222 protein-coding genes, 5 tRNA genes and 1 riboswitch (2 of these 228 cut by a window edge) are annotated in these 227523 nt (G+C 71.1%); of the genes, 152 read left to right on the top strand and 75 right to left on the bottom strand.

Features of this window, described 5'->3' with window-relative positions:
- Window positions 1-55: the 5' portion of a DUF3109 family protein gene (locus tag JOD65_RS22820; protein WP_191194372.1), read on the bottom strand. Its footprint begins 728 nt before the window's first position; the window shows 55 of its 783 coding nt (coding positions 1-55); it begins with the start codon at window positions 53-55; the stop codon falls past the left edge of the window.
- 185 nt (window positions 56-240) lie between these two features.
- On the opposite strand from JOD65_RS22820, the gene JOD65_RS22815 reads away from it, so the two are divergent.
- From JOD65_RS22815 to JOD65_RS22795, 5 genes are all read left to right on the top strand, one after another.
- A complete protein-coding gene (locus JOD65_RS22815) occupies window positions 241-1185 on the top strand; it encodes a Ppx/GppA family phosphatase (protein WP_191194373.1) in 945 nt (314 codons plus the stop codon).
- Between the two features lie 2 nt (window positions 1186-1187).
- A complete protein-coding gene (locus JOD65_RS22810; protein ID WP_191194374.1) occupies window positions 1188-1994 on the top strand; it encodes a sugar phosphate isomerase/epimerase family protein in 807 nt (268 codons plus the stop codon).
- Window positions 1991-2608 carry a TetR/AcrR family transcriptional regulator gene (locus JOD65_RS22805; protein ID WP_191194375.1) on the top strand — a complete coding sequence of 206 codons (618 nt, stop codon included), beginning with the start codon at window positions 1991-1993 and terminating at the stop codon, window positions 2606-2608. Before JOD65_RS22810 ends, JOD65_RS22805 begins: the two co-directional genes overlap by 4 nt.
- A gap of 78 nt (window positions 2609-2686) precedes the next feature.
- Window positions 2687-3406, top strand: a complete 720-nt coding sequence (locus JOD65_RS22800) for an ABC transporter ATP-binding protein (protein WP_191194376.1) — start codon at window positions 2687-2689, stop codon at window positions 3404-3406.
- A complete protein-coding gene (locus JOD65_RS22795) occupies window positions 3403-4140 on the top strand; it encodes an ABC transporter permease (protein WP_191194377.1) in 738 nt (245 codons plus the stop codon). The genes JOD65_RS22800 and JOD65_RS22795 overlap by 4 nt, the downstream gene beginning before the upstream one ends.
- A 25-nt stretch (window positions 4141-4165) precedes the next feature.
- Here the strand turns inward: JOD65_RS22795 and JOD65_RS22790 are convergent, their stop codons facing one another.
- A complete protein-coding gene (locus JOD65_RS22790; RefSeq protein WP_191194378.1) occupies window positions 4166-4558 on the bottom strand; it encodes a hypothetical protein in 393 nt (130 codons plus the stop codon).
- 96 nt (window positions 4559-4654) lie between these two features.
- Between JOD65_RS22790 and JOD65_RS22785 the strand changes: the two genes are divergently transcribed.
- From JOD65_RS22785 to JOD65_RS22755, 7 genes are all read left to right on the top strand, one after another.
- The gene (locus JOD65_RS22785) at window positions 4655-5590 is read left to right on the top strand and encodes a proline dehydrogenase family protein (protein WP_224747156.1); all 936 of its coding nucleotides are present in this window, start codon (window positions 4655-4657) and stop codon (window positions 5588-5590) included.
- Window positions 5591-5621: 31 nt separating this feature from the next.
- On the top strand, window positions 5622-6422 hold the full coding sequence (proC, locus tag JOD65_RS22780; protein ID WP_191194379.1) for a pyrroline-5-carboxylate reductase: 801 nt from the start codon (window positions 5622-5624) through the stop codon (window positions 6420-6422).
- 29 nt (window positions 6423-6451) lie between these two features.
- Window positions 6452-7633: an acetoin utilization protein AcuC gene (locus tag JOD65_RS22775; protein ID WP_191194380.1), complete on the top strand. Its 1182-nt coding sequence runs from the start codon at window positions 6452-6454 to the stop codon at window positions 7631-7633.
- 150 nt (window positions 7634-7783) lie between these two features.
- On the top strand, window positions 7784-7990 hold the full coding sequence (locus JOD65_RS22770) for a helix-turn-helix domain-containing protein (protein WP_191194381.1): 207 nt from the start codon (window positions 7784-7786) through the stop codon (window positions 7988-7990).
- A gap of 119 nt (window positions 7991-8109) precedes the next feature.
- Window positions 8110-8211, top strand: a complete 102-nt coding sequence (locus JOD65_RS22765; protein WP_008356322.1) for a 30S ribosomal protein bS22 — start codon at window positions 8110-8112, stop codon at window positions 8209-8211.
- Between the two features lie 12 nt (window positions 8212-8223).
- Window positions 8224-9201, top strand: coding sequence for an SDR family oxidoreductase (locus JOD65_RS22760; RefSeq protein ID WP_191194382.1), 978 nt, complete (start codon window positions 8224-8226; stop codon window positions 9199-9201).
- Complete coding sequence (locus tag JOD65_RS22755; RefSeq protein WP_307821354.1) at window positions 9194-10420, top strand: lysophospholipid acyltransferase family protein; 1227 nt, start codon at window positions 9194-9196, stop codon at window positions 10418-10420. The genes JOD65_RS22760 and JOD65_RS22755 overlap by 8 nt, the downstream gene beginning before the upstream one ends.
- A gap of 30 nt (window positions 10421-10450) precedes the next feature.
- Here the strand turns inward: JOD65_RS22755 and JOD65_RS22750 are convergent, their stop codons facing one another.
- The 3 genes from JOD65_RS22750 to JOD65_RS22740 form a co-directional block, all read right to left on the bottom strand.
- The gene (locus tag JOD65_RS22750) at window positions 10451-11728 is read right to left on the bottom strand and encodes a DUF5667 domain-containing protein (protein WP_191194383.1); all 1278 of its coding nucleotides are present in this window, start codon (window positions 11726-11728) and stop codon (window positions 10451-10453) included.
- A gap of 79 nt (window positions 11729-11807) precedes the next feature.
- Complete coding sequence (locus tag JOD65_RS22745; RefSeq protein ID WP_224747157.1) at window positions 11808-12590, bottom strand: sigma-70 family RNA polymerase sigma factor; 783 nt, start codon at window positions 12588-12590, stop codon at window positions 11808-11810.
- 85 nt (window positions 12591-12675) lie between these two features.
- Window positions 12676-13563, bottom strand: coding sequence for an HAD family hydrolase (locus JOD65_RS22740; protein WP_191194384.1), 888 nt, complete (start codon window positions 13561-13563; stop codon window positions 12676-12678).
- A gap of 54 nt (window positions 13564-13617) precedes the next feature.
- Between JOD65_RS22740 and JOD65_RS22735 the strand changes: the two genes are divergently transcribed.
- The 8 genes from JOD65_RS22735 (at window position 13618) to hemB (ending at window position 22584) form a co-directional block, all read left to right on the top strand.
- Window positions 13618-15186 carry a class I adenylate-forming enzyme family protein gene (locus JOD65_RS22735; RefSeq protein WP_191194385.1) on the top strand — a complete coding sequence of 523 codons (1569 nt, stop codon included), beginning with the start codon at window positions 13618-13620 and terminating at the stop codon, window positions 15184-15186.
- Window positions 15187-15250: 64 nt separating this feature from the next.
- Window positions 15251-15490 (top strand): glutaredoxin family protein, encoded by a 240-nt coding sequence (locus JOD65_RS22730; RefSeq protein ID WP_191194386.1) that lies wholly within the window; start codon window positions 15251-15253, stop codon window positions 15488-15490.
- 142 nt (window positions 15491-15632) lie between these two features.
- Window positions 15633-16601, top strand: coding sequence for an MsnO8 family LLM class oxidoreductase (locus tag JOD65_RS22725; protein ID WP_191194387.1), 969 nt, complete (start codon window positions 15633-15635; stop codon window positions 16599-16601).
- Between the two features lie 322 nt (window positions 16602-16923).
- Window positions 16924-17598: a redox-sensing transcriptional repressor Rex gene (locus JOD65_RS22720; RefSeq protein WP_191194388.1), complete on the top strand. Its 675-nt coding sequence runs from the start codon at window positions 16924-16926 to the stop codon at window positions 17596-17598.
- Window positions 17599-17674: 76 nt separating this feature from the next.
- Window positions 17675-18961, top strand: coding sequence for a glutamyl-tRNA reductase (locus tag JOD65_RS22715; RefSeq protein WP_191194389.1), 1287 nt, complete (start codon window positions 17675-17677; stop codon window positions 18959-18961).
- Window positions 18958-19905: a hydroxymethylbilane synthase gene (hemC, locus tag JOD65_RS22710; protein WP_191194390.1), complete on the top strand. Its 948-nt coding sequence runs from the start codon at window positions 18958-18960 to the stop codon at window positions 19903-19905. The genes JOD65_RS22715 and hemC overlap by 4 nt, the downstream gene beginning before the upstream one ends.
- Window positions 19902-21557: a bifunctional uroporphyrinogen-III C-methyltransferase/uroporphyrinogen-III synthase gene (locus tag JOD65_RS22705; protein WP_191194391.1), complete on the top strand. Its 1656-nt coding sequence runs from the start codon at window positions 19902-19904 to the stop codon at window positions 21555-21557. The genes hemC and JOD65_RS22705 overlap by 4 nt, the downstream gene beginning before the upstream one ends.
- Window positions 21558-21588: 31 nt before the next feature.
- Window positions 21589-22584, top strand: a complete 996-nt coding sequence (hemB, locus tag JOD65_RS22700; RefSeq protein ID WP_307821353.1) for a porphobilinogen synthase — start codon at window positions 21589-21591, stop codon at window positions 22582-22584.
- Window positions 22585-22590: 6 nt separating this feature from the next.
- Here hemB and JOD65_RS22695 read toward each other — a convergent pair whose 3' ends face one another.
- Window positions 22591-23790, bottom strand: coding sequence for a lytic transglycosylase domain-containing protein (locus JOD65_RS22695; protein ID WP_191194392.1), 1200 nt, complete (start codon window positions 23788-23790; stop codon window positions 22591-22593).
- A 194-nt stretch (window positions 23791-23984) separates the two neighbouring features.
- Between JOD65_RS22695 and hemL the strand changes: the two genes are divergently transcribed.
- The 6 genes from hemL (at window position 23985) to ccsB (ending at window position 30004) form a co-directional block, all read left to right on the top strand.
- The gene (gene hemL / locus JOD65_RS22690) at window positions 23985-25313 is read left to right on the top strand and encodes a glutamate-1-semialdehyde 2,1-aminomutase (protein ID WP_191194393.1); all 1329 of its coding nucleotides are present in this window, start codon (window positions 23985-23987) and stop codon (window positions 25311-25313) included.
- 1 nt (window position 25314) lies between these two features.
- Window positions 25315-25992 carry a histidine phosphatase family protein gene (locus tag JOD65_RS22685; protein WP_191194394.1) on the top strand — a complete coding sequence of 226 codons (678 nt, stop codon included), beginning with the start codon at window positions 25315-25317 and terminating at the stop codon, window positions 25990-25992.
- A 125-nt stretch (window positions 25993-26117) separates the two neighbouring features.
- Window positions 26118-26561, top strand: coding sequence for a TlpA family protein disulfide reductase (locus JOD65_RS22680; protein ID WP_307821352.1), 444 nt, complete (start codon window positions 26118-26120; stop codon window positions 26559-26561).
- Complete coding sequence (locus tag JOD65_RS22675; protein WP_191194395.1) at window positions 26554-27303, top strand: cytochrome c biogenesis CcdA family protein; 750 nt, start codon at window positions 26554-26556, stop codon at window positions 27301-27303. Before JOD65_RS22680 ends, JOD65_RS22675 begins: the two co-directional genes overlap by 8 nt.
- On the top strand, window positions 27300-28958 hold the full coding sequence (gene resB, locus JOD65_RS22670; protein ID WP_307821351.1) for a cytochrome c biogenesis protein ResB: 1659 nt from the start codon (window positions 27300-27302) through the stop codon (window positions 28956-28958). The genes JOD65_RS22675 and resB overlap by 4 nt, the downstream gene beginning before the upstream one ends.
- Window positions 28955-30004: a c-type cytochrome biogenesis protein CcsB gene (ccsB, locus tag JOD65_RS22665; protein ID WP_191194396.1), complete on the top strand. Its 1050-nt coding sequence runs from the start codon at window positions 28955-28957 to the stop codon at window positions 30002-30004. The genes resB and ccsB overlap by 4 nt, the downstream gene beginning before the upstream one ends.
- Here ccsB and JOD65_RS22660 read toward each other — a convergent pair.
- Window positions 29921-30097, bottom strand: a complete 177-nt coding sequence (locus JOD65_RS22660) for a hypothetical protein (RefSeq protein WP_191194397.1) — start codon at window positions 30095-30097, stop codon at window positions 29921-29923. The two genes, ccsB and JOD65_RS22660, sit on opposite strands and share 84 nt — an antisense overlap.
- A gap of 36 nt (window positions 30098-30133) precedes the next feature.
- Here JOD65_RS22660 and JOD65_RS22655 point away from each other — a divergent pair, with 36 nt between their 5' ends.
- Window positions 30134-30397: a DUF4229 domain-containing protein gene (locus JOD65_RS22655; RefSeq protein WP_191194398.1), complete on the top strand. Its 264-nt coding sequence runs from the start codon at window positions 30134-30136 to the stop codon at window positions 30395-30397.
- 15 nt (window positions 30398-30412) lie between these two features.
- Window positions 30413-31495, top strand: coding sequence for a DNA glycosylase AlkZ-like family protein (locus tag JOD65_RS22650; protein ID WP_191194399.1), 1083 nt, complete (start codon window positions 30413-30415; stop codon window positions 31493-31495).
- Here the strand turns inward: JOD65_RS22650 and JOD65_RS22645 are convergent.
- From JOD65_RS22645 to JOD65_RS22630, 4 genes are all read right to left on the bottom strand, one after another.
- Complete coding sequence (locus tag JOD65_RS22645) at window positions 31482-32738, bottom strand: GNAT family N-acetyltransferase (protein WP_191194400.1); 1257 nt, start codon at window positions 32736-32738, stop codon at window positions 31482-31484. The genes JOD65_RS22650 and JOD65_RS22645 overlap by 14 nt on opposite strands.
- A gap of 71 nt (window positions 32739-32809) precedes the next feature.
- Complete coding sequence (locus JOD65_RS22640; RefSeq protein ID WP_191194401.1) at window positions 32810-33685, bottom strand: 1,4-dihydroxy-2-naphthoate polyprenyltransferase; 876 nt, start codon at window positions 33683-33685, stop codon at window positions 32810-32812.
- A 12-nt stretch (window positions 33686-33697) separates the two neighbouring features.
- Window positions 33698-35050 carry an MFS transporter gene (locus JOD65_RS22635; protein WP_191194402.1) on the bottom strand — a complete coding sequence of 451 codons (1353 nt, stop codon included), beginning with the start codon at window positions 35048-35050 and terminating at the stop codon, window positions 33698-33700.
- Between the two features lie 153 nt (window positions 35051-35203).
- Complete coding sequence (locus JOD65_RS22630; protein ID WP_204811358.1) at window positions 35204-36052, bottom strand: hypothetical protein; 849 nt, start codon at window positions 36050-36052, stop codon at window positions 35204-35206.
- Window positions 36053-36307: 255 nt separating this feature from the next.
- On the opposite strand from JOD65_RS22630, the gene JOD65_RS22625 reads away from it, so the two are divergent.
- Entirely contained in the window at window positions 36308-36784 is a 477-nt protein-coding gene (locus tag JOD65_RS22625) for a hypothetical protein (protein ID WP_191194403.1), read from the top strand.
- Window positions 36785-36787: 3 nt separating this feature from the next.
- On the opposite strand, the gene JOD65_RS22620 is transcribed toward JOD65_RS22625, so the two are convergent.
- The 4 genes from JOD65_RS22620 to JOD65_RS22605 form a co-directional block, all read right to left on the bottom strand.
- Complete coding sequence (locus tag JOD65_RS22620; RefSeq protein WP_191194404.1) at window positions 36788-37534, bottom strand: hypothetical protein; 747 nt, start codon at window positions 37532-37534, stop codon at window positions 36788-36790.
- Between the two features lie 113 nt (window positions 37535-37647).
- Window positions 37648-37815 (bottom strand): hypothetical protein, encoded by a 168-nt coding sequence (locus tag JOD65_RS22615; RefSeq protein ID WP_191194405.1) that lies wholly within the window; start codon window positions 37813-37815, stop codon window positions 37648-37650.
- Between the two features lie 70 nt (window positions 37816-37885).
- Window positions 37886-38173, bottom strand: coding sequence for a DUF1330 domain-containing protein (locus JOD65_RS22610; protein WP_191194406.1), 288 nt, complete (start codon window positions 38171-38173; stop codon window positions 37886-37888).
- A 39-nt stretch (window positions 38174-38212) separates the two neighbouring features.
- Window positions 38213-39481: an MFS transporter gene (locus JOD65_RS22605; RefSeq protein WP_191194407.1), complete on the bottom strand. Its 1269-nt coding sequence runs from the start codon at window positions 39479-39481 to the stop codon at window positions 38213-38215.
- Window positions 39482-39517: 36 nt separating this feature from the next.
- On the opposite strand from JOD65_RS22605, the gene JOD65_RS22600 reads away from it, so the two are divergent.
- Genes JOD65_RS22600 through menD form a run of 3 tightly spaced genes read left to right on the top strand, consistent with a single transcriptional unit; the run spans window position 39518 to window position 43106 of the window.
- Window positions 39518-40537, top strand: coding sequence for an AMP-binding protein (locus JOD65_RS22600; protein ID WP_307821348.1), 1020 nt, complete (start codon window positions 39518-39520; stop codon window positions 40535-40537).
- On the top strand, window positions 40537-41499 hold the full coding sequence (locus JOD65_RS22595; protein ID WP_191194408.1) for an o-succinylbenzoate synthase: 963 nt from the start codon (window positions 40537-40539) through the stop codon (window positions 41497-41499). Before JOD65_RS22600 ends, JOD65_RS22595 begins: the two co-directional genes overlap by 1 nt.
- On the top strand, window positions 41496-43106 hold the full coding sequence (gene menD, locus JOD65_RS22590; protein WP_191194409.1) for a 2-succinyl-5-enolpyruvyl-6-hydroxy-3-cyclohexene-1-carboxylic-acid synthase: 1611 nt from the start codon (window positions 41496-41498) through the stop codon (window positions 43104-43106). The genes JOD65_RS22595 and menD overlap by 4 nt, the downstream gene beginning before the upstream one ends.
- A 51-nt stretch (window positions 43107-43157) precedes the next feature.
- Here menD and JOD65_RS22585 read toward each other — a convergent pair whose 3' ends face one another.
- Window positions 43158-44357, bottom strand: coding sequence for a glycoside hydrolase family 16 protein (locus JOD65_RS22585; RefSeq protein ID WP_191194410.1), 1200 nt, complete (start codon window positions 44355-44357; stop codon window positions 43158-43160).
- 136 nt (window positions 44358-44493) lie between these two features.
- On the opposite strand from JOD65_RS22585, the gene JOD65_RS22580 reads away from it, so the two are divergent.
- A complete protein-coding gene (locus JOD65_RS22580; RefSeq protein WP_191194411.1) occupies window positions 44494-45129 on the top strand; it encodes an MBL fold metallo-hydrolase in 636 nt (211 codons plus the stop codon).
- 49 nt (window positions 45130-45178) lie between these two features.
- Here JOD65_RS22580 and JOD65_RS22575 read toward each other — a convergent pair whose 3' ends face one another.
- Complete coding sequence (locus JOD65_RS22575) at window positions 45179-46420, bottom strand: isochorismate synthase (RefSeq protein ID WP_191194412.1); 1242 nt, start codon at window positions 46418-46420, stop codon at window positions 45179-45181.
- A gap of 120 nt (window positions 46421-46540) precedes the next feature.
- Between JOD65_RS22575 and JOD65_RS22570 the strand changes: the two genes are divergently transcribed.
- The gene (locus JOD65_RS22570) at window positions 46541-47728 is read left to right on the top strand and encodes an AMP-binding protein (protein ID WP_191194413.1); all 1188 of its coding nucleotides are present in this window, start codon (window positions 46541-46543) and stop codon (window positions 47726-47728) included.
- 10 nt (window positions 47729-47738) lie between these two features.
- Here the strand turns inward: JOD65_RS22570 and JOD65_RS22565 are convergent, their stop codons facing one another.
- A complete protein-coding gene (locus tag JOD65_RS22565) occupies window positions 47739-48746 on the bottom strand; it encodes a L,D-transpeptidase family protein (RefSeq protein ID WP_191194414.1) in 1008 nt (335 codons plus the stop codon).
- Between the two features lie 101 nt (window positions 48747-48847).
- Between JOD65_RS22565 and JOD65_RS22560 the strand changes: the two genes are divergently transcribed.
- From JOD65_RS22560 to JOD65_RS22485, 16 genes are all read left to right on the top strand, one after another.
- Window positions 48848-49537, top strand: coding sequence for a demethylmenaquinone methyltransferase (locus JOD65_RS22560; protein WP_191194415.1), 690 nt, complete (start codon window positions 48848-48850; stop codon window positions 49535-49537).
- A gap of 200 nt (window positions 49538-49737) precedes the next feature.
- Window positions 49738-50097, top strand: a complete 360-nt coding sequence (locus JOD65_RS22555) for an NADH-quinone oxidoreductase subunit A (RefSeq protein ID WP_191194416.1) — start codon at window positions 49738-49740, stop codon at window positions 50095-50097.
- Window positions 50098-50229: 132 nt separating this feature from the next.
- A complete protein-coding gene (locus JOD65_RS22550) occupies window positions 50230-50784 on the top strand; it encodes a NuoB/complex I 20 kDa subunit family protein (RefSeq protein WP_191194417.1) in 555 nt (184 codons plus the stop codon).
- Window positions 50781-51632, top strand: a complete 852-nt coding sequence (locus tag JOD65_RS22545; RefSeq protein WP_191194418.1) for an NADH-quinone oxidoreductase subunit C — start codon at window positions 50781-50783, stop codon at window positions 51630-51632. Before JOD65_RS22550 ends, JOD65_RS22545 begins: the two co-directional genes overlap by 4 nt.
- Complete coding sequence (locus tag JOD65_RS22540; protein ID WP_191194419.1) at window positions 51632-52972, top strand: NADH-quinone oxidoreductase subunit D; 1341 nt, start codon at window positions 51632-51634, stop codon at window positions 52970-52972. Before JOD65_RS22545 ends, JOD65_RS22540 begins: the two co-directional genes overlap by 1 nt.
- 70 nt (window positions 52973-53042) lie before the next feature.
- Window positions 53043-53765 (top strand): NADH-quinone oxidoreductase subunit NuoE, encoded by a 723-nt coding sequence (gene nuoE / locus JOD65_RS22535; RefSeq protein WP_191194420.1) that lies wholly within the window; start codon window positions 53043-53045, stop codon window positions 53763-53765.
- The gene (gene nuoF, locus JOD65_RS22530) at window positions 53762-55072 is read left to right on the top strand and encodes an NADH-quinone oxidoreductase subunit NuoF (protein ID WP_191194421.1); all 1311 of its coding nucleotides are present in this window, start codon (window positions 53762-53764) and stop codon (window positions 55070-55072) included. Before nuoE ends, nuoF begins: the two co-directional genes overlap by 4 nt.
- Window positions 55069-57519, top strand: a complete 2451-nt coding sequence (locus tag JOD65_RS22525; RefSeq protein WP_191194422.1) for an NADH-quinone oxidoreductase subunit G — start codon at window positions 55069-55071, stop codon at window positions 57517-57519. The genes nuoF and JOD65_RS22525 overlap by 4 nt, the downstream gene beginning before the upstream one ends.
- Window positions 57519-58859: an NADH-quinone oxidoreductase subunit NuoH gene (gene nuoH, locus JOD65_RS22520; protein ID WP_191195445.1), complete on the top strand. Its 1341-nt coding sequence runs from the start codon at window positions 57519-57521 to the stop codon at window positions 58857-58859. The genes JOD65_RS22525 and nuoH overlap by 1 nt, the downstream gene beginning before the upstream one ends.
- The gene (gene nuoI / locus JOD65_RS22515) at window positions 58852-59409 is read left to right on the top strand and encodes an NADH-quinone oxidoreductase subunit NuoI (protein WP_191194423.1); all 558 of its coding nucleotides are present in this window, start codon (window positions 58852-58854) and stop codon (window positions 59407-59409) included. Before nuoH ends, nuoI begins: the two co-directional genes overlap by 8 nt.
- Window positions 59406-60218 (top strand): NADH-quinone oxidoreductase subunit J, encoded by an 813-nt coding sequence (locus JOD65_RS22510; RefSeq protein WP_191194424.1) that lies wholly within the window; start codon window positions 59406-59408, stop codon window positions 60216-60218. Before nuoI ends, JOD65_RS22510 begins: the two co-directional genes overlap by 4 nt.
- The gene (nuoK, locus tag JOD65_RS22505) at window positions 60215-60508 is read left to right on the top strand and encodes an NADH-quinone oxidoreductase subunit NuoK (RefSeq protein ID WP_191194425.1); all 294 of its coding nucleotides are present in this window, start codon (window positions 60215-60217) and stop codon (window positions 60506-60508) included. The genes JOD65_RS22510 and nuoK overlap by 4 nt, the downstream gene beginning before the upstream one ends.
- 94 nt (window positions 60509-60602) lie before the next feature.
- Complete coding sequence (gene nuoL / locus JOD65_RS22500) at window positions 60603-62513, top strand: NADH-quinone oxidoreductase subunit L (RefSeq protein ID WP_191195446.1); 1911 nt, start codon at window positions 60603-60605, stop codon at window positions 62511-62513.
- The gene (locus JOD65_RS22495; RefSeq protein ID WP_191194426.1) at window positions 62510-63997 is read left to right on the top strand and encodes an NADH-quinone oxidoreductase subunit M; all 1488 of its coding nucleotides are present in this window, start codon (window positions 62510-62512) and stop codon (window positions 63995-63997) included. The genes nuoL and JOD65_RS22495 overlap by 4 nt, the downstream gene beginning before the upstream one ends.
- A complete protein-coding gene (gene nuoN / locus JOD65_RS22490; protein WP_191194427.1) occupies window positions 63994-65586 on the top strand; it encodes an NADH-quinone oxidoreductase subunit NuoN in 1593 nt (530 codons plus the stop codon). The genes JOD65_RS22495 and nuoN overlap by 4 nt, the downstream gene beginning before the upstream one ends.
- Window positions 65587-65603: 17 nt before the next feature.
- Complete coding sequence (locus JOD65_RS22485; RefSeq protein WP_191195447.1) at window positions 65604-66581, top strand: polyprenyl synthetase family protein; 978 nt, start codon at window positions 65604-65606, stop codon at window positions 66579-66581.
- Between the two features lie 351 nt (window positions 66582-66932).
- Here JOD65_RS22485 and rarD read toward each other — a convergent pair whose 3' ends face one another.
- Window positions 66933-67841, bottom strand: coding sequence for an EamA family transporter RarD (rarD, locus tag JOD65_RS22480; RefSeq protein WP_191194428.1), 909 nt, complete (start codon window positions 67839-67841; stop codon window positions 66933-66935).
- 100 nt (window positions 67842-67941) lie between these two features.
- Here rarD and JOD65_RS22475 point away from each other — a divergent pair, with 100 nt between their 5' ends.
- Window positions 67942-68352, top strand: coding sequence for a hypothetical protein (locus tag JOD65_RS22475; protein WP_191194429.1), 411 nt, complete (start codon window positions 67942-67944; stop codon window positions 68350-68352).
- A 47-nt stretch (window positions 68353-68399) separates the two neighbouring features.
- Here the strand turns inward: JOD65_RS22475 and JOD65_RS22470 are convergent, their stop codons facing one another.
- Together JOD65_RS22470 and JOD65_RS22465 are read right to left on the bottom strand one after the other, a co-directional pair.
- Complete coding sequence (locus tag JOD65_RS22470; protein ID WP_191194430.1) at window positions 68400-69530, bottom strand: 2-oxoacid:ferredoxin oxidoreductase subunit beta; 1131 nt, start codon at window positions 69528-69530, stop codon at window positions 68400-68402.
- Window positions 69530-71455, bottom strand: a complete 1926-nt coding sequence (locus JOD65_RS22465; RefSeq protein WP_204811356.1) for a 2-oxoacid:acceptor oxidoreductase subunit alpha — start codon at window positions 71453-71455, stop codon at window positions 69530-69532. The genes JOD65_RS22470 and JOD65_RS22465 overlap by 1 nt, the downstream gene beginning before the upstream one ends.
- A 230-nt stretch (window positions 71456-71685) precedes the next feature.
- Here JOD65_RS22465 and JOD65_RS22460 point away from each other — a divergent pair, with 230 nt between their 5' ends.
- From JOD65_RS22460 to JOD65_RS22415, 10 genes are all read left to right on the top strand, one after another.
- Entirely contained in the window at window positions 71686-72723 is a 1038-nt protein-coding gene (locus JOD65_RS22460) for a sulfate ABC transporter substrate-binding protein (RefSeq protein ID WP_191194431.1), read from the top strand.
- Window positions 72724-72759: 36 nt separating this feature from the next.
- Complete coding sequence (cysT, locus tag JOD65_RS22455) at window positions 72760-73608, top strand: sulfate ABC transporter permease subunit CysT (protein ID WP_191194432.1); 849 nt, start codon at window positions 72760-72762, stop codon at window positions 73606-73608.
- Window positions 73601-74476, top strand: coding sequence for a sulfate ABC transporter permease (locus tag JOD65_RS22450; RefSeq protein WP_191194433.1), 876 nt, complete (start codon window positions 73601-73603; stop codon window positions 74474-74476). The genes cysT and JOD65_RS22450 overlap by 8 nt, the downstream gene beginning before the upstream one ends.
- A 57-nt stretch (window positions 74477-74533) precedes the next feature.
- Entirely contained in the window at window positions 74534-75511 is a 978-nt protein-coding gene (locus JOD65_RS22445; protein ID WP_191194434.1) for a sulfate/molybdate ABC transporter ATP-binding protein, read from the top strand.
- Window positions 75512-75569: 58 nt separating this feature from the next.
- Window positions 75570-76223: a cobalamin B12-binding domain-containing protein gene (locus JOD65_RS22440; protein WP_191194435.1), complete on the top strand. Its 654-nt coding sequence runs from the start codon at window positions 75570-75572 to the stop codon at window positions 76221-76223.
- A 553-nt stretch (window positions 76224-76776) separates the two neighbouring features.
- A complete protein-coding gene (locus tag JOD65_RS22435; protein WP_191194436.1) occupies window positions 76777-76968 on the top strand; it encodes a hypothetical protein in 192 nt (63 codons plus the stop codon).
- A gap of 327 nt (window positions 76969-77295) precedes the next feature.
- Window positions 77296-78165, top strand: a complete 870-nt coding sequence (locus tag JOD65_RS22430) for a TIGR04255 family protein (protein ID WP_191194437.1) — start codon at window positions 77296-77298, stop codon at window positions 78163-78165.
- A complete protein-coding gene (locus JOD65_RS22425) occupies window positions 78165-78410 on the top strand; it encodes a hypothetical protein (protein ID WP_191194438.1) in 246 nt (81 codons plus the stop codon). The genes JOD65_RS22430 and JOD65_RS22425 overlap by 1 nt, the downstream gene beginning before the upstream one ends.
- The gene (locus tag JOD65_RS22420) at window positions 78407-78979 is read left to right on the top strand and encodes a hypothetical protein (RefSeq protein ID WP_191194439.1); all 573 of its coding nucleotides are present in this window, start codon (window positions 78407-78409) and stop codon (window positions 78977-78979) included. The genes JOD65_RS22425 and JOD65_RS22420 overlap by 4 nt, the downstream gene beginning before the upstream one ends.
- Window positions 78980-79034: 55 nt before the next feature.
- Window positions 79035-79562, top strand: coding sequence for a hypothetical protein (locus JOD65_RS22415; RefSeq protein ID WP_191194440.1), 528 nt, complete (start codon window positions 79035-79037; stop codon window positions 79560-79562).
- A gap of 84 nt (window positions 79563-79646) precedes the next feature.
- Here JOD65_RS22415 and JOD65_RS22410 read toward each other — a convergent pair whose 3' ends face one another.
- Window positions 79647-80138 carry a YajQ family cyclic di-GMP-binding protein gene (locus tag JOD65_RS22410; protein ID WP_191194441.1) on the bottom strand — a complete coding sequence of 164 codons (492 nt, stop codon included), beginning with the start codon at window positions 80136-80138 and terminating at the stop codon, window positions 79647-79649.
- A gap of 96 nt (window positions 80139-80234) precedes the next feature.
- Between JOD65_RS22410 and JOD65_RS22405 the strand changes: the two genes are divergently transcribed.
- The 4 genes from JOD65_RS22405 (at window position 80235) to JOD65_RS22390 (ending at window position 83954) form a co-directional block, all read left to right on the top strand.
- Window positions 80235-80316, top strand: a tRNA-Tyr gene (locus tag JOD65_RS22405).
- 83 nt (window positions 80317-80399) lie between these two features.
- Window positions 80400-81653, top strand: a complete 1254-nt coding sequence (locus tag JOD65_RS22400; protein WP_191194442.1) for an AGE family epimerase/isomerase — start codon at window positions 80400-80402, stop codon at window positions 81651-81653.
- Window positions 81654-81660: 7 nt separating this feature from the next.
- Window positions 81661-82617: a carbohydrate kinase family protein gene (locus JOD65_RS22395; protein WP_191194443.1), complete on the top strand. Its 957-nt coding sequence runs from the start codon at window positions 81661-81663 to the stop codon at window positions 82615-82617.
- Window positions 82614-83954 carry an MFS transporter gene (locus JOD65_RS22390; RefSeq protein WP_191194444.1) on the top strand — a complete coding sequence of 447 codons (1341 nt, stop codon included), beginning with the start codon at window positions 82614-82616 and terminating at the stop codon, window positions 83952-83954. Before JOD65_RS22395 ends, JOD65_RS22390 begins: the two co-directional genes overlap by 4 nt.
- Here the strand turns inward: JOD65_RS22390 and JOD65_RS22385 are convergent.
- The 5 genes from JOD65_RS22385 to JOD65_RS22365 form a co-directional block, all read right to left on the bottom strand.
- Complete coding sequence (locus tag JOD65_RS22385; protein ID WP_191194445.1) at window positions 83951-84211, bottom strand: hypothetical protein; 261 nt, start codon at window positions 84209-84211, stop codon at window positions 83951-83953. The genes JOD65_RS22390 and JOD65_RS22385 overlap by 4 nt on opposite strands.
- A gap of 132 nt (window positions 84212-84343) precedes the next feature.
- Window positions 84344-85024, bottom strand: a complete 681-nt coding sequence (locus tag JOD65_RS22380; protein ID WP_191194446.1) for a histidine phosphatase family protein — start codon at window positions 85022-85024, stop codon at window positions 84344-84346.
- Window positions 85025-85054: 30 nt separating this feature from the next.
- The gene (locus tag JOD65_RS22375) at window positions 85055-85960 is read right to left on the bottom strand and encodes a phosphodiesterase (RefSeq protein ID WP_191195449.1); all 906 of its coding nucleotides are present in this window, start codon (window positions 85958-85960) and stop codon (window positions 85055-85057) included.
- A 54-nt stretch (window positions 85961-86014) separates the two neighbouring features.
- A complete protein-coding gene (gene fahA, locus JOD65_RS22370) occupies window positions 86015-87241 on the bottom strand; it encodes a fumarylacetoacetase (protein ID WP_191194447.1) in 1227 nt (408 codons plus the stop codon).
- Window positions 87238-88101 (bottom strand): hypothetical protein, encoded by an 864-nt coding sequence (locus tag JOD65_RS22365; RefSeq protein WP_191194448.1) that lies wholly within the window; start codon window positions 88099-88101, stop codon window positions 87238-87240. The genes fahA and JOD65_RS22365 overlap by 4 nt, the downstream gene beginning before the upstream one ends.
- Window positions 88102-88168: 67 nt before the next feature.
- Between JOD65_RS22365 and JOD65_RS22360 the strand changes: the two genes are divergently transcribed.
- Window positions 88169-89401 (top strand): homogentisate 1,2-dioxygenase, encoded by a 1233-nt coding sequence (locus tag JOD65_RS22360; RefSeq protein ID WP_191194449.1) that lies wholly within the window; start codon window positions 88169-88171, stop codon window positions 89399-89401.
- A 164-nt stretch (window positions 89402-89565) separates the two neighbouring features.
- On the opposite strand, the gene JOD65_RS22355 is transcribed toward JOD65_RS22360, so the two are convergent.
- The 3 genes from JOD65_RS22355 to nemA are packed head-to-tail and all read right to left on the bottom strand — an operon-like array spanning window position 89566 to window position 94524.
- A complete protein-coding gene (locus JOD65_RS22355; protein ID WP_191194450.1) occupies window positions 89566-91491 on the bottom strand; it encodes an ABC transporter ATP-binding protein in 1926 nt (641 codons plus the stop codon).
- Window positions 91488-93371, bottom strand: a complete 1884-nt coding sequence (locus JOD65_RS22350) for an ABC transporter ATP-binding protein (protein ID WP_191194451.1) — start codon at window positions 93369-93371, stop codon at window positions 91488-91490. The genes JOD65_RS22355 and JOD65_RS22350 overlap by 4 nt, the downstream gene beginning before the upstream one ends.
- A 58-nt stretch (window positions 93372-93429) precedes the next feature.
- Window positions 93430-94524: an N-ethylmaleimide reductase gene (nemA, locus tag JOD65_RS22345; RefSeq protein WP_307821344.1), complete on the bottom strand. Its 1095-nt coding sequence runs from the start codon at window positions 94522-94524 to the stop codon at window positions 93430-93432.
- Window positions 94525-94657: 133 nt separating this feature from the next.
- Between nemA and JOD65_RS22340 the strand changes: the two genes are divergently transcribed.
- The gene (locus tag JOD65_RS22340; RefSeq protein WP_191194453.1) at window positions 94658-95602 is read left to right on the top strand and encodes a pirin family protein; all 945 of its coding nucleotides are present in this window, start codon (window positions 94658-94660) and stop codon (window positions 95600-95602) included.
- Here the strand turns inward: JOD65_RS22340 and JOD65_RS22335 are convergent.
- Genes JOD65_RS22335 through JOD65_RS22325 form a run of 3 tightly spaced genes read right to left on the bottom strand, consistent with a single transcriptional unit; the run spans window position 95586 to window position 96909 of the window.
- Entirely contained in the window at window positions 95586-95807 is a 222-nt protein-coding gene (locus tag JOD65_RS22335) for a hypothetical protein (protein WP_204811354.1), read from the bottom strand. The genes JOD65_RS22340 and JOD65_RS22335 overlap by 17 nt on opposite strands.
- Before the next feature lie 5 nt (window positions 95808-95812).
- Window positions 95813-96040, bottom strand: coding sequence for a hypothetical protein (locus tag JOD65_RS22330; RefSeq protein WP_191194455.1), 228 nt, complete (start codon window positions 96038-96040; stop codon window positions 95813-95815).
- Window positions 96041-96069: 29 nt separating this feature from the next.
- On the bottom strand, window positions 96070-96909 hold the full coding sequence (locus JOD65_RS22325; protein WP_191194456.1) for a hypothetical protein: 840 nt from the start codon (window positions 96907-96909) through the stop codon (window positions 96070-96072).
- 130 nt (window positions 96910-97039) lie between these two features.
- Between JOD65_RS22325 and JOD65_RS22320 the strand changes: the two genes are divergently transcribed.
- On the top strand, window positions 97040-97621 hold the full coding sequence (locus JOD65_RS22320) for a DNA-3-methyladenine glycosylase I (protein ID WP_204811352.1): 582 nt from the start codon (window positions 97040-97042) through the stop codon (window positions 97619-97621).
- Window positions 97622-97633: 12 nt separating this feature from the next.
- Here JOD65_RS22320 and JOD65_RS22315 read toward each other — a convergent pair whose 3' ends face one another.
- Window positions 97634-98365, bottom strand: coding sequence for a class I SAM-dependent DNA methyltransferase (locus JOD65_RS22315; RefSeq protein ID WP_191194458.1), 732 nt, complete (start codon window positions 98363-98365; stop codon window positions 97634-97636).
- A gap of 84 nt (window positions 98366-98449) precedes the next feature.
- On the opposite strand from JOD65_RS22315, the gene JOD65_RS22310 reads away from it, so the two are divergent.
- The 7 genes from JOD65_RS22310 (at window position 98450) to JOD65_RS22280 (ending at window position 102260) form a co-directional block, all read left to right on the top strand.
- The gene (locus tag JOD65_RS22310) at window positions 98450-99859 is read left to right on the top strand and encodes an amidase (protein ID WP_191194459.1); all 1410 of its coding nucleotides are present in this window, start codon (window positions 98450-98452) and stop codon (window positions 99857-99859) included.
- Window positions 99860-99929: 70 nt separating this feature from the next.
- Window positions 99930-100002 (top strand) — tRNA-Thr (locus JOD65_RS22305).
- 36 nt (window positions 100003-100038) lie between these two features.
- A tRNA-Met gene (locus JOD65_RS22300) sits at window positions 100039-100115 on the top strand.
- A 48-nt stretch (window positions 100116-100163) separates the two neighbouring features.
- Window positions 100164-100334, top strand: a complete 171-nt coding sequence (gene rpmG / locus JOD65_RS22295; protein ID WP_056907127.1) for a 50S ribosomal protein L33 — start codon at window positions 100164-100166, stop codon at window positions 100332-100334.
- A gap of 69 nt (window positions 100335-100403) precedes the next feature.
- Window positions 100404-100808 carry an FAS1-like dehydratase domain-containing protein gene (locus tag JOD65_RS22290; protein ID WP_191194460.1) on the top strand — a complete coding sequence of 135 codons (405 nt, stop codon included), beginning with the start codon at window positions 100404-100406 and terminating at the stop codon, window positions 100806-100808.
- Window positions 100805-101209 carry a MaoC/PaaZ C-terminal domain-containing protein gene (locus tag JOD65_RS22285; RefSeq protein ID WP_191194461.1) on the top strand — a complete coding sequence of 135 codons (405 nt, stop codon included), beginning with the start codon at window positions 100805-100807 and terminating at the stop codon, window positions 101207-101209. Before JOD65_RS22290 ends, JOD65_RS22285 begins: the two co-directional genes overlap by 4 nt.
- Window positions 101202-102260, top strand: a complete 1059-nt coding sequence (locus JOD65_RS22280) for a UDP-N-acetylmuramate dehydrogenase (RefSeq protein ID WP_191194462.1) — start codon at window positions 101202-101204, stop codon at window positions 102258-102260. Before JOD65_RS22285 ends, JOD65_RS22280 begins: the two co-directional genes overlap by 8 nt.
- A gap of 86 nt (window positions 102261-102346) precedes the next feature.
- On the opposite strand, the gene JOD65_RS22275 is transcribed toward JOD65_RS22280, so the two are convergent.
- Entirely contained in the window at window positions 102347-103396 is a 1050-nt protein-coding gene (locus tag JOD65_RS22275) for an adenosine deaminase (protein ID WP_191194463.1), read from the bottom strand.
- 150 nt (window positions 103397-103546) lie between these two features.
- On the opposite strand from JOD65_RS22275, the gene JOD65_RS22270 reads away from it, so the two are divergent.
- The 6 genes from JOD65_RS22270 (at window position 103547) to JOD65_RS22245 (ending at window position 107172) form a co-directional block, all read left to right on the top strand.
- A tRNA-Trp gene (locus tag JOD65_RS22270) sits at window positions 103547-103619 on the top strand.
- 39 nt (window positions 103620-103658) lie between these two features.
- Complete coding sequence (gene secE, locus JOD65_RS23520; RefSeq protein ID WP_191194464.1) at window positions 103659-103916, top strand: preprotein translocase subunit SecE; 258 nt, start codon at window positions 103659-103661, stop codon at window positions 103914-103916.
- 51 nt (window positions 103917-103967) lie between these two features.
- Window positions 103968-104831 carry a transcription termination/antitermination protein NusG gene (gene nusG / locus JOD65_RS22260; protein ID WP_307821342.1) on the top strand — a complete coding sequence of 288 codons (864 nt, stop codon included), beginning with the start codon at window positions 103968-103970 and terminating at the stop codon, window positions 104829-104831.
- 103 nt (window positions 104832-104934) lie between these two features.
- A complete protein-coding gene (gene rplK, locus JOD65_RS22255; protein ID WP_056907132.1) occupies window positions 104935-105363 on the top strand; it encodes a 50S ribosomal protein L11 in 429 nt (142 codons plus the stop codon).
- Between the two features lie 65 nt (window positions 105364-105428).
- Window positions 105429-106151 carry a 50S ribosomal protein L1 gene (rplA, locus tag JOD65_RS22250; protein ID WP_191194465.1) on the top strand — a complete coding sequence of 241 codons (723 nt, stop codon included), beginning with the start codon at window positions 105429-105431 and terminating at the stop codon, window positions 106149-106151.
- Window positions 106152-106314: 163 nt separating this feature from the next.
- The gene (locus JOD65_RS22245; RefSeq protein ID WP_191194466.1) at window positions 106315-107172 is read left to right on the top strand and encodes an SCO4651 family lipoprotein; all 858 of its coding nucleotides are present in this window, start codon (window positions 106315-106317) and stop codon (window positions 107170-107172) included.
- Window positions 107173-107270: 98 nt separating this feature from the next.
- On the opposite strand, the gene JOD65_RS22240 is transcribed toward JOD65_RS22245, so the two are convergent.
- A complete protein-coding gene (locus JOD65_RS22240) occupies window positions 107271-108260 on the bottom strand; it encodes a DnaB-like helicase C-terminal domain-containing protein (RefSeq protein WP_191194467.1) in 990 nt (329 codons plus the stop codon).
- Window positions 108261-108544: 284 nt separating this feature from the next.
- On the opposite strand from JOD65_RS22240, the gene rplJ reads away from it, so the two are divergent.
- The 3 genes from rplJ to JOD65_RS22225 all read left to right on the top strand — a co-directional run bounded on the left by rplJ (window position 108545) and on the right by JOD65_RS22225 (window position 110681).
- Window positions 108545-109210 carry a 50S ribosomal protein L10 gene (rplJ, locus tag JOD65_RS22235; RefSeq protein ID WP_191194468.1) on the top strand — a complete coding sequence of 222 codons (666 nt, stop codon included), beginning with the start codon at window positions 108545-108547 and terminating at the stop codon, window positions 109208-109210.
- Between the two features lie 77 nt (window positions 109211-109287).
- The gene (gene rplL, locus JOD65_RS22230) at window positions 109288-109680 is read left to right on the top strand and encodes a 50S ribosomal protein L7/L12 (protein WP_191194469.1); all 393 of its coding nucleotides are present in this window, start codon (window positions 109288-109290) and stop codon (window positions 109678-109680) included.
- A 155-nt stretch (window positions 109681-109835) separates the two neighbouring features.
- A complete protein-coding gene (locus JOD65_RS22225; RefSeq protein WP_204811349.1) occupies window positions 109836-110681 on the top strand; it encodes a methylenetetrahydrofolate reductase in 846 nt (281 codons plus the stop codon).
- A gap of 57 nt (window positions 110682-110738) precedes the next feature.
- Here JOD65_RS22225 and JOD65_RS22220 read toward each other — a convergent pair whose 3' ends face one another.
- From JOD65_RS22220 to JOD65_RS22200, 5 genes are all read right to left on the bottom strand, one after another.
- Window positions 110739-111266: a DUF1638 domain-containing protein gene (locus JOD65_RS22220; protein ID WP_204811347.1), complete on the bottom strand. Its 528-nt coding sequence runs from the start codon at window positions 111264-111266 to the stop codon at window positions 110739-110741.
- 61 nt (window positions 111267-111327) lie between these two features.
- The gene (locus JOD65_RS22215) at window positions 111328-113313 is read right to left on the bottom strand and encodes an ASKHA domain-containing protein (protein ID WP_204811345.1); all 1986 of its coding nucleotides are present in this window, start codon (window positions 113311-113313) and stop codon (window positions 111328-111330) included.
- Between the two features lie 61 nt (window positions 113314-113374).
- The gene (locus JOD65_RS22210) at window positions 113375-114256 is read right to left on the bottom strand and encodes a dihydropteroate synthase (protein ID WP_191194472.1); all 882 of its coding nucleotides are present in this window, start codon (window positions 114254-114256) and stop codon (window positions 113375-113377) included.
- A gap of 49 nt (window positions 114257-114305) precedes the next feature.
- Complete coding sequence (locus JOD65_RS22205; protein ID WP_191194473.1) at window positions 114306-114971, bottom strand: cobalamin B12-binding domain-containing protein; 666 nt, start codon at window positions 114969-114971, stop codon at window positions 114306-114308.
- Window positions 114968-115765 carry an IclR family transcriptional regulator gene (locus JOD65_RS22200; protein ID WP_191194474.1) on the bottom strand — a complete coding sequence of 266 codons (798 nt, stop codon included), beginning with the start codon at window positions 115763-115765 and terminating at the stop codon, window positions 114968-114970. The genes JOD65_RS22205 and JOD65_RS22200 overlap by 4 nt, the downstream gene beginning before the upstream one ends.
- A gap of 63 nt (window positions 115766-115828) precedes the next feature.
- On the opposite strand from JOD65_RS22200, the gene JOD65_RS22195 reads away from it, so the two are divergent.
- Window positions 115829-117343, top strand: a complete 1515-nt coding sequence (locus JOD65_RS22195) for a trimethylamine methyltransferase family protein (protein ID WP_191194475.1) — start codon at window positions 115829-115831, stop codon at window positions 117341-117343.
- Window positions 117344-117513: 170 nt separating this feature from the next.
- Here the strand turns inward: JOD65_RS22195 and JOD65_RS22190 are convergent, their stop codons facing one another.
- Complete coding sequence (locus JOD65_RS22190) at window positions 117514-119193, bottom strand: formate--tetrahydrofolate ligase (protein ID WP_191194476.1); 1680 nt, start codon at window positions 119191-119193, stop codon at window positions 117514-117516.
- A 29-nt stretch (window positions 119194-119222) separates the two neighbouring features.
- Entirely contained in the window at window positions 119223-120071 is an 849-nt protein-coding gene (purU, locus tag JOD65_RS22185; protein ID WP_191194477.1) for a formyltetrahydrofolate deformylase, read from the bottom strand.
- Window positions 120072-120146: 75 nt separating this feature from the next.
- On the opposite strand from purU, the gene JOD65_RS22180 reads away from it, so the two are divergent.
- From JOD65_RS22180 to JOD65_RS22135, 10 genes are all read left to right on the top strand, one after another.
- Window positions 120147-120929: an IclR family transcriptional regulator gene (locus tag JOD65_RS22180; protein WP_191194478.1), complete on the top strand. Its 783-nt coding sequence runs from the start codon at window positions 120147-120149 to the stop codon at window positions 120927-120929.
- Between the two features lie 120 nt (window positions 120930-121049).
- Complete coding sequence (locus tag JOD65_RS22175; protein ID WP_191194479.1) at window positions 121050-122519, top strand: aldehyde dehydrogenase family protein; 1470 nt, start codon at window positions 121050-121052, stop codon at window positions 122517-122519.
- A gap of 8 nt (window positions 122520-122527) precedes the next feature.
- Window positions 122528-124252, top strand: coding sequence for a choline dehydrogenase (betA, locus tag JOD65_RS22170; protein WP_191194480.1), 1725 nt, complete (start codon window positions 122528-122530; stop codon window positions 124250-124252).
- A complete protein-coding gene (locus JOD65_RS22165) occupies window positions 124249-125319 on the top strand; it encodes a quaternary amine ABC transporter ATP-binding protein (protein ID WP_191194481.1) in 1071 nt (356 codons plus the stop codon). The genes betA and JOD65_RS22165 overlap by 4 nt, the downstream gene beginning before the upstream one ends.
- Window positions 125316-127394 carry an ABC transporter permease gene (locus JOD65_RS22160; protein WP_191194482.1) on the top strand — a complete coding sequence of 693 codons (2079 nt, stop codon included), beginning with the start codon at window positions 125316-125318 and terminating at the stop codon, window positions 127392-127394. Before JOD65_RS22165 ends, JOD65_RS22160 begins: the two co-directional genes overlap by 4 nt.
- A gap of 62 nt (window positions 127395-127456) precedes the next feature.
- Complete coding sequence (locus JOD65_RS22155) at window positions 127457-128446, top strand: ABC transporter substrate-binding protein (RefSeq protein WP_191194483.1); 990 nt, start codon at window positions 127457-127459, stop codon at window positions 128444-128446.
- Window positions 128447-128564: 118 nt separating this feature from the next.
- Window positions 128565-130268 (top strand): BCCT family transporter, encoded by a 1704-nt coding sequence (locus JOD65_RS22150; protein ID WP_191194484.1) that lies wholly within the window; start codon window positions 128565-128567, stop codon window positions 130266-130268.
- A gap of 152 nt (window positions 130269-130420) precedes the next feature.
- A complete protein-coding gene (locus tag JOD65_RS22145) occupies window positions 130421-132946 on the top strand; it encodes a GcvT family protein (protein WP_191194485.1) in 2526 nt (841 codons plus the stop codon).
- 88 nt (window positions 132947-133034) lie between these two features.
- Complete coding sequence (locus JOD65_RS22140) at window positions 133035-133808, top strand: electron transfer flavoprotein subunit beta/FixA family protein (RefSeq protein ID WP_191194486.1); 774 nt, start codon at window positions 133035-133037, stop codon at window positions 133806-133808.
- Complete coding sequence (locus JOD65_RS22135) at window positions 133805-134785, top strand: electron transfer flavoprotein subunit alpha/FixB family protein (RefSeq protein ID WP_191194487.1); 981 nt, start codon at window positions 133805-133807, stop codon at window positions 134783-134785. The genes JOD65_RS22140 and JOD65_RS22135 overlap by 4 nt, the downstream gene beginning before the upstream one ends.
- 331 nt (window positions 134786-135116) lie before the next feature.
- On the opposite strand, the gene JOD65_RS22130 is transcribed toward JOD65_RS22135, so the two are convergent.
- Both JOD65_RS22130 and JOD65_RS22125 read right to left on the bottom strand, forming a co-directional pair.
- A complete protein-coding gene (locus JOD65_RS22130) occupies window positions 135117-135455 on the bottom strand; it encodes a hypothetical protein (RefSeq protein ID WP_191194488.1) in 339 nt (112 codons plus the stop codon).
- Window positions 135456-135691: 236 nt separating this feature from the next.
- Window positions 135692-136777, bottom strand: a complete 1086-nt coding sequence (locus JOD65_RS22125) for a lysylphosphatidylglycerol synthase transmembrane domain-containing protein (protein ID WP_191194489.1) — start codon at window positions 136775-136777, stop codon at window positions 135692-135694.
- A gap of 332 nt (window positions 136778-137109) precedes the next feature.
- Between JOD65_RS22125 and JOD65_RS22120 the strand changes: the two genes are divergently transcribed.
- A complete protein-coding gene (locus JOD65_RS22120; protein ID WP_191194490.1) occupies window positions 137110-138462 on the top strand; it encodes a carotenoid oxygenase family protein in 1353 nt (450 codons plus the stop codon).
- Window positions 138463-138695: 233 nt separating this feature from the next.
- Window positions 138696-139529, top strand: a complete 834-nt coding sequence (locus JOD65_RS22115) for an MBL fold metallo-hydrolase (RefSeq protein ID WP_191194491.1) — start codon at window positions 138696-138698, stop codon at window positions 139527-139529.
- Window positions 139530-139608: 79 nt separating this feature from the next.
- On the opposite strand, the gene JOD65_RS22110 is transcribed toward JOD65_RS22115, so the two are convergent.
- From JOD65_RS22110 to JOD65_RS22100, 3 genes are all read right to left on the bottom strand, one after another.
- Window positions 139609-139881: a VOC family protein gene (locus tag JOD65_RS22110; RefSeq protein WP_191194492.1), complete on the bottom strand. Its 273-nt coding sequence runs from the start codon at window positions 139879-139881 to the stop codon at window positions 139609-139611.
- Window positions 139882-139898: 17 nt separating this feature from the next.
- Complete coding sequence (locus tag JOD65_RS22105) at window positions 139899-140687, bottom strand: alpha/beta fold hydrolase (RefSeq protein WP_191194493.1); 789 nt, start codon at window positions 140685-140687, stop codon at window positions 139899-139901.
- A gap of 185 nt (window positions 140688-140872) precedes the next feature.
- A complete protein-coding gene (locus JOD65_RS22100) occupies window positions 140873-141574 on the bottom strand; it encodes a hypothetical protein (protein ID WP_191194494.1) in 702 nt (233 codons plus the stop codon).
- 39 nt (window positions 141575-141613) lie between these two features.
- On the opposite strand from JOD65_RS22100, the gene JOD65_RS22095 reads away from it, so the two are divergent.
- Entirely contained in the window at window positions 141614-142276 is a 663-nt protein-coding gene (locus tag JOD65_RS22095; RefSeq protein ID WP_191194495.1) for a TetR/AcrR family transcriptional regulator, read from the top strand.
- A 159-nt stretch (window positions 142277-142435) separates the two neighbouring features.
- On the opposite strand, the gene JOD65_RS22090 is transcribed toward JOD65_RS22095, so the two are convergent.
- On the bottom strand, window positions 142436-142897 hold the full coding sequence (locus tag JOD65_RS22090) for a VOC family protein (RefSeq protein ID WP_191194496.1): 462 nt from the start codon (window positions 142895-142897) through the stop codon (window positions 142436-142438).
- Between the two features lie 202 nt (window positions 142898-143099).
- Here JOD65_RS22090 and JOD65_RS22085 point away from each other — a divergent pair, with 202 nt between their 5' ends.
- The 15 genes from JOD65_RS22085 to JOD65_RS22015 all read left to right on the top strand — a co-directional run bounded on the left by JOD65_RS22085 (window position 143100) and on the right by JOD65_RS22015 (window position 164511).
- Window positions 143100-144056, top strand: a complete 957-nt coding sequence (locus JOD65_RS22085) for an ABC transporter ATP-binding protein (RefSeq protein WP_191194497.1) — start codon at window positions 143100-143102, stop codon at window positions 144054-144056.
- Window positions 144057-144063: 7 nt separating this feature from the next.
- On the top strand, window positions 144064-144849 hold the full coding sequence (locus JOD65_RS22080; RefSeq protein ID WP_191194498.1) for an MlaE family ABC transporter permease: 786 nt from the start codon (window positions 144064-144066) through the stop codon (window positions 144847-144849).
- Between the two features lie 3 nt (window positions 144850-144852).
- Window positions 144853-145677 (top strand): MlaE family ABC transporter permease, encoded by an 825-nt coding sequence (locus JOD65_RS22075; RefSeq protein WP_191194499.1) that lies wholly within the window; start codon window positions 144853-144855, stop codon window positions 145675-145677.
- A gap of 7 nt (window positions 145678-145684) precedes the next feature.
- A complete protein-coding gene (locus JOD65_RS22070) occupies window positions 145685-146959 on the top strand; it encodes an MCE family protein (protein ID WP_191194500.1) in 1275 nt (424 codons plus the stop codon).
- Window positions 146956-147993: an MCE family protein gene (locus tag JOD65_RS22065; RefSeq protein ID WP_191194501.1), complete on the top strand. Its 1038-nt coding sequence runs from the start codon at window positions 146956-146958 to the stop codon at window positions 147991-147993. The genes JOD65_RS22070 and JOD65_RS22065 overlap by 4 nt, the downstream gene beginning before the upstream one ends.
- Before the next feature lie 106 nt (window positions 147994-148099).
- Window positions 148100-149020, top strand: coding sequence for an MCE family protein (locus JOD65_RS22060; RefSeq protein WP_307821337.1), 921 nt, complete (start codon window positions 148100-148102; stop codon window positions 149018-149020).
- 3 nt (window positions 149021-149023) lie between these two features.
- Window positions 149024-150184 (top strand): MCE family protein, encoded by a 1161-nt coding sequence (locus JOD65_RS22055; protein WP_191194503.1) that lies wholly within the window; start codon window positions 149024-149026, stop codon window positions 150182-150184.
- Window positions 150181-151623, top strand: coding sequence for an MCE family protein (locus JOD65_RS22050; RefSeq protein ID WP_191194504.1), 1443 nt, complete (start codon window positions 150181-150183; stop codon window positions 151621-151623). Before JOD65_RS22055 ends, JOD65_RS22050 begins: the two co-directional genes overlap by 4 nt.
- Entirely contained in the window at window positions 151620-152933 is a 1314-nt protein-coding gene (locus JOD65_RS22045; RefSeq protein ID WP_191194505.1) for an MCE family protein, read from the top strand. The genes JOD65_RS22050 and JOD65_RS22045 overlap by 4 nt, the downstream gene beginning before the upstream one ends.
- Window positions 152934-152979: 46 nt before the next feature.
- Window positions 152980-153675 carry a hypothetical protein gene (locus JOD65_RS22040; RefSeq protein WP_191194506.1) on the top strand — a complete coding sequence of 232 codons (696 nt, stop codon included), beginning with the start codon at window positions 152980-152982 and terminating at the stop codon, window positions 153673-153675.
- Window positions 153672-154472 carry a J domain-containing protein gene (locus tag JOD65_RS22035; protein ID WP_191194507.1) on the top strand — a complete coding sequence of 267 codons (801 nt, stop codon included), beginning with the start codon at window positions 153672-153674 and terminating at the stop codon, window positions 154470-154472. The genes JOD65_RS22040 and JOD65_RS22035 overlap by 4 nt, the downstream gene beginning before the upstream one ends.
- A 258-nt stretch (window positions 154473-154730) precedes the next feature.
- The gene (gene rpoB, locus JOD65_RS22030) at window positions 154731-158306 is read left to right on the top strand and encodes a DNA-directed RNA polymerase subunit beta (protein ID WP_372440140.1); all 3576 of its coding nucleotides are present in this window, start codon (window positions 154731-154733) and stop codon (window positions 158304-158306) included.
- 84 nt (window positions 158307-158390) lie between these two features.
- Window positions 158391-162236, top strand: coding sequence for a DNA-directed RNA polymerase subunit beta' (locus tag JOD65_RS22025; RefSeq protein ID WP_191194509.1), 3846 nt, complete (start codon window positions 158391-158393; stop codon window positions 162234-162236).
- 197 nt (window positions 162237-162433) lie between these two features.
- Complete coding sequence (locus JOD65_RS22020) at window positions 162434-163681, top strand: geranylgeranyl reductase family protein (protein ID WP_191194510.1); 1248 nt, start codon at window positions 162434-162436, stop codon at window positions 163679-163681.
- On the top strand, window positions 163678-164511 hold the full coding sequence (locus JOD65_RS22015; RefSeq protein WP_191194511.1) for a lysophospholipid acyltransferase family protein: 834 nt from the start codon (window positions 163678-163680) through the stop codon (window positions 164509-164511). Before JOD65_RS22020 ends, JOD65_RS22015 begins: the two co-directional genes overlap by 4 nt.
- On the opposite strand, the gene JOD65_RS22010 is transcribed toward JOD65_RS22015, so the two are convergent.
- On the bottom strand, window positions 164441-165469 hold the full coding sequence (locus JOD65_RS22010) for an acyltransferase family protein (protein WP_191194512.1): 1029 nt from the start codon (window positions 165467-165469) through the stop codon (window positions 164441-164443). The genes JOD65_RS22015 and JOD65_RS22010 overlap by 71 nt on opposite strands.
- 31 nt (window positions 165470-165500) lie before the next feature.
- On the opposite strand from JOD65_RS22010, the gene JOD65_RS22005 reads away from it, so the two are divergent.
- From JOD65_RS22005 to JOD65_RS21995, 3 genes are all read left to right on the top strand, one after another.
- Window positions 165501-166403, top strand: coding sequence for an NUDIX domain-containing protein (locus tag JOD65_RS22005; RefSeq protein ID WP_191194513.1), 903 nt, complete (start codon window positions 165501-165503; stop codon window positions 166401-166403).
- The gene (locus JOD65_RS22000; RefSeq protein WP_191194514.1) at window positions 166396-167664 is read left to right on the top strand and encodes a hydroxyacid-oxoacid transhydrogenase; all 1269 of its coding nucleotides are present in this window, start codon (window positions 166396-166398) and stop codon (window positions 167662-167664) included. The genes JOD65_RS22005 and JOD65_RS22000 overlap by 8 nt, the downstream gene beginning before the upstream one ends.
- A gap of 144 nt (window positions 167665-167808) precedes the next feature.
- The gene (locus JOD65_RS21995; protein WP_191194515.1) at window positions 167809-169035 is read left to right on the top strand and encodes a class I SAM-dependent methyltransferase; all 1227 of its coding nucleotides are present in this window, start codon (window positions 167809-167811) and stop codon (window positions 169033-169035) included.
- Here JOD65_RS21995 and JOD65_RS21990 read toward each other — a convergent pair.
- Window positions 169025-169171 carry an MFS transporter small subunit gene (locus tag JOD65_RS21990; protein WP_191194516.1) on the bottom strand — a complete coding sequence of 49 codons (147 nt, stop codon included), beginning with the start codon at window positions 169169-169171 and terminating at the stop codon, window positions 169025-169027. The two genes, JOD65_RS21995 and JOD65_RS21990, sit on opposite strands and share 11 nt — an antisense overlap.
- Window positions 169168-170562 (bottom strand): OFA family MFS transporter, encoded by a 1395-nt coding sequence (locus JOD65_RS21985; RefSeq protein ID WP_224747160.1) that lies wholly within the window; start codon window positions 170560-170562, stop codon window positions 169168-169170. The genes JOD65_RS21990 and JOD65_RS21985 overlap by 4 nt, the downstream gene beginning before the upstream one ends.
- 131 nt (window positions 170563-170693) lie before the next feature.
- Here JOD65_RS21985 and JOD65_RS21980 point away from each other — a divergent pair, with 131 nt between their 5' ends.
- The gene (locus tag JOD65_RS21980) at window positions 170694-171563 is read left to right on the top strand and encodes a hypothetical protein (RefSeq protein ID WP_191194518.1); all 870 of its coding nucleotides are present in this window, start codon (window positions 170694-170696) and stop codon (window positions 171561-171563) included.
- Here JOD65_RS21980 and JOD65_RS21975 read toward each other — a convergent pair.
- A complete protein-coding gene (locus JOD65_RS21975; RefSeq protein ID WP_191194519.1) occupies window positions 171560-172255 on the bottom strand; it encodes an aspartate/glutamate racemase family protein in 696 nt (231 codons plus the stop codon). The two genes, JOD65_RS21980 and JOD65_RS21975, sit on opposite strands and share 4 nt — an antisense overlap.
- A gap of 20 nt (window positions 172256-172275) precedes the next feature.
- The gene (locus tag JOD65_RS21970) at window positions 172276-173028 is read right to left on the bottom strand and encodes an SDR family NAD(P)-dependent oxidoreductase (protein ID WP_191194520.1); all 753 of its coding nucleotides are present in this window, start codon (window positions 173026-173028) and stop codon (window positions 172276-172278) included.
- A gap of 41 nt (window positions 173029-173069) precedes the next feature.
- Here JOD65_RS21970 and JOD65_RS21965 point away from each other — a divergent pair, with 41 nt between their 5' ends.
- From JOD65_RS21965 to JOD65_RS21950, 4 genes are all read left to right on the top strand, one after another.
- Window positions 173070-173963 carry a ribonuclease HI family protein gene (locus JOD65_RS21965; RefSeq protein WP_191194521.1) on the top strand — a complete coding sequence of 298 codons (894 nt, stop codon included), beginning with the start codon at window positions 173070-173072 and terminating at the stop codon, window positions 173961-173963.
- 59 nt (window positions 173964-174022) lie between these two features.
- Complete coding sequence (locus JOD65_RS21960) at window positions 174023-174394, top strand: hypothetical protein (RefSeq protein WP_191194522.1); 372 nt, start codon at window positions 174023-174025, stop codon at window positions 174392-174394.
- A gap of 84 nt (window positions 174395-174478) precedes the next feature.
- Window positions 174479-175735, top strand: coding sequence for a D-inositol-3-phosphate glycosyltransferase (mshA, locus tag JOD65_RS21955; RefSeq protein WP_307821336.1), 1257 nt, complete (start codon window positions 174479-174481; stop codon window positions 175733-175735).
- Window positions 175732-176253, top strand: coding sequence for a type III secretion system chaperone family protein (locus JOD65_RS21950; RefSeq protein WP_191194524.1), 522 nt, complete (start codon window positions 175732-175734; stop codon window positions 176251-176253). Before mshA ends, JOD65_RS21950 begins: the two co-directional genes overlap by 4 nt.
- Here JOD65_RS21950 and JOD65_RS21945 read toward each other — a convergent pair.
- The 3 genes from JOD65_RS21945 to JOD65_RS21935 form a co-directional block, all read right to left on the bottom strand.
- The gene (locus tag JOD65_RS21945) at window positions 176250-177167 is read right to left on the bottom strand and encodes a DMT family transporter (protein ID WP_191194525.1); all 918 of its coding nucleotides are present in this window, start codon (window positions 177165-177167) and stop codon (window positions 176250-176252) included. The two genes, JOD65_RS21950 and JOD65_RS21945, sit on opposite strands and share 4 nt — an antisense overlap.
- A gap of 253 nt (window positions 177168-177420) precedes the next feature.
- Window positions 177421-178098, bottom strand: a complete 678-nt coding sequence (locus JOD65_RS21940) for a response regulator (RefSeq protein WP_191194526.1) — start codon at window positions 178096-178098, stop codon at window positions 177421-177423.
- Window positions 178095-179327 carry a sensor histidine kinase gene (locus JOD65_RS21935; RefSeq protein ID WP_191194527.1) on the bottom strand — a complete coding sequence of 411 codons (1233 nt, stop codon included), beginning with the start codon at window positions 179325-179327 and terminating at the stop codon, window positions 178095-178097. The genes JOD65_RS21940 and JOD65_RS21935 overlap by 4 nt, the downstream gene beginning before the upstream one ends.
- A 120-nt stretch (window positions 179328-179447) precedes the next feature.
- Here JOD65_RS21935 and phoU point away from each other — a divergent pair, with 120 nt between their 5' ends.
- On the top strand, window positions 179448-180098 hold the full coding sequence (gene phoU / locus JOD65_RS21930; RefSeq protein WP_191194528.1) for a phosphate signaling complex protein PhoU: 651 nt from the start codon (window positions 179448-179450) through the stop codon (window positions 180096-180098).
- A gap of 94 nt (window positions 180099-180192) precedes the next feature.
- Here the strand turns inward: phoU and JOD65_RS21925 are convergent, their stop codons facing one another.
- The 3 genes from JOD65_RS21925 to JOD65_RS21915 are packed head-to-tail and all read right to left on the bottom strand — an operon-like array spanning window position 180193 to window position 182147.
- Complete coding sequence (locus JOD65_RS21925) at window positions 180193-180936, bottom strand: phosphoglyceromutase (protein ID WP_191194529.1); 744 nt, start codon at window positions 180934-180936, stop codon at window positions 180193-180195.
- Complete coding sequence (locus JOD65_RS21920; RefSeq protein ID WP_191194530.1) at window positions 180933-181415, bottom strand: hypothetical protein; 483 nt, start codon at window positions 181413-181415, stop codon at window positions 180933-180935. The genes JOD65_RS21925 and JOD65_RS21920 overlap by 4 nt, the downstream gene beginning before the upstream one ends.
- Window positions 181416-181436: 21 nt before the next feature.
- Window positions 181437-182147, bottom strand: coding sequence for a UbiA family prenyltransferase (locus JOD65_RS21915; RefSeq protein WP_191194531.1), 711 nt, complete (start codon window positions 182145-182147; stop codon window positions 181437-181439).
- 157 nt (window positions 182148-182304) lie between these two features.
- Here JOD65_RS21915 and JOD65_RS21910 point away from each other — a divergent pair, with 157 nt between their 5' ends.
- Together JOD65_RS21910 and JOD65_RS21905 are read left to right on the top strand one after the other, a co-directional pair.
- Window positions 182305-182790, top strand: coding sequence for a CarD family transcriptional regulator (locus JOD65_RS21910; RefSeq protein ID WP_191194532.1), 486 nt, complete (start codon window positions 182305-182307; stop codon window positions 182788-182790).
- 2 nt (window positions 182791-182792) lie between these two features.
- On the top strand, window positions 182793-183386 hold the full coding sequence (locus tag JOD65_RS21905; RefSeq protein WP_191194533.1) for a 2-C-methyl-D-erythritol 4-phosphate cytidylyltransferase: 594 nt from the start codon (window positions 182793-182795) through the stop codon (window positions 183384-183386).
- Here the strand turns inward: JOD65_RS21905 and JOD65_RS21900 are convergent.
- Window positions 183367-184050 carry an IspD/TarI family cytidylyltransferase gene (locus tag JOD65_RS21900; protein ID WP_191194534.1) on the bottom strand — a complete coding sequence of 228 codons (684 nt, stop codon included), beginning with the start codon at window positions 184048-184050 and terminating at the stop codon, window positions 183367-183369. The genes JOD65_RS21905 and JOD65_RS21900 overlap by 20 nt on opposite strands.
- A 9-nt stretch (window positions 184051-184059) precedes the next feature.
- The gene (gene ispF / locus JOD65_RS21895; protein ID WP_204811341.1) at window positions 184060-184545 is read right to left on the bottom strand and encodes a 2-C-methyl-D-erythritol 2,4-cyclodiphosphate synthase; all 486 of its coding nucleotides are present in this window, start codon (window positions 184543-184545) and stop codon (window positions 184060-184062) included.
- 37 nt (window positions 184546-184582) lie between these two features.
- Here ispF and JOD65_RS21890 point away from each other — a divergent pair, with 37 nt between their 5' ends.
- Window positions 184583-186100, top strand: coding sequence for a molybdopterin-dependent oxidoreductase (locus JOD65_RS21890; protein ID WP_191194535.1), 1518 nt, complete (start codon window positions 184583-184585; stop codon window positions 186098-186100).
- Window positions 186101-186147: 47 nt separating this feature from the next.
- Here the strand turns inward: JOD65_RS21890 and JOD65_RS24160 are convergent, their stop codons facing one another.
- Complete coding sequence (locus JOD65_RS24160; protein ID WP_191194536.1) at window positions 186148-187350, bottom strand: C39 family peptidase; 1203 nt, start codon at window positions 187348-187350, stop codon at window positions 186148-186150.
- Window positions 187351-187460: 110 nt separating this feature from the next.
- On the opposite strand from JOD65_RS24160, the gene cysS reads away from it, so the two are divergent.
- From cysS to JOD65_RS21870, 3 genes are read left to right on the top strand one after another with little or no spacing between them, the layout of a single operon-like run.
- Window positions 187461-188861 carry a cysteine--tRNA ligase gene (gene cysS, locus JOD65_RS21880; RefSeq protein ID WP_191194537.1) on the top strand — a complete coding sequence of 467 codons (1401 nt, stop codon included), beginning with the start codon at window positions 187461-187463 and terminating at the stop codon, window positions 188859-188861.
- 1 nt (window position 188862) lies between these two features.
- A complete protein-coding gene (rlmB, locus tag JOD65_RS21875) occupies window positions 188863-189819 on the top strand; it encodes a 23S rRNA (guanosine(2251)-2'-O)-methyltransferase RlmB (RefSeq protein WP_191194538.1) in 957 nt (318 codons plus the stop codon).
- Window positions 189820-189821: 2 nt separating this feature from the next.
- Window positions 189822-191342: a metallophosphoesterase gene (locus JOD65_RS21870; RefSeq protein ID WP_191194539.1), complete on the top strand. Its 1521-nt coding sequence runs from the start codon at window positions 189822-189824 to the stop codon at window positions 191340-191342.
- Here JOD65_RS21870 and JOD65_RS21865 read toward each other — a convergent pair.
- Together JOD65_RS21865 and JOD65_RS21860 are read right to left on the bottom strand one after the other, a co-directional pair.
- A complete protein-coding gene (locus JOD65_RS21865; RefSeq protein ID WP_191194540.1) occupies window positions 191326-192534 on the bottom strand; it encodes a DUF4032 domain-containing protein in 1209 nt (402 codons plus the stop codon). The genes JOD65_RS21870 and JOD65_RS21865 overlap by 17 nt on opposite strands.
- A 58-nt stretch (window positions 192535-192592) precedes the next feature.
- On the bottom strand, window positions 192593-194434 hold the full coding sequence (locus JOD65_RS21860) for a glycoside hydrolase family 13 protein (protein ID WP_191194541.1): 1842 nt from the start codon (window positions 194432-194434) through the stop codon (window positions 192593-192595).
- A 49-nt stretch (window positions 194435-194483) separates the two neighbouring features.
- Between JOD65_RS21860 and JOD65_RS21855 the strand changes: the two genes are divergently transcribed.
- A tRNA-Thr gene (locus JOD65_RS21855) sits at window positions 194484-194559 on the top strand.
- 84 nt (window positions 194560-194643) lie between these two features.
- On the opposite strand, the gene pdxY is transcribed toward JOD65_RS21855, so the two are convergent.
- From pdxY to JOD65_RS21825, 6 genes are all read right to left on the bottom strand, one after another.
- Window positions 194644-195507 carry a pyridoxal kinase PdxY gene (gene pdxY, locus JOD65_RS21850; protein ID WP_191194542.1) on the bottom strand — a complete coding sequence of 288 codons (864 nt, stop codon included), beginning with the start codon at window positions 195505-195507 and terminating at the stop codon, window positions 194644-194646.
- A gap of 108 nt (window positions 195508-195615) precedes the next feature.
- The gene (locus JOD65_RS21845; RefSeq protein ID WP_204811339.1) at window positions 195616-196389 is read right to left on the bottom strand and encodes a dioxygenase family protein; all 774 of its coding nucleotides are present in this window, start codon (window positions 196387-196389) and stop codon (window positions 195616-195618) included.
- A 96-nt stretch (window positions 196390-196485) separates the two neighbouring features.
- Window positions 196486-197196, bottom strand: coding sequence for a uracil-DNA glycosylase (locus JOD65_RS21840; protein ID WP_191194543.1), 711 nt, complete (start codon window positions 197194-197196; stop codon window positions 196486-196488).
- Complete coding sequence (locus tag JOD65_RS21835) at window positions 197193-198629, bottom strand: pyridoxal phosphate-dependent decarboxylase family protein (RefSeq protein WP_191194544.1); 1437 nt, start codon at window positions 198627-198629, stop codon at window positions 197193-197195. The genes JOD65_RS21840 and JOD65_RS21835 overlap by 4 nt, the downstream gene beginning before the upstream one ends.
- Window positions 198626-199975 carry an MFS transporter gene (locus JOD65_RS21830; RefSeq protein ID WP_191194545.1) on the bottom strand — a complete coding sequence of 450 codons (1350 nt, stop codon included), beginning with the start codon at window positions 199973-199975 and terminating at the stop codon, window positions 198626-198628. Before JOD65_RS21830 ends, JOD65_RS21835 begins: the two co-directional genes overlap by 4 nt.
- Window positions 199972-201132, bottom strand: a complete 1161-nt coding sequence (locus tag JOD65_RS21825) for an alpha/beta fold hydrolase (protein ID WP_204811337.1) — start codon at window positions 201130-201132, stop codon at window positions 199972-199974. The genes JOD65_RS21830 and JOD65_RS21825 overlap by 4 nt, the downstream gene beginning before the upstream one ends.
- Before the next feature lie 111 nt (window positions 201133-201243).
- On the opposite strand from JOD65_RS21825, the gene JOD65_RS21820 reads away from it, so the two are divergent.
- Genes JOD65_RS21820 through JOD65_RS21805 form a run of 4 tightly spaced genes read left to right on the top strand, consistent with a single transcriptional unit; the run spans window position 201244 to window position 204885 of the window.
- On the top strand, window positions 201244-201882 hold the full coding sequence (locus JOD65_RS21820) for a fasciclin domain-containing protein (protein ID WP_191194546.1): 639 nt from the start codon (window positions 201244-201246) through the stop codon (window positions 201880-201882).
- A 39-nt stretch (window positions 201883-201921) separates the two neighbouring features.
- A complete protein-coding gene (locus tag JOD65_RS21815; RefSeq protein ID WP_204811335.1) occupies window positions 201922-202560 on the top strand; it encodes an RNA polymerase sigma factor in 639 nt (212 codons plus the stop codon).
- Complete coding sequence (locus tag JOD65_RS21810) at window positions 202547-203263, top strand: anti-sigma factor (protein ID WP_191194547.1); 717 nt, start codon at window positions 202547-202549, stop codon at window positions 203261-203263. Before JOD65_RS21815 ends, JOD65_RS21810 begins: the two co-directional genes overlap by 14 nt.
- Window positions 203264-203322: 59 nt before the next feature.
- Entirely contained in the window at window positions 203323-204885 is a 1563-nt protein-coding gene (locus JOD65_RS21805; protein ID WP_191194548.1) for an FMN-binding glutamate synthase family protein, read from the top strand.
- A 22-nt stretch (window positions 204886-204907) separates the two neighbouring features.
- On the opposite strand, the gene JOD65_RS21800 is transcribed toward JOD65_RS21805, so the two are convergent.
- Window positions 204908-206347 (bottom strand): alpha,alpha-trehalose-phosphate synthase (UDP-forming), encoded by a 1440-nt coding sequence (locus JOD65_RS21800; protein ID WP_307821333.1) that lies wholly within the window; start codon window positions 206345-206347, stop codon window positions 204908-204910.
- 214 nt (window positions 206348-206561) lie between these two features.
- Here JOD65_RS21800 and napA point away from each other — a divergent pair, with 214 nt between their 5' ends.
- From napA to JOD65_RS21775, 5 genes are all read left to right on the top strand, one after another.
- Window positions 206562-206855 carry a nucleoid-associated protein NapA gene (napA, locus tag JOD65_RS21795; protein ID WP_191194550.1) on the top strand — a complete coding sequence of 98 codons (294 nt, stop codon included), beginning with the start codon at window positions 206562-206564 and terminating at the stop codon, window positions 206853-206855.
- A 107-nt stretch (window positions 206856-206962) separates the two neighbouring features.
- Entirely contained in the window at window positions 206963-207448 is a 486-nt protein-coding gene (locus JOD65_RS21790; RefSeq protein ID WP_307821332.1) for a LytR C-terminal domain-containing protein, read from the top strand.
- 77 nt (window positions 207449-207525) lie between these two features.
- Window positions 207526-208356: a trehalose-phosphatase gene (gene otsB, locus JOD65_RS21785; RefSeq protein ID WP_191194552.1), complete on the top strand. Its 831-nt coding sequence runs from the start codon at window positions 207526-207528 to the stop codon at window positions 208354-208356.
- Window positions 208357-208432: 76 nt separating this feature from the next.
- A riboswitch (SAM riboswitch) is annotated at window positions 208433-208572 on the top strand.
- A 10-nt stretch (window positions 208573-208582) separates the two neighbouring features.
- Window positions 208583-209866: a threonine synthase gene (thrC, locus tag JOD65_RS21780; RefSeq protein WP_191194553.1), complete on the top strand. Its 1284-nt coding sequence runs from the start codon at window positions 208583-208585 to the stop codon at window positions 209864-209866.
- Between the two features lie 15 nt (window positions 209867-209881).
- Window positions 209882-210157 (top strand): MoaD/ThiS family protein, encoded by a 276-nt coding sequence (locus JOD65_RS21775; RefSeq protein WP_191194554.1) that lies wholly within the window; start codon window positions 209882-209884, stop codon window positions 210155-210157.
- A gap of 19 nt (window positions 210158-210176) precedes the next feature.
- Here the strand turns inward: JOD65_RS21775 and JOD65_RS21770 are convergent, their stop codons facing one another.
- Together JOD65_RS21770 and JOD65_RS21765 are read right to left on the bottom strand one after the other, a co-directional pair.
- Window positions 210177-210674 (bottom strand): GDYXXLXY domain-containing protein, encoded by a 498-nt coding sequence (locus JOD65_RS21770; protein WP_191194555.1) that lies wholly within the window; start codon window positions 210672-210674, stop codon window positions 210177-210179.
- Window positions 210671-211903 (bottom strand): DUF2157 domain-containing protein, encoded by a 1233-nt coding sequence (locus tag JOD65_RS21765; RefSeq protein WP_191194556.1) that lies wholly within the window; start codon window positions 211901-211903, stop codon window positions 210671-210673. Before JOD65_RS21765 ends, JOD65_RS21770 begins: the two co-directional genes overlap by 4 nt.
- Window positions 211904-212027: 124 nt before the next feature.
- Here JOD65_RS21765 and JOD65_RS21760 point away from each other — a divergent pair, with 124 nt between their 5' ends.
- The 12 genes from JOD65_RS21760 (at window position 212028) to JOD65_RS21705 (ending at window position 224126) form a co-directional block, all read left to right on the top strand.
- The gene (locus JOD65_RS21760) at window positions 212028-212867 is read left to right on the top strand and encodes an SGNH/GDSL hydrolase family protein (protein WP_307821330.1); all 840 of its coding nucleotides are present in this window, start codon (window positions 212028-212030) and stop codon (window positions 212865-212867) included.
- A 9-nt stretch (window positions 212868-212876) separates the two neighbouring features.
- Complete coding sequence (locus JOD65_RS21755; protein ID WP_191194558.1) at window positions 212877-213734, top strand: class I SAM-dependent methyltransferase; 858 nt, start codon at window positions 212877-212879, stop codon at window positions 213732-213734.
- The gene (locus JOD65_RS21750) at window positions 213731-214597 is read left to right on the top strand and encodes an ATP-grasp domain-containing protein (protein ID WP_191194559.1); all 867 of its coding nucleotides are present in this window, start codon (window positions 213731-213733) and stop codon (window positions 214595-214597) included. Before JOD65_RS21755 ends, JOD65_RS21750 begins: the two co-directional genes overlap by 4 nt.
- Window positions 214598-214839: 242 nt before the next feature.
- Entirely contained in the window at window positions 214840-215217 is a 378-nt protein-coding gene (locus JOD65_RS21745) for a TadE/TadG family type IV pilus assembly protein (RefSeq protein WP_191194560.1), read from the top strand.
- On the top strand, window positions 215214-216683 hold the full coding sequence (locus JOD65_RS21740; RefSeq protein WP_191194561.1) for a pilus assembly protein TadG-related protein: 1470 nt from the start codon (window positions 215214-215216) through the stop codon (window positions 216681-216683). Before JOD65_RS21745 ends, JOD65_RS21740 begins: the two co-directional genes overlap by 4 nt.
- 250 nt (window positions 216684-216933) lie before the next feature.
- Window positions 216934-218562, top strand: coding sequence for a chaperonin GroEL (gene groL / locus JOD65_RS21735; protein ID WP_191194562.1), 1629 nt, complete (start codon window positions 216934-216936; stop codon window positions 218560-218562).
- 227 nt (window positions 218563-218789) lie between these two features.
- Window positions 218790-219851, top strand: coding sequence for an ABC transporter ATP-binding protein (locus JOD65_RS21730; protein ID WP_191194563.1), 1062 nt, complete (start codon window positions 218790-218792; stop codon window positions 219849-219851).
- Window positions 219848-221065 carry an ABC transporter substrate-binding protein gene (locus JOD65_RS21725; protein WP_191194564.1) on the top strand — a complete coding sequence of 406 codons (1218 nt, stop codon included), beginning with the start codon at window positions 219848-219850 and terminating at the stop codon, window positions 221063-221065. The genes JOD65_RS21730 and JOD65_RS21725 overlap by 4 nt, the downstream gene beginning before the upstream one ends.
- Window positions 221066-221068: 3 nt before the next feature.
- Window positions 221069-221947: an ABC transporter permease gene (locus JOD65_RS21720; protein ID WP_191194565.1), complete on the top strand. Its 879-nt coding sequence runs from the start codon at window positions 221069-221071 to the stop codon at window positions 221945-221947.
- Between the two features lie 16 nt (window positions 221948-221963).
- Window positions 221964-222773, top strand: a complete 810-nt coding sequence (locus tag JOD65_RS21715; protein WP_191194566.1) for an ABC transporter permease — start codon at window positions 221964-221966, stop codon at window positions 222771-222773.
- 31 nt (window positions 222774-222804) lie between these two features.
- Window positions 222805-223524 (top strand): hypothetical protein, encoded by a 720-nt coding sequence (locus JOD65_RS21710; protein ID WP_191194567.1) that lies wholly within the window; start codon window positions 222805-222807, stop codon window positions 223522-223524.
- 89 nt (window positions 223525-223613) lie between these two features.
- On the top strand, window positions 223614-224126 hold the full coding sequence (locus JOD65_RS21705; RefSeq protein ID WP_191194568.1) for a hypothetical protein: 513 nt from the start codon (window positions 223614-223616) through the stop codon (window positions 224124-224126).
- Here the strand turns inward: JOD65_RS21705 and JOD65_RS21700 are convergent.
- Window positions 224096-224740 (bottom strand): helix-turn-helix transcriptional regulator, encoded by a 645-nt coding sequence (locus JOD65_RS21700; RefSeq protein WP_191194569.1) that lies wholly within the window; start codon window positions 224738-224740, stop codon window positions 224096-224098. The two genes, JOD65_RS21705 and JOD65_RS21700, sit on opposite strands and share 31 nt — an antisense overlap.
- A 103-nt stretch (window positions 224741-224843) precedes the next feature.
- Here JOD65_RS21700 and JOD65_RS21695 point away from each other — a divergent pair, with 103 nt between their 5' ends.
- Together JOD65_RS21695 and JOD65_RS21690 are read left to right on the top strand one after the other, a co-directional pair.
- A complete protein-coding gene (locus JOD65_RS21695; protein ID WP_204811333.1) occupies window positions 224844-226100 on the top strand; it encodes an MFS transporter in 1257 nt (418 codons plus the stop codon).
- A 46-nt stretch (window positions 226101-226146) separates the two neighbouring features.
- A protein-coding gene (locus JOD65_RS21690; protein ID WP_204811331.1) for a nitrate reductase subunit alpha crosses the window boundary here: on the top strand, window positions 226147-227523 show its 5' portion. The gene runs 2325 nt beyond the window's last position; the window shows 1377 of its 3702 coding nt (coding positions 1-1377); the start codon lies at window positions 226147-226149; its stop codon lies off the right edge, out of view.

The raw sequence follows: 227523 nt of genomic DNA, 5'->3' as shown, positions 1-227523 counted from the left end.
CGGGATCGGCGAACTCGACGAACGCGCGGGGGAACACCAGGTCGACTTCGGGCACGCCCAGAGCCTAGAGCGCGTCCCCTGACCCGAGCCTGCTGCACGCCGCCTGACACGCACGCTGGCTGCGTTGTCGTCAGTCGCCATGGCTCCGCCATGTCTCCCTCCTCCGCCTTGCCATCGCACGCGCCAGACGCCGCTCGCGACGGCACGGCTCAGCGTGCACGCTCTAGTAGCGTGGCAGTCATGCGCCTGGGCGTCCTCGACATCGGATCCAACACCGGCCACCTGCTGGTGGTCGACGCACACGGTGGCGCGGCCCCCCTCCCGGCCTCCTCGCACAAGCAGCCGCTGCGCCTGGCCGAGCACCTGGACGAGGACGGTGCGGTCACCAAGAAGGGCATCAAGGCCCTCACGGACTTCTGTGCCTCCGCGACGCAGATCGCCGAGGACAAGGGCTGCGAGGAGATGCTCGGTTTCGCCACCTCGGCCGTGCGCGACTCGGTCAACTCCGACGAGGTGCTCGCCCACGTCGAGAAGCACAGCGGCGTGGCGCTCGAGGTGCTGTCGGGGGAGGACGAGGCCCGCCTGACGTTCCTGGCCGTCCGCCGGTGGTTCGGCTGGTCGGCCGGCCGGCTCGCCGTCTTCGACATCGGCGGCGGCTCTCTCGAGATCGCCGGCGGCACCGACGAGGCCCCCGACGTCGCCTGGTCGCTCCCGCTGGGCGCGGCCCGGATGGCGCGGGCCTGGTTCGGCGGCGGTCGGCCCTCCGACGACGACGTACGCGAGCTGCGTCGGCAGGTGCGCGCCGAGATCGCCCGCGACGCCGGACACCTGCTGCGCGGCGGTGTGCCCGACCGGGCGGCCGCGACCTCGAAGACCTTCCGCTCGCTCGCCCGGATCTGCGGCGCCGCGCCGAGCGGCGACGGCCCGCTCGTGCCGCGGGCGCTCGAGCTCGACACCCTCTCGAGCTGGATCCCCAAGCTGATGGACATGTCCGCCGACGAGCTCGCCGAGCTGCCCGGGGTCTCGCCGAGCCGCACGCACCAGATCGTGCCCGGCGCCCTCGTCGCCGAGGCGTGCATGGACATCTTCGACCTGACCGAGCTGGAGGTCTGCCCGTGGGCGCTGCGCGAGGGCGTGATCCTCGAGCGGCTCGACCAGATCTCCGTCATCACGAGGGTGCGCTGACCATGTCCACGTCCTCGTCGGTCCCGCTGGTCGGACTCTCCTCGGCCTCGGTCTACCCGGAGTCGACGGCGCACGCCTTCGGGTGGGCCGCACAGCTGGGCTACGACGCCGTCGAGGTGATGGTCGGCATCGACTCGCTGAGCCAGCAGGTCGACGCGGTCAAGAAGCTCAGCGACCACCACCAGGTCCCGATCTGCGCCGTGCACTCGCCCTGCCTGCTCTTCACCCAGCGGGTCTGGGGCACCGACCCCTGGGTGAAGCTGGAGCGGTCGGCCGAGATGGCCGACGCGGTCGGGGCCGACGTGGTCGTGGTGCACCCGCCGTTCCGCTGGCAGAAGGACTACGCCGCCGGCTTCGTCGAGGGCATCGCGTCCCTCGAGGCGCGCACCGGCATCGCCTTCGCGGTAGAGAACATGTATCCGTGGCGCGCGTCCTCGCGCCGCGGGATGGAGATGTACCTGCCCGGCTGGGACCCGAGCTCGGAGAGCTACGCCAACACCACGATCGACCTGTCCCACGCTGCCATCGCCCGCAGCGACGTCATCGAGATGGCCGACCGGATGGGCGACAGCCTGCGCCACATCCACCTCACAGACGGCACCGGCTCGGCCAAGGACGAGCACCTCGTGCCCGGCCGCGGGGTGATGAAGGCCGAGGCGTTCCTGCGCCACCTCGCCGGTCGGGGCTTCTCCGGCCACGTCGTGCTCGAGATCAACACCCGGCGGGCCGCCAGCAAGAGCGAGCGCGAGGCCGACCTCAGGGAGTCGCTGGAGTTCGCCCGCGCGCACCTCGCCGTACCCACGCCATGAGCCCCCCGGCGACCTCCCCTGCCAGTCAGCGCACGTCCCGCGGTCGGCGCCCCGGGGCCCCCGACACCCGGGCCGAGGTGCTCGCCGCTGCGCGGGCGTCGTTCGCCGAGAAGGGCTTCCGGGGTACGACGATCCGCGCCGTCGCGGCGTCCGCCGGTGTCGACCCCGCCCTCGTGCACCACTACTTCGGCAGCAAGGACGACCTGTTCCTCGCGGCCCTCCAGATGCCCGTCGACCCGCGCGAGCTCCTGGCGCCCGTCGTGGTCCAGGGCCCCGACGGTGCCGGCGAGCGGTTGCTGCGCGTGTTCCTCTCGGTGTGGGACGACCCCGACATGCAGGTGCAGCTGCTCGCGGTCGTCCGGTCGGTGCTCAGCGCTGATGGCGCGACGCTCCTGCAGGAGGGCTTCATCCCGGTCGTCGTCGGACCCGTGCTGGCCCAGCTCGTCGCCGACCGGCCCGAGGAACGGATCCCACTCGTCGCCAGCCAGGTCATCGGCCTGATCGTCACCCGCTACCTGCTCGCGCTCCCGCCGATGGCCGAGATGCCCGCCGACGACGTCGTGGCCCGGGTCGGCCCGGTCCTCCAGCACTACCTGACCGGCGACCTGCCCTAGCCGTCGTACGAGCGCGGGTGGCTGGACCACCGCCTGTGGGCCTTGACGGCGTACCGGCTCAGGCGCACAATTCAACACATGATGAAAAACGTCGTGGAGGTGCGCGACCTCGTCGTCGTACGCGGCGAGCGCGAGGTGCTGCCCGGCATCTCGCTCGACGTCCCGGCCGGCGTCACCGGCCTGCTCGGCCCGAGCGGCTGCGGCAAGACGACGCTGATGCGGTGCCTGGTCGGGGCGCAGCAGGTGCGGTCCGGGACGGTCGAGGTGCTGGGGGAGCCCGCGGGGAGCCGACCGCTGCGGACCCGCGTCGGCTACGTCACCCAGGCCGCGAGCGTCTACGACGACCTCACTGTCGCGGAGAACCTCGCGTTCTTCGCCCGCGTGCTCGGGGTGGACCGCGCCCAGGTCGACGAGGCCGTCGACGCGGTGGGCCTCGACGACCACCGCACGCAGGTCGTGGGCCGGCTCTCCGGCGGCCAGCGCAGCCGGGCCAGCCTGGCCGTGGCACTGCTGGGTACGCCGGACCTGCTGGTGCTCGACGAGCCGACGGTCGGCCTCGACCCGGTGCTGCGCCGCGACCTGTGGGACCTGTTCCACCGGATCGCCGACGGCGGGGCCGCCGTGCTGGTCTCGAGCCACGTCATGGACGAGGCCGAGCGCTGCCACCGGCTGCTGCTGATGCGCGAGGGCCGGATCATCGCCGACGGCTCGCCCGACGAGATCCGCCGCAGCACCGGTGCCCAGGACGTCGAGCAGGCGTTCCTCCACCTCGTCGAGGGGCCCGGTGGTGCTCGATGAACGCGCGGGTCACGCTCGCCGTCGCCGGCCGCGTCCTCACGCAGGTCCGTCGCGACCACCGGACGCTGGCCATGCTGATGGTCGTCCCGTGCCTGCTGATCACGCTGCTCTGGTGGATGTTCGCGGACCTCCCCGGCGACCTCTTCGACCGCTTCGGGCCGGGCCTGCTGGCGATGTTCCCCTTCATCGTGATGTTCCTGGTGACGAGCGTGACGACGCTGCGCGAGCGCTCGTCCGGCACCCTCGAGCGGCTGCTCACGATGCCCCTCGGCAAGCTCGACTTCCTGCTGGGCTACGCGATCGCCTTCGGCCTGCTGGCGGCCGTGCAGTCGACGCTCGCGGTCGCCGTCAGCGTCGGCCTGCTGGGCCTCGACGTCGCGGGCCCGGTCTGGCTGCTCGGCGTCGTGGCCGTCGCCGACGCCGTCCTCGGCACGGCGCTCGGGCTGCTGGTGAGCGCCTTCGCGACGACCGAGTTCCAGGCGGTGCAGTTCATGCCGGCCTTCGTGCTGCCGCAGATCCTGCTCTGCGGGCTCTTCGTGCCGCGCGAGGCGATGCCCGCCGTGCTCGAGGCGATCAGCGACGTGCTGCCGATGTCGTACGCCGTCGACGCCATGCAGGAGCTCGTCGGGGCCGCCGACACGGGCGAGGTGTGGCGCGACGTGATGGTCGTGGCGGGCTTCGCGCTGGGTGCGCTCGCGCTCGGCGCCGCCACCCTCAGGCGTCGGACACCCTGACCCGGATCCGCCGGTCTCTCACCTGCTACGCGACGGCGTCGACCGGCGGCTCCGGGACCCGGCTGAACAGCCACGCCCCCGCCGCGAACAGGCCGGCGTACATCACGGTCAGCATGATCACGTCGGCGATCGACGCGGCCGTGTCGTCGGCGGCGACCAGGACGACGGCGACGACACCTGCGACGAGCGTGGTCGCCGCGGCGGCCCCGAGGGCCAGCACCATGCCGCCCGGCCGGAACCGGGTCGCCACGGCGACGACCAGCAGGACCGCCGGTGCAGCCAGGTAGAGCCAGTCGCGGTCGCCCTCACCGACGATCCCGAGGGCGCCGATGCCGAACAGGAGGAACAGGACGGTGCCGACCGCCGCGGCCAGCGCGAGGGCGTACCGCGTGGTGGGAGAAGCGAGGCTGGAAGTCATGCCGACGACGCTAGGAGAACACCGACCCGGATGGGGTGGAGGAGGTGTGAAGGTTCGGTGCAGGTCCGAGAGAGAGGTCGGCGTAGCCTTGCCGCCATGTCGTTGCTCCGCCAGCCGATCCTGCTCCTCGCTCGCAGCCAGGGGGTCAAGAAGCTCGTCTCGACGATGCCCGTCTCGAGCTCCATCGTGACCAGCTACGTGCCGGGCGAGACGACCGCCGACGCGGTGGCGGCGACGTCGGACCTGGTCGACGGCGGCCTGCGGGTGACGCTCGACTACCTCGGCGAGGACACGACCGACGCCGCCCACGCCGACGCCACCGTCGCGGCCTACAAGGAGCTCCTCGCCGACCTGGCGACCAAGGGCCTCGCGCCGCACGCCGAGGTCTCGGTCAAGCTCAGCGCGATCGGCCAGTTCCTCCCCGACAACGGCCACAAGGTCGCCCTGGAGAACGCCCGCGACATCTGCCGCGCTGCCCGCAACGCCGGCACCACGGTGACCCTCGACATGGAGGACCACACCACCACCGACTCGACGCTCTCGATCCTGCGCGAGCTCCGCAAGGACTTCCCCGAGACGGGCGCCGTGCTGCAGGCGATGCTGCGCCGCACGGAGGCCGACTGCCGCGCCCTGGCCTACGAGGGTTCCCGGGTGCGGCTGTGCAAGGGCGCCTACATGGAGCCCGAGAAGGTCGCCTTCCAAGACCGGATCGACGTCGACAGGTCCTACGTCCGCTGCCTCAAGGTGCTGCTCGGCGGCCAGGGCTACCCGATGATCGCCACCCACGACCCGCGCATGGTGCAGATCGCCTCGTCGCTCGCCAGCCGCTTCGGCCGGCGGCCCGGCACCTACGAGTTCCAGATGCTCTACGGCATCCGTCCGGAGGAGCAGAAGCGCCTCGCGGCCGCCGGCGAGACCGTGCGCGTCTACATCCCCTACGGCACCGAGTGGTACGGCTACCTCATGCGCCGGCTGGCCGAGAAGCCGCAGAACCTCGGGTTCTTCGTCCGCTCCCTGGTCTCCAAGAAATAGCAGCACCCCCTGCTCGCAGTAGATTGCGGGCATGAGCACAGCGATCATCGGCGCCGGCGTGATGGGCGAGGCCCTCCTGTCCGGTCTCGTCCGCGCCGGGCGCCGCGTCGACCAGCTGATGGTCGGCGAGAAGCGCGCCGAGCGGGCCAGGGAGCTCGAGGAGCGCTACGGCGTGGCCGTCGTCTCCAACCGTGAGGCGGCCGCCAAGGCGGACACCGTCGCGCTGGTCGTCAAGCCGCAGGACATGGGCGACGTGCTCGCCGAGATCGCGCCCGACCTGCGGGCCGGGCAGCTGGTCGTCTCGCTCGCGGCGGGCATCACCACCGCCTTCATCGAGTCGCGCGTGCCCGAAGGGGTCGCCGTCGTGCGGGTCATGCCCAACACGCCGGCCCTGGTCGACGAGGGCATGGCCGCGATCTCGCCCGGCTCCCACTGCGACGACGCCCACCTCGCGGAGGTCGAGTCGCTGATGGCGTCGACCGGGAAGGTGATGCGCATCCCGGAGAAGCAGATGGACGCGGTCACCGCGATCTCCGGCTCGGGGCCGGCCTACATCTTCTTCGTCGTCGAGTCGATGGTCGAGGCGGGCGTCCACCTCGGCCTGCCGCGCGTCACCGCCACCGAGCTCGTCGTGCAGACCCTCGTGGGCTCGGCCGCGATGCTCCGCGAGACCGGAACCCACCCCGTCGTGCTGCGCGAGCAGGTCACCTCGCCGGGAGGCACGACCGCGTCGGCGCTCCGCGAGCTCGAGATCCACAAGGTCCGCGCGGCGTTCCTGGCCGCCATGGAGGCCGCCCGCAACCGTTCTCGCGAGCTGGCCGAGGGCAGCTGACCGCTCGGGGTGGGAGTAACGTCCGCCACATGGAGTGTGCGGGGCCTGCGTCCGTCGTTTTCGACCAGACGCTCTGTGAGTACAACTTCGGGCCCACTCACCCGATGTCGCCGGTGCGCGTCGACCTGACGATGCGCCTGGCGGACGAGCTCGGGGTGCTCGAGGGGATCAAGCGCGTCGACGCCCCGGTGGCCACCGACGAGCAGATCGCGACCGTCCACGACCGGGGCCTCATCGAGGCCGTGACCCGGGCCGGGGCGACGCCCGGGTTCGAGGACGCCGCCCGGGGTCTCGGCACCGAGGACGACCCGGTCTTCGCCGACATGCACGTCGCCAGCGCCCACGTCGTCGGCGCCACGCTGGAGGCGTTCCGCCAGGTCTGGAGCGGGGAGTCGCTCCACTCCGTCAACATCGCCGGTGGACTGCACCACGCGATGCCCGACAAGGCCAGCGGCTTCTGCATCTACAACGACGTGGCGGTGGGCATCAAGCAGCTGCTCGCCGACGGCGCCGAGCGGGTCGCCTACGTCGACATCGACGTCCACCACGGCGACGGCGTCGAGAAGATCTTCTGGGACGACCCGCGGGTCCTCACCATCTCCCTGCACGAGACCGGGCAGATGCTCTTCCCCGGCACTGGCTTCCCGAGCGACACCGGCGGCCGCGGCGCCGTGGGCACGGCGGTCAACGTCGCGCTGCCGCCGGGCACCGCCGACGCCGGGTGGCTGCGCGCCTTCCACGCCGTCGTACCCCCGATCCTGCGCGAGTTCTCACCACAGGTGCTGGTCACCCAGCACGGGTGCGACTCGCACATGAACGACCCGCTCGCCCACATGATGCTCAGCGTCGACGGCCAGCGGGCGGCCTACCTCGCCCTGCACGAGCTCGCCCACGAGGTGGCCGACGGGCGGTGGGTCGTGACCGGGGGCGGTGGCTACTCCGTCGTCGACGTCGTGCCGCGCGCCTGGGCGCACCTGCTGGCTGTCGTCGCGGGCACCCCGATCGATCCAGAGCAGGCGACGCCCCCGGCGTGGCGGGCGTACGTCGAGGAGGTGATCGGGGCGACCGCCCCGCACCGGATGACCGACGGCCGCACGCCGGCCTACCGCGACTGGTCCGGCGGCTACGACCCGGAGACCTGGCTGGACCGCGCCATCAACGCCACGCGCACCGAGGTCTTCCCGCTCCACGGGCTGGACCCGCTACCCTGAGGCAAGCCGACACGCCGCAGTCACACAAGTTTCTCTGGCATTACTCTTCCCCACGCGTCACGCGAGCCCTATTGTCAGCGAGAGCGGCACGCCTGTGACGCCGGTTCGGAAGCCGGCGCCGTCGCCGCGCAGAAGGATCGGTGCACACCCATGGCTGAGAACACCCCAGGCGACATGTCCGAGGCGCAGTTCCTGACCATCGCCGAGGTCGCGGCCAGGATGCGCGTCTCGAAGATGACGGTCTACCGGCTCGTGCACGGCGGTGAGCTGCCCGCCGTCCGCGTCGGCCGCTCCTTCCGGGTCCGCGAGGACGACGTCAACGAGTACCTCCGCAAGAGCTTCTACAACGCCGGCTGACGGCGCTCGTCCCCGGCGGGGATCCACTGGTTCGACTCGATTCCGCGCTGCCCGCACCCGGCCAGTAGGGTGTGCGGGTCCGGCCGACGAACGTCGGTCGCAAGGAAAGGTCTGATTTCGTGGGTTCTGTCATCAAGAAGCGGCGCAAGCGCATGGCCAAGAAGAAGCACCGCAAGCTGCTCAAGAAGACGCGCGTGCAGCGCCGCAAGCTCGGCAAGTAACACCCCTCGACCATGGGGCGGGTCGTGCTGGTCACCGGGATATCCCGGGACATCGGACGTCGATTCGCGCGCGCCGCGACCGGCGACCCGTCCATCGATCGAGTCATCGGCGTGGACGCAGTCCCGCCGCGCGGTGACATCGGCGACGTCTCCTTCGTCCGCGCCGACATCCGCAACCCGGTCATCGCGAAGGTCATCGCGAAGGAGGACGTCGACACCGTCGTCCACATGAGCGTGATCGCGACCCCCGGCTCGGCCGGTGGTCGCGGGACGATGAAGGAGCTCAACGTCATCGGCTCCATGCAGCTGCTCGCTGCGTGCCAGAAGTCGGCGACCGTCGAGCGGCTGGTCGTGAAGTCGACCACCACCGTCTACGGCTCCGGTCCTCGTGACCCCGCGATGTTCACCGAGGACATGGGTCCCAAGCGCCTGCCCTCCTCGGGCTACGCGAAGGACGTCTACGAGATCGAGGGCTATGTCCGCGGGTTCGCCCGTCGGCGCCCCGACGTCGACGTCACGATGATCCGGGCGGCCAACGTGGTCGGCCCCCACGTCTCGAGCCCGCTGACCAACTACTTCCGGCTCCCCGTGATCCCCCGGGTCCTCGGCTTCGACCCGCGGCTCCAGCTCCTCCACGAGGACGACCTGATGCGGGTGCTGTGCCACGCCGCGACCACCGGGGTGCCCGGCACCTTCAACGTCGCCGGTGACGGGGTTATGACGCTGAGCCAGGCCGTACGACGCCTCGGCACGCCGTCGGTGTCGCTGCCGCGCTTCGCGGTCGGTCGGCTCGGCTCGACCATGCGCCAGGCCCGCGTGTCGGACTTCTCGCCCGAGCAACTGGGGTTCCTGACCTACGGTCGGGGCGTGGACACCACCCGGATGCGCACCGTGCTCGGCTTCGAGCCGCAGTTCACGACGGCCGAGACGTTCGCCGACTTCTGCCAGTCCGTCGCGCCCGCCGTCAGGGAGGGGGCCGGCCGTGCCTGAGGAAGCCCGCCGCCGCGACGGCGACCACGCCGTCGTCATCCCGATCGGCACCGGTGGTCGCCCGGGCCGCGGTTCCGGCAGCGCCCGACCGTCCTCGGCCGCGCGCAACCTGGCCCCGACGGCCCGCAAGGCCGCGACCACCAAGCCGACCACCAAGCCGACCACCAAGCCGGCCGCTCCGGCCGCAGGGAAGAAGAAGGCCCGCACCGGTGCAGGCCGGGCGACCGGGTCGAGCCATCCCGCCGAGTCCGACGAGAAGGCCGTGCCGCCAGTCGACGTGGGGCCGCCCACCGCCGACGACGTGGATCAGCCGTCGCCCACCACCGGCATCCCGGTCGGGGAGTGGCTGGCGGCCGCCCAGGACGCCGCGCAGGAGATCTTCGGCGCCGACTGGGAGCGGCGCCTCGCCGAGCTGATGGCGTTCGTCCGCCGCCGCCTCGAGGGCGACTACGACGTCGACGACTACGGCTTCGACCGCGAGCTGACCGAGCGGTTCTTCATGGCCGCGCTGCGGCCGATCGCGGAGAAGTGGTTCCGCCTCGAGGTCCGCGGGCTGGAGAACATCCCCGCCCAGGGCGGCGCCCTCGTGGTCTCCAACCACTCCGGCACCGTGCCGCTCGACGGCCTGATGACGATGCTGACGGTGCACGACCACGCCGGCCGCTTCCTGCGCCCGCTCGGCGCCGACCTGGTCTTCAAGCTGCCCCTGGTCAGCTCGCTCGCCCGCAAGGGCGGCGCCACCCTGGCCTGCACCGAGGACGCCGAGCGGATGCTGTCGGGCGGCGAGCTCGTCGGCGTCTGGCCGGAGGGGTTCAAGGGCATCGGCAAGCCGTTCAGCGAGCGCTACAAGCTGCAGCGCTTCGGGCGCGGCGGGTTCGTCTCGGCCGCGCTGCGCACCGGCGTACCCATCATCCCGCTCTCCCTGGTGGGCGCCGAGGAGATCTACCCGCTCGTCGGCAACGTCCCGTCGCTGGCGCGGCTGCTCGGGGTGCCCTACATCCCGATCACGCCGTTCTTCCCGTGGCTCGGTCCGCTCGGCATGGTGCCGCTGCCCTCGAAGTGGATCCTCGAGTTCGGCGAGCCGATCCGCACCGACGCCTACGAGCCCGGCGAGGCCGAGGACCCGATGCTGGTCTTCAACGTCACCGACCAGGTGCGCGAGACCATCCAGCACACGCTCTTCGACCTGCTGCGCGAGCGCGGCAGCGCCTTCGGCTGACCTGCCGACGCCGACGGAGCGGCGCAGCAGCTAGGGCAGGAGACCGCCGGTCGCGTTGCCGAGCGTGCCGCCGGTGGCTCCGTCGAGGGTGCCGGTCACCTCGCCGATGAGCCCCCCGGTCGCGTCGTCGGCGCCCGACGTGAGGCCGCCGAGCGCACCGCCGGTCACGTCGTCGAGCTGGCTGGTCAGGCTGCCGGTGGTGTCGGTGAGGCCGTCGGTGACGGTGTCGGTCGTGTCGGTCACCGTGTCGGTGAGGTTCTTGGTGATGTCCTTGACCGGCTTGGTCGGGTCGGGCTTGGTCGGGTCGACGCTGGTCGGGTCGGGCACCACGGAGCCCGGTCCGGGGCCGAGGGTGGTGGACGGCTGTGCGGTCGGCACGACCTGCTGCGGGTCGAGGGCCTCGGGGACCTTGATGCCGGTGAGGTCCTGGCCGGAGATCGGCGCCCCCTCCAGCGTCAGCTGGTCGGTGTCGAGCCCGCTGAGCAGGCCGACCTGCGGGGCGCTGGTCAGCAGGAACTCGGGCGTCGTGGTGATGCCGCCGGTGCAGGTCAGGCAGACGTTGCTCACCTCGAGATCGAGGTCGGCGAGCGTCCGCCCGGCAGCCAGCAGGTCGTCGCGGGCGCTCTCCGGCAGCTCGCCCTGGAGGCGCTCGAGGCGGTCCATGCTGGTGGCGGTGAAGTCGCGTGCGACCTGGGCGTCGCCCTCGCTGCCCGTGGCCTCGTACGACACGAGCAGGCTGCGCACGCCGTCGCTGGACTGGCGCGTGAACGAGTCGAGCGTGTCGGGCACGAGCTCGTCGCGACCCGCGTCGCCGGCGGCCAGCTCCTCCAGCTCGGTGAGCCGGGTGCCGGCCTGGGCCAGCAGGGTGCGGCCGCGGTCGGCGTCGTCGGTGGCGAGGCGTACCTGAGCGGACTCGATCCCACGCTTCACTCCGTAGAGGGACTCGCCGGGCAGCGCGGTCTGCGCCGCTACGGCCATGGTGGCCGCCGAGCCCACGAGGGCGGCACCGCCGAGGACGGCGCCGATGCGGCGCTGGCGGGTGCGCGACGAGGTGGGCATCGCCAGTCGCGACGGGGCGGGCGGCTGCCGGACCAGGGCGGTGTCGGCCTCGGCCATCAGGCGCTCGCGCAACGACGCCACGAACTCGGGCCGCGCGGTCGTGGGCGGCACCGCCCGCAGGTCGGCGACGACCTCGAGCAGGTCGGCGTAGCGCTCGGTGTCACTCCCCGCGGAGGCGGTCGTGGGGTCGCGGGATAGGAGTGCCTCGAACTCGTCGGCACGTCGTCGTCCCGAGAAGGGCGCTGTCATCGCGGTCGTCCTGTCTCACAGCTGGCGGGTCCTCCCACTGGGACGAACGAGCCAGACGGGGCAGGGGTTACGGGGTGTGTCACGCGTCTCTCAACCCCTCCGGCAGCAGCTTGGCGAGATTGCGCACGCCGCGGAGCTGGAGCTGCTTGACCGCGCCGTCGGAACGGTCGAGGGCGCGCGCCGTCTCGGCGATCGAGAGGCCCTGCAGGAACCGCATGATGAGGCACTCGCGCTGCTCGACCGGGAGCTCGGTGAGCGCCTTGAGCAGCACCTCGTTGGTGAGGCCGGCGATGACCGTGTCCTCGGGCCCCTCGGTGGTGTCGTCGTGCGGGGTCATGTCCTCGGTGGTCATCTCGAGGCGGGTGCGGCCGGCCTTGAAGTGGTCCATCGTGAGGTTGCGCGCGATCGTCATCAGCCAGGCGCCGAAGTCCTTGCCCTGCCACCGGAAGCTGTTCATGCTGCGCAGCGCCCGGAAGAAGGTCTCCGAGGTGAGGTCCTCGGCGAGCGTCTGCGAGCGGGTGCGGTAGTAGAGGAAGCGGTAGACCGAGGCCTGGTAGTGGTCGTAGAGGAGGCCGAACGCCTCCTTGTCGCCGGCGCGGGCGAGCTCGACGAGCGCGATCAGCCGCTCGCGCTCGGCCCCGTCGACCTCGGACGACGTCGCGCGGTCCTCGTCTCCGACCGGGCCGGAGCCGGAGCGTCCGTCGGGGCCGCCGACGGACGCGCCGGGCGTGGCCGTCTCGGAGAGCAGCACGTGGCCTGCGGGCTGGAGGACCAGGCGGGGGGACAGGGCAGCGAGGACGGCGCGCCGGAGCGCGTCCATGCCTTGTTCGAAGGCACGATCGATGTCGTTCGTCGACCGCATGCGGTGTCCCCTCCCGGTTGCAGCATCATCCACGATAGGGGCCGGTCCCGGTCTTGTGAACCCGTGAGTAACTTTCGGTTACAGGTCAGGCGGAGCGGTCGCGACCGCGCAGGCTCACGCCCGCGGCGACAGCGCCCGTCACCGCGCCGGCCACCGCGGCGCCGAGGAAGCCGACCCGTGCCGCCTTGCGGCCGGTGCGGTAGTCGTGGATCCGCCAGCCGTGGGCGCGGGCGTGCGCCCGCAGCCGGGCGTCCGGGTTGATGGCGCACGGGTCGCCGACGAGGGAGAGCATCGGCAGGTCGTTGCTGGAGTCGGAGTACGCCGAGCAGCGGGCGAGGTCGAGTCCCTCGCGGGCCGCGAGCGCCTTGATCGCCTCCGCCTTGGCGGGGCCGTGGAGCAGGTCACCCACGAGCTGGCCGGTGTAGACGCCGTCGACGTGCTCGGCCACGGTGCCCATGGCGCCGGTGAGGCCGAGCCGTCGGGCGATGATCGTCGCGATCTCGATCGGCGCCGCCGTCACCAGCCACACCCGCTGGCCCTCGTCGAGGTGGATCTGGGCCAGGGCGCGGGTGCCGGGCCACACCCGGTGGGCCATCGCCTCGTCGAAGATCTCCTCGCCCAGCTCCTCGAGCTCGGCGGTGGTGTGCCCGGCGATGAACGACAGCGCGGAGTTGCGCGCATCCGCCACGTGCTCGGGGTCCTCGACGCCGGCGATCCGGAAGTAGGCCTGCTTCCACGCGGCGGAGGCGATCTCCTTCGTGGTGAAGAACTTGCGGCGGTACAGCCCGCGCGCGAAGTGGAAGATGCTGGCGCCCTGCATGACGGTGTTGTCGACGTCGAAGAAGGCGGCCGCGGTCGGGTCGCTGGGCCAGACGAGGGCGTTCTCGACCTCCGCCGACGCCGCCGCGGCCTCGCCCGCGAGGGCCGACCGCTGCTGCAGGTTGAGGCGCCGGGGCCGCTCGGACGGGGTCACCAGGCAAGCGTAGCCGCGCCTGCCGCCGACGCCGGGCTGTGGAAGGATCCACGCATGCCGCGCCACGACATCTCCGAGCTGGTGGCCGAGGCTGCCGACGACGTGCCTGACCGGCAGGCCCTCGTCGAGAGCGGTGGCCGCACGCTCACGTGGGCCGGGCTCGAGGACGAGGTCGGCCGCATCGCGACCGGTCTCGGAGCCCACGGCATCCGCGCCGGCCAGCGCGTGATGATCGCCGTCGGCAACCGCATCGAGTTCGTCACGACCTACCTCGGCGTCCTCCGGGCCCAGGTCGTCGCCGTACCGGTCAACCCCCGGTCGACCCCCGGTGAGCTCGCCCGGATGATCGCCGACTCCGGCAGCCGGATGGTGGTCGCCGACGAGACCGCTCTCGACGCCGTACGCGCTGCGCTGGGCGAGCTCGACCCCGACGTCGTCCGGCCGGCCGTCGTCGTCACCGGCACCCCGCCCGGCGAGGGGGAGCTCGCGCTCGACGACCTCCGCGCGGACGTCGTACGCCCGATCCCGCCGCTGCCCGACCCCGAGAAGCTCGCCGCCCTCCTCTACACCAGCGGCACCTCGGGTCGGCCCCGTGCGGCGATGCTCAGCCACCGGGCGCTGCTGGCCAACATCGAGCAGGTGGCGGCCGTCGAGCCGCCGATGATGCACGGCGACGACGTGGTGCTCGGGGTCCTGCCGCTCTTCCACGTCTATGGCCTCAACGCCGTGCTCGGCGGGGTGCTGCGCCACCGGGCGCGGCTGCTGCTCGTCGAGCGCTTCGAGCCGCAGGCGGTGCTCGACCTCATCGACGACGAGGCGTGCAGCGTCGTACCGATCGCGCCGCCCGTCTTCGCCCACTGGCTGCCCGACGAGCACCTGCGCGAGCGGCTCGGGCCGGTCCGGCTCGTGCTGTCCGGGTCGGCGCCGCTGGAGGGCGCGGTGATCGAGGAGTTCACGTCGATCACCGGCATCCCCGTGCACCAGGGCTACGGGCTCACGGAGGCGTCGCCGGTGGTCACGAGCACGCTGTGCAGCAGCGAGCCCCGGGCGGGCTCGGTCGGCGCGGCGCTGCCCGGCATCGAGCTGCGCCTGGTCGACGAGACCTGGAGCCAGGTCGAGGGGGAGGACCCCGGCGAGATCCAGGTGCGCGGGGACAACCTCTTCAGCGGCTACTGGCCCGACGGGTCCGACGGGCCCGACGACGAGGGCTGGTACGGCACGGGCGACGTCGGCTTCCTCGACGCGAGCGGCGACCTCTTCCTCGTCGACCGGGTCAAGGACCTGGTGATCGTCAGCGGCTTCAACGTCTACCCGACCGAGGTCGAGGACGTGCTGCGCGAGGTCGACGGCGTCGTCGACGCGGCCGTGATCGGGGTGCCGGACGAGGTGACCGGCGAGGCGGTGGTGGCGTACGTCGTCGCGGCCGCCGACGATGGGCACGCGGAGCGCCCGGCCGACCTGGAGGACGCCGTCCGAGCCCACGCCGAGGGCCGGTTGGCGCGCTTCAAGCAGCCTTCACGCATCGAGGTCGTCGATACCCTGCCCCTCACCGTGACCGGCAAGGTGCAGAAGGGCCGGTTGCGCGGCCTCGAGCGCCGTCGGGTCCAGGGACTCCTCGAATGAAGATCACCCCACGACGTTCTTCTCCCCCGCTTCGCTCCGCCCAACAACGCCGCGGGGACCCCGAATGAACACCGCACGGATCACCTTCTACACCCGGCCGGGCTGCCACCTGTGCGACGACGCCCGAGTGGTCGTCGAGCGCGTCTGCGCCGACCTGGGGGAGTCCTTCGAGGAGGTCGACATCACCACCGACGACGACCTGGCCGACCGCTTCGGCGAGGACGTCCCGGTGACCTTCGTCGACGGCAAGCAGCACGACTTCTGGCGCGTCGACGAGAACCGGCTGCGCGCGGCCCTGGGCTGACGTCATGGCCGGTGGTCGTCCAGGCCGCCGCGACCCATGACGTACGACGACAGCGTCATGGTGGGTGGGCACCCTGACGACCGGCCGCCATGACGTCGTGCCGGCCGGGATGCCGATCGGGTCGTGACGCGTTGATGAGGACGTGAAACTCTCCCTGCTCGACCGCTCCCGCAACCGCGTCGGGTTGCCCGACGCCGAGGCCCTCGAGGCGACGGTCGCCCGGGCGGTGCACGCGGAGCAGGTGGGCTACGACCGGTTCTGGGTCGCCGAGCACCACGCCGTCCCGGGCATCGCGTCCGGGACACCGGCCGTGCTCCTGGCCGCGATCGGCGCACGCACCGACCGCATCCGGATCGGGTCGGGCGGGGTGATGCTGCCGCTGCACCAGCCGCTGGTGGTCGCCGAGCAGTTCCTCGTGCTGGACGCCCTCCACCCCGGTCGGGTCGACCTCGGGCTCGGCCGGTCGCTCGGTTTCACGCCGCCGGTGCGTCGCGCCCTCCGACGTGACCACGAGGACGGCGACACGTTCGAGGACGACCTCGAGGAGCTGCGCGGCTACCTCGAGGGCACCGCGGAGGTGACGGCGCGGCCCTCCACAGGCAGGCCGGTGCCGATGCACGTGCTGGCCACCGGGCGCGGGCTGGAGGTCGCCTCCCGGCTGGGTCTGCCCGTGGTCGTGGGTGGCCCCGTCCTCGAGTCCGCCGAGCTGCCCGATGCGCTGGCGCGCTACCGCCGCGGGTTCCGCCCGCACCGCGGCAGCGAGCCGCGGGTGACGGTCTCGCTGGACGTGCTCGTCTCCGACGACGACGCGACCGGCCGCGAGCTCGCCCTGCCCGAGGCGTGGGCGATGGCTCGCTCGCGTCAAACCGGTGAGTTCCCGCCGCTCGAGAGCATCCGCGCCGTCCGGGAGGAGTCCTGGCCGAGCCAGGTACGCCGACGGGTCGAGGCCTCGCTGGACCGGGCGGTGGCCGGCAGCCCCGCGACCGTACGGCGCCGCCTCGACGCCCTCGCGGAGGCCACCGGCGCCGACGAGCTGCTGGCGAGCGGCTCCACCCCCGACCGCGACGCCCTCCTCGCCTCGGACCTGATGCTGGCCGACCTGCTGCGCTGAGCTCGCCCGGCGGGGCGTCGCCGCTGTAACGCCGGGTTAGTGCTGCTACCCACCCCCGAGCACCACATGGGGTACCCGTCCTAACCCGGCGTTACAGCCCGTCCGGGGAGCGGGCCTCGCCACCGAGGGGACCGGTTCAGACCAGCGGTGCGGACGCCCGCCGTTAGGCCCTCCGGCACCCTGCACGCAAGTCGAGAGACCCCCGCTTCGGGTGGGTCTTCTCACATGTGCTAGCCGCCCATTCCGTCGTTTTGTTCTCCCGTTCACAAACTCCTACAGTGGCCGGGTCACGCGAGGTTCGCGGGACTGGAAAGAAGCAGCTGTGACCGCACGGACCCCCGACTCTGCCCGGGACATTCCCGAGGCGACTGTCGCCAGGCTTCCCGTGTACCTCCGTGCCCTGACCGGCCTGGCGGACGACGGCACCACGACCTGCTCCAGCGAGGAGCTCGCCGCCTCGGCAGGCGTCAACAGCGCCAAGCTCCGCAAGGACCTGTCCTACCTCGGCAGCTACGGCACCCGCGGCGTCGGCTACGACGTGGAGTACCTCCGCTACCAGATCGCCCGAGAGATCGGCGTGACGCAGGACTGGCCGGTCGTGATCGTCGGCATCGGAAACCTCGGTCACGCGCTCGCCAACTACTCCGGCTTCCGCAGCCGCGGGTTCCGCGTCGTCGCACTCCTCGACGCCGACCCCGACCGCCACGACGAGAGGGTCGCCGGGCTCGACGTCCGCTCCTTCGAGGACCTCGAGTCGATCGTCTCCGAGGACGCGGTGTCCATCGGCGTGATCGCGACGCCGGCCGTGGCTGCCCAGTCCGTCGCCGACCGCATGGTCGCTGCCGGCATCACCAGCATCCTCAACTTCGCCCCGACCGTCCTGACCGTGCCGGACGGCGTCGACGTACGGAAGGTGGACCTCTCCATCGAGCTGCAGATCCTCGCCTACCACGAGCAGCGCAAGTCGGGCCTCCCCACGACGGAGGTGACGGCGTGAGCGAGCGCAGCGAGCGAATCATCCAGCGCAGTGCGTCGAGTGCCTCATGGGCGCACGGAGCGAAGCGAGTACGGCCATGAGCGTCCTGGTCGTCGGCATCTCCCACAAGTCCGCTCCCGTCGAGCTGCTCGAGAAGCTCGCGCTCGACGGTGAGAGCGCCACCAAGCTCATCCAGGACGTGATGGGTGGTGACCACGTCTCCGAGGCGACGGCGATCGTGACCTGCAACCGCCTCGAGGTCTACGCCGAGGTCGACCGCTTCCACGGCAGCGTGGAGGACCTTTCGGGTCTCCTCGTCGCGCGTGCCGAGCAGTCCACCGAGGCGCTGCTGCCGCACCTCTACGTCCACTACGACGAGGGCGCCGTCTCGCACCTCTTCCAGGTGGCCGCCGGCCTTGACTCGATGGTCGTGGGCGAGGGCCAGATCCTCGGCCAGACCCGTGAGGCGCTGCGCGTCGGCCAGGAGCACGGCACTGTCGGCCCGGCGCTCAACACCCTCTTCCAGCAGGCGCTGCGCGTCGGCAAGCGGGCGCACGCCGAGACCGACATCGACCGCGCCGCCCCCTCCCTGGTCACCGCCGCCCTCGAGCGCAGCTCGGTGCCCGTCGCCGGCGCGAAGGCGCTCGTGATCGGCGCCGGCGCGATGGCGTCCCTCGCGGTCGCCCACCTGTCGCGCAGCGGTGCCACCAGCATCTCGGTGCTCAACCGCACCGCCGCCCGCGCCGAGCGGCTCGCCGAGGAGTACGCCGCCACCTCGCTGCCGCTGGAGTCACTCACCGACGAGCTCGCCACGGCCGACATCGTCATCTCCTGCACCGGCGCCCCCGAGCCGCTGGTCCGCCTCGCCGACGTGGTCACCGCGCGCGGCAGCAGCGACCGGCCGCTGAGCGTGATCGACCTGGCGCTGCCGCACGACGTCGACCCGTCGCTGGCCGACCTGCCGGGCGTCGAGCTGATCAACCTCGCCGGCCTCGCCGACGAGCTGCGCGGCCTCGAGGCCACCGCGGGCGTCGACGACGTACGCACCATCGTCGGGCAGGAGATCAGCGCCTTCCTGGCCGTACGACGCCAGGCGAGCGTGACGCCGACCGTCGTCGCCCTGCGCTCGATGGCGACCTCGGTGGTCGACGCCGAGATGGAGCGGCTGTCCACCCGCCTGCCGGGCCTCGACGACGCCACCCGCGCCGAGGTCCTCCACACCGTGCGCCGGGTCGCCGACAAGCTCCTCCACGAGCCGACCGTCCGGGTCAAGGAGCTGGCCGACGCCGAGCCCGCCGTGTCCTACACCGCCGCGCTGGCCGAGCTCTTCCGGCTCGACCCCGACGCGGTCGACGCCATCTCCCGAGCGGAGGGACAACAGTGAGCGCCCGTCCGCTCCGCCTCGGCACGCGCGCGTCCGCCCTGGCCACCACCCAGTCCGGGCTCGTGGCCGGGCTCGTCGAGGCGCACCTCGGCCGCGAGGTCGAGCTCGTCGAGGTCTCGACCGAGGGCGACCGCAGCGCCGCCCCGCTCGCCCAGATGGGCGGCACCGGGGTCTTCGTCAGCGCGCTGCGCGACGCGCTCCTCGACGGCCACGTCGACTTCGCCGTCCACTCGCTCAAGGACCTGCCGACCGCGCCCGCCGACGGCATCGCGCTGGCTGCCGTGCCGGTGCGCGAGGACCCGCGCGACGTGATCGTGGCCCGCGACGGCCTCACGCTCGGCGAGCTGCCCGTGGGCAGCCGGCTCGGCACGGGCTCACCGCGTCGGGTCAGCCAGCTCGCGGCCCTCGGCCTGGGCCTGGAGCTCCACGGCATCCGCGGCAACGTCGACACCCGGATCGGCAAGGTCCGCAGCGGCGAGGTCGACGCGATCGTCCTGGCTCGCGCCGGGCTCGCCCGCCTCGGCCGCCTCGACGAGGTCACCGAGGTCCTCGACCCCCTCCAGATGCTGCCGGCGCCCGGCCAGGGCGCCCTTGCCATCGAGTGCCGCTCCGGCGACACCGAGCTGGTGGCGGCGCTGGCCCGGCTCGACGACCCCGCCACCCGCGCCGCGGTCACGGCCGAGCGCGCGGTCCTGTCCACCCTCGAGGCCGGCTGCTCGGCCCCGCTGGGTGCCCTGGCCGAGGTCGTCGAGGGGGAGGACGGCGAGGAGCTGTGGCTACGCGCCGTGGTCCTCTCCGAGGACGGCGGCCTGTCGGTGCGGATGAGCACCACCGGCCCCGTCACCGAGGCCGAACGGATCGGAACACGCCTCGCGAGCGACATGCTCGACGAGGGAGCAGCAGACCTGATGGAAGCACCACCAGTGAGGAATCAGCACGCATGACGCGAGTACAGACCCCGCAGGCCAGCACCGCGCCCACCACTCCGGCCCAGGGCTGGGTGTCGTTCGTCGGCAGTGGACCCGGTGACCCGGGCCTGTTGACGGTGCGAGCCGTGGAGCTTCTCCAGAGTGCCGAGGTGATCGTGACCGAGGCTCCTGAGCACACCGAGCTGGTCCGCCAGGTCCTCGGCCTCGTCGAGGGCCCCGACGGCCTCGAGGGCGGCCCGGAGATCGTCGACGGCGGCTTCGGCGAGGACGGCCAGCCCCTGACCCACGCGGCCCGCGCCAAGGTCGTCGTACGCCACGGCAAGAAGCAGCGTGTCGTCCGGCTGATGATCGGCGACCCGTTCCTCTACGCCTCGGGACCCGAGGAGGCGCAGGCCTGTGTCAAGGCCGGCGTCGGCTTCGACGTCGTCCCCGGTGTCTCCTCCGTCAGCGCGGTCCCGGCCTACGCCGGCATCCCGCTGACCACCAAGCGCCACAAGGAGATGGCCGTCGTCACCTGCGGCGACAAGGTCGACTGGAGCGCCTACGCCGACGACCGCACGCTCGTCCTGCTCTCCGGCGTCGGCAGCATCGGCGAGACCGCGGCCGCGCTCATCGAGGCCGGTCGCTCGCCCCAGACGCCGGTCGCGATGACCCGCGTCGGCACCACGACCGAGCAGCACACGCTCGTCTCCACGCTGGCCGACATCGCGGCCGACGCCCGCGCCGCGCGCATCGCGCCGCCGGCGATCACCGTCATCGGTGACGTCGTCGACCTGCGCCAGACCCTGTCGTGGTTCGAGACCAAGCCGCTGTTCGGCTGGCGCGCGCTGGTGCCGCGCACCAAGGAGCAGGCCGGCTCGCTGTCGCGTCGCCTGCGTGAGTACGGCGCCGTGCCCGAGGAGGTGCCGACCATCTCGGTCGAGCCGCCGCGCAACCCGCTCCAGATGGACAAGGCCGTCCGCGGCCTCGTCGAGGGCCGCTACGAGTGGATCGCCTTCACCTCGGTCAACGCGGTCAAGGCCGTGCGCGAGAAGTTCGAGGAGTACGGCCTCGACGCCCGCGCCTTCTCCGGCCTGAAGATCGCCGCGGTGGGCGACAAGACCGCCCAGGCGATCGCCGACTGGGGCCTGCGCGCCGACCTCGTCCCGTCCGGCGACCAGTCCGCCGCCGGCCTGCTCGAGGAGTGGCCGCCCTACGACGAGGTGCTCGACCCGATCAACCGGGTCTTCCTGCCCCGCGCCGACATCGCGACGGAGAACCTCGTCGCCGGCCTGGTCGACCTCGGCTGGGAGTGCGACGACGTCACCGCCTACCGCACGGTGCGGGCCACCCCGCCGCCGGCGCCGGTCCGCGACGCCATCAAGACCGGCAAGTTCGACGCGGTCGTCTTCACCTCGTCCTCGACGGTCCGCAACCTCGTCGGCATCGCCGGCAAGCCGCACCCGTCGACGATCATCGCGGTGATCGGCCCGCAGACGGCCAAGACCGCCGAGGAGCACGGCCTGCGGGTCGACGTGCTGGCCCCGACGCCCGACGTCGAGGTCCTCGTCGATGCCCTCGCCGACTTCGGCGCGACACGACGCCTCTCGATGCTCGAGGCCGGCGAGCCGGTCACGCGTCCGAGCGAGCGCACCGCGTCGGGTCGCCGCAAGGCCCGCGCCAAGTAGCTCGTACCCGCCGCTGGGGAAGGATGGAGAAGTGACCGAGGAGACGCACGTCCAGGGCCCGACCATCCGACCCCGGCGGCTGCGGCGCACCCCAGCGCTGCGCCGCATGGTCGCCGAGACCCACGTGGTGCCCAGCTCGCTGGTCCTGCCGGTGTTCATCCGCGAGGGCCTCGCCGAACCGCACCCGATCTCCTCGATGCCGGGTGTCGTCCAGCACTCCCGCGACTCGCTCAAGCGGGCGGTCGCCGAGGCGGCCGAGCTCGGCCTCGGTGGGGTGATGCTCTTCGGCATCCCCGAGCACAAGGACGCCACGGGCTCCGGAGCGCTCGACCCGGCCGGCGTCCTCAACCTCGCCATCACCGACGTCGTCGCCGAGGTGGGCGACCAGCTCACGGTGATGTCGGACCTGTGCCTCGACGAGTTCACCGACCACGGCCACTGCGGCCTCCTCACGCCCGACGGCGAGGTCGACAACGACCAGACCCTGGCGGCGTACGCCGAGATGGCCCTTGCGCAGGCTGCGGCCGGGGTCGACATGGTCGGCCCCAGCGGGATGATGGACGGCCAGGTCGCGGTCGTCCGCAAGGCCCTCGACGACGCCGGGCACAGCCACGTGTCCGTGCTCGCCTACTCCGCGAAGTACGCCTCCGCCTTCTTCGGCCCGTTCCGCGAGGCCGTCGACTCCTCGCTCGTCGGTGACCGCCGCACCTACCAGCAGGACCCCGCCAACGCCCTCGAGGGCGTCCGGGAGGTGCTCCTCGACGTCGCCGAGGGTGCCGACCTCGTGATGGTGAAGCCGGCCCTGCCCTACCTCGACGTCGTACGCCGCGTGCGCGACGCCGTCGACGTCCCGGTCGCCGCCTACAACGTCTCCGGCGAGTACGCGATGCTCGAGGCCGCCGCGGCCAACGGCTGGATCGACCGCGAGGCCGCCATCCTGGAGACCCTGACCTCGATCCGCCGTGCCGGGGCCGACGTCATCCTCACGTACTGGGCCTCGGAGGCCGCCCGCCTGCTGCGCGCCTGAGCCCCGTCAGGGGTTCATCAGGTTGTCGATGCAGGCGTTGAGCGCCGGCACGTCGAGCGCGGAGATCCCGCTGGCCAGGCACTGGGTCTGGGCCTCGGCCCAGGTCAGGGTGGCGGTGATGGTGTTGGTCGGCAGCGTCGGCGTGAGCGTCGGCAGCGGCGTCGTCGGGTCGACGGTGGGCACGACCGTCGGGTCCTTGGTCGGGTCCTTGGTGGGGTCCTGGGTCGCCGACTGGGTCGGGTCCTGGGTGGGGGTGGGGCTCTGCGTCTGGGTCGGGCTCTGGGTCTGCGTGGGGGTCGGGTCCTTGGTGGGGGAGGAGTCGTTGTCCTTCCCGCCGTTGTCGCCGTTGCCGCCCTTCACGCCGCTGTTGCCCCCCTTGCCGCCGTTGCCGCCGGTCGAGGAGGTGGGGTCGGGGACGATCACGCCGGAGGTGAGGGTCGAGGTCGGCACGGCGCTGAAGTCGCCGTCCATGTAGGCCTGCATGATCCCCAGCACCAGGTCGACGTAGGCGTTGGAGTGGTTGTAGCGGTAGACCGAGGCACGCTGGCCCTTCTCCGACGACAGGTCGTCGTCACCGGAGCAGAGGTAGACGGCCGTGGCGAGGGCCGCGTCGTCGACGTCCTGCGGGTCGCGGGTGCCGTCGTTGTCACCGTCGACCCCGACCACGGACCACGTCGAGGGGATGAACTGCATCGGACCCACGGCCCGGTCGAAGCGGGTGTCGTCGTCGTACTGCCCGGCGTCGGTGTCGAGGATCCGCTGGGTGTCGTGCTTGCCGTTGAGCGCGATGCCGAAGATGCCCGGGCGGGCGACGCCGCGGTCGTCGAGGGCGTTGCCCCCGAAGCGGCCGTGGTCGGACTCGACCCGACCGATCGCGGCGATCAGCTCCCACGGCAGGTTGCAGCCCTTGTCGGCCTCGTTGATCACGGCCTCGGCGCGCTGGTAGGCCGACAGCGCGGCCTGCGGGATGTCACTGGCGCTGCCGGGGGTGAGCGAGGCGGCACGGGCCACCGCGTCGCCCACGCTGGCCGGCGCCTCGATCGCGGCGGTCGGCAGGACGGTGCCGTCGGGGAGGGTCTGCGAGCCGTCGGGGTCGGCGCTCGCCGGGTCGACGCCCACGCCTGCGAGGTTGGCGGTCCACGCGGCGGAGAGCACCGCCAGCGGGATGATGGCGATCGCTCGGTGCAGTCGGGTGGAACTCGACATGTCGTGCGCACTCCCCTTGGTCGTCCCGCGGTGGTCGTGGAGTCCTCGTACCCCCTCCGGGCACGTCCACACCTGGTCAACGACGATTCGTCACACCAAGTTACGCGCGAGTCGCCTGTGCGCCAACCCACATCCGTGGGAAGCCCATACGCACCGAATGGGGATCCCTTGCGCGCCTGCGTGACAATGACCCGGTGACCTCCGCGACCATCCCCTCGACGACCGCGGCCAGCGAAGCCTGGTTCGAGCGTGCCCGGGCCGTGACGCCCGGCGGCGTGAACTCGCCCGTGCGCGCGTTCACCGCGGTCGGCGGGACGCCGCGCTTCATCACCTCGGCCTCGGGGGCCTGGCTCACCGACGCCGACGGCAACGACTACGTCGACCTGATCTGCTCGTGGGGTCCGATGCTGCTCGGCCACGCGCACCCCGACGTGCAGGCGGCCGTGGCCGGAGCGGTGGCCCGCGGCACGTCGTACGGCACCCCGACGGAGCCCGAGGTCGAGCTGGCCGAGGAGATCGTGCGGCGTACGCCGGTGGAGCGGGTCCGCTTCGTCTCCTCCGGCACCGAGGCCACCATGTCGGCGATCCGGCTGGCGCGCGGCGCGACCGGTCGCGACCTCGTCGTGAAGTTCGCCGGCTGCTACCACGGCCACGTCGACCCGCTGCTGGCCGAGGCCGGGTCGGGCGTCGCGACGCTGGCGGTGCCCGGCACCAGCGGCGTGCCTGCGTCGTCGGCGGCCGAGACGCTCGTCCTGACCTACAACGACCGCGCCGCCGTGGCGGCCGCCTTCGAGGCCCACGGGTCGCGCATCGCGTGCCTGATCACCGAGGCGTCGCCGGGCAACATGGGTGTCGTGCCGCCGGCGCCGGGCTTCAACGCCTTCCTCGCCGAGACCTGCCGCGCCCACGGCGCCCTGTTCATCAGCGACGAGGTGATGACCGGCTTCCGCGCGACCGAGCAGGGCGGGTGGGGACTCGATGGCGCCGTCGAGGGCTGGACGCCCGACCTGATGACCTTCGGCAAGGTGATGGGCGGCGGGTTCCCGGCAGCGGCCTTCGGCGGTCGCGCCGACCTCATGGCCCACCTCGCGCCGGAGGGTCCCGTCTACCAGGCCGGCACGCTCTCGGGGAACCCGGTCGCCACGACGGCTGGCCTCGCCACCCTGCGGCTCGCCACGCCCGCCGTCTACGCGCAGCTCGACGCCACCGCGAAGACCATCCGAGCCGCCGTCTCCGAGCACCTCCAGGCGGCCGGCGTCCCGCACGTCGTCCAGACCGCCGGCACCATGTTCTCGGTGTTCTTCCGTGACGGCGCGGTCCGCGACTTCGCCGGGGCGAGCCAGCAGGACACCGGCGCCTACGCCGCGTTCTTCCACTCGATGCTCGACCAGGGCGTCTACCTGCCCCCGTCGGCGTACGAGGCGTGGTTCGTCTCCTCGGCGCACGACGACCGGGCCGTGTCCACCATCATCGACGCGCTGCCGGCCGCTGCGTCCGCGGCCGCTGCGGCGGGAGGTCACTGACATGGGAGTCCAGACCATCGTCCACCTGCTCCGGCACGGTGAGGTCCACAACCCCGGTGGCGTCCTCTACGGCCGGATGGACGGGTTCCACCTGTCCGACCTCGGCAACCAGATGGCGCGGCGGATCGCGGAGACGATCGGCGACCGCGACATCGTCCACCTCCGCACGTCGCCGCTCGAGCGGGCGCAGGAGACCCTCGCGCCGCTGGCGGAGCGACTCGCGATCACGCCGCAGCTCGACCCGCGAGTGATCGAGTCCGGCAACAAGTTCCAGGGCATCGACTTCGGTGACGGCGCGAAGACGTTCCTCAAGCGCCCCGGCCTGCTGCGCCACATGTACAACCCGTTCAAGCCGTCGTGGGGCGAGCCCTACGACGAGATCGCCGGCCGGATGATGGCGGCGGTCCACGACGCACGCGAGTCCGCGGCCGGCCACGAGGCCGTCGTGGTGTCCCACCAGCTTCCCATCTGGACGACGCGGCTGTTCCTGGAGAAGCGCAGCTACCTCCACCACCCCAAGACCCGCCAGTGCACGCTGTGCTCCCTGACGAGCGTCGTCTTCGACGACGACCGGGTGACGCAGGTCCGCTACTCGGAGCCGGCAGGCGACCTCATCCCGGTGGGCGACCGCTCCGCCCCGTTCTCCGCCGGTGGTGCCCCACGGGAGGACCGGCCCTGAAGCTCGTCCGCCTGCTCCTCGGCCCGCTCCTGGGCCTCGCCTGCCTGCTCGCGCTCGCGGGTTGCTCCGGCCTGTCCGGGACCGGTGACAAGGGCTACATCTCCGGGACCGGCGTCCCGACGGAGGTGGCGCCGGCCGACCGCGGCGAGCCCGTCGACCTCACCGGCACCGACCTCGAGGGCGGCGACGTCGACCTCGCTGACCTGCGCGGCGGGCCGGTGGTGGTCAACGTGTGGGCGTCGTGGTGCCCGCCGTGCATCAAGGAGCAGCCCGACCTCAACGCGGCCGCCGCCGCGCTCGGCGACGACGTGCAGTTCATCGGCCTCAACATCCGTGACGCCTCGCAGGACGACGCAGCGGCCTACGTCCGCGACCTCGACGTGCCGTACTCCTCGATCTACTCCGCCGACGGCTCGGCGCTGCTGCCGTTCGCCGGCACCCTGACGCCGCGGTCCATCCCGAGCACGGTCGTCCTCGACGCCGAGGGCCGGGTCGCGGCGTCGGTCAACGGCCGGATCCCCACCACGCAGACGCTGGTCTCGCTTGTCGAGGCGGTCCGCGATGAGTGACTGGTTCCAGGAGACGGCCCTGTCCGGGTCGATGGTGCTGGCCCTCCCGGTCGCCCTCGCCGCCGGCCTGATCTCGTTCTTCAGCCCCTGCGTCATCCCGCTGCTGCCCGGCTACCTGTCCTACGCCACCGGCATCTCCGGGGGAGACCTCGACCAGGCGCGCCGCGGCCGGATGGTGCTCGGCGCGACGCTCTTCGTGCTCGGCTTCTCCGTCGTCTTCGTGCTGCTGGGCAGCCTCACCGGCGCGGCCGGGGCGTGGCTGTTCACCCACACGCGCCAGCTCAACGTCGTCCTCGGGGTCATCACGATCCTGCTCGGCGTCGCGTTCCTCGGTGCGTTCGGCTTCCTGCAGCGCGACTGGCGCATCCACAAGGTGCCCGCCGTCGGGCTGGCGGCGGCGCCGCTGCTCGGCTTCCTCTTCGGCGTCGGCTGGACACCGTGCGTCGGCCCCACCCTGGCGGCGATCAACGTGCTGTCGGTCAACGAGGCGACCGCCGCTCGCGGCGCGCTGCTCTCGGCGGTCTTCGCGCTCGGCCTCGGGCTGCCGTTCATCGCCGCGGCCTTCGCCTACCGGCGCATGCTGGGCGCGTTCGCCGTGATCCGCCGCCACCAGATGCTCGTCGTACGCCTCGGCGGCGTGATGATGATCCTGGTCGGCATCCTGCTCGTGACCGGTTGGTGGGACCGCATCGTCCAGTGGCTCCAGCTGCAGGTGGTCCAGGGATTCACGGTGCCGGTGTGACCGACCTCCAGCCCGACCTGCGGCAGCGGCCCTCCGACGACCGTCAGGCGACCGCGCTCCCGAGCGACCTCACGGCCCGCGAGCTGGCCCGGTGGTCGTGGCGCCAGCTCACCTCGATGCGCACCGCGCTGGTGCTGCTCCTGCTGCTGGCGCTCGCAGCGATCCCCGGCTCGGTGATCCCCCAGGAGAACATCGACTCCCTCGCCGTCAGCCAGTGGCGCGACGACCACCCGCGGCTCGCGCCGATCTGGGACCGCCTCGACCTGTTCTCGGTCTACGGCTCGGTGTGGTTCGCCGCGATCTACATCCTGCTGATGATCTCGCTGGTGGGCTGCATCATCCCGCGCCTGTTCGTCTACTACCGCGCCCTGCGCGCCAAGCCCCCGAAGGCGCCCCGCCACCTCTCGCGCCTGCCGGAGAGCACGTCGTACACCACCGACGAGGACCCCGACGCCGTCCTGGCCCGAGCCGCGCGCGTGATGAAGGGGCGGCGCTTCCGCGTCCTCTACGTCGAGGGCGAGTCCGATGCGGTCGCCGCCGAGCGCGGCCACCTCCGCGAGGCCGGCAACCTGGTCTTCCACCTCGCCGTGATCGTCGTGCTCGTGGGTGTCGCCGCCGGCAGCCTGTTCGGCTACAAGGGCGGCGTCATCCTGCTCAACGGTGACGACTACGGCTTCTCCAACAACCTCACCCAGTACGACGACTTCGCCCCGGGCGCGCTCTTCGACCCCGACGTGATGGAGCCGTTCTCCTTCAGCATCACCGACTTCGACGTCGACTGGCTGACCGAGGGCAAGCGGGCCGGGATGGCGCGCGAGTTCGTCGCGAAGCTCGACTACACGACCGAGCCGGGCGGCGAGGACAAGACCTACGACCTCAAGGTCAACCACCCGCTGTCCATCGGCGGCACCGACGTCTTCCTCATCGGCCACGGCTACGCGCCGGTCATCACGATCCGCGACGGCGAGGGCGAGGTCGCCAAGAGCGGCCCCGTGGTCTTCCTGCCGACCAACGCGCAGACGTTCGAGTCGTTCGGCGTCGTCAAGGCGCCGTTCGCCAAGCCCGGCCAGATCGGCCTCGAGGGCGCCTTCTACCCGACCTTCGCGATGGGCCGCGACGCCGACGGCAACCTCACGATGCCGGCGTCGGTCTTCGGCGAGGCGTTGGACCCGCTCATCTCGATGAGCCTGTGGACCGGCGACCTCGGCCTCCAGGACGGGTCGGCCTCGTCGGTCTACGTGCTCGACAAGGCCGACGCCACCCAGGTGACGAAGCCCAACGGCCAGCCGTACCGCATGGACCTGCGCCCCGGCGAGACCGCGACGCTGCCCGACGGCCTCGGCACGGTGACGTTCGACGGCCTGCAGCGGTGGAACAAGATCCAGGTCAGCCGCAGCCCGGGTTCGTTGGTCGCGCTCACCGGGGTCGTCGTCGCACTCCTCGGCCTGCTGGGCTCGCTCTTCGTGCGCCCGCGCCGGATGTGGGTGCGCGCGCGCCGGCAGGACGACGGCACCACGCTCGTCGAGGTCGCCCGCCTCGACCGGTCGTCCGGTGGGGACCCCGAGGACGGCGCCGCCGAGCTCGGGGAGGTCGTGGCAGCCTTGCACGAGGAGACGGGCGTGAAGACCGACAGCAACAGGAAGGACGAGTCGTGACCGACGCACAGTGGGAGGTGTTCAGCTACGAGGCGGTCATCGCCGCCGCGGTGCTCTACTTCCTCGCGATGCTGGCCTACTTCTTCGAGCTGGCGACCCTGCGCACGGCGAGCAAGGAGGTCGAGCCCGTGTCCGTCGGCGCGGACGGACACGGTGCGAGCAACGCCGTCGCGGTCGACCAGGAGCCCGCCCCGAGCCGCCGCGGCGAGGTGGCCGGCCGCCTGGGTCTCGTCCTCACCGTCTTCGCCGTCCTCGTGCACTTCGTGGCCCTCGTCGCGCGTGGTCTCGCGGCCGACCCCAACCGGGTGCCCTGGGGCAACATGTACGAGTTCACGATCTCGGGCACCTTCGTGGTCGCGCTGATCTTCGTGCTGGCCACGCTGCGGATCGACATCGAGTGGCTCGGGCCGCTCGTCACGACCTTCGTGGTGGCCGCCCTGATGGCGGCGTTCCTCGGCCTCGACGACGCGGTGCTGCCGCTGCCCGACGCGCTCAACTCGCCCTGGCTCGTGATCCACGTGGTGTCGGCGGTGATCTCCACCGGCGCCTTCACCCTGGGTGCGCTGCTCTCGGGGCTCTACCTCGTCAAGGCACGCTCGTCGGCGACCACGGGCTACCTCGCCCGCGTGCCCGAGCCCAAGGTCCTCGACCGGCTGTCCTACCGGATGCACGCCTTCGGCTTCCCGGTGTGGACCTTCGCCGTCCTGATCACCGGTCCGATCTGGGCGCACCAGGCGTGGGGGGCCTACTGGAACTGGGACCCCAAGGAGGTGTGGGCCTTCATCACGTGGGTGGTCTACGCCGCCTACCTGCACGCCCGCGCGACCGCGGGCTGGCGCGGTCGCAACGCGGCGATCCTGGCGCTGGTCGGTGCCGCGACGCTGTGGTTCAACTTCATCGGCATCAACTTCTTCAGCTCCAGCAGCCAGCACTCCTACGCCGAGGGAGCCGCGCCGGAGATGTCAGTCGTCCTCGGGCTTGCGGGGCCGGTCGAGGTTGCGCAGGAAGTCGGGGTCGTCGTCGGGGCCGATCACCCGCGGGCGTGACGGCCCACCTCCGTCGAGACGACGCAGCGTCAGCCTGACGAGGAACCACACGACGACCGCGATCAGGGCGACGACGAGCAGGACCTTCAGCATTCCTCCAATGTAGTCGGGGGAGCCTAGGCTGGGGGCGTGAAGGAGTTCGTTGTCTACACCGCCATGCGGGTCGTGCTGTTCGTGGCATCGTTCGGTGTCGTCGTGGGCGTGATGGCCCTCGTCTTCGACGGCCGCTACAACCTCTTCTGGGCCGTGATCCTCGCCTTCCTTATCTCCGGCATCGCGTCCTACTTCATCCTCAACCGGCAGCGCGAGGCCTTCGCGCAGCGCGTCGAGTCGCGCGCGTCCCGGGCGTCTGCGGCCTTCGAGGAGCGCAAGGCGCGCGAGGACCAGGACTGACGCGAGCCTGATCCGGTGCAGCTGCGGGTGACGCGGAGCCAGGCGCTCGCCTGGCGGATGCGCCGTCAGCACCTGCTCGCGGGCGCGGCCGACCCGACCGAGGTCGTCCGGACGCTGGCGGCGGTGTCCGTCTTCGGCTCCGACCCCGACCTGTCCGTACGCCGTCGGCTCGCGTCGCCGGGCGAGCCGGGGGAGGTGCAGCGTGCCCTGACCGACGGCCGGCTGGTGCGCACGTTCTCGTTCCGCGGGTCGGTGCAGGTGATGGCGCCCGAGACCGCCGGCGCCTACCTCGCGCTCCGGTCGGCGGGACGGCAGTGGGCGCTGAGGAGCTGGGTCGAGCACTACCGGCTCGCTCCCGACGAGTGGCCCGACCTGCGGGCGGTCGTCCGCGAGGTCGTCGCGTCCGGTCCGGTGCCACCGCAGGCGGTCGCCGACGTGCTCGCCGGGCATCAGCGCTTCGCCCACCTGGCGAAGGAGTTCGCGCAGCCCAACCACACCTTCCTCAAGCCCTTCGCGTGGCAGGGCGACATCGTGCTCGGCCCGGACCTCTTCGGCCCACTGGAGCTGCAGAGCCCCGCGCTGGCGCCCGGGTGGGCCGGCGTGCCGGACCTCGAGGAGGCCGGACCGCGCGCCGTCCTCGAGTACGTCGACGCCTACGGCCCGACCACGCCGGGGCTCGTCGACCACTGGCTCGGCGGCGGGTTGAGCGCCGGCCGGAAGCGGCTGGAGCGGTGGTGGCGCGAGGTCGAGGGCGACCTCGTCGAGGTCGACGTCGAGGGCGAGGCGCGCTGGCACCTCGCGTCCCGGGTCGACGACCTCGGGACCACCCGGCCCGAACCGACGGTGGTGCTGCTGCCGGGCAAGGACGACTGGGTGATGGGCCCGGGCACCCAGGACACCTGGGTCGTGCCGGCCGGGCACCGCACCTCCATGACGCGCGGGGCCAACCCCGTGCTGGTCGACGGCGTCGTGGCAGGCACGTGGCGGGTCCGGGCCGACGTGCTCGAGGTCGACGCCCCGGCGTCGGCGGGGCTGGCGGCCGAGGCGACCCGGCTGAGGTCGCTCCTCGGCGCCGACCTCGACCTCAGAACCCCGTGAGGTTGTAGGCCGGCTCGCGGAGGTCCGCCATCGCGGCGAAGCGTCGTACGTCGTCGTCCGCGCCGTCGACCCGCCCGGCCCGGCGCAGCTGCGGCACCGGCACGTTGCCGAGGTAGAGCGCGCCGAGGGTCTCGGCCGTGACCCGGACGGTCGCCTCGTCGTCGGTGCGGGTGACCGTCGCGACGCCGTCCCGGGTGGTCGCCAGGAAGCGCCCCGCCCCGTGTCCCTGCGGGTCGTCGACCTCGAGGACGACCGTCCCGTCGGCCGCCCAGGGGCGGGCCTCGAGCGCCCGCGGGACGTCGAGGACGCGCAGCCAGAGGAACTCCTCGAGCTCGGTGGTCTTCACCCGGTTGAGGTCGGCCAGCGCCCACATCAGCGGGTCGTCGGGGTGGACGATGTTGAAGGTCACGGTCTTCACCCGGTCCAGCGACGCCAGGAACGACCACAGCCCGAGCTGCGCCTGCGGCGTGAGCGCGGCCATCTCGTCGACCTTCACGGTGTCCTTCTCGTCGTGCTTGAAGATCGCGAAGCCGTCGACGCGCCTGCCGTCGTCGAGGTGGACCGCGGTGCGGATCTTGCGGTTGCCGCCGCTGCCGTTGAAGTCGTAGGCCCCGGTGTGCATGTCTTCGTACTGCGCCGGCCAGTCGACCGACCCGCGCTGCCGGGCGTGGAACGTGTCGAAGACCCCCTTCACGTGCGGCCAGGCCTCAGCCGGCTCGAGGAGCTCGACGCGGCCGGGGTCGGTGAACGACCGGAACGCGAAGCCGGTGGTCGTGTTGACGTCCACGCCGTGCCGGAACGTCGCCGGCCCGAAGCCCCACCGGCCGTAGATGGTGGCCTCGGACGCGGTCAGCGCCGCGATCGGGACCCCCTTCGCCACGGCGTCGTCGAGGTCGTCCTCGATCATCCGGCGCAGCAGGCCGCGGCGCCGGTGGGCGGCGCTGGTGGTGACGTCGGTGATCATCCGCAGCGGCAGCAGCTCACGGCCGGCGTTCAGCGTCTTGTCGAGGCTGGCGTACGTCGCGACCGGCATCGGCCCGGCGCCGAACTCGCCCTCGGGCAGCCACGCGCCTCGGACGACGACCTCGTCGGCGCGGTAGTGACGTACCCACCGGTCGATGAGCTCGTCCTCGGGGCGGGGGTCGCGGAAGCCGCGCAGGACAGCACCGACCCAGCCGCGGCGCCGGGCGACCGCCTCGTCGGACTCGTCGGAGAAGTCCAGGATGGCGAAGTCGTAGTCCACCCCGCCACGCTAGTGAGCGCGCCGCGTGCGGGCCACGCGTTTTCCGTTGGTCGAGGAGGGGCGGAGTCGCGTCACGAGACCAGGAGCAGCGGCACCGCGACGAGGACCGACCAGATCAGCTCCGCGGCGCCAGTGGCGGCCAGCACGGGGATCAGGGCCGGGCCCGTGGCGCCGCCCAGGACGGCCCGGGTGGGCGGCAGCGCCCGGGCCAGGAATCCGAGTCCGACGAGTGCCCACCAGGTCGTGGCGACGGCGACGGCGACCACGGCAGCGGCGGCGACGAGCACGAGGAAGGCGTAGACCGAGCGGGTGCGCTCGTCGCCGAGCCGCACCGCAAGCGTCCGCTTGCCCGCGACGGTGTCGGTGGGGATGTCACGCAGGTTGTTGGCGACGAGGATGGCGCAGGCGAGCGCTCCGACGCCGACGCCGGCGTAGAGGGCTGGCCACTCCCACGTCTCGGTCTGGACGTACGTCGTGCCGACGACCGCCACCAGGCCGAAGAAGACGAAGACCATCACCTCGCCGAGGCCGAGGTAGCCGTAGGGCTTCTCGCCCCCGGTGTAGAACCAGGCCGCGACCACGCACACGAGTCCGACCGCGACGAGCCACCACGCGGTCGTGGCGGCGAGCACCAGGCCGGCCGCGGCTGCCACGCCGAAGGCGGCGAAGGCGGCGATCTTCACGGCGCGCGGCGACGCCGCCCCCGAGCCGACGAGCCGCATCGGGCCGACGCGGTCGGCGTCGGTGCCGCGGACACCGTCGGAGTAGTCGTTGGCGTAGTTGACGCCCACCTGCAGGGCGAGGCTGACGACCAGGGCGAGCAGGGCCTTCCACCACACCGCCTGGTCGACGTACGCCGCCACGCCGGTGCCGGCGAGCACGGGCGCGACCGCGGCGGGGAGGGTGCGCGGTCGGGCGCCGGCGAGCCAGTCAGCGGAGGAGGTCACCGCGGGATTGTGTCAGGAGCTGAGTGGGCTCACGCCGCCAGGCTCCGCGGGCTGGTCGACCGTCGGCGGCCCCAGTGGCGCGGGGTCGGCCGCCTTCGCCGAGGACGTCGCGTCGGCCAGGACGTCGGCCGGCACGTGCTGCTCGAGGAAGCGGCGGGCGAGGTGCACGGACGGGTGCAGGCCGACGCTTGCCGCGGTGACGAGCGCGGCGATGACCAGCCAGCCCAGGGAGCTCCAGTCCATCACGAGGAACGTGTAGAGGGCGGGCGCCCAGACGCGGCCCAGGGTGCCCATCAGCTCGGCCGCGCCCTGGTACTCGCCGCGGCGCCGCGGGTCCATCAGCTCGGCCTCGAAGGTCCAGCTGGCGGCCGACAGGAACAGCTCGGCACCGGTGAGGGTCACGTGGCCCAGGAAGAACAGGACGACCGTCAGCAGGCCCAGCGTGTGGTGGGTCGACAGCGTGATGACGCACGACACGATGAAGAAGAAGGTGGAGATCCGGATCGCGCGCAGCCCGGTCGAGAGGTCGCGGACCCCGCGCGCGGCGGCCAGCGGCAGCAGGATGCACATGACGGTGTTGGTGCCGAAGAGGAAGGCCAGCACCACCCACGGGGCATCGGTCTTCTGCACGAGCCATAGCGGGATGACGAGGTTGAGGATGACCTGGTTGGTCCACAGCACGCCGTCGCAGAACGACGCGGCGAGCCAGCCGACGTTCCGCATCGGACCGGGACCCTCGACCTTGACCTTGCGCTCCTCGGTCGTCTTGAGGTCGTGGGAGGCCGGGGGTAGCCGGGTGATGTTCACGGCGTTGAGGGCGAAGACGACCGCGGTGAACCACGGCAGGGCCGAGATCACCGTCAACGACTCGGTGGCGAGCGCGATGCCGCCGGCCAGCGCGCCGAGGGTGAAACCGACGTTGAGCGCGGAGTACATGTAGGCGCGCGACTCCACGCGCTCCGCCGCGGGGAGGACGTCGATCGTGTAGGCCCCGTGCGCCGCGCCGCCGAGCGACCCGACCACCTCGAGCGCCACGGCCAGGGCGACGTAGCCGGCGAAGCTGTCGATGAAGGGCCAGCTGCACACCAGTGCGGCCTGGCCGGCGGAGCTGATCGCCCAGCAGCGCTTGGGGCCGAAGCGGTCGACCAGCTTGCCCATCGGGTAGGCCGCGATGAACGCCGCGATGCCGGCCAGCGTCAGGCCCAGGCCGACCTGCGGCCCGGTGAGGCCGACGACCTCGGTGAAGAACACCGCGGACCCGGCCATGAACGTGCCCTCGCCGAGCGCGAACAACAGCGACTGCGTCGAGAGGCGACCGGCGAGCCGAGAGGGTGGAGTGAGGTAAGCGATCAGCGCGATGAACATCGCCGGCCATTCTCGCCCGCCACACCGACAGTCGTCCTGCGATTTTCGGACGCGACCGTCACCAGCCCCGGCGTGGGTCGAGGTCATCGTGGAGGATCTGGGTCATCAGGTGACCCAGGTCCTCCACGATCTCCGGCTTCGCGCCGGTACGACTCACGCGGGGTGGGTCGGTGACGCCCCCTGACGCAGGGCCCCCTCGAGCTCGATCATGAGGGTGTCCAGGTCGAGTGCCCACGTGTCGTGCGAGCCCGGGGCGGCGAGCCGCTGCATGCGAGCGCGTGCGGTGCGCAAGGCGTCTCGCAACGACCGTGCGCGAGCGCCACCGGCTTCGTCCGGTGCCCTGGACTCCAGCACCGTGAGCTCGTCCTCGGCCGCGGCGACGCGTCTCTGGCTCACGGCCCAGCCGCCCGCCATCTCCTCGTGCGACCCCGCGAGGCGCAGCTCGCGCAGCAGGTGACGTGCGAACCACTCGACCTCGGACTCCTGACGCTCCAGCTCTCGGCGCCACGAGGCCCGGCGCCGTGCGCGTACGGCCAGTGGGACGGCGACGAGGCTTCCCAGTACGACAGCGGCCACGACCCACCACACCCAGGACGGCACTCCTTCGTCCTCGTCCGACTGTCCCTCGGCTGCTTCTTCCTCCGGCGCTTCCGGGGCCGTCGCGGTTGGCGTCTCGGTGGGCGTCTCGGTGACCGTCTCGGTCGGCGTCTCGGTCGGCGTTTCGGTGACTGTCTCGGTCGGCGTCGCGGTCGGCGTCTCGGTGACCGTCTCGGTGGGGGTCTCGGTGGGGGTCTGGGTGGGGGTCCCGGTGCCCGATGGCGTGCGGGTGGGGCTGGGCAACGTCGCCGTGGGTGTGCGCGTGGGGCTGGGCAGCTCGGTGGCCGTCGGTGTGCGGGTCGGGGAGACGGTCGGGCCCCCGCCTTCTCCGCCACTCCCGCCGCACGCCGCAAGCAGGCCGAGCCCGACGAGCAACAGGCCGCCGAGGCGGACTCGTCGCGTCATGACACTCGAGCGCACTGGTCCTCCCTCGAGGTCGTGGGTGTGACGCAGCCGGACAGGTGCGCCATCACGCTCTCCGACCGCCGGCCCGCAGGCATCCTCCGTTCCGGGTGAGTCGAGCGCAGCCCCGGCAGGTCGCCCCCGGAGGTGCCCGCCTCCCCCGCTGAGCGGGATGACATCCCCGTGGCCGCGGTGGACACTGGCAGCCATGCCGAGCCCCGGACGGGGTGCGGCCTCCGCGCGCGAAGGGATGATGGCGTGACGACGAAGAGCGACTTCTCCGAGGAGGAATGGGCCCGGATCGTGCGGGCACCGTTCGTGGCCGGGCTCGCGATCTCCCTGGCCGACCCGGGCGGCCCCATCGAGGCCGCGAAGGAGACGATGGCCGCGATGAAGTCGGCCACCAGCCCGCCGAGCCGCGAGGAGCTCCTGGCCGACGTGGCGCTCGACGTCCAGGCGATGGTGCAGGAACGCCGTCATCCGCTCAAGGGCTACAAGCCCACGGGCCCGGCGGTCGGGGACGAGGTGGTCGCCGAGCTCCGTGGCGTGATGGCGGTCGTGGCGGCCAAGGCGTCTGCCGAGGAGGCAGCGGCGTACGGCGCGTGGTTGCTGGCGAGCGCCCAGGCTGCGGCCGACGCCGCCAAGGAGGGCGGCTTCATGGGCTTCGGCGCGGAGCAGGTCAGCGCCGGCGAGAAGGCCATGCTCGACCGGGTCCGCGAGGCCGTCGCCACCTGAGGCTCAGCCGGCGGAGTCCGAACCCGGGCACGCCACCTCCAGCACCGGGTTGCGCGCTGCCGCGCGGTAGGCGTCCAGGTCCCGCACGCCGCGCCTCCACATCGACAGCCACATCTCGGTCGCCTTCTCGGGCGACAGCGTGCCCATCCGGAGCATGTCCATGTGGTGCACGTGGGTGTCCCAGGTGTCGATCGACGTCTTCGCTGTCTGGGCGGCACCGAGCTCTGCCTCGACGAGGCGGGAGCAGGAGCGCAGGGCTGCCGGTGCGGGACCCAGCAGCGCGGGAGCCGGGCAGTCGACGCCGGTGCGCTCGAGGGCGGTCCAGGCCTTCCGGAAACGGTCGACGTTCCGCTGGGCGCCCAGCCTTGTCTGGTTCCAGAAGGCCGTCGCCTGCTGCAGGGTGATCTCGCCGACCACGAGCTGGTTCATGGCGTCGACGTGCACGTCCCACTGCCGAAGCGCGGGTCGCGCCGCCCCGAGGGGGTCCTCGAGCGCTGCAGCCGCCTCGGAGCAGCGCGCCGCCCGAGTGTCTGCCGCCTGCTCCGGCGGTGCAGAGGCGTCACTGTCACGGGGCTCTGGACCTGGCTCGTCGGCGACGCTGCGGCTGCTCGCCTGCAGCCTGGCGTCACCAGCGTCGTCATCCACGACGTTGACCCAGAGGACCACACCCAGCAGGCCCAGGACGGTGCCCACCAGGAAGGTGAGGCCCAGCAGCTTGGCCGGGGCCATCGATCCCACGTTGGTCTCCATGCCTGTCCCTCCACGACAGAGATCCAGCCTTTTCTGGACCGTAGGTCGTGACCAGCCGTCGGTCACCACCCTGAGGTGGGTAATACGACGCGCCCCGGGCGTCGGTCCCGCGGCTACGGAGCCCGGCCGTCCTCGTCGTCGGCCTCGTCCTGGGGGCGGCCCTGCGCCATCCGCGCGGTGTCACGCCTGATCTGCTCGGCCCTGCGTCGCTCGAACAGCAGGATGGCCACGACGACCCCCACCATCACGACGACGGTGGCGACGAGCCGGAAGGCGTCCATCCCTCCACCATGCCACGCAGCCGGCGGGGAGCACGGCGGGCGAAGGGCGACGAAGGGCGGCGGAGGGCGGCTACGCGCCGGGCACCACGCGCATGTCGCGGTCAGCGCCGCCGTCGAGCGCGCGGAGCGCCTCCTGGTAGGCCTCGCTGTCGTGCGCAGCGACGGCCGCCTCGACCGACGGGAACTCGATCACGATCGTGCGGGTGGACTCGCCCTTCTCGAAGGTCACCTCCGGCACGCCGCGCACCAGGAACCGGCCACCCGCCGCGGTCAGCGCCGGACCGGCGAGCGTGGCGTAGGCCGCCACCTTGTCGGAGTCGTGGACGGCCTTGTAGGTGGTGATCCAGTACGCGGTCATGGCCGCGACCCTACGGCGTACGACGGGTGCCGCGGCCGGTCAGGTCGCCGAGCCGTGCCGTGCGAGGTAGCGCTCGGCGGCCCGGGCCGACGGGCCCATGGTGAGCGTCGAGACCGCCACGATGGCCGCGATCGTGATCCACCCGAACGACCCGTGCTCCATCGCCAGCCAGGTGTAGAGCGCGGGCGCCCACACCGAGCCGAGCGTGCCGCCGATGTGGGCGGCGCCCTGGTACTCCGCGCGCTGGTCGGCGTCGGTCAGGTCCGACATGAAGCCCCAGTGACCGGCCGACTGGAAGAGCTCGGCGCCGGTGACCGTGACGTGGCCGAGCCAGACCAGCGCGATCGTGAGCCAGCCGATCGTGTCGTGGGTGACGAGCACGATGGCGCAGGACAGGACGAAGAAGCCGGACGAGATGTACGACGCCCGCAGCGACCGTGCGACGGAGTCGACGCCGCGTGCAGCGGCGACCTGCAGCAGCACCGCCATGACGGTGTTGGTGGCGAAGAGCCACGCGAGCAGCACGCGCGGGGCGTCGGTCTCCTCCACGAGCCACAGCGGGATCACGATGTTGAGCAGCACCTGGTTGGTGCCGAGCACGCCGTCGCCCGTCATCAGGGCGAGGAACGGCCGGTTCTTCAGCGCACGCGGCTTGATCACCTCGTCGTCGGTGTGTCTCGGGGCTTTCGCCGGCGGGTCGGGCAGCCGGGTGATCCAGTACGTGTTCGCGAGCAGGATGGCGCCGGTGAGGAGCGGCACGGCGCGCACGACGGCGTCGCTGTTGGTGGCCAGGGCGAGGCCGCCGATGAGGGCGCCGACCGTGAACCCGATGTTGAGCGCGGCCCGCATGAAGGCCTGCGACTGGACGCGCTCCTCGCGGGTGAAGATGTCGATCGTGTAGGCACCGCGGCCGCTCCAGCCGGCCTGGCTGACCACCTCGAGCACGACCATCATCGCGAGGTACGCGGCGAAGCCGTGGATCAGCGGCCACACGAGGTAGAGCAGGGCGGTGAGCCCGGCGCCGATCGCCCACATGCGCCTCGTGCCGACCCGGTCGGCGAGCTTGCCCGCCGGCACCGCGAAGAAGAACGACACGAGGCCGGCGACAGTGAGGCCGATGCCGACCTGGGCGGCCGAGAGGCCCACGATCTGGGTGAAGAAGACCGCCGAGCCGGTGATGAACGTGCCCTCGCCGACCGCGAAGAGGATCGACTGGACCGACAGTGACCGTGCGAGCGGTGACGGCGGGAGCTGGCGCTGCCACCACGACTGCGTCCCGGGCTCACGCCGTGTCTCGGTACCGTCCATCCTGCTCATGCTGGCAGAGCCACTAGCGTTCGTCGTGTGAGTTTCCTGCGGCCCTCGGACGAGCCCTCCGTCGCCATCCGGCAGCTGTCGGCGTGGCTGGAGGCCGACGCCCCACCACCGCTGCTCATCGAGACCTCCGGCTCGACAGGCAGGCCGAAGGGGGTCGTCCTCCCGCGCCGCGCCGTGCTCGCGAGCGTCGAGGCGTCCGCCCGTCGGCTGGGCGGGACGGGCCGGTGGCTGCTCGCGCTGCCGTCGTCGTACGTCGCGGGGGTGCAGGTCATCGTCCGCTCGCTGGTCGCCGGACACGAGCCCGTCGTCGTGGACGGCCTCGACATCGGGCGCGTGGTCGCGGCCGACCACGCCGGCACCCCGACGTTCGCCTCGCTCGTGCCGACGCAGCTCCACCGCATCGTGGGCGACCCCGAGCAGGTCGCCGCCCTCGCCCGCTGCCACGCGGTCCTCGTGGGCGGCGGCGGCCTCGACCCTGACGTGCGCAGGCGCGCCGAGGAGCAGGGCGTCCGCGTCGTCGCCACCTACGGCTCGTCGGAGACCGCCGGCGGGTGCGTCTACGACGGCATGCCGCTCGACGGGGTCGGCGTCACGATCGGCGCCGAGGGACGGGTGCGCATCGCCGGCCCGACGCTCTTCAGCCACTACGCCGACGACCCCGGGCTGACCGCCGAGTCCGTCGTCGACGGCTGGTTCCTCACCTCCGACGCCGGCCGCTTCGACGAGGACGGACGCCTGCAGGTCATCGGCCGCGTCGACGACGTGGTCGTCAGCGGCGGCGTGAAGGTCCCGGTCACCGCCGTCGCCCGACGACTCCGCGAGCACCTCCTCGTCACCGACGCCGAGGTCCTCGGTGTCCCGGACCCCGAGTGGGGCCAGCGGGTCGTCGCCGTCGTGGTCGGCAGCGTCCGTGAGGCCGAGCTGCGCGACTGGGTCAGCCTCGAGCACCCGAGGTCGTGGGCGCCCCGCGAGTTCCGGTGGGTCGAGAGCCTGCCGCTGCTGCCCAACGGCAAGGTCGACCGGCAGGCGATCAGGGCCGCGCTCTGATGGCCCGGCCCGTGGACGACCTGCACGTCTTCTCCATCCCGCTGCGCACCAGGTTCCGTGGCATCACGGTCCGCGAGGGCGTGCTGCTGCGCGGCGACGCCGGTTGGGGGGAGTGGTCGCCGTTCCTGGAGTACGACGACGCGACCGCCCGCCCGTGGCTCGCCTGCGCGCGCGAGGCGGCTGACGTGGGGTGGCCGGAGCCGCTGCGCACCGTCGTACCCGTCAACGTCACCGTCCCCGCGACCGACCCCGACCGGGCGCACGCCATCGTCACCGCCGGCGGCTGCCGCACGGCCAAGGTCAAGGTCGCCGAGCGCGGCCAGACGCTGGCCGACGACCTGGCACGCGTCGAGGCGGTGCGCGACGCCCTCGGGCCGGACGGCCTGGTGCGGGTCGACGCCAACGGCGCGTGGGACGTCGACGAGGCGGTCCGCGCGATCGCCGCGATCGACCGCGCGGCCGGCGGCCTGGAGTACGTCGAGCAGCCGGTGATGGCCGTCGAGGACCTCGCTGTCGTACGACGACGCGTGCACGTGCCGGTGGCCGCCGACGAGTCGATCCGCCGGGCCGAGGACCCCTACCGGGTCCGCGACCTCGAGGCCGCCGACGTGGCCGTGCTGAAGGTGCAGCCGCTCGGTGGGGTGCGGGCGTGCCTGCGCATCGCCGAGGACATCGGCCTGCCGGTGGTGGTCTCCAGCGCCGTCGAGTCGAGCGTCGGCATCGCCGCCGGCGTCGCCCTCGCGGCGGCGCTTCCCGAGCTCCACCACGCGTGCGGGCTCGCGACCGTGCAGCTGCTGACCGACGACGTGGTCACCGATCCGATGCTGCCGGTCGACGGCATGCTGCGGGTGGGTCGACCCGAGGTGGATGACGCGGCGCTGGCACGGCTGGCGGCTCCTGCGGACAGGGTCGCCCACTGGCGCGACCGGCTGGCGTCGGTACGGCAGGATCAGCGAGCGTGACCAACCCGTCGACCGAGCTCGCCCGCGCCGTGGTGACCGCGCTCCGCGGCGCCGGCGTGCGTGAGGCGGTCATCGCGCCCGGCTCCCGCAACGCGCCGCTCTCCTTCGCGCTCTACGACGCCGCCACTGCCGGGGCCCTGCGCCTGCACACGCGCATCGACGAGCGGACGGCCGGCTTCCTCGCCCTCGGCCTCGCGAAGGTCGGCAACCGCCCCGCCGCGGTGTCGTGCACCTCGGGCACGGCCGTGGCGAACCTCCTGCCCGCCGTGGTCGAGGCCGCCCACGCCGGTGTGCCGATGGTGGTCGTGACCGCCGACCGGCCTGCGCGACTGCGCGGCTCCGGCGCCAACCAGACCACCGACCAGGTCGGGATCTTCGGCTCCTTCGCCCCGACGCTCGACGTCGTCGCCGCCGATCTCGACGCGATCCTCGCGTTCGTCCGCAGCCACGGGGGCAACCGGCCGGTGCACCTCAACGTGCAGCTCGACGAGCCGCTGCTGCCCGACGACGGGGGCTGGGGGGGCGCCGCCGAGGACCCGCCGTCGTGGCCGGCCACGCCCGCCGCTCCCGTGGAGCGACTGGTCCTCGAGCCCGGGCCCCGCACGGTCGTCGTCGCCGGGGACGACGCCGGTCCGCCCGCCCGCGTCCTCGCCGAGAAGGCCGGCTGGCCGCTCCTCGCCGAGCCGTCCAGCGGCTGTCGCACCGGTGACAACGTGGTGCGCACCTACCGGCTGCTGCTGGGCGGTGAGCTGGGGCAACAGGTCGAGCGGGTGGTGGTCCACGGCCACCCCACGCTGTCGCGCCCGGTCGCGCGCCTGCTCGCCCGCGACGACGTCGAGGTCGTCTCGACCCGCCACCGCGGCAGGTGGGCCGAGCGCCCGTTTGCCGTGGCCCACGAGGTGGACCAGGTCGACGTCACCGGGCCCGGCGACCCGGCCTGGCTCGAGGCCTGGCGCGAGGCGGACCGCGCCACGTCGCGCGGGCTCGACCGGTTCCTCGCCGCCGAGGCCGACCTCACGCCGTACGAGGTGGCCGGGGCGGTCAGTCGTGCCCTGCCTGCCGGCGGGCTGCTGTTCGTCGGCGCCTCCAACCCGGTCCGCGACCTCGACCTGATGGTCGCCCGCTACGAGGTGGGCGGCCGCCGCAAGGTCATAGCCAACCGGGGCCTGGCCGGCATCGACGGCACCATCAGCTCGGCGATCGGCGCGGCGCTGGGCCGGCCGCGGTCCACGCGCGCGCTGGCCCTGATGGGCGACGTGACGTTCCTGCACGACACGACGGGCCTCCTCCTCGGCCCGCGCGAGGAGCGCCCGGACCTGACGATCGTCGTGGTGAACGACGACGGCGGGTCGATCTTCGCGACGCTCGAGCAGGGCGCACCGGAGCACGCCGACCGCTTCGACACCCTCTTCGGCACCCCGCACGGCGTCGACGTCGCCAGCCTGTGCGCGGCCGCCCGGGTGCCGCACCTGCGGGTCACCGGGCTGCCCGAGCTGGAGCAGGCCCTCGCCACCCCCAACGGCGGGATCGAGGTCGTCGAGGCGCGCGTACGACGCGACAACCGCGCCGAGCTGGACGCAAAGATCCGCGCCCTGGTCCTTCCCTGAATCAGGGAGTGCGGTCCAGGGCGCGGATCGTCGTGCCGGTGAGTCAGTCGATCAGGGCTGCGGGGTCTCCCACACGCGGACCCAGTCGACGTACATGTGCTGCGGGAGCTTCTTGTCCGACATCTCCAGCGCCTCGTAGTCGGAGGCGAGCAGGCTCAGGATGAGGTACTGCCGGGCCTTCGAGACGCGGGCCGACGTGCGCCAGGTCTCCTTGCCGTCGATGCGGAAGATGATCGTCCTCGGCGTCCACTGGACCGAGAAGACGTGGTAGTTCTTCGACCAGCCGTCCTTCTTGTTGGTCAGGTAGGACTTCGAGTCCTTGATCCACGAGCCGGTCTTGATCAGGCGCTTGCCCTTGTACCAGTGGATGAAGCTGGTGAGGCCACCCTGCGGGTGCTTGTCACCGAAGTACTCGATGATGTCGATCTCGTGGCCGTCGCTGCCGGGGCCGTTGCCGCCGACGGGCTGCGACCAGAAGCTGGAGTGCTGGCCCTGCGACTTGTGCATCTTGACGCGGGCGGCGGCAACGCCGTAGCGGAAGTCGAACCCGCCCTCGGTGCCGACGTGGCCGTTGAGGCGGTAGGAGATCTTCTTCTTCATCTTGCGCGAGGTGGCCTTGCACTTGCCCTTGGCCGACTTGTCCTTGATGACGCTCAGGCGCAGGGCGCCGCTGCCGACCTTGACGGCCTTCGGGTCACCCTTGGAGCACTTGCGCTTGCTCTGCGGCTCGTACTTCTGGCCGCGCATGTTCCACACGGGGCTGAGCGTGCTGCCGGAGAACTCGTCGGTGAAGGTCGGGGTCAGCCACTGCGTCGTGTCGGCGGAGGTGCTGGAGACCTTCTTGAGGCCCTTGAACTTCTGCGCGGTGACGCGGTAGGTCACGGCGGCGCCACCGCTGGAGACGGCGGCCTTGAAGTTGGCGTCACCGGACTTCTCCTGCTTGGCGGTGCCGACCTTCTTCCAGGACGTGCCGACCAGGCGCTCGAGGACGACCTTGCGGCCGACCTTGACCGGCTTGATGGTCGCGGTGACGGCGCCCTTGGCGGAGTCGGCGCTGGCGGTGCGCTTGCCCTGCTGGACGATCTGCGGGAGCACCTCCACCGAGATCTTCTGGCCGGCCTTCTTCGTCACCGACGTCGACGCGGGCTTGGCCGCGGAGTCGGTGGCCGAACCGGTCTCGACCGTCAGGAGCAGGGACGCGGGCAGGAGCAGCGCGACGGCGCTGCCTGCGAGCACGCGGCGTGCAGACATGTAGGACTCTCTTCGTCTCGGGTGCGATTGGCAATTCCCCCAGGGCACTCCACCCGTCGGAGGCTGCCCCACCCTAACCTTCTGCCCCACCCGTACGACGATTCCCCAGCCGCGGGGCGCGCCTAGGGTGGGGACCATGCGGATCACCAAGTTCGGCCACGCGTGCGTCCGGGTGCAGGGCGACGGCGGTGTCGTCGTCATCGACCCGGGAGTGTTCACCGACCCCGCTGCGCTCGAGGGCGCGGACGCCGTCCTGATCACCCACGAGCACGCCGACCACGTGCATCCCGACCATCTTCGCGGGAGCGGTGTGCCGATCTGGACCATCGCCGCGGTCGAGCGGCTGCTGCGCGAGCAGGCACCCGAGGTCGCCGACCGCGTCACGGTCGTGCGGCCAGGTGACCGGCTCGAGGTCGCCGGCACGGCGGTCGAGGTCGTGGGCGAGAAGCACGCGGTGATCCACCCCGACTACGACCGCTTCGACAACTCCGGCTACGTGCTGGAGTCCGGGGGAGCGAGCGTCTTCCACCCGGGTGACGCGCTGACGCCGCCCGGTCGCGAGGTCGACGTCCTCCTCGCGCCGGTGAGCGCTCCGTGGCTCAAGGTCAGCGAGGCGATCGACTTCGTGCGCGAGGTCGCGGCGCCCCGCTCGCTGGCGATCCACGACCGCGTCTACAGCGACATCGGCCTCGACATGGTCGCCACCCACATGGGCAACCTGCTGCCGGCGGGCCAGGCGTTCGAGCGTCGCGAGCCGGGCCGGGACCTCTGAGGAGGCGCTTCGGTGGTCGAGTGGCGAGCGCCAGCGAGCGTATCGAGACTCAGCCGGCGCCGAGCGCGTCGCGCACGGGCACGAACTTCGCCTGCGACTCGGCCAGCTCGGCCTCGGGGTCCGAGCTCGCCACGATGCCGCAGCCGGCGAAGAGCCGCACCCCCGACTCGGTCACCGTCGCTGAGCGCAGCGCGATGCCCCACTCACCGTCGCCCGAGGCGTCCATCCAGCCGACGGGGCCGGCGTAGCGCTCGCGCGGCATCCCCTCGATCTCGGCGATGAGCCGGGTGGCGTCGGTCGTCGGGGTGCCCCCGACCGCTGCCGAGGGGTGGAGCGACTCGGCCAGCTGCAGCGACGTCGCGTTGTCGTGGACCACGCCGTTGACGTCGGTGGCCAGGTGCATGACGTTGGGCAGGTGGAGGACGAACGGCGCCTCCGGCACGTTCATCGACGAGCAGTGCGGCTCGAGGGCGTCGGCGACCGAGCGCACGGCGTACTCGTGCTCCTCGAGGTCCTTCGACGAGCGGGCCAGGGTGGCGGCCAGCGCGAGGTCGCGCTCGTCGTCGCCCGTACGCCGGATCGTCCCGGCCAGCACGCGGGAGGTCACCAGGCCGCGCTCGCGGCGTACGAGCATCTCGGGGGTGGCGCCGAACAGGCCGTCCACGTGGAAGGTCCAGCACATCTCGTACTGCGCGGCCAGCCGGTGCAGCGGCCAGCGGACGTCGAGCGGCTCGTCGGTGGTCGCGATGAGGTCGCGGGCGAGCACGACCTTCTCCAGGTCGCCGGCGGAGATCCGGCGGACCGCCTCGGCGACGACCGTCATCCACTCCTCGCCGTTGCGGGCGCCGTCGGAGAACGCGAGGCCGACGGGCGGCTCGGGGGCAGGGGCGGGGACCAGCGTGGGTGCCTCGACCGAGACGGTGGTCAGCCAGGTCCGGTCGCCGCGGCGGCCCACGATGACCTGCGGGATGACCAGCAGGGACTCGCCGGGCTCGTCGGCGAACGCGAAGGCCCCGAACGAGACCAGGCCCGTGCCGGGCTCGGCCACCTGGTCCTCGACCCGGGCGCGCGCCACGGTCTCGGACCACCACTTCACGGCGTCGCTGAACCGGGTCGGTCCGGACGTCTCGAGGCGGGCCGCGACGCCCCAGCCCACGAGGCCCTCGCCCCGGCGCAGCCAGCTGACCGGCTCGTGCCGCGGCAGCAGGTCGAGGAGGGGGAGATCCGCCAGGTCCACCGGGACGGTGCGCACGACGAGCGGCGGGGTGGAGGCGGACGCGGGGATCGTCACGAGGGCGCAGCCTACGCCGAGGCGTGGAGGGGGAGGAGGGGAGATCGGCCAAACGGCGAACAGGAGAGGCGCACGTCACCTAGGTTGCCTCGGTAACCGACACCCCCTAGGAGCCCGCACGTGCCTGCCCACGAATCTCCTCTCGTCCGGTTGGAGCGCCACGCGCGCAACCGCGCGCTCGAGGTCGCCGTGACGGAGGTGCGCGACGGGACGTGGACCTCGCTGACGTGGAACGAGCTCTACCGGCGGGTGATCGACGGCGCGGCCGGCATGATCGAGGCCGGGGTCAACCCCGGCCAGGTCGTCGTCATCCGGGTCGCGACCGGAGCCCGCCAGCTCGAGCTCGAGCTCGCCACCCGTGTCGCCGGGGCGGTGCCGCTGCTGCTCCCCGAGCACCTCGACGCCGCCGAGGTGGGTCGGCTCCTCGACGAGGTCGAGGTGCGTCTCGTCGTCGTCGACGACGAGAGCCGGCTGTCGCTGCTGCGGCGCGCGGCCCTGGCCGACGCCCAGCTCTTCGAGTGCGACGACCGCTCGTGGGAACGCCTGCGGGGGATGGGGCTCGAGCGGCGCAAGCGCCAGCCCGACCTGCTGTCCTGGGTCGCCAACGCCCGCGCCGGCGCATCGTCCTCGCCGGTGCTGGGACTGCCGCGGGAGAAGAGCCAGGCGTGGCTCTTCCGGCCCGAGTGCTCCGGCGCGCTGTCCGACCTCACCGGCACCGACGTCGTCCTGCTGACCGGCGAGGCGACCGACCGCTTCACGACCGTCGCGCGCGACGCGCACCTGACGTCGGGGTGCACCCTCGCGTGGGTCGCGACGCCCGACCAGCTCGAGGGCGCCCTCACCCACGTCCGACCCACGCACGTGCTGCTCGACCGCGAGGCGGCAAGGGTGCTGGAGCAGCTGCTCGAGTCCGCGACCGTCGACGGCTCCGCGTGGCACGAGACGCCCCGCGACGTGCTCGAGGCCATGTCGGCCCACGTGGCCGAGGCGCGGCAGGGCTCGCGGGCGCGCAAGCTCGCCGCCGAGGTGTCCGCCCTGGCTCCCTGGTGGGGTGACCGGCTGCGGGTGCTCGTGATGGACGCCCGGGTCAACCGCACCATCAGCGGCCTGGCGACGACGCTGGGCTTCCGCATCGGTCGCGTCGCGCACCACCCGGCCATCCGGCTCGAGCTGTCGCGCGAGCACGCCGTGGTCGCCGTGCCTGCAGCACTGCAGGTCGAGGCGGCCTCGGCGTCCCTCCCGCGCCGTGGGCGGGCCGGCGACGGCCTGGACTCCGCCTTCTCGCTCGCCGGCAGCACCGGCTCCTGAACCGGCTCGCTCAGGAGCGGTAGACGATCACCTTGTCGCCGAGCCTGACCCGGTCGAACAGCCAGGCCACGACCGCGCGGTCGCGCACGTTGACGCAGCCGTGGGACGCCCCGTTGTAGCCGTTGGCCGCGAAGTCGGGGGAGTAGTGCACGGCCTGGCCGCCCGAGAAGAACATCGCGAACGGCATCGGGGTGTCGTAGAGGCTCGAGACGTGGTCGCGCGACTTGCGGAACACCGTGAACGCCCCTTCGCGGGTGGGCAGCTCGTCGGACCCGAAGCGCACCTCGACGGTCTCCAGCACCGCGCCGTCGACGACCCAGCGCAGCGAGTTCGACGTCTTGTCGACGCACATCGCCCGGCCCGTGAGGCAGCGCGGGTCGAGGGCGGGGCCGGAGGGCACGACGTTGAAGAGCTCGGCCTTGGTCGGCTCGCGGGTCATCTCCTTGAGCCGCGTGAGGGTGCGCCGGTCGACCGCACCGGTCACCGGGATCCGGCGCTTGGCCTGGAACCCCTCCACCGCCTTCACGGTCGCCTGCGTGTAGCGCCCGGTCACCCGGGCGTCGTACCAGCGGACCTGCTTGAGCCGGGCCTGCACCTGGCGCACCCACATGCCGGCGTCGCCCTGCTGCAGCAGCGGCTTGCCGGGCGCGTAGACGTTGTGCAGCGCCTCGGTCGTCGGCTGGGTCGTCAGGCTGACGATCTTGAGCCACGTGCGCTCGTCCACGACGCCGTCGGCGGTCCAGCCACGCCGACGCTGGACGGTGGCGACGCCGTCGCGGGTCTCGCGGTCGAAGCTGTTGGTCACGACCTCGGAGTGGAGGCCGAGCTGGTGCAGCCGGCTCTGCAGCACCCGAACCCGCCAGCCCCGGTCGCCGAGCTGCATCGGGGCGAAGTCGGCGCGTGAGCTCGACGCGGACGGCGCGGCGGCGGACGCGGAGCCGGTCGCGGCGACGCCCGTGAGGGTGGTCAGGGCGCAGAGCAGAGCAAGGACGAGCGCGAGTGCGCGGTGGCGTGACATGTGGGTCCTCCCCCGGGAAGCCAGCGACGTGGTGATCATAGGGACGTCCGACGACACCCCCACGTTGCGCCTCCCGGGGTTCGGACGCCTACGCTCGCGGCGTGGCCCGCGCTGACCTGGACAAGCAACCGACCGACGTACGTCGCATGTTCGACACCGTGGCCAAGCGCTACGACCTCACGAACGACCTGATGACGGCCGGCATCCAGCGCACCTGGCGCCGGGCGATGGTCGACGCCGTCGCACCGCAGCGCGGCGACCTGGTCCTCGACCTCGCGGCCGGCACCGGGTGCTCGAGCGAGCCCTTCGGCGCCCACGGGGCGACCGCCGTGCCGTGCGACTTCTCCGTCGGCATGCTCCAGCAGGGCAAGAAGGACCGGCCCTCGCTGCCGTTCGTCGCCGGCGACGGCACCCGGCTGCCGTTCCTGGACGACACCTTCGACGCGGTCACGATCTCCTACGGGTTGCGCAACTTCGTCGACCCGGTCGCGGGGCTCGAGGAGATGCTCCGCGTGACGCGCCCGGGCGGCCGCCTCGTCGTCTGCGAGTTCAGCACGCCCACCAACGGCGCGCTGCGCACGCTCTACCTCGACGGCTTCATGCAGGCCCTGCCCCGGATCGCCTCGCTCACCGCGAGCGCGGCCGACGCCTACGTCTACCTCGCGGAGTCGATCCGCGCCTGGCCCGACCAGGAAGGGCTCGCCGCGATGGTCGCCGAGGCCGGCTGGCAGCGTCCCGAGTGGCGCAACCTCACGGGCGGCATCGTCGCCCTGCATCGCGCCACTGCCTGATCGCGGCACGCCTATTTAGGTGACGGCATCGTTGCCTAAATGCGCAGGTCAGGGCGGCAATCGCCGCTGCGGAATGGTCTGCACCCCGAGGTGACGCACGCCGCACCGGAGTCCTAGACTGTGGCCCGCGCCACTCGTGAAGCCGTTCACAAAGTCACATGCCCGTCTGGGCGGGGCGCAGGTCCACCGGAAGGGAAGCGATGGAGCTCTACACGCCGATCCTGGCGCTGGCACTCATCGCGACGGGCTTCGCGGTCTTCTCCGTGATCATGAGCGCCGTCGTGGGTCCCAAGCGCTACAACCGGGCCAAGCTCGACTCCTACGAGTGCGGCATCGAGCCGACGCCGCAGCCCGTGGGCGGCGGCAGGATCCCGGTGAAGTACTTCATCACCGCGATGCTCTTCATCGTCTTCGACATCGAGATCATCTTCCTCTACCCGTGGGCCGTCCACTTCGACCAGATGGCCCTCTTCGGCCTCGTCGAGATGGTGCTCTTCATCGCGACTGTGTTCGTGGCGTACGCCTACGTATGGCGTCGCGGCGGCCTGGATTGGGACTGAGGCCCGTGATGCACGCACATTGCCCGCGTTGTCGTCGGTCGACGACCGCTCCGCTGCGCTCCGCTGAAGGTCGCCTTCCCTCCTCCGCCTTGGCACTGCACGCGCCTCACGACCCTCAGAGGGAGATCTGAAATGGGACTTGAAGAGAAGCTGCCGAGCGGCGTCCTGCTGACGACCGTCGAGGGCGTCGCGGGCTACATGCGCAAGGCGTCCTTCTGGCCCGCCACCTTCGGCCTGGCCTGCTGTGCCATCGAGATGATGACCACCGGCGGCCCCAAGTACGACCTCGCGCGCTTCGGCATGGAGGTCTTCCGCGCCAGCCCGCGACAGGCCGACCTGATGATCGTCGCCGGCCGGGTGAGCCAGAAGATGGCCCCGGTCCTGCGCCAGATCTACGACCAGATGCCCGAGCCCAAGTGGGTCCTCGCGATGGGTGTGTGCGCCTCCTCGGGCGGCATGTTCAACAACTACGCGATCGTCCAGGGCGTCGACCACGTCGTCCCCGTGGACATGTACCTCCCCGGCTGCCCGCCGCGTCCGGAGATGCTCATCGACGCGATCCTCAAGCTGCACGACCAGGTCCAGCACACCAAGCTGGGTGCCAACCGTCGTGACGAGGTCGCCGAGCTCGAGACCGCCGCGCTGCGCGCCCTGCCCACCTCGGAGATGAAGGGCCTCCTCCGGTGACCGACAAGCCAGACGAGAAGCACGCCGGCAAGGCCCAGGACGAGTCGGACGACAAGACCGACAAGAACGAGGCGGCGCGTCCCGCCGAGGAGCGCAACCTCGAGAAGGCCAAGTCCGAGACCGGCACCGGCAGCGGCGTCGGGCAGCCGGCTCCCGAGCAGTCGCCGGAGAACCTCCCCGCCCCGACCGGTGAGGTGCACGCGGTCGGCGAGCGCCGCGGCATGTTCGGCGTCAGCGGCACGGGTGACACCTCCGGCTACGGCGGCCTCGTCAGCGCGACGGTCTTCCCGGCCCCGTCGCAGAAGCCCTACGGCGGCTGGTTCGACGAGGTGGCGGGAGCGCTGGAGGCGCGGCTCGAGGCCACCGACCTCACCTCGGCCATCGAGAGCGTCGTGGTGCACCGCGGCGAGATCACCTTCCACGTCCGCCGCGAGGACCTGCCCTTCGTGGCGCAGATGCTGCGTGACGACGAGGCGCTGCGGTTCGAGCTCTGCTCCGGTGTCAGCGGTGTCCACTACCCCGACGACCACGGTCGCGAGCTGCACGCGGTCTACCACCTGACGTCGATGACCCACAACCGACTCATCCGCGTCGAGGTCACTGCGCCGGACAGCGACCCCCACGTGCCGAGCCTGGTGAGCATCTACCCGACGCTCGACTGGCACGAGCGCGAGACGTACGACATGTTCGGGCTGATCTTCGACGGTCACCCCGCTCTGACCCGGGTGCTCATGCCGGACGACTGGCCGGGCCACCCGCAGCGCAAGGACTACCCCCTCGGCGGCATCCCCGTCGAGTACAAGGGTGGGTCCATCCCTCCGCCGGACCAGCGCAGGAGCTACAACTGATGACCACCGAGCAGGACTTCTACGCCGCGCCCGGCGACACCAGCCAGGGCAAGGTCTTCACCGTCACCGGCCAGGACTGGGACTCGATCACGCAGAGCATCGGCGAGTCCGCCGAGGAGCGGGTCGTGGTCAACATGGGCCCGCAGCACCCTTCGACCCACGGGGTGCTCCGGCTCATCCTGGAGCTCGAGGGCGAGACGGTCACCGAGGCCCGCTGCGGCATCGGCTACCTGCACACGGGCATCGAGAAGAACATGGAGTACCGCACCTGGGTGCAGGGCACGACGTTCTGCACCCGCATGGACTACCTCTCCCCGTTCTACAACGAGGCGACCTATGCGCTCGGCGTCGAGCGGCTGCTCGACATCGAGGACGACGTCCCGGAGAAGGCGCAGGTCATGCGGGTGCTCCTCATGGAGCTCAACCGGATGTCCTCCCACCTGGTCGCCATCGCGACCGGCGGGATGGAGATCGGCGCCCTGACCGTCATGACCATCGGCTTCCGCGAGCGTGAGCTCGTGCTCGACCTGTTCGAGCTGATCACCGGCCTCCGGATGAACCACGCGTTCATCCGTCCCGGCGGGGTCGCCCAGGACCTGCCGCCCGGCGCGCTCGACGAGATCCGCGACTTCATCGCCCTGATGAGGAAGCGGCTGCCGGAGTACGCCGCCCTCTGCAACGCCAACCCGATCTTCAAGGGCCGCCTCGAGGGCGTCGGCCACCTCGACCTCGCCGGGTGCATCGCGCTCGGCCTCACCGGCCCGGTGCTCCGCTCCACGGGCTACGCCTGGGACCTGCGCAAGACCCAGCCCTACTGCGGCTACGAGGACTACGACTTCGAGGTCCAGACCTGGGACACCGCCGACTCCTACGGCCGGTTCCGGATCCGCCTCAACGAGATGTGGGAGTCGCTCAAGATCGTCGAGCAGGCCGCCGACCGCCTCGCCGGCCTCGAGGGCGCGCCGGTGATGGTGGGCGACAAGAAGATCGCGTGGCCCAGCCAGCTCGCCATCGGCAGCGACGGCATGGGCAACAGCCTCGACCACATCCGCCACATCATGGGTGAGTCGATGGAGGCGCTGATCCACCACTTCAAGCTGGTCACCGAGGGCTTCCGCGTCCCGGCCGGCCAGGCCTACGTCCCGATCGAGTCGCCTCGCGGCGAGCTGGGCGCCCACGTCGTCTCCGACGGCGGCACGCGTCCGTTCCGTGCGCACTTCCGGGACCCGTCGTTCACCAACCTGCAGGCGACGAGCGTGATGAGCGAGGGCGGCATGGTCGCCGACGTCATCGTCGCCATCGCCTCGATCGACCCCGTCATGGGAGGAGTCGACCGATGAGCCACCCCACGAACTTCTCGTTCTCCCCCGCTTCGCTCCTCCGCCCGACAACTTCGAGGGGACCCCGCCGATGAGCCACGAGTCCAACGGGGCCAACGGCCTCGAGCGCGCCGGCCTGGGCGAGAAGACCTGGGCGGAGCTGCGCGAGATCGCGGACCGCTACCCCGAGAAGCGTTCCGGCCTGCTGCCGATGCTGCACCTCGTGCAGTCGGTCGAGGGCCGGATCACCCCCGAGGGCATCGAGGCGTGCGCGGAGATCCTCGGGATCAGCGCCGCCGAGGTCAACGGGGTCGCGACGTTCTACACGATGTACAAGCGCAAGCCGGTCGGCGACTACCACGTCGGCGTCTGCACCAACACGCTGTGCGCCGTCATGGGCGGCGACCTGATCTTCGAGCGGCTCAAGGACCACCTCGACGTCGGGAACGACGAGACCACCGAGGACGGCAAGATCACCCTCGAGCACGTCGAGTGCAACGCGGCCTGCGACTACGCCCCGGTGATGATGGTCAACTGGGAGTTCATGGACAACCAGACGCCCGAGTCGGCCGTCCAGGTCGTCGACGACCTGCGCGCCGGCCGGGAGGTCCACTCGACCCGCGGGCCGCGGCTCTGCACCTGGCGCGAGGCCGAGCGCGTGCTCGCCGGCTTCCCCGACGACCGCGCCGACGAGGGGCCGGCCGCCGGCCCCGCCTCGCTGGCCGGCCTGGCCATCGCCCGCGAGAAGGGCTGGACGGCGGGCGCCGCCAGGTCAGCCACGGAAGCCTCGGGAGCCAAGGGAGAGAACTCGTGACGGACACCCTGACGCCGGTCCTCACCGACAACTGGGACGCCGACCGCGCCTGGACGTTGGCGTCGTACGAGGAGCGCGGTGGCTACGCCGCCCTCGACAAGGCGTTCGCGATGACGCCCGACGCCGTGATCGACACCGTCAAGGAGTCCGGTCTCCGCGGCCGCGGCGGCGCCGGCTTCCCGACGGGCATGAAGTGGGGCTTCATCCCGCAGGACAACCCGAGGCCGAAGTACCTCGTCGTCAACGCCGACGAGTCCGAGCCCGGCACGTGCAAGGACATCCCCCTGATGATGGCCAGCCCGCACACGCTGGTCGAGGGCGTCATCGTCAGCTCCTACGCCATCCGCGCCAACACCGCGTTCATCTACGTGCGCGGCGAGGTCCTCCACGTCATCCGCCGCCTGCAGCGCGCGGTTCAGGAGGCCTACCTGGCCGGCCACCTCGGCAAGAACATCCACGGCTCGGGCTACGACCTCGACCTCATCGTGCACGCGGGTGCCGGCGCCTACATCTGCGGCGAGGAGACCGCCCTGCTCGAGGGCCTCGAGGGCCGTCGCGGCCAGCCGCGCCTGCGGCCGCCGTTCCCCGCCGTCGCCGGCCTCTACGCCAGCCCGACGGTGATCAACAACGTCGAGTCGATCGCGTCGGTGCCGAGCATCATCACCAACGGCGCAGCCTGGTTCGCCGGGATGGGCACCGAGAAGTCCAACGGCTTCGGCATCTTCAGCCTGTCGGGGCACGTGACCAACCCGGGCCAGTACGAGGCGCCGCTGGGCATCACCCTCCGTGAGCTCATCGACCTCGCCGGCGGGATGCGCGAGGGCCACGAGCTGAAGTTCTGGACGCCCGGCGGGTCGAGCACCCCGCTCCTGACGCCGGAGCACCTCGACGTGCCCCTCGACTTCGAGTCAGTCGGCGCTGCCGGATCCATGCTGGGCACGCGCGCCCTGCAGCTCTTCGACGAGACCACCTGCGTGGTGCGCGCGGTGCTGCGGTGGACCGAGTTCTACAAGCACGAGTCCTGCGGCAAGTGCACCCCGTGCCGCGAGGGCACGTGGTGGCTGACGCAGACGATGGCGCGCCTGGAGAAGGGGCAGGGCGACGAGGGCGACCTCGACCTGCTGCTCGACCAGTGCGACAACATCCTGGGCCGCTCGTTCTGCGCCCTCGGCGACGGTGCGACCAGCCCGATCTCGAGCTCGATCCAGCACTTCCGTGACGAGTACCTCGCACACCTGACCCACGGCGGCTGCCCGTTCGACCCGGCCGCCTCGACCGCCTTCGCACCCGTGGGAGCAAGTGCATGAGCACCACCGACAAGGCGCCGGAGAAGACCGACACCGGCCTGGTCACCCTGACCATCGACGGCGTCCAGGTCAGCGTCCCCAAGGACACCCTGGTCATCCGCGCCGCCGAGCAGGTCGGCGTGCAGATCCCGCGCTTCTGCGACCACCCGCTGCTCGACCCGGTGGGCGCGTGCCGCCAGTGCCTGGTCGACATCCCCGACGCCGGCAACGGACGCGGCTTCCCCAAGCCGCAGGCCTCGTGCACCCTGCCGGTCGCGGAGGGCATGGTCGTCAACACCCAGGCGACCAGCGAGGTCGCCGACAAGGCGCAGCAGGGCATCATGGAGTTCCTGCTCATCAACCACCCGCTCGACTGCCCGGTCTGCGACAAGGGCGGCGAGTGCCCCCTCCAGAACCAGGCCATGAGCAACGGCCGTGGCGAGAGCCGGTTCGCCGAGCGCGGCGGCATCAAGCGCACCTTCCCCAAACCGATCAACATCTCCGCCCAGGTCCTGCTCGACCGCGAGCGCTGCGTGCTGTGCGCGCGCTGCACCCGCTTCTCCGAGCAGGTCGCCGGCGACCCCTTCATCGCCCTCGCCGAGCGCGGCGCGCTGCAGCAGGTCGCGATCTACGAGCGCGAGCCCTACGAGAGCTACTTCTCCGGCAACGCGATCCAGATCTGCCCGGTGGGTGCGCTCACCTCGGCCGACTACCGCTTCCGCTCGCGTCCCTTCGACCTCGTCTCCACGCCGGGTGTCGCCGAGCACGACGCCTGTGGTGCGGCGATCCGTGTGGACCACCGCCGCGGCAAGGTCATGCGGCGCCTCGCCGGCAACGACCCCGAGGTCAACGAGGAGTGGATCAGCGACAAGGACCGCTTCGCGTTCCGCTACGCCCAGGTCGCCGACCGGATCACCTACCCGCAGATCCGCGAGGACGGCCAGCTGCGCCCCGCGTCGTGGACCGAGGCGTTCGCCGTCGCCGCCCGCGGCCTCCGCGATGCCGGCGCCGCTGCCGTGCTCACCGGCGGTCGCCTCACCGCCGAGGACGCCTACGCCTACGCCAAGTTCGCCCGCGTCTCCCTCGGCACCAACGACATCGACTTCCGCGCCCGCCCGCACTCCGCGGAGGAGGCGAGCTTCCTCGCCTCCCACGTCGCGCTGTCCGGTGACGTCACCTACGCCGACCTCGAGGCCGCACCCGTCGTGGTCCTGCTCGGCCTCGAGCCCGAGGACGAGGCGGCCACGCTCTTCCTGCGCCTGCGCAAGGCCGCCAAGCGCGGTCGTACGCAGGTCGTGTCCGTGGCGTCCTACGCCTCGCGCGGGCTGACGAAGATGAACGGCCGGCTCGTGCCCGCCGCTCCCGGCACCGAGGTCGAGGTGATCGGCTCCCTCAAGGACGCCGAGCACGGCGTCACCAAGGACGCCGTCATCCTCGTCGGCGAGCGCCTGGCCCAGACGCACGGCGCGCTCAGCGCCGCCGCCGACCTCGCGGCCGGCACCGGCGCCCGCATCGCCTGGGTGCCGCGACGTGCCGGTGACCGCGGCGCGGTCGAGGCGGGCGCGCTGCCCAACCTGCTGCCCGGCGGGCGTCCGCTCACCGAGGCGTCCGCGCGCGTCGACCTGGGCGCCGCGTGGGGCGCGGACTCCCTCCCGGCCAAGGTCGGCCGTGACGGCAACGCGATCGTCGCGGCGCTGGCCAAGGGTGACCTCGGTGGCCTCGTCGTCGGTGGGGTCGACCCCGACGACACCGCCGACCCGGCCGCGTTCCGCGCCGCCCTCGACGCGGCCCGCTTCGTCGTCAGCCTCGAGCTGCGCGAGACCGACGTGACCCGCGTGGCCGACGTCGTCCTGCCGGTGGCCCCGGTCACCGACAAGGCCGGCACCTTCGTCACGTGGGACGGACGTGCGCGGTCCTTCGACGCGGTGTTCGCCAACCCGGCCTCGCTGCCCGACCTGCGTGTCCTGTCGGGCATCGCCGACGAGCTCGCCGCGATCGGTCACGGACGCCCGCTCGGCTTCCGCACCGTCGCCGAGGTGCGCGACGAGATGCAGTCCCTCGGCCCGTGGGACGGTGCCCGTCCGGCGCTCGACGCCGGCAAGCCGCCGAAGCCGGTCAAGGCGGCGAAGAAGGGCGAGACCGCCTTCGCCCTCGCCACCTGGAAGCAGCTCGTCGACCTCGGCTCGATGCAGGACGGCGAGGAGCACCTGCGTGCCACCGCCCGCAGGCCGGTCGCCCGCGTGAGCCGCGCGTCGTACGAGTCCGTGCTCGGCATGCTCGAGGCGCAGCCCGGCGGCGAGCAGCTCGTCACGGTCACCGGTGACCGGGGCAGCGTGACGCTGCCCGTCGTCGTCGCCGACATGCCCGACGGTGTCGTCTGGGTCCCGGCCCGGTCCTTCGGCCGCGGCGTCCTCGCCGAGCTGGCCTCTCCCGGCAGCACGGTCACCCTGAAGGGAGCCACCTCATGATGCAGCTCGCTCCGCTCGCGGCGGACCTGCCCGACCCGGGCCTGGCCGCCTTCGGCCAGGACCCCTGGTGGGTGATCCTGCTCAAGGCCGTGTTCATCTTCCTGATCCTGGTGCTGCTGACGCTGTTCAACATCTGGTTCGAGCGTCGTGTGGTCGCCCGGATGCAGCACCGCGTCGGGCCCAACGTGCACGGCCCCTTCGGCCTCCTGCAGTCGCTCGCCGACGGCGTGAAGCTCGCGCTCAAGGAGGACATCGTCCCCAAGGCGGCCGACAAGGCCGTCTTCCTCATCGCGCCGGTCATCGCCGTCGTGCCCGCCTTCGTCACGTGGTCGGTCATCCCGCTCGGCCCCGTGGTCAACTTCTTCGGGCACGAGACCCCGCTGCAGCTCACCGACATGCCGGTGGCGGTGCTCTTCATGCTCGCGATCGCCTCGATCGGCATCTACGGCATCGTCCTCGGCGGCTGGTCGTCCGGCTCGACGTACTCCCTGCTGGGCGGCCTGCGCTCGAGCGCGCAGATGATCTCCTACGAGGTCGCGATGGGCCTCGCGCTCGTGGCGGTCTTCCTCTACGCCGGGTCGATGTCGACGTCGGAGATCGTCGCCGCGCAGGACCGCCTGTGGTTCGGCCTGATCCTGCTGCCGTCGTTCGTCATCTACGTGATCTCGATGGTCGGCGAGACCAACCGTGCCCCCTTCGACCTCCCCGAGGCCGAGGGCGAGCTGGTGGGCGGCTTCCACACCGAGTACTCCAGCCTGAAGTTCGCGCTGTTCTTCCTGGCCGAGTACATCAACCTCGCCACCGTGTCGGCCATCGCCACGACGCTGTTCCTCGGCGGCTGGGCCGCGCCGTGGGGCATCGAGAACGTGTGGGAGGGCGCCAACAGCGGCTACTGGCCGCTCCTGTGGTTCTTCGGCAAGGTCTTCATCTTCATCTTCCTCTTCGTCTGGCTGCGCGGCTCGCTGCCCCGCATGCGCTACGACCAGTTCATGGCGCTGGGCTGGAAGATCCTGATCCCCGTCTCGCTGGCCTGGATCGTGGCCGTCGCGACCATCCGCGTCATCTCGCTCGAGGGCAACATCAACCGCACCTACCTCGTCGCCGCGATCGCCGTCCTGCTCGTCCTCACCGTGGCGCTGATGTTCGTCGGCGACCGGGGCGACAAGGCGGACGAGGAGAGCCCGACCGAGGCGAGCGAAGAGCCGCACGACGCCTTCGCCGGCGGCTTCCCCGTGCCGCCGATGCCCGCGGGCGGCGCCGTGCGCGGAGGCGCAGCGCCCCTGACGTTCGCCCAGAGCCGCACCACCGTCACCGCTTCAGCGGAGGAGAACCATGAGTGAGTCCCCTCAGTCCGGGCAGGGGTCCAAGGGCATCAAGGAGAGCCTCTGGGACCCGATCGCCGGGTTCGGCGTCACCTTCCGGACCATGTTCAAGAAGGTCGTCACCGAGCAGTACCCGTTCGAGAAGCTCCCGACGGCACCGCGCTTCCACGGCCGCCACCAGCTGAACCGCTGGCCCGACGGCCTGGAGAAGTGCATCGGCTGCGAGCTGTGCGCGTGGGCCTGCCCGGCCGACGCCATCTACGTCGAGGGCGCGTCCAACGTCGACCTCCCCGACGGCTCGGGGCGTTTCAGCCCCGGCGAGCGCTACGGCCGCGTCTACCAGATCAACTACCTGCGCTGCATCCTGTGCGGGCTCTGCATCGAGGCGTGCCCGACCCGCGCGCTCACGATGACCAACGAGTACGAGCTGGCCGACAACAACCGCGCCGACCTCATCTACGAGAAGTCCGACCTGCTCGCCCCGCTGTTGCCGGGCATGGAGGAGCCGCCCCACGCGATGCGGCTCGGTGACGACGAGGGCGACTACTACCGGGGGGCCACCCGATGACCTTCTGGATCCTGGCCCCGATCATGGTGGCCGCCGCGTTGGGCATCCTGTTCGTCCGCAAGGCCGTGCACGCCGCACTGCTGCTCGCCGTGGTGATGATCAGCCTGGCGTTCCTCTACGCCGTGCTCGACGCCCCGTTCCTCTTCGCGGTGCAGATCATCGTCTACACCGGCGCGATCCTCATGCTGTTCCTCTTCGTGATGATGCTGATCGGCGTCGACGCGACCGACTCCGTCGTGGAGACGATCCGCGGCCAGCGCGTGATGGCGGTCGCCCTCGGCCTGCTCTTCGGCGTCGTGCTGGTCCTCGGCATCAGCCAGGTCACGCTCGGCACGGTGGTCGGGCTCGACGAGGCCAACGCCGGCGGCAACGTCCCGGCGATCGCCAACATCCTGTTCTCCCGCTACGTGTTCGCCTTCGAGGCGACCAGCGCCCTGCTCATCACCGCCGCGCTCGGCGCGATGGTGCTCGCCCACCGCGAGCGCCTGACCCCGAAGCAGACGCAGGCCGACCAGGCCGCCCAGCGCATGCGCGACTACGCCGAGCACGGCAAGCACCTCGGCCCGCTGCCGTCACCGGGCGTCTACGCCCGCCACAACGCGGTGGACACCCCGGCCCTGCTGCCCGACGGCACCGCCGCCGAGTCGTCGGTCTCCCGGGTGCTCGCCGCCCGCGGCACGGTCCGCTCGGCTCCCGCGCTCGCCGACGACATCGACGACGTACGCCGCCAGATCGGTGACCCCGCCACGATGCCCGAGACCTCGGGCAAGGCCGGCGCGCCCGCGACGACCGAGGAGGACGTCAAGTGACGCAGTACATCGTTCTTTCGGCGATCCTCTTCACGATCGGCTGCGTGGGTGTCCTCACGCGCCGCAACGCCATCGTGGTGTTCATGTGCATCGAGCTGATGCTGAACGCCTGCAACCTGGCCTTCGTGGCCTTCGCCCGGCAGCACGGCAACCTCGACGGCCAGATCACCGCCTTCTTCGTGATGGTGGTGGCTGCTGCCGAGGTCGTGATCGGGCTCGCGATCATCATGACCATCTTCCGCACCCGACGCTCGGCCTCGGTCGACGACGCCAGCCTGCTGAAGTACTGAGGGAGCGCTCGTGAACCTGTTGTCCCACTCAGTCCTCGCGGCCGGCCTGCCGATGGCCGAGGAGGGCGCCCACGCGCCCGTGGTCGCGCCCGACATGGGCGCGGGCGGTGTGTTCGACCTGCTCTGGCTGGTCATCGCGCTCCCGGCGCTCGGCGCGGTCCTGCTGCTCGGCGTCGCGCCGTTCCTGCCGGCCTCGCTCAAGGCCGCCGCCGACAAGCACGGCCACCTCCTCGGCACCGCGATGTCTGCGCTGTCCTTCGTGCTGAGCCTCGTGCTGTTCTTCGCGCTGCTGGGCCGCGACGCCGAGTCGCGCCAGGTCGGCCAGCAACTGTGGACGTGGTTCGAGACCGGCTCGCTGACGGTCGGCATGGACCTGCTCTACGACCAGCTCGCCGCGCTGTTCCTGCTCCTCATCACCGGCGTCGGGACGCTGATCCACGTCTACGCCATCGGCTACATGGAGCACGACCCGCGTCGCCGCCGCTTCTTCGGCTACCTCAACCTGTTCGTCGCCGCGATGCTGACGCTGGTCCTGTCGGCCAACTTCGTGGGCCTGTTCCTGGGCTGGGAGGGCGTCGGCCTGGCGTCGTACCTGCTCATCGGCTTCTGGCAGCACAAGCCGTCGGCCGCTGCCGCTGCCAAGAAGGCGTTCGTCATCAACCGTGTCGGTGACATCGGCCTGTCGCTGGCGATCGCGCTGATGTTCGCCACCTTCGGCACCGCCGACTTCGGCGCCGTGAGCGAGCTGGCGGGCGAGGCGAGCCAGGGCACGCTCAACGCCCTCGGCCTGCTGCTCCTGCTCGGCGCGTGCGGCAAGTCCGCGCAGGTCCCGCTTCAGGCGTGGCTGCTCGACGCGATGGAGGGCCCGACCCCGGTCTCGGCCCTCATCCACGCCGCGACGATGGTCACGGCCGGCGTCTACCTCGTCGTCCGGTCCAACTTCATCTTCGACCTCACGCCCGTCGCGCAGACCGCGGTCGTCATCGTCGCCACCGTCACGCTCCTCTGGGGTGCGATCCTCGGCTGCGCCAAGGACGACATCAAGAAGGCGCTGGCCGGCTCGACCATGAGCCAGATCGGCTACATGATGCTCGCCGCGGGCCTCGGTCCGGTGGGTTATCCGTTCGCGATCTTCCACCTGCTCACCCACGGCTTCTTCAAGGCCAACATGTTCCTCGGAGCCGGCTCGGTCATGCACGGGATGAACGACGACGTGGACATGCGCCACTACGGCGCGCTCAACAAGGCGATGCCGGTCACCTTCCTGACCTTCGCGATGGGCTACCTCGCGATCATCGGCTTCCCGGGCTTCTCCGGCTTCTGGTCCAAGGACCGGATCATCGAGACAGCGCTGGCCGAGAACCTGTTCATCGGCATCCTGGCCATGATCGGCGCGGGCATCACCGGCTTCTACATGACCCGCCTGATGCTGATGACGTTCTTCGGCGAGAAGCGGTGGGAGAAGGACGTCCACCCGCACGAGTCGCCCAAGGTGATGACGGTCCCACTGATCGTGCTGGCCGCGCTGTCGGTGCTCGGTGGTGCCCTGCTGCTCAACGACTGGATCGTCACCTGGCTCGAGCCGGTGACCGGTCACGTCGTGCACCACGAGCCGCCGCTGCCGCCGATCGTGATCACGCTTCTCATCACCGCCGTCGTCGCGCTCGGCGTCGCTGCGGCCTGGTTCCTGGTGGGCAGGCGCGAGGTCCCGCGCGAGGCTCCGCAGGACGTGTCCTTCGCGACCCGCGCCGCCCGCGCCGACCTCTACGGTGACGCGATCAACGACGCAGTCGTCGTACGACCCGGAGCCGCGCTCGTCGGTGGTCTGGCCACCTTCGACCGCATCGGCGTCGACGGTGTCGTCGAGGGCGGCTCGTCCGCCGTCGGCGGCCTGTCCACCACGATGCGTCGAGTCCAGAACGGCTTCGTCCGCTCCTACGCCCTGTCCCTCCTCGGTGGCGCCCTCCTGGTCGTCCTCGCTCTGCTGGCGGTGAACCTCGGATGATCCTGACTGTCCTGATCCTGCTGCCGCTCGTCGGCGCCCTCGTCACGGCCTTCGTGCCGGCCGCGGTCGCCCGGCTGGTCGGCCTCGGCTTCGCCGCCGCGACCCTCGTCGTCGGCGTCGTTGTCGCTGCGCAGTACAACGCCGGCGACGGCATGCAGCTCACCGAGACCCGCACGTGGATCGAGTCGCTCGGCGTCCACTACGCCCTCGGCGTCGACGGCCTCGGCCTGCTGATGGTCCTGCTCACGGTCGTCCTCGTGCCGATCGTGCTGCTGGCCGGCTGGCACGAGTCGGAGGCACCGGGCAACAACGGCGCGAAGGCCTTCTTCGCCTGGACCCTGGGCCTCGAGGCGATGTCGCTGGCGGTCTTCACGGCCACCGACGTGCTGCTCTTCTACGTCGTGTTCGAGGCGACGCTGATCCCGGCGTACTTCCTGATCGGCGGCTTCGGCCGGTCCGGCCGGGGCCGTGCCGCGACCAAGTTCCTCATCTACCAGCTCGCCGGCGGGCTCATCATGCTCGCCTCGGTGATCGGGCTCTACGTCGTCTCCGCCAACGCGGGCAACCCGAGCTTCCTGATCAGCGACCTGGCCGCGCTCGACATCGACGAGACCACGCAGCGCTGGCTGTTCGTCGGCTTCTTCATCGCCTTCGCGATCAAGGCGCCGATGTTCCCGGTCCACACCTGGCTGGCCGACACGACGGAGAAGGCGACCACCGGCACCTCGGTCCTGCTGGTCTGCATCCTCGACAAGATCGGCACCTTCGGCATGCTGCGGTTCTGCCTCGGGCTGCTGCCCGACGCCTCGCAGTGGGCGACGCCGGTCGTGATCGTGCTCGCGCTGATCTCCATCGTCTACGGCGCGCTGGTCGCCATCGCCCAGGACGACGTCCTGCGCCTGATCGGCCTCACGTCGCTCTCGCACTTCGGCTTCATCGTGCTGGGCATCTTCGTGTTCAGCTCGAACGGCAGCTCCGGCGCGATCCTCTACATGGTCAACCACGGCATCGCGACGGCGCTGATGTTCCTCGTCGCCGGGTTCCTGATCCGTCGCACCGGCACCGCGTCCATCCGTGAGATGGGCGGGGTGGAGAAGGCAGCCCCGGTGCTGGCCGGCTTCTTCCTCGTCGGTGGCCTCGCCGCGGCCGGTCTCCCCGGCCTGTCGCCGTTCGTGTCCGAGATGCTCGTCATCATCGCCGCGTTCGACCACCACTGGCTGGTCGGCTCGGTCGCCGTCCTCGCGATCGTCCTCGCCGCGTTCTACGCGCTCTGGATGTACCAGCGGACGATGACCGGACCCGACCGGGTCGGCGTCGAGCCGGTGGCCGACCTGGACCGGCGCGAGGTGGGCATCCTCGCCCCGCTGCTGCTCGCGCTCCTGCTGTTCGGCTTCTACCCGATGCCGCTGCTCGACGTCATCAACCCGTTCGTCCACGAGTCGCTCGCGAGTGTGGGCATCGGCCAGGAGGGTGGTCCCCAGTGACCGAGTTCGTGAAGCCCAGCGTCGAGTACTTCGAGCTCTGGCCGCTGCTGGCCGTCTTCGGTGTCGCCTGCCTCGGCGTCGTCGTGGAGGCGTTCCTCCCGCGCTCGATCCGCTACACGGCCCAGGTCGTGCTGGCGCTCGGTGGCCTCGTGCTCGCCCTCGTCGGCGTGGTGCTGGTGGCGCAGAAGGTGCAGACGCACGACGACGGCGCCGCGCGCGGCGTGCTCACCGTCGGCGGGACGATCGCAGTCGACGGGCCGAGCCTCTTCATCTGGGGCCTCGTCCTCGCGCTGGCCATCGCCGGAGTGCTGCTCTTCGCCGAGCGGCACCTCGACGGCGGGGTGTCGGCGTTCGCCGGCCAGGCTGCCGCCGTGCCGGGCACCGACGCGGAGACCGCGTCGATCGCGGCCAACCGCGAGCACACCGAGGTCTACCCGCTGATGATGTTCGCGGTCTTCGGCATGATGCTCTTCCCGGCGGCCAACGACCTGCTGACGATGTTCGTCGGCCTCGAGGTCCTGTCGCTCCCGCTCTACCTGCTGAGCGGCCTCGCCCGCCGCCGCCGCCTGCTCAGCCAGGAGGCCGCGCTCAAGTACTTCCTCCTCGGTGCGTTCTCGTCGGGCTTCTTCCTCTACGGCGCGGCACTGCTCTACGGCTTCGCCGGCGCCCTGGACTTCGCCTCAATCAACGAGGCGGTGCGCAACGACGTGGGCAACCAGACCCTGCTGCTCATCGGCACGGGTCTGCTCTCGGTCGGCCTGCTCTTCAAGGTCGGCGCCGTGCCGTTCCAGGCGTGGACGCCCGACGTCTACCAGGGCGCCCCGACCCCGGTCACCGCGTTCATGGCGGCCGGCACCAAGGTCGCGGCCTTCGGCGCGATCATGCGCCTGTTCTACGTCGCCCTCGGTGCGGACCGCTGGTCGTGGCAGCCGATGCTGTGGATCATCGCCGTGCTGTCGATGTTCGTCGGTGCCGCGCTGGCCATCACGCAGACCGACATCAAGCGCCTGCTGGCGTACTCCTCGGTCGCCCACACCGGCTTCATCCTCACCGGCGTCCTCGGCCTGCAGGCCGCCGACCAGCTGGCCGTCGGCGAGATCAGCTCGGTCCAGGCCGTGCTCTTCTACCTCGCGACCTACGGGTTCGCGACGATCGGCGCCTTCGCCGTGGTGAGCCTGGTCCGCGACGGCGGCGGCGAGACCACCGCGATCGACCGGTGGGCCGGCCTCGGCAAGGAGTCGCCGGTGGTGGCTGGGGTGTTCGCCTTCTTCCTGCTGGCGATGGCGGGCATCCCGCTCACCTCCGGCTTCGTGGGCAAGCTCGCGGTCTTCTCCGTGGCCCTCGCGGCGGGCGCCTGGCCCGTCGTGGTGGCGGCCGTGATCGCGAGCATCATCGCGGCGTTCCTCTACGTCCGGGTCATCAAGGTCATGTACTTCGACGAGCCGATCGGCGACGGCCCGAGCGTGGCGTACCCGTCGGTGCTCACCGCGACGACGATCGCCGTCGGTGCCGCGATCACCCTCGTCCTCGGCGTGCTGCCGGGGCCGGTGCTGGATCTCGCGGCTGTTGCGGGAGAATTCATCAGGTGACCGACTCGCCCCTTGCAATGCCCGTCGTCGACGCCGCTCTCCAGCAGCGGCTGGTCGAGCGGATGGCGCGCATCGAGGAGATGCTCGCCGACCACTGCCGGGGACGTGCGCAGTTCGTCTCGGAGGCGGCGGCGCACCTGATGATGGCCGGTGGCAAGCGCTTCCGCCCGTTGCTGGTGCTGCTCGCCGCGGAGGCCGGCCCGGACCCCGACGCCGACGCGGTCGACACCGCCGCCTGCGTCGTGGAGCTCACCCACGTCGCCTCGCTCTACCACGACGACGTGATGGACGAGGCGTCCCTGCGCCGCGGCGCCCACACCGCCAACGCGCGCTGGGACAACAACGTCGCGATCCTCACCGGCGACTTCCTGTTCGGGCGCTCTTCCGAGCTCACCGCCGAGCTGGGACCCGAGGCGGTCCTGATCCAAGCGCGTACCTTCACCCGGCTCGTCGAGGGCCAGATCATGGAGACCGTTCCGCCCGGCCCGGGCGAGGATCCGCTGGAGCACTACCTCGACGTCGTCGCCGGCAAGACGGGCTCGCTGATCGCCACGTCCGCCCGCTACGGCGCGATGTTCAGCGGCGCCCGCCCGGACGTCGTCGAGGCCCTGAGCTCCTACGGCGAGATCGTGGGCTCGGCCTTCCAGCTGACCGACGACATCCTCGACATCGCCTCGGAGTCCGACACGTCCGGCAAGACGCCCGGCACCGACCTGCGCGAGGGCGTACCCACCCTCCCCGTCCTCATGGCCCAGGCCTCCACCGACCCGGCCGACGCCCGGCTGCTGTCGCTCCTCGGCCGCCCGCTGACCGACGACGCCGAGCACGCCGAGGCCCTCGAGCTCATGCGCCGGCACCCGGCCATGGACCAGGCCCGCGACCACGTGCTGGCCGAGGCCGCCCGCGCCAAGAAGCTCCTCGAGGCCCTCGACCCCGGCCCCGTGCGCACGGCTCTCGAGTCGTTCGCCGACATCGTCGCGACCCGCTCGTCCTGACCCCGCCTCCGGGCGGTGCGTGAGCCACATTCCGGGAGGTCGGAATGTGGGTGGACCACCGCTGACGCGCGTGTCGTACGCCGCCGCGCCGGCGGGCGGTGCGTGAGCCACGTTCCGAGCACCCCGAATGTGGGTGGGCCACCGCTAGCGGTCTGGCTCACACTTTGCTCGTACCCAGTACGAGCAGACTTCGACCTTGGCGTGCTGGCGGTGAGTGATGCAGGTCTTCAAGCGCCAGAACATGCGTGGCTCACCGCTGACGCGCGTGTCGTACGCCGCCGCGCCGGCGGGCGGTGCGTGAGCCACATTCTGAGCACCCCGAGTGTGGGTGGCCACCGCCGGAGCGCGCTCTCAGACCGCGCTGGCGTGCGCCACGAGGCGCAGCTGGCGGCGGCGGTGGTTGACCGCCTCGACCGTGAAGATCGCGAGCGCGACCCAGACCAGGCCGAAGCCGATCCAGCGGCTGGCGGGCATGGCCTCGTCGAAGACGAGGATGCCGAGGGCGAACTGGATGGTGGGGGCGAGGTACTGCAGCAGCCCGAGCGAGACCATCGAGACCCGGATCGCCGCGGCGCCGAAGAGCATCAGGGGGACGGCGGTGATGATGCCGGTGGTGGTGAAGAGGAGCGCGTGCCCGGCGCCGTGGCTGCCGAAGCTCGACTCGCCGGTGGCGACCAGCCAGGCGATGTACGCCGCTGCGAACGGCGCGATGACCAGGGTCTCCAGCGTGATGCTCTCCACGGCTCCCACGCCCGCCTGCTTCTTGAGCAGGCCGTAGGTGCCGAAGGAGAAGGCGAGGACGAGCGCGACCCAGGGCGGCCGTCCGTAGTCGATCGTCAGCACGGCGACCGCGATGAACGCGATGGCCATCGCGATCCACTGCAGGCGCCGCAGGTGCTCGCCGAGGATGAGCACGCCCATCAGCACGGTCACGAGCGGGTTGATGAAGTAGCCCAGAGAGGTCTCGACGACGCGGCCGTTGTTGACGCCCCAGATGTAGCCGCCCCAGTTGATGGTGATGACGAAGGCCGCGCTGCTGATGAGGAGCAGCTTGCGGCGGTCGCGCAGCAGTGCGCGGAACTGGCCCACGCGTCGCGCCAGCACGAGGATGACGAGCATCGTGAGCACGGACCAGACGATGCGGTGCGCGAGGATCTCGATCGCACCGGCCGGCTCGAGCAGCGTCCAGTAGAGGGGGAAGGTGCCCCAGAGGATGTAGGCGACCGCGCCGAAGATCAGTCCGCGTCGGCTATCTGGCACTCCCGGAGTGTAGAGGCGGCCAGTCGCCTACGATGGAGCGGCCTCGGGGCGTGGGACCCCGTCAGGCCACGAAGTCATCATCACTCGAGGGGGAACTCACATGCGGACTCTCCGCACCGTCCTGTCGGCCCTGGTCGCCGCACTGCTCCTGGTCGGCGGGCTCAGCACGAGCGCCGGCGCCGGGTCGCTCCCGAAGCGCGTCATCGAGGAGGTGCCGCCGAAGACCAAGCAGGTCTCCTACAACGCCTTCAAGCTCAAGGGCACGGTGACGGAGCCGCAGCTCGACGGCACCCTGCTGCCCTACGCCAACCAGAAGGTGAAGATCCTCAAGAAGGCGTGCGGCTCCTGCAAGTGGAAGACGGTCAAGAAGGTCAAGACCAACGACAGCGGCGTCTTCAAGACCCGCATCTTCGCCCCGGACAAGGGTCGCTGGAAGTGGCGCTCGAAGGTCGACCACTCCAACGGCTTCGGCAACACCAAGGGCAAGGTCTGGACGCTCTACTTCGACTGAGCCCTGGTCACCGCACCTGGACGATCCGCGCGACGATCAGCTGATCGTCAGATGATCGTCCAGGTGTCGCCGCCGCCGATCAGCGACGCCAGACGGGCGGAGCGGTCGGCGGCGTCGCCATTTCCGACCTCGTCGACGGCCGCGGCGACCTGCTCGCGAGCCTGGTCGTCGTACGTCGGTCGCTCGACCTGGCGGAAGACGCCGATCGGCGAGGTGTTGAGGTAGCCGGAGTCGGTGAGCCGCGAGATCGCGAAGGCCATCGTCGGGTCGGGGCTGTGCGCGTCGTGGACCAGGACCTCAGCAGCGTCCACGTCGGCGGTCGCCACGACCTGGACACCGCCGGTCGCCGTGTCGCGGACGAGGGCCTTCGCCCCGCGCCCGTCCTCGAGCGTGCTGCCGAACGTGATCGGCTCGCCGTGCACGAGCGGGATGATCGCGTCGGCCTTGGTGTCGGGCGACTTGATGGCGTCGAACGCGCCGTCGTTGAAGATCGGGCAGTTCTGGTAGATCTCCACCAGCGACGTGCCGCGGTGTGCGGCGGCGGCGGCGAGCACCGAGGTGAGGTGCTTGCGGTCGGAGTCGATGGTGCGCGCCACGAACGACGCCTCGGCCCCCAGGGCCAGCGACACCGGGTTGAACGGGTGGTCCAGAGACCCCATCGGGGTCGACTTGGTGACCTTGCCGGTCTCCGACGTGGGGGAGTACTGCCCCTTGGTCAGGCCGTAGATGCGGTTGTTGAAGAGCAGGATCGTCATGTTGACGTTGCGACGCAGGGCGTGGATCAGGTGGTTGCCACCGATCGACAGCGCATCGCCGTCGCCCGTGACGACCCACACCGACAGGTCCTCGCGCGCCGTGGCGATGCCCGTCGCGATCGACGGCGCGCGGCCGTGGATCGAGTGCATGCCGTAGGTGTCGAGGTAGTAGGGGAAGCGCGAGGAGCAGCCGATGCCGGAGACGAACACGATGTTCTCGCGGCGCAGGCCGAGGTCGGGAAGGAACGACTGGACGGCCTTGAGCACGGCGTAGTCGCCGCACCCGGGGCACCAGCGCACCTCCTGGTCGGAGGTGAATTCCTTGCCCGTCTGCGGCCCGTCGGCCGCCGGCACCTGCTCGGTGCCGGAGCGCAGGCCGGGGAGGCCCAGCTCGATGGGCGTGCCGGTGAGGGGAGTGCTCATCAGATGTGCTCCTTCTGGGTGGGCTCGCCCCACACGCCGAGCTCGACGTCGATGCCCTCGGCCTGCCCGACCAGCTCGCCGATCGCGTGGGCGAGCTCAGTGGCCTTGAGGGGCAGTCCGCGGACGTGGTTGTAGCCGACGGCGTCGACGAGGTACTTCGCGCGCAGCAGCAGCGACAGCTGGCCGAGGTTCATCTCGGGCACGAGCACCTTGTCGTAGCCCTTGAGGACCTCGCCGAGGTTGCTGGGGAACGGGTTGAGGTGGCGCAGGTGCGCCTGGGCGACCTTGTAGCCGGCCTTGCGCACCCGGCGTACGCCGGCGCCGATCGGGCCGTAGGTGGACCCCCAGCCGAGGATCAGCACCTTGGCCTCGCCCGACGGGTCGTCGACCTGGACCAGTGGGATCGAGTCGGCGATCCGGTCGACCTTCGCCTGGCGCGTGCGGACCATGAAGTCGTGGTTGGCGGGGTCGTAGGAGATGTTGCCGTGCCCGTCGCCCTTCTCGAGGCCGCCGATGCGGTGCTCGAGGCCGGCGGTGCCCGGGATCGCCCACGGCCGCGCCAGCGTCTTGTCGTCGCGCAGGTAGGGCCAGAACTCGGCGTCGTCGCCGCTGCCGTGGTTCTTCTCGGTGGCGAAGTCGGGGTCGATCACCGGCAGGTCCTCGACGGCCGGGACCCGCCACGGCTCGGAGCCGTTGGCGAGGTAGCCGTCGGACAGCAGCAGGACCGGCGTGCGGTAGGTGACGGCGATCCGAGTGGCCTCCACGGCCGCGGCGAAGCAGTCGCCGGGGGACTGGGGCGCCACGATCGGCACCGGCGCCTCGCCGTTGCGGCCGAACATCGCCTGGAGCAGGTCGGCCTGCTCGGTCTTGGTCGGCAGGCCCGTCGACGGGCCGCCGCGCTGCACGTCGACGACGACGAGCGGCAGCTCGGTCATCACGGCGAGGCCGATCGCCTCGGACTTCAGCGCCACGCCGGGGCCCGAGGTGGAGGTCACGCCGAGGTGGCCGACGTACGACGCACCGATGGCGGCACCGACGCCGGCGATCTCGTCCTCGGCCTGGAAGGTCGTCACGCCGAAGGACTTGTGCTTCGACAGCTCGTGGAGGATGTCCGAGGCGGGGGTGATCGGGTACGTGCCGAGGAACACGGGGAGCCCGGCCTGGACGCCACCGGCGACGAGCCCGTAGGCCAGCGCGAGGTTGCCCGTGATGTTGCGGTAGGTGCCGGGCGGCAGGACCGCCGGCTTGACCTCGTACTGCACGGCGAAGGCCTCGGTGGTCTCGCCGAAGTTCCACCCGGCCTTGAACGCCGCGAGGTTGGCGTCGCGGATGTCGGGCACCTTGGCGAAGCGCTTGGTGAGGAACGTCGTCGTCGGGTCGGTGGGGCGGCCGTACATCCAGGACAGCAGGCCGAGCGCGAACATGTTCTTCGCCCGCGAGGCGTCCTTGCGCGAGAGGCCGAACTCCTTGACCGCCTCGACCGTCATGCCGGTCAGGTCGACGGTGTGGAGGGCGTACGCGTCGAGGGTGTCGCCGTCGAGCGGGTTCTCGGTGTAGCCCGCCTTGGTCAGGTTGCGGGCGGTGAAGTCGTGGGTGTCGACGATGATCGTGGCGCCCTTGTGGAGGTCACCGAGGTTGGCCCGCAGCGCGGCCGGATTCATCGCGACGAGCACGTCGGGGGCGTCGCCCGCGGTGAGGATGTCGTGGTCGGCAAAGTGCACCTGGAACGACGAGACGCCCGGGAGCGTGCCCTGGGGCGCGCGGATCTCCGCCGGGAAGTTGGGCAACGTGACCAGGTCGTTGCCGAACGCCGCGGTTTCCTGGGTGAACCGGTCACCGGTCAGCTGCATGCCGTCACCGGAGTCTCCTGCGAACCGGATGATGACGCGGTCGAGCTGCTTGACCTGCTTGTCGGTCTGGGTCACCTCTGCCCTGCTTCCTACGTGTCACGAGAGTCGTCTCCCAGCTGCCCACGATAGTCGCGGACGGGGCGGAATCCCGCCGTTCCCCACGTGATGGACGCCTCCCCGGTACCCCGTCCGCCGGGTGCGTGACCCACGACACGCGACCGAACTGCGGTCAATGTCATCGCGGTCAATAAAGTCATGTATCTTTCTCGACATTGCACACCGATCGAGAAAGTCGAGCATCCCCCATGCAGATCCGTTCACGTGCCGCTCTTGCGGCCGCACTCGTAGGGGCACTGGCCCTGTCCGCATGCGCCCCCGGTGGCGCCAGCAGCAGCGAAGAGGATGACTCCAACACCATCCACATCGTCGGCTTCGCTGTCCCCGAGGCCGCCAACAAGAACATCGCCACGGAGTTCACCAAGACGCCCGAGGGCGAGGGCGTGAAGTTCCAGACCTCCTACGGTCCTTCGGGGGACCAGAGCCGCGCGGTCGCCGCCGGGCTCAAGGCCGACTACGTCCACTTCTCGGTGCCGACCGACGTCACCCGTCTCGTCGACGAGGGCCTCGTGGCCGACGACTGGGACGCCGGCGACAACAAGGGCGTCGTCTCGCGCTCGGTCGTGGTGTTCGGTGTCCGCGACGGCAACCCCAAGAACATCAAGACCTGGGCCGACCTGGTCAAGCCGGGCGTCGAGATCGTCACGCCCAACCCGGCGTCCTCCGGCGCCGCGCGCTGGAATGCCCTCGCCGCCTACGGCCAGGTGATCAGCGACGGTGGCACCGAGAAGGAGGCCACCGAGTACGTCAACAAGTTCTTCAAGAACGTCGTGTCGCTGCCGAGCAGCGGTCGCGACGCCACCACCGCCTTCCTCGGCGGCACCGGTGACGTCCTCATGGCCTACGAGAACGAGGCGATCCTCGCCGCCCAGAACGATGAGGGCTTCGAGTACGTCCTCCCCGAGACCTCCCTCCTGATCGAGAACGCGGGCGCCATCCTCGAGGACGCCTCCGAGCCGTCGCAGGCCTGGCTGGACTTCGTCCTCTCGGACGAGGGCCAGAAGCAGTTCGCGCTCACCGGCTTCCGCCCGATCCGCGACGACGTCGACTACGGCGGCACCGTCGAGGGCGCGGCCGACCCGTCGAACCCGTTCCCGGAGGTCGGGACGCTGCTGACCGTCGACGAGGACTTCGGTGGTTGGGACGAGGTCTCGACGAAGTTCTTCGACGAGGAGAACGGCCTGATCTTCGAGGCCATCCTCGGCGCCGGCCTCTCCCTCGAGTGACCTGCGACGTCACTCACCTCCACCCCCATCTCTGTCATGACCTCAACTGAGATCGCAGCGGTCCGACCGGCGAGGACTCCTCGCCGGTCGGGGCCGCGCTCCACGCTCACGCGGTCGTCGGGACTCGGGCTCGGCATCGCCATGATCTGGTTCAGCGCGCTGGTCCTGATCCCCCTGGCGGCCGTCGTCGTCACCGCGATCGACGGTGGCTGGGACGTCTTCTGGACGACCATCACCAACGGCCAGACGGCCGCCGCCATCAAGCTCACCGTCTTCACCGCCGCCGGCGTCACGGCGGTCAACGTCGTGATGGGCCCGCTCATCGCGTGGGTCCTGGTCCGCGACCGCTTCTGGGGCAAGTCGGTGCTCGAGGTGCTGATCGACATCCCCTTCGCGCTGCCGACGATCGTCGCCGGCCTGGTGCTGCTCTCGCTCTACGGCACCGACAGCCCGATCGGCATCGACATTGCCAACCAGCGCCCGGCCGTGTTCCTCGCGTTCCTCTTCGTCACGCTGCCGTTCGTGGTCCGCATGGTCCAGCCGGTGCTCGAGGAGCTCGAGCACGACGTGGAGGAGGCGGCGGCCTCGCTCGGCGCGAGCCGGTTCACCACCTTCCGCCGCATCATCCTGCCCAGCCTCACGCCGGCGATCACCGCCGGCGCGGCCCTGTCATTCGCCCGCGGCGTCAGCGAGTACGGCTCGCTGGTCCTGCTGTCGGGCAACCTCCCGTTCAAGACCGAGGTCACCTCCGTGCGCATCCTCAGCAGCATCGAGAACGACAACGTCGCGGGGGCCGCGGCCGTCGCGACCGTGCTGCTGGCCATCTCGCTCGCGGTGATCGTGGTCCTGGACCTGATCCAGAGGCGGGTGGCCGCACGTGGCTGACACGCTGATCCACCCGACCGCCGACGCGCTTCCTCCTGTCGAGGAGCGCCGTCGGCCCCCGCGGGTGCGCAAGACCCCGGTCACCTACCTGCTCCGGTTCATCGTCACCGCCTACCTGTTCTTCCTGGTGGCGTGGCCGGTGTCCCTGGTCGTGACCCACACCTTCGACAACGGGTGGGAGTCGATCCGCTCGCTCCTCGAGGACCCTGACATGGTCGTGGCGCTGCAGCTGAGCGCGTACGTCGCCGTGTGGTCGGTGCTCATCAACACGATCTTCGGCGTGGGGATGTCGCTGCTGCTCGTCCGTTACGAGTTCCCGGGCAAGCGACTGCTCAACTCCCTGCTCGACCTCCCGCTCTCGGTGTCGCCGATCGTCGTCGGCCTCGCGCTGGTGCTGGTCTACGGCGGCCGCAACGGCTGGCTCGGGCCGACGCTTGCCGGCTGGGGGTTCGACGTCATCTTCTCGACGCCGGGCATCATCATGGCGACCACCTTCGTGGCGCTGCCGCTGATGATCCGCGAGCTCGTGCCGGTGCTCGAGGAGATCGGCATCGAGCAGGAGCAGGCGGCCCAGAGCCTCGGCGCCAGCGGGCTCCAGCGCTTCTGGCGGATCACCCTGCCGTCCATCAAGTGGGGCATCACGTACGGCGTCGTGCTGACGCTGGCGCGCTCGCTCGGTGAGTTCGGCGCGGTCAAGGTCGTGTCGGGCAACGTGCTCGGCCAGACCCGCACCGCGACCCTGGCGGTGGAGGAGAAGTACCTCAACTTCGACCAGCAGGGCGCCTACGCCACGGCCTTCCTGCTCGCGATGGTGTCGGTCGCCTGCATCGTCATCGTCGGGATCATCCGGCCCAAGAACAACCACTGACCTCCCCCGCACACGCACCCCTGACTCACACCCCTGATCGACCAGAGAGGCACCACCATGAGCATCGAAGTGACCGGCCTGAACAAGAAGTTCGGCGACTTCGTGGCGCTCGACGACGTCAACGTCACGATCCCTACCGGCCAGCTCACCGCCCTGCTCGGCCCCAGCGGCGGCGGCAAGTCGACCCTGCTCCGCATCATCGCGGGCCTGGAGAGGGCCGACACCGGCTCGGTCACCATCGAGGGCGTCGAGGCCACCCACCTGCCCGCGCAGAAGCGCAACGTCGGCTTCGTCTTCCAGCACTACGCCGTCTTCAAGCACATGACGGTGGCCAAGAACGTCGCCTTCGGCCTCGAGATCCGCAAGCGCCCCAAGGACGAGATCGAGCACCGCGTCCAGGAGCTGCTCAAGCTCGTGCACCTCTCGCAGTTCGCGCACCGGCTCCCCTCCCAGCTCTCGGGCGGCCAGCGCCAACGCATGGCGCTCGCCCGGGCCCTCGCCGTGGAGCCGTCGGTGCTGCTGCTCGACGAGCCGTTCGGCGCCCTCGACGCCAAGGTCCGCAAGGAGCTGCGCGACTGGCTGCGCCGCCTCCACGACGACGTACATGTCACGACCGTCTTCGTCACGCACGACCAGGAGGAGGCCCTCGAGGTCGCCGACGAGATCGTGGTGATCAACGAGGGCCGCGTCGAGCAGGTCGGCACCCCCGACCAGCTGTACGACGAGCCGGCCAACGACTTCGTGATGTCGTTCCTCGGCGAGGTGACCCACCTCGGTGGCGTCTCCCTCCGCCCCCACGACATCGAGCTCGAGTCGTCTCCCCAGCTCGCCGGCAGCGTCGAGGGCACGGTCGCCCGTCTGGTGCGCATCGGCTTCGAGGTGCGCCTCACGGTCCTCACCGTCGATGGTGACGAGGTGTCGGTCGTGGTCACCCGCGCCCACGCGCGCAGCCACGGGATCGAGGAGGGCAGCACCGTCTGGCTCACCCCTGCAGCTGGCGCGACCGTGGTCCCGCGGATGGCTGCGGCCGTCTGACCACCGCCGGGTCGGCAAGAAGGTCACGCACAGGTGTGACGAGGGCTAGCGTGCGCCTGTGACCACCACGACGACCGCCGACGAGCTGTGGGCCGCCGTCGAGACCTTCGACGCCGAGGCCGCGGAGATCGCCATCGCCAGGCTCCTGTGGGACGTGCCACTGTCCGCCGCGGTGACCGGTGTGGTGCTGCCCTTCCTGCAGGAGGTCGGCGACCGCTGGGAGGCCGGCACGATCTCGGTGGCCCACGAGCACTTCGTCAGCGACATGCTGCGTCGCACCCTGACCGCGCTGGCCGCAGTGCCCCCGGCCCCGGTGCTTGCGGACGCCACGGTGGTCGCGCCGGTCGTCCTGCTGGCCTGCCCGCCGGGGGAGCGGCACGACATGGTGCTGCTCTGCGTGGCGCTGATGCTGCGCGAACGGGGCGTGCGGGTGCGGTTCCTGGGGGCGGACACCCCGGTGCCGGCCATCCTCACCGCGGCGCGCGGCTCGCGAGCCGACGCCGTCGTGCTCGCGGCGACGCGTCCGACGATGTACACCTCGCACGCGTCGGCGCTGCGCAAACTCGCCACCGACCACCCGTTGTACGCCGCCGGGCGCGGCGCCGACGAGCAGACCCTTGCCGAGATCGGGGCGCTGCCGCTGCCGGCCGACCCCGTCCGGGCGGTCGTGGTGCTCGTGGGTGCGCTGACCACGGTCGGCAGTGGCTGGTGAAGCGCTGAGCCCCGCCAGCCCCCCAGGCCTGACGGGGCTCGACCCCATCCCCACATCTGCTCACGACGGTACGCCCGAGGTCGGGATTCGGTAAGAGGCGTTGTCGGACTCCACCGTTCGGGGTGGGAGCGGTCTGGACCATCGGCGAGATCGCCTCGGTCGCCGCGCTGTGAAGCGAGTCACCACGTCTTTACCTTCGGTGGGCCCGGTCGCCCTGCCTACACTCGTCCACGACCCCGGTCGTTCAACCCCCGTGAGCGATCGGGGTCGCCCGTCTCCCTGGCGCCATTCCTGACGTCCGGCGACAGGAAGAACGCCCCACGACCAACCCCCTGGTCGCGGGGCGTTCCCGTCTCCGGCGACGGTGCAGTCGCCCCCGTGGGGCTGCCCGCCGCTCGCGTAGCAACGTAGGCCGCGCAGCCCGTGGCGTCCCGGGCTTCGAGAGATCTTCGACGTTCCACCCAGAAGCACCCGGGCGACGTCGTGGTGCTGCCGGCTAGACCACCGCGATGCAGCCCGCCAGGCGGCTTACCCTCGCAGGGGAGGTGGTGCCGTGGTGATCCTCTGGATCCTGCTGGGGCTGCTCGTCGGCCTCATCGCGTGGGCGGCCTGGCGCCAGAAGCGGTACGGCGCAACGTCGTCCTTCGACCGCGACACCATGCAGGCGGAGCGGTGGCACCACTCGGAGTACCACCCGTGGGGACTCGGTCGCCAGGCGGGCAAGGAAGACCCGGAGCACCGCTAGTCGTCGTACCGCCCTGACGTGCGAAGCGTGGTGGGTCAGCGGTAGTTGGTGAACTGCTGGGCACGTGCGCAGCAGCGTGCGACCTGCGTGCCGGTGCGTGCTCGTGCACGCTCAGCGCGCCGGTGCATGTTCGATGGATGTTCGAGGCTGACTCCGGCGGCACAGGGGTCGTCTTCACGACCATGTGAGGGTGACGTCGCTCCATCGGCGTACCTACTCCCTACCAACAGTAGGTCCCTCACCGCCCACCGCGGGCCTCTCGTCGATAGCGTGCGGCACCACCCGCGCGGCGGACTCGCCTCCGCGCGCAACCGATCCTCCGTTAGCGTGTCGCAACACATCGACGCGCGTCCTCCCCCGCAAGCCCTATGCTCCGGATGTGAGGCGACTCAGGAGGTCGAACTGACAAGCGCAGACTTTGAGGACCTTCCGGGACTGGAGCTCGGCCGGCAGTACAAGAACGCTCCAATCACCGAGGCGATCCTAGAGTTTCAGGTCAGGAACCCCGAGGGACTGACCGTCGATGACCTTGCGCGGTCGACGCTAGGGGATGGAGCAACCTCCGCCTCGCCACTGTTCACTCTCCAGGGTGAGGTATCGGTCGTTAACGGCGAACTCCTGAACGATGCTCGCAGCGAGCAGGTTGGGCTCGCCTTCGCGCGCAAAGACGGTACGCGCGTGGTGCAGGCCGCGCTCGACCGCTTCTCCTTCATCTGGAACGGGTCGTACGAGCACTGGGGAGCCTTCTCGGATGAAGCCGAGGCCGCTTGGCTCCAGTACCGCGAGGTTGCCCAGCCAGAGTGGGTCGGCGTGGTGGGAGTCCGCTTCGTGAACCGGATCCCGATGCCGAAGCCGTCAATCGAGATCAAGGACTACCTACGGACGTCCGTCGACGTGTCGCCGTACCTTCCGCAGGCCGTGAACTCTCTATTCATGCAGGTGGAGGTGCCCATCCCGCGACTTCAGGCCGCGGCGACCATCACATCTGCAATGCTCACACCGGCACCGGGCACCACGTTCGACAAAGTGCCGCTGCAACTGCTGTTGGATATCGATGTCAAGGCCGAACTAAACATGGCCACACAGGAAGAGGGCTTCAATTCTTCCGTTACGGGTATATTGACAAGACTGCGGATGGCCAAGAACTTCGTGTTCGAGGCGTGCATCACAGACGCAACGAGGGGACTGATTGACTGATGGCCGTTGTGACTTCTACCTACCTGCGCCACTTTTCTCTGCCGCAGACTCAGACGGATCAGCGGCGCCAACTCATGCTTGCTGGGCAGGCGCGCCTCAGTGGCGCTCGGGCATGCGGTCCGGCTTCCAATCCAGTCGACCTGACGGTCCCGTCGTTCCTGAGGATCTCGCACATCTCCACCGAGGACACCGAAGTGGTGCCGGTGCGCGGCAGGCGGGTTGTTGAAGACGACATCGACTGGTGACCGGCCAAGCCGCGCCGGTCATCGTTGCGGCCTCACATAATCCGTGGCTCAGCCAGGGCGACATCTTCTCGTCCGTTCTGATCGTGCGCGCCGGGGTGTCTCAGGCGGTCGCCACCCAAGGCATCGCACGGGGACCAGCACTACTCATCAGCCATGGGTGCGCGATCGACAAGAAGACCAACAGCGGCCGGTCGAAGTTGGAGTACCTCTCGTTCCTCCCTCTTCAGAGCGTGGCTGAGTTGGAGGAGCAGAGTGCGGGGAACCTGCGTCGCTCGGCGGTGGACCCGACCCTGCGGCCCTTCGAGGCGTTCTACCTCGGCGAGGTTCCGTCCGTCGGCGAGTCGTACGTAATGCTGACGCAACCGTTCACCCTCCCGGCAGACTTCTTCCGGCCAGAACTCCAACCGTTCACCGCTGAGGACACGGGCGACGCGGAGGACACGCGCCCCGTGCCCGCGATGGGCGATACCCGCGTAGGTCAACTGACCGAGGACGCCGTTGGGGTCTTCAGCCGCAAGTGGGCGATCCAGTGGACTCGCCGCGACATCGTTCTTGACGATGAGGCCTGAGACGGGCCAACTCCCAGAGTGGATCACCGTTCGAGAGGCGGCCCAACTCCTAGGCGTGCACATCTCGGCTATACCGAAGATGATCCGGCGCGGTGACCTAGGCAAGCGCTCCCGTCGCCCCGTCCTGAACCGTGACGAGGTACTGGCGCTGCGGTCTGCTCGCGAGGCCAGCGCCGCTGCCGCCCAGGCCGCCGCTCGTCGAGATCGGCCACCCAAAGCCCCTTCCCCACCCGATGATCGGCACGAGTGGCTATTAGCGGACGAGCACTCGACGGCAATCGACATTGCGGACGCAAGTCCCAACGTTCAGCGCGACTCGATCGCTTCGTCCATCGACGCCGATGAGGCTGTCGCAAAGGCCCAGAGCGTGCATCCGCTTCTCGGATCACATCAGGAACTCGTGATTCGCGCGCTGGCGGTCTCGCACCCCGCAGGGCTGTCGGCGCCTCAGATCAACCCGAATGCGAGTACCCAACCCAACACGTACATCACATGCGACAAGCTCGAAGCGCTCGGCCTGATTCGATGCGACACCAACACGCACCCCAAGCGGTACTACCTCGGGCCGCGCATGCTGCGTTGACTGCGTCGTCCCGCGCTCTCATGTTCGATAGGCGTTAGAGGACTGCCCCGTGAGGATGGAGTTCCACGCTCACGAGCGCGGGGATCATCTGTAGTTGGTGAACTGCACCGCGAAGTCGTAGTCCTGCGACTTCACCAGCTGCTGGACGGCCTGCAGGTCGTCGCGCTTCTTCGACGACACGCGCAGCTCCTCGCCCTGGACCTGCGCCTTGACGCCCTTGGGTCCCTCGTCGCGGATCAGCTTGGAGATCTTCTTGGCGTCCTCGGAGGTGATGCCCTCCTTGAGCGCGATGTCGATCTTGGAGACCTGGCCGGACTGGCGCGGCTCGGAGGCGTCGAGGATCTTCAGGCTCTGGTTGCGCTTGATCAGCTTGTCCTGGAAGACGCTGAGCACGGCGCTGGCGCGGTCGTCGGCCGAGGCGGTGATCTCGATCGCCTGCTCGCCCTTCCACTCGATGGACGCCCCGGTGCCCTTGAAGTCGAAACGGTTCGCGATCTCGCGGGCCGTCTGGCTGAGCGCGTTGTCGACCTCCTGGCGGTCCAGCTTGCTCACGATGTCGAAGCTCGAGTCAGCCATGGTTGTGCCTCCTGAGGGGCTCGTCGTGGGGCTCGCTCCAGCGTGCCCCGGCAATTCGTGGTGAAGTGCGTGCCTTGCTATTGTTCCGCACGGCCCGGCAGGTTGCCCGAGCGGCCAAAGGGAGCTGACTGTAAATCAGCCGGCATTGCCTACAGAGGTTCGAATCCTCTACCTGCCACTGGACGTCGTCCAGTCGCGAGACCCCCGCACCGGTGTGCGGGGGTCTCGTGCGTCGTGGGTCGTGACTGCTTGACTGCCCGGATGGACGACGCCTCCCTCCACGACGCCGCCCCCGACGACGCCCCCGACGACGCCTGGCTCGACGCCGAGTGCCGGCGCCTGCTCGGCTTCGGCCGGCGCGTCGTGCACCCCCGAGGCGGTGCCGCGTGGCTCGACGACGACGGCGCGCCCGACCTCGGCCGTCCCGTGCACACCTGGATCACGAGCCGCACCGTCCATGTCCACGGGATCGGCGCCTTGCTGGGCGTCGACGGAGCCGCCTCGACCGCCGCAGGGGCCCTCGACGGCCTGCGCGGCGTGCTCCGCGACCCCGAGCACGGCGGCTGGTTCGGCGAGGTCGGTCCGGACGGCGAGCCCGACGACACCAAGTCCTGCTACGCCCACGCGTTCGTGATGCTCGCCGGTTCGACCGCCGTCGTCGCAGGCCTGCCGGGCGCCGACGACGTGCTCGCCGAGGCGACGCAGGTCTTCGAGGAGCGCTTCTGGGACGAGGACCTCGGCCGCGTCGTCGACGAGTGGGACCGGTCCTGGACCACCCCCGCGCCCTACCGCGGCCTCAACTCCACGATGCACTCGCTCGAGGCGATGCTCGCGGTCGGCGACGTCACCGGCGACGGCGTCTGGCACCGGAGGGCGGCCCGGCTGGCCGGCCTGGTGCTCGAGCTCGCGCCGTCGTACGACGGCCGGCTGCCCGAGCACTTCGGCCCGGACTGGTCGGTCGACCTCGAGCTCAACCGCGACCGCCCCGACGACCCGTTCAAGCCCTACGGCGCGACCGTCGGGCACGGCCTGGAGTGGTCGCGGCTGCTGCTCCACCTCGAGGCCACCCTGGGCGACGCGGCGCCCGCCGGGCTGCTCGACACCTCGCGTCTGCTCTTCGACCGCGCGGTCGCCGACGGCTGGCACGCCGACGGCGCGCCGGGCTTTGTCTACACGACCGACTGGGAGGGCCGACCCGTCGTGCGCCAGCGGATGCACTGGGTGGTCGCCGAGGGGATCGCGGCCGCCGCGGCGCTGCACCGCCGCACGGGCGAGGAGGACGACGCCCGGCGCTACGCCGAGTGGTGGGCCTACGCCCGCGACCACCTGATCGACCTCGAGCGGGGGTCCTGGCACCACGAGCTCGACGCCGCCAACCGGCCGCAGGCCAGCGTGTGGCCCGGCAAGCCCGACCTCTACCACGCGGTGCAGGCGACCCTCCTCCCGCGACTGCCCCTCGCCCCGAGTCTCGCCCGCGCGGTCGCGATGTCGGGCGGGCTCCGGGCACCGGCATGATGGGGGCATGACCGACGCGCAGCCCCGGATCCTCGTCGTCGGCGAGGCGCTCGTCGACGTGGTGCCCGGCCCCGACGGCACGACCCGCGACCACCCCGGCGGCAGCCCCGCCAACGTCGCGATCACCCTCGGTCGGCTCGGGCGCGACGTACGCCTCGTGACGCTGCTCGGAGACGACCAGCGGGGTGCCGCCGTGCAGGCGTGGCTGGAGGCCAGTGACGTCACCGTGCTCGCGGGCCCGACCGGCTCCGGCCGTACGTCGACCGCGGCGGTGACGCTCGACGAGTCGGGAGCCGCGACCTACGACTTCGACCTCGACTGGGACCTCCGCTCGGTGCCTGACGAGCCGTGCGACGTGCTCCACGTGGGCTCCATCGCGACGGTCCTCGACCCGGGTGCCGACACCGTGCTCGAGGCGTTCCGCACCCACCGGGGGCGGGCGCTGCTCTCCCTCGACCCGAACGCGCGCCCGGCGATCACCCCGGACCGCACCGGCCCGGTCGCCCGCGTCGAGGAGCTCGTCGCGCTCGCCGACGTGGTCAAGGTGAGCGACGAGGACCTCCACTGGCTCCACCCCGACGACGACCCCGTCGCGACAGCCGCCCGCTGGGCCGAGGCCGGTCCCGGTCTGGTCGTCGTGACGCGAGGCGGCGCCGGGGCGGTCGCCGTACGCCCCGGCGGGACCGTGCTCGACGTGCCCGGCGTGCCGGTCGCCGTGGCCGACACCGTGGGCGCGGGCGACACCTTCAGCGGCGTGCTGGTCGACGCCCTGCTGGCGCACGGCGTGCACGGCGCAGCGGCCGCCCAGGCGCTCCGTGCGCTGACCGACCGCGACCTGCTCGAGGTCGTCACCACCGCCGCCATCGGCGCGGCGATCAACGTCTCCCGACCCGGCGCCGACCCGCCGACGCGCGCGGAGCTCTCCGCCGCGCTCGGCGTGGACCACGAAGCCGGGCAGGAGTGACCGCGGAGCAGATCCACGACATCGGGAGGCGGCGGGCCTGGGTCATCTGGCTGGTCTCGCTCGCCGTCTACGTCCTGGCGGTCTTCCACCGCAGCTCGCTCGGCGTCGCAGGGATCATCGCGTCCGAGCGGTTCGACATCAGCGCCACCCGGCTGGCGACGTTCACCGTGCTGCAGCTCGTGGTGTACGCCGGCATGCAGGTGCCGGTGGGCGTCCTGCTGGACCGCTACGGCTCGCGCGCCATGCTGCTGGCCGGCCTCGTGCTGATGACGGCAGGCCAGCTGGGCTTCGCCTTCTCGACGTCCTTCGGCTGGGCCGTCGCGTCCCGCGCGGTCGTCGGCGCGGGCGACGCGATGGTGTTCGTGAGCGTGATCCGGCTCGTCACGATCTGGTTCCTGGTGCGGCAGGCCCCGATGGTCACCCAGCTCACCGGCCTGACCGGGCAGCTCGGCGCGATCGCCGCGGCCGGCCCGCTGTCGTACCTCCTCCACCACCTGGGCTGGACGCGGACGTTCGCGCTGACCTCCAGCTTCGGCGTCGTGCTGCTGGTCGCGGTCCTCGCGCTCGTCAAGGACTCTCCCTACCGGCGCGACCAAGTCGTCGCGATCAAGCTCCGCGCGCTCGCCCAGTCGGTCCGCACGGTCTGGGGCAACCCCGGCACGCGGCTGGGGATGTGGTCGCACTTCGCCTCGCAGTTCTCCGTCACCGTCTTCGCGCTGCTGTGGGGCTACCCCTTCCTGGTGCAGGGGCTCGGCTGGTCGTCCGCCGAGGCCAGCACCCTGCTGATGGCGATGACCGCGTGGGCCGTGGTCAGCGGGCTTGCGCTGGCGCGGCTCGTGGGCCGGCTGCCCTACTACCGCTCGTGGATCGTGGTCAGCGTCGTGATCACCATGGTGGTGCCGTGGACCGCGGTGCTGCTGTGGCCGGGCGTCGCACCGACGGGGCTGGTGGTCGTCATGGCGTTCGCGACCGCCAGTGGCGGGCCGGCGTCGATGGTGGGCTTCGACCTGGCCCGCTCGTTCACGCCTCCGCACGAGACCGGCCGCGCCAACGGGCTCGTCAACATCGGAGGCTTCACCGCGTCGCTGCTGACGATGGCCCTGATCGGCGTCGTCCTCGACCTGACGGCCTCCGGCGGCATGGAGACCTACACGCTCGGCGACTTCAAGCTCGCGATGTCCGTGCAGTACGTCTTCTGGACGCTCGGCGTCGTCCAGACCCTCCGCTACCGCCGCCGCGGGCTGGCCCACCTCGCCCGGGTCCACCCCGGATCGGTCGAGCAGATGCGCGCCGGCCACCCGTTCGTCCACCCGGGGATCGGCACTGAGGGCGTCTAGCCCTGGGCCAGCGGGTCCTTCGGGAGGTCCTGCGGGTTGACGACCGCGGGATCGACGAACTGGTGCGCGTCGCCCATGAACGTGTGCACGAAGCCACAGCGGATGCAGATCACGCCCTCCGCCGAGCGGTTCAACCAGTCGAGGTCGAGGAACGTCATCCCGGTCGTCGTCATCTTCACCTCGCGCCGCGCGAACACCAGCCCTTCGCAGACGTGGCAGGCGAGGAAGGACTGGGTCGGGCGGATGAAGACGTGCACGGGACGAACGTAGCGGCGCGACTGACCGAGAGGGCCACAACCGCCGCACGTGTGCGGGATGTGGCCCTCGAACGGCCGATCCGAGGGCCACAACCGCCGCACGTGTGCGGGATGTGGCGCTCGGCGTGCGGGTCAGCCGATCTCGCCGTCCCCGTCGGGGTCGAGGTCGCCGGTGGGGTCCTCGGCGGTCGGGTCCTCGAGGATGGCGCCGCCGACGGGGTGGCCCTGCCAGGACACCATCTCCCAGCCGGAGTCGTGGTCGCCCTCGAGCACGACGAGCGCGGTGTTGTGCAGCGGCTGGGTCGCGGGCGGCGCGTCGGGGTGGGGCGTCATCCGGGTCGAGACCCAGGTGCGGAGCGCGGCCCCGTGGCTGACGACCAGCGCGGCGTCGTGGCCCGCCTCGACGATGGTGCGCACGGCCGCGTCGTAGCGGGCGAGGAACTCCTCGCCGGTCTCGCCGCCCGGCATCCGGTGGGTGAGGTCGCCCTCGAGCCAGGTGGCGACGGCGCCGATGTAGCCCGCGACAGCGTCGTGGTCGCTGCGCATCTCGAAGTCGCCGGCGTCGATCTCCTGCAGCCCGTCGAGCTGGACCGGCTCGATGCCGCGGTCCTCGGCGGTTGGGGCGGCGGTCTGGTGGGTACGCACCCGGCTGGAGACGTAGATCGCGTCGAGCCGCTCGCCGGCGATCGCCTTCGCGGCCGCCGCGGCCTGGGCGCGACCGAGGTCGGTGAGGTCGAGCCCGGGGTGGGCGGTGTCGAGCTCTCCGGAGACGTTGGCGTGGGTCTGGCCGTGGCGCATGAGCAGGAGTCGCAAGGAGGGTCCTCTGAGCGGGCTGGTCGCTGGCTAGTCGTTGAACGGGGACGTCTTGCTGGAGGCGAGCTCGCGGGCCTGCTCGAGCGGCACGCCCTCCAGCGCCTCGGCGATGTCGGAGCCGACGTGGCTCACCTCGGTGCCGCGCTCGAGCAGCACCTGGGTGTGCACGAGGCGGTCGTCGTAGGTGTGCACCATCGTGAAGCCCTGGCCGGCGTCGACGCCCGACACGAAGCGGTCGACCGGCGCCGGGTCGATGGTGTAGCAGCTGGCCGCGGTCACCGAGACGGGCACGCCGGCGAACGTCGACCACGTCGGCAGGTGGAGGTGCCCGGCCAGGATGCCGCGCACGTCCGTGCCGGTGATGACGTCGGCGAGCGCCTGCTGGTCGTGCAGCTCGATGAGCTCGGCGGCGCGGATCATCGGGAGGGGGAGCGGCGGGTGGTGCATCGCCAGGAGCGTGCCGTGCTCGGCAGGCGTGGCGAGGACGTCGGCCAGCCACGCCAGCTGCTCGGGGAGCAGCTCGCCGTGGTGGTAGCCCGGCACGCTGGTGTCGAGGGCGACGATCCGCAGCCCGTCGACCTCGTGCACCCGGTCCTGGCAGCCCGCGTCGTCGGAGTCGAAGAGGGCCTTCGCGAAGGGTGCTCGCTCGTCGTGGTTGCCCATCGTCCAGACCAGCGTCGCGCCGATCCTGGCAGCGAAGGGCTCCACGATCGAGCGGAGCCTGTCATAGGCGTCGGGCTCGGCCCGGTCGGCGAGGTCGCCGGTGAAGACGATCGCGTGCGGCGCCGGTTGCACGGCCGCCAGCCGGTCGAGCGTCCGGTGCAGGTTGGCGTCGTTGTCGATGACGCCGTAGTGGAGGGCGCCGCCCCCGATGAGGTGCGGGTCGCTGAGGTGGGCGACGACGTGCCGCGGGGCGGCGTACTGGCCGAGCTGCATCACGGTGAGCAGCCTAGGACCCCGGACGGGCGTGCCGGGAGTCCCGGCGGTACGTCAGCGCGCGGGCAGGATCCGGCCGGTGACCTCGCCGAGGGTGACACGGCCGCCGCCGGTGCCGGGCGCGGAGTAGCGCAGCGTCACCTCGTCGCCGTCCTCGAGGAACGTGCGCTCGCGCCCACCGGCCGTGAACGGCTCCTTGCCGCCCCAGCTCAGCTCGAGCAACGAGCCGCGCTGGCCGGGCTCCGCGCCCGAGATCGTCCCGGAGGCCCACAGGTCGCCGGTGCGCAGGCTGGCGCCGTTGACGGTGGTGTGGGCCAGCATCTGGGCCGGCGACCAGTACATGGTGCGGTAGGGCGGGCGGGCGACGACCTCGCCGTCGAGCACCACCTCCACCTCGATGTCGAGGCCGGCGGGGCCGTCGACGCGGAGGTAGTCGAGCACCGGCGGGTCGTCCTGGCCGGGCAGGTCGGTCCAGGCGGCCTCGAGTGCCGCCAGTGGGGTGACCCACGCGCTGACCGAGGTCGCGAACGACTTGCCGAGAAAGGGCCCGAGCGGGACGTACTCCCACGCCTGGATGTCCCGCGCCGACCAGTCGTTGAGACCCACGACACCGAAGGTGTGCCGCGCGAACTCTGCGGTGGGCACCCGCTCGCCCAGCGCGGACGGCACGCCGACCACGAAGCCGAGCTCGGCCTCGATGTCGAGGCGCTGCGAAGGACCGTAGGTCGGGAGCTCGTCCATCGGCGCCTTGCGCTGCCCGCACGGGCGTACGACGTCGGTGCCCGACACCACGACCGTGCCGGACCGGCCGTGGTAGCCCACCGGGAGGTTCTTCCAGTTGGGCAGCAGGGGCTCGGAGTCGGGCCGGAACATCCGGCCGACGTTGGAGGCGTGGTGCTCGGAGGCGTAGAAGTCGACGTAGTCGCCGACCGCGAACGGCAGCAGCATGGTGACCGAGTCCACCGGCGCGAGCGCGGGCTCAACGAGGTCGCGCTCGGTCTGGTCGGTGAGCAGGCCCGTCACCCACGCCCGGGTGGACTCCCAGACGGCAGGCCCGGCCGCCATGAACGGGTTGAGGGTGGGCTGGTCGAACAGCTCGTGGGTGTCGACCATGTCGGCGGCCGCGACGATGCTCAGGTCGAGCACCTGGTCGCCGATCCGCACCGCCACCCGCGGTCGTTCGCCGGAGCGGGCGAAGACGCCGTAGGGCAGGTGGTCGACGTCGAACCCGGAGCCCGCGGCTCCCTCGACCCAGCTGGTGCGGCTCATCGGGGTGTTCATGCGTGGTCCTCCACGAGTCCGAGGGCGATCAGGTCGTCGAGCGGCTCGGTGACCGAGCACGAGCCGAACGAGGTGAACCAGCGACGGGCGGCGGCGACGCCGCCGTCGGCGAGGCCGGCGGAGAGGGCGGCGCCGTCGCGCTGCTCGAGCTGCGCGGTCGCGTCGTCGACGGAGCCGCCGTCCCACAGTGTCCTCGTCGCGGCCAGCACGTTCAGGAAGCCGTGCGCGCCCCCGCCCTCGGGGTCGTGGCGGACGGCCCGGTGCAGCCCGGCCGTGGCCTTGAAGCGGGTCTCGCGGTCGAGCGCAGCGTCGATCCAGGCGGCGACGGTCGCGGCGTCGGGGACCAGGTCGTGGTCGAGGTTGCCGAGGCGCAGCTTGAGGCGGTGCCCGCAGGCCGCGACCTCGTCGGCGGCGGTGAGCCAGCTGGCGGTGGCGGGCCCGGACAGCTCGATGAAGAGGGGTACGTCGACCTCGGCCGCACGCAGGGCGGCGTCGATGCGGCGGACGTTGCCCACCGGGTCGTCGACGTCGCGGACGGCGATCTCGACGGCCGCCACCTGCAGCCCGAGCCGCGTGGCCAGGCCGAGAGGTCCGGCGAGCTGACCTGCTCCGCCGGTGACCACCACCGACAGCGGCGCGCCGAACCCGCGGACGAGCGGCAGGTCGGTGTCGCGGAGCACGAAGGTGCCGACGAGGTCGGCCCACCACTCGCCACGGTGCTCGGTGTGGGCGGCGGTGGCGTCGTGGAGGGGCGCGTCGCCCGGCGGGAAGATCGCGGCGTCGTCGACGAGGCCGCGCCACTCCTCTGGCCAGGCGGAGGCCCGCGGTGCGGGATCGACAGGTGCGTGACTGGGGACCACGGGGTTACTCTAGCCACCAGATAGCGGACGCCCGCGTCCGATAGTCGGATGATTGGATCCCACCCCGATGGCTCACTACCGCGCACTCGGCCGGCTGCCCCGCCAGCGCCACACCCAGCTCCGCGACGACGACGGCCACCTCTTCCGCGAGGAGCTGATGGGGGAGGAGGGCTTCTCGTCCGACTCCTCGCTGCTCTACCGCCGGGGCGTGCCGAGCGCGATCACCGACAGCCGGGTGTGGGACCTTCCCGACCAGTCGCGCACGCCCAACCACCCGCTCAAGCCGCGCCACCTCAAGCTCCACGACCTTGCGACCGGGGACTGCCCGGTCGAGGGCCGCCGGCTGGTCCTCGGCAACAACGACGTCCGGATCACCTACGTCGTCACCGGCACCGACCCCTCGCCGCTCTACCGCAACGCCATCGGCGACGAGTGCGTCTTCGTCGAGTCCGGCACCGGGGTCGTCGAGACCGTCTTCGGCGTCGTGCCCTACCGCGCCGGCGACTACGTGCTCGTCCCCCGCGCGACCGACCACCGCTGGGTGCCGGCCGAGCCGTCGCGGCTCTACGCGATCGAGGCCAACAGCCACATCCACCCGCCCAAGCGCTACCTCTCGCGCTTCGGCCAGCTCCTCGAGCACGCGCCCTACTGCGAGCGCGACCTCCACGGTCCCGCCGAGACCTTCCAGAGCGAGGGCACCGACGTGGAGGTGCTGGTCAAGCACCGCACGAGTGCGGGCATCGTCGGCACGCGGATGACGTACGCCACCCACCCCTTCGACGTTGTCGGCTGGGACGGCTGCCTCTACCCCTACACGTTCAACATCGAGGACTACATGCCGATCACCGGCAAGGTCCACCAGCCGCCGCCGGTGCACCAGGTCTTCGAGGGCTGGAACTTCGTCATCTGCAACTTCCTGCCCCGCAAGGTCGACTACCACGACCTCGCCATCCCGGTGCCCTACTACCACTCCAACGTCGACTCCGACGAGGTGATGTTCTACGTCGGCGGCGACTACGAGGCCCGCAAGGGCTCGGGGATCGGCATCGGCTCGATCAGCCTGCACCCCGGCGGCCACGCGCACGGTCCGCAGCCCAGCGCGATCGAGGCCAGCCTGGGGGTCCAGTACTTCGACGAGTCGGCTGTCATGGTCGACACCTTCGCCCCGCTCGAGCTCGGTGAGGGCGGCCTCGCCGTCGAGGACCCGGCGTACGCCTGGACCTGGGCCGGGCGCGGCCCCAGCCCCGCGAACGGAGCGGCCGGCGACGACGGCGGGCCCGCGGTCTACAGCAACAGCTGAGGCCGCCGCCGGACGCCGGTGACGCCACCGACGATGGCCAGTCGGCCGTCCGGACTGTGCACCCGAGTTTCCCGCTTGGTCACCCAGATCTGGTGTGACAAGCGGGAAAGTCACCGGATATCCGGTGACTCCACCAGGCCGGAGGCGCACGCGGGCGGGCCGGGTCAGGACGTCCAGGCGTGCCAGAGGTCGGCGTACTCCCCGTCGAGGTCGAGCAGCTCCTCGTGGCTCCCGAGCTCGACGATGCGGCCGTCGATGACCACCGCGATGCGGTCGGCGTCGTGGGCGGTGTGGAGCCGGTGGGCGATCGCCACCACGGTGCGGCCCTCGAGGAGGTTGTTCATCGACCCCTCGAGCGTGCGCGCGGTGCGGGGGTCGATGAGCGACGTCGCCTCGTCGAGCACGAGCGTGTGGGGGTCGGCGATGATCAGGCGGGCCAGCGCGACCTGCTGCGCCTGGGCAGGCGTGAGGAAGAACCGGCCGGAGCCGATCATCGTGTCGAGCCCCTCGGGCAGCCGCTCGACCCAGGCCAGCCCGCCGACCGCGGCGAGCGCCTCCCGCACGGCGTCGTCGGGGGAGTCCTCGCGGGCCAGCACGACGTTGTCCCGCACCGTACCGATGAAGACGTGGTGCTCCTGGGTGACGAGCGCGACCTCGGTGCGCAGCACCTCCAGGGGCAGGTCGACGAGGTCGACGCCGCCCACGCGGGCGGAGCCGGTGCGGGGGCGGTTGATGCCCGACAGCAGCCGACCGAGCGTCGACTTGCCCGACCCGCTGGGCCCCACGACCGCCAGCCGCTCGCCCGTGCGCAGGCGCAGGTCGACGCCGTGCAGCACGTCGTGGCCCTCCCGGTAGGAGAAGCGGAGGTCGTCGGCCACCAGCTCGACGCCGTCCGGCAGCCGGTCGCCGGGCTCCCGGTCGGGCGGCACCTCGGCGATGCCGAGCAGGCGGCTGGTCGACGCCGCGCCGACCTGGAGGCGGTCGACCTCGCCGATCACCGCGTCGAGCGGCTCGGCCAGCGCGACGACGTACAGCAGGGCGGCGGTGATCTGGCCCAGGTCGACCCAGCCCTGGCTGTAGCCGTAGGCGCCCGCGACCAGCGTGACGACCTGCGGCACCTGGAAGGCGCCGTTGAGGGCCGCGAAGAGCACGTTGCGCAGGGTCATGCCGTAGCGCTCGGCCTGCGCGGAGACGGCGATGTCGTCGGAGCCCGCCTGCACGCGTGCCTGCGAGAGGCCGAGCGCCTCGACGGTGCGCGAGCCCTCGACGGTCTCGGTGAGCGTGGTGTTGATGCGGGAGTAGGTCGCGCCCTCGGTGATGTACGCCTTCGGAGCTCGCCGCAGGTAGGTGCGCACGGCCGGGGTGCACAGGGCGAAGACGACGAGTGCGGGCACCGCGAGCACGAGCGAGTTGAGCATCATCGCCACGATCGACAGCAGGACGGTCATCAGCGAGATCAGCAGGCGCGGGACGCCCCACTGCACCGAGCGCGCCATCGTCCCGACGTCACGGGTGACGCGGGTGACGAGGTCGCCCGTGCTCGCTCCCTCGACGCGGCCGACCGGGAGCCGCAGGATCGTGCTGACCACGTGCTCGCGCGCGGAGGCGAGCAGGTCCTGCCCGAAGTGGGTCGAGGTCCACTGGGCGCCGAAGGTGAAGATCGACTGCAGGATCACCACCCCGACCACGGCCAGGGCGAGCGTGTCGAGGCCCGCTGCCGCGGCGCCGGCGTCGTCGACCCGGTTGACCAGCGACCCGAGCAGCCGTGGGATCACCAGCGCGGAGCCGGCGGCGAGCGCGTTGAGCAGGACCAGCAGCGCGAAGGAGCGCTTGCGGGTGCGCACCAGGTCGCCGAAGAAGGCGAGCACGGCGCGGTTGCCCGAGACGGGCCAGCCACGCACCGGGTTGCGCGAGGCGGCGTAGACGTCCTCGGCGCGCTGGCGGCGCAGGTCGTGGCGCTGCCAGAGCGCGCGGTTGCGCTCGCGCAGCCCGACGCGACCGGGAGGATCCAGCTCAGGCGGGACGACCGGCGGGTCGCCGGCCCGGTCGCGCCACGTGTCGGAGGAGGTGGCCAGGAGGTCGGTGGTCATCGGACCGGCTCCTCCTCGTCGAGCTCGCGGATGACGACGCGCCGGTAGGCCTCGTCGTCGGCCAGCAGGTCGGCGTGGCTGCCCTCGGCCACCACGGTGCCGTCGTGGAGGAGCGCGACGCGGTCGGCGTGGTGCAGCCACAGGGGTGAGACGGTCGTGACCACGGTCGTGCGACCGCGGCGGGCCTCGGCGACGCGGGCCGCGATGCGGGCCTCGGTGTGGGCGTCGACCGCGGAGGTCGGCTCGACCAGGACGAGGACGGGTGCGTCGACGGCCATGGCGCGGGCGAGCACCACCCGCTGGCGCTGGCCGCCGGACAGGCCCCGGCCGCGCTCGTCGAGCTCGCCCTGCCAGCCCTCGGGCAGCGCGTCGTAGACGTCCTCGGCGCTGGCGATCCGCAGCGCCTCCTCGGCCTGCTCCCGGGTCAGCCGGGCGTGCGGGTCGACGGCGTCCTGGAGGGTGCCGGCGAAGAGCTGGCTCGTCGCGTCGCTGACCAGCACCTGGCGTCGTACGTCGTCGAGGCGGGCGTGGGAGAGGTCGACGCCGCCGAGGGTGACGCCCCACTCGCGGCGCACCCGCTCCTCGTCGAGGGCCGCGATCCGGGCGCGCTCCTGCGCCCGCTCGGCCCTCGAGCGACGGGCCGCGCGGCCCTTGGTGCCGGTCTCCTCGACCGAGGGGACGGGCTCGGTGTCGGCGGGCAGGTAGCGGCCGAGCCGGTCCGCGAGGGCCGCGCTCTGCTCGGGCACGGCGCTGACGACGACGGTGAGGATCCCGGGCTCCACGGTGAGACCGCTCGCCACGTCGTGGAGCGGCGCGTTGCCGTCGACGGAGACCGGGGCGTCCGGGTCGCGCCACGGGGGGCGCTCCTCGAAGAGCGCGATCGCCCTGCGGGCGCTGACCAGGGACCGCACGCCCTTCTGGGCGAACTCGAAGAAGGTCCGGATCGGGCCGACCATGAAGAGGCCGTAGCCGAGGAAGGTGATCAGCTCGCCGACGGTGAGCAGGCCGTCCTGCACCTGCCGGGTGCCGAGCCACACCAGCGCCACGAGGAAGATGCCCGAGAGCAGCACGCCGACGGCCTCGACCACGGCCTGCCAGATGCCGGCGGCCACACCGGCCTCGCGGGCCGACTGCGACTGGCGGGCGTAGTTGGTGCCGAAGGTCTGCTCGCCGCCGATGCCGCGCAGGATCCGCAGCCCGGCGACGATGTCGGTGGCCAGCGAGGTCAGGTCGGAGGTGCGTGCGCGCTCCAGCTGCTGGCGGCGGTGCAGCGGCCGCAGCAGCGGCAGCGCCGCGCCCACGAGGACCGGCGCGGCCACCAGGGTCAGCAGCCCGAGCTGCCACGACATGGTCAGCACGATGAAGGCGACGGTGAGGTACGACGACAGCTGGCCCACCGTGCGCGCCAGGATCTCGCTGAGCGCACCGAACTCGTCGGAGTCGCTCGAGGCGACGCTGAGCACCTCGCCGGTCGGCGACCGGCGGGGCAGCACGTGGCCCATCTGCGCCACCTTGCGGGTGACCATCTCGAGGGCGCCGTAGAGCGCGACCAGCCAGCTGCGCACCACGAGCGTGTGCGACACGACGCCGAAGACGCCGCCGATCACGACCACGAGGAGCAGCAGCGCCGCCCAGCCGGCGAGGGCCGCCTCGGAACCGCCGACGATGCCCTGGTCGACCGCCCGGCCGAAGATCCACGGCCCGAGCGTCATCGGCAGGAACCACAGCGCGTAGCAGAAGGACGAGAGGGCGATCAGGCCCTTCTGACGCCCCAGGATCCAGCGCAGGAACGCCAACGGCGACCGGGTGTCGGGGTCCGGCGTGGGTGCGGCGTCCGTGCCCGTGTAGAACGTCGCGATCCGAGGTGGGTAGTCCTGCATCTCGTGTCGAACCCTAGGCGCCGGTGCCGCGCGGGCACGAACCGTTATCGGCAGGGGCTCAGGCCGCGCCGTACGCCGGGTAGTCGGTGTAGCCCTCGGCGTCGCCGCCGTAGAACGTCTCCGGCCGCGGCGGGTTGAGGGGCAGGCCATCGGCGAGGCGGCGCGGCAGGTCGGGGTTGGCGATGAACGACCGGCCGAAGGCGGCGGCGTCGATGAACCCCGCACCGAGCAGTCGCTCCGCCTTGGCGAGGTCGTAGCTGCCGGCCCCGACGATGGGGCCGGGGTGGGCTGCGCGCAGGGCGCGGCGGTAGTCGTCGTCGAGCTCCGGGCCGCCGGCCCAGTCCGGCTCGGAGAGGTGCAGGAAGGCGAGGTCGCGGCGGCCCAGCTCGGCGGCGACGTACAGCCCTGCCGCGGCGCCCTCGGGGTCCTCGGTGCCGTTGAACGAGCCGATCGGGGAGATCCGGATGGCGACGCGGTCGGCGGACCAGGCGTCGACGACGGTGTCGGTGACCTCGAGCATCAGGCGGGCACGGTTGGCCAGCGAGCCGCCGTACTCGTCGGTGCGCTGGTTGCTGTCGGCGGCGAGGAACTGGTGCAGCAGGTAGCCGTGGGCGCCGTGGATCTCGACGAGGTCGAAGCCGGCCTCGCGGGCGTTGAAGGTCGCGCGCCGGTAGTCCTCGAGCAGCCGCGGGACCTCCTCGAGGCCCAGCGGCCGTGGGACCGGGCAGCTGACCCGGGTCGGTCGGCCGTCCTCGCCCCGCACGGTGGTGCGGTTGCGGTAGGGCCCGTCGCTCGCCGACACGGGCAGCTCGCCGCCGTGGAACGACTCGTGGGAGACCCGGCCGACGTGCCACAGCTGGGCGGCGATCAGCCCGCCCGCCTCGTGCACGGCGTCGGTGATCCGGCGCCAGCCCGCGACCTGCTCGTCGCTGTGGATGCCGGGGGTGTCCATGTAGCCCTTGCCCTCCGGGCTGATCTGCGTGCCCTCGGAGATGAGCAGGCCGGCGCCCGCGCGCTGCACGTAGTACTCGCGCATCAGGTCGTTGGGCACGTCGCCCGGCGACGTGGCACGCATCCGCGTGAGGGGAGCCATCAGCACGCGGTTGTCGGCGCGGACCGCGCCGAGGGACAGGGGCTCGAAGAGGGAGGGCACGACAGCCGCCAACAGGCACCGACCGCCGGTTGTTCCGACGCCCGGTGCAGGGTGACCCGGCTCACGTCCGGGCCGTGCCCGAGTCCGGTGACACGGCTGCGCGCATTCACCCCTGCGGGTAGCGTGGCGGTCGATGACCGACGTCGAGGTGCTCGCTCCGCGTGAGGTTCCGCTGGGAGGTCCCCGGGCCATGCGCGTACGACGCACGCTCCCGCAGCGCCACCGCTCGCTGATCGGGGCGTGGTGCTTCGTCGACCACTACGGCCCCGACGAGGTCGACCGGACGGGCGGGATGGTGCTTCCGGCCCACCCGCACACGGGGTTGCAGACCGCCAGCTGGCTCTTCGGCGGCGAGCTCGAGCACCGGGACTCCGTCGGCAGCCTGGCCACCGTGCGTCCCGGCGAGCTGAACCTGATGACCGCCGGTCGCGGGATCAGCCACACCGAGGTCTCCACGCCCGACACCACCATGCTCCACGGCGCCCAGCTCTGGATCGCGCTCCCCGACCACAGCCGCCACGTCGATCCCCGCTTCGAGCACTTCGCGCCCGAGCCGGTCCGCGGACCGGGGTGGGAGGCCCGGGTCTTCATCGGGTCGCTGCTCGGCGCCACCTCGCCCGTCCACGTGCACACGCCGCTCCTCGGCGCCGAGATCATGCTCGCCCCGGGCAAGAGCCTCGAGGTCGACGTCGACCCGACGTTCGAGCACGGGGTGCTGCTCGACGTCGGCGCGATCGACGTCGACGGCCAGGAGCTCGCGCCCAGCGACCTCGGCCACGTCCCCCACGGGCGGTCCACCATCGTCGTGACGGCCCAGGAGGAGGCCCGGCTCCTGCTCCTCGGTGGCCCGCCCTTCGGTGAGCCCATCGTGATGTGGTGGAACTTCATCGGCCGCAGCCACGACGAGATCGCCGCCTACCGCCAGGAGTGGCAGGACCAGATCCTGGTGGGCGACCACGGGGACGTCGTCGCCGACGGTCGCGAGGTCGCCGAGGGCCGGTTCGGCACCGTCGACCTCGGCATGCAGCCCATCCCCGCGCCGGTCCTGCCCAACGTCAGGCTCAAGGAACGGCGCTGAGCCCAGCGCGCCGGTCCTCGGCTGCGGCGAGGTCGGCCTCGGCCAGCGCCAGCAGCCGCCCCACCGGGAGGTCCGGGCGCGGCGCACGCGTCCGGTCGGTGGGCGCGAGGCTGCGTGGCTCGTCGTCCACGAGCGTGATGTGCCCGTCGAGCCGCAGCAGCGGCACCCGGAACAACCGCGCCACGAGGTGGATGGTGATCCGCACCGGGATCACGACCCCCCGAGCTTGATGTCCGAGTCGTCCCAGGCGCGTCGGGCGGCGCCTGCCACGGTCGACGGGGAGGAGTCAGGTGCGTCGGCCAGCTGCTTGCGCAGCTGACCGGCGAACGAGCGTCCCGCCGTGCTGAGCTGGTCGTAGCGCTCCTTGCCGGCGCGACTGCCCGCGAGGTAACCCAGGCCGAAGACCAGGCTCCGGCCGATCGTCTTGGTGCCGAGCATCAGGTGCTCCCTTCGTCGGCGGTCGGTGGTCAGGCGGACGCGCGCGAGCGGGCCCGGCGGATGGCGGTGACGAGCTCCTTCTTGAGCTGGTTGCCGTTGACGTCCATGCCCATGTCCCTGGCCAGCTCGAGCAGCTCGGTCTTGTGCAATGCCTCGAGGTCGAGCGGGTCCTCGTCGGCGGTGCCGGCGAGGCTGCGGCCCGTGTCGGTCACGGCCCGGGTCCGGCGCTCTGCCTCGCCCACCCGTTCGTCGGCCTCGCGAGCGAGCTCGTCGGCGCGCTCTCGGGCCTGCTCGGCCGCCTCTCGGGCGGACTGCGCCGCTTCGTCGGCCATCCGCCGCGCCTCGTCCATCTGCTCGCGGGCGTGCGCGACCGCCTCCTCCGCCTCGCCCCGTGCCCGTGCGGCGCGTTCCTCTGCCTTGGCGGCGCGTGCGTCGGCCTTCTCCTGCGCCTCGGCGACGTCGCCATCGGCGTTCTCGCGCGCTCGTTGGCGCTTCGCGGCGACGTACTCGTCGGCCTCCTTCTGCGCCTCGGCCACCACCTGCTCGGCGCGTCGGTCGGACTCCTCGCGGGTACGGCGTACGTCGTCCTCACCGCCCTCCCGGACCGCCTTCGCGTCGTCGGAGGCCTCGCGGGCACGGACCGCCTTCTCGGCGGCCCGGGCCTCGAGCTCCTTCGCCCGTTCGATGGCGGCATCGGCCTGGTTCAGCCTGGCCTCGACGCCGTCCGCGAACGGCGCGGCATCCGCGACGGTCGTGCGTGCCTGCCGAACGGGCTCCGAGACCGCCTTGTCGAGGACGCGTCCGACGGCGTGGGGCAGTCGTGGTGCGTGCTGCGCCAGCCATGAGCTGCTGTTCTGAATCTTTGACATGTGGGTTTCCCTCCCCAGTGGGTCCGCGTGACGCGGCTCACACTTCGACCGTACGAAATGCTGTTCCGCTCTGCGCCACCCTGCGGGGTGGTCGCCGCGGGGCGTGCGTCGCTCAGCGAGAATGCGTGACATGAGCGGAGCAGTCATGGGTGCCGACGGCCTGGGCCGGTGCCCCTGGGGGGCGGGCGACCCCGTCAACCTCGCCTACCACGACACCGAGTGGGGGCTGCGCGTCGACGGCGAGGCGGCCCACCTCGAGCGGCTGACGCTGGAGGCCTTCCAGTCGGGCCTGTCGTGGCGCACGATCCTCGACAAGCGGGACAACTTCCGCGCCGCGTTCGCCGGGTTCGACGCCGACGCGGTGGCTGCCTTCGACGACCGTGACGTGGAGCGGCTGATGGGCGACGCCGGCATCGTCCGGAACCGCCGCAAGGTCGACGCGGCGATCACCAACGCCCGTGCCACGGTCGCGCTGCGCGAGCAGGGTGGGTTGGAGGTGTTCATCTGGTCCTTCCGTCCCGAGCCGGGGCCGGCGCCGCGCACGACCGCCGACGTGCCCACCACCTCGGCGGAGTCGGTCGCGTTGTCCAAGGCGCTCAAGAAGGCGGGTTTCGCCTTCGTGGGCCCGACGACGATGTACGCCCTGATGGAGGCCGTCGGCCTCGTCGACGACCACCTCGAGGGGTGCCACCGACGCGGGTGCGCCGGCTGACCTGGCTCACGGTCAGGCGGGCTTGCGCCACACCGAGACGTGGCTCTCGCTGTCGTTGGTGAAGGGCGCCCCGTGCCAGTCCGCGACGCGGCGCTCCAGCTCCATCCCGGCGAGCTGGGCCATCAGGTCGCACTCGGCCGGCCAGATGTAGCGGAAGTTGCTCTCGCCGTAGGTGACGGTGCCGTCGTCGTGCCGGTGGTAGTGGTGGGACGTGCCCTGCTGCGTGGTCATGTCATAGGTGTCGAACCCGACGTGGCGGCGCCCGACGTGGAACGGCACCGCGGCCTGGCCGGGCGGGAAGCGCCGGATGCCGGGCACCCGCAGCTCGACCACGAAGCGGCCGCCAGGTGCGAGGTGGCGAGCAGCGTTGCGGAAGCACTCGACCTGCTCGGCCTGCGTGCGCACGTTGCCGATGCTGTTCCAGACGACGTAGACGAGGTCGACCTCGCCGTCGACGCGGGTCGTGGCCATGTCGCCCACCGCGACGGGGATGTCCGCCCGCTTGCGGTGCAGCTCGTCCGTCATCGGCTGCGACAGCTCGATGCCGGCGACCCGCACGCCGCGCTCGGCCAGGGGGATCGCGACCCGTCCGGTGCCGATGGCCATCTCGAGCGCGCCCCGGTCGCCGGCGAGCGCGGCGAGGAAGTCGACCGTCGGGTCGAGGACCTCCGGCGCGAACATGAACGCCGAGCTCTCGTCGTACGTCGCCGCGGTCTCGGCGTCCCAGTAGTCGCTGCTGGTCATGCCGCCACGGTGCCCCACAACAGCCGTGGCGGCCACCGAATTGACCCTGCCGCACGGCGCGGCCAGTCCGTAGGCTGCGCGTCCATGACGACGCGCGTGCACGCATTCTCCGCCGACGACGCCCTCGCCGACCTCGACGCCACGGGTCTGGTCGAGGCGCTCGGCTCCGGGATCGTGTCGGTGCCGGAGGTCGTCGAGGCCGCGATCGCCCGCACCGAGCAGGTCGACGCCGCCCTCGGCGCCGTGGCGTACGCCGCCTACGACCGCGCCCGGGAGGAGGCCCGGCACCCGCGCGGCGGCTGGTTCGCGGGCGTCCCCACGTTCGTCAAGGACAACGTCGACGTCGCCGGCATGCCCACGCAGCACGGCTCCGACGCGTTCACGGCCCAGCCGCAGGCCGGCGACGGCGACTTCGCCCGGATGTACCTCGCCACCGGGCTCCTCCCGCTCGGCAAGACGCAGCTCTCGGAGTTCGGCTTCTCCGGCGCCGCCGACCACGTGCGCCTCGGACCGGTCCGCTCCCCGTGGAGCCCCGACCACTACGCCGGCGCGTCGTCCGCGGGCTCCGCCGCCCTCGTCGCCGCCGGTGCGGTGCCGATCGCGCACGCCAACGACGGCGGCGGCTCGATCCGGATCCCCGCCGCGGTCAACGGGCTCGTGGGCCTCAAGCCCACCCGCGGTCGCCTCGCGCAGGACCGGATGATGCGCGACATGCCGGTGCGGATCGTCTCGGACGGCGTCCTGACCCGCAGCGTCCGCGACACCGCCGCGTTCTACCGCGAGGCGGAGAAAGTCTGGCGCAACCCGCTCCTCGCGCCCGTCGGTGACGTCACCCGCCCGAGCCGGGCCCGGCTCCGCATCGCGGTCGTGACCGAGGGGGTCGGCCGCTCGTGCAGCACCGAGGTGCGCGAGCTGACGCTGCGCACGGCCGCCCTGCTCGAGCAGCTCGGCCACCACGTCGAGGAGGTCGACAACCCGGTGCCGGACAGCTTCCCCGATCACTTCGTCCGCTTCTGGTCGATGCTCGCGCTGGCCATCGCTCGCCGGGGCAAGAAGGACTTCGGGCCCACCTGGGACCCGACCAAGCTGGACAACCTGACTCTCGGCCTGGCCCGGCACGCCGCGCGCAACCTGCACAAGCAGCCCTGGTCGATCGCCGTGCTGCGGGGCTCCCAGCGCCTCGCCGCGCGCCACCGGGCGTCGTACGACATCACGCTGACGCCCACCCTCGCGACCGAGACGCCGCGTGTCGGCCACCTGCGCCCCGACCAGGACTACGACGAGATCATGGGCCGGCTGATGGACTGGGTGGCGTTCACCCCGCTGCAGAACGCGACCGGCGAGCCGGCCGTCTCGCTGCCCCTCGCCACCACTGCCGCCGGGCTGCCGCAGGGGATGATGCTCGGCGCCGGAGCGGGTCGGGAGGCACGCCTGCTGGGGTTGTCGTACGAGCTCGAGGAGGCCGTTGGATGGCCCCGGATCCAGGCGTCCTGAACGGCCGGATCAGGGGGAGAGGCAGCCGATTTTTCAACACGGCGGGGCGTGTGTATCGTTCTCCGTCGTTGCCCCTTTAGCTCAGTCGGCAGAGCGTCTCCATGGTAAGGAGAAGGTCTACGGTTCGATTCCGTAAAGGGGCTCTGGGTCGGATCTCCTCCGGGAAGTCCTTCCTCCGCGGCGGGGTAGCTCAGGTGGTTAGAGCACACGGCTCATAATCGTGGTGTCGCGGGTTCGAGTCCCGCCCCCGCTACCACCAAATCGCAGCAGCCCCCGCACCACTCGCAAACCCAAGGATCTCCTCATGGCCAGCAAGAGCTCTGACGTTCGCCCCAAGATCACGCTCGCGTGCACGGAGTGCAAGGAGCGCAACTACATCACCAAGAAGAACCGTCGCAACGACCCGGACCGGATCGAGCTGAAGAAGTTCTGCCCGCGCGACCGCCGGCACACGATCCACCGCGAGACCCGCTGACGTCGTTCTTCGTCACACCCGACCCGTCCGAGCACTCGGACGGGTTGTCGTGTTTGTAGGCTCGGGCCCATGCCCGTCGACCCCTCGCTGGTGGGGCGCGCGTTCCCCGCACCGGCGCCCCTGTCCGTGACCCCCGAGCGGGTCAACGCCTTCGCCGCCTCCGTCGGGCACCCCGGCGCCGACGGTGGGGCGGTCCCACCGACCTTCCCGATCGTGCTGGCCTTCGACGCGATGCAGGCCTTCCTCGACGCCGAGGCGATCGACCTGCACCGGATCGTCCACGGCGAGCAGCGCTTCGCCTACGTGCGCCCCGTGGCGGTCGGCGACGAGCTCAGCGCGACGCTGACCGTCACCGGCCTCCGCCAGATCGGGGGCGCCGACATCATCGCCACGACCAGCGAGATCACCGACGCCACCGGCGCGGTCGTCTGCACCGGCAAGGCGACCCTCGTCCACTCCGGAGGTGCCGCATGAACGCCGGTGACGTCCTCGAGACCACGACCTTCACGGTCACCCGCGCCGACCTCGTGGCGTACGCCGACGCCAGCGGCGACCACAACCCGATCCACCAGGACGAGGACGTCGCGCGCAGCGTCGGCCTCCCCGGCGTGATCGCCCACGGCATGTACACCCTCGCGCTCGTCGGCCGCGCGGTCGCCGAGTGGACCGGTGGCGCCGAGGTGGTCGACCTCGGGGCGAAGTTCACCAGCCCCGTCGTCGTACCCGCCGAGGGCGGCGCCGAGGTGGTCGTCGGGGGCACCGTGAAGTCGGTCGCCGACGGCCTGGTCACGCTCACGCTCGAGGTGACGTGCGAGGGCAAGAAGGTGCTCGGCATGCCCAAGGCCGTGGTGCGCGAGGCCACCGTCCGTGCCTGACCTGCGCGACCACACCACCCTGCGCCTGGGTGGACCCGGCCGCGAGTGGGTGCGCGCCACCTCCGAGGCCGAGCTGGTCGCCGCGGTGGCGGACGCCGACGCCGCTGGCACCCCCGTGCTGCTGCTGGCGGGCGGCTCCAACCTCGTCGTCGCCGACGCGGGCTTCGACGGCCTGGTCGTGGAGGTCGCGACCACCGGCGTCGACGCCGACACCGACACCTGTGATGTCGACGCCCTCGCCCAGTGCGGGGGAGTCGTGGTCACGGTGGCGGCCGGTGAGGACTGGGACGAGCTGGTCGCCCACGCCGTCGACCAGGGATGGGCGGGCATCGAGGCGCTCTCCGGGATCCCCGGCGCCGTCGGCTCGACCCCCATCCAGAACGTCGGCGCCTACGGGCAGGACGTCTCCCAGACCATCGCCCGTGTCCGCACCTGGGACCGCGTCGACCGCACCCAGCGCACCTTCGCCGCCGCCGACTGCGGCTTCGGCTACCGCCACAGCCGCTTCAAGGCCGAGCCCGGGCGCCACGTCGTGCTCGAGGTGACCTTCCAGCTGCGACAGGGCGACCTGTCCGAGCCCGTGGCCTACGCCGAGCTCGCCCGCACCCTCGGTGTGAGGGCCGGTGAGCGCGCCCCGCTGAAGGCCGTGCGCGACGCGGTGCTGGCGCTGCGCTCCGGCAAGGGGATGGTGCTCGACGCCGACGACCACGACACGTGGAGCGCCGGGTCGTTCTTCACCAACCCCTTCCTGACGCCCGAGCAGGCCGCGGCCCTGCCGGACGACGCCCCGCGGTGGGAGCAGCCCGACGGCACCGTTAAGTCGAGCGCCGCGTGGCTCATCGAGCACTCCGGCTACGGCAAGGGCTACGCCAGCCCGGCCGCGGGGGAGCGGGTGCGCCTGTCCACCAAGCACACCCTCGCCCTCACCAACCGCGGCGGCGCCACCACCGAGGAGCTGCTCACCCTGGCCCGCGAGGTGCGCGACGGGGTGCGCGAGCGCTTCGGCGTCGCGCTCGTCAACGAGCCCGTGACGGTCGGCTGCTCCCTCTGAGCACTTCCTCCGTGCGGCGTATCTAGGGACGAACTGGTAGGCCGGGACCCTCCGATCGCTACCAGAACCGCCCTAGATACCGCGGCTCAGGCGAGCCAGGCGGCGATGTCCCGCTGGGCCGCGGCCACGACGTCGGACGGCGCCTGCGAGGCCGTGAACGACATCTCCGCCAGCCGCGCCAGCGTCGCGTCGTCGAGGTCGTGCGCGGCGCGCATCGTGGCGTACTGGCCGGCGAGCCGGGAGCCGAAGAGCAGCGGGTCGTCGGCCCCCAGGGCGATCGTCGCGCCGGCGGCGAGGAGCTGGGGCAGCGGGACCGACGTGAGGTCGCTGTAGACGCCGAGCGAGACGTTGGAGACCGGGCACACCTCCAGCGCGATGCCGGCCTCGACGAGCCGGTCGAGCAGCGCCGGGTCCTCCACGCTGCGGACGCCGTGCCCGAGCCGGTGGGCACCGAGGCCGTCGACGCACTGCCGGACGTGGTCGGGTCCGCGCAGCTCGCCGCCGTGCGGCACGAGCAGCAGGCCGGCCCGCTCGGCGATCCGGAAGGCGCCCTCGAAGTCCTCGGTGCGGCCGCGACGCTCGTCGTTGGAGAGCCCGAAGCCGACGACGCCCCGCCCGGCGTACTGGGCCGCCAGGCGCGCGAGCGTACGGGCGTCGAGCGGGTGGCGGGTGCGGTTGGCGGCGATCACCACCGCCATCCCGAGCCCGGTGCGCTCGGACGCGTCGCGCACGCAGTCGAGGACCAGGTCGGTGAACTCGGTGATCCCGCCGAACCTCGCCGCGTAGCCGCTCGGGTCGACCTGGATCTCCAACCACCGGCCGCCGTCCCGGACGTCGTCCTCGGCCGCCTCGAGCACCAGACGGCGTACGTCGTCGGGCGTGCGCAGCACCGAGCGCGCCACGTCGTAGAGGCGCTGGAACCGGAACCAGCCCTTCTCGTCGGCGGCGCTGAGCAGGGGCGGCCAGTCCTCGACCAATGAGTCGGGCAGCACGATGCCGTCGCGCTCGGCCAGCTCGAGCAGCGTGCCGTGGCGCATCGACCCCGTGAAGTGGAGGTGGAGGTGCGCCTTGGGGAGCCGCGACACCTCGCGACGCGACTCCGCACCCCCCTCCGGCCCCGCCCCCGCACCTGCCATGCCCGCATCGTAGGGGGACGCCGTGCCGGTCCCGGCGCCCGGTGGGGTGCCTCGGTTCGACTGGGACTGGGACTGGGCCGTATGCTTCCGGACTGGTGGTTTCGCCACATGCTTCGGCATGCCCCCAGCGATGGGGAATGGAACCGCCGGAGGGCACTAGCTCAACTGGCAGAGCATCGGTCTCCAAAACCGAAGGTTGGGGGTTCAAGTCCCTCGTGCCCTGCGAGGAACACTGCACAGCAACAACGAGAAGGTGGATGACGTGGCTGACGGCAACGCGGTTCAGGACCGGCGCGACTCGCGCGGCGACGACCGTGGGCGCACCAGCCCCGCCACGTTCCTGCGCCAGGTGGTGGCCGAGCTCCGCAAGGTGGTGTGGCCCACCCAGCAGCAGCTGATCACCTACTTCTTCGTCGTGCTGGTCTTCGTCGTCGTGGTGATGGCGCTCGTGACGGTCCTCGACCTGGCTTTCGGAAAGCTGGTCTTCGAGGTCTTCACCGGTGGCGGCAGCGTCCAGTGACGACGGGGGAGACAGTTCCCCGCCCCCCAGCTACGAATTACGGAGTGAGACGTGTCTGAGAACAATGACGTGGACCGGGTCGACGACCAGGTCGAGTCCGTCGACGAGGCGACCCCGGAGGACGCCGTCGAGGACGTCGTCGAGGACACCCCCGCCGACGAGGCCTCCGACCACGCTGACGAGGACGTGACCGACGAGGTCGACGACGAGGCCGCCGACGTCGAGGCTGACGAGGACTCCGCCGAGGGCGACGACGCCGCTGACGACGAAGCCGCTGAGGACTCCGCCGAGGAGAACGACCCGCTCGAGGCGTTCCGCCGCGAGCTGTGGGCAAAGCCCGGCGACTGGTTCGTCGTGCACACCTACTCCGGCATGGAGAAGCGGGTCAAGCACAACCTCGAGAACCGCATCATCTCCCTCAACATGGAGGACTACATCCACGAGATCGTGGTCCCCACCGAGGAGGTCGCGGAGATCAAGAACGGCCAGCGCAAGATGGTCACCCGCACCGTCCTGCCCGGCTACGTCCTGGTCCGCATGGACCTCACCGACGAGTCCTGGTCCGCCGTGCGCCACACGCCGTCGGTCACCGGCTTCGTGGGCCACAGCCACCAGCCCGTGCCGCTGAGCATGAGCGAGGTCGAGGACATGCTCGCGCCGGCCGTCGTGGCCGTAGCCGAGGCCGAGGCCGCCGCGTCGGGCGAGAAGGGTGCCTCCACCACGCCGCGCAAGCCGGTCGAGGTCGCCGACTTCGACGTCTCCGACTCGGTCATGGTCGTCGACGGCCCGTTCGCCACGCTCCACGCGACGATCACGGAGATCAACGCCGAGTCGCAGCGCGTCAAGGCGCTCGTAGAGATCTTCGGCCGCGAGACGCCGGTCGAGCTCAGCTTCAGCCAGATCCAGAAGGTCTGACGATTTCCGCCGGCCCGTTCTCCGGGCCGACAATGAACTAGCGACAACCCGTGGCAGGGGGCAGGTGCCCTCGTCATGACCACACGAGAGAAAGTAGAAGGCAATGCCTCCCAAGAAGAAGATCGCCGCACTCGTCAAGGTGCAGCTGCAGGCCGGTTCGGCCACCCCGGCCCCGCCGGTCGGTACGGCGCTCGGTCCGCACGGCGTCAACATCATGGACTTCTGCAAGGCCTACAACGCCCAGACCGAGTCCATGCGCGGCAACGTGATCCCCGTCGAGATCACCATCTACGAGGACCGCACGTTCGACTTCATCACCAAGACCCCGCCGGCCGCCGAGCTCATCAAGAAGGCTGCCGGTCTGTCCAAGGGCTCCGGCGTCCCGCACAAGGACAAGGTCGGCAAGCTGACCAAGGACCAGGTCCGCGAGATCGCGACCACCAAGCTGCCCGACCTCAACGCCAACGACATCGACGCGGCCATGAAGATCGTCGAGGGCACTGCGCGCTCGATGGGCGTCACGACCGACTGAATCCCTGTGGGAGAGCCGCGCTGGCTCGCTGACCACATCCTTCGCACCACAGAAACGAGAAGACTATGCAGCGCAGCAAGACCTACCGCGCGGCCGCCGAGACGTTCGACATGGACGAGCTCTACGCGCCGCTGGCCGCCATCAAGATCGCCAAGGGTGGCTCCAAGAAGAAGTTCGACGAGACCCTCGACGTCGTCATGCGCCTGGGTGTCGACCCGCGCAAGGCCGACCAGATGGTCCGCGGCACCGTCAACCTCCCGCACGGCACCGGCAAGACCGCCCGTGTCCTCGTGTTCGCCAACGCCGACAAGGCCGACGCTGCCCGTGAGGCCGGCGCCGAGTTCGTCGGTGGCGACGAGCTGATCGAGAAGGTCGCCGGCGGTTGGCTCGACTTCGACGCCGTCGTCGCGACGCCCGACATGATGGGCAAGGTCGGCCGCCTCGGTCGCGTCCTCGGTCCGCGCTCGCTCATGCCGAACCCGAAGACCGGCACGGTGACCCCCGACGTCGCCAAGGCCGTCACGGACATCAAGGGCGGCAAGATCGAGTTCCGCGTCGACCGCCACTCGAACCTGCACTTCATCATCGGCAAGGCGTCCTTCTCCGAGGCCCAGCTCGCGGAGAACTACGCCGCAGCCCTCGAGGAGGTGCTGCGTCTCAAGCCGGCCAGCTCCAAGGGCCGCTACATCAAGAAGATCACCGTCTCCACCACGATGGGCCCCGGCATCCAGGTCGACCCCAACCGCGTGAAGAACGTCGCGTCGGAGGACGAGGCCGTCCAGGCCTGATCCACCCCGCACCGTGCGGCCCGGTCTCCCCTTCGGGGGCGGCCGGGCCGTTCTGCGTCCCGCCCGCGTCCCCTCCCGCCGTTTGGCTGCGGGGCCATCGGGTAGAACGTCAGTGGCACACCTGCCGCAGCCATCGTCGTACGACTCGTCCCAGGAGACACACATGCGCGTCCCGTCCCTCGCCCGCCGCCTCGGCTCCGCCGCCCTGGTGCTGACCTTGGGGGTCGGGCTCGCCGCGTGCAGCGACGACTCCGGTTCCACCGACTCCTCGAGCTCGGCGACCGACGAGAGCACCGACGACGGTACGACGACCGACGACGGCGCCGACGAGAGCGAGGAGCCGGCCGAGGCCTCGCTCGCCGAGCTCTCCGCCGACGACTTCTACCCGGCGGTCATGGACGCGATGCGCGAGGCGGAGACCTTCGTGTTCGAGACCACCTCGGGCTCGGCCGGCCAGACCCAGACCATGACGGGCGAGGCCCGCTTCGGCGACGACGGCGTCGAGATGAAGGCCTCCAGCACCGGCGCCCAGGCCATGGAGATGATCCTGGTCGGCAAGGCGATGTACATGAAGTCGCCCGACCTCGGCACGGGCGACAAGTGGCTCAAGATCGACCTGAGCGACCCGGACTCGCTCTTCGGGATGATCGGCAAGGCAACCGACCCCGAGGTCATGTTCAAGGCCATGGAGGCGCCGAAGAAGCTCGAGCTCGTCGGGGCCGAGGACGTCGACGGGGTCGAGACCAACCACTACCGGATCACCCTCGACCCGACGCAGTACCTCAAGGCCATGGAGTTCCCGGCCGCGATGGCCGACATGCTGCCCGACGAGCTGGTGACCGAGATGTGGGTCGACGCCGACGACCTGCCGCGCAAGTTCACCCAGACCATGGAGATCCCCGCCGCGGGCGGCGGCAAGCCGACCACGACGACCACCGAGGGTTCCTACTCCGACTTCGGCACCGACGTCGAGATCGAGGAGCCCCCGACGAGCCAGGTCACCGAGCAGCCCGGGATGTGAGCCACGGCGGGCGGGTCGCCAGACTGACACGGCCGAGGGGCGTCGCACTGCAAGCAGTGCTGGCGCCCTTCGGCCGTCTCAGCGCATTCGGCTTCGCCTCACTCCCGGAAGACCCGCTCGTCGATCAGCTGCTCCTTGACCTCCGAGCCCTCGGGCTCGTAGCGGCCCTGGTCGAAGCGGGTGCGGTACTGCAGCACGGCACCGTCGCGACCGAACCGGTTCTTCTCCACCGTCAGGACGGCGTACTCCCGGAACCGCTCGGCGTTGCCCAGGTCGTAGGTCAGGTGGTGGCGCGCGACGATGTCGAACTTGTTGTTGAGCACGAGCACGACGTCGGCCTCGTAGGCCAGGGCGCTCGACCCGCGCAGGTCGTTGGCGCGCATCCGCCTGCCCGAGCGGAGGGCCTCCTTCTCGGCAGCGGCGATCGCGAGGACCGGGGCGCCGATGTCGATGGCAAGGTCCTTGAGGCCCTCGACGATCTCGGTGGTGCTGGACTCCTCGTCGGGGTGGCTCGACTTCACCTTCTGCAGGTAGTCGACGATCACGAGCGGCGTCGAGCCCGACAGCTCACGCACCGCCTCGATGGCGGCCTGGATCGCCGCGAGGTCGGTGCGCGTGCCGGTCGAGCGGTGCACGAAGAGCATCTCGGAGTACTGCGCGACCCGGGTCAGGGCATCGACGCCGGCGGGGACCGACTCGAGGCGGTGCTCCAGGGAGCTCACCCAGAGGTCGTCGAAGATCGACCGGATGCTGTTCACCCGCACCTGGTCGGAGTCGTCGAGCTCGCCCGCCTCCATCGCGATGAGCTTCTGCGTCAGGTCCTCGGCGTCGTGCTCGTAGGAGAAGTAGAGCACCGGGCGGCCGGTGGCGGCATTGTTGCGGGCGACCTGCAGTGCGAACGTCGACTTGCCGAGGCCCTGCGGCCCGGCGAGCAGCACCAGCGAGCCGGCTCGCATCCCACCGCCGATGAGCGGGTCGAGACCCACGAAGCCGGTCTTCCAGAGGCGTCCGGCGGCGTTGCGTCCGGTGAGCATGCGTTCGTCGCTGCGGGCCAGGGAGGCCCCGACGGTCATGAGCTGGTGATCCACGGGGCCATTGGACCAGTGATGGGCGACCGGCGTGGGGGGATTGACCGGTTTGCAGGTCGGCTCCGCCGATTTGTCTGGTCCGCGCCCCGGCGCGTACTGTTCCATCTCGAAACCAGAGACCGCAGGTTGTCACGAGCTCCTCGCCCGTGACCGAAGGTTCGCAGGAGCGGACGCCGGCGCAGGATTCAGAGCAGCGGCCTTCGCCGCATCCACGCCCTGAGCCTGTGCTCAGGGCGTTCGTCTTTGTGGGCCGGACGCCGGTGGTCAACCCCGGAAGGAGACCCATGGCGCGGGCAGAAAAGACTGCCGCCGTCGCAGAGATCGTTGACTCGTTCAACGACTCGGCCGGCGCTGTACTGACCGAGTACCGCGGGCTCACCGTGAAGCAGCTGCAGGACCTGCGGCGTGCCCTCGGCGAGAACGCCAACTATGCCGTGGTCAAGAACACGCTGGCCAAGATCGCCGCCACCGAGGTGGGCATCGAAGGCTTCGACGACCTGCTGACCGGCCCCACTGCCATCGCCTTCATCAATGGAGACGTGGTCGAGGCCGCCAAGGGTCTGCGTGACTTTGCCAAGGCGAACCCCGCCCTTGTGATCAAGGGTGGAGTCCTGGACGGCAAGCCGCTCGACGCTGCCGAGGTGGCCAAGCTGGCCGACCTCGAGTCGCGCGAGGTGCTGATGGGCAAGCTGGCGGGCGCAATGCTCGCGAGCCTCTCCCAGGCCGTCTACCTGCTCAACGCGCCGATCGCCCAGGCCGCCCGTCTCGCGGGTGCGCTCCAGGCCAAGGCCGAGCAGGACCCCTCGATCCTCGCAGGTGGTGCCGGTACGCCGGCTGCTCCGGCTGCCGAGGACGCCCCGGTCGAGGAGGCCCCCTCTTCGGAGGAGGCCGCCGAGCCCGAGGCGACCGACGAGGCAGCCGAGCCGGCCGCCGAGTCCACCGACGCCTGACCAGGCCGACGTACACCACCTGAAACCCCGGCGCAGCCGCACTCCGCGACCGCGCCACAGACGAAAGGTTTGCCATCATGGCGAAGCTCAGCACCGACGAGCTCCTTGACGCGTTCAAGGAGATGACCCTCATCGAGCTCTCCGAGTTCGTGAAGCAGTTCGAGGACACCTTCGGCGTGACCGCCGCTGCCCCCGTCGCCGTGGCCGCCGCCCCGGCCGCCGGTGGTGCCGCTGGTGGCGACGCCGCCGCCGAGGAGAAGACCGACTTCGAGGTCGTCCTCGAGGCCGCCGGCGACAAGAAGATCAACGTCATCAAGGAGGTGCGCGCCCTGACCTCCCTCGGCCTGAAGGAGGCCAAGGACCTCGTCGAGGCCGCGCCCAAGACGATCCTCGAGAGCGTCGACAAGGCTGCCGCGGACAAGGCGAAGGAGGCCCTCGAGGCCGCCGGCGCCACCGTCACCGTCAAGTGACAATCCGCTAGCACTCGCTGCTCCGCAGCAACCGTCGAAGGGCGGTCACCCCGGTCCGGGGTGGCCGCCCTTCGTCATGCCCGCGTCCCTTCTCCTCCGATCCTGGAACCACTACAGTGAGCACTTCTGATGCGTATCATGAGATGGGTTGCTCCATGCGCAACAAACGATCGGCCGCGACGCTCATCCGGCTCCTCCAGCACGCTCGCTACGAGGTCCTGCCGACGGCCGCCACGGAGGACAAGGTCCTCGAGCACCTGCCCCGCGATCGCGTGGTCACGGTGACGGCGTCGCCGGGCAAGGGACTGGGAGCGACCTTCGACCTCGCCGAGCGCCTCACCGGCCACGGCTACGTCGTGGTGCCCCACGTCGCCGCCCGGATGGTGACCGGGCGGACCGAGCTCGAGGAGATCGCGGACCGGCTCGTCGGCAAGGGCATCAGCCGGGTCTTCGTGCCCGGTGGCGACGCCGACCCGGCGGGCGACTATCCCGACGCGCTCGCGCTGCTGCAGGACCTCCGCGACATGGGGTCGCCGTTCGCCCACGTCGGCATCACCGGCTATCCCGAGTCCCACCCGACGATCAACGACGACCTCACCGTCCAGTCGATGTGGGACAAGCGGCACTACGCCACCCACATCGTCAGCAACCTGACCTTCGACCCCGCCCTCGTCCGCGACTGGATCCGCCGGCTCCGCAACCGGGGAGTGGCGATGCCGCTGCTGCTCGGCATCCCGGGGCCGGTCGAGCGCGCCAAGCTGCTCGGGATGGCCACCCGCATCGGAGTGGGGGAGTCGACGAAGTTCCTTGCCAAGAACAAGGGCCTGTTCGCCCGGCTCGCGGCGCCCGGCGGATTCACCGGCGAGAGCTTCTTGGAGAAGTGCGCACCGGCCCTCGGCGAGGAGGGTGCCCTCGTCGAGGGCCTCCACGTCTTCACCTTCAACCAGATCGGCGAGACCGAGGCCTGGCGCACCGACCTGCTCCGGCGGCTCGGCGCCTAGGGCGTGTCTCTCAAGTCCATGGCCTGCTGCGCGCCGGCCGAGTCTTGACAGACACGCCTAGCGCACGAGGTCGGCGAGCGCCTGCTCGAGGCCGTGGTCGCCCGTCGCCACCACGGTGAGCGGCAGCCCAAGGCTCTCCGCCGCGTCGGCGGCCTGGGCGCCGAGCTCCTCGTCGGGCTCCTGGGCCAACCAGACGACGCGCGTGTAGTGGCCGAAGTAGGTGTCGCGGAGCTCGGGGTGGCGGTCGAGGCCCAGCTCCTGGATGACGGTGCGGTCGAACGACCGGACGAGGAAGTCGGTCAGGAGGTAGGTGCCCGGCTGCTCGTCGAAGAACCGCTCCAGGCGCGACTGCCCGGCGAAGACGTCGTAGCAGTGCAGCCCCGGGAGCCGCTGGAGCCCGAGGTCGTCGCAGACGCTGTCGAGGGCGCCGTACGTCCCGCAGTCGGCGTAGCCGACGACGACCCGACCGTAGGACGGCCCGAGCCGGACGGCCAGCGCGCGCACCTGGTCGGCGATCCGGTCCGGGTGGTTGTGCAGGAGCGGGGGGAGGGGGTGTACGTCGACGGGCCAGGCGTGGCGGTCCACGACGGCCGCCGCGGGCTGGGCGATGGCGCCGCAGGCGATGAGCGCGGTGCGACCGCTGCGGTCAGGGGGTCTGGAACCCGAGCTGGTCGACGAAGGCGTCGTTGAAGTCGGGACGGTCGGAGAGCTCGACATAGGTCACCTCCTCCAGCAGGGCCAGCGCACCGGCCCGCTCGCGCACCGACAGCAGGGCCATCTTCGCGCCCTCGCCGGCGACGTTGCCCGCGGCCACGATGCGCAGCACCGGCAGCTGGGGCACCAGACCGATGCGGACGGCCGATGCGGGGGAGAGGTAGCTGCCGAACGAGCCCGCGAGCAGCACCTGCTGCACGTCGCGGTGCTCGAGGCCGAGCTCCTCGAGAAGCAGGGACCAGCCGGTGGAGATGGCCGCCTTGGCGAACTGCAGCTCGCGCACGTCGCGCTGGGAGAGGTAGACGCACTCGGCGGCCTCGGCGTCGGGCGTGGGCCGGTGCAGGATGAACACCCGTTCCTCGCCGATCCTGGCCAGCCGGTCGGCGAGCGCGGGGGCGATGCCCTTGGCGTCCTCCTCGGGCACCAGCCGACCCGAGGCGTCGAGGAGGCCGACGCGGACGAGCTCGGCGACCGCGTCGACCAGACCGGAGCCGCAGAGGCCCCGGGGCTCGACCTCGCCGATGACCTGAAGGGTGACGGCGGGGTCCTCGCCCTGGGCGTGTGGGTCCACCTTGATGACCTCGATGGCGCCGTCGGCGGCGCGCATGCCGCACCGGATCGCCCCGCCCTCGAACGCCGGACCGGCGGGCGCGGCCGTGGACAGGATGGTCTCCCCGTCGCTGAGCACGATCTCGCAGTTGGTGCCGACGTCGATGAACAGCCGGGTGCGCTTGTCGCGGTCCATCCCGCTGGCGAGCATCCCCGCGACGATGTCGCCACCGACGTAGGCGCCGAGGGCGGGGAAGAGGAACGCGCGCGCGCGCGGGTGCAGGCTCAGGCCCAGCTCGGAGGCGAGGACCGACGGCGGCTGGGCGGCCGACATCACGAACGGGGCGACGCCGAGCGGCTCCGGGTCGATGCCCAGCGCGAGCGCCGTCATCGTCGCGTTGCCGGCGACGGCCACCTCGTAGACGTGGGCGGGGTCCACCCCCGCCTCGCGGCACACCTCCCCCGCGAGCGAGGAGAGCGTGCTGCCGGCGGCCCGCTGGAGTCGCCCGAGGGCCTCGGGGTCCATCATCGTGGCGCTGATCCGGGTGATCACGTCGCCGCCGAAGGGTTGCTGCGCGTTGAGCGTCGAGGCAACGGCCAGCGGCGTGCCGGTGCCGACGTCGAGCAGCGTGCCGACGACCGTCGTCGTGCCGAGGTCGAACGCGATGGCGTAGCGCACACCGGTGGTGTCGCCGGGCTCGACGTCGATGAGCGCCTCGTCGAGGATGACCGCGGTGACCTTGAAGTCGGCCGCGCGCAGCACCGTGGACAGCCGGCGCAGCACATGGAGGTCGGCGGTGAGCTCGAGGTCGTCGATGGCGTCGGTGAGGCGTACGAGGTCGGTGCGCTGGTCGGCGAGGGTGGCCTCGTCGAGCTCGACGTAGCGCTTCTGGAGGGCCGGGCGCAGGATCACCTGACGCCCGATCCCGACGGTCGCGGCCTTCGGTCGGGTGGTCAGCGGAGGGACCTCGACAGCGAGGTCGCGGGTCGCGTGGAGCAGGCAGCCCAGGCGCCAGCCGTCGGCGAGCTGGGCCGCGGTGAAGGTGCGCGCGTCGTGTCGGGTGATCGGGGTCGCGGCGTCGGAGGTGACCCGGATGCGGCACTTGTGGCAGGTGCCGTGGCCGCCGCAGGTGGAGTCGATCGCGATGCCGTTCCACGACGCGGCGTCGAAGACGGTCACCCCGGGTGGCACGCGGACGTCGCGCAGCGCCGGGGGGACCTCCGCCCCGCCCTCGGCCTTGGTCATGACGGTGAACGCGAGGCCGACACGGCCGGTCCCGTCGTGGGCCGCGGGCTCGACGCCCGGCCTCTCGATGAGGCCCTCGCGGGCCACGTCGGCGAGCGAGAAGTCGGGCCCCTCTGTCGTCACGGGGCCCCCGCGGCGTTGTCCGGGGGAGCGCAGCGGCGGAGGAGAACGCCGTGGGGTGAGCTCACGCTCGCTCGGCCTCCTGCTTCGCGCGGTGTGCGGTGATCCATGCCATGCCCCAGTCGTCGTGGCCGAGGAACACGTCGGCCGCCTTGACCGCCTCGACCACGTGGGGCGTGCGGGCGTCCATGATCGCGCTCGTCAGCCCCGAGGTCATCGCCATGGGGAGCCAGGTGCCGTTGAGGGTGTGCCGGCCGGGCATGCCGAAGGAGACGTTGGAGGCGCCGCAGGTCATGTTGACGCCGAAGTCGTCGCGGATGCGTCGCATCACCTCGAAGGTCACCAGGCTCGTGGCGGTGTCGGCGCCGATGGGCATGGCCAGGGGGTCGATGACGATGTCGGCCTGGGCGATGCCGTACTCCTGGGTGGCGACGCGGACGATCTTGCCGGTGAGCTCGACGCGCTTGTCGGCCTCCATCGGGATCTCGTCGTGGTCGTTGGGCAGGGCGATGATCGCTGCGTCGTACTTCTTGACCAGCGGGAGGATCGCCGCCATGCGGTCGTCCTCGGCGGTGATCGAGTTGACCAGGGCACGGCCCTGGTAGACCGAGAGGCCGGCCTCGAGCGCCTCGACGACCGAGGAGTCGATGCAGATCGGGAGGTCGGTCAGCTCCTGGACCATCGTGATGGCCTTTGCCAGCAGCTCGGGCTCGTCGGTCAGCGGCACGCCCATGTTGATGTCGAGGACGTCGGCGCCGCCCTCGACCTGCGCCTTGACGTCGCGCTCGATCGCCGAGAGGTCGCCGTCGCGGAGCTGCTGCTGGAAGATGCGGCGCCCGGTGGGGTTGATCCGCTCGCCGATGAGGGTGAAGCGCGTGTCGTGCCCGATGACCACCTCGCGGGTGGCCGAGCGCAGGACCGTGCGCAGCGGCTCGGCGGGACTCATGCGGGGTCCCCGTGCGAAGCGGAGCGAAGCGAGCATTCGGATGGGGTGTTCATGCGGGCACCTTGGTGCGCTTGGCCTCGATCAGGCTCTTGGCGCGCTTGACGGTCTGGGACGCGTCGGCGGCGTAGCCGTCGGCCCCGACCGCGTCGGCGTACTCCTGGGTGACGGGTGCGCCGCCGACCATCACGATCACCTCGTTGCGGATGCCGGCCTTCTCGAGGGCGTTCATGTTGGCCTTGAACATCGGCATGGTGGTGGTGAGGAACGCCGAGAAGCCGACGATGTCGGGCTGGTGCTCCTCGATCGCCGCCACGAACTTCTCCGGGGCCACCTGCACGCCGAGGTCGATCACCTCGAAGCCCGCGCCCTCGAGCATGATGTTCACGAGGTTCTTGCCGATGTCGTGCACGTCGCCCTTCACCGTCCCCATCAGGAACTTGCCGACGGTCGCCACGCCCGTCTCGGCCAGCAACGGCCGGAGCCGCTCCATGGCGCCGGCCATGGCGCGCCCGGCGATGAGCATCTCGGGGACGAAGAAGTCACCGCGCTCGAACCGCGCACCGACCTCCTCCAGCGAGGGGATCAGGGCGTCGAAGAGCAGCGTCTGCGGCTCCATCGAGAGGCCAAGGCCCTGCTCGGTCAGCTCGAGCACACGCGGGGCGTTGCCCACGAGCGTCTCGTCGTAGAGGGCCTGAAGGATGTCCTCGGGGGTCATGCGACCACCTCCTGGGTGCGGGCAGCTGGGTGTGCGGGGTCGGTTCGGGCGGGGCCGCGCAGCAGCGTGGACAGCGCGGTGGACTGGTCGAGCAGGTGGCGTCCGAGCTCGTCGACCCGCTCGGCAAGCCGGGCCGTGGGGCCCGAGATCCCGAGCGAGGCGACCACGTCGCCGCGGAGGCCGAAGACCGGGACGGCGATGCCGGTGAGCCCGATCTCCAGCTCGTCCTCGGTGACGGTCCAACCCCGGTCGCGGGCGCGCCGGCCGTCACGGCGTACGGCGTCGGCGTCGGGCAGCGTCGCCGGGGTGAGCCGCTCCAGCTCGCCCTCGGGGAGGTCGAGCGCGCCCCAGGCGAGGAGCACCTTGCCCAGCGCGGAGCAGTGGGCGGGGACCTCGATCTCGGTCCAGTCGCGGGTGCCGAGGAGGTAGGTCGAGTCGACCTGGGCCACCTGCACCACGCGGTCGCCGCGGGCGACGCTGAGGTGGACCGTCTCGCCGGTGTCGGAGCCGATGCGCTCCATGACCGGGCGGGCCAGCCGGACCAGCTCGTCCCACGGGTCGTGCCGCGCGGCGTAGAGCCAGAAGAGCCGGCCGGCGACGTAGGACCCGGAGCCGACGCGCTCCACCAGCCCCGACCGCTCGAGGGCGGCGAGCAGCCGCGAGGTCGTCGACTTCGCCAGCCCGCTCGCGTCCTGGAGCTCGGCGAAGGACATCGGCTCGTCGGCGTGGACGACCGTCGCGACGAGGTCGGCGGCGCGGTCCAGTGCGCGCGTCCCGGTGGCGGCCTCGCTCACGGACGGCTCCTTCGGTCGAGGGGTTCACAGGCGTTCCATGATGTGGAACCGTGGTTCCACATCATGAGGCTAGAAGCCGCCGCGAGCCGAGGTCAAGGGGGTCAGCGGAGTCGAGCCGCGAGCGACCCAGGAGGTCCCGTGTTCCGCAACGCGATGCCGCGCTACGAGGTTTTGTCCCAGGAGGCGATGGCCACCCTCGACAAGGGGTGGCGACGGCTGATGACCGAGATCGGCGTCGAGTTCATGGATGACCGTGCGCTCGAGCTGTTCCGCAAGGCCGGCCAGCGGGTCGAGGACAACACGGTCTTCCTCGATCCCGACTTCGTCCTCGAGCAAGTCGCCAAGGCGCCGCGTGAGTTCGACGTGCAGGCCCGCAACCACGACAACGACATCCACATCGGCGGCGACTCGATGGCGTTCGGCGCGGTCTACGGTCCTCCGTTCGTGCGGCAGGGCGACGTACGACGCGACGCGACGATGGACGACTTCCGGAACTTCACCAAGCTCGCCCAGTCGTTCGCGGTGCTCGACTCCGCGGGCGGCGTCATCTGCGAGCCCAACGACACCCCGCTCGACAGCCGGCACCTCGACATGACCTACGCGCTCCAGACGCTGACCGACAAGATCTACATGGGCAACGTGGTCTCGGGGGTCAACGCCGCTGACACCATCGCGATGAGCTCGATCCTCTTCGGATCCCGCGAGGCGATCGAGGAGACCCCGGCGACGATCTCGCTCATCAACTGCAACTCGCCCCTGCGCTGGGACGACCGGATGCTCGAGGCGCAGTTCGAGTACTCCGGTGCCGGCCAGCCCGTCGTGCTGACCCCGTTCATCCTGATGGGCGCGATGTCGCCCGTGACGATCCCGGCGGCCCTGGTGCAGCAGATCGTCGAGGCCCTGTCGGGCATCGCGCTGTCCCAGCTGATCCGGCCCGGGACGCCGGTGATCTTCGGGTCCTTCCTGTCCAACATCGACATGCAGTCGGGGTCGCCGACCTTCGGCACGCCCGAGTCCGGCATCGGCCTGCTCTGCACCGGCCAGATCGCCCGGCACTTCGGGCTGCCCTTCCGCACCGGCGGCGGGCTGACGTCGTCGCAGGTGGCCGACGCCCAGGCGGGCTACGAGGCGCTGATGACCCTGATGCCGACCTTCCTGGCCGGCGCCAACTGGGTGATGCACTCCGCTGGCTGGCTCGAGGGCGGCCTGGTCGCGGGCTACGAGAAGTTCATCGTCGACATCGAGCTGCTCCAGATGCTCCGCCACGAGTTCACGCCGCTCGAGATCGACGAGGCGTCGATGGCCTTCGACGCCCACCAGGAGGTCGGCCACGGGGGCCACTTCCTCGGCGCGATGCACACGATGGAGCGCTTCCGCACGTGCTTCTACCGGCCGTTGCTCTCGTCGTCGGAGAACTACGAGCGCTGGATGCGGAACGGCGGGCACGACGCCAACCATCGCGCCCAGGTCGCCTACCAGAAGACGCTCGAGGACTACGAGCAGCCCGCGCTCGACGACGCGATCCGCGAGGAGCTCGAGGACTACGTCATCCGCCGGCGCGCCGAGCTCGGCGACTGACCGCCGGTCCCAGGGGTCGGCCGGCCTGGACGAACGCCCGGGGTGGCGGCACATCACACGGATCGAGGGTCCAGCGCCGCGATCTGCCGCCACCATCGCAGGTGAGCCGGCTCAGTGCTCCGGTCTCGTGACAGGACTTCGTCCTTCCTCGACCAGCGTTGGTCGGGAGGTCAGCTGAGGCCGAGGATCGTTCCGTCGTCGGCGAGGTCGATGCGTGCGGCCGACGGGTCCCTGGGCAGGCCCGGCATGGTCATCATGTCGCCGCAGACCACGACGACGAACCCGGCGCCGGCGGAGAGGCGTACCTCGCGCACGTGCAGCTCGTGGCCCGACGGCGCGCCCAGTGACGTCGGGTCGGTCGAGAAGGAGTACTGGGTCTTGGCGACGCAGACCGGGAGCTCGGCGTAGCCGTCGCGCTCGATGCGCAGCAGCCGGCGGCGGGCCTTGGCGTCCCACGTGACCAGCCCCGCGCCGTAGAGCCGGGTGGCGATCGCCTCCACCTTCGCCGTCAACGAGAGATCGTCGTCGTAGGTGAAGGAGAACTCGTACGGCGACGGCTCCGCGAGCGAGGCGAGCACGCCCTCGGCGAGGCCCTTCGCGCCGTTGCCGCCGTCGACGAAGTGCGTGGCGGGGAAGGCCTGCACGCCCTCGTCGGCGACCAGCTCGACGACCCGCGAGACCTCCCGATCGGTGTCGGTGGGGAAGCGGTTGACCGCGACGACGGCGGGGATGCCGTAGACGTCGCGGATGTTGGCGAGGTGGCGGCGCAGGTTGACCATGCCGGCCTCGACCGCGGCGACGTCCTCGGTGCCGAGGTCCGCGAGGGGCACGCCGCCGTGGTACTTCAGGGCTCGCACCGTCGCGACGACGACGGCCACGTCGGGCCGCAGGCCGGACTTGCGGCACTTGATGTCGACGAACTTCTCCGCCCCCAGGTCGGCGCCGAAGCCGGCCTCGGTCACGACGATGTCGGCCAGCCGCAGCCCGGCGCGGGTCGCCATCACCGAGCTGCAGCCGTGGGCGATGTTGGCGAACGGGCCGCCGTGCACGAAGGCCGGGGCACCCTCGAGCGTCTGCACCAGGTTGGGCGCCAGCGCGTCGCGGAGCAGCGCCGCCATCGCGCCGTGCGCACCTAGGTCGCGCGCTGTGACGGGCTTCGTCGAGCGGTCGTAGCCGATGACGATGTCGCCGATGCGGCTCTTGAGGTCGGCCCACGACTCGGTCAGGCAGAAGATCGCCATCAGCTCCGACGCCACGACGATGTCGAAACCGTCCTCGCGGGGGAAGCCGTTGGCGTGGCCGCCCATGGCGACGACGACCTCGCGCAGGGCGCGGTCGTTGGTGTCGAGCACGCGCTTCCACGTCACGCTGCGGACGTCGATGTCGAGCTCGTTGCCGTGGTGGACGTGGTTGTCGATGAGGGCCGCGAGCAGGTTGTTGGCCGCGGCGATCGCGGCGAAGTCGCCGGTGAAGTGCAGGTTGATGTCGGTCATCGGCACGACCTGGCTCCAGCCGCCGCCGGCCGCGCCGCCCTTCATGCCGAAGACAGGCCCCATGGACGGCTCGCGCAGGCAGGCGACCGTCCGGTGGCCCAGGCCGTGGAGCGCGTCGGTGAGCCCGACGGTCGTGGTCGTCTTGCCCTCGCCCGGCGGGGTCGGGGACAGCGCCGTGACCAGGACCAGCTTGCCGAGGGGGCGGTCGGCCAGGGACGTGAGGTAGCCGATGTCGACCTTCGCCTTGTGGTGGCCGTAGGGCACCAGGTGCTCCTCGGCGATGCCGAGCGTCTCGTCCGCGATCTCGCGGATGGGCCGCAGGACGGCGGCGTTGGCGATCTCGATGTCGGACTGCATGGTGCTCCTTCGGGTGGTTGCCTGAGGGGTCAGCGGAAGACGACGGTGCGATCGCCGTTGAGCAGGACGCGTGACTGCGCGTGCCAGCGCACGGCGCGGGACAGGACCTGGGCCTCGACGTCGCGTCCTGCCGCGACGAGCTGGTCCTGGTCGTAGCCGTGGTCCACGCGCAGGACGTCCTGCTCGATGATCGGTCCCTCGTCGAGGTCGGCGGTGACGTAGTGGGCCGTGGCGCCCACCAGCTTGACCCCGCGGTCGAAGGCCTGGTGGTAGGGCCGGGCGCCCTTGAAGCTCGGCAGGAACGAGTGGTGGATGTTGATCGCGCGCCCGGACAGCCGGCGGCACAGGTCGTCGGACAGCACCTGCATGTAGCGGGCGAGCACGACGAGGTGGCTGCCCGTGGAGTCGACGATCTCCATGAGCTGCTCCTCGGCGTCGGACTTGGTCGCTGACGTCACGGGCACGTGGTGGAACTCGATGCCGTACGACCGGACGAGCGGACCGGCGTCGGGGTGGTTGGAGACGACGGCCGGGATGTCGATCTGCACCGCCCCCGTGCTGGCGCGGAAGAGCAGGTCGTTGAGGCAGTGCAGGTGCTTCGACACCATGATGAGCGTCCGGTAGGGCGCGTCGGCGGCCCACAGCTCGAAGTGCATGCCGAATCTCTGGGCGGTCGGCGCGAACGCCTCGCGGAGGGGGTCGGCGTCGGTCGGGGTGGCGGTGCTGAAGCCGATCCGCATGAAGAAGCGGCTGGTCAGGCGGTCGCCGAACTGCTGGCTCTCGACGATGTTGGCGCCCTGGTCGACGAGGTAGCCGCTGACTGCGTGGACGATCCCCGGACGGTCGGGGCAGGACAGGGTCAGGACGAAGTCGCTCACGCTTCCTCCCCTCGATGTTGCGCTTGACGGAACAGAGTTTGCGATACGCAACAGCCGCTGCGCTAGTGTCGCGCCATGCGCAACAGCGACGAGACCGGCGCCGGAGGCGGTGGCGTCCAGTCCGTCGACCGTGCGCTGAGCATCCTGGAGGTGCTCGCGCGCACCGGCGAGTCGGGGGTCACCGAGATCGCGAGCCAGCTCAGCGTCCACAAGAGCACGGCGTTCCGCCTGATGGCGACGCTCGAGTCACACCGGCTGGTCGAGCAGACGGGCGACCGCGGGCGCTACCGCCTCGGGGTCGGCATCCTCCGCCTGGCCGGCGCCACCACGGCCCGGCTCGACCTGGTGCAGGAGGCGCGTCCGATCTGCCGCCAGCTCGCCGCCGACACCGGCGAGACGGTCAACGTCGCGGTGCTCGCCGACGGGTCCGCGCTCTACCTCGACCAGGTGGCCGGCACCTCTGCGCTGCAGCCCCACAACTGGGTCGGGCAGCACATCCCGTTGCACGCGACCAGCAACGGCAAGGTCCTGCTGAGCGGCCTCGACGAGGCGGAGCTCGAGCAGGCGCTCGGCGCGCTGACGACGTACACCGCCCAGACGATCACCGGACTTCCGCAGCTGCGCGAGGAGCTCGCCCGGGTCCGGGACCAGGGCTACGCCGTCGCGATCGACGAGCTCGAGGTCGGACTGACGGCCGTGGCGGCCCCGGTCCGCAACGCCCACGGGGACGTGGTGGCGTCGATGAGCGTGTCGGGCCCGTCGTTCCGCCTCGGTCCGGACCGGATCAACGAGGTCATCGCCCTGCTCGAGGAAGCAGCCGGTGAGGTGTCGCACCGGCTCGGTTGGGGTCATCGATAGTCGGCACATGCGCCGCTGAGCCCTTGACGACCACGGGTCGTCGCAGGATCCTGCGAACGTGGCTGGTTGCGCTCGGAGCACCCGGTTGCGACATACGCAACAAGTGCCGAGGTGGTCGGAATGCCTGAGCTGTACGTCGACGGGTCGTGGACGAGCGCTGCCGCGGGTGGCCGGCGCGAGATCCGGTGCCCCGCGGACGGCTCGCTGGTGGCCGAGGTCGACGAGGCCGGGGCGGAGGACACCGAGGCCGCGATCGCCGCGGCACACCGCGCGTTCCACGACGGCGGCTGGTCGACGACCTCCGGCCGCGAGCGCGGGGACCTGCTCCTGCGCGTGGCCGACCTGCTCGAGCGCGACGCCGACGAGGTGTCCCGCATGGAGTCGCTCGACACCGGCAAGCGCTTCGTCGAGAGCCAGTACGACGTCGCCGACGTGGTCTCGGTCTTCCGCCACTACGGGCGGGTGGCGGCCGAGGACGCCGGCCGCGTCGTCGACACCGGGAACGCCGACGTGGTCAGCCGCATCGTGCACGAACCGATCGGCGTGTGCGGCCTCATCACGCCGTGGAACTACCCGCTCCTCCAGGTCTCGTGGAAGGTCGCGCCGTGCCTCGCGGCGGGCAACACCTTCGTGCTCAAGCCCAGCGAGCTGACGCCGCACTCCGCGATCCACCTGATGCGGCTGCTGGCGGAGGCCGGCCTGCCCGCGGCCGTCGCCAACCTCGTGCTGGGGGCCGGCGCGAGCGCTGGCGCCCCGCTCTCCTCGGACCCGCGCGTCGACCTGGTCTCGTTCACGGGCGGGCTGGAGACGGGCCGGGCGATCATGTCGACCGCCGCGGCGACGGTGAAGAAGGTGGCCCTGGAGCTGGGTGGCAAGAACCCCAACATCGTCTTCGCGGACGCCGACCTCGAGGTCGCCCTCGACTTCGCGATGACCGCGGTCTTCCTGCACTCCGGCCAGGTGTGCTCCGCGGGCGCCCGGCTGCTGGTCGAGGAGTCGATCCACGACTCCTTCGTCGACGCCCTCGTCGAGCGGGCGGGCGCGATCCGGCTCGGCGGCCCCTTCGACGACAAGGCCGAGACCGGCCCGCTGACCAGTGCCGCCCACCGCGACAAGGTGGAGGCGTACGTCGCCCGCGGGATCGCCGAGGGAGCGGTGCTGCGGTGCGGGGGAGCGCGTCCCGAGGACCCCGCCCTGGCCGACGGCTTCTACTACCTCCCGACGATCCTCGACGCCTGCACGACCGGCATGTCGGTCACCCAGGACGAGTCCTTCGGCCCGGTGCTGACCGTGGAGACCTTCCGCGACGAGGACGAGGCGGTGCGCATCGCCAACGACTCGATCTACGGCCTGGCCGGGGCCGTCTGGACCCAGGACGCCGGTCGGGCGCAGCGGGTGGCCGGGCGGCTGCGGATGGGCACGGTGTGGATCAACGACTACCACCCGTACGTCCCCCAGGCCGAGTGGGGCGGCTACAAGCAGTCCGGCACCGGGCGCGAGCTCGGGCAGGCGGGCCTCGACGAGTACCGCGAGACCAAGCACGTGTGGCACAACATCCGCCCCGTGCCGCAACGCTGGTTCGGCGGATAGGCGGGACCATGGGAGCGGACCGGTACGACGTCGTCATCGTGGGAGGTGGCTCGGCCGGGTGCGCGCTCGCCAACCGGCTCTCCGCCGACCCCGGCACCTCGGTGCTGGTCCTCGAGGCCGGACGCACCGACCGGTTCGACCCGCTGATCCACGCCCCGGCGGCCCTGCCGTTCCCGATCGGCAACCCGCTCTACGACTGGAAGTACGAGTCCGAGCCGGAGCCGGCGATGGACGGTCGCCGGATCTACCACGCCCGCGGCAAGGTGCTCGGTGGGTCGTCCTCGATCAACGGGATGATCTTCCAGCGCGGCAACCCGATGGACTACGAGCGGTGGGCCGGTGAGCCCGGCATGGAGTCGTGGGACTACCGGCACTGTCTGCCCTACTTCAAGCGGATGGAGTCGCTGATCCTGCCCGACGGGCAGGTCGGGGCCGACGCGTGGCGCGGCGGGTCGGGACCGCTGAAGCTCGAGCGGAGCCCGGCCACCAACCCGCTCTTCAGCGCGTTCTTCGAGGCCGCCCAGCAGGCCGGCTACCGCTTGACCGACGACGTCAACGGCTACCGGCAGGAGGGCTTCGGGCGCTTCGACCGCAACATCGTCAAGGGCGTTCGGATGTCCGCGGCCCGGGCCTACCTGCACCCGGTGATGAAGCGCAAGAACCTCACCGTCGAGACCTTCGCCCACGCCACGCGGATCCGCTTCGAGGGCCGCCGGGCCGTCGGCGTCGACTACCTCCGCGCCGGCCGGCGGCACGAGCAGGTCCGCGCGGGCGAGGTCATCCTGTGTGGCGGCGCGATCAACTCCCCGCAGCTGCTGCAGCTCTCGGGCGTCGGCAACCCCGAGCACCTCCGCCCGCTCGGGGTGGAGATGGTCCACGACCTTCCCGGCGTGGGGGAGAACCTCCAGGACCACCTCGAGGTCTACATCCAGTACTCCTCGCTCCAGCCGGTGTCGATCGTCGAGGGGCTGAAGTGGCGCAACCGCCCCCTGATCGGGCTCGAGTGGCTGCTCAAGCGGACCGGAACGGCCGCGTCCAACCACTTCGAGGGCGGCGGCTTCTGCCGGTCCAACGAGGATGTCGACTGGCCCAACCTGATGTTCCACTTCCTGCCCATCGCGATCCGCTACGACGGCTCGGCGCCGGCCGGGCAGGACAAGTACGCCCACGGCTACCAGGTCCACATCGGCCCGATGTACGCCGACACCCGCGGGTGGGTGCGCATCTCCTCCACGGACCCGCGGCAGAAGCCGAAGATGCTCTTCAACTACCTGTCCACCCACAACGACCGTCGAGAGTGGGTCGAGGCGGTGCGCGTGGCGCGCGACATCCTCAACCAGCCCGCCTTCGCCCCGTTCAACGGCGGCGAGCTCTCGCCCGGGCCGGTGGTGGGGACCGACGAGGAGATACTCGACTGGGTGCGCAAGGACGCCGAGACCGCACTCCACCCCTCGTGCACCGCGAAGATGGGCACCGACGACCTCTCGGTCACCGATCCCACCAGCATGCGCGTGCACGGCACCGAGGGCCTGCGGGTCGTCGACGCCAGCGTCTTCCCCTTCGTCACCAACGGCAACATCTACGCCCCCGTGATGATGGTCGCCGAGAAGGCGGCCGACCTGATCGCGGGCAACACCCCGTTGCCCGCGGCCGACGTGCCCTACTACCGGCACCGCGACGGCACTCCGCCGTACCCGCCGGGCGACAGTCGCAACGACGAGGAGCAGCCATGAGCACCATGACGGACAAGGCGACCGGCACCGACGCGTCCAACGGCGAGTCGGCGCTGTCGGTGCGCAACCTCTGGAAGATCTTCGGCAAGGGCGCGGACTCCATCATCGGGACGGCTGACGCCGAGCTGTCGCGCGCCGACCTCAAGGCCAAGACGGGATGTGTCGTCGGGGTCAAGGACGTGTCCTTCGATGTCGCCCCGGGCGAGGTGTTCGTGGTCATGGGCCTCTCCGGCTCCGGCAAGTCGACGCTGGTGCGGCTGCTGACGCGACTCATCGAGCCGACGAGCGGCACGGTGTCGCTCAACGGCATGGACGTCACGTCCGCCTCCGCGGGCCAGCTGCGCGACGTACGCCGCAACCAGGTGTCGATGGTGTTCCAGCACTTCGGCCTGCTGCCCCACCGCCAGGTGATCGACAACGTCGCCTACGGCCTCGAGGTGCGCGGCGTCGCCAAGAAGGACCGCCGCGCGAAGGCCGGCGAGATCGTCGACCTCGTCGGCCTGACGGGCTACGAGAAGTCCTACCCCGACCAGCTCTCCGGCGGCATGCAGCAGCGGGTCGGCCTGGCCCGGGCCCTCGCGGGCGACCCGGAGATGCTGCTCTTCGACGAGCCGTTCTCGGCGCTCGACCCGCTCATCCGGCGCGACATGCAGAACGAGGTCATCCGCCTGCACCGCGAGCTGGGCAAGACGATGGTCTTCATCACCCACGACCTGGCCGAGGCGCTCAAGCTCGGTGACCGGATCCTCATCATGCGCGATGGCGCCATCGTCCAGATCGGCTCGCCCGACGAGGTCGTGGCGCGGCCGGCCGACGACTATGTCAAGGACTTCGTCTCCGAGGTGCCCAAGTCGCACGTGCTGACCCTGAAGTGGGTGATGCGCGAACCGCGGCCCGGTGAGTCCCTCGAGGGCCCCGCGCTGCCGATCACCACGATCGTCCGGCAGGCCGCCCGGGCCGCCATCGCGTCGGAGCATCCGATCCGGGTGATGGACGGCGACCGGATGGTGGGCGTCGTCGACGAGGAGGACATCATGCGCGTGGTCGTGGCCGAGGAGGAGTCGTGACCGCCACCGCCCCGGCCCCTGCCGCGCGCAAGCCCGTCGAGCCCGGGGCCGAGCCGCCGCCCCCCGAACGCACGTCGGTCAGCCGCTGGATCCCCGCCGCCGTGATCGTCGCCGTCTGGATCGTCGTCTACTTCCTCACCGAGGGCACCGACACCCTGGCCCTGCCCGGCGTCGCGCGCACCGACCTGCACGACCGGCTCACCGAGTTCAACAACGACCTCCTCGCGAGTCGCGACACCAACCCGATCATGCAGTTCACCAACTCGATCTCCGACCTGTTGCGCAGTGTCTTCGAGTGGGTGCAGCGGATGGTCGTCGTGCCGAACCCGCCCCGCCCCGTACCCGAGATCGGCTGGCTGGGCGTCGTGGCGATCGCGACCTACGTCGGCTTCGTGATCGCCAACTGGCGCATCGCCGTCCTGGTCTGCCTCTCGTTCCTCTCCTTCGGCGTCTTCGGCTTCTGGCAGGACTCGCTCGACCTCCTCATCGTCACCGGCATCTCGGTGGCCATCGTGATCCTCCTCGGGATGCCGCTGGCGGTCCTGGTCGGCACCAGCGCGCGGGCCAACAAGGTGATCACCGTGGTCCTCGACCTGATGCAGACGATGCCGACGTTCGTCTACCTCCTGCCGGTCGTCCTGTTCTTCGGCATCGGCGTGAGCGCGGCCGTCGTGAGCACGATGATCTACGCCCTCCCGCCGCTCGTCCGGATTGCCGGCTTCGGGATCCGGGAGGTACCGACGACCACGATCGAGGCCACCGACTCGGCCGGCCAGACCTACTGGCAGCGGCTGTTCAAGGTGCAGCTGCCGATGGCCCGCAAGACCATCATCGTGGGCCTCAACCAGACCACGCTGGCCGCGCTGTCGATGGCCACCCTGGCTGCCTTCGTCAACGGCCCGGGTCTCGGCAAGCCCGTGCTGGCCGGCCTGCGCATCAACGACGTCGGGGCTGCGTTCGTCCCGGGCGCGCTGATCGTGGTCATGGCCGTCATGCTCGACCGCACGACGACGGCGGCCAGCGAGCGATCCGAGAAGGTGGCCCGCGGCGGCGGCGGCAACATCCGGCAGCGGCGCATCCTCCTCGCCGCGGGCGGCGTCGGCACCCTCGTCGCCGTCTATCTCTCGCGCACCTACATCGGGCTCGCCGAGTTCCCCGTCTACACGATCGGCGACAAGGTGGCCACCGTCGTCAACGACGTCATGGACTGGGTCACCAGCACCTTCGGCGGGGTGACCGGCGCGTTCAAGGACTACGTGACGGAGTGGCTGCTCAACCCGATGCAGTCACTCCTGGCGGAGTCGCCGTGGTACGTCTCCTTCATCGGGATCGCCGCGCTCGCGTTGGTCTTCGGCGGTGCCCGGGCGTTCGTGTCCGCCCTCGTGTGCCTGACCGGCATCTGGTACTTCGACCTGTGGCACGACGCCATGATCACCCTCACCATGACGCTGGTCGCCACCGTGCTGGTGATGATCCTGGCCCTGGTCTTCGGGGTCTGGATGGCCCGCGACCGCAAGGTCGACCTAGGCATCAGACCCTTGCTCGATGCAGGGCAGACGATCCCGCCGTTCGTCTACCTGATCCCGGTGCTCGCCCTCTTCGGACCCTCCCGCTTCACTGCGATCGTCGCGGGCGTCGTGTACGCCGCACCCGCCGCGATCAAGCTGGTGGCCGACGGGGTCAAGGGTGTCTCACCCACGACCATCGAGGCGGGCCGATCGACCGGCCAGACGACGTGGCAGGAGATCACCAAGGTCCAGCTGCCGATGGCCAAGGGCTCACTCGTCCTCGCCACCAACCAGGGCCTGCTCTACGTGCTGTCCATGACCGTGATCGGCGGCCTGGTCGGCGCCGGCGCGCTCGGCTACGACGTCGTCTACGGCTTCTCGCGCAGTGAGGCGTGGGGCAAGGGCCTGGCCGCGGGCATCACCATCGTGCTGCTCGGCGTGATGCTCGACCGGATCACCCGGGCTGCTGCCGACGTCCGTCGTGACGACGGAGCCGGGCCGCGGCGGGCGTTCCACACGCGACTGCCGATCGGCTTCCCCGGCGACCGGAAGGTCGTCGAGACCTGACGCCCTCGACATCCGAGACCCCCAACCATGTGCCGATCAACCATCAGATGAGGAGAACCACCATGAGAACTGCCCGCAGCCGGGGTGCGCGACTCGGGGCAGTAGCCGCCGTCGCCACGCTGGCCCTCTCCGCCTGCGGCGGAGGTTCGATCGACGAGCAGACCGAGGCCAACGAGGAGCAGGCCGCCGAGAGTGGTGGCGAGTGCGGTGACCTCAGCATGGCCGTGAACCCGTGGGTCGGCTACGAGGCCAGCGCCTACGTCGTCGGCACGGTCGCCGAGCAGGAGCTCGGCTGCTCGGTCGAGTACAAGGAGCTCAAGGAGGACGTCTCGTGGCAGGGCTTCGGCACCGGCGAGGTCGACGTCGTCATCGAGGACTGGGGTCACCCCGACCTCGAGAAGAAGTTCTTCGCCGACCAGGGCGACGGGACCGCGACGGACTTCGGCCCGCAGGGCAACGTCGGCATCATCGGCTGGTTCGTCCCGCCGTGGCTCGCCGAGGAGCACCCGGACATCCTGGAGTACGAGAACCTCAACAAGTACGCCCAGGAGTTCGCGACGTCGGAGTCCGGCGGCCAGGGCCAGTTCCTCGGCGCCGACCCGTCGTACGTGCAGTTCGACGAGGCGATCGTGAGCAACCTCGACCTGGACTTCAAGGTCGTGTTCTCCGGGTCGGAGGCCGCCTCGATCGAGGCGTTCCGCAAGGCCGAGGAGAACAAGGAGTGGGTCATCGGCTACTGGTACGAGCCGCAGTACTTCAACGCCGAGGTGGCGATGCAGCGCGTCGCCCTCCCGCCGTACGAGGACGGCTGCCAGGACGACCCGCAGACGGTCGCCTGCGACTACCCGGAGACCGAGCTGAAGAAGATCGTCAGCACCGAGTGGTCCGAGGGTGACTCGACCGCCGTCGACCTGGTGCAGAACTTCACCTGGACCAACGAGGACCAGAACGTCGTGGCCGGTTACATCGCGTCCGACGGCATGTCCCCGGAGGACGCAGCCGCGAAGTGGGTCGAGGAGAACCAGGACAAGGTCGACGCCTGGCTCGGCTGACGCTGTTCGATGACCCTCCCCGGGGTGACCCTTGACAGTCGCCCGGGGGAGGGTCATCGTACGTTCGTTGCAAGTCACGCACTAGGTTGCGCAAGACGCAACCGGATGGGTAGGCGGCATGGCTCTCAAGGAACCCGTCGATCACTCCCTGGTCCCACCGCACAGGGAGGGCCGCGACCTCTCCCTCGACAAGGTGACGTTCGGTGTCGCGGCCGCGCTCGCCATCGCCTTCCTCGTCTGGGGGGTCGTCGACTCCGAGGGAATGGGCACGACCACCGGTGAGCTGCTCGGGTGGCTGGAGACGACGTTCGGCTGGCTGTTCATCCTGGTCAGTGCGTCGTTCCTGCTCTTCTCCGGCTACCTCGCGGTGACCCGCTACGGCAACATCCGGCTCGGCCCCGACGACTCCGAGCCCGAGTTCTCGACGTTCTCCTGGGTCTCGATGATGTTCGCGACGGGGATGGGCATCGGCCTGATGTTCTGGGGCGTCGCCGAGCCGCTGACCTACCTCACCGCGACCGACGCCTCGAGCATCCCGCCGGGCCGGGGCGACCCGTCGACCCCTGACAGCGCCCGCGTCGCGATGGAGTACGCCTTCTTCCACTGGGGCTTCCACCCGTGGGCCATGTACGCCGTGATCGGTCTCGCGATCGGCTACTTCGCCTACCGCAAGGGCACCGGCAACCTGGTCTCGGGCGCGTTCGGCCCCCTTCTGGGACGCCGCGCGACGGAGGGGCCAGGCAAGGCGATCGACATCATCGCGATCTTCGCGACGCTCTTCGGCTCCGCCACCTCCCTGGGCCTGGGCGCGCTGCAGATCACCGGCGGCCTCGACGACGTGTTCTCCACCGGCGAGTCCAAGTGGCTCACCGTGGTGGTGATCGCCGTCCTGACCACCTGCTTCGTGCTCTCCGCCGTGACCGGCATCGAGAAGGGCGTGCAGTTCCTCTCCAACGCCAACGCCATCGCGGCCCTGCTCCTGGTCTTCTTCCTCTTCGTCGTCGGCCCGACGGTCTTCATCCTGAGCACCTTCACCGAGTCACTGGGCGGCTACCTGACGCACCTGCCGACGATGGCGTTCCGCACCGGTGCCTTCGGCGGCAGTGAGTTCCTCGACACCTGGACGATCTTCTACTGGGCGTGGTGGATCTCCTGGACGCCCTTCGTCGGGATGTTCATCGCCCGCATCTCCAAGGGGCGCACCATCCGGCAGTTCGTCGTCTACGTGATCCTGGTGCCGAGCCTGGTGTCGTTCGTCTGGTTCTCGATCCTGGCCGGCTCGGCGTTCGACCTGCAGCTCTCCGGCGCCAAGGACCTGGGCGCCGTGCTCGCGAACGAGGGCACCGAGAGCGCCCTGTTCGCCACGCTGCGCGAGTACCCGCTGTCGAGCATCACGGTCGTGCTGGCAGTGTTCCTCGTCGCGATCTTCTTCATCACCGGCGCCGACTCGGCCTCGATCGTCATGGGGATGCTGAGCCAGCACGGCGAGGAGCACCCGATGCGCTGGCTGGTGATCTTCTGGGGCGTCGCCCAGGGGGCGGTGGCCGGGGTGCTGCTGTTCTCCGGCGGGCTCGGGGCGCTGCAGACACTGGTGATCATCGTGGCCGGGCCGTTCATGCTGGTCATCTGCGCCATGTGCGTGTCCCTGATGAAGGCGCTGCGTGAGGAGCCGTACGAGTCGACGCTCCCCTCGCGGGTGCGGAAGGCCGTGCTGCACGCCCAGAAGTACGACTCGGTGGAGAACCACTCGGTCGCCCTGGCCGCGCTCGGCGCGGACCCGGAGGAGGTCACCAGCACCCCCGAGGAGGACGCCAAGGCCTGAGGCCCGACGCCCGGCCCCGGACCGCCGTCCGCTGCCGTCCCGAGCACCCTTGACAGTGCTCCGGGGCGGCGGCGTACATTTCGTGCATTCGCGTATGGCGCAACCCGTTGCGTGATGCGCAACCCGTAGGAACGCCCCGGAGGAGACCCGTCATGGCAGACGTCCCCACGACCGCAGGTGTCGTCGTGATCGGTGCCGGCATCGTCGGCAACAGCCTCGTGCACCACCTCACCCGGCTCGGGTGGACCGACGTCGTGCAGATCGACAAGGGCGCGCTGCCCAACCCGGGTGGGTCGACGGGCCACGCGTCCAACTTCATCTTCACCGTCGACCACTCCCGCGAGATCACCGACCTGACGCTCGACTCGGTCGCGCAGTACCAGGAGATGGGCGTCTTCACGCAGTCCGGCGGCTTCGAGATCGCGCGCACCGAGGAGCGCATGGAGGAGCTGCGGCGCCGCATGTCGAGCGCCAAGGCATGGGGGATCGAGTCCGAGCTCGTCAGCCCGGCCTTCGTGAAGGAGAAGGTGCCCTTCATCGAGGAGGACCAGTTCATCGGCGCGTTCTGGACGCCCGGGGTGGGCGTCGTCGACTCGCTGCGCGCCGGCACCATCATGCGCGAGCGCGCCCTGGCCACGGGCGAGCTCACCGTCGTACCCACGGTGGAGGTCACCGGCCTCGACACCGAGGAGGGGCCGCAGGGTCGCCGCCGGATCACCCGGGTGCGCACGTCGGGCGGCGACATCGAGGCGAAGGTCGTCGTCATCGCGGCCGGCGTGTGGAGCCCCAAGCTCGGCGACATGGCCGGCATCAGCATCCCGCTGACGCCCGCGGTGCACCAGATGATCAGCGTGGGGCCCTGCCCGCAGCTGACGGGGACGGAGGGGGAGATCTCCTTCCCGATCGTCCGCGACATGGACACCTTCTGCTACGAGCGCCAGCACGGCGCCGACATGGAGGTCGGCTCCTACGCCCACCGCGCGATCCTCCACGAGCCCGAGGACATCCCCTCGATCGAGCAGGCCAAGCTCTCGCCGACGGAGATGCCCTTCACCTCCGACGACTTCGACCCCCAGCTCGAGCAGGCCTACGAGCTGATGCCCGAGCTGCTCGGCGCCGAGGGCGCGGAGATGCGCTACGCCATCAACGGCCTGCTCTCGCTGACCTGCGACGGCAACCCGATCCTGGGGGAGAGCGAGGTCGCCGGGCTCTGGACGGCCGCGGCGGTCTGGATCAAGGAGGGCCCGGGCGTCGGCCGCGCGGTGGCCGAGTGGATGACCGACGGCCACTCCGAGATCGACCTGCACCACAGCGACATCGCGCGCTTCCACGAGCACCAGAAGCGCCGCGAGCACACCCGGCTGCGCACCACCGAGTCGTTCATCAAGACCTACGGCATCGTCCACCCGGGCGAGCAGTACGAGTCGGACCGCGACCAGCGCCTCTCCCCGATGCACGACTCGCAGGAGAAGCTCGGCGCCGTCTTCTTCGAGACCGCCGGGTGGGAGCGCCCGTTCTGGTACGAGACCAACGCGTCGCTGCTCGAGGCGTACGGCGACGCGGTGATGCCGCGCGATCACGAGTGGGACTCCCGCTGGTGGAGCCCGATCATCAACGCCGAGCACCTCCGCATGCGCGAGGCGGCCGCGGTGATCGACCTGTCGGCGTTCTGCATCTTCGACATCGAGGGCCCCGAGGCGCTCGACGTGGTGCAGAAGACCTGCGTCGCGCAGTGCGACGTCGCGGTCGGCAAGGTCGTCTACACGCCCGTCCTGGACGCGAAGGGCGGCTTCCGCTCCGACCTCACGGTGATGCGGCTGGGCGACGAGCACTACCGGGTCGTCACCGGCGGCGCGCACGGCATGGCCGACCGGGCCTGGTTCTCGGGACACCTGCCCGAGACTGGTTCCACGACACTGACCGACCTCACCGACGCCGTGTCCACCATCGGCATCTGGGGGCCGCGGGCACGCGACATCGTCTCCTCGCTGACGTCGGACGACGTCTCCGACGCCGGCTTCGGCTTCCTCACCTGCCGGGAGATCGAGCTCGCCGGCACGTCCGTCCTCGCCTCCCGCATCTCCTACGTCGGCGAGCTGGGCTGGGAGCTCTACGTCCCGATGGAGCACGCCGCCGGGCTGTGGGAAGCGCTGCTCGAGGCGGGCGCGCCGCACGGTGCGGTGCCCGCCGGCATCGGTGTCTACGGCACGACGGGCCGCATCGAGAAGGGCTACCGGGCCTACGGCGCCGAGCTCGACAGCGAGCGCACCATCATCGAGGCCGGCATGCAGCGGCCCAAGGTCAAGGCGGCCGACTTCGTGGGCAAGGAGGCCTACCTCGCGCAGCGGGAGGCGGCTCCCAGCACCGTGCTGTGCACGCTGACGGTCGACGACCACACGTCCGCCTCCGGCACCCGCCGCTACATGCTCGGCGGGGAGCCGATCCTGACGCGCGACGGCGGCACGCTCACCGACGGCCACGGGCACCACCCCTACGTCACCAGCGCCGGGTCCGCGCCGTCCCTCGGCAAGCACGTGCTGCTCGCCTACCTGCCGCCCGACCAGGCCGTCATCGGCAACGAGCTCGCGGTCTCCTACATGGAGGAGCTCTACCCGGTCACCGTCGGCTCCGTCGACGCCACCCCGCTCCTCGACCCCTCCAACGAGCGCATCCGTTGATCACCCCACGACGTTCTTCGTCTCCCCCGCTTCGCTCCTCCGTCGAACAACGCCGCGGGGACCCCGATCCCTCCCAAGAGGTGTCCGTATGAGTGTCAGCCCGCTGGTCTGCGTCAAGCGCGTCGTCGACGCGACGAGCGAGGTCGTCCTCACCGAGGACGCCCAGGGGGTCGACGGGCGCTACGCCGGCTTCACGACGAGCGCGCACGAGGAGTGCGCGGTCGAGCTCGCGGTCCGCATCGCCGCCGACGGCGGCGCCGCGACCGTCATGACGCTCGGGGACGACGACGCCGTGGAGCAGCTCCGGGCGGCGCTCGCCGTCGGCTGTGCCGCGGCCACCCACGTGGTGGCCGACCCGCAGGCGTTCGGCCCGGCCGACGTCGCCCGCGAGATCGCCGCGGTCGTCCGCGACCACGAGGCGGCGGGCACGCCCCACGAGCTGGTGCTGCTCGGCAACGACGCGGCCGACACCGGTGACTTCCAGGTCGGCATCCGCCTCGCCTACGAGCTCGGCTGGCCCGTCGTCAACGGCGTCAACACCGTCACGGTCGCGGACGGCGAGGTCACGGCGACCGGCTCCGGGCCCGACGGCCACGAGACCTTCCGCCTGCCCCTGCCTGCCGTGGTCACGGTCCTCGAGGGCGGGGTCGAGCCCCGCTACCCGAGCGTCCCGGGCCGGATGAAGGCCAAGAAGGCGCCGATCGAGGAGCGTCGGCCGACGGCCGACCCGGTCGGACCGTCCCGCGTCCGGCTGGTGCTGCCTCCTCCCTCCCCGTCCACCGTGCAGGTCCTGGGCGAGGGCCCGGCGAGCGCACCCGCGGTCGTCGACCTCTTCGAGCAGCTGGGGGTGCTCGCGCGATGATCGTCGTCCTGGTCGAGGTGACGCCAGCGGGGGAGGTCGTGGAGACCTCGCGTGAGGCGATGACCTTCGCGCGCGACCTCGCCGCCGCCGGGGGCGGCGTGCCCATCGACGCCGTCGTCGTCGGCCACCCCGACGACGCGCTCGTCGGCACCCTGGCGTCGTACGGCGCCCGCCGCGTGCACGCGCTCACCGGTCCGGCGTACGAGTCGTTCTCCGGCGCCGCGTGGGCGGCCGGGCTGATGGCGGTGCGCGAGCGCGCGGGGGCGGTCGTCGTCACCGCGGCCGGCACCGCGCGCGGCAACGAGGTCCTGGCCCACGTCGCGGCCCGGTCCGGGCTGCCGATGGCCGCCAACGTGGTGTCGTTCAGCAGCCTGTCACCCTTCACGGTGACCCGCCAGGTCGTCGGCGGTGCCGCGCTCGAGGAGATGAGCCTGTCCCAGCGGCCGGCGATCTTCACCCTGGCCGGCCACGCGGTGGAAGCCACCCCGGCTGCCACCGCGGGTGCCGGTGAGCTGGTCGTCGAGACGCCCGACGTCGCCGACGCCGACCTCCTGGCCCGGGTCGTCTCCACCGAGGAGCCGGAGCCCGACCTCTCGGGCACGCTGAAGTCGGCCCGCGTCGTCGTCGGCGCCGGTCGCGGCGCCGGCTCGGCGGAGGGCTTCGACGACCTCCTCGAGCTCGCCGAGCTGCTCGACGCCTCGCTGGGTGTCTCCCGCGTGGTGACCTCCCTGGGGTGGCGGCCCCACCACGAGCAGGTGGGGCAGACCGGCAGCCGGATCTCGCCGGACCTCTACATCCCCTGTGGCATCAGCGGCGCGATCCAGCACTGGGCCGGGTGCAGCAGCGCCAAGGTCATCCTCGCCATCAACACCGACCCCGACGCCCCGATGGTCACCAAGGCCACCCACGCCGTCATCGGCGACCTCCACGAGATCATCCCAGCCGTCAACGCCGAGATCCGCCGCCGCCGCGGTTGAGGGTGCGGGTGACGTCCGCGAGCGTCGATGCCGAGGAGTCCAAAGTCACCCCACTGAGGTCCAGCACCCTCGTCCCACATGATCCGCAGACTGGTTCCGTCGTAGGAGAACTGCTCCTCTGGGGTGACGCCCCGCTCCTCCGCGCCCGCGGGACGGTCGGCCGACCAGTAGGCCCGATTGGGTTAGTCGCCGAAGTACGGCTCCATGCGCTCGTCGTTCCCCATGACCGGATACAACCACCCGCTTGGCCACACATTCGCTCATCGGCATGAGCGTGTGCTCATCGCGGGCAGGTCGGGACGTCCGCTTGCGTGAGCCAATCCATAGCGCCCTACTGATCCCCCAGGAAGAGCCACGGCACCTTGCGCTGGATTCGTCGCAAGACCCCGATCCAGTGAGCGTCGGTCCCTCCGCGGATGGTGGTCCACTCGTCCCCCTCAGCAAAGAAGGCGATCCCGGTTGCAGAGACGGCTCGGGACCAATCCCTCGCAGTGAGCGGTTGTCCTGTGGCGATGGCCTGGGCGATCCTTTCGCTCTCCGTCCGCATGTCTTCGACGCCTCGGAACCCAAGAGCCACTGCGAGGGGCTCCCCGATTTCGAGCGGGCCGAACCAGTCCATCAGGCCATCGCACAGCATGGCAGTTTCGTCCGCGTCCAGGTCGAAGGTCATGCGCGAATCCATGCCGTCAGGGTGACACGGCAGATGCGCGGAGTCCTCCAGTAAGACGTCCGCTCATCGGTGCGGGCTCAGGCGGATCCGGATGTTCGAGTTTCGCCAACAGCGGCGGAATGACGCACGTCTACCTCGGCGTGAGTTTGTGGCGACCTCTCTCGCGGAGCCCAGCTGTTCTGAGACCAGCTGCGCGTTTCAGGTCGCTGACGTCGACGAGCCGTTCGGGAGGGGTGCTAGTCGTTGTCCGTCAACCGGCGATCCGCGACCTGGTGGTGAATCCGCCACCAACCCCAGGCCAGCCCGCCAATCGGGATCGGCAGCCAGAACGAGAAGAGTCGGTAGAGCAGCGTGCCGATGAGCGCGGTGTCGGCCGGGACGCCGACCAGGACTAGAAGCGCTGTCAGTCCCGCGTCGACGAAGCCCACACCACCGGGGGTGATCGGGATGATCGCGAACGCCTGCGCGACCACATACGCGAGCAGCACCTCGGCGGGACGCACGTGCGCTCCGAATGCCACCAGGGCGGCGACAAGAGCGGCGTAGTCGAACATGCGGTTCGCGGCCGCAGCGAACACGGCCGTCCACCAATGACCGCGAAACGCAGCGGCGACCCGCGCACGCTGCGCCAGGAGCCCGTCCGCAAGACCGTGCGGCGTCACAGACTTCCGAAACACATGGACTACACGTCCGGCGACCATGCCGGTCGCGGCCACGACTGATGGCCAGGTCAGCGCCGTGACCCCGATGGCAACGATGACTGCGGCCAAGATCAACGAGACCAGCAACCCCAGCTGCAGCTGCTTCGCCGGTGGCGGTCCGATGATCAGGGCCGGGATGGTGAGCACGGGCAGGATCAAGAGCACCGCTGTCCCCAGCAGGTTGGTGGCCGTGAGCCCCGACGCCACCGCACCGGCTCGCTGCCCCGACTGGATGAGGACCTTCGCCTGGACGACTCCACCGGTGGCGGCACCCCCCGGGACGACCTTGCTGGCGGCGTTGCCAGCGAGCTGGGCAGCCGCGGCTGTCCCCCAACCCAATCGAGGTGGCGTCTGAGCCTGTCGATCTGTCGCCCCCTCAGGGACCGCGTCGTCGGGGCTCGCGAGCGCGATCCGCGCCAGCCACCACAGACAAGCAAGGCTGCAGGCCTCAAGTACGGCGAGGATGGCGAACCAGGGCTCGTCAACGTCCGAGAGTCGGGGCCACGCCCCGAACATGGTCAACAGGCTCGGCGCCACGATGTACAGGCCGACGCCTGTGACAGCCAACCCGACTGCACGACCACCCCACCGACGGACCAGTCTGCTGCCGGAGATGCTCATCCTCGCCCCGCCTGCCGAGTCGCCCATCCGCGCCGAAACTCGGCACCCTGCACACCCAGTCTCCAGAACCGCTCGGAGATGAACAAGGAACACCTGGTTCGGAACCCCGCTCCCGCTACCCAGGATCCAGGTTTTCGTCGCCATCACCGCGCGTCATACCGGCATATGGGCAGCATGGCTCGACGACGACGGCAACGTGAGTCCCGTCTGTGTGGATCCAAGACAGCCGTCCATGGATCCGGCGCGCTCGCGATCGCGGCGGATTGACGCCTAGCGGGTGGGGGTGTCTATTGGTGGGGCCGGTTCGGCAGCCCGACGCCAGGGAGCAGACGATGACTGCAGCGACGTACCTCGACGGCAACTTTGCGCCGGTGGCCACCGAGTTGACCGCTACGGATCTCGAGGTCACGGGCGCGGTGCCGCCGGGCCTGGCGGGCAGGTACATCCGCACCGGGCCCAACCCGTTCGCAGCGCAGGCCGACACGTACCACTGGTTCGCGGGCGACGGGATGGTGCACGGGGTCGACCTGCACGGCGGCCGTCCACGCTGGTACCGCAACCGCTGGGTGCGCAGCCCTGAGGCCAGCGCGCACCTCGATGAGTCCCCCGTGCCTCACGAGGACGGCGGGTGGTACTCCGGGTCGGGCAACACCAACGTGTTCGCCCACGCCGGCCGGATCCTGGCCGTGACCGAGGGGTCGCTGCCTTACGAGCTGACGGGCGACCTGGACACGGTCGCCACCCGCAACTTCGGCGGCCCTCTCCCTGCCGGCATCAACGCTCACCCCAAGTTCGACCCGAACACCGGCGAGATGCACGTGATGAGCTACGGCTTCGACAACCCCGCGTTGCGCTATCACGTGATCGACCCTTCCGGGGAGCTCGTCAGCACCGTCGACATCGACCTTCCGGCTCCGGTCATGCTCCACGACATGGGCCTGACCGCCTCCCGTGTCGTCCTCTTCGACCTGCCTGTGCTCTTCGACCTGGAGCTCGCCCTCCAGGGCGTTGCCCTGCCCTTCCGCTGGCGCCCCGACAACGGGGCCCGGGTCGGGCTCCTGCCCCGGGCCGGCACCGCGTCCGACGTCGTGTGGATCGACGTCGAGCCGTGCTTCGTCTACCACCCCCTCAACGCCTTCGACGCCGGTGACCGAGTGATCATCGACCTGGTGGTGCACGACCATGCCTTCGCCGAGGACGGCGAGCCCGTGTCCGATCGCCCCCGTCTGGAGCGCTGGACGATCGACCCGCGGGCACGCAAGGTCCTCACCGAGACCATCGACGATCGCGGCACGGAGTTCCCACGCGGGGACGAACGACTCACTGGCAGCCGCCACCGCTACGGCTACACGATCGGCGCATCCTCGGTGCGCGACCTGGGCGCCCTGGGTGATGACCCTCGGACAGCTGTGCGCAAGCACGACCTCGTCGGCGGCACCACCGTCGAGGTGGACCTGGGCTCCGGGCGCATCGCCAGCGAGATGGTGTTCGTCCCGGCCGGCAGCGCGGTTGGCGAGGACGACGGTTGGCTCATGGGCTACGTGTACGACGCCGCGCGCGACGCCAGCGACCTGGTGATCATCGATGCCCACGACTTTGGGCATCCGGTGGCCACGGTCCATCTGCCGGCCCGGGTGCCGCAGGGATTCCACGGGAACTGGATCCCCGACTCCGCCCTCGCCTGAGCAAATGAATTCCGGGATCCGAGCGGGTCGTCCTCGCGCGAGCCGCCTCCAGGGCAACGTCCAGGTCGCTCTGCTCACCCGTCACATCTCATCGAAGCACCCTCCACACACGGGGGGAGCTCGAACGACGGTGGCTGAGCGAGGTCAGCGGGTACTCGCCTGTGACTGTGCAGGCGATCGGTCACCACACGTACCGGGGTTGGACTCGCCGAGAAGCGATCGGAAGCCTGCACGTGCTCACACAAGTCGCTGAAGGCGTTCTGGTCCACCAGAGCGAGCTACTTCTGAACAACACCACCGTCGTGCAAGGCCGTGCCGGCGTACTGGTCATCGACGCGGGGATCACGGGCTCTGAGATGGTTTGCCTCGCGAACGATGTTCGCGAACTCGGCCAGGCGGTGGTAGCGGGCTTTTCGACGCACCCCGATTGGGACCACGTGCTCTGGCACACCGACCTCGGCGAAGCGCCCCGCTACGCAACGGCGCGCTGTGCGGCCGTCATGCGGGAGGTGCGGTCGAACGCGGACTGGGCGGCGCGCGCCGCCGAGGGGCTACCGCCCGAGATCGCCGAGGAGACGCCACTGGACCTCTACGGCCGCATCATCGGCCTGCCAGCCGGAACGCAGCGGATCCCCTGGAACGGACCGGAGGTCCGAATCATCGAACACCCGGCTCATGCCCCGGGCCACGCGGCGCTGTACATCGAGGAACGACGAGTCCTCGCCGCCGGCGACATGCTCTCCGACGTCTTTGTTCCCATGCTCGACGACTTCGACGGCACCAACGACCCGGTCGAGGACTACCTCGTCGGGCTGCAGCTGCTGGAAGACCTGACGTGCGAGGTCGACGCGGTCGTCCCCGGCCACGGGTCCGTCGGCGGAGCCCGTCACCTACGCGCACGGATCGACCAGGACCGCGCCTACGTGCGCGCCTTGCGCGATGGCCATGCTCCCGACGACCCACGAGTCAACTCGCCCCAGCCCGGCTGGGAATGGGTCGCCGACATACACGCAGGGCAGGCCCGGAGCATCGCCCAACGCCGACGGCACGGCGACACCCTCGGCTAACCACTCCACCAACGAGTGCTGGTGCCTCAGCTTCTGTGCCGGCTCCACGTACCGGTGGGGTTCGGGCGGATGATGAGGCTCAGCCCCAGTTGGCCGCAAGCGTGAGGCAGAAGGGATGCCCGCTGGGATCGAGGAGTACTCGCCAGGTCTCACCCGGCTGCTGGTCCGGCAGCATCGCACCGAGCTCGATGCACTCGTGCGCCGCCGCATCGATGTCGTCGACCGCGAGGTCGAAGTGGAACTGCTTGGTACCGCGCTCGTTGGGCCACGAGGGCGGCTCGTGGTCAGGAACGACGCCGAGTCCCAACGCGACCCCACCAGGAGACGATGCCAGCAGTGGCCGGATCCGCATCCTTGGCGGCTCAGCCCTCAGCCGTGATGGTGGAGGAAGCCGCGAACGAGCTCATTGAACGGACCGGGTGCCTCGAGGTTGCTGACGTGTCCGCAGTTGGGGATCACCGCCAGGGTCGCTCCAGGGATCTGGCGCTCGAACTCGCGCGCGACCGACAGCGGCGATCGGGCGTCGAGCGCACCCCAGATCAGCTGTGTCGGCACCTGAACGGTTGGCAGCACCTCGGTGAGATCGGCCTGTGCCATCGCGGTCAGCGCCGTCAACATGCTGTGGCGTCTGACGTCAGCGGCCATCGCCTCCAGGAGTGGTGCGAAGAGGGCGGGTGGCTCACCCGCGAAGAGCCCGGGCAGGGTCGGATCGAACGCATCGTCCGGCTCAGCCAGCGCGGCGCGCACGGCGGCCAACCTGGCGTCTGCCTCCTTCGCGCCCAGCGACCCCCGCCATCCGGCGTACCCGTCAGCCAGCACCATGCTGCGGACCACCGCGGGATGGCGTCGATACGCCTCGAGGATCACGGTCGTACCCCACGAGAGCCCGACCACCGACGTCGGCGAGCCGACAAGCGCGCGGACCATGGCGGCGAGGCAATCGGCGTAGTCGGCAAGGCCGAACTCGTCGGGTACGTCTTGAGATCCGCCGGCGCCGGGCTCGTCCCACGCGATCACTGTGAACTCGTCGGAGAGTGCGTCGAGCTGTGGTGTCCAGCCGCGGCTGTCCTCGACTCCACCGTGGACGAACACGACCGGTGGTCCGTGCCCGGTGCGGTGATAGGCGAGGCGGAGGCCATGGACCTCGACCGTCTCCATGGACGTGACGGTACTCCCGATGTGACCGCGGACCTGGTCGACCGGCTGCTTCCCGAGGAAGCACCGCTGGTGCGACCTGAGTGGACCACGCAGACCAGCAGGCCGCCCTTGCCCAGGTTCCTGCGGGATCGGCATGTGTCACGGGGCCCGGCGCGCGGCCGGGCCCCGCGGGAGGTGCCGTCGCGTCAGGCGTTGACGGCGACGGGCTCGGTCGCGGCAGCGACCTCGGCCGTGCCCTTCGCGGCACGGAGCAGCACGACGCCGTACGTCGCCAGCCAGACGACCCAGGCAAGGAAGCCGGCCAGGCCGAGCAGGCCGAGCGGGCCGCCGTCCATGTGCAGCGGGGTGGTCACCGACACGACCGTCATCGCCCCGGCGCTGACGCAGCCGAGCGTGGCGTGCCAGCGGCGGATGAGGCCGGTGCGGACGCCCGCCAAGGACAATGAGGCCATGATGATGGCAAGACTGACCGCGTTGAGGGAGAAGAAGGCTGTGTGCAGCTGCCACACCCCCCACTCCACGTCCGCGGAGAGGCTGCCTGCGCTGAGAACTGCCTGCGTGGCGACGACTCCGCCGAACAGGCAGTTCTGCATGATGGCCGCTCCGAGACCCACCAGCGGCCAGGCGTCGCCCTGGACCACCGACCGGCGGCGGGCTGCCGCCGCGACGCCGGCGGCGAAGACCGGGAGGAGGATCCACGCGATGGGCGCGAGGGCGGTGGACACGGTGACGCGGGCGTCGGTCGTCGCGAAGAACTCACGGACTTCCTCCGGCGTCGCGCCAGGCTGGGGCAACCCGGCAGTGCCGAGCAGGAGGTTGACGACCATGACCAGAACGGCAAAGCCGAGGGCGGCGATGCCACCGACGCGAATGGAGCTGAGATTCATGACGGACCTTCTCAATGAGATTCGGGATAGACTGACTCAATGAATGTAGAGAGACTCAACGAATCTGTCAACGCCCGTTCCTACGATTCGCCGGCCCGTCGAGCGCAAGCGGAGAGGACCCGGCGTCAGATCGCCGACGCCGCCCGGACCCTGTTCGTCGAACGGGGGTGGTCGGGGACTCGGGTTCGGGACGTGGCTGCTGCGGCCGGCGTCTCCGAGCCCACTGTGTACGCGGTGTACGGCAACAAGGCCGGACTGGCGACGGCCCTGCTCGACTCGCTCACTGCGGCCGTCGACCTTCCTCGGCACATGTCCGAGCTCAAGGCTGCGGAGGGAAACCCCGCGCGCCAGATAGCCGCACTGGTCGGCATCGACCGAGACCTGTTCGAGCACGGCGCCGACGCGATCACCGTGATCAGGGAGGCCGGTCGGTCCAACCCGGACCTCGCTCCCGTCTATGCCGCCGGCCGCCAGCAGGGCGACGAGGCCCGCAGACGGGTGTACGGCTCCTGGTCGGCGCCGGTATGGCGCGACGGCGTGGGTCTGGAGGACGCACTGGACACGGCCGCCGCGCTGCTCAGCGTCGACGTCTACCTCGAGCTCACCCAGGCGCGCGGATGGTCGCCGGACCGTGTCCAGGCGTGGTGGTCCGACACGCTCGTGCGCCTGCTGCTACGAGATCCTCGGCCCGGCGCCTCCTAGGTCCCGTGCCGGAGCAGAACGCCACCGCTGCCAGAGCCGAGAGCCTGCCGTCCCAGTGGACCGCATCGCGGCTGCTCGTCTCATCGACCGCACGACCGATCCCTGGCTGACGCCGACTCACGGCGATGTGACGCCCTTGCCACCTTCAGCCCAGTTGAGTCAGTCGACGCCGAACCACGCGTCGGCTGCGGCTTGCAGACCGTCGCCCGGCGGATCAGACAACACACGGAAGAACTTCCACGCGTATCCGTACGGATCCTCGACCTCCACGTATCGCTCACCCCACGGAGCAGACTCGGGGCCTGCGGCGATGATGCATCCCGCGGCCGCGGCGAGTCGGGCGGCCTCGTCCACATCCGCCACCTCGATGCCGATGACCACGCCGAGTCCACGTGGGCCGGACCTGGTCAGCTGCTCGCGCGCACTGTCGGGGAAAGGGATCCCCTCCAATGCGTCGACGAGCAGCTGCAAGGGTCCTCGTCTCAGGATCGCCATGAGCACGAGGCCGTTCGGATCCGGGACTGTCCCTACCTGCACGAAGCCGAGCCGCTCATACACCTCCGTGGCTGCGGCCACGTCAGCGACCCGGAGCGCCACACGCACGGGGGGTTCATCGCTCACGCTCCGACCGTAGCGTGCTCGGTCCGCGGCACCTGGCGGGTCCTCCCAGCCCGCCGCACCCGCCCCGGCTGATCCTCCGCGGTGGTGACGACCGTCTCCTCCCGCCCGTAACCTCCCACGACCTGCTGCGTTGTCCACCCCGTAAGCAGCGCGGGGCGGAGTCGCCCGGCTCAGTCCGAGCCAGACGGCAGGGAGGGTTCACATGGGTGTCGAGATCCAGGTCAACGACCTCACCAAGTCCTTCGGCAAGCAGCTGATCTGGGGCAACGTGACCCTGACGATCCCTGCGGGCGAGATCTGCGTGATGCTCGGCCCGTCGGGCACGGGCAAGTCCGTGTTCCTCAAGACGCTCATCGGCCTGCTCAAGCCCGACAAGGGCTCGATCCTCATCGAGGGCACCGACATCGCGAGCTGCTCCGAGCGCGACCTCTACGAGATCCGCAAGCTCTTCGGCGTGCTGTTCCAGGACGGCGCCATGTTCGGCTCGATGAACCTCTACGACAACGTCGCCTTCCCACTGCGCGAGCACACCAGGAAGTCGGAGTCGGAAGTGCGCGCCATCGTGATGGAGAAGATGGACCTCGTCGGCCTCCTGGGCTCCGAGGACAAGCTGCCCGGCGAGATCTCCGGCGGCATGCGCAAGCGTGCCGGGCTGGCGCGCGCCCTGGTGCTCGACCCCGAGATCGTGCTCTTCGACGAGCCCGACTCGGGCCTCGACCCGGTGCGGACGGCGTTCCTCAACCAGCTCATCATCGACCTCAACGCGCAGATCGACGCCACCTTCCTCATCGTCACCCACGACGTGAACACGGCCCGGACGGTGCCCGACAACATCGGTCTCCTCTACCACCGCCACCTGGCGATGTTCGGCCCGCGCGAGCAGCTGCTGAGCTCGGAGGAGCCCGTCGTACGCCAGTTCCTCAACGCCCAGCGCGTCGGGCCGATCGGCATGTCCGAGGAGAAGGACGCCGACGAGCTCGCGGCCGAGGAGGGCCAGGAGCTGCCCCCGCTGCCGCCCATCCCGCTCCAGCAGGAGCCGTCCAACGGCGTCCCGCGCCGCAGCCAGCGCGCGGCAGGGGAGTGGTGCCGCGAGAACGGCGTGACCCCGCCGCCGGGATCCTTCGAGTCCAGCAACGCCGGCCTGGCGCCGGGAGCCTGAGGCCGCCATGTCCATGTCGACGTCCTCGCGCGCCCTCGCACCGATCGGTGCCGCGGGCAACCTGTTCGCCTTCGCCCTCGACGTCGGTCGCGGGCTCTTCCGGCGCCCCTTCCAGCTGCGCGAGTTCATCCAGCAGGCCTGGTTCATCGCCTCGGTCACGATCGTCCCGACCGCCCTCGTCGCGATCCCCTTCGGCGCGGTCATCGCGCTACAGGTCGGTGGCCTGATCAAGCAGTTCGGCGCGCAGTCGTTCACCGGCTCGGCGTCGGTGCTCGCGGTCATCCAGCAGGCGGCCCCCATCGGCACGGCACTGCTGATCGCCGGGGCCGGCGGCTCCGCGATCGCGGCCGACCTCGGCGCCCGCAAGATCCGCGAGGAGCTCGACGCGATGATGGTGCTGGGCATCGACCCGATCCAGCGCCTCGTCGTGCCCCGCGTGCTCGCGTGCATGCTGGTGGCGTTCTTCCTCAACGGCATGGTCAGCGTCGTCGGGGTGAGCGGCGGCTACGTCTTCAACGTGATCCTGCAGGACGGCACCCCGGGTGCGTACCTCGCGAGCTTCACCGCCCTGGCGCAGCTGCCGGACCTGTGGATCGGCCTGATCAAGGCGCTCGTCTTCGGCCTGATCGCCGCGGTGGTGGCGTCCTACAAGGGGATGAACGCCAAGGGCGGGCCGAAGGGCGTCGGCGACGCCGTCAACGAGTCCGTGGTCATCACGTTCCTGCTGCTCTTCGTGGCGAACTTCGCCCTCAGCATGATCTACCTGCAGGTCGTGCCCCCGAAGGGCGGATGAGCGATGGCCCTACGAGACGTCTACGCCAAGCCGCTCGCCTCCCTCGACGACCTGGGAGGCCAGCTGGCCTTCCACATCGCGGTGCTCAAGGCCGTGCCGCGCTCGGTCACCCGCTACCCGCGCGAGATCATGCGGATCCTCGCCGAGGTCACCCTCGGCTCCGGTGCGCTCGCCGTCATCGGCGGCACCGTCGGCGTCATCATCGGCATGACGTTCTTCACCGGTGCTCAGGTGGGGCTGTCGGGCTACGCGGCGCTCAACCAGCTCGGCACCGCTGCCTTCTCCGGCTTCGTCTCCGCCTACTTCAACACCCGCGAGATCGCGCCGCTCGTCGCGGGCATCGCACTCGCCGCGACGGTGGGCTGCGGCTTCACCGCCCAGCTGGGCGCCATGCGGATCTCGGAGGAGGTCGACGCCCTCGAGGTGATGGCGATCCCGTCGATGCCGTTCCTCGTCGCCACCCGCGTCGTGGGCGGGCTGATCGCGATCATCCCGCTCTACGTCGTGGGCCTGCTGTCGTCCTACTTCGCCAGCCGGCTTGTGGTGACCCAGTTCTACGGCCAGTCCGCAGGCACCTACGACCACTACTTCAACGCGTTCCTGCCGCCCGGCGACGTGCTGTGGTCCTTCGGCAAGGTGCTGGTCTTCGCGGTCACCGTCATCCTCATCCACTGCTACCACGGCTACACCGCCGCCGGCGGGCCCGCCGGCGTGGGCGTCGCGGTGGGCCGCGCCGTCCGGACCAGCATCGTCGCGATCAACGTGCTCGACCTGCTGATGTCCATGGCGATCTGGGGCGCGTCGACCACCGTGCGGCTGGCGGGGTGATGGGTCGATGAAGACGAAGTCCCTGGGAGTCGTGTTCCTGGTCCTCATGCTCGGCGCGGTGTGGGCGACTTACGGCGTGTTCACCAAGAAGTTCACCGACTACGACGAGGTCACGGTCAAGGCGTCCAGGATCGGGCTCCAGCTGCCGCAGCGCGCCGACGTCAAGATCAAGGGAGTGATCGTGGGCGAGGTGCTCGACTACGAGCCCACCGCCGAGGGCGCCGACATCACCCTCGGCCTCTACCAGGACCGCACCACCGACGTCCCGCGCGACGTCACTGCCTCGATCCTGCCCAAGACGCTCTTCGGCGAGAAGTTCGTCTCCCTGGTCGTCCCCGACGGCGGGTCGTCCGCCCAGCCGATCGCGGACGGCGACGTCATCCAGCGCACCGACCTCTCCATCGAGGTCGAGCAGGTGCTCAGCGACCTCTACCCCCTGCTGCGTGCGGTGCAGCCTGCCGACCTCAACACCACCCTCAACGCGGTCGCGACCGCCCTCGAGGGGAGGGGCGAGCAGCTCGGCGAGACGCTCGAGACGCTCGACGACTACCTGACCCGCTTCAACCCCCAGCTCCCCGCCCTGATCGAGGACCTGCGGCTCACGGCGCGGGTCTCCGACACGTACGCCGACGTGCTGCCGGAGGTCGCCACGATCCTCCGCAACACCATCACCACCACGTCGACGCTCGAGGACCGCGAGGACCGGCTCAAGGCGCTGTTCAACGACGTGTCGAAGCTGGCCACCGTCGCCGATCGCTTCACCCGCGCCAACGGCGACAACCTGGTCCGGCTCGCGGACCTCGGCGCGGCACAGCTCGAGGTGTTCGCGCGCTACGCCCCCGGCTACCCCTGCCTGCTCGGCGGCATCGTCGGGGCGGGCAAGCTCCAGGCGGAGGCGTTCCGCGGCTTCACCCTCCACATCGTGCTGGAGACGCTGCCCAACCAGCCGCGCGGCTACGGCCCGCAGGACGCCCCGGTCTACGGCGACAAGAGCGGCTACCACTGCGGCACGCTGCCTTCTCCGCCGTGGTCCCAGAGCAACCCGCTGACCTCCCAGCCCGACTTCGTCGACGGTGTCGACGAGCCCACCGGCAAGGGCACCAGCCGCGTGGGTCCTGGCTGGTCCGGCACCGCTGCCGGCTTCGCGGGAGGGCGCGACGAGTCGGCGCTGCTCAAGTCGCTGCTCGCCCCGGGCCTGGGCGTCAGCACCGACGACGTGCCCGACCTCGGTGTGCTCCTGGTCGGGCCGATGGCGCGCGGGGCGGAGGTGTCGCTGCGATGAGCCGGATCCTCGACCTCAGGACCTCGATCGACCTGGTCAAGCTGCTCGTCTTCGTCGTCGTCACCTCGCTCGCGACCGCGGTGCTGGTGGTGACCATCGGCAACCTCGACTTCGGGTCGTCGCGGGAGTACAAGGCGGAGTTCACCGACGCCACCGGCGTCAACAAGGGCGACGACATCCGCGTCGCCGGCGTCCGGGTCGGCACGGTCAGCGAGGTGGAGATCGTCGACCGCACCCGTGCGCTCATCACCTTCTCGGTCGACCGCGACACCGCGGTCAACGGCGGTACCAACGCTGCCATCCGCTACCGCAACCTGGTCGGGCAGCGCTACCTCTCGCTCACCCAGGAGGTGGGCGACACCCGGCGGCTGCCGGCCGGCTCGACGATCCCGGTGTCGCGGACCACGCCCGCGCTCGACCTCACCGTGCTCTTCAACGGCTTCAAGCCGCTCTTCGAGGCGCTCTCGCCCGACGACGTCAACCAGCTGTCGTACGAGCTCGTCCAGGTGTTCCAGGGCGAGGGCGGGACGTTGGAGGGGCTGCTCGCGCACACGGCGTCGGTCACGTCGACGCTCGCCGACCGCGACGAGGTCATCGGCGACCTCATCGACAACCTGTCGCTGGTGCTCGACCACGTCGCCGACCGCGACAAACAGCTCACCCGGCTGATCCAGTCGTTCCGCACGCTCGTCGGCGGGCTGAAGAAGGACCGCAACGCGATCCTCGGCTCGCTCGAGGAGGTCTCCACGCTGTCGGTCGAGACCGCCTCCCTCATCGACGGCATCCGCGAGCCCTTCGTGAAGGACATCAAGGAGCTACGCACGGTGGCCGGCAACATCGACAAGAACAAGGCCGAGCTCGACCGCGCCATCCAGGTGCTGCCGATCAAGCTCAACAAGATCGGACGCACGGCGATCTACGGCTCGTTCTTCAACTTCTACCTCTGCGAGTTCCAGGGCCGCGTGAACCTGCCCCAGGACGTCTCGATCCCGGTGAAGTACAACACCGGCTCCGACAGGTGTGATCTCGGATGAAGTCACCCCACGCCGTTCTTCTCCCCCGCTGCGCTCCTCCGAACAACGCCGAGGGGACCCCGAAATGACGCCGGTCAGGGAACGCAACCCGATCATCGTGGGTGCCGTGAGCCTCGTCGTGATGGCGATGGTCCTGGCGGCCGCGCTGCGCGCCGACGACCTGCCGATCATCGGTGGTGGCGACACCTACCACGCGATGTTCACCGAGGCCGGCGGGCTCAAGGTCAACGACGAGGTCCGCATCGCCGGCGTACGCGTGGGCAAGGTCGACGAGGTCGAGCTCGCCGGCGACGAGGTGCGGGTCAGCTTCAAGGTCGACGACGCCGCCGACTTCGGCAGCGACACCCGCGCCGCGATCAAGGTCAAGACGATCCTCGGGGCGATGTTCCTGGCGCTCGAGCCGGCCGGCGGCGGCCGCCTCGACGAGGGGGCCACCATCCCCGCGGCGCGCACCTCCTCGCCCTTCGACGTGGTCGAGGCATTCGAGGGCCTCGCCTCGACCTCCGACCAGATCGACACCGACCAGCTCGCCGAGTCGCTCACCACGCTCGCCGACCTCACCCGCAACACCCCCGAGGAGTTCCGCGGCGCGCTCGACGGCCTGAGCCGGCTCTCGTCCAACGTCGCGGCCAAGGACGAGCAGCTCAACACCCTGCTGGTCAACCTCGAACGCGTCTCGACCGTCCTCGACGAGCGAGACCAGGACATCGTCAAGCTGATGGAGGACAGCGACGTGCTGTTCCGGGCCCTCGTCGCCCGGCGCGAGGCCGTGCACGACCTGCTGGTGTCCAGCACGACGCTCTCGAAGGAGCTCACGCTGCTCATCGACCAGTCGCGCGAGGACCTCAAGCCCGCGCTCGCCCACCTCGAGAACGTCGTTGCGGTCCTCAACAAGAACGAGGACAACCTCGACAGCAGCCTGCGGCTGATGGCGCCCTTCTACCGCGTCTTCGCCAACACGCTCGGCACCGGTCCGTGGTTCGACACGTGGATCTCCAACTTCCCGCCTGTCCCGCAGGTGGGCTGACCCATGGACCTCGTGAAGCGCTTCCTCGTCCCGCTCGTCGTGCTGGGCTTCGTCGTCGCGGCGGCCGTCAGCGTCCTGGGCGGCGACACGTCCAAGACCCTCGTCGCCCACTTCCCGCGCGCCATCTCCGTCTACGAGGGCAGCGACGTGCGCGTGCTCGGCGTGGCCGTCGGGACGGTGACGCGGGTCGCGCCGACCGGCACGGACGTGACCGTGACGATGACGTACGACGACGAGGTGAAGCTGCCGGCCGACGCCAGGGCGGTGATCATCGCGCCGTCGGTGGTGGGCGACCGCTACGTCCAGCTCACGCCCGCCTATCCGGGCACCGGCAAGGTCCTCGCCGACGACGCCGAGCTCACCGTCGAGGAGACGGCGCAGCCGCTCGAGCTCGACCAGATCTACGAGAGCCTCGACCGCCTCAACGTCGCCCTCGGGCCCCGCGGCGCCAACAAGTCCGGCGCCCTCTCCGACCTGCTGTCCGTCACGGCCGACAACTTCGGCGGCCAGGGCACGACCTTCCGGCAGACGATCAAGGACTACTCCCGGCTCAGCTCCACGCTCGCCGACAACAAGGAGGAGCTGTTCGGCTCGGTCGAGGCCCTCGGCGGCTTCATGGAGACCCTCGCCGACAACGACCAGACGGTGCGCCAGTTCAACCAGTCCCTCGCCGACGTGTCCACGATGCTGGCGGGGGAGCGCGAGGAGCTGGTCGCGGCGACGAAGAACCTCTCGGTGGCGCTCACCTCCGTCAAGGAGTTCGTGGAGGAGAACAAGGGGTCGCTGAGCCGCAACATCACCGGCATCAACCGGGTCGCCAAGGTGCTGGTGCGCCAGCGTGCGGCTCTCGATGAGATCCTCCACGTGGCCCCCGGTGCGCTCAACAACCTCGCGCTGACCTACAACCCGCAGGCCGGCACGCTCGACACGCGCGCCAACTTCGGCGAGTCCATCAACCAGCTCGAGATCGACCCGGCCGCGTTCCTGTGCGGCTTCGTCGGCCAGGTCGAGCGCTCGGGGCAGGTCTGTGACCGGATCACCGATCTGCTTGCCCGGCCCCGCGCCGGTGCGCTCGACCGCACGGCAGCGCCGCTGCCCGCGCAGGACGTCTTCGACCCGACCCTCGGCGGCCTCGTCGCGCCGGACACGGAGGTGGAGCGGTGACCCGGCTCAAGGTGCTCGTCCTCGGCGTGCTCGTCACGCTGTTCCTGTCCGCCTGCGAGGCCAGCGTCTACTCGCTGCCGCTCCCGGGCGGACCCGACGTGGGCGAGGACCCGATGACGGTCAAGGTGGAGTTCGCCGACGTCCTCGACCTGGTGCCGCAGTCGACGGTCAAGGTCAACGACGTGAGCGTCGGCAAGGTGTCCGCCATCGACCTCGAGGGCTACCAGGCCCTCGTCACGCTCGAGATCCAGCGCGACGTGGACCTCCCCGGCAATGCGGTCGCCGAGCTGCGCCAGACCAGCCTGCTCGGCGAGAAGTTCGTCGAGCTCAGCGCCCCCGACGAGGGCGCGATCCCGTCCCGGCTCCGGGACGGGGCGGTCATCCCCATCGAGCGCGCCGGTCGCAACCCGGAGGTCGAGGAGGTGCTGGGCGCCCTGAGCCTGCTGCTCAACGGCGGCGGCGTCGCGCAGCTCAAGACCATCACCCAGGAGCTCAACCGGGCCCTCGAGGGCCGCGAGGACTCCGCGCGCTCCGTGCTGCGCAACCTGCGCACCTTCACCGGCCAGCTCGACGAGAACAAGACCGACATCGTCGACGCCATCGAGTCCCTCAACCGGCTCGCGCTCGCGGCGGAGAAGCAGCTGCCGACGATCGACAAGGCGCTGGACGAGCTGCCCAGCGCGCTCGACTCCATCGACCGCCAGCGCGACGACCTCGTCGAGATGCTCGCCGCCCTCGACCGCCTGTCGTCGGTCGCGGTCGACGTGATCACCCGCTCCAAGGGCGCCACCATCACCTCGCTCCAGCGCCTCGACCCGGTGCTGACCCAGCTCGCCGCGTCCGGTGACGACTTCACCAACGCGTTCCACGTCTTCCTCACCTACCCGTTCGTCGACGAGGTCGTCGGCCGGGACCCCCAGGTGGCGCGCAACCTGCACATGGGCGACTACACCAACCTGTCGATCACCCTCGACGTCGACCTGACCGGGATCCCGACGACGATCCCGACCACGTTGCCGACCGAGGCGTGCATCCCGCTGAGCGCCCTGCCGCAGGACGGCCCGCTGCCCGACACCAGCAAGCTGTGCCAGGACGCGCTCGACGCGATCAACAAGTGCCTGGAAGGACTGCGTCGCGGCGACGTGGCAGCGTGCGTCGGCCTGCCGGGGTCGGTCATCAGCGTGGTGTGCCAGCAGTACCCCGTGCCCGGCCTCTGCGGTGGCTCGGGGGACCCGACCGTCCCGCTGCCGACGCCCACGGTGCCGAGCCTCCCCGTCCCGTCGATCCCGACGATCACCCTTCCCGGCCTGCCCCGGCCCGGGGCGTACCCAGCCGACGCCCCACCCGACAGGGGACGGGGACCGACGATCGGCGAGCTCGCCGAGGTCTACGACCCCGCGCTCGTGAGCCTCCTCGTCCCGGCGATGGTGACGCGATGATCACCCGCCGGACCAAGCTGCAGCTGCTCGTCTTCGCGATCATCACCCTGGTCGGCGTCAGCTTCGTGGGCGCCCGCTACGCGCGGCTCGACCGCCTCGTCATGGACCAGAGCTACGCCGTGGTGGCGCACTTCGCCGACTCGGGCGGCGCCTTCGCGGGAGCGGAGGTGTCCTACCGCGGCGTGCGCGTGGGAGAGGTGAAGGAGCTCGTCCTCACCGACGACGGCGTCGACATCGTGCTCGACATCGACGAGGAGCACGACGACATCCCGGCCGACGCGCACGCGCTGGTCGGCAACCGGTCGGCCGTCGGCGAGCAGTACGTCGAGCTGCAGCCGCAGAGCGACGACGGCCCGTACTTGAAGGACGGTTCGGAGATCGCGCGCGACGTGACGACGACCCCGATCCAGACCGACACCTTGCTGACCCACCTCGACGAGACGGTCCGCAGCGTCGACCAGGACGACCTGCGCACCGTGACCTCGGAGCTCGGCCTCGCGTTCAACGGCGCCGGCGACGACCTGCAGACCATCCTCGACAGCAGCAGCGCGTTCATCACGGCGGCCGAGCAGAACTTCGACGTCACCGTCGACCTCATCCGCGACAGCAACACGGTCCTCAACGGGCAGATCGACTCCGAGCGCGCCTTCCGTCGCTTCGCGCGGGACCTCTCGGTGTTCTCCACCACGGTGGCCGACCACGACCGCGACCTGCGCCGGCTGATCGAGGACGGCTCGCTCGGCGCCAACGAGCTGCGCGTCTTCCTCGAGGACAACGAGGTGGAGCTCGGCGACCTCATCAACAACCTGGTCACCACCGGCGAGATCGTGGTCAAGCACCTCGACGGCATCGAGCAGCTCCTGGTGATCTACCCCTACGTCGTCGAGGGCGGCTACACCGTCGTGTCGAGGTCACCCGGCACCGGCCTGTACGACGCCCACTTCGGCATGGTGCTGACCTCCGACCCGCACGTGTGCCTGGGCGGCTACGAGGGCACCGACCGCCGCTCGCCCCTCGACGGCAGCGACGCCGCGATGGACGAGGGCGCCGGCTGCACCGAGCCCGCCTCGAAGTCCAACGCACGCGGCGCGCAGAACATCCAGGCGCCCCGGGCGGCCACCGGATGGGGTGCCGCGGACTTCGCGTACGACCCGGAGACGGGCGCCGTGACCTCCGACCCCGCGGAGATCGAGCGGCTCACCGGGTCGCGTGCGGCGGCGCCGCGCACGCTGGGGGAGGACAGCTGGAAGTGGCTCTACCTCGAGCCGCTGCTGGGTGACGGCGTGACCTCCGGGGCAGAGGGTCGTTGACCCTCCAGACCCCTTGGAGGAGGGGTCGGAGCTCCAGGGAGGGAACATGTCCGTGCTGACCGACCTCGCCCGACCGGGCGAGTCCGTCGAGACCGGGTCCGTCGGGACCGGGTCCGCCACCCGCGACCCCGAGCGGCCGCCGCGGTGGAGGACCGTCCTCGCCGTCGCGCTCACGCTCGTCGTCGTGGCCTGCCTCGCCCTGCTCGTGTGGCTGACGGCCGGCGGGCGCGCGACCGCGGACGGCGGCCTCGACCACACCGAGGAGCGCGAGCAGGTGATGAGCCTGACCGACCAGTTCGTGAAGCGGCTCGGCACCTACAGCCCCGACATGCTCGACGACTCCGGGCAGATGCCCGACTACCGCGACCAGGTCCGCGAGGTGATCACGCCCAAGTTCGCCGCCGACTTCGACAAGGAGGTCGCCACGGCCGAGCAGCTCGTCGCCCAGGGCGGCATCACCCGCACCGCAGACGTCTTCGCCACGGCCGTCTCCTCCGTCGACGACGACTCCGCCCGGGTGCTGGTCGCCGGGGCGTTCACCGACAGCTACTCGCAGGGCAAGCAGGGATCGGGGCAGGGATCGGGGCAGGCGCGGACCGTCGACCAGGAGCCGCTGCCGTTCCGCTTCACCGTCGATCTGGTGGTGATCGAGGGCGAGTGGCTCGTCGACGACTTCACCCCCGTGAGCGCGCCCGCCGAGCCCGGGGCCGGCGACGGCACCACCGAAGGGAGCGCCCCGTGAGCGACGCACCCACCTGGTACGACGTCCTCGACGTGCCGCGCGACGCCTCGAACGACGACGTCCGCACCGCCTGGAAGGGCCGGATCGCCGACCTCGAGCCGGGCGACCGCCGCTTCGACACCCTCAACCGGGCCGCGAAGGTGCTCCTCGACCCGCCCGCACGTGAGGCGTACGACGCCCGCCTGGACCCCGAGCCCGTGCTCCCGCCGGACGAGGAGAGCGCCCCGGCGCCCGTCACGGGACCCTCGCGCACGAGGCCGGGCCTCGCCACCCTCCTCCGCCGTCCCCCGACCGACGGAGCACCGTCGCGAGGGGTGCCGACCTGGCTCCTTGCCGGGCTGGGCGTCCTCGCGGCCGGGCTCGTGGTCGCGACCGCCTGGACGTGGACGCAGGGCGAGGCCGCCGGGGACGACTCGGCTGCCCGGGCCGCCCAGGTCGCCGCGGAGCGCGCCGTCGTACCCGTGCTGTCCTACGACTACGAGTCGCTCGAGGCCGACCAGCAGGAGGCCCAGGCGCTGATGACCGGCGGCTACCGGGAGGAGTACGACAAGCTCTTCACGGTCCTGGAGGACAACGCACCGCAGACGCAGACGAAGGTCGGCGCCTCGGTCGTCGCCTCCGGGGTCGTGCGGGCGAGCGCCGACCGGGTGCAGGTGCTGGTCTTCGTGGACCGCCCCACGACCAACAAGCTCAACGCAGAACCGGTGGTCTACAAGGACCAGGTGACCGTGTCGATGCAGCGCGTGGACGGCGACTGGCTGGTCGACGACCTGGTCACCTCCCCCACCCCGGGGTAGGTGGGGCGCCGGCGGAGGCCGGCAGAACGGGGGAGCAATCGGCGCGTTCTGCTTGACCCGGGGCGGTGTGGCGTTCATAGTCATGGCCAACGCGTGGAGCTGACCCTCTGGGAAATCGACCCCGCGTTTGTGGCGTGTCCTGAGTTGCGCTATCGTGTCCCCTTGCGCCTGCCCTCAGATGCCCGACGCCTTCCGGACGGCCGTTGTGGTGGTCGGCAGCGCCGATCACTCGCTCATCTGTGAGGACACCTCTTGGCCGTGCGCAGCTCTGCTGGTAACCACCGTCGCACCTCTTTCGCAAAGATCACCGAACCTCTCGAGGTTCCCCCCCTCATCTCGCTCCAGACGAGCAGCTTCGACTGGCTGGTCGGCGGAGAGCGCTGGGAGGCGGAGGTGGCCGCCCGTCGGGCTGCCGGTGAGGACGTCTCCGAGAAGACCGGTCTGCAGGAGATCTTCGAGGAGATCTCCCCGATCGAGGACTTCTCCGAGACGATGATGCTCTCCTTCGACAACCCGGTCTTCCTCGACGAGAAGTACACCGAGGAGGAGTGCAAGGAGAAGGACTTCACCTACTCCCGCCCGCTCTACGTCTCGGCCGAGTTCATGAACCACGAGACCGGTGAGATCAAGGGCCAGACGGTCTTCATGGGCGACTTCCCCATGATGACCCGCAAGGGCACCTTCATCATCAACGGCACCGAGCGCGTCGTCGTGTCGCAGCTCGTGCGCTCGCCCGGCGTCTACTTCGAGTCGAGCCCCGACAAGACGTCCGACAAGGACATCTTCACCGCCAAGCTCATCCCGAGCCGCGGCGCCTGGCTCGAGTTCGAGATCGACAAGCGCGACCTGGTGGGCGTGCGTCTGGACCGCAAGCGCAAGCAGAACGTCACCGTCCTGCTCAAGGCGCTCGGCTGGACCACCGACCAGATCCGCGAGGAGTTCGGTCAGTACGAGTCGATGATGCTGACCCTCGAGAAGGACAGCGTCCGCTACGAGGTCGTGTTCGAGGAGCTGCAGAAGAAGGCGCGGGGCGAGGCCCCGACCGCCGAGCAGGTCAACGACGAGGTCACCCGCCTCGCGCTGCTCGACATCTACCGCAAGCTCCGTCCCGGCGAGCCGCCGACGGCCGAGGCGGCGCAGACGCTCCTCAACAACTACTACTTCAACCCGAAGCGCTACGACCTGGCGAAGGTCGGCCGCTACAAGATCAACAAGAAGCTCGGCCTCCACGAGGCGTTCGACCAGCAGACGCTGACCATCGACGACGTCGTCGCCGCCATCCGCTACGTCGTGCAGCTGCACGCCGCGGGTGTCCAGGCCGACTCGCCCGACCTGGTCGACGCCGAGGGCAACGTCGTCGAGGGTCCTGACGGTGCTCCCGTCAAGGTCCAGCCCGACGACATCGACCACTTCGGCAACCGCCGCATGCGCACCGTGGGCGAGCTCATCCAGAACCAGCTCCGCACGGGCCTGGCCCGCATGGAGCGCGTGGTCCGCGAGCGGATGACGACCCAGGACGTCGAGGCCATCACGCCGCAGTCCCTGATCAACATCCGTCCCGTGGTCGCGGCGCTGAAGGAGTTCTTCGGCACCTCGCAGCTCTCGCAGTTCATGGACCAGACCAACCCGATCGCCGGCCTGACGCACAAGCGTCGCCTGTCGGCCCTCGGTCCCGGTGGTCTGTCGCGCGACCGCGCCGGCATGGAGGTCCGTGACGTCCACCCGTCGCACTACGGCCGCATGTGCCCCATCGAGACGCCTGAAGGCCCCAACATCGGCCTGATCGGCTCGCTGGCCTCCTACGGTCGGATCAACCCGTTCGGCTTCGTCGAGACCCCTTACCGCCGTGTGGTCAAGGGTGTCGTCACCGACGAGATCGACTACCTGACCGCCGACGACGAGGACCGCTACGTCATCGCCCAGGCCAACGCGCCGCTCGACGCGAAGATGAAGTTCGTCGAGGACCGCGTCCTGGTGCGTCAGCAGAAGGGTGAGGTCGACGCGATCCTGGCCGAGGAGGTCGACTACATGGACGTCTCGCCGCGCCAGATGGTGTCGGTCGCGACGGCCCTGATCCCCTTCCTCGAGCACGACGACGCCAACCGCGCGCTCATGGGCGCCAACATGCAGCGTCAGGCCGTCCCGCTGGTCGTCAGCGACAGCCCGCTCGTCGGCACCGGCATGGAGTACCGCGCCGCCGTCGACGCCGGTGACGTGGTCGTGGCCGACAACGCCGGAGTGGTGAAGGAGGTGTCCGCCGACGCCATCGAGACGATGAACGACGACGGCACCTACCAGACCTACAAGCTGGCCAAGTTCAAGCGCTCCAACCAGGGCACCTGCATCAACCAGCGCCCGCTGGTGAAGGCCGGCGACCGCCTCGAGGTCGGCACGCCGATCGCCGACGGTCCCTGCACGGACGACGCCGAGATGGCGCTGGGCACCAACCTGCTCGTCGCCTTCATGCCCTGGCAGGGTCACAACTACGAGGACGCGATCATCCTCAGCCAGCGCCTGGTGCAGGAGGACGTCCTCACCTCGATCCACATCGAGGAGCACGAGGTCGACGCCCGCGACACCAAGCTCGGCCCCGAGGAGATCACGCGGGACATCCCGAACATCTCCGAGGAGGGCCTGGCCGACCTCGACGAGCGCGGGATCATCCGCATCGGCGCCGAGGTCACCACCGGTGACATCCTGGTCGGCAAGGTCACGCCCAAGGGCGAGACCGAGCTCACCCCCGAGGAGCGCCTGCTCCGCGCGATCTTCGGTGAGAAGGCGCGCGAGGTGCGCGACACCTCGATGAAGGTGCCCCACGGTGAGTCCGGCACGGTCATCGGCGTGCGGGTCTTCGACCGCGAGGAGGGCGACGACCTTCCCCCCGGCGTGAACCAGCTGGTCCGCGTCTACGTCGCCCAGAAGCGCAAGATCTCGGTCGGCGACAAGCTCGCCGGACGCCACGGCAACAAGGGCGTCATCGCCAAGATCCTGCCCGTCGAGGACATGCCGTTCATGGAGGACGGCACCCCGGTCGACGTCGTGCTCAACCCGCTGGGTGTGCCGCGACGGATGAACATCGGCCAGATCCTCGAGCTCCACCTCGGCTGGCTCGCCAAGCAGGGTTGGGACCTCGACCTGTCCGGTGAGAAGGGCAACGCCGACTGGAAGCAGCGCCTGATCGACATCGGCGCCGACAAGGCCACGCCCAACACCAAGGTCGCCACCCCGGTGTTCGACGGTGCGCGCGAGGACGAGATCACCGGCCTGCTCGGTGCCACGCTCCCCAACCGCGACGGTGAGCGGATGGTCAAGGAGGACGGCAAGGCCGCCCTCTTCGACGGTCGTTCGGGTGAGCCGTTCCCGGAGCCGGTGGCTGTCGGCTACATGTACATCCTCAAGCTGCACCACCTCGTCGACGACAAGATCCACGCTCGCTCGACCGGCCCCTACTCGATGATCACGCAGCAGCCCCTGGGTGGTAAGGCCCAGTTCGGTGGCCAGCGGTTCGGTGAGATGGAGGTCTGGGCGATGGAGGCCTACGGCGCCGCCTACGCCCTGCAGGAGCTGCTGACGATCAAGTCGGACGACGTTCCGGGCCGCGTGAAGGTCTACGAGGCCATCGTGAAGGGCGAGAACATCCCCGACTCGGGCATCCCCGAGTCGTTCAAGGTGCTCGTCAAGGAGATGCAGTCGCTCTGCCTCAACGTCGAGGTGCTGTCGCAGGACGGCAGCGCGATCTCGCTCAAGGACGCCGAGGAAGACGTCTTCCGGGCGGCCGAGGAGCTTGGCATCGACCTGTCCCGCCGCGAGCCCAGCTCCGTCGAAGAAGTCTGAGGTGACGTCCGGGCGGCGCCCGCGCCGCCCGGACTCCCCAGTCCCACAGCTACCTGACTCAAACAGCAACCAAAGGAACACATCTTGCTGGACGTGAACTTCTTCGAGCAGATCCAGATCGGCCTGGCCACTGCGGACGACATCCGCACGTGGAGCCACGGCGAGGTCAAGAAGCCGGAGACCATCAACTACCGCACGCTCAAGCCCGAGCGTGACGGCCTCTTCTGCGAGAAGATCTTCGGTCCCACCCGGGACTGGGAGTGCTACTGCGGCAAGTACAAGCGCGTGCGCTTCAAGGGCATCATCTGCGAGCGCTGTGGCGTCGAGGTCACCCGCTCCAAGGTGCGCCGCGAGCGCATGGGCCACATCGAGCTCGCCGCTCCCGTGACCCACATCTGGTACTTCAAGGGCGTCCCCTCGCGCTTGGGCTACCTGCTCGACCTGGCGCCGAAGGACCTCGAGAAGGTCATCTACTTCGCCGCCTACATGATCACCTCGGTCGACGAGGACTCGCGTCACCGCGACATGGACTCCCTGGAGAACAAGGTCGGCCTGGAGCGCGAGCGCCTCGAGAAGCGCCGCGACACCTCCGTGGAGGATCGCGCCAAGAAGCTCGAGGACGACCTCGCCACCCTTGAGGCCGAGGGCGCCAAGGCCGACGCCAAGCGCAAGGTGCGCGACGGTGCCGACCGCGAGATGAACCAGCTCCGCGACCGCGCCAACCGTGAGATCGCGCGCCTCGAGGAGGTCTGGGACACCTTCAAGAGCCTCAAGGTCCAGGACCTGCTCGGCGACGAGCTCCTCTACCGCGAGATGAAGAACTGGTTCGGCAAGTACTTCGAGGGCCACATGGGCGCCACGGCGATCCAGAAGCGCCTCCAGGACTTCGACATCGAGGCCGAGGTCGAGTCGCTGCGCGACACGATCGCCAACGGCAAGGGCCAGCGCAAGGTCCGCGCCCTCAAGCGCCTCAAGGTCGTCGACGCGTTCCGCAAGACCGGCAACCAGCCCATCGGCATGGTGCTCGACGCCGTCCCGGTGATCCCGCCGGACCTGCGTCCGATGGTCCAGCTCGACGGTGGCCGCTTCGCCACCTCCGACCTGAACGACCTCTACCGCCGCGTCATCAACCGCAACAACCGCCTCAAGCGCCTGCTCGACCTCGGCGCGCCCGAGATCATCGTCAACAACGAGAAGCGGATGCTGCAGGAGGCCGTGGACAGCCTCTTCGACAACGGTCGTCGCGGTCGTCCGGTCACCGGCCCGGGCAACCGGCCGCTGAAGTCGCTCTCCGACATGCTCAAGGGCAAGCAGGGTCGCTTCCGCCAGAACCTGCTCGGCAAGCGCGTGGACTACTCGGGCCGTTCGGTCATCGTGTCGGGTCCGCAGCTCAAGCTGCACCAGTGCGGCCTGCCCAAGCAGATGGCGCTCGAGCTGTTCAAGCCGTTCGTCATGAAGCGCCTGGTCGACCTGTCGCACGCGCAGAACATCAAGTCCGCCAAGCGGATGGTCGAGCGCGCCCGCCCGGTCGTGTGGGACGTCCTCGAAGAGGTCATCACCGAGCACCCCGTGCTGCTCAACCGTGCGCCCACCCTGCACCGCCTCGGCATCCAGGCCTTCGAGCCGCAGCTGATCGAGGGCAAGGCCATCCAGATCCACCCGCTCGTGTGCGGCGCGTTCAACGCCGACTTCGACGGTGACCAGATGGCTGTGCACCTGCCGCTGTCCGCGGAGGCGCAGGCCGAGGCCCGCATCCTGATGCTGTCGACCAACAACATCCTCAAGCCGTCGGACGGCCGTCCGGTGACCATGCCCTCGCAGGACATGATCATCGGCCTGTTCTGGCTGACCGCCGACCGCGAGGGCGAGCCCGGCGAGGGTCGCGTGTTCTCCAGCCCGGCCGAGGCCATCATGGCCTTCGACCGTCGCGAGATCACGCTGCAGAGCAAGGTCCGCATCCGCCTCACCGACGTGGTTCCGCCGCTCGACCTCGAGCTCGGCGCCGACTGGGAGGAGCGGACCGCACTCCTGCTCGACACCACCCTCGGCCGTGTCCACTTCAACGACACGCTCCCGGCGGACTACCCGTTCGTCAACGAGGAGGTCGGCAAGAAGCGCCTCGGCGCGATCGTCAACGACCTCGCCGAGCGCTACACCAAGGTGCAGGTCGCTGCCTCGCTCGACGCCCTCAAGGACGCCGGCTTCCACTGGGCCACGCGCTCGGGTGTGACCGTCTCGATCGACGACGTCACCACGCCCGACAGCAAGGCCGAGATCCTGGCCCGCTACGAGGCCCAGGCCGAGAAGGTCCAGAAGAACTACGAGCGCGGTGTGATGACCGACGACGAGCGTCGTCAGGAGCTCATCGAGCTGTGGACCCAGGCTGCTGCCGAGGTCGGTCGCGCGATGGAGGCCAACTTCGACCGCAAGAACCCGATCTACATGATGGTCGACTCGGGTGCCTCCGGAAACATGAACCAGATCCGGCAGGTCGCGGCCATGCGTGGTCTGGTGGCCAACCCGAAGGGCGAGATCATCCCGCGCCCGATCAAGGCCAACTTCCGCGAGGGCCTGACGGTGCTCGAGTACTTCATCGCCACCCACGGTGCCCGCAAGGGTCTCGCCGACACCGCGCTCCGCACCGCCGACTCGGGCTACCTGACCCGTCGTCTGGTGGACGTGTCGCAGGACGTCATCATCCGTGAGGACGACTGCGGCACCGAGCGTGGCTTGCCCAAGCGGATCGACGACGAGCACGTCGAGACGTCGGCCTACGCCCGCTCCTCGGCGACCGACATCCTCCACCCGGAGTCGGGTGAGGTGCTCGCCACCGCCGGCGAGGACCTGGGTGACGTCAAGATCGGTGAGCTCGTGGCCGCCGGTGTCACCGAGGTCAAGGTCCGCTCGGTGCTGACCTGCGACGCCCGCACCGGCACCTGTGCCAAGTGCTACGGCCGCTCGCTGGCCACCGGCAAGCTCGTCGACATCGGTGAGGCGGTCGGCATCATCGCCGCCCAGTCGATCGGTGAGCCCGGCACGCAGCTGACGATGCGCACGTTCCACACCGGTGGTGTGGCCTCCGCCGACGACATCACGCAGGGTCTGCCCCGTGTGGTCGAGCTCTTCGAGGCCCGCTCGCCCAAGGGTCGTACGCCGATCTCGGAGTCCGCCGGTCGCGTGAAGATCGAGGAGACCGACAAGGCCCGCGTCGTCGTGGTCACCCCCGACGACGGCTCCGAGGTCCAGGAGATCCCGGTGTCGAAGCGTTCGCGTCTCAACGTCGAGGACGGCGACCACATCAACGTCGGTCACCACATCACCTCCGGTACGCCCGACCCGCAGGACGTCCTGCGCATCCTCGGTGTCCGCAAGGCCCAGGAGCACCTCGTGGACGAGGTCCAGGAGGTCTACCGGTCGCAGGGCGTGGCGATCCACGACAAGCACATCGAGATCATCGTGCGGCAGATGCTGCGTCGCGTGACGGTCATCGAGTCCGGTGACACCAACCTGCTCCCGTCCGACCTGGTCGACCGGGTGCGGTTCGAGGAGGAGAACCGTCGCGTGGTCTCCGAGGGCGGCAAGCCGGCCTCGGGTCGCCCGGTCCTCATGGGCATCACCAAGGCCTCGCTCGCGACCGAGTCGTGGCTCTCGGCGGCCTCCTTCCAGGAGACCACCCGGGTGCTCACGGACGCCGCGATCAACGGCCGCTCCGACAGCCTCCGTGGCCTGAAGGAGAACGTGATCATCGGAAAGCTCATCCCGGCCGGCACCGGCCTCGAGCGCTACCGCAACATCCGGGTGGAGCCCACCGAGGAGGCGCGCGCCGCTGCCTACTCGGTCACCGGCTACGACTCCTACGACTACGACTTCGGTCCGTCGTCGCAGGCTGTCGCGCTCGACGACTTCGACTTCGGCTCGTACCAGAACTGATCGCGAAGCGATCCGTTCTGGCGTGACGAGCCAGATCGAGTAGCACCAACGCCCGTCCTCGCATGCGAGGGCGGGCGTTGTGCGTATCGAGATCGACGGGTGGGCGGCACGACCGGCCGGGGTCTCGCGACAGGCGCGGCGCGCCTTCCTCGACCATCGATGCCGGGGCGGTGGACGTCCTCTGAGAGAATCCCGCCGTGACGACCCCCTCCTCGCGCCCCACCTCCGCCGACGTGCTGGTGGTCGGCGCCGGCCCCGCCGGCTCGGCCGCCGCGGCGTGGGCCGCCCGTGCCGGGCTCGACGTCGTGCTGGCCGACGCGGCGACGTTCCCGCGCGACAAGACGTGCGGTGACGGGCTGACCCCGCGCGCGATCGGCGAGATGCAGAAGCTGGGTCTCGAGGACTGGCTGCGCGCCCACACCGTCAACGAGGGGCTGCGTGCCCACGGCTTCGGCCAGACCCTCCTGCTGCCGTGGCCGGGCGGCTCGCTGCCCGACTGGGGCTCGGCCGTCGCCCGCACCGAGCTCGACGACCACCTGCGGACGGTGGCGATCAAGAGTGGCGCGCGTGCCGTCGACGGCGCCCGCGCGGTCGGCGTACGACGCGAGGGGGAGCGGGTCGCGGCGGTCGAGCTGCGCGACGCCGAGGGCACCTACGAGGTCGCCTGCCGGTGGCTGGTCGTGGCCGACGGCGTCCGATCGCCGCTCGGCAAGCTCCTCGGGCGCGAGTGGCACCGCGACACCGTCTACGCGGTGGCCGGTCGCTCCTACGTCGACTCGGAGCTGAGCGACGACCCGTGGATCAGCTCGCACCTCGAGCTGCGCGACGACCAGGGCGAGCTGGTGACGGGCTACGGGTGGATCTTCCCGCTCGGCGACGGCACCGTGAACCTCGGCGCCGGCACGCTGGCGACCAGCCGGCGGCCCACCGAGGTCGCCATCAAGCCCCTGATGCAGACCTACGCCGACACGATCGGCGCGGACTTCGGGCTCTCGGGCGAGCTGCGGATGCCGACCTCGGCGCTGCTGCCGATGGGTGGCGCGGTCAGCAACGTCGCCGGCCCCAACTGGGCCCTCATCGGTGACGCCGCCGCGTGCGTGAACCCGCTCAACGGCGAGGGCATCGACTACGGCCTCGAGACCGGCCGCCTCGTCGCCGAGCACATCGCGAGCGGCGTCGGCCTCGGTGAGGCCTGGCGCTCGACGCTGGTGGAGCACTACGGCGAGGCGTTCTCCATCGCCCGCCGCCTCGCCGGGATCGCCACCCAGCCGAAGGTCGTGGCCGCGCTCGGCCCGGCCGGGATGCGCTCCGACTGGCTGATGACGCTTGCCCTGCGCTGGATGGGCAACCTCGTCGACGACGCCGACCGCGACCGCGCGGCACGGGTCTGGCGTTGGGCGGGCCGCCGGTCGATGGCGCGCGACGCCCGGCCACCGTTCGCGTGAGCCGCGAGCACACCTACCGGGCGGCCGTCGCGCTCGGGAGGGCCGGCATGCGTGCGCTCGGGATGCAGGTCACCGGCCTCGGTGCCGAGCACGTGCCGACCGAGGGGCCCGTGCTCCTCGCGGCCACGCACGTGTCCTACCCGGACTTCATGTTCGTGCAGGACGCCGCCCGGTCCTCGGGCCGCTACATCCGGTTCATGACCCGCCACGACGTGTGGCAGTTGCCCGGCGTGGCCCGGGCGATGAGCGCCATGCGGCACGTCCCGGTCGACCGCGAGGCCCCGGCCGGGGCGTACGTCGCGGCGCGCCGGCTGCTGCGCGACGGAGAGGCGGTGTGTGCGTTCCCCGAGGCGGGGATCAGCTACTCCTACACCGTCCGGTCGCTGATGCGCGGGGTGGCGAGCCTGGCCCGGGAGACCGGGGTCCCCGTCGTCCCCGTGGCGCTGTGGGGCGCGCAGCGCGTCTACTCGGTCGGCGTGCCCGACGCGCGCGGTCGCGAGCCGCGCCCCGACCTCACCCGCGGTCGTCGGATCGACGTCAGCTTCGGCCCGCCACTGACGATCGCCCCCGACGAGGACCTCACGTCGTGGACGCACCGGCTGGGCGCCGTGCTCACCGAGCAGCTCGAGGAGCTCCAGCAGCTGGCGCACCACCGGCCGCGGCCCGACGAGCACGCGCCGTGGTACCCCGCACACCTGGGCGGGCACGCACCGACCCGGGTCGAGGCCGCCCACCTCGACGTGGTGCCGCGCGCCGCGGTCAGACCGACGTGGGGGCCGAGCCAGCCCGGGACCGGCGGTGCGCCTCCAGCCAGCCGAGCGGGTTCGTGAACGGCTCGAGCACCCGCCGCACGGGCGGGCACGCGAGGAAGAAGGTGAGGCCGACTGCGCCGATGACGGTCAGGACCAGGCCGAGCGTCGGGTAGGAGGCGGTGAAGTCCGGCCAGCCCAGCGCCAGGAACGTCTTGATGACGAAGCCGTGGAACAGGTAGATGACCATCGTGGCGGTGCCCATCGTGGTGAACCAGCCGAGGTTGCGCCGCGGCACCAGCGACATCGCGGAGAAGGCGCCGAGCAGGCCGACCATCATCACGGTGAGGCGGGTCTGGAAGACGATCTCGTTGTCGATCGGGATCTCGGAGTACCCGGTGTCGTACCAGAGCAGCGCCGACTCCGCCCAGGTGTCGGTGTAGACCGCCATGATCCCGATGCCGATGAGCATCGGCACCGCCGCGACCTTCACCCACACGTCGTCGAGGTGCGCGAGGTGACGGGGCTTGAGGTGCAGGCCGAGCACGAAGAACGGCAGCAGGCCGAGGAAGCGCGGGATCATCAGCGCCTCGGTGTCCCACACCCCGCCGACCAGGCTCACGATCACCGACAGCGGCAGGAAGAGCCAGTGCAGCTTGAGGATCGGGGTGATCAGGCGCCACATCAGCAGCACGATGAGGTACCACATGGTCCAGTGCGGCTCGATCCACAGCGGACCCGTCACGCCCTCGCCGACGACCCCGCGGCGGTAGTAGAACAGGGCCGGCTCGAACAGCAGGTAGGGGATCAGGAGGGTGTAGAGCAGGCTCTTCATCCGGCGGCGGTCCCACTCGAAGGACTTGGAGAGGTAGCCGCTGACGAAGACGAAGGCCGGGATGTGCCACAGGTAGATGAAGTCGTAGACCCAGTGGCTGCCCGCGCTGGCCTCGACGAGCCCGATCGAGTGCCCCACGACGACCAGCGTGATCAGGACCATCTTGACGTTGTCGAGCCACGGATCTCGGGACGCGGGGGGCACGGCGCTCACCGTACTTCACTAGGTTGGGCGCATGGGATCCCTGCCGAGGCGACAGCGGGTGGCGGCGTACGCCGTCATCCTCCGCGAGCGCGGCGGTCGGGTCGAGATCCTGCTGAGCCGCCTGGCGCCGCGCGTCTCCCGCTCCGAGCTGTGGACCCTTCCGGGCGGCGGCGTCGACCACGGCGAGGACCCGCGCGACGCCCTGATCCGCGAGGTGCACGAGGAGGCGGGCCTCCACGCCACCGTGGGTGACCGGGCCCGGGTCTACAGCGCCCACATGCCCCGCTCGCCGCGCGACGGGCAGCTCGTCGACGCCCACGCGATCCGGCTGGTCTACGAGGGCTGGGTGCCCCCGGACGCGCCCGCCCCGCGGGTGGTCGAGGTCGACGGCTCCACGGTCGAGGCCGCCTGGAAGGCGCTCGACGACGTCGCCGCGGGCGCCGTCCCGGTGTCGTCCGTGGTGACCGAGGCGCTCGTCGACCACCAGCCGTTCCGGCTGCAGCGCGTCGCGGCGTACGCCGTCGTCACCCGGTGCGCCGGAGACGGCGACGAGGTGCTGCTGACCCGGCTCTCGCCCACCGCCGCGCACCCGGGTCGGTGGACGCTGCCAGGCGGGGGCGTGGACCACGGCGAGCACCCGTCGGTCGCGCTGGCCCGCGAGGTCGAGGAGGAGTGCGGGCTGCCGTGCGAGGTCGGCCCCCTGCTCGGCGTGCACGACACCCACTTCTCCGGCACCGCCCCGTCGGGGCGGATCGAGGACTACCACGGCGTGCACCTCGTCTACCGGGCGAGCGTCGCCGACGGGGAGCCCCGGGTGGTGGAGACGGACGGCACCACCGACGCTGTCGCGTGGGTGCCCACGACGCAGATCGCAACGGGCGAGGTCGACGTGCTCGACGTCGTCACCTACGCGTTGGGAGCAGAGCGTGACTGAGAGCGTCTTCACCTACGCCGCGCCCGGGCTGAAGTTCGGACGCGGCGCCAGCGACGAGATCGGCTGGGACGTCCAGCAGCTGTGCCGCGACGTCAGGGGCGAGGCGGCGCGGCGGGTCCTGCTCGTCACCGACCCCGGTGTCGCGGCCACCGGGCACCCCGAGCGGGTCGCCGACGGCATGCGGTCGCGTGGCCTCGAGGTGGTGGTCTACGCCGAGGCCCGTGTGGAGCCGACCGATGCCTCGCTCGAGGCGGCCGTCGCCGCGGCTCGCGGGAGCGGTCCCTTCCACGCCGTGGTGGCGGTCGGAGGCGGCTCGTCCATCGACACCGCCAAGGCGGTCGACCTCATGCTGACCAACCCCGGCGAGCTGATGGACTACGTCAACGCGCCGGTCGGCGGCGGCCGGGCGCCCGAGCACCCGCTCCTGCCGCTAGTCGCCGTTCCGACGACCACCGGAACCGGAGCCGAGTCGACCACCATCTGCGTGCTCGACGTCCTGGCGCTCGCGGTGAAGACCGGCATCTCCCACGCCCGGTTGCGGCCCACCCTCGCCGTCGTCGACCCCGACCTGACCATGACGCAGCCCGCGATGGTGACCGCGTCGGCAGGCATGGACATCCTCTGCCACGCGCTCGAGAGCTGGACGGCGCGGTGGTTCGCCGACTTCGACGCCAAGCAGCCCGAGCAGCGGGTGCCCTACTGCGGCGCCAACCCCATCGCCGACATGTGGGCCGAGAAGTCCCTGTCGCTCCTCGCCGGAGCGTTCCGTCGCGCGGTCCGCGACGGCTCCGATGCAGAGGCGCGCGAGCAGATGGCCCTCGCCGCCACCTTCGCCGGGCTGGGCTTCGGCAACGCCGGCGTCCACGTCCCGCACGCCTGCGCCTACCCGATCGCGGGCCGGGTCCGCGACTACCGACCCGAGGGTTACCCCGCGGACGAGCCGATCGTCCCGCACGGGATGGCCGTCGTGATGACCGCGCCCGCAGCCTTCGCGTTCCTGCACGACGCCGCGCCCGAGCGCCACCGCCGCGCGGCCGAACTCCTCGGCGGCACCGGCGAGCCGCTCCCCGACGTGCTGCGCGGGCTGATGCGGGACGTCGGCCTGCCGAGCGGCCTGGCCGAGATCGGCTTCGGTCAGGCCGACGTCGACGACCTGGTCGAGGGGGCACTCAAGCAGCAGCGCCTGCTCGCCACCGCACCGGTGGAGGTCAGGGCCGAGGACCTGGCCACCGTGTTCCGGGAGTCGCTCGAGCACTGGTGACCCTCGCCCGGGCGGCGACGCGCGAGGAATGAGTGGCCGCCCTGCCGGTCACTAGGATGAGGGCATGAACCCCCGCCACCGTCGACTCGTGATCCCGGTGGCGCTGGGGGCACTCATCCTCATCGTCGTCCTCGCCGCCGTCCTGTGAGCACTCCTCCGGAGGCGGGGTTCGCAACCGTACGCTCGGCGATCCTCGACGCCGACCACCTCGTGCGGGCGCTCGCGAGCGGGCGGCGCAAGGGCAAGCCGGCCCCCGTCGTGGAGGGACGCGAGGTGCGTCGCGTCGAGGTGCGGGTCGTCGACCTGCGGGCCGGGCGCCACCTGCAGGTGACGTCGTACGACGCCACGCAGGCACACACCACCAACCACCTGGTGGGCGAGGCGGCCGAAGCAGCAGTGGACGCGCTGCTCGCAGAGCCGTTCGCCAACTGGCACGTCGACACCGCCACCGAGACCCACCAGCTGCGGGTGACCAAGAAGGGCGTGCCGCTGCTGCACACCTCGACGCGCGCCGGCGAGGTCGCGCCGTCCCGGGGCCACGACCGGCCCAAGGACCGGCTGCTCGCCGAGGACCACCCGGTGCTCGTCGCGCTCGGGATCAGCGACGCCCAGGGGCGGGTCAAGCCGACCCGGCAGGCAAAGTACCGTCAGGTGGAGGAGTTCGTCCGGCTCCTCGACGCGAGCCTCACCGAGGCCGTCGCGCAGGGCCGGGTGCGCACCCCGACCGCCGACGACCCGTTGCGCGTGGTCGACCTGGGCTGCGGAAACGCCTACCTCACGTTCGCCGCCCACGCCTACCTGTCCGACCGGCTCCCGGTGCGGGTCACCGGCGTCGACGTCAAGCAGCAGTCCGCCGACCACAACGCGCGCGTCGCGGCCGACCTGGGTATCGACGCCGACTTCGTCGTCGGGTCGATCGCCGACGCCCGGCTCGAGCAGGCGCCCGACGTCGTGCTCGCCCTGCACGCCTGCGACACCGCGACCGACGACGCCCTCGGGCGGGCGCTGGAGTGGCAGGCTCCGCTGGTCCTGGCCGCCCCGTGCTGCCACCACGACATCGCCGCCCAGCTCCGCACGACGGACGTGCCCGAGCCCTACGGGATGCTCACCCGCCACGGCATCCTGCGCGAGCGCTTCGCCGACACCCTCACCGACGCGCTGCGCGCCGTGCTGCTGCGCCGCGAGGGCTACCGCGTCGAGGTCGTCGAGTTCGTCGAGAGCGCCCACACCCCGCGCAACACGCTGTTGCGAGCCGTGCGCACCGGTGCCGACGGCTCCGACGCCGCTCGGGAGTACGACGACCTGCTCGCCGCCTGGGGCGTCCGGCCCCGGCTCGGGGAGCTGCTCGACCCGCCTGCGCTCAGCCGGTGAAGAGCGCCGACGCCTTCACCAGGGTCTGCCACAGGCCGTAGGCGAGCGGCACCCCCACGAGGGCCCACGCCAGCGCCACCAGGACGGGGCTCGTGGTCTCTGCGGTCGTGCCCGTGCGGGTCAGGTCGTCGCTCATCGGGTGGCCTCCATCCGGGTCGTGATGCGTTGCTCGTTGGCGGTGTGGGCCTCGTCGTCGAAGTGGCTCTCGTCCACGGGCTTGATCAACAGGTTCGCGACGAAGCCGACCGCCATCACCCCGACCATGGTCAGCAGCGCGGGGCGGTAGTCAGCGGCGACGAGGTTGCCCGGCTCGCCGACGGTGTCGAGGATGCCGTTGACGATCAGCGGTCCCGCCACCCCGGCGGCGGCCCACGCCGTGAGCAGGCGTCCGTGGATGGCTCCGACCTCGAGGGTGCCGAACAGGTCCTTGAGGTACGCAGGAACGGTCGCGAATCCTCCGCCGTAGAAGGAGATGATCACCGCGGCCAAGGACACGAAGACGAGGGTCGAGCTGCTGCCGATGAGGGCGAGCAACAGGTAGAGCAGCAGGCCGACACCGAGGTACATGACATACGTGGGCTTGCGCCCGATACGGTCCGACAGGCTCGACCAGACGAACCGGCCGAGCATGTTGGCCAGCGAGAGCACACCGACGAAGCCGCCGGCGGCGGCCGCGGAGATCGAGCTCTCGCCGTTCTCGCGGAAGAAGTCCTGGATCATCGGTGCGGCCTGTTCCAGGATGCCGATCCCGGCGGTCACGTTGCAGAACAGCACGACCCAGAGCAGCCAGAACTGCGGCGTGTGGATGGCTTCCGAGGCCCGCACGAGCGCACCGTTGCTACCGGGGGAGTGCTCGGCCGTGCTGTCGTCGCCGTGGCCGGGCGGCACTCGGACCAGCGCGGCGCCGACGAGCATGAACGCGGTGTAGACGATGCCGAGCGTGACGAAGGTCTGCGCCAGCGCGGAGCTCGACGCCACGGCGCCGGGCTCGGTCGGGACGAAGTCGGGGTCGAACACCGACATCAGCTTGTTGGACAACGGCGAGGCGATGAGTGCGCCGCCACCGAAGCCCATGATCGCCATGCCGGTGGCGAGGCCGGGTCGGTCGGGGAACCACTTGATGAGCGTCGACACGGGAGAGATGTAGCCGATGCCGAGTCCGATGCCACCGATGACGCCGTAGCCGAGGTAGAGGAGCCAGAGCTGGCCGGTCGCGATGCCCGCCGCGCCCACCAGGAATCCGGTGCCCCAGCAGGCCGCGGCTGCCACCATCGCCTTGCGCGGCCCCGAGCGCTCGACCCAGGTGCCGAGCACCGCGGCGGACAGGCCGAGCATCACGATGGCGAGGGAGAACACCCAGCCGATCGCGGTGAGGCTGGTGTCGAAGCTGGCGACCAGCGAGTTCTTGAAGACCGAGAAGGCGTAGACCTGGCCGATGGAGAGGTGGACCGCGAGCGCGGCGGGTGGGATCAGCCACCGGCTGTAACCCGGCTGGGCGACGATCGCCTGCTTGTCGAGACGCGACATGCGCATCTCCTTTCCCGAGAGAGACGCCCGTCACGTTACGGACAGGTGGTTGACCTGTCCCCACACCTGAGGAGGAGACGCGGCGAACGGTCGTCCGGGCACGACGGACGGCCCGCGGCTACGGTGTCGGGGTGAAGGGGACGCATCTGCTGCTGCGTGTGGTCGTGACCGTCCCGTTCCTCCTCGGTGCCGCTGCCGGCGTCCCGGACGCGACGGACGAGGTGGCCTTCCGGTTCACCGACCGCGACATCGTCGAGTCCAGCGGGCTGGTTGCCGTGGACGGCCTGGTCGTCACCACCAACGACTCCGGCGACTCCGGTCGGGTCTTCGCCGTCGACCCCAGCACGGGCGCCACGGTCGGCGTCACCAGGTGGGCGACCGACCCCGAGGACGTGGAGGCCCTGGCCCCCGCCGGCCCCGGCCGCGTGTGGGTCGCCGACATCGGCGACAACCAGCACGCCCGCGCCTCGGTGTCGGTGCTCCGGGTGCCGGTCGGACGCGGCGACCGCGACGTCGTTCCGGAGGCCTACGAGCTCGTCTACCCCGACGGCGCGCGAGACGCCGAGGCGCTGCTCAGCCACCCCGTGACCGGCCAGCTCTTCCTCGTCACCAAGGGCGTCTTCGCCGGCACGGTGTACGCCGCGCCGCAGCGGCTGCGCCCCGACGGACCCAACCGCCTGACCGAGGTCGGCCAGGCGCCCGGCCTCGTCACGGACGCCACGTTCCTGCCGGGCGGGGGAGGGGTGGTCATGCGCACCTACACGGCGGCCCACCTGTCGGCGTTCCCGTCGTGGCAGGGCGTCGAGTCGTGGGAGCTGCCCGACCAGGACCAGGGTGAGGGGGTCGCCCTCGCCGGCGACGAGCTGCTGGTCAGCACCGAGGGAGCCCGCTCCCAGGTGCTCCGGGTCGGACTGCCGGCGTCGGCCGGCGCGACCGACCTGCTCTCGCCCGCGTGGACAAGCCTGCGCTGGCTCGCGACGGCGTACGCCCGGCCGCTCTAGCCGTCAGCGAGGGCCTCGTCGAGCGCGGCCTGGACGTGCAGCGTGGTGCAGGGGAAGACCGGCAGCTCGACGTCGGCCTGCTTGACGAGCAGCTCCAGCTCGGTGCACCCGAGCAGCACGCCGCCGGCGCCGGCGTCCCACAGCTCCTCGATGATCGACACGACCCGGCTGCGGGTGCGGGGCAGCACGACACCGTGCACGAGCTCCTCGTAGATCGCGTCGTTGAGGAAGTCGTGGTGCGAGGCGTCGGGGACCACGACCGAGAGGCCGTGGGCCTCCAGCCGGTCGACGAAGAACGACTCCGACATCGCGACCTTGGTGCCGATCAGCCCGACGGTCTCGACCCCCGCGGCCTTGACGGCCTCCGCCACGACGTCTCCGAGGTGGAGCAGTGGGATGCCGACGGCCTCCTCGACCTGGTCGGCGACCTTGTGGAACGTCGTGGTGCACAGCAGCAGGAAGTCGGCACCCGCCCGCTCGACCCCGCGGGCGGCGTCGGCGAGCAGCGCCCCCACCTGGTCCCAGCGCTCGTCGTCCTCGAGGTGGGTGACCTCCGCGAAGTCGACCGTCGTGAGCGCCAGCCTGGGCGAGGACAGCCCGCCGAGGCGCTCCCGCATCCCGAGGTTGAGGTCGCGGTAGTAGACCGCGCTGCTCTCCCAGCTCATGCCGCCGACGAGTCCGATGGTCTTCACGCGCGGCAGTCTTCCACGACTCAGCTGCGGTGGACCTTGTGTGCCGCAGCCTGGGCACGCGGCTTGATCACCAGCTCGTCGATGTCGACGTGCGAGGGCCGGGTGGCCACCCATGCGATGGCGTCGGCGACGTCCTCGGCCAGCAGGGGCTGGTCGACGCCGGCGTACACCGCGTCGGCCTTCTCCTGGTCGCCGTCGAAGCGGACGAGCGAGAACTCGTCGGTCCGGACCATCCCGGGGGCGACCTCGCTGATGCGCACCGGCTCGCCGTTGAGCTCGAGCCGCAGCGTCTCGGTCACCACCTTCACGCCGTGCTTGGCCGCGGTGTAGCCCGCGCCGCCCTCGTAGGCCCAGCGCCCGGCCGTCGACCCGACGTTGACGATCACCGCGTCGCCGCTGGCGCGAAGTGCGGGCAGCAGCGCCTTGGTCACCCGGACGAGTCCGAGGACGTTGACGTCGTACATCCAGCGCCAGGCGTCGACGTCGGCCCCGTCGACCCGGTCGACCCCGACAGCACCGCCGGCGTTGTTGACCAGCACGTGGCAGGTCGGCACCGCCGCGGCGAGCGCGTCGACCGACGCCTGGTCGGTGATGTCGCACGTGATGGCCTCGCCCCCGATCTCGGCGGCGAGGTCCTCGATGCGGTCGGTGCGGCGGGCAGCGCAGACGACGCGGAAGCCCGCCGTCGCCAGGGCGCGGGCCGTCGCGGCACCGATGCCGCTGGAGGCGCCGGTCACGACGGCGGTGCGGGGCTGCGTGCTGTCGATGCTCATGTGCCCATCCTGCCAAGATCCCGTGCTGACAAGATGTCGGGGTGATCTTCGCGGCGGCTGACGGTTCGGCACTCGGCAACCCCGGCCCGGCCGGCTGGGCGTGGTACGTCGACGACGACTGCTGGGCGTCCGGCGGCTGGCCGCGCGGCACCAACAACATGGGTGAGCTGATGGCGGTCCTCGACCTCCTCCAGCAGACGGCGCACGTCGACGACGAGCTGCACGTGTTCTGCGACAGCAAGTACGTCATCGACTCGGTCACCAAGTGGATGCCGGGCTGGAAGCGCAAGGGCTGGAAGAAGAGCGACGGCAAGCCGGTGCTCAACGTCGAGCTGATGAAGGCCCTGGACGCCGCCATGGACGGCCGGCGCGACCGGGTCCGCTTCGAGTGGGTCAAGGGCCACGCCGGCCATGAGCTCAACGAGGCGGCCGACAGGCGCGCCAACGCCGCCGCGTCCGCCTACCAGCGCGGCGTGGAGCCCGTTGCCGGGCCGGGCTTCGCGGGCAGCAGCACCGCCCACCCCGCCGCGACGGTGGGGCAGGTCGAGCAGGAGCCCGACCTGTTCAGCGACCTCGCCGACCAGGCCCGCCAGGTCGAGTCGACCGACGAGGAGCACGTCATCGCCATGGAGCGGGCGCTGCTGGGCGACGAGGTGCGCGGCGACCGGGCCGCCGTCGCGGCCCTGCTCCATCCGCAGTGGCAGGAGGTCGGGCGTTCGGGCCGGTTGTGGACCCGCGAGGACCTGCTCGCCGAGGTCGGCCCGATCGAGCCGGTGACCCTCGACGTGGTGTCCGTCGAGCGGGTCGACCGCGACACGATCCTGCTCCTCTGGCGCGCGCTGGCCGACGAGCGGTCGACGTTGCGCAGCAGCCTCTGGGTGCGCGCCGGCGGGCAGTGGCAGCAGCGATTCCACCAGGGGACCGACGAGCCCTGAGGGCCCCGCTCGACGGCCCCAGGACCGCCCATCGGGGTGAGACGTGGCACACTCGTCCGATGCCTCCTGCGAAGCTCGCTGCGTCGCTCGCTCTCCTGGGCGGCGTGCTGTGGATCCTGCACGCGCTGCTCGGCGGCGGTGACGGCTCCGTCCTCTTCCTCCTGCACGTCATCGGCCTCGCGTGCCTCATGGCAGCGTCGGCCGTCTTCGGCACCACGCTCGTGAAGGGCGACGCCGTGGCCGTGCGCGCCGTCGTCGGGGTGGCGTCCGCCCTTCTTGCGCTGTCGGTCATCGAGGCGTTCCGGCCCGACGCCACGACGTGGTACGACGGCTTCTGGGGCGTCGTGGCCGTGGTCCTCGGCGGCCTCGCGCTGGCGCGTGGCCGGGGCCGCTCGACCAGCCGGCGCCCGGCCGGTGCGCACGCCCGCTGACCGGCGGGAATCCTCCGCGACCTCTCGGGGTTGTGCCTGAGGTGCCCTGACCGGGGCACGCAGTCGATGTCTCGAGGAGGCAACGTGGGCGAGCGGATCGCGATGATCAGCCTGCACACCTCACCGCTGGACCAGCCCGGGACGGGTGACGCCGGCGGGATGAACGTCTACGTGATCGAGCTCTCGCGACGCCTGGCAGCCCAGGGCATCGCGGTCGACGTCTTCACGCGGGCCACGTCCTCCTCCCTGCCGCAGGTCGTCGAGGCCGCCGACGGGGTGCTCGTCCGACATGTCGCCGCCGGCCCGTTCGAAGGGCTCACCAAGGGCGAGCTGCCCGGACAGCTGTGCACCTTCGCGCGCGAGGTGCTGCGCACGGAGGCGATGCAGCCCCTGGGGCACTACGACGCGGTCCACTCCCACTACTGGCTCTCCGGCCAGGTCGGCGCGCTGGCCCGGGACCGGTGGAACGTCCCCCTCGTGCACTCGATGCACACCATGGCCAAGGTCAAGAACGAGGCGCTGGCCGACGGCGACACTCCCGAGCCCCTGTCCCGCGTCATCGGCGAGGAGCAGGTGGTGGAGGCCGCCGACCTCCTCGTCGCCAACACCGACACCGAGGCCCGCCAGCTCATCGACCTCTACGACGCCAGCCCCGACGCCGTCGAGGTGATCCACCCCGGCGTCGACCTCTCCGTCTTCGCCCCGCGTGGCCGCGCGGAGGCCCGCCGCGAGCTCGGCCTGCCCGAGGACGCGGCTGTGCTGCTGTTCGCCGGCCGGATCCAGCCGCTCAAGGCACCCGACGTGCTGCTCCGCTCGGTGGGGGTGCTGCTCGAGCAGGACCCGTCCCTGCGGCACCGACTCGTCGTACCCGTGGTGGGCGGGCCGTCCGGCTCCGGGCTCGAGCACCCCACGGCCCTGGCCGACCTGGCGACCGGCCTCGGCATCAACGACGTGGTGCGGTTCGTCCCGCCGGTCAGCCAGGCCGAGCTGGCCGTGTGGACGTCGGCCGCCACCGCGGTCGCGGTCCCGTCCTACAACGAGTCGTTCGGCCTCGTCGCCGTCGAGGCACAGGCGACCGGCACCCCGGTGGTGGCCGCCGCGGTCGGTGGTCTCACCACGGTGGTGCGCGACGGCGTGAGCGGCATCCTCGTCGACACCCACGAGCCCCGCGACTGGGCCGCCAGCCTGCGCCGCCTGATCGACGACCCGGAGCTGGTCGAGAGGCTCGGGCGCGGTGCCGTCGCCCACGCGCAGGACTTCTCGTGGGAGCTCACCGCCGCCCGCACGCTGGACGCCTACGAGCGCGCCAGCGGGCGCATGCGTGCTGAGATGGCGTCATGAGCGCCCCCTCGTCGTCCGCCACCGCGACGGCCGTCGAGACCGTCCGCGACTACCTCGCCGCCAACGAGATCGAGCACGACGAGACCGCCCGCGAGGGCGTCGAGGGCGCTCGCTTCTCGCTCACGCTGCCGGGGGAGAAGAAGCTGCAGACGCCCGTGCGCCTCGACGTCGGCGCGCACGCGCTGGGCGTGCACGCCTTCGTGTGCCGCAACCCCGACGAGAACCACGCGCGGGTCCACCGCTGGCTGCTGGAGCGCAACCTCAGGATGTACGCCGTCTCGTTCGCCGTGGACCGCCACGGCGACATCTACCTCGAGGCGCGGCTGCCGCTGGCCTCGGTCGACCCCGACGAGCTCGACCGCATCCTCGGCTCCGTGCTCGCCAACGCCGACGAGTCGTTCAACGCCATCCTCGAGCTCGGGTTCGCCACGTCCATCCGCAAGGAGTGGGAGTGGCGGATCTCCCGCGGCGAGTCGACCCGCAACCTCGAGGCCTTCCGGGGCTGGCTCGAGGCCTAGCGCGCCACCCGCGGCTTGCGGCGCGTCATCAGCACGCCGACGATGGCCAGCGCGCCGCCGACGAAGCTGAGGGTGGGCGGCACCTCGTTGATGGTCAGCCACGCCACGAGCGTCGCGATGCCGGGGACGAGGAACGTCGTGAGCGACAGGGCTCCGGCGTCGGTGTGGGTGAGCGCGTAGGCCCAGGTCGTGAAGGCGACGGCGGTGGGGAACACGCCCAGGTAGATGATCCACCAGAGCTCGGCACCTCCGTTGGCGACGATGCCGGGGAGGTCGCTGGAGAAGGGCAGGCAGATGAGCGCGCCCATCAGGAACGACACGAACACGACCTGCACGGACGGCAGCCGGCGCAGCAGGACCTTCTGGGTCAGCACCCCGACGGCGTACATCACCGCGGCGACGAGCACGAGGCCGACGCCGAGGAGGCTGGCGTCAGCGTCGGTCGAGGACCCGCGGGCGATGACCGCGACGCCGGCGAAGCCGACCAGCATGCCGCCGACCAGCCACGCGTGCATCCGCTCGCCGAACAGCGGGATCGCGAGCAGGGCGACGATGACCGGGCCGATCTGGATGATCATCGCGGCGGTGCCGGCGTCGACGTGGCGCTCACCCGCGTTGAGGGCCAGGTTGTAGATGCCGAACCAGCCGACGCCACCGGCGGCCAGCAGGGTCCACTCACGCCGCGTGGGGCGCACCCACCCGCGGCGCAGCACCAGCGGCAGCACCACCAGTGCGGCGACCAGCAGGCGACCCGATCCCAGCGCGCCGGGGCTGACGTCGTGCGCCACGTGCCGGATCACCACGAACGCCGACGCCCACATGACCAGCGTGACGGCACCGGCGGCGACCGGCAGCCACGCGGCGGGGGAGGTCGTGGTGGGCTCGCTCGCGGCGGTCTGGGTGGTGGTCGTCACAAGTCAAGGCTAGGTACGGTCATGACTGGCCGCCAGCGCTTTTCGGACGTCGTACGCCGACATCCCGCCGCGCCCGTTGGTCGAGGAGGGACGAAGTCCCGTCACGAGACCCGGTCAGAGGTCGGAGATCTCGACACGTCCGCCGCTGCCTCGTTCCTCGGCAGCGGGACTGCTCGATCCGCCTGGGCCACGCGTCGCACTCGTTCCTCGTGCGTCGCTGCCCAGCCCGGCGCGCTGGGCCTCTTCCCTTCGGTCAGAGGTCCAGCTTGTAGCCCAGGCCCCGCACGGTGACGAGGTACTTCGGCTCGCCCGGGTCGGGCTCGAGCTTGGCGCGGAGCCGCTTGACGTGCACGTCGAGGGTCTTGGTGTCGCCGACGTAGTCCGAGCCCCACACGCGGTCGATCAGCTGGCCCCGGGTGAGCACGCGACCGGGGTTGCGCAGGAACATCTCGAGCAGCTCGAACTCCTTGAGTGGCAGCCGCTGCTCGGACCCGTCGACCGTCACGACGTGGCGCTCGACGTCCATCCGGACCGGACCGGCCTCGAGGGTGTCGGGCATGAGGTCGGGCTCCTGGCCGCGACGCAGCACGGCGCGGATGCGCGCGACCAGCTCGCGCGGCGAGTAGGGCTTGGTGACGTAGTCGTCGGCGCCGAGCTCCAGGCCTACGACCTTGTCGACCTCGTCGTCCTTGGCGCTGACCATGATCACCGGGACCGACGACGTCTGGCGGATCTGCCGGCAGACCTCCGTGCCGGGGATCCCGGGGAGCATCAGGTCGAGCAGGACGATGTCGGGTCCGAAGCGGTCGAACTCCGTGAGGGCGGTGTTGCCGTCGGCGGCGATCGCCACCTCGTAGCCCTCCTTGCGGAGCATGTAGGCGAGGGCGTCGCTGTAGCTCTCTTCGTCCTCGACGACGAGTACGCGGGTCATCTATTGGTCTCCTGCTGTGCTCTGCGTGGTCCGGGATCGGTGCCGGTGGTGGGCCGCACGGGGGCGACGACCTCGACCGGGGTGGTGGTGCTGCCGGTGCCCTGGCCGGGCTCCGAGTGGTGGGGAAGCGTGAGGGTGAAGGTCGAGCCCTGGCCCTGCACCGACCACACGGCGATGTCGCCGCCGTGGGTGGCCGCCACGTGCTTGACGATCGAGAGGCCGAGGCCGGTGCCGCCCGTCGAGCGGTGGCGCGCGGGGTCGACGCGGTAGAAGCGCTCGAAGATGCGGTCGATGTCGCCGGCCGGGATGCCGATGCCCTGGTCGACCACCGAGATCTGGATCTGGGTGCCCTCGGACCGGGTCGTGACGACCACGCGCGAGCCCGCGTTGGAGTAGGCGACCGCGTTGGCGACGAGGTTGCTGATCGCGGCGCCGATCTGCTCCTGGGACCCGAAGACCTCCAGGCCCGGCTCGCCGCGGGACTCCACGGTGATCTGCTTGGCGGCCGCCTCCATGGCGCTGGTGTCGACGGCGGTCGCGACCGCGGCGTCGAGGTCGACCATGACGGGCCGCTCGAGCGGGTCGTGGCCCTGCAGCCGGGACAGCTCGATGATCTGCTGCACGAGCTTGGAGAGCCGGTCGCTCTCGGTGAGCATCCGCCCGGCGAAGCGCTGCACGGCCTCCGGGTCGTCCGCCGCGTCGGTGACGGCCTCGGCGAGCAGGCGGATCGCCCCGACCGGGGTCTTGAGCTCGTGGCTGACGTTGGCCACGAAGTCGCGACGTACGGCCTCCACGCGGCGCTCGCGGGTGCGGTCCTCGACGAGCGCCAGCACCAGCCGGGCCCCGAGCGGCGCCACCCGCGCGGTCAGCGTGCGGGTGAACCCGCCGTCGAGCGCCGGCATGTCGATGTCGCTCTCGCGGATCTGCCCGTCCCGTCGCACCTGCGCGATGAGGTCGAGCAGCTCGGGCAGCAGGACGGTGTCGCCGCGCACCAGCCCGAAGGCGTACGCCGGCGCCGAGGCCTTGAGGACGTGGTCGGACTCGTCGACCACGACGGCGCTGGAGCGCAGGATGCTCAGGACGGCCGCGACACCCGCCTGGACGACGGGCGGCTCCACCTCGGGCGCCGTGTGGCGCTGCCGGTCGCTGATGTGCCACGCGAGGACCGCGCCGCCCGCCACGATGGCCCCGACGAGTGCCGCCAGGGCAGCCTGCGTCGTCGGATCCACGCTCACATCGTACGCACCGCGGACGTGGGTCCTGACCGGATGGACGGGCGGCACGGAGTGTTCACCCCTCGTTCATCGAGCACGCACATCTGTTCGCTTCGGCTGCCTACAGTGCCCGACATGCGTGAGGCTTTCCATGACCAGCTCGACGGCATCTTCGCCGACCTGTCCGACATCTGCGGACAGGTCGAGATCGCCGTACGCGAGGCCACCAAGGCGCTGCTGAGCGGCGACGTGCACACCGCGGACCAGGTGATCAGCAACGACAAGGCGATCGACGCGGCCCGCGAACGGGTCGACGACACCGCGTTCGCGCTGCTCTCGCTGCAGCAGCCGGTGGCCGGCGACCTGCGGATGATCGTCTCCGCGCTGCGGATGGTCAGCGAGCTCGAGCGGATGGGTGACCTCTCGGTCCACGTCGCGAAGATCGCCCGCCTGCGCGTGCCGTCGGTCGCGGTGCCCGACGAGCTCCGTCCGACCATGGAGCAGATGGCCCGCACGGCCGAGGACATGGTCCGCCGGGTGCGGGACATCATCGTCGACCGCGACGTCGAGGCGGCCATCGAGCTCGGCCGCGACGACGAGGTGATGGACCAGCTGCGGCGCCGCAGCTTCACCGAGCTGCTCTCCACCGACTGGAAGCACGGCGTCGAGGCCGCGGTCGACATCGCCCTGCTCGGCCGCTACTACGAGCGCATCGCCGACCACGCCGTCTCGGTGGCCAACCGGGTCGTCTTCGTCGTCACCGGCGACCTGCCCCCGCGCGACTGACGTACGCCGCTGCCGTCCGTCGGGCGGTGCCGGAGCCACAGTCCCGACGCCCGGGAACGTGGGTGGGCCATCGCTCAGACGGTGGAGCCAGGTGTCAGCGACCCTGGTTGGCGACGGCTGCGGCTGCGGCCGCGGCGGCCTCGGGGTCGAGGTACTCGCCGCCGGAGACGGTGGGACGCATGTCCTCGTCGAGGCGGTAGACGAGCGGCATGCCGGTGGGGATGTTGAGACCGGCGATGTCCTCGTCGCTGATCTGGTCGAGGTGCTTGACCAGGGCGCGGAGGCTGTTGCCGTGGGCGGCCACGAGGACGGTCCTGCCGGACTGAAGGTCCGGCACGATCTCGGCCTGCCAGTAGGGCAGGAAGCGGGCGATGACGTCCTTGAGGCACTCGGTGCGCGGCAGCTCGTCGCCGAGGTCGGCGTAGCGCGGGTCGGCGGCCTGGGAGAACTCCGAGGAGTCGTCGAGCGGCGGCGGCGGGGTGTCGAACGAGCGGCGCCAGAGCATGAACTGCTCCTCGCCGTACTCGTCGAGCGTCTGCTTCTTGTCCTTGCCCTGGAGCGCACCGTAGTGGCGCTCGTTGAGCCGCCACGAGCGCTTCACCGGGATCCAGTGGCGGTCGGCGGCGTCGAGCGACAGGTGGGCGGTCGTGATCGCGCGGCGCTGCAGCGAGGTGTGCACGATGTCGGGCAGCAGCCCGGCCTCGACCAGGAGCTCGCCCCCGCGGACCGCCTCGGCGCGGCCCTTCTCGGTGAGGTCGACGTCGACCCAGCCGGTGAAGAGGTTCTTGGCGTTCCACTCGCTCTCGCCGTGGCGGAGCAGGACGAGCGTGTGCGTCATGAGGCGTCCATGCCTTCCCAGTAGCCGAAGTCGTTGGCGACGACGGGGACGTTGAGCGGGATGCGCTCGCCGTTGCCGAAGTCGACGGCCAGCGGGACGACGTCACCCGCGGTGAACTCGCCGGTCAGGACGATGTCCGCGGGCGGCTCGGCCAGGTTGACCAGGCCGTCGGCCGGAACCATGACGGGCTCGAACTCGGCGGCCTGGATGGTCGCGCCGTCGCTCCCGGAGACCCCGGAGATCGCGGTGACGCTCTGCTCCTCGGCGCCGTCGTTGTTCGAGAACGACGCGATGAACGTCCCGGACCCCTTGGTGCCGGAGACGACCACGGCGGAGAGGACGTCGACCACGCCCTCACGGTTGTTGGCGCCGCCGGCGGGGGTGTAGGTGCGCTCGGTGGCGTAGCTGAACCCGCACGAGGTCAGCGGAGCGGCGAGAGCGATGACCGCGGCGGCGGTCGCGAGGGATCGGAGTCGCATGGCCGACAGCCTAGCGTCGGCTCAGGTCAGTCCGACGGTCCGCCCTGCGATCAGGATCGCGGCGACGACGAGGGCCGTCCACGTGCCCGCGAGCATGAGGAGGCGAGGGGTGCCGGTGCGCAGCGCCACCAGCATCGGGAACGACTTCTCGCCCTCCTCGTGGTCGTGCACCAGGCCCGGCAGCGCGAGGAGCACGTGGACGCCGAGCCCCAGCGCTGCCGCCAGGGCGACCATCACCGGCGTGGGCGGCGTCGGGGAGCCGACCCCGCCCCAGCCGCCGTACGCCAGGAACGCGGGGTAGAGCGCGAAGCTCGCCATCCACGGCACGAACGACAGTGCCCGTGCGTGCAGGAGCCGGTCGCCGACCGCCGAGACCACCAGGAGCGCGAGGTACGTCGCCCCGGCGCGGCGCCCGTTGGCCACGGCGAGGGGTACGACGAGCAGGACCGCGCACGTGAGCGCGAACCACACCGTGCCGGGGTCGAGCCGGCCCGAGGCGAGCGGCTTGTCGGGGCGTCGTCGGGCGTCGCGCTCCCGGTCGGTGAGGTCGTCGGCCCAGCCGAGCAGCGACTGGCCGACCAGCACCGTGACGGCGACGAGGCCGACCTCGCGCAGCGGCCGTCCGGCGACGGCGGCGGCGGTTCCCAGCGCGGCCGCGGTCACGAGCGCCTGGCGCGGGTGGGCTGCCCGGACGAGGAGCAGCGACGGGGTCGATGCAAGGGCCCGAGGCATGGGCCGCAGTATGGCCCAGCGGCGGGTCGGCAGGGGGCGCGAACCACAGCAACCGGTGACTTGTCAAGCCCGCATATGGCCTCTGACCTGCGCAAACGCGGCTGGAGGTACCTCGAACCCGTGTTAGAATGTTCACCTAGGAAGGGGAACTGAACATATGACTTTCACCGTTGGCGAAACGGTCGTCTATCCCAATCACGGGGCCGCTGTCATCGAGGAGATCGAGACGCGGACGATCAAGGGAGAGGACCGCGAGTACCTCGTCCTCCGGATCGTCGCCCAGCAGGACCTGGTCGTGCGCGTCCCGGCCTGCAACCTCGATCTGGTCGGCGTCCGCGACGTCGTCGACAAGGAAGGCCTCGACCGCGTGTTCGACGTGCTGCGTGCAGCCCACGTCGAGGAGCCGACCAACTGGTCGCGCCGCTACAAGGCCAACCTGGAGAAGCTCCACTCCGGTGACGTGATGAAGGTGTCGGAGGTCGTGCGCGACCTGTGGCGCCGCGAGCGTGACCGCGGCCTCTCCGCGGGCGAGAAGCGGATGCTCGCGAAGGCCCGGCAGATCCTGGTCTCCGAGCTCGCGCTCGCTGAGAAGACCAACGAGGACAAGGCCGAGGCCATGCTCGACGAGGTGCTCGCCTCCTGAGCGTGGACGACGCTGGCCGAGGCCCCTGGGACGACGTTCCCCGGGGCCTCGGTCTCGTTCTGGACGAGGACCGCGGCGCCCTGCCCTACACGCTGATCCACGGCGAGGCGCTGGTGGCGTGCGCCGCGTGGGCGCTGGGCGAGTCCGGGGTGGACATCCTCGACGCGTCCGTCTCGTGGGAGGGGCTGGTCGAGTCCGAGGAGGACCTGGTCCTCCACGACGCCCTCTGCCCGATGACGCCGCCGGCCTTCATCGCCGCCTGCCTCGAGCGCGCCCGCGAGACCGGGCGTCCCGTCGTGGGCATCCGCCCGGTGACCGACACCGTCAAGGTGGTCGCCGACGGCGCGGCCGGACAGGTCGTGGGCGAGACGCTCGACCGCGACGCCCTGGTGGCCGTCGCCTCGCCCCTCGTCGTCCCGGCCGCCGTGCTGGCGTCCCTGGAGCGGTGGCCGTCGTCCGACCTCGCCAGGGCGGTCGCCGACCTGGCGGCCGCCGGTCACGAGGTCGAGACGCTCGAGGCACCCCCGGAGGGTCGGCGGGTGTCCTCGCCCGACGACGTACGCCTCCTCGACGCGCTCACGGCCCCGTTGGGCTGAGCTCCTCCGCCAGCGCGACGTCCTCGGGGAAGGTGACCTTGAGGTTGAGCGGGCTGCCGGGGACGGCCGCGACGTCGATGTCGCGGTAGGCGGCGACGCACGCCGAGGTGTCGGTGCCCACGAAGCCGTCGGCCGACGCCGCCCGGTAGGCCGCCAGCACGTCGCGGGCGCGGAAGGCCTGAGGTGTCTGCACGCCGCCCACCCGCTCGCTGACGATCCGCTGGTCCTGGGTCAGCAGGTGGGTCACCGGGACCACAGGGATGGCTCCGCCCACCTCGCGGGCGGCGGTGACCACGGCCTCCCACAGGGGACGCCCCGCCAGCGGCCGGGCGCCGTCGTGGACGACCACCACGTCGACCTCGCCCGCCTCGACGTCGGGGGCGAGCACCTGCAGCGCGGCCCACTCCGAGGCGTGCCGCGTCGCGCCGCCGTCGACGACCAGCACCTCCTGGTCGCCGAGGTGGGGAGCGACGGCCGACTCCACCGCCGAGCGGTCCTCGGGACGCACGACGAGCACGAGACGGCGTACGTCGGGCAGCGCGAGCGCGTCGCGCACCGACCACACCAGCACGGGGACGCCCCGCAACGGCAGCAGGACCTTGTTGACCTCGGCACCGACCCGGCTGCCCGAGCCGGCGGCGAGGATGACGACAGCTGTCGACACGCTGACCCCTCAGTGAGTGAGGAGCGCGGTGGCGATCGCCGCCACGCCCTCGCCGCGGCCGGTGAGGCCGAGGCCGTCGGTGGTGGTGGCGGACAGGCTGACAGGGGCCCCGAGGGCGGCCGTCAGGGCGGCGACGGCCTCGTCCCGGCGTGGGCCGAGCCGCGGGACGTTGCCGATGACCTGCACGGCGACGTTGCCGATCTCCCACCCCGCGGCCCGCACCCGGCGGGCGGTCTCCTCCAGCAGGGCGGCGCCCGACGCCCCGGCCCACTCGGGCGCGGAGGTGCCGAAGTTGCTGCCCAGGTCGCCGAGCCCGGCGGCGGAGAACAGCGCGTCGCACGCGGCGTGGGCGGCGACGTCGGCGTCGGAGTGACCCTCGAGCCCGGCCGGCTCGTCCGGCCACGCGAGGCCGGCGAGGTGCATGGGAACGCCGGCGACGAGGCGGTGCACGTCGGTGCCGATGCCGATCCGGGGGGTGGGGACGGGGGAGGTCACGTCGGCATCATGCCGGACCGCCCGTCACAATGGACTCGTGACCACTCGCCGTGCTCCCTGGGTGCTCGCCGGCGTGCTGGCCGGTCTCGCCGGCCTGGCGACCAGCTATGCGACCGCCATGGTCCTCACCATCCGGGACGCGCCGGTGGTGGCGGTGGCGGAGGTGGTCATCCGGTTCACGCCCGGACCGATCGCCGAGCGGGCCATCTCGGTGCTCGGCCACTTCGACAAGCCGTTCCTCGTCGGCGTCATCCTCTTCCTCCTCCTGGGCTGCTTCGCGCTGGCGGGGCTGCTGGCCCGCGGCGGCTGGTACCGGCCGCTCTTCGTCTGGTTCCCGCTCGCCGGCGTGGGCCTGGTCGCCGTCCTGAGCCAGCGGGGTGCCGATGCGGTCGACACCCTGCCGGTCGCCGTCGGCCTGCTCACCTGGGTGACGCTGCACTCCGCGCTCACCGACGCCCTCGACCGGGGGCGGGGCCGGCCCGACGTGGAGTCGCGCGAGCGGCGCGTCTTCCTGATGGTCGCCGGCGCCGTGTCGGTCGCCGCGGTCGGCATCGCCGTGGCCGGTCGGCTGGTGGGAGCGGGTCGCCGGCACGTCGAGGTCAGCCGGCGGCTGCTCCGCATCCCGGGCGTCACCCGGCGCCAGGCCCCCGCGAGCACCTCGGTCGGCCTGGCAGGCATCGCGCCCTGGGAGACGCCCAACGAGGACTTCTACCTGATCGACACGACCATCGCGAAGCCCACCATCGAGCCGGAGGACTGGTCGCTGCGGATCCATGGCATGGTCGACCGCGAGCTGACCCTCAGCTACTCCGACCTGGTCTCCCGCCGGATGACGCAGTCGTGGATCACGCTCAACTGCGTGAGCAACGAGGTCGGCGGCGGCCTGGTGGGCAACGCCCGCTGGAGCGGCATCCGCATCGCCGACCTGCTCGCCGGCCTCGGTGTCTCCGACGACGCCGACTGCGTGCTGCAGACCTCGCACGACGGCTGGACGTGCGCGACCCCGCTCGAGGCCCTCACCGATGACCGCGACGCCATGCTCGCGGTGGCGATGAACGGCCGCCCCCTGCCCATCGAGCACGGCTTCCCGGTGCGCACGATCGTGCCGGGCCTCTACGGCTACGTCTCGGCCACCAAGTGGGTGGTCGACCTCGAGGTGAGCACGTTCGCCGAGTCGACCGGCTACTGGACGACGAAGGGCTGGTCCGCCGAGGGACCGGTCAAGATCGCCTCGCGGATCGACGTCCCGCGCTCCGGTGACGACGTCGCGGCCGGCCCCGTGTCGTTCGGCGGCGTGGCCTGGCACCAGCACACCGGCATCGACTTCGTCGAGGTGCAGGTCGACGGCGGCGAGTGGACCCGCGCCGAGCTCGGCGGGGTGCCGTCGGTGGACACCTGGGTGCAGTGGTCGGTGACGATCGACGTGCCGGAGGGCGACCACGAGGTCCGGGTCCGGGCGACCGGCAAGGACGGCGAGACCCAGACCAGCGTCGTACGGTCCCCCGACCCGGACGGTGCGACGGGCTGGCACGCGGTGGAGTTCAGCGCCGGCTGACGATCGGGGAACGCCGGCCTGCTCAGGGCGAGCCCGGGGTCCCGCTGTCAGCTGTTGCGGACGACGTACGCCGTCCCGCCGGAGGCGGCGATCCAGATCCGCTCGAACTGGGCACGGTCGTAGACGCGGCGCACGTCGGCGTTGGTCGCGCCGGCGGGGTCGTTGACCACGACGTCGCCGTCGGCCTCGAAGCCGACGACGACCAGCAGGTGGCCGTTGCTGGCGGAGATGGGGGCGCCGGTGAGCTGGTTGCGCCCGAAGGCGATCGAGACGATGAGCGGCACCCCGGCGACGATGTAGTCCTCGGCCTCGCGCAGGTCGCGCAACCGGGTGACGTAGGAGTCGCCACCCGCGAGCGTGGCGGCGTAGGCGGTGTTGAAGGCCCAGTTGCCGGTGCCGCGGTAGCCGTTGTCGTAGACCATCTTGGCGGTGTGGTCGACGACGGCGTCGGCGTGACCGGCCGTGATGCCGGTGGGCGTCGGGGCGATGCCGTGGTAGGCGAGCACCATCGCCAGCGACGTGGGGGAGCACCACGCCTCGCCGCCGCCACCCCAGGCCGGGTAGTGGCCGCTGTGGACCATCTGGGAGTACGTCGGCACGGGCAGGACGGTGCCCGCCGCGGGCCCGGGCTGCGAGGTGGCACGCGGCGCCGAGGCGTCGACGGAGGCCACGGCGCCGACCCGCTCGAGGCTGACGGCCTTGCTCGACCCCTTCGGCCGCATCAGGGTGACGCGCAGCTGGTACGCCGTCACGGCGGAGGTGGCGAACCAGGTGTCGGCGCTGACCCGGCCGAGGTCGTCGGCCTGGCCGGAGTAGGTGGTGCGGGGCACGGGCCGGTTGGTGCGCGCCCAGTCGGCCACCGTGTCCCAGGTGCCGGTGCGGCCGGTGGCGTCCTGCGCCCTCAGCTCGACGCGTACCAGGGTGCGGCCGGGGGTGGTGGCCTCCCACGACGGGATGATCGCGGTGGCGCCGAAGCCGGGAGTGGCCCACGGCGACGTCCAGGTGCCCGCCTCGTAGGACTTGCCCGCGACCGTGCGGGGCCTGGCCTTCAGCAGGGAGACCTGGCCGCGGCCCATCTTGAGGCCCGTGCGCTGTCCGGCCTTGAAGTCGGCGTAGCTGCTCCACGACGTGAGGTCGACCTGGGGCGTCGCGCGCTGCCGGGCCGCGGGCTCCTCGGCGGCGCCCGCCACGGAGGCGAAGGAGGCGGCCAGCAGCAGGGGAAGGGCGAGGACCGCGAGACGTCGGAGCACCGGTCGACGATAACCCGGAAAGCCCCACACGTCTCAGGAGTCACATCCCTCGGCCGACGGCGCCGCTCGCCGAAGCCGGAGGATCGGACCGCTCGCCCTAGACTTGCCCGGTGACCCTGAGGCTCCACGACACCGCGACGCGCGAGACCCGCGAGTTCGTCCCGCTCACCCCGGGACGGGCCGGCATCTACGTGTGTGGGCTGACCGTGCAGTCGGAGCCTCACGTCGGGCACGTGCGCTCCGCGGTCAACTTCGACGTGCTCCGCCGCTGGCTGGCCGTCACCGGCCACCAGGTCGACTTCATCCGCAACGTCACCGACATTGACGACAAGATCCTGACGAAGTCCGCCGAGCAGGGCGTGCACTGGTACGCCCTCGCCTCGGCGATGAAGCGCGAGCTCGACGCCGCGCTCACCGCGATCAACGTGCTGCCGCCGACCTACGAGCCGGGCGCCACCGGCCACGTCCCGGAGATCGTCGAGCTCATCGAGCAGCTCATCGCCCGCGGCCACGCCTACGCCGCCGAGGACGGCAGCGGCGACGTCTACTTCGACGTGCGCAGCTGGGCGGCCTACGGCGAGCTGACCCGGCAGCGCGTGGACGACATGGAGCCCGCCGGCGACGCCGACCCCCGGGGCAAGCGCGACCCGCGCGACTTCGCCCTCTGGAAGGGGTGGAAGAAGGAGTCCGAGCCGCAGACCGCCTCCTGGCCCTCCCCGTGGGGGCCCGGCCGCCCCGGGTGGCACATCGAGTGCTCGGCCATGGCCGGCAAGTACCTCGGTCCGGCCTTCGACATCCACGGCGGCGGCGTCGACCTGCGCTTCCCCCACCACGAGAACGAGCAGGCCCAGTCGCGTGCCGCCGGCCGCCCGTTCGCGTCGTACTGGCTGCACAACGCCTGGATCACCACCGCCGGCGAGAAGATGAGCAAGTCGCTGGGCAACTCGATGCTCATCCCGTCGGTGCTCGAGCGTGTGCGCGGCATCGAGCTGCGCTACTACATCGTCGCGGCCCACTACCGCTCGCACGTCGAGTTCAGCTTCGAGGCGCTCGAGGAGTCGGCCAAGGCGTTCCGGCGCCTCGAGGACTTCCTCGACCGCGCCGCTCCCGTCGTCGGCTCGTGGTTCGCCTCGCTGCCCGACGCCTTCCGCGAGGCGATGGACGACGACCTCGGCACGCCCGCTGCGGTGGCGGTCATCCACGACTCCGTCCGCGAGGGCAACCGGCTGCTGGCCGACGGGCCGTCCGACGAGCTCAGCCAGAAGTTCGGCGAGGTCGTCGCGATGCTCGACGTGCTGGGGCTCAACCCCGCCGACTCCGCGTGGGCGACCGGCCGGACCGACGACCGGCTGACCGAGGTCGTCGACGCGCTGGTGAAGGGACTGCTCGAGGAGAGGACGGCGGCGCGCGAGGCCAAGGACTGGGCCCGCGCCGACGCCATCCGTGACCGGATCAAGGCGGCCGGCGTCGAGGTGGAAGACACCCCGACCGGCCCGAAGTGGAGCGTGTGACATGGCCGGCAACTCGCAGCGCAAGGGCGCGATCAAGAAGACGGGCAAGGGCAACCCGACCGCCGGGTCGGGCGGACGCGTCCGCCGGGGGCTCGAGGGCAGGGGTCCGACGCCCAAGGCCAAGGACCGGCCCTACCACCAGGCCCACAAGGCGGCCAAGCGCTCCGAACGCGACAAGTCCGCGCGGCCCAAGCGGCGTACGACCGCCGAGGCCGAGTGGGCCGCCGGTCGCAACTCCGTCGTCGAGCTGCTGCAGGCCGGCGTGCCGGTCACGGGGGTCTACGTCGCCGAGGGCACCGAGCGCGACGGCCGGATGCGCGAGGCGTTCAAGCTCGCCGCCGAGCAGGGCCTGACCCTGCTCGAGGTCACCCGCAACGAGATGGACCGGATGACCGGCGGGGCCGTCCACCAGGGCCTCGCCGCACGGCTGCCGGCCTACGAGTACGCCCACGCCGACGACCTGCTCGAGCGGGCAGCCGAGGCGAAGGAGCCGGCGCTGGTCGTCGCCCTCGACTCGGTCACCGACCCGCGCAACCTCGGCGCCGTCGTCCGCTCCGCGGCTGGCTTCGGTGCCCACGGCGTGCTGATCCCCGAGCGCCGGGCCGCCGGGATGACGGCCTCGGCCTGGAAGACCAGCGCGGGCGCCGCCGCACGGCTCCCGATCGCCCAGACGGTCAACCTGACGCGCCAGCTCAAGGCCTACCAGGACGCGGGCTGCATGGTCGTCGGCCTGGCGGCCGACGGTGACATCTCCCTGCCCGAGCTGGTCGCCCCCGGCGGCCTGGCCGAGGGCCCGCTGGTGGTCGTCGTCGGGTCGGAGGGCAAGGGCCTCGGCCGGCTCGTGGCCGAGACCTGCGACCAGATCGTCTCGATCCCGATGGCCGGTCAGCTCGAGTCGCTCAACGCCGGCGTGGCCGCCTCGGTCGCCCTCTACGCGATCTCGCAGGCCCGCTCGTAGCAATGAGTTCCACCCCGCGGCGGCTGCTCGTCGGTGCCGTGCTGCTCGTGGGCAGCGTGGCTCTCGGGCTCGCCGTGGCGGTGTCGCTCTTCCTCAACAGCAGCCGGACCGTCGTGCTGGTCGGCCACGACACCGTCGTACGCCCCACGCTGGCGCGCGACGCCGTGGTCGAGACCGGGCCGTTGCTGCCCGACCTGCGCTTCCGCGACGTGGGTCCGCTCGGCGTGAGGTTGACGCTCGGCAAGACGGAGGTCGGGTCGATCGAGGAGCTGGTACAGCGCTACGCGCTGATCGCCGGTGACCCGTCCGCGCCGATCGAGAAGGTCGAGGGCGTCGTCCTCGACATGGCCCTGTCGGCAGCCCTGCGCGGACTGGGGGTCGGGCTGTTGCCGGTCGCGGTCTTCCTCCTGCTGGGACGTCACCGGCGCGGTGAGCTGTTCCGGGGGCTCGGGACGCGGCAGGGCCTGCTCGCGCTGGTCCTGCTGCTGACGCTGCCGCTGCTGGTGTGGCAGCCGTGGGAGAGCGACGAGGCGACGCAGGAGGACCAGGGCAGCTGGCAGACGCTCGCGGAGCTGGCGGGCCCCGACGTCGAGCTGCCGGCCGAGGTGCGCGACATCGAGGTGCGCTCGGGCCCGGTCACCACCCAGAGCAAGCGCCTGGTGCTGAGCGCGGTGGACACCTACGACAAGAGCAAGGAGTTCTACTCCACGGCTGCCGAGACGGCCGCCGACCTCCCGGACCTGGGCCTCCGCACGCCCGAGGACGACGAGACCGTTGCCCTGCTGCTCAGCGACCGGCACGACAACATCGGCATGGACCGCGTGGCCCGCGCCATCGGCGACGCCGCCGGGGCGAGCGTCGTGCTCGACGCGGGCGACGACACCTCGACCGGCCAGCCGTGGGAGGCCTTCAGCCTCGACTCCCTCCAGGCCGCCTTCGACGACTGGGAGCGCTACGGGGTCGCCGGCAACCACGACCACGGCACCTTCGTCAGCACCTACCTCGCCGACCTCGGGTGGACCATGCTCGACGGCGAGGTGGTCGACGCCCCGTGGGGCGGCACCTTGCTCGGCGTCGACGACCCGCGCAGCAGCGGTCTGGGCAACTGGCGCGACGAGTCCGGTCTCAGCTTCGCCGAGGTGGGCGACCGGCTCGCGGACGGCGCCTGCGCCGCGGCGGAGGACGGCGAGCGGGTGAGCACCATTCTGGTCCACGACGCCAACCTCGGCCGCGAGGCGCTCGACCGGGGATGCGTGGACCTCGTGGTCGGCGGGCACACCCACGTGCAGAACGGCCCCGACGCCGTCGACGCCGAGGACGGCGCGACCGGCTACACCTGGACCAACGGCACGACCGGCGGGGCGGCGTACGCCATCGCGCTCGGCAGCAAGCCGCGCCGCGACGCCGAGGTCAGCCTCATCACCTACGCCGACGGGCGACCGGTCGGGCTGCAGTGGGTGCGGCTGCGCACCAACGGCTCGTGGCAGGTCGGCGACTGGGAGCCCGTCACTCCTGCCCCGTGATGGCCTCGTCGGGTCTGGCCGTGAGGAACCGCTCGATGTAGTCGCGCGCGGTCTCGTGGATGCCGACCTCGTGGCCGGCCTGCTCCGACAGGTACCACCGGTGCTCCAGGATCTCGTGGAAGATCTCGGCCGGCTCCAGCTTGCCGGTGGCGTCGGGCGGGATCATCGCCATGATCGGCTCGAAGATCTCGTGCATCCAGCGGCTCGCCATGACGTGGCGGTCCTCGCGGCCGAGGTCGTAGTGGGCGGCGAACGACGCGAGGTCGTTGAGGATGCGGCGCGCCTGGTTGTCCTCGACGGCCATGCCCGTGAGGTCGCGCAGCTCGCGGGTGTGGTGGCCGAGGTCGACGACCTTGGGCTGGATGCGGATCGTGTCGCCGCCCAGGTCGGTGACGATGTCGAGCTCGTCGACGTCGAAGCCGAGGTCGTTGAGCCGCTCGACGCGGCGCTCGATGCGCCACATCTCGTCGGCGCCGAACTCCTCGAGGTCGGTCAGCTCGCGCCACAGCGCCTCGTAGCGCGAGCGCAGGTGCTCGATGATCGCGAAGCCGTCGATCGGGCGCTGGACGGCGCCGCTCGCGCTGAGGTCCATCAGCTCGGCGAAGATGTTCTCGCAGCCCACGGTGATGTCGTACTCCCGCAGTCGGTCGCCCACGTGCTCGTGCAGCTCGCCGGTCTCGGCGTCCACGAGGTAGGCGGCCAGCGCCCCGGCGTCGCGGCGGAAGAGCACGTTGGACAGCGAGACGTCGCCCCAGTAGAAACCGGCGAGGTGGAGCCGGACCAGCAGCACGACGATCGCGTCGATCAGCGTGGGCACGTGCTCGGCGTCCATCCCGCGGCTGAAGAGGCTGCGATAGGGCAGGGAGAACCGGAGGTGGTGGGTGATCAGCGCCGCGGGCAGGTCCTCGCCGTCGCGGCTCTCGCGGCCGGTGACGACGCCCTGCGGGACGACCGACGGCATCCCCATCCGCTGGAGGTCGCGCAGCATCCGGTACTCCCGGAAGGCGATGTCGTCGTTGGTCTCCTTGACGGCGTAGACGCTGCTGCCGAGCCGCACGATGCGCACCACGTGGCGCGAGAGGCCGCGCGGCAGCGGGACGACGACGTCGTCCGGCCACTCCTCCAGCGGGAGGTGCCAGGGCAGGCGGAGGATGGCCGGGTCCGGCCGGCTGGCGACGATCCGCATGGCCATGGTCGCGACCCTAGCCGCGCACGAGGTGCGAGTGCGAGGAGCGTGGGTCGGGGACCGGCTAGCCGGTGATCTCCCAGACGTCGAGCCGCGACCCCGAGGACGCCGCGACCTCGACGCCCTCGGCCACATGGACGAGGTCGGCGCCGCCCGGCTCGGACCCGAAGAGGTGCCGGCCCGCCCCGACGGGAAGCGCGAACGCGCTGCCCGGGGCGCGGCGGGCGACGACCAGCACGGTCTGGTCGGGGTGCTCGCGGAGGTAGGCGATGGTGTCGGCGTCGACGTGGGCCCAGCGCAGCCCGCCACGGCGCAGGGCCGGGTTCTCCCGCCGCAGCCGCGCCAGGTCGGCGTACGTCGTGAGCGTCTGCTCGTCCCATTCCTCGCGGTGGTGCCACGGCATGGGGCGGCGGGCGTCCTCGCCGTTGACGCCCTCGAGGCCGATCTCGTCGCCGGCGAAGACCATCGGGACACCGGGCATCGTGAACTGCAGGCCGGCGGCGACGCGGTGGACGGTGGCGTCCCCACCGACGAGGGTGCGGATGCGGGCGGAGTCGTGGGAGCCGAGGATGTTCCAGCTCGACGCGGTGGCGCGCCAGCCGAGCGCACCCTGCCAGGCCCGGAACGTCTCGACGACCGCGCCGCCGCCGCGACGCGGGACCGGCACCGGTCGGCCGAACGGGCGTGCCGGCGACGCGGGATCGCGCAGCCACGACCACACCGGCCACGAGAAGCCCGAGTAGTTCATCGTGCCGTGCCAGCCGTCGCCGTCGACGTCGCCGGTCGCGTCGTGGTTGTGCTCGCCGATGACCCACGGGTCGTCGTGCAGCGCGGCCGCCGTGGCCCGCACGGTGCGGGCGACCTCGTGGGCCACGTCGATGTCACCGAGCCGGCCGGTCATGTTGGCGACGTCGATGCGCCACCCGTCGACAGCGTAGGGCGGTTGCAGCCAGCGACCGACCACGGAGTTGGGTCCGTCGACCATCGCGTGGCGGACGTCGAGGTTGGCGTGGTTGATCTTGGGCAGCGTGCCGTGGCCCATCCAGTTGGCGTAGGTGCCGTCGTCGGCGAAGTAGTAGAAGGACCGGTGCGGGTCGCGCGCGTCGTCGACCGCGCAGAGGAACCACTCGTGGGTGTCGCCCGTGTGGTTGGTGGTGAGGTCGCCCAGGATCCGCCAGCCCCGCTCGTGGACGGCGGCGCTCAGCCGGGCGTACGCCTCGCTGCCGCCGAGCAGCTCGTCGACCTCGGTGAAGGTGGTCGCGTTGTAGCGGTGGTTGCTCTCGCCGGGGAAGACCGGCGTCGTGTAGAGCACGTCGGCGCCGACCGCTGCGACGTGGTCGAGGTGCTCGGTGATGCCGTCCAGGTCGCCGCCGTAGAGCTGCATCGGCGTGCGCGGGTCGCTGCCCTCGAAGACGACCTCGTCGTCCCACTCCGCTGGCAGCGCCCAGTCCGGGACCTCCCGCTCGTCGGCCGCGGCCGACCGGGCGAAGCGGTCGGGGAACACCTGGTAGACGACGCCGTCACGGCCCCAGTCGGGTGCGGGCGGGTGGGCGGCCAGCCGGAAGTCGACGGCGTCGGGCAGGTCGTGGCCGGCCAGCCCGGCGCCGGTGAGCCACTCCTGCTCGCCCTCCCCGTCGACGGGGGCGCGCACGAGGAGGAAGCGGTAGTGCGTGACCGGGTTGTGCACCGGCAGCTCGCCCTCCCACCACACCACGTCACCGGTGGTGGTCGACGTCATCGGGTGGAAGACCGGCTCGGCGTCGTACGTCGTCCGCAGCCAGACCGCCTCGACCGGGTCGGCCGCGCGGGTGCGGACGCGCACGGTGACGGTGGCGCCGAGCTCGGGCGCCTCGTCCGAGACGTAGAGCGGGGACCCGTCGTGGTGGGGGTCGTGGAGGAGGCTCACGGGCCACATCCTCCCTCACCTAGGATGGCCGCCGCGCCCTCGGGCGCACGCCGGTGTAGCTCAGTTGGTAGAGCGCTTCTCTTGTAAAGAAGATGTCGCGGGTTCGACTCCTGTCACCGGCTCCACCAACGTACGCAGTTCGGATCCGACACTCCGCACGCCGAGCGGCGCCTGGCGCCTCGGCGCGCCAACTGCCTACGTTGCGCAGGTCAGCGGACCTGCTGCACCGCGAACTCGTTGGCCGGCGAGGCGATGGCGTCCTGGGCGGCGATGAGCCGGAGCTCGCGCTCGCCGGAGTCGAGCGTCTCCTTGAGGACGGCGAACACCGAGGAGGCGGTCCGGGCGAGGGCGTCGGCGGGGGAGCCGGTCGTCCGCAGGTGGGCGGTGAACAGCGCGGCCGTGATGTCGCCGGAGCCGTTGGCCTTCATCGGCAGGCGCGGGGTGGTGACGAGCCAGGCGCCGTCGGCGGTGACCGCGAGCATCTCGATGACGTCGTCGTCAGCGCCCTCGCGGTCGACCGACGTGACCAGCACCGTCGCCGGGCCGAGACCCCGCACCTCGTCCACGGCGGACAGGATGTCCTCGAGCGACGAGGGGCCGCTGAGGCCGTCACGGTCGGTGATGAAGCCGAGCTCGAACTGGTTGGGCGTCAGCACGTCGGCGACCGGGATCACGGTCGAGCGGTACTTCGGCGGGATCGCCGGGTTGACGAAGCAGCCCGAGGTGGCGTTGCCCATCACCGGGTCGCAGGTGTAGGTCGCGTCGGGGTTGGCCGCCTTCACCTGCGCGACCGCGTCGGCGATCACGTCGGCGATCTCCGGCGAGCCCTGGTAGCCCGAGAGGATCGCGTCGCACGTCTCGAACGCGCCCCGCTCGCCGATCCCGGTGATCACCGCGGCGACGTCCTCCGCTGCGATCAGCGGCCCGCGCCAGGCGCCGTACCCGGTGTGGTTGGAGAAGTTCACCGTCAGGACGGGCCACACCTCGTGGCCGAGGCGCTGGAGCGGGAAGACGGCAGCGGAGTTGCCGACGTGGCCGTAGGCGACGTGGGACTGGATCGAGAGGACGCGCACGGGCCGAGCCTAGACCGGGTCTCGACACACACCGTCACGACCTCGTGCCTCGGTCGTGGGCGCACTCGACTCGCCTGACTGCGAGCCGCCTCGTGCCTCGGCGGCCCGTCAGGCGACCTGGAGCGACCGCTTCGACAGCCCCATCCAGTAGCCGTCGATGACCTGGATCCCCGGTTCGTCGGCGGTCGTGGCTGCGCCGAGGGTCACGAACAGCGGCGTGTAGTGCTCGACGGTCGGGTGGGCGTACGGCATGCCGGGCGCCTTCGACCTGTAGGCGGACAGCGTGTCGACGTCGCCGCGGGCGAGGGCGTCGGCCGCCCAGAGGTCGAAGTCCACCGACCAGCCGGGAGCGGCGGCCTCGATGCGGAACTCCTTGAGGAAGGGCAGGCCGTGGGTGAGGAAGCCCGAGCCGATGATGAGCACGCCCTCCTCGCGCAGCGGGCGCAGCCGCTCGCCGAGCTTCATCAGGCGGTGCGGGTCGTCGGTGGGGAGCGACATCTGGAGCACGGGGATGTCGGCCTCGGGGTACATGATCTTCAGCGGCACCCACGCGCCGTGGTCGAGCCCCCGTGAGACGTGCTGGTGCACGGGCTCGCCGCTCGGCATCATCGCCGCGACGCGCTGGGCCAGCGCCGTGGTGTCCGGGGTCTCGTAGGTCATCTGGTAGTACCTCGGCGCGAACCCGCCGAAGTCGTAGACCAGGGGAGCGCCGCTGGCGGTCAGGCTGACCGGCGCCGACTCCCAGTGCGCCGAGACGATGAGGATCGCCTTCGGTCGCGGCAGGTTCTTCGCCCACGCCGCGAGCTGGCCGGACCAGATCGGGTCGTCGAGGAGCGGCGGCGCACCGTGGCCGATGTACAGGGCAGGCATGGGAGTGGTCATGACATCCTCAATAGTTGTTGCTTCAACTATATTCCCTGGGTAGTGCACCGGCAAGTGGTGGCCCACACGCGTCGAGCTCGACCGTTCCCCGGTGGACTACCCGTCCCGGCCAGTGTCGTACGCCGGCAGGGTCCAGTCGACCGGCTCGGCGCCCTGCTCCTCCAGCAGCCGGTTGACCGTGCTGAAGGGCTTGGAGCCGAAGAACCCACGCCGGGCGCTGAGCGGGGAGGGGTGGACCGACTCCACGCACGGCACCTCGCCGAGCAGCGGCTTGAGCTTCTGCGCGTGCCGGCCCCACAGGACGGCCGCGCACGGCCCGCCGCGCTCGGCGAGCGCGGCGATGGCTCGCTCGGTGATCGGCTCCCACCCCTTGCCCTGGTGGCTGTTGGAGTCGCCCGGCCGGACCGTCAGGGTGCGGTTGAGCAGCATCACGCCCTGGTCGGCCCACGCCGACAGGTCGCCGTGGCGCGGCGGCACGATGCCGAGGTCGTCGCGCAGCTCGACGTAGATGTTGAGCAGGCTGGGCGGCAGCGGCCAGACGTGCCGCTCGACGGCGAAGCTCAGGCCGATCGGGTGGGCGGGGTTGGGGTAGGGGTCCTGCCCCACGACCAGGACGCGTACGTCGGCGAGCGGGCGCTGGAACGCCCGCAGCACCAGGTCGCCCGCCGGCTGGTAGCCGCGGTCGGCGGCCACCTCCTCGCGCAGGAACCCGCCCATCGCCGCGATCCGGTCGTCGACGGGCGCGAGGGCCTCGGCCCAGTCGGGGGCCACCAGCCCCTTCTCGACGAGCCCAGCGAGCGCGCTCATCGGACGTCCGTTCGGACGGGTCGCTGGAGCCGGTCGAGGAAGGCCACCAGCAACGCCTCCCGCATGGCCGGCGACGCGACGTCGAGCATCGCGTTGACCTCCGCCATCCGGCTCGGCAGCTCGAGCTCGCCGTCGGCGGACTCCCCGACGAGGCCCGACGCGGCGAGCAGGCCGTCGAAGTCGTCGTCGCCGAGAGCGGTCGGGTCGAGCGCCTCGATGAAGCCGACCACGCCGGGGTCGACGGCCACCGGGCCGGCCGCCTGCGCCGCCGCCACGGAGGCCGAGAGCGCCGAGGCGAACTCCTCGACGTGGGCGTGCGTGCCGGCGCTCACCGACAGGTGGATGCTCGGCCCGGCGTCCCCGAAGGACAGCTGCGGCTGGACGTACCACCCGCGCGACACCAGCTCGTCGGTGAGGGTGAAGGGATCGCAGGACGCGTCGGTCGCCAGGGTCACGAGGGTGGAGTCCGGCGCCACCACCACCCGGAGCGCCGGCTCGCCCTCGATGCACGCCACGATGGCGTCGACCGCGGCGAGGGCGCGATCCGCGAGGGCGAGGTAGCCGTCGTCGCCGATGTGCTCGACCACGGCCCACGTGCCGGCGACGGGGCCGCCCGAGCGGGTGGACTGCGTCGTGGCGTTGAGCATCGTGTAGCCCGGCCACGCCGCGGAGGCGAAGAACTGCGGCTTGCGCAGCGCGGCGTCGCGGTGCAGCAGGAGCGAGGTGCCCTTCGGCGCGTAGGCGTACTTGTGGGTGTCGACGGAGATCGACGTGACGCCCTCGACGGCGAAGGTCCACGGCGGCACCGGGCGCCCCAAGCGGGCGGCGTACGGAAGTACCCACCCGCCGATGCAGGCGTCCACGTGGCAGCGGACCCCGCGGGCCGCAGCAGCCGCCGCGATCTCGGTCACCGGGTCGACGACCCCGTGCGCGTACGACGGAGCGCTGGCCACGACCAGCACCGTGTCGTCGTCGATGGCGTCGGCCATCGCAGCGGCGTCGGCCCGGAAGTCCGGGCCGACCGGCACGAGGAAGGCCTCGACGCCGAAGTAGTGCGCGGCCTTGTGGAAGGCGGCGTGCGCGGTGGCGGGCAGCACCATCCGTGGGCGTACGACGTCCGGGCGGCTGTCGCGTGCCCCCTGGACCGCCAGGAGGATCGACTCCGTGCCGCCCGACGTCACCGTCCCGACCGCGGAGGCCGGGGCGTCGAGGAGTCCGCAGGCGAAGCCGACGAGCTCGTTCTCCATCTGCAGCAGCGACGGGAACGCCGTCGGGTCGAGCGCGTTGGAGGCGGCGTAGGCCGCGACCGCCTCCCGGGCGACACGGTCGACCTCGGGGTCGCCGGAGTCGTAGACGTAGGCCAGCGTGCGGCCTCCGTGCACGGGCAGGTCCCGGGTCTGGAGGGCGGCGAGCCTCTGGATCGCGTCGGTCACTGGACTGCTCCTTCCGCCGCCGCCACCTCGGCGGGGTCGAGGGTGTACTGGCGCAGCCACCACAGGCTGACCACCGTCAGGATCGCCGGCACGATCGAGAAGCCCAGCGCGATCGTCGTGAGCGCGGAGTCGGGTTGGCTGATGTCGCGGCCCTCGCTCGACAGGTAGCCGCCGAGCGCGAGCATCAGGGCGAAGAGCGCCGGGCCCAGGGCGAGGCCGAGCGTCTCGCCTGCCGTCCAGACGCCGGTGTAGACCCCCGCCCGGTTCTCCCCGGTCCGGGCCGCATCCACCGCAGCGACGTCGGGCAGCATCGCCATCGGGAACACCTGGCAGCCGGCGTAGCCGACGCCGACGAGGCCCGTCGCCACGAACGTCCAGACGTCGTTGCCGCCCCGCGCCAGCACGGCGAGGGCGGCGCCCGCGGCGAGGAGCAGCGACGAGGCGACGTAGCCCTGCTTCTTGCCCACCCGCTCACCCCAGCGGGCCCACAGCGGCGTCAGCAGCAGCGCCGGGCCGACGAAGCAGACGAACAGGATGGTGGCCGCCGAGGTGCGTCCCAGCAGGTCCTCGGCGACGTAGGCGACGCCGGCGAGCATGCACCCGGTCGCGAGCGCCTGCAGGACGAAGGTGGTGAGCAGCACCCGGAAGTCGCGGGCCCGGGAGACCACCTGCAGCTGCTGGCGCAGCGTGCCGGCGCCCGCGCCGACCGCCCCGATCGGCGCGCGCCGGGTGCCCCACCAGGCGGCGAGGACACCCACGAGGATGACCGTCGCCATCACGACGCCCATCACCCGGTAGCCGTCGCGCCCGCCGACCGCGTCCCGGATCACCGGAGCCGTCGCACCGGCCAGCATGATCGTGAACGCCAGGATCGCGACCCGCCACGTCATCAGCCGCGTGCGCTCGTCGTAGGACGAGGTGATCTCGGCCGGCATGGCGACGTAGGGCACCTGGAAGAACGCGTACGCCGACGCGGCGAGCACGAAGAAGAGGAGCACCCACCCGGCCTCGAGCCACCGGCTGTCGAGGTCGGGTGCGGCGAAGATCAGCGCGAACGCTCCCGCCAGCATCAGCCCGGCGCGGACCAGCCACGGGCGTCGCGGACCGGCCGGGTCGACCGTGCGGTCGCTGACCCGCCCGGCGATCGGGTTGAGGACGACGTCCCACGCCTTCGGGAGGAAGACGATGACGCCGGCCCAGAGCGCGGCGATGCCGAGCTCGTCGGTGAGGTAGGGCAGGAGCATCAGGCCCGGCACCGTGCCGAACGCCCCGGTCGCGACCGAGCCGCTGCCGTAGCCGATGCGTACGCCGAGGGGCAGCCGCCCCGCGTCGACGGACGTCCTCATCGTCCACCCAGCGCGCGGGAGCCGGCCGAGCCGTAGCGGCGCGTGGGGTTGGAGCCGATCGAGCCGGGGGATGCCTTCGTCGGAGCCGGGCCGCGCGACCACTCGTCCACCCACTCGTCGATCGCGGTCCAGGTCGTCGAACGGGCGGCTCGGCCGGTGAGCATGCCGAGGTGTCCGCCGGGCACGACCTCGAAGCGCACCTGCGGCGAGCCGGTCAGCAGCGGCACCACGGCGCGTACGGCAGGCAGCGGGGCGATGCCGTCGGTGTTGCCCGCGAACACCAGCGTCGGCACCGAGATCGCGGCGAGGTCGATGGTCCGGTCGCCGATCTCCATGCGGCCCGTCGCGAGCGCGTTGCCCTTGACGAAGCGGTGGTAGAGCTGCCCGAACGTGCGGCCCGGGTAGGCCGTCATGTTGGACATGAAGCGGGTGACCGCCTCCATCTGGGCGAGGTAGTCGGTGTCGTCGAGGTGCGTCAGCACCGCGAGCGGCTTGGTGAGCACCTTCTGTGCGGAGACGGCGGTGAAGGCCCAGCTGACGAAGGGGGTCGGTACGCCACCCAGGAGTCGGTAGGCCCGTGTGACGACGCCCGTGCCCTGCGTCAGGTTGAGCAGCGGCCGCACCGGCGCGACGAGCGGCACCTTGGTCACGTCGACCGGGGACCCGACGACGGTGATCGAGGCGATCGGCAGGTCCTGGCGATCGGCCGCGACGAGGAGGGTGAAGATCCCGCCGAGGCTCCAGCCGACGAGGTGCACCCCGCGGCCGCCCGCGTGCTCGCTGACGACCCGGATCGCCTCGGGCAGCACCTCGTCGACCCAGTGCTCCATGCCCAGCGCCCGGTTCTTGAAGGAGACCTGCCCGTACTCCAGCAGGTAGGTCGGACGCCCCTGCGTGACGAGGTGCTCGACCAGGGAGCAGTCGCGGCGCAGGTCGAAGCACAGCGACGGCGCCGCCAGCGGCGTCACCAGCAGGACCGGGTCGCCGGTCTGGGGGACGCCCGCGGCCGGGCGGTAGTGGTAGACCTCGCGCAGCTCGCCGTCGTCGATCAGCGTCCGGGGCATCGGCCGCAGGTCGGCCAGCCCGCCGTAGAGCAGCGTGTGCGCGACGTTGCCGGCCGCGGCGACCACCTGGTCGGGCTTGGGGATCAGGTCCATGGAGGAAATCTACGTGCAGAGAAACTTCGGCGGCGGTGCATCCAGTGGCGGGGTTGGTCCCGAGAAGAGGGGGACGGGCGCCAACGGGCGCCCCTGACGGAAGGACCCCTCATGAAGCGACGCGTTCCCGCCATCCTCGCCGCCTCGGCCCTCGCCCTGGGCGCGGTGCAGGCCACGGCCCCCGCCGCGAGCGCCAAGGCCGCCGGTGAGGACAGCCTCGCGGCCCTCCTCACCTCCGACGGCAACACGTTCGACAAGAACAAGGCCGACTTCGACATCGTCACCGAGGCCGCCCTCGCCGTGGTCGCCGCCAAGCCCGACTCCCCGGTCGCGCTGCTGGCCGACGGCAGCAAGCGCCTGACGGTATTCGCGCCCACCGACGAGGCGTTCCGCCTGCTGGCCAAGGACCTGACCGGCAAGACGATCAAGAGCGAGAAGAAGATCTTCGACGCGCTCGTCGAGCTCGCCGGTGTCGACACGATCGAGACCGTCCTGCTCTACCACGTCGTCCCGGGCGCGACGCTGACCAGCAACAAGGTCCTCAAGGCCAACGGCGCGAAGCTGACCACCGCCCAGGGCGGCAAGATCACCGTCAAGGTCAAGACCAAGCCGAGCGTGAGCGTCACGCTCAAGGACCGCGACAAGAACGCCCAGGACCCGAAGGCCGCGCTCAAGGCCCTCGACCTCAACAAGGGCAACAAGCAGGTCGCCCACGGCATCGACCGGGTTCTCCGCCCGATCGACCTCTGAGACGCGGCGTCACGGACGCCTGACGGGCGGGGAGCGACGGTGACCATCATCCCGCTCCCCGCCCGCGCGGCACGCCGGTACGGTGGCCCGGTGGTGACCGAGGCGATGGCGTTCGAGGACGAGCAGGACGCCGGCGTCCACGCGCTCGCCACTCGTCTCGTCGCCGGCGACGAGACCGCCCTCGAGGAGGTCTACGACCGCTGGTCGGCGCTCGTGCACACCTACGCCCTCCGTGCCCTGCGCGACAGCCACGACGCGGAGGATGTCACCCAGCAGGTGTTCGTCGCTGCGTGGCGCAGCCGCCACACGCTGACCCCGAGCCCCTCCGCCCTCCCGGCCTGGCTGGTGGGGATCGCCCGCCACAAGGTCGCCGACGTACGAGCGGCCCGCGCCCGCGACGCAGCGAAGGTCGCTGCAGTGGTGTCGCTGCCGAGCACGCACGACCTGCACCTGTCCGCCGACCAGGACGTCGCCGAACAACTGGTCGTGAGGCAAGCAGTCGAGGACCTGCCCGACCCCCGCCGCACCATCGTGTTCCTCGCCTTCTGGGAGGAGCGCAGCCACGCCGAGATCGCCGAGAAGGTCGGCCTGCCGCTCGGCACCGTGAAGAGCCACGTCCGCCGTGGCCTGATGAAGCTCCACGAGCAGCTCGAGGGGGTGCGCCATGAGTCACGTTGATCCCGAGCAGCTCGCCGGGCTCGCCCTCGACCCCACGGACGGCCCCGTCGACGTGCGTGAGCACGTCGAGACGTGCCCCGAGTGCGCAGGGCTGGTCGCCGCGTTCACCGGCGTACGCCGCCGCGCCGGCGCCGACGCCCTGGTCCCGCCCCCCGCTGAGCTGCGCGCGCAGGTGCTGGCGGAGGTCCGGTCGGGCGACGCCCCGCCGGCCCCGCTGCCCGTCCGCGCGGAGCCGACGTCCCGACGCGGCGTACCGCTGTGGCTGGCCGGCGTCGCCGCCGCGCTCGCCCTCCTGGCCGGAGTCGGTCTCGGGCGCCTCGGCACGGGGACGGACGAGCCGCCTGAGGCGGTCGACCCGCCGGCGGACACCGGGACCGTCGTGGCCGCGACCCCTCTCACCGCCCTCGACAGCGACGCCGGGCGCGGCGAGGCGAGCGCCGTGAAGACCGACGACACCTTCACCATCCGGGTCAGCGCGAGCGAGCTCGGCGACGAGCCCGGCGTGCACGAGGTGTGGCTGATCAACGTCGACGGCGAGCGGATGATCTCCATCGGCCTGCTCGCCTCGGGCGACGAGGGCGAGTTCGCCGTCCCCATGGACCTGATCGACGAGGGCTACCGCATCGTCGACATCTCGGTCGAGCCCGACGACGGCGACCCCACCCACTCAGGGGTGAGCATCGCGCGCGGGGAGCTCGCCTGACCCCTCCATCGGGACGGTCCGTCCTCGACAACGCGTCACGGGAGGGCTAGGAACGGGTCATGAAGTGGAGGTACGCCATCCTCGGCGGCACGGCAGCGGCGGCGGCCGCGACGACCGTGCACGACCTGGTCCAGACGAAGCACGCGATCGTCCGCAACTTCCCGGTGATCGGGCACGCCCGCTTCTTCCTGGAGAGGTTCGGGCCCGAGCTGCGGCAGTACATCGTCACCAGCAACGACGAGGAGCGCCCGTTCAGCCGTGACCAGCGTCGCTGGATCTACGCCAGCTCCAAGCTGGAGAACAACTACTTCGGCTTCGGCACCGACAACGACGTGGAGCGGGTCGAGGGCTACCCGATCATCAAGCACCGCACCTTCACCGGTCCGGGGGCGGCCACGATGCCGCACGCGCAGGAGGAGATCGTGCTGCCCTGTGCCAAGGTGATGGGCGCCGCGCGCGGTCGTACGCACGCCTTCCGGCCCTCCTCGGTCGTCAACATCTCCGGCATGAGCTTCGGCGCGCTGTCGGGCAAGGCCATCGAGTCGCTCAACAAGGGCGCGGCCATGGCCGGCTGCTTCCAGAACACCGGCGAGGGCGCCCTCTCGCCCCACCACCGCAACGGCGGCGACATCGTCTTCCAGATCGGCACCTCCTACTTCGGCTGCCGCGACGAGCACGGCCGCTTCGACATGGCGCGGCTCGTCGACGTGGTGCAGTCGGCACCGGTGCGCGCGATCGAGGTCAAGCTCAGCCAGGGCGCCAAGCCCGGGCTCGGCGGCATGCTCCCCGGCGAGAAGGTGAGCAGGGAGATCGCCGAGATCCGTGGCATCGAGGAGGGCAAGGACTGCGCGTCACCCAGCCGCCACACCGTCTTCCACGACATCGACTCCATGCTCGACTTCGTCGAGTCCGTGGCGCAGGCCACCGGCCTGCCGGTCGGGATCAAGTCGGCGGTCGGCAACCTCACGATGTGGGACGAGCTCGTCCAGGAGATGGGGTCCGGGACCCGCGGCGTCGACTTCGTCAACGTCGACGGGGGCGAGGGCGGCACGGGCGCCGCGCCGATGATCTTCGCCGACTCCGTGGCCTACCCGTTCCGCATCGGCTTCAGCGAGGTGTGGCGCCGGTTCGCGGCCGCCGGCCTCAGCGACGACGTCGTGTTCGTCGGCGCGGGCAAGCTCGGCGTGCCGGAGAACGCCGTCGTCGCGTTCGCGCTCGGCGCCGACATGGTCAGCGTGGGCCGCGAGGCGATGCTGTCGATCGGCTGCATCCAGGCCCAGAAGTGCCACACCGACCACTGCCCGGTCGGCATCGCGACGCAGAACCCCCGCTACACCCGCGGCCTCGACGTGGGCCTCAAGAGCGTGCGGGCGGCCAACTACGTCCGCTCGTTGCGCCGCGACCTGCTCAAGGTCTCCGAGGCGATCGGTGTCGTCCACCCCGGCCTGATCGCGCCGCGCGACATCGACATCCTCGACGGCACGCGGTCCGCGATGGGCCTCGGTGAGGTCTACGGCTACGACCCGACCTGGCCGCGCCTCGGCGCGGACCTGGTGAGCGAGATCGAGGCGATCATGGTCGCCCAGGACGAGACCGCGCCGGCACGACGCACCTCGGCCTGAGCCGAGCGGGGGACCGGGGCGCTCAGCGCGAGCGTGACTCGCGCACCGTCTTGTCGTGGTGCTCGGGCAGGTCCTCGAGCTCGCGGAGGAAGTCGGCGGCCCACTTCGCCACGTCGTGGTGGACGACGGTCCTGCGCATCGCCCGCATCCGCCGGGAGGTCTCCTTCTTGTCCGCGGCGAAGGCGTCGAGCAGCGCGGACTTCATGCCGTCGATGTCGTAGGGGTTGACCAGCCAGGCCTGCCGCAGCTCCTGTGCCGCGCCGGCGAACTCCGAGAGCACCAAGGCGCCGTCGTCCTCGAAGCGGCAGGCGACGTACTCCTTGGCGACGAGGTTCATCCCGTCGCGGAACGGCGTCACCACCATGATGTCGGCCGCCCGGTAGAACGCGGCCATCTCCTCGCGGGGGTAGGAGTTGTGCAGGTAGTGGATGGCGGGGTTGCCGATCTTGCCGTGGTCGCCGTTGATCCGTCCGACGAGCATCTCGATGTCGTCGCGAAGGATGCGGTACTGCTCCACGCGCTCGCGGGAGGGCGTCGCGACCTGCACGAAGACGGCGTCCTCCACGTCGAGGTGCCCGTCGCGCACCAGCTCGCCGAACGCCCGCAGCCGGGAGTAGATGCCCTTGGTGTAGTCGAGCCGGTCGACGCCGAGAAAGATCCGCCGCGGGTTGCCGAGGGCCTCGCGGATCTCGGCGGCCCGCTCCTCCACCGCCTCCGAGCGGGCCAGCTCCTCGAACCCGGCCGTGTCGATCGAGATCGGGAACGCGGTCGCCCTCACGGGCCGACCGTCCGGGAGGTAGATGGTGTCGCGGTGGGTCTTGTGGCCCACCCGGCTGCGTACGAGGCGTACGAAGTTCGCGGCCGCACCCGGCAGCTGGAAGCCGATCAGGTCCGCGCCCAGGAGCCCCTCGAGGATCTGGCGGCGCCACGGCAGCTGCGAGAAGAGCTCGGCCGGCGGGAAGGGGATGTGGAGGTAGAACCCGATCCGCAGGTCAGGCCTCGACGCACGCAGCATCTGCGGCACCAGCTGGAGCTGGTAGTCCTGCACCCAGACCGTGGCCCCCTCCGCCGCCACCTCGGCCGCCCGGTCGGCGAAGCGCTGGTTGACCGTGACGTAGGAGTCCCACCACTCGCGGTGGAACTCCGGCTTGGCGATGACGTCGTGGTAGAGCGGCCAGAGCGTGCCGTTGGAGAACCCCTCGTAGAACTCCTCGACCTCCCGGGCGCTCAACGCGACCGGGATCAGGGAGAGCCCGTTCTCCTCGAACGGCTCGAACTCGTCGTCGGCCGAGCCCGGCCAGCCGATCCACGCGCCGTCGTTGGCCCGCAGCACCGGCTCGAGGGCGGTCACGAGCCCGCCGGGGGAGGGCCGCCACGACACCGAGCCGTCCGGCTGGCGCACCCGGTCCACGGGCAGCCGGTTGGCCACGATCACGAGGTCTGCCTGCGCCGCTGCACTCACGTCCGCAACCCTAGCGACGGGCGGTGAGACGCAGACCACCCCGCGGTGTCCCCGCGGACTCGGTCCGGGCGGGCCGCCGGAGCGCTCCACGAGTCCGGCGCAGGTTTTGTCCAGACGACTCGCCGGAGGCGAATGACATCGTTGTCGTTCGTCGCCTAGACTCGTCCTCGTCCACCCGGTCACGGGTGGTGTGGGGTCGAGGAGGAGATGTCCGATGGACGCAGCCGAGCACATCACAGCCCAGCAGGAGGCTGCTGCCGGGCTGAGCGAGCGCGACGGCGACATCCTCGAGTTCGAGCGGCACTGGTGGAAGTACGCCGGTGCCAAGGAGCAGGCCGTCCGCGAGAAGTTCGACATGTCCTCCACCCGCTACTACCAGGTCCTCAACGCGCTGATCGACCGTCCCGAGGCGCTCGAGGCCGACCCGCTGCTCGTACGCCGCCTCCGTCGGCTGCGGGCCTCCCGCCAGCGGCAGCGCTCGGCGCGCCGCCTCGGGTTCGAGATCTGACACCACCTCTGACTCCACGGCCCGCCCTCTCACGATTGGTCACCTTCCCCATGGCCTCCTTCCCCAGCCCCGGCCGACCCGCGCCCCGTCGTCGTGACGAGCGCGGCGTGGCCTTCCCGTCCCCGCTCGTGATGCTGTCGGTCCTCGCCGTCGCGATGGCCTCGATCACCTTCGTCGCGACCCGCGACCAGGCGCCGACCGAGCGCCGCGTCGACACGGCCACGATCGCCAGCGCCGACCAGACGCCCAGCGCCGAGCCGACCCCGACGGAGGCCGAGACGCCGTCGCCCGAGCCCAAGCCCAAGCCGCAGGTCAAGCGGGGCGAGGTCTACGTCGAGGTCTACAACAACTCCGGCATCCGGGGGCTCGCCGCCGAGACCGCCACGAAGGCCACCGGTGTCGGCTGGGCCGTGGTCGGCGAGGACAACTGGCAGGGCCTCATCCCCACCAGCACCGTCTACTTCCCGCCCCGGCTCAAGGCCGCCGGCAAGCAGCTCGCCCTCGACCTGGGGATCAAGCGCACGGCGCCGGCCGTCGGCGTGATGAAGCGCGACCGGCTCACCATCATCCTCACCGCCGACGCCCCGCGCTGACCCCTCTGGCTTCCCTCGCCCCGGTGCAACCGCGGGCAGGGTCGGCGCACGTGCGCCGCACGTGGTTGGGTTGACCCATGGAGTTCACCTCCGACGACGCGCGCGCCCACTACGACGCCGTACGCGACGTCCTCGACGGCGTGGTCGTGGGCCTCGACTTCGACGGCACGCTGTCGCCGGTGGTCGACGACCCCGAGGCGGCCCGACTGCACCCCGCGGCCCCGGGCGCGCTGCTCGAGCTCGCCGAGGCGGTGCGCGCGGTCGCGGTGATCACCGGTCGCCCGGCGCGCCAGGCCATCGCCATGGGTGACCTCGACGCGCTCGGCAACGCCATGCTCGACCGCGGTGCCGAGCTGTTCGTGTTCGGCCAGTACGGCAACGAGCGCTGGTCGGCCACCGAGCAGCGCATCCGGTCGCCGCGGCCGCCGGCGGGGCTGGCGAGCTTCGAGCGCGAGCTGCCGTCCGTCCTGCGCAGCGCCGACGCCACCGGGGCGTACGTCGAGGAGAAGGGCCTCGCGGTCGCGGTGCACACCCGCCGCATGGACGACCCGGCCGGCACCTTCGAGCGGCTGGTGAAGCCGATCTCCGCCCTCGCCGAGCGCCACCACCTCACGATCGAGCCCGGTCGCAACGTCATCGAGGTGCGCTCGGGTGACATGCACAAGGGCCATGCCCTGCGGGCCTTCGTCGCCGAGCAGGAGGCCACCGGGGTGGTCTTCGGCGGCGACGACCTCGGCGACGTCGAGGCGTTCGAGGCGGTCCGCTCGCTCCGTGCCGAGGGCCTGCCCGGCCTGGTCGTGTGCTCGGCCTCGACCGAGCAGCCGGACCTTGTCCGGCTCGCCGACGTGGTCGTCGACGGACCTCAGGGCGTCGTCGAGCTCCTGACCGCTCTCTCCGCTCGCCGCTGACCGCACCGCGGACGCCGTCCGGACCACATCGTGGACACGATGTGCACATCGTGAGACGGCCTGCCTAGGCTGAGCGTGCTCATCACGAGGGACTGAGGGAACGGCCCGACGAAGTCCCGGCAACCACCCGCGAGCCTCCTGTCCGCCTCACGGCAGGCAGTCGCGGGAGCAGGTGCCAAATCCGACCCCAGCGAGAGTCGCGGGGACAGATGAGAAGGAGGACTTCATGAGCACCCTGTTGGACGAGAACACCACTGGCACCCCGTCGAAAGGCCTGCGCGAGGGTGCCTTCGGCAACGCCCGCGCCCTGGCCTGCCGCGAGTGCGGGCACGAGGTCGCACTCGGCCCCTCCTACGCGTGTCCGGAGTGCTTCGGGCCGCTCGAGGTGGCCTACGACTTCCCGACGGTGACCCGCGAGGAGATCGCCGCCGGCCCCCGCAACATCTGGCGCTACAAGGCGCTCCTGCCGGTGCCCGACGACATCGAGCAGAGCCCCAACACCGAGCCCGGCTTCACGCGGCTGCTCGAGGCGAAGAACCTCGCCCGCGAGCTCGGCCTCGAGAAGCTGTGGGTCAAGGACGACTCGACCAACCCGACCAACTCCTTCAAGGATCGCGTGGTCGCCTGCGCCCTGAGCGCGGCCCGCGAGCTCGACGCCAAGGTCTTCGCCTGCCCCTCGACCGGCAACCTGGCCAACGCCGTCGCCGCGGCCGGCGCCCGGGCCGGGATCAAGACGGTCGTCTTCATCCCGAGCAACCTCGAGAAGCCCAAGCAGGTCAACTCGGCCGTCTTCACCGACCATCTCGTCGCGGTCGACGGCAACTACGACGACGTCAACAAGCTCGCGTCGGAGATCGCCGGCGAGGAGGAGGGCTGGGCGTTCGTCAACGTCAACGTGCGCCCCTTCTACGCCGAGGGCTCGAAGACGCTGGGCTACGAGATCGCCGAGCAGCTCGGCTGGCGGCTGCCCGACCAGATCGTCATCCCGGTCGCGTCCGGCTCGCAGCTGACCAAGGTCGACAAGGCCTTCAAGGAGCTCATCGCCCTCGGCCTGGTCGAGGACAAGCCCTACAAGGTCTTCGGCGCCCAGGCCACCGGCTGCTCGCCGGTCTCGGTCGCCTACAAGGCCGGCACCGACGCGATCCGCCCGGTCAAGCCCGACACCATCGCCAAGAGCCTGGCCATCGGCAACCCGGCCGACGGCATCTACGTCCTCGACATCTGTCGCCGCTCGGGCGGTGCGGTGGAGGACATCACCGATGACGAGGTTCGCGAGGCGATCGTGCTGCTGGCCCGCACCGAAGGGATCTTCACGGAGACCGCCGGTGGCACCACGGTCGGCGTGCTGAAGAAGCTCGTCGAGAGCGGCCAGCTCGACACCTCGCTCGAGACCGTCGTGATCAACACCGGCCACGGCCTCAAGACCCTGGACGCCGTGTCCGACCGGGTCGGCGCCGTCGCCACCATTGCGCCTTCCTACGACGCCTTCGTGGCGTCCGGAATCCTCTGAGAGGAAGATTCAAGCATGAGTGTTTCCGTCCGCATCCCGACCATCCTCCGCACCTACACCGGCGGTGAGTCCGAGGTCAGCGCCGAGGGCGACACCCTGGCCGCGGTGCTCGACGACCTCGACGCCAGCTACTCCGGCATCAAGGGCCGCATCCTCGACGAGGCGGGCAAGCTGCGCCGCTTCGTCAACGTCTACGTCGGCAACGACGACGTGCGGTTCCTCGAGGAGCTGGAGACCGCCACGCCCGACGGCGTGCAGATCTCGGTGATCCCGGCGGTCGCCGGGGGCTGAGCCCCGGCGACAGTGCCCGTCACGGAGCGCGTACGTCGACCACGGCGGCGTTGCCGCGGTCGTCGACCCGCAGCTCGGCGACCGCGCCGTCGCGCAGCAGGTCCTCGGCCTGCTTTGCGTCGTCCTGCGGGAGGAACCAGCTCTCGATGCCGCACCGGACCTGCCACGACCGGTCGTCGCAGGCGAGGTAGGGGCCGTCGTCCGGCCGCGTGCGGGACCACTTCTCGCCGACCCAGACGCCGTCCTCCTCGACCAGCGTGATGTAGACGTCGCCGGACTCCCCGTCCTCCAGCGAGCCGAGGCCTGGCTCGACGAACGACTGGGACCCGTCATGGCGCAGGTCGGGGTAGTCGAGTGCGACGTACGCGCCACGGAACGGGTCGATCGGGTCCACCGGTGCCACCCGCACCAGGTAGGTGTCGCCGGCGACCCGGGCGGAGAGCTGCGGTGCCACGGCCAGACCGACCAGTGCGAGCTGGCTGGTGGCGACGACCGCGGTGGTCAGGATGAGCTTCATCGGTCCGTTCCCTTCGAGGTGGTGGCGGTGTCGGCGGGGTCGAGGGCCTGCACGAGCTCCCGGCGGGCCCGGTCGAACAGGAAGCCCGTGCCGAGGAAGACGGTGCCGAGTACCACGAACAGCCAGGCGCCGGTGACGATCGGCGCGAAGACGGCGAAGCTCTGGAAGGTCGTGAAGACGACCAGCCCGACCATCGCCATCCAGGTGAGGGCCTGGTGGTCGCGGACGGTCCCGAGCGCGACGAGGGCGACGGCCAGGAGCACGTAGGCGACCACGGAGATCGCCGCGTGCGCCCAGTCGGCCCCGTCGACGGCGGTCGTGTCGGTGCCGGTCGACCACAGGCTCAGCGACGTGGCGGTCAGCAGCACGGCGATGGCGCCCAGCGGCTCAAGGATGCCTGCGCTGCGGCGGACGACGACGGCAACGACCGTCGCCGCTGCCGCGACCGCCACTGCGACCACGAGCCAGGTCGACCACGTCAGGCCGTCGCTTCCCGCGTCGGGGATCGCGGCGACGAAGAGCGCCGCCAGTGCCATGCCGCCGGCGACGGTGCGCCAGGTCCAGGCGAACCCGTCGATCCACCCGTCGTGCAGGACCGCGAGGGCGGCGGCGAGGACGCCGCCGGCGCCGAGCAGCACAACCACCGTGGTCCCGTCCTGGGCGTCCCACAGGGGCTGCATGAACCACCAGGTGACGCCCGTGACGACACCGACGAGGAAGGGCATGTGCGCCCGCGTCAGGTAGGCGTGGATGAACGCGCCGACGGCCCAGAGGCCGATGAGTCGGGGCTCGTACGCCGGGACCTGCAGCGACTGGGCCGCCTGGAAGATGACGGCGCCGGCACCGAGCGCGGCGAGGAGTCGTGCGGCGCCGACCAGCGGCGGCGAGGCGTGGCGCGCCGCGAGCGCCTCACCGCCCACGAGGAAGGCCAGCCACAGGGCTGCCACTGCCGCGAAGCGCGTCAGGGGCGAGAGCTCATCGAGGTTGGCGGCGACCAGCCAGATCAGCCCGACGCCGACGAAGCCGCCGCCGAGGTAGAGCAGGACGCGGCCCACGCTGACGCGGGCGTGGTGCTCGGAGTGGTAGCGCGCCGAGATGCGTGCGGCCTGCTCCTCGCCGATGATGCCCTCCGAGGTCCAGTCGGCGAGCTCGTGGCGCAGCCAGGCGAGCTGGTGCGGGGCGACCGGGCGGGTCGCGAGCGCGGGTGCCGGTGACGAGGTGTCGGTCATGCCTCCACCGTGGCCCGGCGCGGCCTCGTTGTCCTGAGTACATCGACCCATGTGTGGGGTGCCGTTCGGTGGCGGGATGCCCGGGGTTGCGCAGGTGTTCAGGTGGGTCTGGTTCACAGGGGGCGTGGGGAGCAGACACCTGACCCGGGCCGGCGTCGCGCTGGCCGTCCTCGGCGGCGTGGCGGGAGGGACGGCGTACGGCGCGCGCGAGCTGTTGCACCGACAGGCGGCGCAGGCCCGGCGCGCGATCGGCAAGCCGTTGGGGGAGCGGGCGCCGGACGCTGACCGCCACTACAAGAAGAAGCACGGCGAGCCGGTGGACCTGTTGGTGCTCGGCGACTCGATCGCCGCCGGCCTGGGCGCGGACCGGGCCAAGGACACCCTCGGCAGCCGACTGGCGCGCGGCATCGCCTCCAGCGCCGGCCGCTCGGTGCGGCTCAGGACGGCGGCGGTGGTCGGCTCGGAGAGCAGCATGCTCGCCTCCCAGCTCGCCTCCCTGCCTCGTGGATATCGCCCGGACGTGGCCGTCATCGTGGTCGGCGGCAACGACGTCACCCACCGGGTGCCGGTCGCCGAGTCCGTACGCCACCTGGCCGAGGCTGTCGAGGACCTGCGGGCCCGCGGGGCGGAGGTCGTCGTCGGCACCTGCCCGGACCTCGGTGCGCTCCGCCCGGTGCCGCAACCCCTGCGCGCGCTCGGCTCGCGTGCCTCGCGGCAGCTGGCGGAGGCCCAGCGGGAGGCGGCGCTGGCGCGCGGTGCGCGGGTGGTCTCGCTGGCACACGTGGTGGGCCCGTTCTTCATCACCAACCCCGAGGAGATGTTCAGCCTCGACCGCTTCCACCCGAGCGCGCACGGCTACAAGCGCACGGCGAAGGCGATGCTCCCGTCGGTGCTCGCGGCCCTCGGCGTGGTGGCCGACGTGCCGTTCGGGCACCACGCACCCGACGTGGGTGGGTCAGGCTAGGGTTCCCGGGTGCGCACCACTGCTCGACGAGCCGGCCAGGCCGTCAAGAAGGCTGCCAAGAAGGCCGGCCGGATGCAGGCATCGCCCGTGCCGGCCGAGCCCGAGCCGCTCGACCCGAAGGCTGAGCGCCGCCGTCGGTTGCTGGCCAGCAACCTGACCGAGCTGGCCATCGAGTTCCGCACCGACAAGTGGGGCGTCCACAAGTACACCCCCCACTACGAGCGCCACCTCCAGCACCTGCGCGGGGAGTCCTTCACGCTGCTCGAGCTCGGGATCGGCGGCTACAAGAAGCGTCGCAAGAGCGGCGCCTCGATGAAGATGTGGCGCTGGTTCTTCCCCAAGGCGCGCATCGTCGGGCTCGACATCGAGGACAAGTCGTGGCTCACGCGGGGCCACATCCACACCTACCTCGGTGACCAGACCGACCCTGAGGTCCTCGAGCGCATCATCGACGAGCAGGGTGCGCCGCTGGTGGTCATCGACGACGGCAGCCACATCCCGGCCCACGTGCGCGAGTCCTTCCGGATCCTGTTCCCCCTGCTGCCCGACGGTGGCATCTACTGCATCGAGGACACCCAGACGTCCTACTGGCCGGCGTGGGGCGGGCAGCTCGACCCGCGCGCCCCGGGCACGTCGATGGACCTGGTCAAGGACCTCGTCGACGGCCTCAACCACGAGGAGTTCCTCCTCGAGGGCTACGAGCCGACCTACACCGACCAGTGGGTGCGGGCCGTGCACTGCTACCACAACCTCGTCATCATCGAGAAGGGCGACAACCGGGAGGGCACCAACCGCGACAACGTCGCGCACGAGCTCTACGGCGCCTCCGAGCTGCCCGACGACTCCGACGGCTCCGACGACGCATGAGCGTCCTGCTCGCCACCAGCGGTGACCTGCCGCAGGGGGAGCCCGGCGCGGGCGCCCTCGACGCCGTCCTCCTCGCCCGCGGCACCGATTTCGCCTGGGCCCGCTGGGACGACCCGTCCGTCGACTGGTCTGCTTCCGACCTCGTCGCGGTGCGGTCCACCTGGGACTACGTCACCCGCCACGGGGAGTTCCTCTCGTGGGCGAGGTCGCTCGACCAGGCCCGCCTGCTCAACGGCGCCGACGTCTTCGCCTGGAACCATGACAAGCGCTACCTCACCGAGCTCGGCGACCTGCCGGCGGTGCCGACGCTGCTCGCCGACGACCGTGCCGGCCTGGCCGACGCGGTGCGCCACTTCGGCACCGCGGTCGTCAAGCCCCGCGTCGGCGCCGGGGGAGCGGGGCTCCTCGTGGTCACCGACCCCGACGACCCCCGCCTGGGTCGACCCGTCCGCAGCCACGCCGACTACCCCGAGGTCGACGGGCCGTGGGTCGTCCAGCCGCTCGTCGAGTCGATCCGCACGCACGGCGAGGCGTCGGTCTACGTCCTCGACGGGCGGCTCGGCCAGCGCTTCGACAAGCTGCCCGGCGAGGGCGACGTACGCGTCAACGAGGAGTTCGGCGGCCGGGTGCGCGCCGTCGAGACCGGTGACGTCGGCGACCTGGTGATGAGCGCGTACGACGCGATGGCCGAGCGCTTCGGCCGGCCGATGGACTATCTCCGCGTCGACCTGCTGCGCTGGGGCGGCGAGTGGGTGGTGAGCGAGCTCGAGCTGATCGAGCCGGGCCTCTACCTCGACGTGTCGCCAGCCAACGCGGAACCTTTCGCCGACCTGCTCGCCGCGAGGGCCGTCGGCAGGAGCTGACAGGCCTGTCTAGACAGGTCGGCAAACAAATCTCGGTCCGGGGGGTGGGACCTGCCCCCCTCAAGTTAGGTTGCCCTTGTCTTGCCTGCGCTGGGGGGTGCGGGCAGGGCCGGTGATCCGTCATCCGTGCCGGATCACCGTCACAACCTTCGCGGCGCCGGGAGCGATCTCACGCGTCGCACCTGCGGGAGGAAATAGTCATGCCCTTTTCACGCCCACGCGAGGATCGCGGGGCGTCAGCTGTGGAGTTCGCACTTGTCGTGCCACTCCTGCTGGCGGTCCTGTTCTCGATCATCGACCTCGGGTTTGCGATCAACCGCTACACGGTCCTCAACAACGCCACTCGCGAAGGTGTACGAGCGGCCAGCCTCAGCGCCAGCAGCAGCCAGGTCAGCCAGGTCGTCAACGACTCGCTCTCCGACCTGAAGGGGAAGGTCACCGTCACCGTCTCGTGCCAGACGCCGCTGGGGGGCACCTGCGGGTCGTGGGACGCCAACCACACCTCGGGCGGGGTCGCCGTCGTGACGACGACCTACCAGCACGCATGGCTGACGCCGATGGGCAAGGTCCTGTCGTCGAGCCTGAGTCTCTCCAAGACCAGCCAGATGAGGATCGAGTGAGGCGCGCGCTGGCGGCGCGCGCACGGCAGGAGAGGGACGAGACGGGAGCCGTTGCCGTCCTCGTCGTGCTGCTCGCGATCGTCATCTTCGCCTGCGCCGCTCTCGCCGTGGACATCTCGTCCCTCGCCATGGAGCGGCAGAAGCTGCACGACCATGTCGATTCGGCCGCGCACGCCGGGGCCTTCGAGCTCCCGGCGAGCGGACCCAACGCCAAGGCGTGGGCCGTCACGATGGCCAAGACCCAGGACCCGGACATGACGCCCGACACCGAGCTCTTCTGCGTCGTGGCCTCCACCGGCACCAGCAGACAGGTGGCGGCCGGGCAGATCCCGGCGACGTGCGATCCCGGGAGCTACTCGACCGCCCAGGTGCGGTGCAACAACAGGATCTGCTCGATCCCGTGCCCGGCCACTGCTCGGTGCAACACGATCCGGGTCAGCGACTCCAAGGACGTCGACTTCGACTTCGCGCCCGTCGTCGGCCGGAAGAAGGGCTCGACCGGATCGGTGTCGTCCGCGGCGTGCCGGGGCTCGTGTGGGGAGACCCTGCCGAACCCGATGGACGTCGTCTTCATGGCTGACCGCACCACCAGCATGGCCGACGACGACCGGGAGGACATGCAAGCAGCGATCGTCGACAGCCTCGGCGTGATGGACCCGACGCTCCACTACGTCGCGTTCGGTGCGATGCACAAGAGCAAGGCGACGTCGACCTGCGCCACGGCGGCCACCACGTCCTCCGACGGCGCCAAGGGCGGCAAGTGGATCGCCATCGACTTCACCAACGACTACCGGGCCAACCGGGACTCGCCGATCAGCTCGAGCAGCAAGCTGGTGCGCGGCGTGAAGTGCATGCCCAACGGCGCGGTGCCGGGGTTGTCGACGGGGAGCTACGGCACCCACCTCGCCTCCGCCTTCAAGGGTGCCGCGCGCTACCTGCTGGGCCTGGACCCCAACAACCTCGCCTCGCTGCCGAAACGCCCCGGCACGCCGAAGAGGGTGCTGATCTTCGAGACAGACGGTCAGCCCGACGAGCTGCTCGAGGAGGGGAGCACGTCGATGACCAGCGCCGGCGACCTGGGTGCCGGCCGCAACACCTACGGCAACGGCAAGGGGAAGAAGGGCTGCGAGAACCTGACGGACGTGGCCAGACAGGCCAAGGAGCGGGGTGTCATGGTGCTGGTCATCGGCTTCGGGGACGCCAGGTCGGCCTCGTGCGAGAAGCCGGGCACCCGCACGCCGCGCTCCCCGTGGGTGCGGGACTACCTGGCGGCCGCGGCGTCGCCCGGTCCCGGTGGCGCCCCGAGCAAGGCGGAGAGCGACTGCTCCACCACCGCGGAGCGGACCGCGGAGAACAAGGACGGCGACTACTACTACTGCGCTGCAAGCGGGTCGGAGCTCGGTCCGATCTTCGCCACCGCGATCAACGCGGTGACAGAGAGCATCAAGCTCATCGAGATGCCGTAGGCCATGGGGCTGGAACGGCGCGTGCCCCGCGGGGCGCGCGCCGTTCTGGCGCCCGCTGACGTTTGCACTCTCGGGGTGCGAGTGCTAAACATGACGTTGGCACTCTCATCACGAGAGTGACAACGACCCAGGTGACGCTGAGGTCCCCGACGCCGGCGGGAATGGATCGCCGGCCGAGCGGGATCGTCCGTCGCGGGCAGCCCGCCTGGAGCCGACACACAGACTCACGTCGATAGGAATCGCACGCGATATGGCCAAGCTGATTGCTTTCAACGAGGAGGCCCGCCGCGGCCTCGAGCGGGGTATGAACACCCTCGCCGACGCGGTCAAGGTCACCCTCGGCCCCAAGGGCCGCAACGTCGTCCTGGAGAAGAAGTGGGGCGCCCCCACCATCACCAACGACGGTGTCTCGATCGCCAAGGAGATCGAGCTGGAGGACCCCTACGAGAAGATCGGCGCCGAGCTGGTCAAGGAGGTCGCCAAGAAGACCGACGACGTCGCCGGTGACGGCACGACGACGGCCACTGTCCTGGCCCAGGCCATGGTCCGCGAGGGCCTGCGCAACGTCGCGGCCGGCGCCAACCCGATGGGTCTCAAGCGCGGCATCGAGGCCGCCGTCGCCGCCGTGTCCGAGCAGCTGCTCGCCATGGCCAAGGACGTCGAGACCAAGGAGCAGATCGCCTCCACCGCCTCGATCTCCGCCGCTGACACCACCGTCGGCGAGATCATCGCCGAGGCGATGGACAAGGTCGGCAAGGAAGGCGTCATCACCGTCGAGGAGTCCAACACCTTCGGGCTGGACCTCGAGCTGACCGAGGGCATGCGGTTCGACAAGGGCTACATCTCGGCCTACTTCGCCACCGACCTCGAGCGCATGGAGGCCGTGCTGGAGGACCCCTACGTCCTCATCGCCAACTCCAAGGTGTCGACGGTCAAGGACCTGCTCCCGCTGCTGGAGAAGGTCATGCAGTCCGGCAAGCCGCTGCTGATCATCGCCGAGGACGTCGACGGCGAGGCGCTGTCGACCCTGGTCGTCAACAAGATCAAGGGCACCTTCCGCTCCGTCGCCGTCAAGGCGCCGGGCTTCGGTGACCGCCGCAAGGCCATGCTGCAGGACATCGCGATCCTCACCGGCGGCCAGGTCATCTCCGAGGAGGTCGGCCTCAAGCTCGAGTCGGCCGGCATCGAGCTGCTCGGCCAGGCCCGCAAGGTCGTCATCACCAAGGACGAGACCACCATCGTCGAGGGTGCCGGCGACCAGGGCCAGATCGAGGGCCGGGTCAACCAGATCCGCGCCGAGATCGAGAAGTCGGACTCCGACTACGACCGCGAGAAGCTCCAGGAGCGCCTCGCCAAGCTGGCCGGCGGCGTGGCCGTCATCAAGGTCGGCGCGGCCACCGAGGTCGAGCTCAAGGAGCGCAAGCACCGCATCGAGGACGCCGTCCGCAACGCCAAGGCTGCGGTCGAGGAGGGCATCGTCGCCGGCGGCGGCGTGGCGCTCGTCCAGGCTGCTGCCACCGCGTTCGACAAGCTCGACCTGTCGGGTGACGAGGCGACCGGCGCCAACATCGTTCGCGTCGCGACCTCCGCACCCCTCAAGCAGATCGCCATCAACGCCGGTCTCGAGGGCGGCGTCGTCGCGGAGAAGGTCGCCAACCTGGAGGCGGGCCACGGCCTCAACGCCGCCACCGGCGACTACGTCGACATGATCGCCGAGGGCATCATCGACCCGGCCAAGGTCACCCGCTCGGCCCTGCAGAACGCCGCGTCGATCGCCGCGCTGTTCCTCACCACCGAGGCCGTCGTGGCCGACAAGCCCGAGAAGGCGTCGGCCATGCCCGGCGGCGACATGGGCGGCATGGGCGGCATGGACTTCTGATCGTCTGATCGGAACCGCCGCTCCACCAGCACCACCAGCAGGGCCCCCGCCTCCGGCGGGGGCCCTGCTGCGTGTCCGGGCTCGCCGGACCGCGTCCTGGTATGGACCACCGGCCTCGTTTTCCTGCGCCGAATCGTGACCGGTTGATGATGTTCAGTGCGGGATCGGAAGTCCTACTCTGAGTTTCGCAACGCATTCCGTCGCCCCGAGCGTGGGGAGGAGGCTGCATGAGCACTCCGGCCGTCGAGCTTGTCGGCCTCACCAAGTCCTTCGGCAGCGTCACGGCCGTGGACGACCTCGACCTGCGCATCGAGAACGGCGAGTTCTTCTCCATGCTCGGGCCGAGCGGCTCCGGCAAGACCACCGTGCTGCGGATGATCGCCGGCTTCGAGCAGCCAAGTGCCGGGAGGGTGATGCTCGACGGCGACGACGTCACCGCGCGTCCGCCGTTCGCCCGTGACGTCAACACGGTGTTCCAGGACTACGCCCTGTTCCCCCACATGGACGTCCTCGACAACGTCGAGTACGGCCTGAGGGTGAAGAAGGTGCCCGCGTCGCAGCGTCGGGACCGCGCCATGGCGGCACTCGAGTCCGTGCAGCTGGGGCAGCTCGCCCGGCGCCGACCGACCCAGCTCTCCGGAGGCCAGCGCCAGCGCGTGGCGCTCGCGAGGGCGCTGGTCAACCGGCCCAAGGTGCTGCTGCTGGACGAGCCGCTCGGCGCCCTGGACCTCAAGCTCCGCCGGGCGATGCAGCTCGAGCTCAAGCAGCTGCAGCGAGAGGTCGGCATCACCTTCGTGTTCGTGACGCACGACCAGGAGGAGGCGCTGACGATGAGCGACCGGATCGCCGTCTTCAGCGACGGTCGCATCGAGCAGGTCGCGAGCCCCGCGGAGCTCTACGAGAACCCCAGCACCGCCTTCGTGGCGGGCTTCGTGGGCACCTCCAACCTGCTCACCGGCGAGGCAGCGCCGGCCGTGCTCGGACGGGAGGGCACGTTCAGCATCCGCCCCGAGAAGATCCACCTCGACTCCGACGTCGAGTCCGGCTACACGACCGCCAGAGGAACCGTGGCCGACGTCGTCTACCTCGGCTCGGTCAACCACTACCTCGTCGAGCTCGACGCCGGCCCGACCCTCACGGTGCTGGAGCAGAACCTCCGGGACAGCACGGACCAGGCGATGAGCCGCCGGGGCCAGCAGGTCACCGTCGGCTGGGCCGAAGAGCACGTCATCGACCTCTCGGGCCACACAGAGCAGGCGCGCCAGCCTGAGAAGAAGGAGAAGTCATGAAGCAGACCACCAGGCTCGCCGCGGCGGTCGCGGCGTTCGCGCTCGCGCTCACCGGCTGCGGCACGTCCTCCGGCGACGACGAGGACGACGGCGGCGCCACCGGGACCGAGGCACAGGGGGGCTTCACCGCCCCCGACGTCCCGATGGCCGACCAGGTCGGTGACTACGAGGACAGCCTCAGCGTGCTGGCCTGGCCCGGCTACGCGGAGGACGGCTCCACGGACAAGTCCGTCGACTGGGTGACCCCCTTCGAGGAGGAGACGGGCTGCCAGGTCGACGTCAAGTACTTCGGCACCTCCGACGAGGCGGTGAACCTGATGAAGTCGGGTCAGTACGACGTGGTGTCCGCCTCGGGCGACGCGTCCCTGCGACTCATCGCCGGCGGTGACGTGGCCCCGGTCAACACCGACCTCATCCCGAACTACGCCGACGTCTGGCCGTTCCTGAAGGATCGTGATTGGAACTCCGTCGGCGGCCAGATGTACGGCGTCCCGCACGGCTACGGCGCCAACCTCCTGATGTACAACACCGACGTCGTCACCCCCGCGCCGACGAGCTGGAGCGCGGTCTTCGACGACGCGTCGTCGTACTCCGGCAAGGTCACTGCCTACGACTCGCCGATCTACATCGCCGACGCCGCCCTCTACCTGATGGAGACGCAGCCCGACCTCGGCATCGAGAACCCTTACTCGCTCGACGAGGAGCAGCTCGCCGCTGCCGTCGACCTGCTCAAGAAGCAGCGCGAGAACGTCGGGGAGTACTGGTCGGACTACCTGAAGGAGATCCAGTCCTTCAAGACCGGCGACTCCGTCGTCGGCACGACGTGGCAGGTGATCGCGAACCTGGCCAAGGACGAGAAGGCCCCCGTCGAGGCGATCCTCCCGGAGGAAGGAGCGACCGGTTGGTCGGACACCTGGATGGTGCAGGCGTCGACCGAGAGCCCGAACTGCGCGTACGGCTGGATGAACCACATCATCAGCCCCGAGGCCAACGCGGCCGTCGCCGAGTGGTTCGGTGAGGCCCCGGCCAACGAGAAGGCGTGCGACCTGACCAGCAAGGGGTTCTGCGAGACCTATCACGCGGGCGACGAGGCCTACGCCGAGCAGATCCAGTACTGGACGACCCCGATCGAGGAGTGCCTGGACGGCCGCACGGACGTGTCGTGCACGACGTACCAGGACTGGACCCAGGCCTGGACCGAGATCAAGGGCTGACGCATGACGTCACAGCCGCTGCCGGGGGGCGGTGCGGCATCGCCCCGGTGGGGGTTGCTGCACCGCCGCCCCCGGCTGCGGCTGGGGTTGCTGCTGGGCCCGCCGATGCTCTGGCTCGGCGTGCTCTACCTCGGCTCGCTGGCGGCGCTGTTCATCACGTCGCTGTGGACCGTCGACGCCTTCGGCGGCAACATCGAGCGGGTCTGGAACCTCGACAACTACCGCGACCTGTTCACCATCGACGTGTACCGCACGATCACCATCCGCACGCTGCTGATCGCGGTGACGGTGACGGTGATCGACGCGCTGCTGGCCTTCCCCATCGCGCTCTACATGGCCAAGGTCGCCTCGCCCCGTCTCCAGCGCGCGCTCGTCATCGCCGTGCTGACCCCGCTGTGGGCGTCGTACCTCGTCAAGGCGTACGCCTGGCGCGGCATGTTCGCCAGCGGGGGGCCGCTCGACGACCTCGGGCTCTCGCCCGGTTACGGCCTGACCGCCACGGTGGTGACCCTGTCCTACCTGTGGCTGCCCTACATGATCCTGCCGATGTACGCCGGTCTCGAGCGGCTGCCGGACTCGCTGATCGAGGCCTCAGCCGACCTCGGCGCGACCACCCGCACGACCATGCGCCGTGTGGTGCTGCCGGTGCTCCTCCCGGCCGCGGTCGCCGGTTCGATCTTCACCTTCTCGCTGACCCTCGGCGACTACATCGCGGTCGAGATCGTCGGCGGGGCCAACCAGATGCTCGGCAACGTCGTGTACGACTCGTTCCTCACCGGCAACAACCTGCCGTTCGCGGCCGCCGTCGCGACCATCCCGGTGGTGACGATGCTGGTCTACCTGGGAGCGGTGCGCCGGACAGGGGCGCTGGACTCCCTATGAGCGCTCGAGGTGGACGATGAGCTTCTCCAGGGCGACCCGGGGCGTGCTGCTGGCGTTGACCGGCCTCGTGCTGCTCTTCATCCACGTGCCGCTGGCGCTCGTCGTGCTGAACTCGTTCAACACCTCGAGGACCTTCGAGTGGCCGCCGCCGGGCTACACCACGCAATGGTGGTCGGCGGCCTGGGACAGCGAGGGCGCACGGAACGCCATCGTGGTCTCGGTCGAGGTGGCGCTCGTGGCCACCGCGATCGCGCTCGTGCTGGGCACGATGGCGGCGCTGGCGCTGCAGCGGTTCCGCTTCTTCGGCCGCGACACCATCTCCCTGCTGATCATCCTGCCCATCGCCCTGCCCGGCGTGGTGACGGGCATCGCACTGGCCAACGCGTTCCTGACGATGTTCGGCATCGAGCTGGGCATGCTGACCCTGGTGGTCTCCCACGCGACGTTCTGCATCGTCACGGTCTTCAACAACGCCATCGCCCGCCTCCGCCGGCTCGGCGGCAACCTCGAGGAGGCCTCGATGGACCTCGGCGCCGGGACGTTCAGGACCTTCTGGTCGATCACGCTCCCGATGATGCGCTCGGCACTGCTGGCGGGTGCGCTGCTGTCCTTCGCGCTGTCCTTCGACGAGATCATCGTGACGACCTTCACCGCTGGGCAGGGCATCCAGACGCTGCCGATCTGGATCTACCAGAACCTGTTCCGGCCCAACCAGGCGCCGGTCGTCAACGTGGTCGCGGCGGCGCTCATCGTGCTGTCGATCATCCCGATCTGGCTGTCGCAGAAGCTCGCCGGGACCGACGAGTCGGTCGCCGCCGCCCGGTAGGCCGCGCGGGCCCCACTGGTAGGAATGGGCCATGCGCCTGCCCGTGCCCGGCCCCCGTGACCTGATGTCGGCCCTCGAACGGGGGAGCGACCAGGTCGAGGCGCTCCTCGGAGCGGTCCCGCGTGCGCTGGCTCTGCTCGACCGGGCCGAGGTGCTGATCGAGCGTGCCTCCGCGACGGTGGACCGGGTCGGAGGAGTCGTCGACGCTGCGACCGCCGAGGTCGCCCGGGTCGGCGCGGTGGTGGACGCCGCGACCGTGCAGGTCGAGCGGGTGGGCACGGTCGTGGACGCGGCAACCGTCGAGGTCGCAAAGGTGGGCGGGGTCGTGGACGCGGCCACCGGTGAGGTCACCCGGGTCGGCACCGTCGTTGCCGCTGCGGCCACCGAGATCGACCGCGTGAGCACCGTGGTGGACGGCGCGGCCGTCCAGGCGGGCCGGGCCGGCGGCCTGCTCGACGCCCTCGAGCCGTCGCTGACCAAGCTCCAGCCGACCCTCAAGACCCTGGCCGACACCACCCACCCCGACGAGGTCGCCGCGCTCGTGAGGCTCGTCGACCACCTTCCTGCGTTGACCGACCAGGTCGAGCGCGACGTGCTCCCGGTCCTCACGACCCTCGGCTCCGTGGCACCCGACCTCCACGAGCTGCTCAACGTCTCGCGCGAGCTCAACGAGATCCTCGGCAAGATCCCGGGCATCGGCCGGCTGAAGAGGCGCGTCGAGGAGGACGACGACATCGAGACGCCGCGGTGACGCCGCAGCGGAACCCGAGCACACCCCGCCCCGTCTGACCCGATGAGGGGGCGGAGGACTCCGCCCGTTTCCATGAAGGGATGCCCGCCATGAGCCGACACACCACCCCGCGCCGCACGGCCCGCCTGCTTCCCGTCGTTGCGGCGGCCCTCGTCGTCGTGCTGTCCGGCTGCGGGTCCGAGGACGACCCTGCTGCCACCACCGACCCGACCGCTAGCGAGAGCCCGAGCCCGAGTGCGTCCGCCTCCGACGAGCCCGTCGTCCTGACCGCCGACGGCTCCACCGCGGGCAAGTGCGCGATGCCGTCCGCAGAAGTGCTGTCGACCTTCGACACGGCCTTCGAGGGCACCGTCACCTCCGTCGACGGCGGCGCCGCGACGCTCGAGGTGGACCAGTGGTACGCCGGCGGCGACGCGTCGACCGTGACGGTCGAGGCGCCGAGCAAGGCCCTCGAGGACCTCCTGATGGCGGTCGACTTCCAGGAGGGGCAGACCTACCTCGTGAGCGCCGACGGTGACCGGGTCACCCTGTGCGGCTTCACCGCGGAGACCACCCCCGAGCTCCGGGCGCTCTACGCCGAGGCGTTCCCCGCCGAAGGCTGAGCCGGGAGGTCGGGTCGGGCTCCCAGCCGGAGGAAGCACTGGCCCGGAGCGCTGAAGGGACGCAGCTCCGACCCCTCGGAGCTGGCCCCGTTGGCCTCGAGGGCGCTCTGCACCATGCCGAGGTGGACGCTGCACACGACGTCCGGGAAGCGGTACGCCGCCTGCAGCAGCGGGCACCTGTGGAGGACGACGTCCCGGTCCTCCTCGTCCGGCGCGGGGGCGTAGCCGAGCTCGTCGAGCAGCTCGACGGTCCATCGGCGCGCGGTCTCGGGAGACGGCGCGACGGTCGCACCCCTGCGCGCGACGAGGTCCGACCCCCAGCGTCGTCCGGCCGCGAGCGCCTCGGCGTGGGTGTCGGGGGAGGCGTCCTGCAGGCGCCACGCGAGGGCGGCCGCGAGCTCGACGTAGTCGCCGTCGCCGGGGCGCGGCCCGCGCGCCTGGTAGAGCCAGGCCGGTCGGCCCCGGCCCTCGTGCGGCTGACGCACGCGCGTGACGTACCCGTGGGCGACGAGCCAGTTGACCTGTTCGCGCACGGTGTTGGGGTGGCGCGCCGTCGCCTGGGCCAGCGCGTCGATGCCGACCGGGTCCGGCTGGTCCAGCAGAGCGCGCAGCACTGCGCTGCGACCCCTTGCGAGCCCGGACGAACTACGGATATTTTTCACGGGCACATCGTAATAACTTCGCAGGGTTGATTCCTCCGCTCACCAGGAGCACGCGATGAGTACGACGACTGCACCCCGCACCACCGGCAACCCGTGGCTGATGCTCGCCCTGGCCACGCTGGGCTTCGCCGTGAACTTCTGGGCCTGGGCTCTCATCAGCCCGCTCGGCGCCCTCTACCTGAAGCAGGGAGCGGACAGCCCCCTCGGCCTGCTCAGCCAGTCGGAGGTGGCCCTGATGGTCGCCGTGCCGGTGCTGGTGGGCTCGCTCGGCCGGATCATCGTGGGCGCGCTCACCGACCGGTTCGGCGGCCGGGTGATGTTCCCGATCGTCTCCGGCGCGACGATCGTGCCCGTCCTGTTCCTGGCCTTCTTCGCGCTCGACTCCTACTCGCTCATGCTGTTCGGCGGGTTCTTCCTGGGGATCGCCGGCACGGCCTTCGCCGTCGGTGTCCCCTTCGTCAACGCGTGGTTCCCGCCCGAGAAACGTGGCCTCGCCGTCGGCATCTTCGGCGCGGGCATGGGTGGCACCGCGATCAGCGCCCTGACCACCGTCCCGCTGTCGGAGAACCTCGGCCGCACCGCGCCCTTCCTGATCACCGCCGCGGTCCTCGCGGTGTACGCCGTCGTCGCCTGGCTGGTGATGCGCGACGCACCCGGCCGCGTCGCACCGACGACGAGCCTCGGCACCCGCCTCGCGGCCAACGCGCGCCTGCCGATCACGTGGCAGGCCTGCGTGCTCTACGCGGTGGCGTTCGGCGGCTACGTCGCGTTCTCGGTCTTCCTGCCGACCTACCTGAAGACCGCCCACGGCCTGGAGCCGGCGGACGCGGCGAACCGGATGGCCGGGTTCGTCGTGGTGGCGGTCGTGATGCGCCCGATCGGCGGGTGGCTGTCGGATCGGCTGGGATCGATCCCCGTGCTGTCCACGTCGTTCGCCGTCGTGACGGCGTGCGCCGCGATCGCCGCCCAGAACCCGCCGGTGACCTCGGCCGACGGCAGCAACCTCACCCTCGGCACCGGCGCGTTCCTGGTGATGGCCGCTGCCCTGGGGGCCGGGTCCGGTGCGACGTTCGCGCTGATCGCCCACAGCACCGAGCCCGCCCGGGTGGGCGGAGTGACCGGACTGGTCGGCGCCGCCGGCGGGCTCGGCGGCTTCGTGCCGCCGCTGCTCATGGGCTGGCTCTACGGACAGACCGAGTCCTACGCCGTCGGTCTGTGGCTGCTCGCCGTCACCGCGGGACTCACGCTCGTGCTGACCCTGGTCGTCGTACGACGCACCGCCGCCGCCTCGGCCGCAACGGTCGCCGCCTGACCCGACCGACCTCTCGACCCCGATCTCCCCACCGAAAGGGCGCCCCGTGACCGACCTCGAGAACCCGCTGCAGAAGGCCCTGATCGGCGGGCGGCGCTTCTTCACCAAGGCGGAGGTCAGCGACGACGACCGCACGCTGCACAAGCACGGGGGGCGTCAGGGCGACGCGTTCTACCGCGACCGCTGGAGCCACGACAAGGTGGTGCGCTCCACGCACGGCGTCAACTGCACCGGGTCGTGCTCGTGGAAGGTCTACGTCAAGGACGGCATCATCACCTGGGAGGCGCAGCAGACCGACTACCCGAGCGCCGGGCCCGACCGTCCGGAGTACGAGCCCCGCGGCTGCCCGCGTGGCGCGGCCTTCAGCTGGTACACCTACAGCCCCACCCGGGTGCGCTACCCCTACGTCCGGGGCGTGCTGCTCGAGATGTTCCGCGCGGCCAAGCAGCAGCACGGCGACCCCGTGGTCGCATGGGGCTCGATCGTGCAGGACGAGGAGAAGGCGCGGGCCTACAAGAAGGCGCGCGGCAAGGGCGGTCTCGTGCGCGCGTCGTGGGACGAGGTGGCCGAGATCGTCGCCGCCGCGCACGTCTACACGGTCAAGCGCTGGGGCCCGGACCGGATCGCGGGCTTCTCCCCGATCCCGGCGATGTCGCCGGTGTCGTACGCCTCCGGCGCGCGCTTCCTCGAGCTCATCGGCGCGCCGATGCTGTCGTTCTACGACTGGTACGCCGACCTGCCCAACGCGTCGCCGCAGATGTTCGGCGACCAGACCGACGTGCCGGAGTCGGGCGACTGGTGGGACGCCGGCTACCTGATGATGTGGGGCTCGAACGTCCCGACGACGCGCACCCCTGACGCGCACTGGATGACAGAGGCGCGCTACCGCGGGCAGAAGGTCGTGGCCGTCGCACCCGACTACGCCGAGAGCGTGAAGTTCGCCGACGAGTGGGTGAGTCCCGCGCCCGGCACCGACGGCGCGCTCGCGATGGCCATGGGTCACGTCGTGCTCAAGGAGTTCTTCGCCGACGCGAGCACGCCGTTCTTCGAGTCCTACACCAAGCAGTTCACCGACCTGCCGCACCTGGTCTGCCTGGAGCCGACCGCGGACGGCGCGCACCGTCCCGGCAAGTTCCTCGTCGAGGGCGACCTCGGCGGGACGAGCGAGAACGCCATGTGGAAGCCGGCCGTCATCGACGCCGCCACCGGCGAGGTCCGCATCCCGCACGGGTCGATCGGCGACCGCTTCGGCGACGAGGGCATGGGGAGGTGGAACCTGGAGCTCGGTGACATCGACCCCGCGCTCAGCATGTACCGCGACCACCAGGGCGGCACCCGCGAGGCCGTCGAGGTCGACCTGCCGCGCTTCGACGCCGCCGACGGCAAGGTCGTCCACGAGCGCCGCGGCGTGCCGGTGGCGCGG

Origin of the sequence: Nocardioides cavernae (assembly GCF_016907475.1) — a bacterium.
Taxonomy (GTDB): domain Bacteria; phylum Actinomycetota; class Actinomycetes; order Propionibacteriales; family Nocardioidaceae; genus Nocardioides; species Nocardioides cavernae.
This window is presented reverse-complemented; position numbering and strand designations above follow the sequence as displayed.

Coding starts and splice junctions, on each gene's coding strand:
- JOD65_RS22815 (WP_191194373.1), top strand. CDS start 241: ATGCGCCTGGGCGTCCTCGACATCGGATCCAACACCGGCCACCTGCTG.
- JOD65_RS22810 (WP_191194374.1), top strand. CDS start 1,188: ATGTCCACGTCCTCGTCGGTCCCGCTGGTCGGACTCTCCTCGGCCTCG.
- JOD65_RS22805 (WP_191194375.1), top strand. CDS start 1,991: ATGAGCCCCCCGGCGACCTCCCCTGCCAGTCAGCGCACGTCCCGCGGT.
- JOD65_RS22800 (WP_191194376.1), top strand. CDS start 2,687: ATGATGAAAAACGTCGTGGAGGTGCGCGACCTCGTCGTCGTACGCGGC.
- JOD65_RS22795 (WP_191194377.1), top strand. CDS start 3,403: ATGAACGCGCGGGTCACGCTCGCCGTCGCCGGCCGCGTCCTCACGCAG.
- JOD65_RS22790 (WP_191194378.1), bottom strand. CDS start 4,558: ATGACTTCCAGCCTCGCTTCTCCCACCACGCGGTACGCCCTCGCGCTG.
- JOD65_RS22785 (WP_224747156.1), top strand. CDS start 4,655: ATGTCGTTGCTCCGCCAGCCGATCCTGCTCCTCGCTCGCAGCCAGGGG.
- proC (WP_191194379.1), top strand. CDS start 5,622: ATGAGCACAGCGATCATCGGCGCCGGCGTGATGGGCGAGGCCCTCCTG.
- JOD65_RS22775 (WP_191194380.1), top strand. CDS start 6,452: ATGGAGTGTGCGGGGCCTGCGTCCGTCGTTTTCGACCAGACGCTCTGT.
- JOD65_RS22770 (WP_191194381.1), top strand. CDS start 7,784: ATGGCTGAGAACACCCCAGGCGACATGTCCGAGGCGCAGTTCCTGACC.
- JOD65_RS22760 (WP_191194382.1), top strand. CDS start 8,224: ATGGGGCGGGTCGTGCTGGTCACCGGGATATCCCGGGACATCGGACGT.
- JOD65_RS22750 (WP_191194383.1), bottom strand. CDS start 11,728: ATGACAGCGCCCTTCTCGGGACGACGACGTGCCGACGAGTTCGAGGCA.
- JOD65_RS22745 (WP_224747157.1), bottom strand. CDS start 12,590: ATGCGGTCGACGAACGACATCGATCGTGCCTTCGAACAAGGCATGGAC.
- JOD65_RS22735 (WP_191194385.1), top strand. CDS start 13,618: ATGCCGCGCCACGACATCTCCGAGCTGGTGGCCGAGGCTGCCGACGAC.
- JOD65_RS22730 (WP_191194386.1), top strand. CDS start 15,251: ATGAACACCGCACGGATCACCTTCTACACCCGGCCGGGCTGCCACCTG.
- JOD65_RS22715 (WP_191194389.1), top strand. CDS start 17,675: ATGAGCGTCCTGGTCGTCGGCATCTCCCACAAGTCCGCTCCCGTCGAG.
- JOD65_RS22705 (WP_191194391.1), top strand. CDS start 19,902: ATGACGCGAGTACAGACCCCGCAGGCCAGCACCGCGCCCACCACTCCG.
- JOD65_RS22695 (WP_191194392.1), bottom strand. CDS start 23,790: ATGTCGAGTTCCACCCGACTGCACCGAGCGATCGCCATCATCCCGCTG.
- JOD65_RS22685 (WP_191194394.1), top strand. CDS start 25,315: ATGGGAGTCCAGACCATCGTCCACCTGCTCCGGCACGGTGAGGTCCAC.
- JOD65_RS22675 (WP_191194395.1), top strand. CDS start 26,554: ATGAGTGACTGGTTCCAGGAGACGGCCCTGTCCGGGTCGATGGTGCTG.
- JOD65_RS22660 (WP_191194397.1), bottom strand. CDS start 30,097: ATGCTGAAGGTCCTGCTCGTCGTCGCCCTGATCGCGGTCGTCGTGTGG.
- JOD65_RS22635 (WP_191194402.1), bottom strand. CDS start 35,050: ATGTTCATCGCGCTGATCGCTTACCTCACTCCACCCTCTCGGCTCGCC.
- JOD65_RS22630 (WP_204811358.1), bottom strand. CDS start 36,052: ATGACGCGACGAGTCCGCCTCGGCGGCCTGTTGCTCGTCGGGCTCGGC.
- JOD65_RS22620 (WP_191194404.1), bottom strand. CDS start 37,534: ATGGAGACCAACGTGGGATCGATGGCCCCGGCCAAGCTGCTGGGCCTC.
- JOD65_RS22615 (WP_191194405.1), bottom strand. CDS start 37,815: ATGGACGCCTTCCGGCTCGTCGCCACCGTCGTCGTGATGGTGGGGGTC.
- JOD65_RS22610 (WP_191194406.1), bottom strand. CDS start 38,173: ATGACCGCGTACTGGATCACCACCTACAAGGCCGTCCACGACTCCGAC.
- JOD65_RS22605 (WP_191194407.1), bottom strand. CDS start 39,481: ATGGACGGTACCGAGACACGGCGTGAGCCCGGGACGCAGTCGTGGTGG.
- JOD65_RS22595 (WP_191194408.1), top strand. CDS start 40,537: ATGGCCCGGCCCGTGGACGACCTGCACGTCTTCTCCATCCCGCTGCGC.
- JOD65_RS22585 (WP_191194410.1), bottom strand. CDS start 44,357: ATGTCTGCACGCCGCGTGCTCGCAGGCAGCGCCGTCGCGCTGCTCCTG.
- JOD65_RS22580 (WP_191194411.1), top strand. CDS start 44,494: ATGCGGATCACCAAGTTCGGCCACGCGTGCGTCCGGGTGCAGGGCGAC.
- JOD65_RS22565 (WP_191194414.1), bottom strand. CDS start 48,746: ATGTCACGCCACCGCGCACTCGCGCTCGTCCTTGCTCTGCTCTGCGCC.
- JOD65_RS22555 (WP_191194416.1), top strand. CDS start 49,738: ATGGAGCTCTACACGCCGATCCTGGCGCTGGCACTCATCGCGACGGGC.
- JOD65_RS22550 (WP_191194417.1), top strand. CDS start 50,230: ATGGGACTTGAAGAGAAGCTGCCGAGCGGCGTCCTGCTGACGACCGTC.
- JOD65_RS22540 (WP_191194419.1), top strand. CDS start 51,632: ATGACCACCGAGCAGGACTTCTACGCCGCGCCCGGCGACACCAGCCAG.
- nuoE (WP_191194420.1), top strand. CDS start 53,043: ATGAGCCACGAGTCCAACGGGGCCAACGGCCTCGAGCGCGCCGGCCTG.
- JOD65_RS22525 (WP_191194422.1), top strand. CDS start 55,069: ATGAGCACCACCGACAAGGCGCCGGAGAAGACCGACACCGGCCTGGTC.
- nuoH (WP_191195445.1), top strand. CDS start 57,519: ATGCAGCTCGCTCCGCTCGCGGCGGACCTGCCCGACCCGGGCCTGGCC.
- nuoI (WP_191194423.1), top strand. CDS start 58,852: ATGAGTGAGTCCCCTCAGTCCGGGCAGGGGTCCAAGGGCATCAAGGAG.
- JOD65_RS22510 (WP_191194424.1), top strand. CDS start 59,406: ATGACCTTCTGGATCCTGGCCCCGATCATGGTGGCCGCCGCGTTGGGC.
- nuoL (WP_191195446.1), top strand. CDS start 60,603: ATGGGCGCGGGCGGTGTGTTCGACCTGCTCTGGCTGGTCATCGCGCTC.
- JOD65_RS22495 (WP_191194426.1), top strand. CDS start 62,510: ATGATCCTGACTGTCCTGATCCTGCTGCCGCTCGTCGGCGCCCTCGTC.
- JOD65_RS22485 (WP_191195447.1), top strand. CDS start 65,604: ATGCCCGTCGTCGACGCCGCTCTCCAGCAGCGGCTGGTCGAGCGGATG.
- JOD65_RS22475 (WP_191194429.1), top strand. CDS start 67,942: ATGCGGACTCTCCGCACCGTCCTGTCGGCCCTGGTCGCCGCACTGCTC.
- JOD65_RS22470 (WP_191194430.1), bottom strand. CDS start 69,530: ATGAGCACTCCCCTCACCGGCACGCCCATCGAGCTGGGCCTCCCCGGC.
- JOD65_RS22460 (WP_191194431.1), top strand. CDS start 71,686: ATGCAGATCCGTTCACGTGCCGCTCTTGCGGCCGCACTCGTAGGGGCA.
- cysT (WP_191194432.1), top strand. CDS start 72,760: ATGACCTCAACTGAGATCGCAGCGGTCCGACCGGCGAGGACTCCTCGC.
- JOD65_RS22445 (WP_191194434.1), top strand. CDS start 74,534: ATGAGCATCGAAGTGACCGGCCTGAACAAGAAGTTCGGCGACTTCGTG.
- JOD65_RS22425 (WP_191194438.1), top strand. CDS start 78,165: ATGGCCGTTGTGACTTCTACCTACCTGCGCCACTTTTCTCTGCCGCAG.
- JOD65_RS22410 (WP_191194441.1), bottom strand. CDS start 80,138: ATGGCTGACTCGAGCTTCGACATCGTGAGCAAGCTGGACCGCCAGGAG.
- JOD65_RS22400 (WP_191194442.1), top strand. CDS start 80,400: ATGGACGACGCCTCCCTCCACGACGCCGCCCCCGACGACGCCCCCGAC.
- JOD65_RS22395 (WP_191194443.1), top strand. CDS start 81,661: ATGACCGACGCGCAGCCCCGGATCCTCGTCGTCGGCGAGGCGCTCGTC.
- JOD65_RS22375 (WP_191195449.1), bottom strand. CDS start 85,960: ATGCAGCTCGGCCAGTACGCCGCCCCGCGGCACGTCGTCGCCCACCTC.
- fahA (WP_191194447.1), bottom strand. CDS start 87,241: ATGAACACCCCGATGAGCCGCACCAGCTGGGTCGAGGGAGCCGCGGGC.
- JOD65_RS22360 (WP_191194449.1), top strand. CDS start 88,169: ATGGCTCACTACCGCGCACTCGGCCGGCTGCCCCGCCAGCGCCACACC.
- JOD65_RS22355 (WP_191194450.1), bottom strand. CDS start 91,491: ATGACCACCGACCTCCTGGCCACCTCCTCCGACACGTGGCGCGACCGG.
- JOD65_RS22350 (WP_191194451.1), bottom strand. CDS start 93,371: ATGCAGGACTACCCACCTCGGATCGCGACGTTCTACACGGGCACGGAC.
- JOD65_RS22340 (WP_191194453.1), top strand. CDS start 94,658: ATGACCGACGTCGAGGTGCTCGCTCCGCGTGAGGTTCCGCTGGGAGGT.
- JOD65_RS22330 (WP_191194455.1), bottom strand. CDS start 96,040: ATGCTCGGCACCAAGACGATCGGCCGGAGCCTGGTCTTCGGCCTGGGT.
- JOD65_RS22325 (WP_191194456.1), bottom strand. CDS start 96,909: ATGTCAAAGATTCAGAACAGCAGCTCATGGCTGGCGCAGCACGCACCA.
- JOD65_RS22320 (WP_204811352.1), top strand. CDS start 97,040: ATGAGCGGAGCAGTCATGGGTGCCGACGGCCTGGGCCGGTGCCCCTGG.
- JOD65_RS22315 (WP_191194458.1), bottom strand. CDS start 98,365: ATGACCAGCAGCGACTACTGGGACGCCGAGACCGCGGCGACGTACGAC.
- JOD65_RS22310 (WP_191194459.1), top strand. CDS start 98,450: ATGACGACGCGCGTGCACGCATTCTCCGCCGACGACGCCCTCGCCGAC.
- rpmG (WP_056907127.1), top strand. CDS start 100,164: ATGGCCAGCAAGAGCTCTGACGTTCGCCCCAAGATCACGCTCGCGTGC.
- JOD65_RS22290 (WP_191194460.1), top strand. CDS start 100,404: ATGCCCGTCGACCCCTCGCTGGTGGGGCGCGCGTTCCCCGCACCGGCG.
- JOD65_RS22285 (WP_191194461.1), top strand. CDS start 100,805: ATGAACGCCGGTGACGTCCTCGAGACCACGACCTTCACGGTCACCCGC.
- JOD65_RS22275 (WP_191194463.1), bottom strand. CDS start 103,396: ATGGCAGGTGCGGGGGCGGGGCCGGAGGGGGGTGCGGAGTCGCGTCGC.
- rplK (WP_056907132.1), top strand. CDS start 104,935: ATGCCTCCCAAGAAGAAGATCGCCGCACTCGTCAAGGTGCAGCTGCAG.
- rplA (WP_191194465.1), top strand. CDS start 105,429: ATGCAGCGCAGCAAGACCTACCGCGCGGCCGCCGAGACGTTCGACATG.
- JOD65_RS22245 (WP_191194466.1), top strand. CDS start 106,315: ATGCGCGTCCCGTCCCTCGCCCGCCGCCTCGGCTCCGCCGCCCTGGTG.
- rplJ (WP_191194468.1), top strand. CDS start 108,545: ATGGCGCGGGCAGAAAAGACTGCCGCCGTCGCAGAGATCGTTGACTCG.
- rplL (WP_191194469.1), top strand. CDS start 109,288: ATGGCGAAGCTCAGCACCGACGAGCTCCTTGACGCGTTCAAGGAGATG.
- JOD65_RS22225 (WP_204811349.1), top strand. CDS start 109,836: ATGCGCAACAAACGATCGGCCGCGACGCTCATCCGGCTCCTCCAGCAC.
- JOD65_RS22210 (WP_191194472.1), bottom strand. CDS start 114,256: ATGAGTCCCGCCGAGCCGCTGCGCACGGTCCTGCGCTCGGCCACCCGC.
- JOD65_RS22205 (WP_191194473.1), bottom strand. CDS start 114,971: ATGACCCCCGAGGACATCCTTCAGGCCCTCTACGACGAGACGCTCGTG.
- JOD65_RS22195 (WP_191194475.1), top strand. CDS start 115,829: ATGAGGCTAGAAGCCGCCGCGAGCCGAGGTCAAGGGGGTCAGCGGAGT.
- JOD65_RS22190 (WP_191194476.1), bottom strand. CDS start 119,193: ATGCAGTCCGACATCGAGATCGCCAACGCCGCCGTCCTGCGGCCCATC.
- JOD65_RS22180 (WP_191194478.1), top strand. CDS start 120,147: ATGCGCAACAGCGACGAGACCGGCGCCGGAGGCGGTGGCGTCCAGTCC.
- JOD65_RS22175 (WP_191194479.1), top strand. CDS start 121,050: ATGCCTGAGCTGTACGTCGACGGGTCGTGGACGAGCGCTGCCGCGGGT.
- betA (WP_191194480.1), top strand. CDS start 122,528: ATGGGAGCGGACCGGTACGACGTCGTCATCGTGGGAGGTGGCTCGGCC.
- JOD65_RS22165 (WP_191194481.1), top strand. CDS start 124,249: ATGAGCACCATGACGGACAAGGCGACCGGCACCGACGCGTCCAACGGC.
- JOD65_RS22155 (WP_191194483.1), top strand. CDS start 127,457: ATGAGAACTGCCCGCAGCCGGGGTGCGCGACTCGGGGCAGTAGCCGCC.
- JOD65_RS22150 (WP_191194484.1), top strand. CDS start 128,565: ATGGCTCTCAAGGAACCCGTCGATCACTCCCTGGTCCCACCGCACAGG.
- JOD65_RS22145 (WP_191194485.1), top strand. CDS start 130,421: ATGGCAGACGTCCCCACGACCGCAGGTGTCGTCGTGATCGGTGCCGGC.
- JOD65_RS22140 (WP_191194486.1), top strand. CDS start 133,035: ATGAGTGTCAGCCCGCTGGTCTGCGTCAAGCGCGTCGTCGACGCGACG.
- JOD65_RS22135 (WP_191194487.1), top strand. CDS start 133,805: ATGATCGTCGTCCTGGTCGAGGTGACGCCAGCGGGGGAGGTCGTGGAG.
- JOD65_RS22130 (WP_191194488.1), bottom strand. CDS start 135,455: ATGACCTTCGACCTGGACGCGGACGAAACTGCCATGCTGTGCGATGGC.
- JOD65_RS22125 (WP_191194489.1), bottom strand. CDS start 136,777: ATGAGCATCTCCGGCAGCAGACTGGTCCGTCGGTGGGGTGGTCGTGCA.
- JOD65_RS22120 (WP_191194490.1), top strand. CDS start 137,110: ATGACTGCAGCGACGTACCTCGACGGCAACTTTGCGCCGGTGGCCACC.
- JOD65_RS22110 (WP_191194492.1), bottom strand. CDS start 139,881: ATGCGGATCCGGCCACTGCTGGCATCGTCTCCTGGTGGGGTCGCGTTG.
- JOD65_RS22105 (WP_191194493.1), bottom strand. CDS start 140,687: ATGGAGACGGTCGAGGTCCATGGCCTCCGCCTCGCCTATCACCGCACC.
- JOD65_RS22100 (WP_191194494.1), bottom strand. CDS start 141,574: ATGAATCTCAGCTCCATTCGCGTCGGTGGCATCGCCGCCCTCGGCTTT.
- JOD65_RS22095 (WP_191194495.1), top strand. CDS start 141,614: ATGAATGTAGAGAGACTCAACGAATCTGTCAACGCCCGTTCCTACGAT.
- JOD65_RS22085 (WP_191194497.1), top strand. CDS start 143,100: ATGGGTGTCGAGATCCAGGTCAACGACCTCACCAAGTCCTTCGGCAAG.
- JOD65_RS22080 (WP_191194498.1), top strand. CDS start 144,064: ATGTCCATGTCGACGTCCTCGCGCGCCCTCGCACCGATCGGTGCCGCG.
- JOD65_RS22075 (WP_191194499.1), top strand. CDS start 144,853: ATGGCCCTACGAGACGTCTACGCCAAGCCGCTCGCCTCCCTCGACGAC.
- JOD65_RS22070 (WP_191194500.1), top strand. CDS start 145,685: ATGAAGACGAAGTCCCTGGGAGTCGTGTTCCTGGTCCTCATGCTCGGC.
- JOD65_RS22065 (WP_191194501.1), top strand. CDS start 146,956: ATGAGCCGGATCCTCGACCTCAGGACCTCGATCGACCTGGTCAAGCTG.
- JOD65_RS22055 (WP_191194503.1), top strand. CDS start 149,024: ATGGACCTCGTGAAGCGCTTCCTCGTCCCGCTCGTCGTGCTGGGCTTC.
- JOD65_RS22045 (WP_191194505.1), top strand. CDS start 151,620: ATGATCACCCGCCGGACCAAGCTGCAGCTGCTCGTCTTCGCGATCATC.
- JOD65_RS22040 (WP_191194506.1), top strand. CDS start 152,980: ATGTCCGTGCTGACCGACCTCGCCCGACCGGGCGAGTCCGTCGAGACC.
- JOD65_RS22005 (WP_191194513.1), top strand. CDS start 165,501: ATGGGATCCCTGCCGAGGCGACAGCGGGTGGCGGCGTACGCCGTCATC.
- JOD65_RS21990 (WP_191194516.1), bottom strand. CDS start 169,171: ATGAGCGACGACCTGACCCGCACGGGCACGACCGCAGAGACCACGAGC.
- JOD65_RS21985 (WP_224747160.1), bottom strand. CDS start 170,562: ATGTCGCGTCTCGACAAGCAGGCGATCGTCGCCCAGCCGGGTTACAGC.
- JOD65_RS21970 (WP_191194520.1), bottom strand. CDS start 173,028: ATGAGCATCGACAGCACGCAGCCCCGCACCGCCGTCGTGACCGGCGCC.
- JOD65_RS21960 (WP_191194522.1), top strand. CDS start 174,023: ATGCCTCCTGCGAAGCTCGCTGCGTCGCTCGCTCTCCTGGGCGGCGTG.
- JOD65_RS21950 (WP_191194524.1), top strand. CDS start 175,732: ATGAGCGCCCCCTCGTCGTCCGCCACCGCGACGGCCGTCGAGACCGTC.
- JOD65_RS21940 (WP_191194526.1), bottom strand. CDS start 178,098: ATGACCCGCGTACTCGTCGTCGAGGACGAAGAGAGCTACAGCGACGCC.
- phoU (WP_191194528.1), top strand. CDS start 179,448: ATGCGTGAGGCTTTCCATGACCAGCTCGACGGCATCTTCGCCGACCTG.
- JOD65_RS21925 (WP_191194529.1), bottom strand. CDS start 180,936: ATGACGCACACGCTCGTCCTGCTCCGCCACGGCGAGAGCGAGTGGAAC.
- JOD65_RS21920 (WP_191194530.1), bottom strand. CDS start 181,415: ATGCGACTCCGATCCCTCGCGACCGCCGCCGCGGTCATCGCTCTCGCC.
- JOD65_RS21915 (WP_191194531.1), bottom strand. CDS start 182,147: ATGCCTCGGGCCCTTGCATCGACCCCGTCGCTGCTCCTCGTCCGGGCA.
- JOD65_RS21910 (WP_191194532.1), top strand. CDS start 182,305: ATGACTTTCACCGTTGGCGAAACGGTCGTCTATCCCAATCACGGGGCC.
- rlmB (WP_191194538.1), top strand. CDS start 188,863: ATGGCCGGCAACTCGCAGCGCAAGGGCGCGATCAAGAAGACGGGCAAG.
- JOD65_RS21870 (WP_191194539.1), top strand. CDS start 189,822: ATGAGTTCCACCCCGCGGCGGCTGCTCGTCGGTGCCGTGCTGCTCGTG.
- JOD65_RS21865 (WP_191194540.1), bottom strand. CDS start 192,534: ATGGCCATGCGGATCGTCGCCAGCCGGCCGGACCCGGCCATCCTCCGC.
- JOD65_RS21845 (WP_204811339.1), bottom strand. CDS start 196,389: ATGACCACTCCCATGCCTGCCCTGTACATCGGCCACGGTGCGCCGCCG.
- JOD65_RS21840 (WP_191194543.1), bottom strand. CDS start 197,196: ATGAGCGCGCTCGCTGGGCTCGTCGAGAAGGGGCTGGTGGCCCCCGAC.
- JOD65_RS21830 (WP_191194545.1), bottom strand. CDS start 199,975: ATGAGGACGTCCGTCGACGCGGGGCGGCTGCCCCTCGGCGTACGCATC.
- JOD65_RS21825 (WP_204811337.1), bottom strand. CDS start 201,132: ATGGACCTGATCCCCAAGCCCGACCAGGTGGTCGCCGCGGCCGGCAAC.
- JOD65_RS21820 (WP_191194546.1), top strand. CDS start 201,244: ATGAAGCGACGCGTTCCCGCCATCCTCGCCGCCTCGGCCCTCGCCCTG.
- JOD65_RS21810 (WP_191194547.1), top strand. CDS start 202,547: ATGAGTCACGTTGATCCCGAGCAGCTCGCCGGGCTCGCCCTCGACCCC.
- JOD65_RS21805 (WP_191194548.1), top strand. CDS start 203,323: ATGAAGTGGAGGTACGCCATCCTCGGCGGCACGGCAGCGGCGGCGGCC.
- napA (WP_191194550.1), top strand. CDS start 206,562: ATGGACGCAGCCGAGCACATCACAGCCCAGCAGGAGGCTGCTGCCGGG.
- otsB (WP_191194552.1), top strand. CDS start 207,526: ATGGAGTTCACCTCCGACGACGCGCGCGCCCACTACGACGCCGTACGC.
- thrC (WP_191194553.1), top strand. CDS start 208,583: ATGAGCACCCTGTTGGACGAGAACACCACTGGCACCCCGTCGAAAGGC.
- JOD65_RS21775 (WP_191194554.1), top strand. CDS start 209,882: ATGAGTGTTTCCGTCCGCATCCCGACCATCCTCCGCACCTACACCGGC.
- JOD65_RS21770 (WP_191194555.1), bottom strand. CDS start 210,674: ATGAAGCTCATCCTGACCACCGCGGTCGTCGCCACCAGCCAGCTCGCA.
- JOD65_RS21765 (WP_191194556.1), bottom strand. CDS start 211,903: ATGACCGACACCTCGTCACCGGCACCCGCGCTCGCGACCCGCCCGGTC.
- JOD65_RS21750 (WP_191194559.1), top strand. CDS start 213,731: ATGAGCGTCCTGCTCGCCACCAGCGGTGACCTGCCGCAGGGGGAGCCC.
- groL (WP_191194562.1), top strand. CDS start 216,934: ATGGCCAAGCTGATTGCTTTCAACGAGGAGGCCCGCCGCGGCCTCGAG.
- JOD65_RS21730 (WP_191194563.1), top strand. CDS start 218,790: ATGAGCACTCCGGCCGTCGAGCTTGTCGGCCTCACCAAGTCCTTCGGC.
- JOD65_RS21725 (WP_191194564.1), top strand. CDS start 219,848: ATGAAGCAGACCACCAGGCTCGCCGCGGCGGTCGCGGCGTTCGCGCTC.
- JOD65_RS21720 (WP_191194565.1), top strand. CDS start 221,069: ATGACGTCACAGCCGCTGCCGGGGGGCGGTGCGGCATCGCCCCGGTGG.
- JOD65_RS21715 (WP_191194566.1), top strand. CDS start 221,964: ATGAGCTTCTCCAGGGCGACCCGGGGCGTGCTGCTGGCGTTGACCGGC.
- JOD65_RS21710 (WP_191194567.1), top strand. CDS start 222,805: ATGCGCCTGCCCGTGCCCGGCCCCCGTGACCTGATGTCGGCCCTCGAA.
- JOD65_RS21705 (WP_191194568.1), top strand. CDS start 223,614: ATGAGCCGACACACCACCCCGCGCCGCACGGCCCGCCTGCTTCCCGTC.
- JOD65_RS21695 (WP_204811333.1), top strand. CDS start 224,844: ATGAGTACGACGACTGCACCCCGCACCACCGGCAACCCGTGGCTGATG.